Genomic DNA, 223,924 nt, shown 5'->3' with positions numbered 1-223,924 from the left:
GGGTGAGCGAGAATCCCTTGGCCGCCGTGGCGACGAGTGCGTATCTGATCATGTCGGTGCCCCTACTTTCGCTCGGCGGGATCGCCAACGACTCACGCCATAAGCCAACGGACCGGACAGCATGCCGAGCTTCTCCCATCGGGCCAGTTCGACCGGCCAGTCGTCGGACTGCTTGCGGTCGCGCGATGACATCGACGAGGCGGCGAAGGCGACGCCTGCGGGCAGACGACGCACCAGGGTTCCGAGCATCCTGGGCTCGTGCACGATCGCACTGGTCATGTACGCGCCGAATCCGACGCCGTACCGAAAAGCCTGCTGGCTCAGGGCCGACATCTCCCGCGGGTGGCGGTGCCACACCACTGCGGCAGGCTGGTACACAAGTTGGTGCCGCACGACCACGCGGAAGAACGAGGCGAGGTCATCGCCGCCCTTGGCTGTCGTTCCGATCCCGATCGCCGGGTCGAAGCCGCCGAGCCGACGGAGCACATTTGTATCGAAGGCCATGTTGGCTCCCGACCCCAGCCGCCCGATTGCGAACGGAAACAACGGATCGTCGGGGCGATTGTCCCGCATGTCGTAGGTACGCCGGGCGAAACCTTTGGAGAATCCGCCGTGCCATTCCAAATTCAACTGGGCGGGCGTTTCGAGTTCCGACGGAAGGATCAAACCCGTCACGCATCCGACGTCCTCACCCGATGCGAACCCCTCGGCGATGGCCGTCAGCCAGCCCGGATCGACGATGACGTCGTCGTCGGCGAAAGCGACGATGTCCGTTGTGGTTTCGTTGAGTCCCCGGTTGTGCGCCCACGACAGGCCACGTCGATCCTCCCGCACGTAGCGCACGCGGCGAGCGAACTCGTCGGCGATGAGTGTCTGTGTCTCATCGCTGCTCGGATCGTTGTCGACCACCAACACTTCGAATTTCGGATAGTCAACCGCCAGCAAGGTCCGCAGACACGTTCGGAGGGGGTCGGGCCGATCACGAGTGGCCACGATGACGGTAATCGCAGGCGGGTCGGCCAGGACCTCGGCGCGCTCCTGCAAGCAGCGCGGCTCGGCTGTGGTTTGCAGACCGAGAGCATCGATGCTGTCCACGCGCGGCAGGCCGTCTGCGACGAGGTGAGCGTTGATCTGCTCGTGCAACGATTCCCACACCGCAGCGCTGTGCGCCTGCCAGGCAATGCCTTTGGCACCGTCGAGGATCACCGTGCCGAGGGGATGTGCGTGCAGTCTGATCAGGGCGTAGATGTTCTGACACGTCCGACGCGCGTTTGTCAGCTGAAGATCTGTCGGTGGATGGCTCAGCTCAATCTCGGCGCGGGCCAAGGGTAGTTCCTCCGGGCTGACCGAGCGCAGGGCAAGGTGACAGTCGGCGGCCGGCCCGGACAGGTCCTTGCGCATCGTCGCCTCTTCCCCGTCTTCCTCGTCCGGCGAACGCAGCATGGCGTAGCCGTAACCGATCGTCGTGGCAAGGAGGCCGGCCAGCACCACGGCGCTGCGTGCACAGGCAGCACGCCGACTGCCACGACCGACGACCGCCTCGAGCAGCCCCCGGAAGAATGCCGACGGCAGCACATTGACCACATAGTGACGTTCGGTACTCAGGGCGTCGGACGACCCGACCATGCCGCTCACCCGGTACTTCGACAACCCCTCCGAGAAGCACCTGTCGAGGAAATACCTGAGTCGTGTGCGCTCCGGGGTGACGGCATGCCGGACTGCAATCGTTGGATCGAACAACAGCCTGGCGGTCGGTTGTGCCTGCGAAAGCCGTATGCACAATTCGGTTTCTTCACAGCCGATCGGCCGCGATCCCACCCGTCCGACGTCGGCGTTGAACTCACCCACTTCCGCGAAGACGGAGTGGCGAAAGGACATATTGCAGCCGATGAAATTGCGGACCCGGGTGACCGCGACGGGCAGCCCGCGATGACTGCAGCCGACCACCCAGTCGTACTCGACGGGGAACCAGTCCGGGCGGCCGGCCGCGGGCCATACCGGTTCCGCATAACCCCCGACGCCCGCGACCTCGGGATCAAGGTAGTGCGTACGGAGTCTGTCGGCCCAGCCCGGCTGAATCTCGGCGTCGTCGTCCACAAAAGCCAGCACCTCGCGACTCGCGCGGGCGATGCCGCTATTGCGCGCGCCCGACAGCCCGCGCGATCTCGTGTTGGCAATCACGCGGTCGCCATAGCGATCCGCCATGATTTCGTACAGCTGCCTGTTGTGATCGATCACGACAATAATTTCATCGCCAGAATTCATCTGCCCCAGCAGAGCATCCACACAATTGCCGAGCTGAGAAATCCTTTCGGTCGTATAGGCGCACACGATGATGGACAATGACACATCGCGGGCGCTCCAGGTCGCCGCGGACGCTGGCAAACCACGGTCGATGCTCACCATCAACGCTCACCGCCAGCTTCCAACACACACATCCCCAACCATCGCCCTGCCACCGCATGTCGATCGGGAGCAGCCGTCGCCGCACCGTCCTGGCTATCACATCGGATCACATCGTAGCTATAAACAGCGATAATTGCGCGATACCGGCAAATGTTACGGAAGGTGTTCGTGAGTACATTTGACTCCGATCCACCCCCGCCGTACGCCCCCTACCGCACCGCCGACGATGGTAACGTCAGCCCGAACGCGATAACGGAGCCGGATGAATGCAGCAAACTTCAGCCATCCTCGGTCGGCGCAGCGCCATGCGGCACGGCCCCCAGCCGAAATCGACCTTGGCAAATACTCCGGTCGCATTTTATTTACAGATTAGTTGTAATTCATGACGAGCCTGCGTGCGCAACTGCGTGACATTGTCCGCCGCTTTCTGGATACGCACGTTGCCGTCCATTCCGCAGCATTGATCACCACCTGGATCATTACTGCCGCGACCGGAATAATTTTCTGGTCAATCGCCGCGAGAGTGATGCCACCGCAGCGGCTCGGCGTCGACACAGCGATCATTTCGTTGATATCGACCGCGGGCATTGTCGCGGCGACAGGCACCGGCAACTCGTTTGTGGCGCTACTACCCGTCCCCGGATGCGACCGGCAGGAACGGCTGGCCGACGGATACTTCATCGTCGGCGTTCTCTCGACCGCCATCGGTGCGGCGACAGGCGTCGTCGCCGCCGCGACGCTGCACCTTGAAGTGATCACCGCCGTCTGCTGGACGACAGTCGGCTCGGTGGCAACCGCCGCGTACATGTTGAAGGATTCGGCACTACTCGGACTCAGCGGAACGCCCAAGCTCCTCGGCCAGAACCTCGGAGCCAGCATCGCGAAAATCGCGCTGGTCGTGGTTCTCGCGTCTCACGTATCGCACCCAGCAGTCGTAGCGACAATCGCTTCTTCGGCCGCGGTGGGCGCCATCGCCATCTTTCTTGTGATTCCCAGGCTCCTCGCGACAAGCCCCTTGGCACCACCGGCTACGCCTAGCGATGGCCCGACCAGAAGGGATCTCGCGATCTTCTCGCTGCGCGACGGGGCCGGCAGCGCGATGGCGAACGGCGTGTTCTTGATATTGCCGTTTCTCACCACCTGGATAGCCGGAGCGACCCAGGGCGCCGTCGTGGCCCTGACGCTCTCGTTCTCGCTGTCGCTGGAGCTGGTCTCCAGCGGGATCGGAGCGGCGTTGACGGCCGGCCTGTCCGCATCACCCGAACGGTTGTGGGAGCGTGGCCGCCAGGCATGGCTCATTACCCAGGCCATCGTGATCGTCGCTGCCCTCGGGCTCGTGCTGGCCGGTCCCGCAGTTGTCGCGATCCTCGGGTCCCAATACCAGAACCTGCCAGTCATTTCTGTGTTGGTCATACTCACCGTCGGCTCTGTTGCACGCGTCGCGTTTGTCATCTGGTTGTCGGTGATGCGTGCGATCAGCCGTACGGGGGTGATCTTGGCCGCGAACGCATTTGGAACAGTGCTTGCGATACCGCTCATCGTTTTGTGCACTGCGCGCTGGGGTGCGGTAGGAGCCGCTGCGGCCTTGAGTGTCGCTTCTGCCGCGACGGGAGCCATCGGCGCCGTCGGAATTCTGAGCAGAAATCGGTCTGTGGTCCCTACCTTGAAGGACAGCACATCAGGGGGTTACCCGTGACGAAATCCAGTCTGTTGGCGCGGATATGGCGCTTCTTCAACAAGCCCGATCCGCCATGGTGGGTCCCCGCTACTACGACGGCGTTGCTCGTGGCGGTGGCAGTGGTCGGTGCCACCGCGGTCGTCGAACATCAACGGGCCGAGCGCGACAACGTGCAGCACGATGCCGACATGAACCAGGCCCAGGTGCTCGAGAACCTTCGATTCGTCCGCGACTACGGCAATTTCCAACGGCAACTCGCCAGCACGCAGACGGGCGGTACGACCACCAGCGGTGGCACCTGTTCGCCACCCCGACATGCCAGTGCGGCCGTTCGGCAATCGTTCGAGAGCATCAACCTATCGGGCCAGAATCTGTCATTCCTTCAACTGCCGAACACGAACTTTGCGCGAGCCAACATAGACGGCGGGCGTCTCATCGGGGTGGTGCTGACACCCAATACCGACCTGTCCGGCGCCTCGCTTGTCGAGGCATCTCTCGTCGACGGCGACCTCAGCGAAGCCAGCTTGGTCAACGCAGACCTGACCAACGCCGATCTGCACGGGGCCCGCCTGTGTGGCGCGAACCTCGCCGGGGCGAAACTTGCGGGGGCAAACCTGAGCAATGCCGTGCTCACCGGCATCGATTTCAGCGACGCAAATGGCACGTGGATCGCGCCGGACGGCGCACCGGATTCCGGTTTCGTCGTCCACGGGAAAGTGAACCTGAGCCGCGCCGACCTCGCAGGCGCCGACCTCACCGGCGCGGCCAACCTGGACGCCGCAATGCTCTACGACATCTACTACGACAACTCGACGAAGTGGCCTGCGGGCTTCGCGCCGCAGCCTAGTCGCGAAAAGCGTTGCGTCCGTGACGATAAGTTCAGCAATCCAGGCAGTCCGTGCCTCGAGGGTGAAGAGGGGGCCTCCCGTTAGCGCGGAACCCGACCAGATACGCCGACCGCCGTTGCGGCCGGGGCAAGGCCGACACCGCTCCATATCTGCCTCGGCACGCCAGCCACAGATACTCGCGCAGCTGGCAGTGATTGCCGGCGCCGCCGGAGCCCTGTCCGCCATACCAACCACCCCGCTGTTGCAGGCATTGCTTCTCGTCATCTTTTCGGTAGCTGGTATTGGCAGTGCCGCGTTGTGTTGGCTGGATCTGCCGACACCGGCAGCCATTTCCGGCGTGATAGGGCTCAGCGTAGCCGGCGTCATCGCACTGACGACCTCGATCACCTGGCTGAAAATCTGGGCGCCGATCCCTTCCTGTTTGGTGGCCTCGCTGACGGTTGCCGCAGTTGGACTACTGCGGCTGCGGAAACTGAATGGTGAAGGTGACAATCCACAGCCGTCGAAAACCGTTGTAGCACAGGAGGTGAACTTTGGGCTGGGCACATCTGCGCGACCGCCACGTCTCGGTGGGATCACCGGAATCTATGTCGTCCCAGCGATACTGATGGTTTCGCTCTGTATTTGGGTGGTGGCCCTGCCAGGACTACGCCGAGTGACGGCAGGACAGTGGGGACTGATCTTCTCCTCGAGCGGAGTGCTCCTGATGATCGCGCTCCTGCTCGCTGTCACCGGCTTCGCCGTCGCTATCGTGGTCCACCGCGAAATCATCGCTGCCGTAGCTATTCTGGTCACACTGACGATCGACCGGGTGACCGTTCCGATGATCACCGAAGTTCCCATCTACACGTGGACCTACAAGCATATCGGACTTGTCGACTACCTCGTCAAGAACCATGAGCTCCCACCGGCCGGCGTCGACATCTATAACCAGTGGCCGGGTTTCTTCACCGCCATGGCGTGGTTCAGTTCAATCACGAAGGCAGACTTGGTCATCACTGCGCAATGGTTCGGAATTGCCAGTGACGCGCTGCTCATTGTCTTGGTGACAGCGCTCGCGTTGAGTTTCCAGGCAACGTTGCGCTCCGCGTTGGTGGCGGGAATGCTCGCTCTGCTCGTCAACTGGGTTGGCCAGGACTACTATTCACCGCAAGCCACCGCGATCGTCCTTGCCGCATCGATACTCACCCTGCAGTCATGTTCCAGAACGGTACCTGCAGCGGGCTATGTTTCGGTTCCCATCTTCGCAGTACTGGTGCCGACTCATCAGCTCACGCCGGTCTGGATCGTGGCGGTGACTGCAGCCCTGGCCCTTCTCAAACAATTTCGGCCCCCATGGCTGTCGGCCGTGTACATCACGATCTTGGCGGCATATCTGATTCCCAGACATCACGTCATCCTCAAGAATGGTGGCCTCGCGAGCTTCAACCCGTTCAACAACACCAAAGCCGTTGGGCAGGGCCGCGGATCAGACGGACGCGTCTTCAGCGTGATCATCGAGCAGGGGCTGTCATTATCGATCTGGGTGGCTGCCGCGGTCTGCTTTATCCTGATCTGGCGCCGCGGCCGCCCGCCCTGGGAGCTGGCCCTGGTGGCGTTCTCGCCTCTCGCACTGATCTTCGCTCTCAACTACGGCGGCGAGGCCATTCTCCGAGTGTTCCTCTACTCGTTGTTGGGATCGTGCGTTCTGATTGCTCCTTTCATCGCCAGGGCACTGGATTTTCGGCCACCGCAACGCATAAGGGGGATGGTTCTCGCATGGCTGGCCATAGTGATCGCAGGAGCAGCCGGAATGCAGGGCTACTACGGCAGCTGGACCTACATCACGGTAACGCGCCACCAACTGGAACAGAGCCGCGATCTGCTCAGCAGGAACGAGCCCGGTATCACCGTCACGGTCATGGCACCGCCTGCGGGCTGGCCGGAACGCAGCAGCGCCGACTACGTGAAATTCGCACTGGCCCAAGGTAACTACGACAATCCCCTGGACGATCTGCGCACCTCACTACTCAAGGGACTTCCGACGCCGGAGGCTATCGACAATCTCGAAGCGGTTCCAGCCAACGGGGCGCTCTATATCGTCCTGCCCAAGCAAGTCTGGGCTTACAACGCCTATATCGGGCTGTTTCCCCCAGGAGCACTGGAAAGCCTTGTCGAACAGCTGTCCCAGCGTCCGAACTGGGTCCGAGTCATCGAAGACCAAGACACCTTGGCCTTCAAGTACATGCCGCCTCGGAGATGATTGGAGTGCATCATGGGTGACCGATACGCGCGAAGCGCCAGGACCGTGCTTCTCGTGATGGCTCTACTGGTTGTGCTGTTCGTATCACTTGGAGTCTACGATGCCGTCGTCGGACACTGACATCCGGCGGACGTTCCGGGTGATGCGCCATGCGGCGCTCCTCGCGGTCACCCTGCTGACATCAGCATGCCTGGCCGATCCGACGCCGAGTGATCCGGTGACGACCAATCCGATCAACAGCACCACCTTGTCCAGCCTGCTGTCGAAACTCACGCTCTCCGACGAGGACGACTTCAGTGGAGGGGTGAATGCGCCTCCCGACCCGCGCATGTGGAACATCGACATCGGCAATCGGTGGGGCAATGGCAAGGAAACACAGGCATATACCGCCGACCCGGCCAACGTCCGCCAGGATGGCGCGGGCCACCTAGTCCTGGAGGCGACCACCACGGACGGGCGTGTCACGTCTGCGCGCATAAATACCGAAGGCAAGACGCAATTGACGGATGGATTGATCGCAGCGCGCATCAAAATGCCGGCGGGGCAAGGTCTTCATCCTGCGTTCTGGATGCTCGGAAGTTCTCTGCGCACCGCGGGATGGCCCGCGTGCGGTGAGATCGACATCGTGGAGTTCATCAACGATGGCTCGTTGGCGTATTTCACCATTCACGGTCCCCCCAGTGATACCCGGCAGGCAGGACCTGACGGCGATGTCCAATTGCAATCTACGAAGGCATCCCGCAACTTGGTCGACGAGTTCCACACGTACTGGATGTACAAGCAATCACGGCGAGTGATCATGGGTATAGATGACAACCAGGTCGCCGGCTTCAGTGCGGATCATCTCCGGCAGGGTTGGAAATGGGTGTACGACGGGCCGTTTTTCGCTGTCCTGAACGTGGCTGTCGGCGGCGACTGGCCTGGTCCACTCACGCCCGGTGTACTGCCCAAACAGATGGTCGTGGACTGGATCAGGCTCTACCGATGAGCTTGCGGCGATCATCAACTGGGCGGCGCAGATTCAGATAAAGTTGCCATCGTGCCCGCCGATCCGCATCCGTGGTCGCGCGCGTGGGCTGACCTGCGAGCGGACCTGGACAGATACCGCGTAACCGACCGCCGACCGACGGCGGCGAACCTCTACCTTTCGCCGGGAACGGTCGCTTCGGTGCATTTTCGAGTTGCTCATTGGGTGTGGAACGGCCGCGGTCCGCTTTATCTCGCTGCCCGCATACCGCTGCTGATCCTGCAGAGATTCGTGGAAATGTGGTCGGGCATCTCGATCGGACCCCGGGCGCTGATCGGTCCTGGCCTGCATATCGACCACTTCAGCGGAGTGATCGTCAGCGGTGACGCGGTGCTCGGCAGCAATGTCAGCCTGTCGCAGGGCGTGACGATCGGTGTCGCTGGCCGCGGTGAGCGCCGCGGTACACCCGTGATCGGTGACCGGGTGTTCGTCGGGGCCGGCGCCACCGTGTGCGGACCGGTCAAGGTAGGAAACGACGTAGCGATCGGGACGAACGCCGCGGTCACGCAACATGTTGCCGACCGTGCCGTGGTCGCCGGGGTACCGGCGCGGGTGATCAGCTTTGCCGGCAGCTTCGATTTCATCGCTTACCGCGGCATGGAAATCGACGTGGCCCGAGCGGAATCGCTGGCTCTGGCCGAAACAGAGATGCCGGCCGGGCCCCGCTGATCAAGGCGCTTCCACACGTCACACAGTGGCTTCCACGATCAGCGATTCCACCCGGTTGGGTGTGTCGCCGACCAACGCGGCATGACGATCCGCACCGAGAAGCTCCGTGTGCTCCGACATATCGGGTCCGCAGCGTCTGATCTCCTGAAATCCTGATCGCTGCAACGCATTCCGTAGTGTCGCTTCGTCGTAGATGTAGCTGTGTCCCCAGGCCCGCATCACCCGATTCAACGTGTGCACAGGGCTGTCCATGTCGGCGCGCTCGGCGGGTGTGCCGAAAGTACGGTTACTCCACCGAACGTATTCCAGCACGTCAGCCTCAGTCGAATCTGGCAGCGAACGAACGACGTTCAAGTCGGGCGTCGACAGTCGGAGCACGCCACCCGGTTGCAGGACACGCCGGGCCTCTCGCAGAACCCGTAGACCGACATCATACGGTACCTGTTCAAACATGTGCTCGCACAACATGTATCGAAATGACGCCGAGGGAATGGGCCACTGCTTTGCGGCATCGAGGTACATGACCGACGGCTTCACGGGCACGAGATCCGTACACAACCAGCCTGGAAGCGTCATCGCGCCCGCGCCGAGCGACAACTTCCGCTTGTCCGGCGGCACAGCGCGCAGGTATCGAGCCAACTGACCTGGCCGTCGCGCGCGCCCGGCAAGCTGTAGCCCCAGCACCGCCACGCCATGCGCGGCCGGGATCTTCTGAAGCGCTTGCCCGGCTCGCTGCACCGCCGTTATCTGTACGTCGCTTTGCACTCGAATACCTTTCATCCAAGACCTTCGAGACGGCTGGTGTATTGGCCGGCGAGCGGACGCGCGCGGCGGTGTTGTCGGCGCGACCGTGCATAGGCCAATGGCCCGCGCAGCAATCCGGCAATCTGCGTGCGCCGCAGCCCGGCAGGTTGCTCCACGCCTTCGACTTCTGGGGCGCTCATCATGCCGCGCATGTGTAATGCCACGTCCCACATCCGTTTCAGGGCCATCGGCCGCAACTTGCGATCGCACGCCACCTTGGTGAGCCAGGCACCTAGTCCAAGACCGTAACCATGTGCCTGGGCAGCGAGCGCGGCCAGGTCGGATCGGTGGCGGTGCCATGCGATCACGGCCGGCTCGTAGATCAGCGGACGACCATCGAGTAGTACGCGAACGAACATGTCGATGTCTTCGCCACCGCCGGCGGGTGATCCGATCCCCAGACCCTCATCGAAACCGCCGAGTTCCAGAAGCACCGACCGTGGCATCGCGAAGTTCGCGCCGGCGCCGTACACCCCGACCTGGAACGGAAAGAGTCGATTGCCCGCAGGTGGCGCGGACATGTGGAAGCGTTCTCTCGTCAGATTCGACCAGTGCACCTGCTTCTCGAACATCCACTGGGTGGGTGTTCGCAACTCCCCGCTGGGCACGAGGCCGGTCACACAGCCGACCTCCGGCTCGGATCGCATCGCCATGTCGAACCACAGCAGCCACATCTTGTCGACGACGACATCGTCGTCGGTAAAAGCGATCAATTCCCCACGGGCAGATTTGATTCCGGCATTCCGTGCGCCCGAAAGCCCTGGCACAGGCTCTGAGATGGCTCGGACACGCGGGTCGGCAAGTCCGTCGACGTACCGCAGCGTGGAGTCATCGTCCGACGCGTTGTCGACCACGATGACTTCGAAGTTCGCGTAGTCGCACATCAACACCGAACCGAGAGCTTCCTTCAGGAGTTCCGCGCGATTACGCGTACAGATCACCACGGAGACCAACGGAGGATGGGCCGGCCCCCCGGAGAAGTGTTCCGACGACGGCCCGGAGTTCCATACCGACACCAGCGCGTCAAGTTCGGCACCGTCGATCTGACTGTCGGCGATACCGATCTCCAAGAAGGCGACCGGCCGGCGGTCTCGTCGGACCAAGAGCCGCGCGGTGCCGTAGCCATCCCCGTCAACGAGTTTGATGGATGGCGCGAAAGTCGCCGGAAGATCCAGCGCCCCAACCCACTTCGCCGATTCCCACGTGGGTGCCTCGCGTGCTTTCATTGCGGGCTCCAGGGCCGAAACTACACCAGGTGTCACACGATCACCGCCCTCGACCAGCGCGCATCGGACGCTTGCCAAGGACTGCGATGTCGGTCATCGGCCCACCGAGTTGTCGGCCCCACCGCCACAGCGTCGTTCGCAACGTCTCCCGGTAAGGCGCGATCCGTGCTCCGCCGCCGGAGAGCCAGGCCGCCATGCGCTCGGGGGTCGTCGTCGCCGCTACCGTCAGCCTGGCGAGCGCGAAGATGTCGTCGCCGTCAGAGCTGAATGCGTTCATCACCGCGCATGCCGACGCGTGGCCGGCCGCGGCGACCAACCTGCGGGTCTGTCGGCTCTGAAAGCCGTGCGGGTAAGCGAAACTCGGTATGGGCCGACCACAGGCCTGCTCGAGCATGTCCTTCGACTGCCGGAGCTCCTCGGCGACCTCACCTGCGCGCAGGGTGTCCAGCTGCCGGTGGGTATGGGAGTGCGCACCGATTTCCACACCCAGTTCCATCAGGTGGTCGAGCTCGGCCCAGTCCAACATCGGAGCGGGTGGAAGCGCCATTTTCGCGGGGCGCGGGCGTCCCTGGAGTGCACCGGTCGTGACATACAGCGTGCTGCGCAGCCCCCGCTCCGCCAGAATCTCCGCCGCACCCACGAAGTCGGCGAAACCGTCGTCGAAGGTGATCACCACCGGGCGCTGCGGCAGGCTCGCGTGCCCCGACAACGCAGCGCCCAACTCTGACACCGTCAGCGCCGTGCGGCCACTCTCCGCGACGAGGTTCAGGTGTTGAGCGAACGTCGCCGGCGAAACCGCATACGGCGCGATCCACGGTTCCGGGGCATCGGAAATCGAGTGGTAAAGCAGGATCGGTATCACTGTCACCGTCTCACTCCGACACTCTCCAGCAAATTTGGCTACATGCGCGATCGTAGCGTGACAGCATGGCATTCATCGCCAGCTCGCACAATTGATGCCAAAAATCAGCGAGCTGCCGGCCACGATGGGAGAGCTTGTGGCAACCAGAGAAAGCCGCATCGTCGGGCCATCGGCAGACGCCCGGCCAGTCCCCGCAGCTCCCGGTCCGAGCGCCACTGCGGGGCCGTCGGAGAAGTCGCCAACCGTCGCGTTCCGCAAAGATATCCACGGCATGCGCGCGGTGGCGGTGGCCCTGGTCGTCCTGTGCCATGCACACGTCCCCGGATTCTCCGGCGGGTTTGTCGGCGTCGATATCTTCTTCGTGATCTCGGGGTTCGTCATTACCGGTGTGCTGGTGCGCGACAACGGATTCGACCCGCGGAAGATGTTGGCGCGCTTCTATGCCAGGCGTGCTCGGCGCATTCTGCCGGCCGCTGGACTCGTCACCGTGTTGACCGTTGCCGCGACCTACGGCGCACTCGGGTTCGTTCGCGGATTCGCAACCGGCAGAGACGCGGTTTCAGTGGCCTTCTTCGTGTCGAACTACCACTTCATCGCCATCGGCACCGATTATGCCCAGGCGCGGATGCCTGCGTCCCCGCTCCAGAACTACTGGTCGCTGGCTGTCGAAGAGCAGTTCTATCTCGTCTATCCCGCCCTGTGCCTCCTCGCTCTCCGATTCGGCCGGCGCCGCTTCACACCGGCGCTCGCCGGCATGATGGCCGCGGTGATCATCTGTTCGTACGGTTGGTCGGTCCACCTGACTTCCGCCAATGCGACGGCCGCCTACTTCTCCAGCGCGGCACGTGCCTGCGAGCTCGGCGTCGGTTGCCTGACCTTTCTCCTCGGACCCAAACTCCGCAGCCTCCTCAGCGACAAATGGACGGCACCCCTGGGCTGGCTTGGAATGACATTAATTGCTTGGGCTGCAGTGCAATTCGATGCATCCACGCCTTACCCTGGCACGCTCGTCGCGCTACCGACGATCGGCAGCGCGTTGCTGATCGCCTCGGGTGCGTCTCCCAGCCGGCGCACGCCCGGTGTCCTGTTGGGCAACCGCGGCTTCCAGTGGATCGGGTCAATGTCCTACAGCATCTATTTGATTCACTGGCCGGTGTTCACGATCGCCGAGCAGTACTGGGCGACGCCGCTGACGGCTCCGGTGCGCACCGGACTGGTCGGAGCCACGCTGCTGTTGGCGTTGGTCAGCTATGTATCGGTCGAAAAGCCGATTTGGAAATCTCGGTACTTGTCGACACGCCCACTGCTATCGCTATGCATCTTCCCCGTTTTCGTGGTGACGATTCTCGCGGTCGTGATCGCGGAACAGGCTTGTGTCGGCTTGCCACTGCGCCTCTTTTGACCCCGACGCGCGACCGGCGGTCACTCCATCGCAGTTTGCAGCGCAGCGGCTAGCACACCCGACAAATAACGGGCGTAGTCGTGGGTCGTGTGATAGATGCCCGAGTAGGCGACTATGCCCTCGATCACCACCGGGCAGGTCTGCGCGCAGAACCAACGGGTGACGTCGATATAGAGGGCACCCGTAGCAGCGGCCGCAGCTTTGAGGGCATCGTTGGCATAGGCCGGAACAACGTCGCCCGCTTTCTCGGCGCAATGAGAAATATTGCCCGAGTTCTGTGCCAGGCACTCCCCGGCAGGTTTGGTGATGTGCGGAATATCCCCGAACAGAACCGTTCTGACGCCGGGCGGCACCTGGTGGATGGTGTCCACCAACGCGTCGCGCCAAATCTCTGGCGTGAACGTCCGGTCCGGCCCGGCGATGCCCTTGTCGCCGTCGTACCAGCCCGCCAGGAGCACCACATCAGGCTTGAGCGACCTGACCTGATCCATCCGCCACCGCTGCCAGTCGTTGCACTCCGTCAAGTCTCGCTTTAGCTGCCACTGGTAATAGGTCATCGTCGCGGGACCGCAATTGTCCTTGGCCAACACGATGATTCGCCAGCCTGTGCGTCGGCCGACGAAGTCCAGCCCACGTGCCCACATCGATGCGTTCGAGTCACCCAACACCACCATCGTCCGCGTTCCGGTGACTGCTCCGAGAGTGCACGACTTGATATCCGCGAGCGCGCTGACTTCGTAATCGGGGTTACAGCCAGGAACAGCCCACAAACTGCTGTCATCCTCGGCCGATTTGACGAGCTGCTCAGGGGTGATCCACGGCGGGATGTCTTTCGCGATTTCCGCTTCCTTCACCGCGGCGGTGACCTGGCTATCGGTGGCCGGAATGCTGTCGATCGTTACTGACGGTGGCCTGGCCGCACTCCCTGATCGGCCGCAGCCAGCAATCATTGTCACCAGAGCGATGCTGATGACAATCCACAAAGCCAGACCTCGCACAGGGGATTTGCTCACGCATTCCTTCCTGAAAACAACACCGTGTGGGTAGTCTATGCGGATGCCGGCATATCGCCTACTCCGGCTTCATATCAACGCAATTCGCCGATCATGTGGTGTCGGCACTGCGTATTGAGCCGTTCCCGGCAGCGATGGGCGATACCGAGGAAAGAGACGTCGGTGCAGATTCTCGAGAGGATTGCCAACACCCAAGCGACGGCCGAAGTACTGGCCGTAGCAAACCGCGTACTGGAAAGACGAACCAGCCGGGCCGCCCTCAACCTTCCGGGCGCCGAGGACTACGTTTCATATTCACGAACGGTTCCCGGTTGGTTCTCCGCGACAGACTTCCGGCTATTCGATTTCATGCTGGGTCGTCAACTCTCCGAGGCAACCAAGGGAGACATCCTCGAGATAGGCTGCTATCAAGGTCGAAGCACGATTCTGCTGGGATATGCACTCCGAGATGAAGATCAGTTGGTGGTCTGCGATCTGTTCGGGGCGGATCCCGACAATTTCGGAGCCCCACAGGAGGGCATGGCGGCCTATGACGGGCTGACAGCCGACCGCTTCTATCACCACTACGGCCGGTTTCACGAAGACCGTCCGCAAGTGGAGATCTGCCCTTCCACACAACTTCGGGACCGGATCACGAGCAGGTCATTTCGCTTTCTCCACATTGACGGAAGTCACGCCTACGACAGTGTCTGCGCAGACATCGCGTTGGCCGTCGCACACGCCACGGCTGGAGCCGTCGTGGTGCTCGACGACTACAGGTCACCACATACCCCCGGTGTGTCCGCCGCAACGTGGGAGGCCGTCGCCGCAGGCCTTCTCTACCCGTTCTGCATATCGGAAATGAAGTTGTACGCCACCGTGTCCGCAAGCGAACACGCGGCGTGGATGGCAGCCTGCAGCCGACTCAGCACCGACCGCGCGTGGGACTCCGAGGTGCATGAGGTGCGCGGTCGCGGGCTGGTCCGCCTGAGTTACCGCAGCCGAATTCCGAGCTAGGGCTCTCCGACCCCGCCAACGCCGTGTCGTTCGCATTGCGAGATTTCTCTGTTCGCGGGGGTAACTTTGTCTTGGTGAGCGTCGGCGTCTGCATCTGTGGCCATGAACGCGCCTGCCACGAGCACTACCGAGCGGGCACCGAATGTGTCCGTTGTGACGACTGCCGCCATTTTCGACCGGCAGCTGCGGGCAAGCAGCGCTGGAGGTGGGCGAACCTGCTCACGCGGCCTCGCCGCTGAGATCTCCAGCCGGGGAACCGCTCTCACGCACCGCGGACAAATGCGAGGTCACCTGCGTCTGGCGGCTTCACCGACTGCAATCTTGCAACCGTGGCCGGCGCGCTATCGCGCGAAGCTCGACGGTTGCGAAATTCCGAGCCGATTGTGCTCAACACTCGCAATCCGTCAGATACCGCATTGAGGTTGCTGATGCCGTGGATCCGGCTGTATTCATGACTGCACACTTCGATCACGTTCAGCTCGCTGCCGGCAACGCGCACATTGATGAGGGTCTCGATCTCGAACCCGTCGCCCCATTGCGCGCAGTCTGCAGCGATGCTGGGCAACTGCATTGCGTCCAGGCACCGACGCCAGAACGCGTTGTACCCGTAACACAGGTCGGTGTACTTGGTACCGAAGAGAAAGTTCACCAAGCCATTGAGCGCCTTGTTGCCGACTCGACGGAGTTTCGTGATGTCCTCACTGCCGCCGCCCTGGATGAAACGGGATCCTTTCGCGAAATCCGCACCTGCCATCAAAGCGCCCACGTAACTGGGAATCTCAGCGGGATCGGTGCTGCCGTCCGCGTCGATCATCACGATGATGTCGCCGGACGCGGCTGCGAACCCGCATGCCAGCGCGTTACCCTTCCCGGTCCGAGTCTGATCGACATGTACAGCAGTGGGCCATAATTCACGCGCAACCGCGGCGGTGTTGTCGACCGACCTCCCGTTCACGAAGACGATCTCGTCGATATCGAACGGCATCCGCGATGCCACGTGTGGGAGATTTCGTTCTTCGTTCAGCGCGGGAATGACGACCGAGACCGTCGGCCGGACCGACGGGGGCGACGACGCGTCGCGAATGCAGCTGACGTTATCCATCGAGATCTCCTGAGTGACGTCGCAGGTACACGTTCCGAGGTGCGTGCATCAAGCCGAGGGCTGGCGCCGCGCGACCGACCAACGAGACTTCCGTCCCAACTACCGCTTGCGGGCACTCGTAGCGACCCGCTGAGGAGGTAGCCGAGAAGGCGGCCTCAAGCTCCGCGCCCACTGAGCGCGTCGGGACCGCCACATACCCATCGAATATCGATGAGAGGAAGTCAATTTCAGTCATCATCAGACCTCTTTTCCGACCGCCCCGATGCAGCCGGTGAACTCATGTTGATCCTATTATGCGATTAAGTCAATGTTCGCTGAATGCGGAAAATTGGCGGCCTTATCGACATAGCTCAGGCGGCGATTGCCACATTTTAATCAACTTCAGAGAATAATTTTCACGACAGCAAGATCGCAGTACCACATACCCGCCTTGAGCATCGCGCCACCGCCGCCCGATGGCTACTATCTGCGCACTTCAGAGGAGTGCCGCGTGGTTCTTTGACGGACGTGATGCATTTCAAGTATTAGGTACAGAATTTTACGGGAGCAACAAAAAATCAGATTGGCCGATATACATCCGCCGTCGAAATTTATTCGATCTGACTATTAACGCATTTGCTGTATTTGCGGATGTCACAAATATTCATACCTTCGGACTACCCCTTGCTTTCACAATATCGATCACAAAAGCAATCGACGGGCGCCGTGCGAAGGTTGCCGGCGAGCGGGATCAGAGCAGAAAGCGTGCCGTCGACACAAACCCGCACAGACACTCGGAAATCCTATGCGCTGTATTTGCCGGGTAAGCACTCAGATGAAATCGCGAACCATGCCGCCGGCAGAATGGTCCAGACAGCACCGGCCGCCGCCACAGACGCGCCGACCGATCAGTCGCGCTGCAGGATCGAGAGGGCCTCGTTGCCGTTCACCTCAGCAGGAGAGGTGGCGTCACTCGCGGCGTGCCGGCCGGTCGGCAAAACGTTGTTGTCTCCTTCGGCCGCAGGCGATTCCGTCGTTCGCTCGACACCAGCAACGGCGCCGTCATCAGCCACAGGTTTGGCGGTGACCTCGCGGCGAAGGATTCGTTGCGCAACCGAACTGAGCCATCTGTGAACGTCGTCCACCAGCGCCTCGGACCGCTGCCACGGCATGAACGAGAGGTACAGCACAAATATGGCCAGCGAAAAGAACCCCACGACCATGGTCAGGAGGATGGTCAGGTGCAGGAACACACCGGCGAGCAAAACCTTTGTGCGCCAACGTTTGTTCCATACGAAGACACCGAGCGAGAACTCCACCAGCAGAGTGCCCCACGTCATCGCATTACCGATCAACGGGCTGGTGGATATCCATGCCGGGCTCGGCAGCAAGAGCATGTCGTCGAGTCGCAGCGTGTAGGACACAGCAGAGCCGTTCTGCCATGTATCGCCGTGCAACTTCGCAATGACCGTGGTGATGTAGATGATCGATATCTGGACCTGCATCAGACGCAGCGGCCATATCTTGATGTCCTGAGCGGACCAGAAGGATCCGAAGCGACGACGCTGGTCCAACGACAGCGCCGCACCACACGGTGACAGCGCCAAATACAGTGACAGGATTCGGATCAATCCATCGCCCGAGTTGAAGATCCAGGGATTGCGGCGCTCGAACGACATGATCATCACGAACACCAGGAAGGTTGCCAGTTTGGTGTGCCAGCCGACGATCATGACCAGCGACGCCACCATCAGCACGATCCAGCCGGCCAGCAAGGCCGTGTCACCCGGCCAGCGGTAGAACACGCCCCACAGGAATTCATACGTCGGTGGCTGCGGCACAATGCCGTTGACGCTGAACTTGTCGTAGAGGCCCATGCCGAGCTCGAGCGACCACAGGAAAGCCAAGAGGCCGAAAGCAATCCGGATTATCCCCAGCGTGTAGGCCGGCTCCGTACTGAACCAGAAAGTCCGCCAACCCTGCACCGCGTTGCGGCCCGATTCCCGCAACATTGCCACCGGAGCGATCATGACGCAGCCCCAAACTTCCAGTCGTACAAGATCTTCTGCTCATGCTCTTCTGGAGCATTGGATCCGGGAGGCCGGAGCTTGCGGGTATCGGAGAAGATCGTCACGCCGACCGGGTGCTCCCCCGGCTGCATCAATTTTCGAACGACCCACATCGCATATGCAGGACGGGTAACCGGCTCGTTGATCAATTGTTCTTTGAACTTGCGCCACCGATCCCAGTAGAACTGGCCTACCAGTGACCGGTCGCCTTCAAGTTTCCAAACCCGCCGTGCGCCACTGTCATAGAGCACGGCAGTCTCTACTTCCGGCACCGACAGTGGCGGGTTCGGTGAGAACATTCCCCACGTCTGATCCAAGCCGGTGAACCGAGCTATCGGCTGCAACTCCGGCATCATCACGTCCTTGACGGGCGAGGCGGGGATGGTCCAGATCACCGCCACCGTCAGCATGATGATGATGCCGAAGCTGGCGAAAGCCTCCCGCAGGTTGGACCTGCGGGAGGCATGCCGCCCCAGCGACTTTTCTGCAAAACGTCGCGACCGGGACATTCTCAGCATCGTAGAACCGGCAAACCCTAGATCTGGACGTTTCCGCCAGTGAGGATGCCCAAGATGCCGTTACCGACGTTCACCACGAAGTCCAGGATGCTCTGCAGGAGACTGAAGAGGAAGCTGAACAAGTTGCCGCCAGGCGCGGGGGTCCCGGTCGTCGAACTTGCCGTGGTTGAACTTGCCGTGGTCGAGCTCGCCGTGGTTGAACTCGCCGTGGTTGAACTCGCCGTGGTCGTCGGGCCGGTGGTCGACGAGTTGCCGTTCGACGAGTTGCCGTTCGAGTTCCCGTTTGACGATTGGCCGTTCGAGCTGGACGACTGACCATTGGAACTCGACGACTGACCATTCGAGCTCGACGACTGGCCGTTCGAGGACGACGACTGACCGTTCGAGCTGGACGACTGACCATTCGAGGACGACGACTGGCCGTTCGAACTCGAGGACTGACCGTTCGAGCTCGAGGACTGACCATTCGAGGACGACGACTGACCGTTAGAACTCGACGACTGACCATTCGAGGACGACGACTGACCATTCGAGCTCGACGACTGGCCGTTCGAGCTGGACGACTGACCATTCGACGACGTACTGCCAGTCGAAGTCGAACTCGACGACTGACCGTTAGACGACGACGACTGACCATTCGAGCTGGAAGACTGACCATTCGACGACGAGGACTGGCCGTTCGAGCTGGACGACTGACCATTCGACGACGTACTGCCAGTCGAAGTCGAACTCGACGACTGACCGTTAGACGACGACTGACCATTCGAGCTCGATGACTGACCATTCGAGGACGACGACTGACCGTTCGACGAAGACGACTGACCCGTAGTGGTCGACTGGCCAGTGTTACCCGTCGTAGTCGACTGCCCGTTGGAGCTGGAAGATTGTCCGTTCGAGGACGACGACTGACCGTTCGACGAAGACGACTGGCCATTGGTGCTCGTCGACGATGTCGACGAACCACTCGAACCAGTCGAGCTGGACGACTGGCCGTTCGACGAAGACGACTGACCATTCGACGAAGACGACTGGCCATTGGTGCTCGTCGACGATGTCGACGAACCACTCGAACCAGTCGAGCTGGACGACTGGCCGTTCGACGAAGACGACTGACCATTCGAACTCGACGACTGGCCGTTCGACGACGACGACTGACCATTCGTCGACGTACTCGGGGCCAAGGGAAGGTCGGCGACCGTCCCGTAGCCCGCTGAGGCAAGCTCCACTCTGTAGTCATTGGTTGGCAGCTGGCAGTAGACGCCAGCGGTGATTGCTAGAGAGCCGGCGAGCAGCCTGGCTCCCGCTCGGCGAATCGGGTACGTCGGCCGTACCTTGGATCCCGCCGAAGTTGAATCTTTTTCACTCATCATCAGGCTCCTCTCCGGCCGCCCCGATGCCGCCGGAATTCCAATGTTGGACCTGCATATGCGAATAGTCAACGTTCGCTGAGAAAGCAATGTGATATCTACCACTATGGAATATTTCCGCCGAACGGGCGTGAATTCGACGCTCTCGACTAATCAAGATCGAGAAATAGAAATAATTTACAGCAACAGATAATTAACGTACGAGCAGTATGTTCTATACTCACTTTCCATCATATATGCAGGTCAAACGCGCATTTTTTCGTCGAAATGACGGACTTGACGCATTAATAGCAACTCTCCAGCTGAACCAATGCTGACGCCCAGCTCGCCATCGAACGGACCAAACACAACTCAGAAGCAGCACCCGAAGGCGATAATTGACCTCATTGCGTAAATGTTTGCAGTTCGCGAGAAATTTACCCGCATTGGTCAGCTGTTGCGTAAATAAACTGTTCGAATACCGGCTCTTGCACCACGGTGACCCGTGCCCGGAAGTCGAGCCGCCCCGAGGCCGGCAGGCCCGCACGCCGCCCGTAAACCGATACAGGCCGTACCAAGAGAGAGAATTTGCTGAAACCGACCGATGGCTACGGATCGCGGCGGGTGACCACCACGAGCGCCAGCAGGAACACCGCCGCGGCAACGGCGGCGAAGTAGAGGACCGCACCGACCGGTCCCCACCACAACGAGAACGTCTGGAACCAGGGGGTCTTGGTGAAGGTGTAGGCGTTCCCGAAAGGCAGCCACGGTCCCACCCGTGCGCCGACCTGAGGCAGCGCACCGAGCACCGGTTCCACGACGAACGGCATCAACAACACAACCGCGACCACCGCCGCGGCGTGCCGCAACAAGCCGCCCAGACCGACCGCCAGAACCGCTCCCAGCACGGCATACAGGGACATGGCGCCGATGGCGCGCCACACGTCGGCGCTCGCGAAGGACAACTCCGCCCCCTGCTCGGCGGTCACCAATGACGCCGCGAACGCGATCGAACCCGCCACCATGAGCGCGGTGACGACGGCGGAAAGCGCCGCCATCACAATCGCTTTCGCCGCCAGCGCCCACGCCCTGTTGGGGGTGGCCAGGAACGTCGTGCGGATCATGCCGGAGCGGTATTCACCGGTGACCGACATCGCGGACAGGATCATCAGCACCGGCACACCGAAGACACTGACGCCGATGGCCGCCCGCTCCGGCTTGAGCACCCCGTGGGGACCCAGCGCGGCCGCCTGTATCGCGGCGAAACCCAGTCCCAGAACCACCACCGCCAGGATGAGCCAGATCGGCGATCGGGTGGTCTGCAGCTTGATCCGTTCGGCGTTGATGGTCATGGCGCACCCACTGCCCGGTAGTCGACGGCGTCGTCGGTCAGTCGCATGTACGCCTCCTCCAACGAGGCCTGCTGGGCGGCCAGTTCGTGCAGCACGATTCCGTGGCTGGCAGCCAACTCCCCCACCTGCTCCGTCGAAACTCCGCGAACCAGAAGTACGCCACCGGAGAGTTGAGCGGAAGCATCCTGCGCCGTCAGCAGCTCTTGAAGACGCTCGACCTGCGGGCTGCGCACCCGGATGGTGTCGCTCCCGGAGCTGGTCAGGAACTCCGCCATGGTGCTCGAGCTGATCAACTGTCCCCGCCCGATCACCAGAAGCCGGTCCGCGGTGTTCGCCATCTCGGCCAGCAGATGACTGGACACGAGCACCGTCCGGCCCTCAGATGCCAAGTCCCGCATGAGCGTCCGAATCCACCTGATGCCCTCGGGGTCCAGCCCGTTCACCGGTTCATCGAACAGCAGCACTTCGGGATCACCCAACAACGCCACGGCGATGCCCAGCCGCTGCGACATCCCGAGCGAGAATGTGCCGGCCTGTTTACCCGCGACATCGGTCAATCCGACGATGTTCAGTACTTCATCGACGCGGGCCTTCGGCAGCTTGTTGCTGGCGGCCAGCCACCGCAGGTGGGCCCGGGCCGTGCGGTTGGGATGCACCTGCCGGGCATCGAGCAGGGCACCGACGCTGCGCAGCGGATGCTTCAGGTCGTGATAGGTCTTGCCGAGCACCGTCGCGGTGCCGGAGGTCGGCCTGTCCAGTCCGACGATCATGCGCATCGTGGTGGACTTGCCGGCGCCGTTCGGTCCGAGGAAACCGGTGACGAAACCGGGCTCGACGGAACAGGTCAAATCATCGACGGCACGTTTGCGCCCGAAAACCTTTGTCAATCCCGTCAGCTGGATCATCGCCGGCCAACCCCCTTGCCTGATGGCACCGCCATCAGGCGCACGATACGCGTTTGATCACCATCTGCGCGACGGCGCGCATACCCGCGGCATTGGGATGTAATGGCGCTACCCGGCCCGGTAGCGGCAGGTGGAACGCCGTGGTCCAGGGATCGGCAGACCACGCGTGGTGCGCGCGGCTGGCATCCGCGACCGGCACCAGTTCACAACCGGTGTCCGCGGCGGCCGCGGCCGTCAGCTCGGCGAGCCGAGCGGCGAGGTGCCGGCCCAGATCGGCATCGACCGCACCGATCGGTGGCGCGGGCACGCCGGCCGGTGGCAGGAGCGTCAGGTAGTCGACGAACAACACCCGGGCCTGCGGCGCACGTCGACGCACCTCTCGCCCAACGCTTTTCAACGACTCACCCACGACGTCGAGGGCCTGGTCCCGCGCCGCCTGGTCGAGCAGTCCGCGCAGCCGCCCGCCGGCGAAGGGTACCGACCGCAGGAATCGGGGCAGACAGGCGGCCCCGAGCATCGGCACATAGCCGGCGTCGTTGCCGCCGATGGTGATGGTGACCAACGACTCCGATCCGTCGAGCGCGTCCACCTGCGGCGGCGCACCGAACTGCCGATCGGTGAGCACGTGGGCGGTGGTGGCGCCCGAAAAGGTCACGTCGACAAGGTCGTAACCGAGACGAGCGGCCACCAGGTGCGGGTAGTTGACTGCCGATCTGCCGGATCGCTTGGGCGCGTCGGGGGCGCCCGGCGCGATGCCGGGCCCGGCAGCCATCGAACTACCGAGGGCGACGTACCGCGGCGTCACAGCGCCGGACTGGATGCCTGTGCCCAGAACCGCTTGGGCACGCGACCGGCCCGCGACGCCAGCCGGCCTGCGGTGACCGCGGCGGCCATGGCGGCGGCCATCATCGGCGGATCCGAGGCCCGGGTCACCGCGGTCGCGAGAAGCACTGCGTCACAACCCAGTTCCATGGCCAATGCGGCGTCGCTGGCCGTGCCGATGCCGGCGTCGAGCACCACCGGCACCCCGGCTGCCGCGACAATCATCTCGATGTTGTGCGGGTTGGAGATGCCCAGCCCCGTGCCGATCGGGGCGCCCAACGGCATCACCGCCGCGCAGCCGGTGTCCTCCAGCCGCCGCGCCAACACCGGGTCGTCGTTGGTGTAGGGCAGGACGACGAAGCCGTCGTCCACCAATTGCTCTGCGGCGCGGACCAATTCGATCGCGTCCGGCAGCAGCGTGCGCTCGTCGGCGATCACTTCGAGTTTCACCCAGTTGGTCTGCAGCGCCTCGCGCGCCAGTTGAGCCGTCAGCACGGCTTCGGCCGCACCGCGACAGCCAGCGGTGTTCGGCAGGGCCGCGATGCCGAGCTTGTTCAGCAGATCGAGTACGCCGGTGCCGGTTTCGGCGTCGACGCGCCGCATCGCGACAGTGGTCAGCTCGGTACCGGAGGCGACGAGCGCCTCCTCCAGAATCGACAGATTCGCCGCACCGCCGGTGCCCATGATGAGCCGGGAACCGAACTCCCGGTCGGCGATGCGCAAGACGTCAGCTGACGTACAGACCTCACCCACCTTGCACCGCCGTCACGATCTCGATCTTCGCGCCCTCGGCGAGGACGTCGTCCCACTCCGACCGGGGCAGCACCGTCCAGTCGACGGCGACGGCGATGCCCTTGTCCGGAAAGCCCAGTGCGCCAATCAGTTCGGCCACCGTAGTGCCTTCGCCAATCTCCACGCTCTCATCGTTGACTGTGATCAGCACAGTGCCACCTTCTCTTTCGCATCGCCGGCCAACAGTTCTGAAATCCGTTGTGCCGTCCACGCGGCCAGCAAGAAACCGTTCCGCCCGTGCCCGGTCGCCGACAGGGTGCGGTCGTCGAGCCAGCCCACGATCGGCAGGCCGTCCGGGGTCATCGGCCGCAGTCCCGCAGCGCATTCGGCCAGTTCGTATTCGCCGAGCGCAGGGATCACCGCACACGCGTCGTCAAGGATGTCGCGCACGCCGGTGACGGCGGGCGCGGTGTCGCGGCCGTGCTCGTACTGCGTGGCCCCCGCGACGACACCGTCCGCGCGTGGCACCAGATACACCTGCCGCCCATGCACCCGGGCACGAATCACCCGCTGCGGCACCGGCATACAGCCTTTGCGCCACCGCAGCCGCAGAATCTCGCCCTTCACCGGACGCACCGGCAGCCCGGGCCACAGCGCCGGAGCGTCGATCCCGTTGGCCAGCACAGTGATATCGGCGTCGCGCGTCTCGTCCAGCGAACCGACCGGTCCGGCCCATTGCACACCGAGGCGATCGCAGTGCGCGATGAGGCCCTCGACCACCAGCCGGTTGTCGACGGCCAATTCGGTCTCCGCACGGAAGCCGTGCCGAATCCCCTGCGCCAGCAACGGTTCGACGTCCCGGGCAGCGGTGGTCACCGTGACGGGGTGCCCCTGCGCCGCCAGCCACTCGGCGACCGTGCGGATGTCGGCCGCGTCCGCCCGGTCGACCGCCACGACCAGCGAGTCGCGGGCCGTCACCGCGTCGTCGGGCAGGCCGTCGAGAAAGCCGTCATGCCACAGGGCCAGGGAGTCCAGCCCCAGCTGCAACTGATCCTGCTCGCCCGGCCAGCCCTCGGAGTGCGGGGCGAGCATGCCGCCGGCCACCCACGAGGCGCCGAACGACCCGGTCCGGTGCACGCGCACCGACCACCCGTCGAGCGCCGCGCGCCGGGCTACAGCCAGACCGATGACGCCGCCGCCGACGACAGCCAGCGATCGCATATTCCTATCTCCCTTCGCCGGCATGATCCGGATCAGGTGTGACGGTAAGGGTAGGACGACCCCACTCTCAGCCCCCGGTCCTGGGACTCCCGTGTGTGCGGCGTCCACGGTAGTCGCTACCGTCGCGCTGTGTCTAAAGCCTTCGAGCGTCTGCAGTCCGCGTCCCTGTACCTGTGCACAGACGCCCGCCGGGAGCGCGGCGACCTGGCTGAATTCGCCGATGCGGCACTCGCCGGCGGGGTCGACATCATCCAGTTGCGCGACAAGGGCTCGGCCGGAGAGGCACAGTTCGGTCCGCTCGAAGCCAAGCAGGAGCTGGAGGCGCTGGAGGTGCTGGCCGACGCGGCACGGCGGCACGGCGCGCTGTTCGCGGTGAACGACCGGGCCGACATCGCCCGCGGCGCCCGCGCTGACGTGCTGCACCTGGGCCAGGACGATCTGCCGCTGTCGCTGGCCCGCGACATCGTCGGGCCGGATCCGCTGCTCGGCCGCTCGACGCATGACGAGCAGCAGCTGGCCGTCTCGGTGACCGAGGACGTCGACTACTTCTGCGTCGGCCCGTGCTGGCCGACGCCGACCAAGCCGGGCCGCACTGCGCCGGGACTGGATCTGGTCCGGGCGGCGTCCAGAGCAGTCACAGCGTCGGGCTCAACCAAGCCCTGGTTCGCCATCGGCGGCATCGACCTGGCGCGCGTCCCCGAAGTGGTGGCCGCCGGCGCACGGCGCATCGTGGTGGTCCGGGCGATCACCGCCGCCGAGGACCCGGCCGCCGCGGCCCGGGCGCTCAGGCAGGCGCTTCCTACGAGCTGAGCGGGATACCCGCCGTCACGCTGCGCAGCTGTTCCCAGCTGGCGGCGAACCCGGGGTGCAGCGGCAGCGAGGCGACGTCATCCTCGGAGACCCAGCGCAGCTCGACGCTCTCGCGGTTGGGCACCGTCTCGAGTTGTTCGGGCGCGTCGGCGATCACCGTGGTGTAGGTCCACACCTCGCCCATCGCGATCGCGGTGACGACCGTGGTCCGGACCGTCAATTGATGCGCCTCCAACCCAGCTTCTTCATAGGCCTCGCGGACCGCGGCCTCCTCGACGGTCTCGTGGCTGTCGCGCGCCCCGCCGGGCAGTGCCCAGGTGCCGCCTTGATGGCTCCACGGCGCGCGGTACTGCAGCAGCACCGCCGCTCCGCCGCCCGGCTGCGGCGCCCGCAGCAGAAGTCCGGCCGCACCGTGGCGACCCCAGAAGTGGGAGCCGTCAGCCGCGAGCACCCATCCGTCACCGTCGCCCTGCACGAAACCCACAATAGGACTCTCCCAATTGATGCCAAGTCCGATGTTGGCTGAGTCGGCACGTCGGGCTTGGAATCTCGAAGATTTGCGCACCGGGCCGACCGGGAATCCACCCCCTACGCGCCGCAAGCTCTTAGACTTCTTTTAAACGAGTTCGGCAGGGCCAACGGGTCAGGAAAGTTGAGGTCGGCGCACACGTGACGGTGGAGTTGGCGCACCCTTCGACCGAGCCCGTGGTTTCTCGGTCCGCCGGGACTCCCGCGCACACTCGATGGTGGTTCATGTGGACCACGCCCGGCCGCATCCTACTGATCGGGTTGATGCTGGCCAGCCTGGTCCTCGCCTGCGCCTTCGCCACCTCGACCACGATCCACGCCCGCCAGCAGGGGCTGACCACGGTCCTCGATCACACCGAGCCGCTGGCGTTCGCGGCCGGCCAGCTCTACACCACGCTGTCGGTCGCGGACGCCGCCGCTGCCACCGCCTTCATCGCCGGCTCGGAGCCGGTGGATCTCCGGCAGCGCTACGAGCAGGCGATCACCGACGCCGCCGTCGCTGTCACCGCCGCGTCCAGTGGCCTGACCGACGAGCCCATGGTGAAAGTGCTCGGGCACATCAATGCCGAGCTGGCGGTCTACACCGGCCTGGTGGAGACCGCCCGGACCAACAACCGCGCGGGCAACCCGGTGGGTTCGTCGTACCTGTCCGAGGCGTCGTGGCTGATGCAGACGCAGATCCTGCCCGATGCCCAACGGCTCTACGAGAACACCTCGGCGCGCGTGAACTCGGAGACCAGCGGCTCGTCGCAGGTGCCCGCGCCGGTGCTCCTGGTGGTGGCCGCGACGCTGATGTTCGGCTTCTTCTCGAACCGCTGGCTGGCCCAGCACACCCGGCGGCGCGTCAACATCGGTTTCGTCGCCGGCGGCATGGCGGTGCTGATCATGATCATCTGGATCGGGGCGACCCTCATCATCTCGACCACGGACACCCGGCATGCGCGCAACGCCGCCTCGTCACTGCAAACCGTGACGAGTATGGCGATCACGGCGCAGCAGGCGCGGGCAGACGAGACGTTGTCGCTGATCCGGCGGGGCGACGAGAGCGTGCGCAAGCAGTCCTACTACCACCGCGTCGACGACCTCCAACAGCGGCTGGCGGAGTACATGCGGCGCCCCGGTGCGATCGGCAAGGACGACCTGACGGGCGCCGACCAGCTGATCCGCCGCTGGCGCGCCGCCGACGACCGGATCAACGCCTACATCTCCACCGGCAATTACCAGTCCGCCACCCAGGTGGCCCTGGGCACCAGCGAAGACGATTCGACGCCGGCCTTCGACAAGCTCGACGAGGCGCTCGCAAAGGGCATCGACGAGAGCCGCAAGCAACTGCGCAGCGACATTCTGAACGGACGCCAGGCGCTGTCCGGAGCGACCGTCGGCGCGGCGGCACTGAGCCTCGCCGCGGCACTCGCGGTGGCGCTCGGGCTGTGGCCGAGGTTGAGTGAATACCGATGAGTTTCACGATGCGTTCTCGGTTGATCCCGGCGTTGGTCGCGGTGCTGGTGGCCGCCGGCTGCAGCGAGGCCCCACCGCCCGTCGCACCGCAGAGCATCACCATCGCACCGCCGACACCGGCGGGCATGGAGGTGCAGACCGCGGTTCCGGACCTGGGCCCCGAAGACAAGTCGGACTGCACCGCGAGCCTGCGGCCGTTCCCGACACCCGAGGCCGCGGCGGCGGCCGTCACCAACATCAAGGAGCGCGGCCGGCTGATCGTCGGGCTCGACATCGGCAGCAACCTGTTCGCGTTCCGCGATCCGATCACAGGGCAGATCACCGGATTCGACGTCGACATCGCCGGTGAGGTGGCCCGCGACATCTTCGGCACGCCGTCACAGGTCGAGTACCGCATTCTGTCGGACAATGACCGGATCTCGGCGCTGCAGCACAACCTCGTCGACATCGTCGTCAAGACCATGAGCATCACCTGCGACCGGCGCAAGCTCGTCAACTTCTCGGCCGAGTACTTCTCCGCCAAACAGCGGATCCTCACCACCCGGAGCTCCGACATCCGTAGGCCCACGGACCTGCCGGGGAAGCGGGTGTGCGTCGTGAAGGCCACCACCTCCAAGGCCCGGCTGCAGCGCATCACCCCGCCGCCGGTCCTCGTGGAAGCGGTCACCTGGGCGGACTGCCTGGTGGCATTGCAGCAGCGCCAGGCCGACGCCGTGTCGACCGATGACGCGATCCTGGCCGGCCTCGTGGCGCAGGACCCGTACCTGCACATCGTCGGCCCCAACATGGCCGAGGAGCCGTACGGCATCGGGATCAATCTCAACAACACCGGGCTGGTGCGGTTCGTCAACGGGACGTTGGAGCGGATTCGCCGCGACGGCACATGGAACACCTTGTACCGCAAGTGGTTGACCGTGCTCGGCTCGACGCCGAACCCGCCCGTACCGAGGTACAGCGACTGATGTCCGAAAGCGAAGCGACGACAGGTCCCGTGGAGCCGGGTCCTGTGGAGCCGGGCCCCGTGGAGGCGGGTCCTGATACCGACCCGGGCACCCAGGCCGTCGAGGTGACATGGGATTCGCTGGCCACGTTGCGGCCGATGGGCACGCAGGCGGTGTTCCGGCCACTGTTCGACGACTCGATGAGCATCCCGGTACCTATTCCGCCCGAACGCGATTCGGCACCAACCAACCTCGTCACCGCGACCACCCGGGTCTCCCCCATCCGGCGCCTCGGCGGCGGCCTGGTCGAGGTACCGCGGGTGGTGGACCAGGATCCGCTCGCCGCATTGATGACCGATCCCGTGGTGGCCGAGGCCAAACGGTTCTGCTGGTCCTGCGGCAAGCCCGTCGGCCGCTCCGAGAACGGCGAACCCGGCCGGTCGGAAGGATCATGCCCGCACTGCGGCGCCGCGTATTCGTTTCTGCCGCAACTGAGTCCGGGCACCATGGTGGCCGACCAGTACGAGGTCAAGGGTTGCATCGCCCACGGTGGACTGGGCTGGATCTACCTGGCACTGGACACCAACGTCAACAACCGGCCGGTGGTGCTCAAAGGCCTCGTGCACTCCGGCGACGCCGAGGCGCAGGCCATCGCCATGGCCGAGCGGCAGTTCCTGGCCGAGGTCACCCATCCGGCGATCGTCAAGATCTTCAACTTCGTCGAGCACGCCGACAAGCACGGTGACCCGGTGGGCTACATCGTGATGGAGTACGTCGGCGGCACCTCGCTGAAGCAGGCCAAAGGTGCCAAACTGCCGGTGGCCCAGGCCATCGCCTACATGCTGGAGATCCTGCCGGCGCTTGGCTACCTGCATTCGATCGGGCTGGTCTACAACGACCTCAAGCCCGAGAACATCATGCTGACCGAAGAGCAGCTCAAGCTCATCGACCTCGGCGCGGTGTCACGCATCAACTCGTTCGGATTCCTCTACGGCACACCGGGCTATCAGGCGCCCGAGATCGTCCGCACGGGGCCGACGGTCGTCACCGACATCTACACGGTCGGCCGCACCCTCGCCGCCCTGACGCTGAACCTCAAGACCGACAAGGGCCGCTACGTCGACGGGCTGCCCGAGGACGATCCGATTCTCCTCCAATACGATTCGTTCGCCCGGCTGTTGCGCCGCGCGATCGACCCGGACCCGCGCCGGCGGTTCGGCAGCGCCGAGGAGATGTCGGGGCAGCTGCTCGGCGTGCTCCGCGAGGTCGTCGCCCGGGACACCGGGACGCCGCGCCCGGGCCTGTCGTCGGTGTTCAGTCCGTCACGGTCGACATTCGGGGTCAACATGCTGGTGGCCCACACCGACGTGTACATCGACGGACAGGCGCACACCGAAAAGATCACGGCCCCAGAGATTGTTCGCGCACTGCAGGTGCCGCTGGTCGATCCGGCCGACGTCGGTGCGGCCGTGCTGTCTGCCAGCCTGCTGAGCCAGCCGGTACAGACCCTGGATTCGCTGCGCGCAGCCCGCGAGGGCTCCCTCGATTCGGAAGGGGTGGACCTGTCGACATCGGTCGAGCTGCCTCTGATGGAGGTACGCGCACTGCTCGACCTCGGCGACGTGGCCAAGGCCAACCGGAAGCTGGAGAACCTGGCCGACCGGATCGGCTGGCACTGGCGGCTGGTGTGGTTCCGCGCGGTGGGCGAACTGCTGTCCGGCAACTACGAATCCGCGACAAAGGATTTCACCGAGGTACTCAACACCTTGCCGGGCGAACTGGCGCCGAAGGTGGCTTTGGCGGCCACCGCCGAACTGGCCGGAACGGAAGCCGAGCGGCCGTTCTATCAGACGGTGTGGAACACCGACAACGGCATCATCTCAGCCGGTTTCGGCCAGGCCCGGGCGCAAGCGCTGGCCGGCGACCGGGAGGCCGCGGTTCATACCCTCGACGAAGTTCCGGCCACCTCGAGGCATTTCACCACGGCGCGGCTGACCAGCGCCGTCACACTCCTGTCGGCGCCGACGACCGCCGAGATCACCGAACGCCAAATCCGTGATGCCGCACGGCGAGTGGAGGCACTGCCGGAAACCGAACCGCGCGTGCTGCAGATCAGGACACTGGTCCTGGGCACGGCTCTGGACTGGCTGGCCGACCACACCGCCAGCACCAACCACATCCTGGGTTTCCCGTTCACCGAGCACGGTCTCCGCCTCGGCGTGGAGGCCTCCCTGCGCGCGCTGGCCCGGGTCGCGCCGACCAAGGCGCACCGCTACGCGCTGGTCGACCTGGCCAACAACGTGCGACCGATCAGCACGTTCTAGCTCAGCGTGATCAGCGGTAACGGTCCCGCAGCTGCGGATCGTTCTGCCACCAGAGTCCACTCGACGGTGCGTCGATCTCGGGGTCGTCAGCAGCGGCCGACGGCGGGGTGGCCACAGCCGCGTCGAGTTCGGCATCGACCTCGGCCGCTTTGCGTCGTTCGTCAGAACCCAAGGCGCGCATCAGCAGCAGGATGAACGGCACGCCCACGACGTCGCCCAGAATCCACAGGATGCCCGCGCCGTAGCTCTGGTCCTGGCGGATACTCGGCCCGAAATCACGATGTAGTGCCGCGTAGTAGTCGTAGGCGACCACCGGGCCCAGCCACAGCACCAGCCCGAGTAGGCCGTCCCCCAGCCCCTCGGCCACGCTGATCCCAATGGACAGCAGCGGCGGGTAACGCCGGGGCACCGGGTCGACCTGGAGACGGGCGTAGAAGTAGCCGAAACCGATGCCCAGCAGGACAAGTCGGGTCAGCGACGCGAGCGGGCCGGTCATCGAGGCGACGTACCACGGCGTCAGGTACAGCAGCCACGGCGTCGCCAGCATCAACACCGACGTCACCGGAGGCGACAGAAGTACCCGCGCGACAACGGAATTCAGCACCGGGTCGAGCACTGCGCCCAGCATCGAGACCGGACGACTCAGCGCCAGGAAGAACGGCACCACGTACAGCAGGAGCAGGACCTGCAGCGCGCGGACCCAGAACAGCAGTGGCGCATAGACCGCGACGGCGCTGAGGGTCGCCAACGCCCACACCGCGACGGCGATACCGAAACACCACCATTGGGCACGAGACGCGCGCCGGCGCAGCCGCAGCAGCGCGCCCGTGCCGAGCAGTATCAGCGCCACGGCTACAGGGTCGAACGTCCCGGTCAGTAAGGGCACGAGCGCAAGCTACGCCCCCACCCTGGCAGGTTCCTTCAAGAAACCTTGCAGACCTCGACGCAGGCCCGCGCGATTGCCAGCTCTTCGTTGGTGGGGATTACCAGCACGCTCACCGGTGAGGTGTCGGTGGAGATCCGCCGGGCGCCGCGCACCGGGGACAGATTGCGCTCCTCGTCGACCTCGATCCCGAGCGCCAACAACCCGGCAAGCGCGTCGCGGCGGACGGCGGCGTCGTTCTCGCCCACCCCGGCCGTGAAGGTGATGACATCGGCCCCGCCCAGCAGCGCCAGGTAGCCGCCGATGTACTTGCGCAGCCGGTGGATATAGACGTCGTAGGCCAGCTGGGCCGCGCTGTCGCCCGCGTCCATGCGCTTGTGCAGCTCGCGGAAATCGGTGGCACCGCCCAGTCCCGATACGCCCGAGTGGCGGTTCAGGAGGACATCGATGTCCTCGACCGACATCCCGGCGGTGCGCGACAGGTACATGATGATGCCGGGGTCGACGTCGCCGGAGCGCGTCCCCATCACCAGACCCTCCATGGGCGTCATGCCCATCGAGGTGTCGATCGGCCGCCCGCCGGCGATCGCCGAGGCCGACGCCCCGTTACCCAGGTGCAGGACAATCTGATTCACCGATTCCAGGGGCAGGCCCAGGAACTGCGCGGCCTGTTCGCTGACGTACTGGTGTGACGTGCCGTGGAAGCCGTAACGGCGGATGTGCCACTTATCGGCCACTTCCCGGTCGATCGCGTACTCGGCAGCAGCCGCGGGCAGGTCGTGGAAGAACGCCGTGTCGAACACCGCGACGTGGGGAACGTCGGGCAGGAGCTTGCGGGCCGCGTTGATGCCCAGCAGCCCCGGCGGATTGTGCAGCGGCGCCAGCGGGGCAAGCTCTTCGAGTTCGGCGACCAGCTCATCGCCGATCAGAGTCGGCCGGTAGAACCGCCGGCCGCCATGGACGACGCGGTGCCCGACGGCCGCGACGTCGTCGACCGACACCCCGGCCGCACTCACCGCATCGAACACCTGCTGCAAGGCCTTCGGGTAATCGTCCACCCGCTCGATCACGCCGTCGGCCAGCGAATCGCCCGAACCCGGTTGCACCAAACGGTATTTCACCGACGACGAGCCGCAGTTGAGTACCAGTACCGGCCCGCTCATCTCACTCCTTGAGCCTGAATCGCCGTGATGGCAACGGTATTGACGATGTCCTCGACCAGCGCACCCCGGGAGAGATCGTTCACCGGCTTGTTCAGCCCCTGCAGCACCGGGCCGATCGCGATGGCACCGGCGCTGCGCTGCACTGCCTTGTAGGTGTTGTTGCCGGTGTTCAGGTCCGGGAAGATCAGTACCGTCGCCCGGCCGGCCACCGGCGAATCCGGCATCTTGGTCGCCGCGACCGACGGCTCCACCGCGGCGTCGTACTGGATGGGCCCTTCGACCAAGAGCCCGGGATCCCGCTGGCGGACCAATTCCGTTGCCGCCCTGACCTTGTCGACGTCGGCACCGGTCCCCGAGTCGCCGGTCGAGTAGGACAGCATCGCCACGCGCGGCTCGATGCCGAACTGCGCGGCGGTCTGCGCCGAACTGATCGCGATGTCGGCCAACTGCTCGGACGTCGGGTCCGGCACGATCGCGCAGTCGCCGTAGGCCAGTACCCGATCCGCCAGGCACATCAGGAAGATGCTCGACACCGTCGAGATGTCGGGAGCGGTACGGATGATCTCGAATGCCGGGCGCACGGTGTGGGCGGTGGTGTGCGCGGCACCGGACACCATGCCGTCGACCATGTTGTTGTGCACCAGCATGGTGCCGAAATATGAGACGTCGTGGATGATTTCGCGGGCCTGCTCAAGGGTCACGCCCTTCTTCTTGCGCAGTTCGGCGTACTGCGCCGCGAACTGGTCACACAGCTCACTGGTTTTCGGATTCAGCACCACGGCATCGGACAGGTCCAGGCCCAGCTCGGCAGCCCGCGCCCGCACCGTCGGCTCGTCGCCGAGGATCGTGAGGTCGGCGACCGAACGGGCGAGCAGCCGGCCCGCCGCCCGCAGAATCCGGTCATCGTCGCCTTCCGGCAGCACGATGCGCCTGCGGTCCGCCCGGGCGCGGTCCTGCAGCTGGTGCGTGAACATCTGCGGTGTGACGACCGACGGGATCGGAACCGCAAGCTGAGCAAGCAGATCCGCCACGTCGACATGTTCGTCCATCAGGGCCAGCGCGGTGTCTACCTTGCGCAGTGACGTGGCCGTCACCCGGCCCTTCGCCGTCGACGCGGCGCGGGCGGTGTCATAGGTGCCCAGATCGGTGGCCACGATCGGCAACCGCAGCCCAAGGCCCGCAACCAGTTTGGCGATCGACGGATGCAACGGCAGGCCGCCGTTGAGGATGAGGCACGAGATCGACGGAAACCCCTCCGCCGCATGGGCGCTGGCGATGGCCAGCACCACGTCGGAGCGGTCGCCCGGCGTGATGACGGCCATGGAATCGCGCAGTCGCTCCAGGCAGTGCTCGGCCGTCATGCCGGCGACCATCATGCCCATGACCTCGCGGGTCAGCAGCTCTTCGTCACCGCTGATCAACGTGCCCTGCACCGCGTCCCGCAACTCCGCCACCGTCGGCGCGGCCAGCAGCGGCTCCTCCGGCAGCACATAGCTTTTCGGCGTGAACCGCTGCAGCGCGGCAGCCACGTCGGCGAGCTCGTCCGGCGCACACCGGTTGGCGACCACCGCAGCGGTGTGCGCGTGCTGGGCCGCGAGCTCGGCAAGGCACAGCTCCACCACGTGCGCCACCTCGGCCGGGGTGCGATCCGCGGCACGCACCGAAAGCAGCACCGGTGCACCGAGATTCACGGCGATGCGGGCGTTCATCGACAACTCGCTGGGCGAGGCGACGTCGGTGTAGTCGCTGCCGACGATCACCACCGCACCACATTTGTCCGCGACCCGGTGGTAGCGGTCGACGATGTCGGCGATCGCCGCATCGGGATCGTCGTGCAACTGCTGATAGGTGACACCGGCGCAGTCGTCGTACTCCAAGCCCGCGGTGCTGTGCGCGAGCAGCAGGTCCAAGATGTAGTCACGGCCCGTTCCCGCGCGCACGATGGGGCGGAACACCCCGACATTGGCGACCGTGGCCGCCAGGCGGTGTAACAGCCCCAGCGCAATGGTCGACTTGCCGGTGTCGCCCTCTGGTGAGGCGACGTAGATCGCGGATGAGGGCTTGCGCGAAGACCATGTTTCGGTGGCGTCTGGCACTGCGTCAGCCTACCGAGCCCGGCCGCACGTCAGCCGAGTTTGCGGAGGCGCGGTTCCAGGTCGGTCTTGAACAGCTCCAGGAAGCGGCGCTGGTCCTGCCGCGGGTCGTGGAACACCAGGTGGTTCAGGCCCCAGTCGACGTACTGCTTGACCTTCTCGACGGCCTCGTCCGGGTCCGACGCCACGATCCAGCGCTTGGCGACCTGCTCGATGGGCAGCGCATCGGCGGCCGCTTCCATCTCGATCGGGTCATCGATCGAGTGCTTCTGCTCGGCCGTCAACGACAACGGCGCCCAGAACCGGGTGTTCTCCAGCGCCAGAGCGGGATCGGGGTCGTACGAGATCTTGATCTCGATCATCCGGTCCACGTCGTCGGGGTTCTTGCCCGCCGCCTCGGCGCCCTCGCGCATCGCCGGGATGAGCTTGTCCTTGTACAGCTCTTCACCCTTGCCCGAGGTGCAGATGAACCCGTCACCGGCGCGGCCGGCGTACTTGGCCACCTGCGGCCCGCCTGCGGCGATATAGATCGGGATGCCACCCTCGGGCACGTCGTAGATCGAGGCGCCCTTGGTCTTGTAGTACTCGCCCTCGAAGTCGACACGGTCGCCGAGCCACAGTTCACGCATCAGGCGCACCGACTCACGCAGCCGCGCGTAGCGCTCCTTGAACTCGGGCCATTCGCCCTCGTAACCGGTGGCGATCTCGTTGAGCGCCTCACCGGTGCCGATGCCCAGGAAAATCCGGTCCGGGTACAGGCAGCCCATGGTCGCGAATGCCTGCGCGATGACGGCCGGGTTGTAACGGAACGTCGGGGTCAGCACCGAGGTGCCCAGGATCAGCCGCTCGGTGCGCTCACCCACGGCAGTCATCCAGGCCAGGGAGAACGGTGCGTGGCCGCCGGTATGACGCCACGGCTGGAAGTGATCGCTGACGGTGGCGCTGTCCATGCCCGCCGCCTCGGCGGCCACCGCCAGCTCGACGAGTTCACGCGGCGCGAACTGCTCCGCCGATGCCTTGTATCCCAGTCTGAGTTCAGCCATGAGTCCCGTTCCTGTTCGTCGCCTCTGCAATTCCTTTTCTACTCTGCCTAGACTCGCGGCATGGCGGCAGCCCTGAGCGCGATCACAGACAATGTTCACTTCGCCCAGACCGACCTGGTGAACTGGACCCTCGTCAGCGACGACACCGGGGTCATCCTCATCGACGCCGGCTATCCCGGCCAGCGCGACGACGTCCTGCGTTCCCTGCGTGAACTGGGTTTCGATGCCGGCGACGTCCGGGCGATCCTGCTCACCCATGCTCACGTGGATCATTTCGGCGCCGCCATCTGGTTCGCCAAAACCCATGGCACGCCGGTCTTCTGCCACGGCGCCGAGGTCGGCCACGCCAAACGCGAATATCTGGAACAGGTTTCACCGACGGATCTGCTGGCGCGGGCCTGGAACCCGCGGTATCTGGCGTGGTCGATGCACATCGTCGGCAAGGGCGGGCTGGTGCGCGAGGGCATCCCGACGGCGCAAGCGCTCACCGAGGACGTCGCGGCGACACTGCCGGGCAGCCCGCAACTGATCCCGAGCCCGGGACACACCGGCGGTCACTGCTCCTACGTGTTCGGCGACGTGCTGGTCGCCGGCGATGCCGTGGTCACCGGTCACCCGCTGATCACCAAGGGCGGTCCCCAGTTGCTCCCGCACATCTTCAATCACGACCAGGCGGCGTGCGAACGCAGCCTGTCCGCGCTCGGTCTGCTCGACACCCAGGTGCTGTTGCCCGGCCACGGTCCCGCATGGCGGGGGCCGGTTCGGGAGGCCACAGAGCTCGCTTTGCAACGGAGCTGACGCCTGCGGCGTCACACGCCGTGTTTGACCAGTTCCAGGAACAGCACGAAAAGCCCCGCCAGCACCAGCCCGCCGGCCACGACGACGGCCGGGAGGAAGAACATGTGGTCCAGTTCTTCGTCGTCAAAGGTGTTGTTGCCCTGGGCATCACGGTTGATGGGGCCGTAGAAGACCTTGCCGAAAGTGGACCAGCGCACCGCGCGTGCGCGCCGGCGATGCGGATTGTCGTCGGCCATCCGGCCGAAGCGTGCCCGCGCCACCATGCCCGCAGCCAGCACGAACACCGCGGCTACGAGCAGCAGACTCCCGACGGTCCACCCGGAAAGCACAAATCAAGCGTATCCACCTGAGCGCCGGAGCGACCCGGTTTCGCAGTCTCAGTGGATGTCGGGGGTCCGCACGTGCTCGGGATGGAAACCGCGGCCGACGAGTAGCGGCGGAATGTATTGCAGCGGGCCCTTTCCCACGAACGACGGCACCTGGATCGGGGACAGGTCACCGGCCAGGTTGGGTTCGATGAACTGGTTCTGCGCCAGCACCTGACCGGCCTGGATGATGCGGGTCGGCAACTCACGGCGACGTTGCACCTTGGCCAGGTCGGAGTCGGCGAGCAGGCCGTTACGGAGCGGGCCGCACAGGATGTTGGCGGCGGCGACCGCGTCGGCCACCGCCAGGTTGATGCCGACGCCACCGGCGGGCGACATCGCGTGCGCGGCGTCACCGATGCACAGCAGCCCAGGCCGCCACCAGGTCTTGAGCCGGTCCACGCGCACATCGAGATGACTGGTGTCGTCCCAGGACTTCAGATCCTCGACATGCTCACGCAGCTGCGGGCGCACCGACACCAGCCGGGCCTTGAAGTCGTCGAGTGAGCCGCCCCGCGGATTGGCGCCCTTCGGCATCAGATACGCGACCTGCCAGTAGTCGCCGCGGTAGATCATCGCCATCAGCAGACCCTTGCGGACGATCCCGAACAGTTCCCGCGGATCACCGGGGCGCCAGCCCAGCCGGAACCACAGCACGTCCATGGGGCTGTGCGCGCTCGCCATGGCGAGCCCGGACGCCTCGCGTACCGCGGACTTGCGGCCGTCCGCGGCCACCACCAGATCGGCGCGCACCTCCAATTCCGGTGTGCGCACACCCACGACGCGGTCGCCCTCGACGATCAGGTCAGTCACCTCGGCGTTGCGGATCAGCGTGAATTCCGGGTAGGCAGAAGCCTTTTCGGCAAGGAAATCCAGAAAGTCCCACTGCGGCATGAGCGCGATGTAGGGCTCGGGGAACCGCAGCAGTTTCAAGGCCCCGAAGTTGCCGAACGTCCGGAGGGTGCCGTCGGCGTCCATACAGATCCGGTCGATCTTGGTATGCGGCAGCTTCAGGAACTCGTCGATGAACCCCAGCTCGTGCATGATGCGCAACGTGGTGGGGTGGACGGTGTCGCCGCGGAAGTCGCGCAGGAAGTCGTTGTGCTTCTCCAGCACGACGACGTTGATCCCGGCGCGCGCCAGCAGCAGTGCATGTACCAGCCCCGCGGGTCCACCACCGGCTACACAAACCTGAGTCCGCAGCACGCGCGTCATGCCCCGACAGTAGCCCGCCCGGGTGTCCGAATCAGGGCTTCATTTCAAAACTTGACACGTGTAAAGTTTGCGGCCATGGACAACATCCGCGGCAAGACCATCGCGATCACCGGGGCTGCACGAGGCATCGGCTACGCCACCGCCAAGGCCCTTCTCGCCCGCGGCGCGCGCGTCGTCATCGGCGACCGGGACGTCGCGGTACTGGAGTCAGCCGTCTCTGAACTGGTCAAACTCGGCCCGGCCACCGGATACCCGCTCGACGTCACCGACCGCGAATCCTTCGACGTGTTCCTGGACAAGGCCCGCAGCGACGGCGCCGGCCACCTCGACGTCCTGATCAACAACGCCGGCGTCATGCCGGTGGGTCCGTTTCTGAATGAGACGGAGCAGTCGATCCGGTCGTCCCTCGAAGTCAACGTGTACGGCGTGTTGACCGGCTGTCAGCTCGCGCTTCCCGAGATGGTCCGCCGCCGCAGCGGTCACGTCATCAACATCGCCTCGCTGTCCGGCCTCATCCCGTTACCCGGCCAGGTGGTTTACGTGGGCGCCAAGTACGCCGTCGTCGGACTGTCCACCGCGCTGGCCGACGAGATGGCCCCGCACGGCGTCAACGTCTCGGTGATCATGCCGCCGTTCACCAACACCGAACTGATCTCGGGCACCAAGTCCAGCGGAGCCATCAAACCGGTCGAGCCCGAGGACATCGCCGCGGCCATCGTCAAGACTCTCGACAAGCCGAAGACGCACGTGGCGGTGCCGCCGCCGCTGCGCTTCACCGCACAGCTCGCCCAGTTGCTGCCGCCGAAGGGCCGCCGCGGGATGAACAAGATGCTCGGACTGGACAAAGTTTTCCTGGAGTTCGACGCCGCCAAACGCAAGAGCTACGAAGATCGGGCCCGGACCGCTCAGGGGGTCATCGAGAAGGACTAGGCCTAGCACCCAGCCGTTGCCGTCGGGATCCTCGAACGAGGCGTACGACGCGTAGCTGCGTCGCTCCGGGTCGGGACCGCCGATCAATTCCCGCGGAGCCTGGGGCCGAGGGGGCCAGGCTCTCCGAAGTGAATTCTGCGAACGTGGTGCTCACATCAGCAGAGCCCTGCCAGAGGAGCAGCCATGCCAGAAACCACCGCGCCCGCACCCGCACTCAGTCTCGAGGAGGTGAACAACGGCAGCCCGTTCCTCACCGCGGCCGGGCTGCAAGTGACCGAGGCGACGGGCCAACTCGTCGTCGGCACCATCGAGCTGGGTCCCGAGCACCACACGCCGTGGGGCGTCGTGCACGGCGGCGTCTACACGACCGCGGTGGAGTCCGCGGCCAGCATCGGCGCCAGCGCGGCAGTGGCTGATCGCGGACAGTTCGCGGCCGGGGTATACAACAGCACAGACTTCATCCGTTCCGCCACCGGCGGAACCGCCACCGTGCGAGCCGTCCCGGTGCAACAGGGTCGTACCCAGCAACTGTGGGACGTGACGATCACCGATGCGCACGGCAGCCTGCTGGCGCGCGGCAGCCTCCGCCTGCACAACCTCGACCTGCGGCGCTGACGCCTACCGTTCCCTCAGCGCCGCGAGGGCTTTGGCGGAGTCGCTACCGGGATCGGCACGAAATGTAATCACGTGCTGCCCACCGGAATGCGGCAGATTCAGCCGATTTCGATGCAGGAAGAGTTCACCGACCACCGGGTGCCGCACGTGGGTGACGCCTTGCCGGTAACCGACATCGGCCCGTCCCCAGAGTTCCCGGAATCGCGCACTGGCAGCAGACAATTCACTGACCATGCGCTGTAGGTACGGGTCGTCGGGATGATCGCCGGTCACCTCGCGCAGACCACCGACCGCAATCTCCGTCGCCTCGTCCCAGTCGACGAAGAATTCCTTCGCCGCGGGATCCAGGAGCCGCCAGGCCAGAAGGTTCTGCCCCGGCCGGAAACCGGGCGCCAGTGCACAGGCGAGCTGGTTCGCGGCGAGCACCACCTGGTAGCGGTTGGCCACGATCGCGGGCATCGGGAACTGATCGATCAGCTCGTCCAGCCTATCGGCGACCTGCTCCAATTCCGATTTCCCCCAACGAATTCCGCTGGGACTGGCCAACCGGTACAGATACTCCGTGCCGTTGATGTCAAGCTGCAGCGCCCGCGCCAAGGCATCGAGCACCTGCGGTGACGGGTTCGTGTCGCGGCCCTGCTCGAGTCGCAGGTAATAGTCGGAACTGATACCGGCCAGCAGCGCGAGTTCTTCACGGCGCAGGCCGGCGACCCGGCGGCGCGCACCGGCGATCAGTCCGACGTCCTCAGGGCGGATCTGTTCACGGCGAGACCGCAGGTAGTCGCCGAGCGCGTTCCCCTTCACCATCTTCTGAGAGTAATGGCCGCACTCCGCGCCGCGGCCCTTCTTCACCGCCTCTCTCGGCTGTGGCTGACCCTGCCGATACCAGGATCACCGCGGCGTTCCCACCGAACGTGTCGCGCCCTGATCGTGGATATGAGCAGAAAACGTCGGGCCCGTCTGGTACAGCCCTGGCCCTCCTGTCCTGAAAGGCATTCCCCATGGTCATCGACCCCACCGATCTCGATCCCACCTCGAGCTACAAGCTGCTGATCGGCAGCGTCCTGCCCCGGCCCATCGCCTGGGTCAGCACCGCCTCGACCGAAGGCGTCGGCAACATCGCGCCGATCTCGTTCTTCACCGTCGTCGGCCGCATGCCGCCGATGCTGTCCATCAGCCTGCAGCCGCGGTCCGACGGTGTCACGCTGAAGGACACCTTCGTCAACATCCGCGACACCAACCAGTTCGTCGTGAACATCGCGACAATCGACAACGCGGATACCGTGCATCGCTCCGCATTCGAATTCGACCACGACGTGGATGAATTCGATGCCCTCGGCCTGCACAAGGCCGCCTCGGAGACGATCGCGGCACCGCGCATCGCCGAGGCGCCGATCTCGTTCGAGTGCGAGGTGGACCGCATCTTCGAGATGCCGCCACTGCCCGATCACGTCGTGTGGGGGCGGGTGACGAAGATCCACATCCGCGACGAGCTCTATCTGCCGAACGGACGCATCGACGTCGGCGCGCTGGGCGCGTTCGGGCGCCTGGCCGCCGAATACTCGTTGATCGACAACATCTTCACGACGCCACTGCCCGACGACGTCGTGCAGATCCTCAGCGCCCGGCGGGCCGGCCGTCTCGACGGCAAGCCGACCGACTTCTCCCCCATCGACACCGCCGCCTGGTCCGCGTCCGGAGCGACGAAATGAGCGGCCGGCAGGCGCCATGAGTCTGTGAGGCAATTCCTCACAGCTGTAAGAAGATAGGTCGTGGCGGGTGACGTCCTCGCCACGCACCATGGGGCATGCCCAAGTCCGCCTGGCTCTCGATAGCGCGCGCCGCGGCAGCCCTGGCCGCGGCGATGGGCATCGGCCGGTTCGCCTACACGCCGATCCTGCCGCTGATGACGGCCGATGCCGGCCTCACCGCGCAGGCCGCGGGGCAGCTGGCCACCGCCAACTACGTCGGCTACCTGATCGGTGCGGTCGGCGCCGCAGTCTCGCCACGGCTGGCCCGGTCCGTGGTCGCCTGCCGGGTGTCCCTCGTGATGCTGGTCGCGACGCTCGCGGCAATGGCGCTGAGCACCAATGTCATCGAGTGGGGCGCCCTGCGGCTGGTTGCCGGGATCGCCAGCGCGCTGGTCTTCGTGATCGCCGTGAACACGCTGATGGATCACGGCCATCCGGCTCACCACGCCGGTTGGGCGTTCAGCGGCGTCGGCATCGGCATCGCCCTGTCCGCGGCGCTACCCGCCACCAAGGACTGGCAGGTCGCCTGGTGGGCGGCGACGGCCATGGCCGCACTGCTCGGTGCGTTCGCCTGGAACATGCATCCGGGGACCACCGCCGACACCGCGAATGTTCCCGCCGGGCACCAGGGCCGCGCCGCCCGTGGTCCGCTCGCATTGCTGATGGCGAGCTACACCCTCGAAGGTGTCGGCTACATCATCGCCGGCACGTTCCTGGTCGCCGCGGTCGCGCAGCAGTCACCGGGCGGGCTCGGCAGCGCGGTGTGGCTGTTGGTCGGCCTGGCCGCCGCACCGTCGGCCGCGCTGTGGGCGCGCTTCACCGGCCGCTTCTCGTATGCCACCCTGCTCGTCGCGGCGTTACTGCTGCAGGCCGCCGGAATCGCTTGGGCGGGAACCGGGAACAGCACCGCGGCACTGGCCGGCGCCGTGCTGTTCGGCGGAACGTTCATCGGTATCAGTACCCTGGCCCTCGCCGCAGGGCGCGCATTGCAGTTCCCGGGCGCCGTCGCACTGTTGACGACGGGCTACTCCGTCGGCCAGATTGTCGGACCGGTCGCGGTGGCGCCACTGCTGCACAACGGGTTTCAGCAGGCGTTGCTCGCCGGCGCCGTCGTCGTGCTACTGGCGGCCGTGGCCGCGCTGTTGATGTGGATCAGTGGCCGGCAGCCACGTCGCGTCATCGATCCCCAGGGCGGCGGCGTCCCGCGTGAGCGCCTCGACGACAGCGTGCACGGCAGGGTTGTCTTCTCCCCGCCGCCACACCAGTGACCAGGCCCACAGCGGAGTCGGTTGAATCACCGGACGGCGCACCAGGTCTCGCGGCAGGACGTCAGTCTGGCCCCTGGGATTGTTGAGCACCGGACGGCCCAGCTGGCGGACATGCTCGAAGAACGTCGGGCCCGTGACGCCGCCATCGTCGGTGCGCATCACCCGCGCGCCGGTGTCCGCGGCGAACTGCTCGCCGTAGCGGTTCCACGACTCCCAACTCGCCGTGTCCGAATCCACCAGCACCAGTGTGTCTTTCGCCTGCACGGGAGAGTCGTCGGAGCCGACGCTCAGCGCGAAGAGCCGGTCCACCCCCATCAGCCGGGCTTCCAGCTCCAGCTCCGCCAGATCGTCGGTCTGCACCCAGCAGATGGCCAGATCGAGGATGCCCTCGGCGACCCGGGCCGCCTGCGCGTGCGACGGCATGACCCAGGTGTCGACGCGCAGCTGCGCGACGCCGGCCGCGCGCTCGGCCAGGTCGGTCGGGCACCAGTTGACGTATCCGATCCGGATGGGTTCGGAGTTCGACAAACCGATTGCCCGCCTGCGGAATTCGTCGGCCTGGGCCACCAGGGACCGGGCGTGCGGCAACAGTGAGGCCCCCGCTGCCGTCAGGCGCACCGACCGCCGGTCACGGTCGAAAAGTTCCACCTTGAGGTCGCGTTCGAGCGCCTTGATCTGCTGGGACAACGATGGCCCGGCGATGCGCAGCCGTTCGGCGGCCCGCCCGAAATTCAGCTCATCGGCAACGGCGACGAAGTACCGAAGTTGCCGTAGCTCCATGCCGACAGCGTAGTAGGCAGGGCCTCTCAGCAGAAAGCGAATAAGTCCCGTGGCAGCGGCATCGACGCGGGCCGGCTGAGGTTGTGAAGGGCAGCAACGTCAACCGAAAGGACCACCCCGATGAGCACCACAACCCGCGTCGCCATCGTCACCGGCGCATCCCAGGGCATCGGCGAGGCCCTGGTGGCCGGCTACCGCAAGCTCGGGTACGCCGTCGTCGCCAACTCGCGCACCATCTCCCAGAGCGACGATCCCATGGTCGTGGCCGTCGCCGGCGACATCGCCCAGCCAGGCGTCGGCCAGCAGTTGGTCGATGCCGCGGTCGAGCACTTCGGGCGGGTCGACACCGTCGTCAACAACGCCGGCATCTTCATCGCCAAGCCGTTCACCGAGTACACCGACGCGGACTACGACGCCGTCACCGGCGTGAATTCCCGCGGCTTCTTCGAACTGACCCGCGCCGCCATCAAGACCATGGAGGCCCAGGGCGACGGCGGGCACGTCGTCACCATCTCGACAAGCCTGGTGGATCAGGCCAATTCGCAGGTGCCTTCGGCCCTGGCGTCACTGACCAAGGGCGGCCTCAACGCGGCGACGCGAGCGCTGGCCGTCGAATACGGCAGCCGTGGAATCCGGGCCAATGCCGTCGCGCTGGGCATCATCCGCACCCCGATGCACGCACCTGAGACCCACGAGTTCCTGTCGGCGTTGCACCCGGTCGGCCACATGGGTGACATCTCCGACGTCGTCGACGGCGTGCTGTATCTGGAGAACGCCAAGTTCGTCACCGGTGAGATCCTGCACGTGGATGGTGGTCAGAGTGCCGGGCACTGAAGTCATTCGTGAGGTCCTGGACCGGTGGCAGGCGGGCATCGCCGCCCACCGGCCGGACCAGGTCGCGGCGGTCTTCGCCGAAGACGCGATATTCCAGGGACTTCGGCCCTACAGCGTCGGCCGCCAGGGGGTCGTCGACTACTACGCATCGCAGCCGGTCGGCCTGACGGTCGACTACCGCATCAACGAGATCCGGGAACCCGCAGCCGGCGTGGTGCTGGCCTACGCCCGGGCCGACTTCACCCGCCCCGGCGGTGAGGTGACCAGCCTGAACCTGAGCGTCCTTGTCACACAGGGGGACAGCGGCTGGCAGATCGCGCACTACCAGGTCTCGCCCGTCGGCTGAGTCAGTGGCCACTTCTGGCGCACGACAAACATGCATACTCCCCGGAGTGCTACGACGAATGTGCAGCTTTGGACCGGAACCAGCGGCTCGAGCAAACGCCGAGTGTCGGCTGACGGGGGCGGAATCAGAACTGCGGGACCGGGTCCCCGAGGCGGTACGCCTCGATGACGTCCAGGTTCGCCATCAGCTGCTCGACGGTGAAGCTGTAGATGTCGCCGTCCTCTTCGGTGCCGACGAGGATGAGCTGCGGCTGGTCCGGATCGGCGACCCAGATCCTGGTCACCAGCTCCCGCGGATCGTCCTCGGTGGATTCGAAGCCCGACGGCGGGTAATACCAGATCAGGTACTCGTCGTTGGAGTAGTCCGAATCGAAAACCCAACCGCGCGGCAGGATTTCGCCGGCAATCCGCCCGACGGCCTCGACTTCGGCATGCACCTCGTCGGGCAGCCAGTTGGCATTACGCGTCGTCTGCCGCTTCTTGCGACGGGCCTTCTTGGCCGCGGTCTGCTTGGACATCCGGGGCCCCTAGCCCAGCGCCTGGTCGAGGTCGGCAATCAGATCTTCGGTGCCCTCGAGCCCAACGGAAATCCGTACCACGCCGTCGCCCAGACCGATCGCGGCCCGGCCCTCCGGCCCCATCGCGCGGTGCGTGGTGGTGGCCGGGTGGGTGATCAGGGTCTTGGAATCGCCGAGGTTGTTGGAGATGTCGATGACCTTCAGCTTGTCGAGCACCTCGAACGCCCGGTCCTTGCCACCGTCGAGCTCGAAGGTGACGACGGTGCCGCCACCGCGCATCTGCCGCTTGGCCAGATCGTGCTGCGGATGTGACTGCAGGAACGGGTATTTCACCCAGTTCACGCCCCGCACACCTTCCAGGAACTCGGCCACCTGCTGCGCGGAACGGTTCGAGTAGTCGACCCGAACCGCCAACGTCTCAAGGCCTTTCAGCATCGTCCAGGCATTGAACGCGCTCATGGCCGGGCCCGTGTGCCGCATCAGCTGCTGCACCGGTCCGGAGATGAATTCCTTGTCGCCGAGGATCGCCCCACCGAGCACGCGGCCCTGGCCGTCGATGTGCTTGGTGCCCGAGTACACGACGACATCGGCGCCCAGCTCCAGCCCCTGCTGCAGCAGCGGTGTCGCGAAGACGTTGTCCAGCACCACCTTTGCGCCGGCGGCATGTGCCAGCTCCGAGACCGCGGCGATGTCCACCAGCGACTGCATCGGGTTGGACGGCGTCTCGAAGAACACCGCGGTGGTCGGCACCGACAGCGCCTCCTCCCACTGCGACAGGTCGTCACCGTCGACGAAGACGGTCTCGACACCCCAGCGCGGGAGGATCTCGTTGCACACCACGAAGCAGGAACCGAACAGGCTGCGCGCCGCGACCAGCCGGTCGCCGGCGGCGAGCAGCGCGCCCAGGGCTGTGAACACCGCGGCCATGCCGGTGGCCGTCGCGAAAGCGGCCGGAGCTCCTTCGATGAGCCGCAGCCGTTCCTCGAACATCTGGATGGTCGGGTTGCCGTAGCGGGAGTACACGTACCGGTCGATCTCGCCGGTGAACGCCTGCTCCGCGGCAGCCGCCGACTCGTAGACGTACCCCGAGGTCAGGAACATCGCCTCGGCGGTCTCCTCGAACTCGGACCGCAGCAGGCCGCCGCGTACACCGATGGTCGCCTGGCTGACACCGTCGGGGAGCGCTGCGGGTACCCGGACCGAGGGGACGCCGTCCGCGTTCAGGCCCCTCACGACTGCACCCACGGCAGCCCGATGGCGCGCCAGCCGCTGCCACCGCGATGACCCTGCTCGTCGAGATGCCCCTCGAAACCGTCGAGCACGTTGTACGACGGGCCGATGCCCGCCGCGGTCGCCGCCTCGGCGGCACCGATCGAACGATTACCCGAGCGACAGAGGAACACCACCGGCCGCTCGCCGGGCGTCACGCCCGCAGCCAGCAGGTCGTCGACGAAACCGGTGTTCCGCTTGCCGTCATTCGACACCCACTCGATGTACACAACGTCACGTCCGAGGCTGGAGATGTCGGGCACGCCCACCCAGCGCCATTCGGCGTCGGTCCGGCAGTCGACAAGCACCGCCTCGGGGTTCTCGCTCAGCAGATCCCAGGCCTGCTGCGGCGTGATATCTCCCGCGTAGCTCACGGATGCGAGTCTGTCACAAACTAGCTCGGGACCGGCGAGCACACCTTCCATGCGCCGTCCTCGTTCACCAGCACCACGGGCGCCGTGGGCTTCTGGTCCGGTGTCTTGTCGAAGTGGTACATCAGCACGGCGGTGGCCTTCTGACCGTCGAATTTGATGTCGCGCACCTCGTCGACGTAACGCTGTCCGTTCTTGGCCGCCGAATCCTCTTGCTTGGCAAGCACATCGGCTTCGGTACCGGCCTGCGCCTTGCAGGTATAGGACGAAAAGCGCGCGTAGTCCTTGCGCTGCAGCCCGTCGTTCTGGCCGACGACCGCAGTACGTACCAACTGCTCGGGCGTCGGATCATTCCGGCCGAACACCCCGATGGCGTTCAGGACGGCAATTATGACCACGAGGACCACAATCACCGCCAGCGCGGCCAGGAACGGGCCCAGCGTCTGCCGCGGGTGCGATTCCGATTCGGTCATGGTCACGTCCCTGCCTGATTGGTCGCCGCCGACTGGTTGAGCACAGCGGCCACCTGATGCGCACGGTCCCGTGCCCGCACGACGTCCGGCGCCGTCGCCAATGCCACGCACACCTCACCGGAGAGCCGCACGTCGCTCTCGGCGATGGCCAGCGCATCCGGCAGGGCGCGCACGAGCGCAGCCCGGTCCGGCGACGGGCGGCTGACCTCCCCGGCGGCCGGCGAGATCATGATGGTGTCGACCGGCAGCCCGAGGATCGCCCGCGCGTGCAGGTCGAACTGCGACAGCCGCTGCGAGCGTGTGGTGACGAAGCCGGCGCCGGTCAGCATCGGATGGACCGTCGCGAAATACACCTCCTCGACCCCCGACTCCGGGTCGGCGCCGAGCAGCAGATCGACCGTGAACAGCCCCGTGCCGCCGAGCTTGCCCGCGATCCGGGCGGCAATCGAGCGCGCCGCGTCCAGCGCCGACTCCGACAACAGATGCGGCTGCCACAACTCCAGCGGGCCGCCGGTCTCGTGGCGATGACCGATCGGCTCGCAGAACTGCACCACCGGACCCGCCTGGCCCTGTGTCCGCACCGTCAGCATGGTGAACTCGGCGACCACATCGATGGCCGTCTCGGCCATCACCCGATCACCGCCCGCGGCCACCGCGCGGTGCCACGCAACGTCGACGTCCTCGAGACGCGACAGCACCGACCGGCCCGCACCCGCGCCGGCGGCATGTGTCACCGGCACGATCGTCAAAGGCAGGCCCGCGTGCTCGGCCACCGCGGTGAGCTCGTCGGCCGACCCGGCGAACCAGAACGGCGTCGTCGGCAGCCCCAGCTCGTCGGCGGCCAGGGTGCGCAGCGCCTCGCGATCGGACGCGAGCCGCAGGGCACCCGGCGTCGGGAACACCGCGACCTCGTCGAGCCCGGCCAACGCCTGCACGACGTCGGCGCCGAGATCGGCTGCCGGGGACTGGACGACCACCACCTGTGGGGAGAGCCGGTCGATCAGGGTCCGCAACGCCTCCCCGCCGGTCGGCGTGGGCACCGCGGTCGCGCGCGTCCCCAGCCGTTGGAAGGACAGCACCAGTTCACTGCTCAGCTCACCGGTGCCGAGCACCAGAACCGTTGTCCGGTCTACCAAGTCACCAACCTCCCCCGTCGCTCGCTCGCCCCGTCGGCCACTCTCCCGTCAACCCAACTTGATGTCGACGTAGCACCACCGCCAGCTCTCCCCCGGCTCGACCGAGCGCATCACGGGATGACCGGTGCGACGGTAATGCTCGTTGGCGTGTTGGTGCGGACTCGAATCACAACAGCTGACCTGTCCGCAGGTCAGACACATTCGAAGGTGCGCCCACGTATCCTCCCCAAGTGCCGCACAGTCACCACAGCGCCCGGGCGTCTGCGGCTCCGGTTCAACTTGGCCGACAGCGTCGGCGAGGTGCGTGCAGGTGGTCGGGGAATTATCTTCACGCGGACGCGTTGCCCGTGACTGCATCCATTTCCCCAGCATGTTGAACAAGGATAGGGCCGGCTGATCGAGGAGGTTTGAGGACATGGGTGCCCCACTGCTGGCAGTGCTGGTGGCCTCGGTGTTGTTGGCGGCACTGGCCCGCCGATATGACGTCTCCGCGCCACTGGGACTCGTCGTCGCCGGACTGGCCGTCGGGCTGATCCCCGGGGTGCCGGCCATCGAGATGCAGCCGCAGTTGGTCATGTTCGTCGTGCTGCCGCCGCTGTTGTGGTCGGCCGGGCTGGAGAGCAGCTATCTGGCCCTGCGCAAGAACGTCCGTCCCATCGGGCTGCTCGCGGTCGGGCTGCCACTGGCCACGACGCTCGTCGTCGGGTTCGTCGCGTTTCACACCGTCCCGGAGCTGACGGTCGCCGCGGCCCTCACCCTGGGCGCCATCGTCGCGCCGCCCGACGCAGTATCCGCGGCAGCCATCGGCCGGCGCCTGGGGTTGCCGCGCCAGATCATGACGCTGCTGGGCGGCGAGAGCCTGCTGAACGACGCCACGGCGCTGACCGCGTACAAGGTCGCGCTGGCCGCTGCCATCGGCGCGGCGGCGACGTGGCAGGGCGCGCTGGGCACGTTCGCGCTCGCCGCGGTGGGCGGAGTCGTGATCGGCGGGCTGATCGGGTGGCTCATCGAGTTCATCCGGACCTGGCTGGACGACCCGCTGGTGGAGAGCGCCATCGGGCTCGTCGCACCGTATTTCATCTACTGGCTGGCCGAGGAGGCGCACGGCTCCGGCGTGATCGCGGTGGTGGTCGCCGCGCTGTTGCTCGGACAACGCGCGACGCGGGCGTCGTACGCCACCCGGCTGCAGGACGACGCGGTGTGGAAGTCGATCCAGCTGGTGCTGGAGTCCTTCGCGTTCCTGATGATCGGGCTGCAGCTGCCGACGGTCATCGACGAGCTGACCGGCATCCGCGCCGTCACCCTGGCCGTGGCGTCGGCCGCGGTGCTGGCGACGGTGATCGCGGTCCGCATCGTCTGGGTGTACGTCATGGCCTACACGCCGCGGATGCTGTTCCGCGGCATCCGGAAGCGCGAACCCACGCCGACCCCTGCGCAGGTCTTCATCGTCGCCTGGGCGGGTATGCGCGGCGTCGTGTCACTGGCCGCGGCGTTCGGTGTGCCGATCACGACGCTGGCCGGCGAGCCCTTCCCGGGCCGGCCGCAGCTGGTGTTCCTGACGTTCGTCGTGGTGGTCGGGACGCTGCTGTTGCACGGCCTGACGCTGCCGTGGCTGATCCGCACGCTGGACGTGCGCAGCGAGGCCGAGGCCCACCAGGATGCTCTCGAGCAGGCCGCGGCCTCGAGTCGCGCGGCGCAGGCGGCGGCCGACCGGCTCGACGAATTGCTGGCGCGCAGTAGCGATTCCAGCGCCCAGCAACACGTCGGCGAGGTACTGCAGAGCTGGAACGACCGGCGCCGCAACGCGGTGTGGGAACGGCTCGGGCGCAGTGACGAAGACATCGGCGAAAGCCCGGCAGCGGCCATGCGCCGGCTGCGGCTGGAGATGCTGGCGGCCGAGCGCGAGACATACATCGCCGAACGCGATGCCGGAAACATCGACGACGAGGTGCTGCGGTCGGTGCTGCACGGCCTGGACCTGGAAGAAGCTGCGCTCAACCGGGAGTAGTTGTCGGGTCCCGCGCCAAGAGTGCGGGAAATGGCCTTCATCTCGGCGAATTCGCGGCCATATCGCCCACTGTCGAGGTGACCTGACCGAACCCTTGTGCCCTGAGTTCAGGGTCAGCGAGGTCGAGCCGCCGATTCAAGTTGATCCTGCGTCCACGGCGACACCTACTTGCACAAGTACGCCCTAGGTACAGGATCAACCGGTCTGCACGCCGATCCCGGGTTGAGCCTGTAGTGAGGGCGCAACCTACTCGCGCAAATGCGCCATAGATACAGGGTCAACAGGTCACAGTGCACTTTCGACGCAACTCGCCCTTGACGCCGCGATCCGCCCCGCCTAATCTACAACCAAATGGTTGTAGATACTTTCCCCGAGGCGTTCACCGATGCGGAGATCGACCGGATCTTCCACGCATTGGCGGACGCCACCCGCCGCGACATCGTCGCCCGCACGATGCGCAGCGACCAGTCGGTGAGCGCGCTCGCACGTGGCTACGACATGAGCTTCGCCGCGGTGCAGAAACACGTCGCGGTACTGGCCGGAGCGGCGCTGGTGCATAAAGAGCGCCGCGGCCGGGAACAACTCGTGCGTGCGGTGCCCGAAACCCTGCATCGTGCGGGCGTGCTCCTGGAGCGGTACGCGGCACTCTGGCACGACCGTGCCGCGTCCATCGAGGCGATCCTCGCCGAAGACGGTTATCCGCCACACGAAACATCAAGCAGCACAACACCCCACAACCGAAAGGACCACCGATGACGGTGATCAGCAGCGCCGCCGACCCGCAAGCCCTCACCATGACCTTCGTGGCCGAGTTCACCGCGCCGCCGGCGCGGGTCTGGCAGGTGTGGGAGGACCCGCGTCAGCTGGAACGCTGGTGGGGTCCGCCGACCTGGCCGGCCACCTTCACCCGGCATGAGCTCACCCCGAGCGGGCAGTCGCGGTACCACATGACGGGTCCCGAAGGCGAGAAGGCGCCGGGCTGGTGGACGACGCTCGAGGTCGACGCACCATCGCGGCTGCTCATCGAGGACGGCTTCTCGCAGCCCGACGGCGAGCCCGACCCCGAGATGCCCACCATGCGCCTGGAAGTGTCGTTCGACGCGATCGACACCGGCACCCGGATGACGATCGTCACCCGGTTCACCGACCTCGAGCAGCTCGAGAAGGTGACCGCGATGGGCATGGTCGAGGGCATGACCGGCGCCCTCGGCCAGATCGACGCGCTGCTGGCTGCCTGACCGGACCGAAAACCACTGAAAGACAAGGGGAACGACATGCCGACCGCGATCCAGCCGTGTCTCTGGTTCAACGACCAGGCCCGCGAGGCCATGAGCTATTACGTCGAGGTGTTTCCGGACTCCCGGATCATCTCCGTCGAGGAGTACCCGGACGAGGCCCTCGATGAACATTTCAAAGGCATGTCGGGCAAGGTGCTCAACGGCCGATTCAGTTTGAACGGTGTCGATTTCGTCTGCCTCGACGGCCGACCGCTGTTCACGTTCAACGAATCCATCTCGTTCGTCGTCGAATGCGCCGACCAGGACGAGATCGACCACTACTGGTCCAAGCTTTCGCACGTGCCCGAATCCGAGCAATGCGGTTGGTGCAAGGATCGATTCGGGATCAGCTGGCAGATCATCCCGGCCAAGATGGATCAGCTACTGGGCCGGCCCGAACAGGTCCAGACGATGATGCGGCAGAAGAAGATCGTCATCGCCGAGTTGGAGAACGCCTGACCGACCCCGGCCGCGAAGATCGCGCTATCGTGGAAAGTGCCCTTCGACAACGAGAGTCAACAAGAGTCGGACCTCGAGAATCGAAGCGGGACAAGGCCTCCACGGCAGAAGGCGAGGATTTCGCATGAACACCGCAGGCAAACCCGAAACACTGGGCGAGGTGTATGAACAAGCCGGCGCGATCGCCACGGCAACCCACGACGCCGACGGCCGGTTGCAGTGGACGGTGCAGTCGCACGACGGATCCAGCACCGACACAAAGGCTTTGGCGAGCACGACGAGCTGGACGCCGGCGAATCCGGAGACGGTACTGTGACCCTCTACGGACCGGACACGTCGAACAACAACTTCCGCTCGGCTGCCGATGCCATCGCCTTCGTCTCCCAGCTACCCGGCCAGGGCTTCTCCTGGATCGAGCAGAAGGTGTCCGAGGGCAGCTATTACCGGGACCCGTACTGGCCGGTGATCGCACAGTGGTGCCGCGACAACCACTTTCCCCATATCGGCTATCACTACGTCACCACCAACAGCCCGGCAGCGCAGGCGCAAACGTGGCTCAGCAACAATGGTGGCAAATATGCGATGCTGGACTTCGAGGCGAATTCCGGTGACATCCAAAACTTCTGGGCCGTGGTCAACGCCTTCAATGCCGCCGGGGTGACCATCTCGCTGTCGTACATCCCGCACTGGTACTGGCAACAGATCGGCTCGCCCGACATCTCTCAGGTACCGGGCCTCATCGCATCGAACTACGTCAACGGCACCGGCTACGCGTCAAACCTCTATCCAGGCAATGACAATCAGCGTTACTGGTTCCCCTACGGCGGCGCCACACCGCAGATCCTGCAATTCACCGACGCGGCCGTGATCGGGAATCTGTCGGTGGACTGCAACGCTTTCCAGGGGACGCTCGACCAACTCATCTCACTGCTCAACGGAGGAACCGTGACTCAGCCGGACCCGACCACCGCGACCCTCAATCAGATTCTCGCCATCGTGCAGGACATCCAGACGCAGTTGCGCGGGCCGAATCTGAACGGCTGGCCGCAACTCGGCCAGAACGCCACCGGCCAGAACCTGACGATGGTCGACGCGGTGGCCGCCCTCAGAGCGGACGTCTACGCCCTCAAAGCCGCCTCGTCGGTGTGATCACGGCTCGCCGGGTGATCACAGCTCGCCGGGTGCGGGTTCGGCGCGGAAGGTCCGCATCGCACCGGTGAGCGCCACGAAGACCCGGTGCGCCGCCTCGAGGTCCGCGTCGGGCAGGTCGGCCAAGGCCTGGGTGTTGAGCTGAGCCAGCGGACTGAAGAACTCCCGGCCGACGACCAGGCCCTTGTCGTCGTATCGCAGAATGACCTTGCGCCGGTCGGCAGGGTCGGCGTCGCGGCGCAGATGGCCCGAGCTGATCATCCGCTCCACCAGGTAGGTGATGGCCGCGCCCGAGGTGCCCATCAGCTTGCGCAGCTCACCCGCAGTCAGCGGCGTCCCTGCCGATTCGGCGACCATGATGTGCAGCAGCGCCCGGAAGTCATTGGCCCCCAGATCGTTCTGCACCGCAAACGCGCGGCCGATCTGCTCGGATTCGGCCGTCAGCGCCCGCACGTCGGCGGAGATCTGCGCCTCGAGGTCGGCACGGTCCGGCGGCTTTGGCACGCGGAGAGCATAACGCCCACGAAATTCATTTGATTAATATTTAAGTATCTGAAATATTCTCCGGGTGTCCACTCGAGTCGCCTGGGCAGTGGCCCTGATCGTCCTGATGCTCTCCGGCGCAGCCATGGCGCTGCTCGGCGCCGGGGATTCGTCGTCGCAGTCGCCGGTGGTCGTGCCGGCCGGCGCGGAATCCGCCCGCGCCGACGCCCTGCGCACGCAATTCCCCGGCGGCGGGACCGCGCCGGCGATCATCGTCGTCACCCGCACGGACGACGCGCCCTTGACCCCGGCCGATATCACCGCCGCCGGCGCGGGCGCCCGGGTATCCGACGACGGCAAGGCCGCGGTGCGGGTGGCGCCGCTGGCTGCCGACCTGTCCGGCTTCGCTCTCCGCGACGCGGTCCAGGAACTGCGGTCGCAGGTATCGGCGTCGATGCCCGACGGCTTACGGGCTCAGGTCACCGGCGGCCCCGCGTTCGGCGCCGACATCGCCAATTCCTTTGCCGGAGCCAACTTCACGCTTCTCGCGGTGACTGCCACCGTCGTGGCGCTGCTGCTGATCGTCACGTACCGCTCCCCCATCCTCTGGCTGATCCCGCTGCTGGTGATCGGCTTCGCAGATCAGGTGGGCGCGGTCGTCGGCACCGCGGTGGCCGCCGCAACGGGGCTGAGCCCGGACGGTTCGACTACGGGCATCACCAGCGTGCTGGTATTCGGCGCGGGTACCAACTATGCGCTGCTGCTCATTTCGCGCTACCGCGAGGAACTATCCCGGCGCGGCGACCACCGGGACGCCCTGCGAGTGGCCTGGCGCGCCGCGGCACCGGCGATCATCGCCAGCAACGCCACCGTCGTCCTGGCGCTGCTGACGCTGCTGCTCGCCTCGGCGCCGAGCAACCGCAGTCTCGGGGTGCAGGCCGCGTCCGGCCTGGTGGTCGCCGCGGTGTTCGTCCTGTTGGTCCTGCCACCGCTGCTCGGGTTGTTCGGCCGCCGGCTGTTCTGGCCCTTCATCCCCGAAACCGGATCGCACACCATGCCGCTCACCGAAAGCGGTGTCTGGCACCGCGTCGCGGCGGGTGTGTCCAGCAGGCCGGGCCGCGTCGCCACGGTGGCGCTGGCCGGCTTGGCCGCACTGTGTGTGGGGCTGGTGAATCTGCCCGTCGGGCTGTCCCAGACCCAGCAGTTCCGGGTGCAGGCCGAGTCCGTCGCCGGCTACGACACCCTGGCCGCACACTTCCCGAGCGGCCTGACCAACCCGACCACCGTCATCGCGTCCGTCCCCGCGGTGGGCGAAGCCATCACCCGCACGCCCGGCGTGGTGTCGGTGACCCCGGCCGGGCGCTCGGCGTCGGGCCTGACGCAGTGGTCGGTGGTCCTGGCAGCCGCACCGGCGTCGCCGGCGGCATTCAAAACCATTGACGCCCTTCGGGATTCAGCGCACCAGCTCGACGCCGGCGCCGTGGTCGGCGGCCCGGACGCGCAGGCCCGCGATGCCGCGGAAGCAGCTCAGCACGACCGGAAGATCGTCATCCCGGCCATCCTGCTGGTGGTCCTGGCCGTCCTCTACGTCCTGCTGCGCTCGGCCCTGGCACCACTGATCCTGGTCGCCGTGACGGTGCTCAGCGCGTTGGCCGCGCTCGGCGTCGGCGGCTGGGCCAGCGTGCACCTGTTCGGTTTTCCCGCACTGGACAACGGGACCCCGCTGTTCGCGTTCCTGTTCCTCGTCGCGCTCGGCGTCGACTACACGATCTTCCTGGTGACCCGCGCCCGCGAAGAGACCCCGGAGTTCGGCAACCGGCAGGGCATCGTGCGGGCCGTCTCGGCGACGGGCGCCGTGATCACCAGCGCCGGCATCGTGCTGGCGGCGGTGTTCTGCGTGCTCGGCGTGCTGCCGCTGATCGTGCTGACGCAGCTGGGCATCATCGTCGGCCTCGGCATCCTGCTGGACACCTTCGTGGTGCGGACCGTCATCATCCCGGCGCTGTTCACCCTGATCGGCCCACGCATCTGGTGGCCCGCGCTACGCGCCGAGCCTTAAGGCTGGCCGGGCAGCAGGCTGACCATCAGGCCGTTGGCCTCGGCCAGCAGATTGCCCTCGGGGTCGAACAGCTCGGCCGCGACGAACGTCTTACGGCCGGCGACCTCGGTGACGTGCGCCTTGGCGGTCAGCACCGTGTCGATCGGGGTGACCTTGCGGTAATCGACGTGCAGATACGCCGTGCGGCTCATCGGCCGGTTGACGGCGTGGATCAGCATCCCGAAGGCCTGGTCGAACAGCAGCGGCAGCACCCCGCCGTGGACGGCGTAGTTGCCGCCCACGTGGTACCGGCTGAACTCGACCTCCATCTCGACGCCCTCGGGCGAGAACTTCGTGACGGTCCACGGCGGCATCAGCAGACTGCCGGCACCCGGCAGCGACGGCACCCGGATGGCCGGGCCGACGCCTTCGGCCGCCTCGAACGGAGCCAGCAGCTTGACCAGTTCCTCGACGCGGTCGGCGGCGTCGTCCCAGGTGTCGCTGTCCGGGTTGGCCGAGACCGCCAGATCCTGCAGCCGCCTCATGCCCTCGAGGAAACGGCCGAACCCCGGGCCGGGGTCGGCAACCTCGAATCGTGGGAAGCCGCCGTGCTGGTCGATGAAGCCTTCGACTTTCCCCGTCGCTTCGCTCGCCCCTGGGGTTTTCCCCGTCGCTTCGCTCGCCCCTTGGGTCACCCGAGGATGTCCCGGCGCACGATCGTCTGGTCCCGGCCGGGACCGACGCCGATGCACGACACGTGTGCCCCGGACAGCTCCTCCAGCCGCAGCACGTAGTCCTGCGCCTTGGCCGGTAGGTCGGAGAACTCGCGGGCCCCGGAGATGTCCTCCCACCAGCCCGGCAGTTCTTCATAGATCGGCTCGGCACGGGCGATGTCGGCTTGCGTCATCGGCATCTCGTCGGTGCGCTTGCCGTCGACGGTGTAGCCGACACAGATCGGCACCGTCTCCAGGCTGGACAGCACGTCGAGCTTGGTCAGGAAGTAGTCGGTGATGCCGTTGACGCGGGTCGCGTACCGGGCGATGACGGCGTCGAACCAGCCGCAGCGCCGGGCCCGGCCCGTGGTCACCCCGACCTCGCCGCCCGTCTTGGACAGGTAGGCGCCGTACTCGTCGAACAGCTCCGTCGGGAACGGGCCCGAACCCACGCGGGTCGTGTACGCCTTCAGGATGCCCAGCACCGTGGTGATGCGGGTGGGGCCGATGCCCGAACCGACGGCCGCGCCGCCCGCCGTCGGATTGGACGACGTCACGAACGGGTAGGTGCCGTGGTCGACGTCCAGCAGGGTGCCCTGCGAGCCCTCCAGCAGCACGGTCTCGCCGCGCTCGAGCGCCTGGTTGAGCAGCAGCCGGGCGTCGGCGATGCGGTGCTTGAAGCCCTCGGCCTGCTGCAGCAGGCTCTCGACGACCTCAGCTGGGTCGAGCGCCTTGCGGTTGTAGATCTTGACGAGGACCTGGTTCTTGAATTCCAGAGCCGCCTCGACCTTGTTGGCCAGCTGCTCCTCGTCCAGCACGTCGGCTACCCGGATACCGATGCGCGCGATCTTGTCCTGGTAGCAGGGACCGATGCCGCGACCGGTGGTGCCGATCTTCTTGCTGCCCGCGTACCGCTCGGTGACCTTGTCGATGGCCACGTGGTACGGCATGAGCAGGTGCGCGTCAGCCGAGATCATGAGCTTCGAGGTGTCCACACCGCGGTCCTCGAGCCCGGAGAGCTCACTGAGCAGCACACCAGGGTCGACCACGACACCGTTGCCGATGACGTTGGTGACCCCGGGTGTCAGGATGCCCGACGGGATGAGGTGGAGAGCGAAGTTCTCCCCCGTGGGCAGTACCACCGTGTGCCCGGCGTTGTTGCCGCCTTGGTAGCGGACCACCCATTGCACACGTCCACCGAGTAGGTCGGTGGCCTTACCTTTGCCCTCGTCACCCCATTGGGCCCCGATGAGCACGATTGCCGGCATCGTTTTGCCTCCCGCATTACCTGCCTGAATACAGTGGCAGCCGGTGAGCAACCTTATCCCAGGTGAACGGAAGGAATGGCCTTGACCGCCAGAGAGGTGTCCGGCAGCGTTCCCGGGGCAGTCGTGGTGCTGGTCTTCGGCGGCCGGCGGACACCCCGCGCACTGGCGGATCTGACGGCCCTCCCGGTGCCCCCGGACGGTGCTCCGACGATCCCCGACGGCACGGTGCGGGCCATCGTCGTCGGCGACTACGCCGACCTGTCGGCCACCCTGGCCCGGCTGCTCCGCGACGACCGGCTCGACGTCGAGGTCGGCTTCGTCCCACCCCTGACGCGGGGCGGACTGGGTGCCGCACGGCGCGCCAGAGACGGTGTCGCCCAACGTGTTCCGCTCATCCGCGATGAGACCGGCGCAGTGATCGTCCGCTCGGCGCGCTGGTTGCCGTCGGGCGGTGACGCCATCACCGGTGAGGCCGTCGTCGACGACACGGTGCTGTTCGACGGCGAGTCGGCGGGCGTCGTGATCGAGCCCCTGCCCGACATGCCGGGGCTGCGCGCCCGGGCCCTCGGGGCCGGGCCTTCGGGACCGGGACGGGGCTGGGTCGCCGGCCGCGCCGCGCAACTCGGCAGCACCGGGGCTCTGGTTGAGCGCGACGGCGTGGCGGCCGCCCGTCCGGCGCGCCGGTCGGCGTTCTACCGCCACATCCAGGGTTGGCTGCGGGTCGGCTAGTTTGCAGTCATGACCATGCCAGTGCGGCGCGCAGTCCGTCCCAGCCCCGTCTTCTGGGCGATCGTGGCCCTGACCGTCGCCGGCGGCGCCCTGGCCTGGTACTGCGGCGCCGAGGTGCGACCGCTGGCCTACGCCGGCGTCTTCGTGTTCGTCATCGCGGGCTGGACGGTCTCGCTGTGCCTGCACGAATTCGGCCACGCCTACACCGCGTGGCGGTTCGGTGACCGCGACGTCGAACTGCGCGGCTATCTGACCCTGAACCCCGCGAAGTACGCCAGCCCGCTGCTGTCGCTGGGCCTGCCGGCGCTGTTCATCGCTCTCGGCGGCATCGGCCTGCCCGGCGGCGCGGTGTACGTGCGCACCGAGTACATGACACCGCGGCAGCGCACCCTGGTCAGCCTGGCCGGACCGTTCGCCAACCTGGTGCTCGCCGTCATCCTGCTGGTCGCCACCGCGGTGCTGTTCGACAACGACCATCCGGTGTTCTGGGCAGGGCTGGCCTTCCTTGGGTTCCTGCAGGTGACGGCACTGTTCTTGAACCTGCTGCCCATCCCCGGCCTGGACGGCTACGGCGCGCTGGAGCCGCACCTGAGCGCCGACACCCAGCGCGCACTGCTGCCCGCGCGGCAGTGGGGCTTCCTGATCCTGATGCTGCTGCTGATCGTCCCCGAGCTGAACCGGTTGTTCTTCAACGTCGTTTATTCCGCCGTCAGCCTGACCGGCGTGCCGCCGCGGCTGGCGATGATCGGCAGCGCGCTGACGCGCTTCTGGTCCGCCTGGTAGCACCCCCGCGAGGCGTAGGCCTTGCGACATATGCGTAGTTCTGCATATATTGCAGACATGGGTGCCGGACACGATCACAACCATGGTTCGAACGCACGCGCCAGCCGCATGATCATCGCCGCAGCCGTACTCAGCGTCTTCTTCGTCATCGAGCTGACCACCGCGCTGCTGATCAACTCGATCGCGCTGCTGGCCGACGCCGGCCACATGCTGACCGACCTCGTCGCGATGTTCATGGGCCTGGGCGCCGTCCTGCTCGCCCGCCGCGGGTCGACGTCTGCCGCCCGCACCTACGGCTGGCACCGCGCCGAAGTCTTCACCGCGGTCGCCAACGCCGCCCTACTGATGGGCGTCGCGGCATTCATCCTCTACGAGGCCGTCGAGCGTCTCGGCAACGCGCCGGAGATCCCCGGGGTGCCGATGATCGTCGTCGCCCTCGCCGGACTGCTCGCCAACCTGGTCGTGGTGCTGCTGCTGCGCTCCGACGCCGACAGCAGCCTCGCCGTCAAGGGCGCCTACATGGAGGTCGTCGCCGACACCGTCGGCAGCTTCGGCGTCCTGATCGCGGGCATCGTCACCGTCACCACCAGCTGGCCGTACGCCGACGTCGTCGTCGCCGTCCTGGTCGCGCTGTGGGTGCTGCCCCGGGCCATCGCGCTGGCCCGCGCCGCGCTGCGCATCCTGTCCGAGTCCTCCCCCAGCCACATCGACGTCGATGAACTGCGCGCCGCCCTGTCCGCCGTCGACGGCGTCACCGATGTACACGACCTGCACGTGTGGACCCTGGTCCCCGGCAAGGACATGGCCACCGCGCACCTCACCTCGGCGGCAGACTCGGCGCGCGTCCTCGAGTCGGCACGCGCCGTCCTGGCCGCCCGCGGACTCGACCACGCGACCGTCCAGGTGGAGCCGCCGGAAGCCGACGGCTGCCACTGCGAAGCGGACTAGAGACCCAGCTCGCCGCGGGCCGCGGGATCGCAGTCGTCGAGCAGATCCAGGCAGCGCAGGTGCTCGTCCTGCTCGCCGATGGAGTCCGCGGCCTTGGCCAGCACCGCCACGCAGCGCAGGAAACCCTGGTTCGGCTCGTGCGCGAACGGCACCGGGCCGAAGCCCTTCCAGCCGTTGCGGCGCAGCTGATCCAGGCCGCGGTGGTAGCCGGTACGGGCATAGGCGTAGGCGGTGATCGTCTGACCGTCGGCCAGCGCGGCCTCGGCCAGGGCGGCCCACGCGACGGAGGCCGTCGGATGCGCCGCAGCAACGTCGGTCGCAGATTTACCGGCGGCGAGAGCGTCCTCGGCCTCGAAGTTGGCAGGCAGCAACACCGGCTCCGGACCCAGCAGATCACCCATTCGCGTCATGGCCGCCATTGTGCCGTGCGGCCGCTCGCTGAGATCCCGCAGGCGGGAGATTAAGCTCCGGGTAGGACGTCGCGGCCTGCTGAAGGACGCATCGGCCCCAGTGCGCGATCTGATCTCGGGAGGACAGTCACCCCCATGTCGAACCCAGCCGCCATGTCGAACCCGACGGGACCGGACAGCCGTCGCGATGCCGATCAGCGCGCTGCCTCGACAGGCGATGACGCCGCGGCGGCAACCGAAATCTTCGAGCCCGCGGATCCGGCGACCGATCCGACCATCCCGGTTCGCCGCTTCACCGCGCCGTCGGGCTTCGACGGCAAGACGCAGATCATCGCGCCGCTGCCGGACCCGGAAACCGAGCTGATGCCGCCGGCCGCACCACAGCTGATCCCCGGCGACGTCAAGCCGCAGAAGGACCGGCGCAGCTGGGGCTGGGTCATCGCACTGGTGCTGGTGATCGCGGCCATCGCCGCCGTCGCGGTGCTGGGCACGGTGCTCCTGACGCGCGGCCATTCGGCCATGAACGCCGAATGGCCGGTCACGACACAGGAATTCGCGATTCCTACGGCATGACCGGCCAGTGGGCGGTGCTGTCTATTTACCCAGCCCCGCGGAGACGCTGCGGCCCGTGCTGTGCAGGTCGTTGCACGCTTCGATGACACGCTGGGTCATCGAAGCCTCGGCCTTCTTCAGGTAGCTGCGCGGGTCGTAGACCTTCTTATTCCCAACTTCCCCGTCGATCTTCAGGACACCGTCATAGTTGGTGAACATGTGCGCCGCCACCGGACGGGTGAACGCGTACTGAGTGTCGGTGTCGACGTTCATCTTCACGACGCCGTAGCGCAAGGAGTCCTCGATCTCGGACTTCAGTGAACCCGACCCACCGTGGAACACGAAGTCGAACGGCTTGGAACCAGCGGGCAGACCGAGCTTTGCGGCGGCCACCTTCTGTCCCTCGGCCAGTACCTCGGGCTTGAGCTTGACGTTGCCCGGCTTGTAGACACCGTGGACGTTGCCGAAGGTGGCGGCCAGCAGGTACTTGCCGTTCTCGCCCGAGCCCAGCGCGTCGATGGTCTTCTCGAAGTCCTCGGAGCTGGTGTACAGCTTCTCGTTGATCTCGGCTTCGACGCCGTCCTCTTCACCGCCGACGACGCCGATCTCGACCTCGAGGATGATGTTCGCGGCCGACGTCAGCTTCAGCAGCTCCTGTGCGATCTGCAGGTTCTCGTCGATCGGCACCGCGGAGCCGTCCCACATGTGCGACTGGAACAGCGGGTTCTCGCCGCGGGCGACGCGCTCGGCCGAGATGGCCAGCAGCGGCCGGACGAAACCGTCGAGCTTGTCCTTGGGGCAGTGGTCGGTGTGCAGCGCGACGGTGATGTCGTACTTGGCAGCGACGACGTGGGCGAACTCGGCCAGCGCGACGGCACCGGTGACCATGTCCTTGACGCCCAGGCCTGACGCGAATTCCGCACCGCCGGTGGAGAATTGGATGATGCCGTCGCTACCCGCATCGGCGAAACCCTTGATGGCGGCGTTGACGCTCTCCGAACCCACACAGTTGATCGCGGGGAACGCGAAGGAGTGTTCCTTGGCACGGGCCAGCATCTCCGCGTAGACCTCGGGCGTGGCGATGGGCATGTTTTTCCTCTCGGCGAACCTGCAGTCTGGGCCAGTATGTCAGTCACGCGTAGCTGAAGTGCGGCACCCGGGGACACCCGGTCAGACGGTCAAGACCATCCGGTAGCGCGCGTGGCCGCTGTTCATCCGCTCGAAAGCTTCGGCGGCCTGCGCGAGAGGTCGTTCCTCGATGACGGGCCGCACACCCGTCAGCGCGGCGAAGTGCAAGGTCTCCTCGATGTCGCGCGAGGTGCCCGACGGGTGCCCGGTGACCGAGAAGCCGCCGTTGATGAGATCGAGCGGGCTGATCGGCAGTGGCTCGGGCGTGACGCCGACCGTCACGAGTTGTCCCTCGGGCGCAAGCCCACCGACGGTGGCTGCCATCGCCGTCGAACTGGCGGCCGTCGCGAGCACGACCGTCGCCCCGCCGAGGCGCTGCAGTTCGGCGGCGACGTCCGCGGCGTTCGAATCGATGTAGTGATGGGCGCCGAGTTCCTTGGCGGCGGCCTCGCGCTCCGGCCCGCGAGCGATCGCGACGGTCTCGAAGCCCATCGCCCTGGAGAACTGCACGCCCAGGTGGCCGAGGCCACCGATCCCGATCACCGCGACCAGATCACCGGCTTTGGCGCGCGTCCTGCGCAAGCCGTTGAACGTCGTCACGCCGGCGCAGCCCATCGGGGCCGCCTCGGCGAACGAGAATCCCTCCGGGATTCGGGCCAGTGCCGTCGCGGGCGCCGTGACCGACTCGGCGTATCCGCCGGGATAGTGCCAGCTGGGCACCTCCATGCGAACGCACTGCATGAAATGCCCCTGGCGACATGGCACGCAGCGGTTGCAGTTGCCGCCGAACCAGCCCACCGCGACGCGATCACCGACGGCGAAGTCTTCGACGCCGTCGCCCAGTTCGGCGACGGTCCCGGCGATCTCGTGGCCGAGGGTCAGCGGCCACGAGAGTCCCGGGAAGTGCCCCGCGTGGAACTCCCGGTCGGTGCCGCAGACCCCGCACGCGGCTACCGCGATGCGGACGTGATCGCGCGGCGGCGAGACGGTGTCGACGTCCGCAAGTGCGAGCGGGCCGTCGGCCTGCGCTACGTGAACTGCCCTGTGAGTGGCCATGCGCCGACCCTATTGGCGATGTGCGGTTAAGGGAACAGTCAACAGACCCCGGTATGTTGACCCCATGATCAGCACCCTTTCGCTCATGCCGGACTTCATGGATCCGGTGAAGCTCATCGCCTATTTCGGCACGTGGGCATTGGTGGGGCTGCTGGTCGTCATCTTCGTCGAGTCGGGCGTGCTGTTCCCGATCCTGCCCGGCGACACCCTGCTGTTCGTCGCGGGCATGCTGGCCGCGGGCACTGCCGCCCAGGCCGAGGTCGCCGCCCAGGCCAACTTCAACATCTGGCTGCTGATGGTGACCATTCCCGTCGCCGCCATCCTCGGCGGGCAGGCCGGCTACCTCATCGGACGCTTCCTCGGCACCTCGATGTTCAAGCCCGACGCCCGCGTCCTCAAGCAGAAGTACCTCGACGAGGCGCACACCTTCTTCGAGGAACGCGGGCCGTTCGCGATCCTGCTGGCCCGCTTCGTGCCGATCGTGCGCACCCTGGCGCCCATCACCGCCGGTGCCGCCAAGATGGGCTACGCCGCCTTCACGCTCTACAACGTGATCGGCGCGATCGTGTGGGGCTGCGGCATCACGCTGCTGGGCTACTGGCTGGGGCAGTTCCCCATCGTCCAGAAGCTGCTCGAGCCGATCTTCATCCTGATCCTGGTCGCGTCCATCACGCCGATGATCTGGCACTGGTACCAGCGGCGTAAGGCTGCCGCGACGGAAGCCTGAGGCGCGCGGCTACAACCCCAGGGCGCCCGCCAGGTCACGCAGACCCGGCCGCGGGTCGGCGGTCGGATGTTCCGCGAGCACCTGCACCACGACGTGGTCGGCGCCGGCATCGAGGTGCGCCGTCACCTTGGCCGCGGCGTCTTCGACGCTGCCCATCCCGACCAGGGCGCGGGCCAGTCGCTCGGACCCGCCGCGGACCAGATCGCTCTCATCGAAGCCCTGGCGCAGCCACGAGTTCCGGTAGTTGGGCAGGCCGCTGTAGACGTTCAGGTGATCGTGGGCGCGGCGCAACTGGTCGGCGTCATCGCCACCGATCGCCACCGCCTGCTCGGAGACGATCCACTTGTCCGGTCCGAGGATGTCCCGCGTCGTCGCGGTGGCTGCCGGCAGGACCAGGTACGGATGCGCACCGTCGGCCTGGCTTCCCGACAGCTCGATCATCTTGGGGCCCAACGCCGCGAGCAGTCGCGGTGGTCGGCCGACACCGGGTTCGATGGCGTCCGGCACGGCGGCCATGCGCTCCAGGTAGCTGCGCATGGTGGCGAGCGGCTTTTCATAGGTGCCGCCCATCCCGCGCTCGACCAGCGGCCCGTGGCTGACGCCGAGGCCCAGCACGAACCGGCCCGGGTGCAGCGCGGTCAGCGTGCGCGCGCCGGCCTCGGCGGCCGACGGCAGGCGCACGTGGATGTTGGCGATGCCCGTGCCGACCACCAGCCGGTCGGTGGCCGCGAGGAACGCTGCCGACTCGGTGAGGCATTCCTTGCCGACGGTCTCGGGCAGGAACAGCGAGCCGTAGCCCATGGCTTCGATGTCGCGGGCCACTGCCTGCGCGTCCGGCATGGCCCAGCTGTCGCTGGCCCACCAGACGCCGATGCGGGACGGAAAGTCGATGCGCGCGCGTTCAGTCACCGTTCCACAATCGCCTACCGCTCCCCGCGCCGCGACGCGGGGTCACCCCTGCAGCCGGCCCGACAACTCGTGGGCCTGGTCGAGAAGGAGCCGCCCCAGTTCTCGTCGACGCCCGGCCCGGAATCGGGTCTCGACACCGGTGAGGCTCAAAGCCCAGCCGGGCAGGCCGCGCCGGTCGAACACCGCGGCCGCCATGCCCCAGCTGCCCTCGACCAGCAGTGCGGGGTTGACGGCGTAGCCGGCACGCCTGGTCTGCTCGATGCGCTTGCGGATGGCGGCTTCGGAATGCGCAGGCCCCCAATTGGTTTCGGGTTGCTCGCGGGAGAAGTACTCGTCGACCTCCGCGGCGGGCAGATGGCTGAGAATGGCGAGTCCCGCGCTGGCCACGCCGAGCGGAAACCGGATACCGACCTGCAGGACGTGCGAGCGCAGCGGGAAGCTGCCCTCCTCGCTGAGCACGCACACGGTCTGATCACCGCGGCGGGCGGAGAAGAACGCACTCTCGCCGGTCTCGCGGGCCAGTCTCGTCACGACGGCACGCGCCTGATCGGTCACGTCGTGGTGTTGGGCCGCGCCGACACCGAGCAGATACAGCTCGGGGCCGAGTGACCAGCGGCCGGTTTTCTGATCCCGGCTGACCAGATGTTCGTCGGCCAGCGCCGTGAGCAGCCGGTGCGCGGTGGGCCGGGCCAGGCCCGCCAGCTTCCCGAGTTCGGTGGTCGAGGCGCCGTCGGGTTCGGCGGTGGCCACGGCCCGCAGCATCGCCCCCACCCGAGCGACGACATTCGGACCGGTCATAACCACATCCTAGGCGTTCATTGAATGAACGCACATGACGTCGATGCTCATTCCGTGAACACTTTTGACCGGCTTTGAGCAGAGACTTGCCCTGTCAGCGGCGTGCCGTGAAGAGTGGGTCCCGCGTTTACTGGATGAACGGAGTGCCATGACATCGAAGGTGTACGCCTCGGCCGCCGAAGCGGTCGCCGACATCGGTGACGGCGCCACGCTGGCCGTCGGCGGATTCGGTTTGTGCGGCATCCCCGACCAACTCATCGACGCCATCGCCGCGTCGAGTGCCACCGACCTCGAGGTGTTCTCGAACAACTGCGGCGTCGACGGCGTCGGCCTCGGCGTGCTGCTCGGCCTCGGCAAGGTCCGCCGGGTCACCGCGTCGTACGTCGGGGAGAACAAGGAGTTCGCCCGTCAGTACCTGTCCGGCGAACTCGAGGTGGAACTCACCCCGCAGGGCACGCTGGCCGAGCGCATGCGCGCCGGTGGCGCCGGCATCCCGGCGTTCTACACCCCGGCCGGCGTCGGCACCCCGGTCTCCGACGGCGGTCTGCCGTGGCGCTACGCGGCCGACGGTTCCGTCGCGGTTGCCTCGCCCCCCAAGGAGATTCGCGAATTCCACGGCAAGCGCTACGTGCTCGAGGAGTCGATCAACGCCGACTTCGCGCTGGTGCACGCACTGCGCGCCGACACCGCGGGCAACCTGGTCTTCAACAAGACCGCGCGCAACTTCAACCCGCTGGCCGCGATGGCCGGCCGGATCACCATCGTCCAGGTCGAGGAGCTGGTGCAGCCCGGCGAGATCGACCCCGACGACGTTCACCTGGCAGGCGTGTTCGTGCAGCGCATCGTGCACACCGGGCCGCAGGACAAGCAGATCGAGAAGCGCACGGTCAGCGAGGAGCGCAGCGGATCGCGCATCAGCACCAGTGAGGAGTCCGTTAAATGACCGGCTGGAACCGTGACCAGATGGCTGCCCGCGCCGCGGCCGACATGATCGACGGCGAGTACGTCAACCTCGGCATCGGTCTGCCCACCCTGATCCCCGGCTTCCTGACGGGCGACGTGCACGTCACGCTGCACTCGGAGAACGGCATCCTGGGCACGGGCCCCTACCCCACCGAGGACAACGTCGACGCGGATCTCATCAACGCCGGCAAGGAAACCGTGACGGTGAATCCCGGTGCGGCATACTTCGATTCGTCGTTGTCATTCGGCATGATCCGCGGCGGCCACATCGACACGGCGGTGCTCGGCGGCATGGAGGTGTCGCGCACCGGCGACCTGGCCAACTGGATGGTGCCCGGCAAGATGGTCAAGGGCATGGGCGGCGCCATGGACCTGGTGCACGGCGCGTCGCGGGTCATCGTGCTGATGGAACACACCGACAAGGCCGGCAATCCCAAGATCGTCCCGGTCTGCACGCTGCCGCTGACCGGTCAGGGTGTCGTCGACCGGATCATCACCAACCTGGCCGTCATCGACGTGCCCGGCGACGGCACGCTGATCCTGCGCGAGACGGCCCCCGGTGTGAGCGTCGACGACGTCATCGCGGCGACCGGAGCCGAGCTGACGGTACAGCTCGACTAGGCAGTCAATTACGCCGTTCGGCTGATGTGTTGTGGCCGCCCCGGCCCGATAGTGACTTCTATCGGAACCGAGGGAGACATCGATGACCATCGCCGCCGGCAACCCCGTCAACGTCCTGGACGCGAGCCTGCCCGTCATCGACTACGAAGTCGTCGACGACCCGGCGACAGCGCACCGGATGATCAAGGAGGTCCGGCGGCAGTCGCCCGTGGTGATCGGCCCGCACGCACCGGAGGTACTCAGCTACGAATTGGTCCGTACGGTCCTGCGCGACTCCCGCTTTCATCAGCCCGGCGTGCGCGGACTGGTGCCACGAGGTGTCACCGCAGGTCCGTTGTGGGATCGCATCGGTAGCGCGCTGCTCAGTCTCGACGGCGACGAGCACACTCGGCTGCGGAAGCTGGTGTGCAAGGCGTTCACCGGCAGGGCCGTCGGCCGGCTCGATCCGCTGATCGACTCGATCCTGGCCGAGTTGATCGATCCCGTTGCCGCCGTGGGACATTGCGACATCGTCGCCGACGTCGCCCAGCCCTATCCGATCCCGGTGATCTGTGCACTGTTCGGTGCACCACGCACCGACTGGCGGATGATCTCGGATTGGACCGACGACATCTTCAAGATGTTCTGGTGGGATGTGGCCGCCCACGAATCCGAAATCCTCACGGCCTGGCAGAAATTCGACGACTACATCGACGCGATGATCACCGAGCGCCGCACCACTCTGACCGACGATCTGCTGTCAGCCCTCATCCGGGCGGAGGACGACGGCGACCGGCTCAGCCATTCCGAAGTACTCATGCTGTCCATGGGGATCCTTGCGGCCGGCACTGACACCACGCGCAATCAGTTGGCCGCTGCGGTGGACACCTTCTGCGATCACCCGGACCAGTGGGCGCACCTGGCAGCACATCCCGAGCTGGTGCCGCAGGCGGTCGACGAGGTGATGCGCTTCGCGCCGATCGTCCTCAACGTGCCACGGTATGTCACCGAAGACGTGGAACTGTCGGGGTACTTCTTTCCGCGGGACTCGCTCGTCATCGCCAATACCGCAGCGGCGAACCGGGATCCGCAGGTGTACGACGATCCCGACCGGTTCGACATCAGCCGGCATGATGCCGCGCCGATGCTCACGTTCGGCGGCGGTGTGCACTACTGCCTCGGCTCGCATCTCGCGCGCCTGGAACTGGTCCGCGCGCTCACGGTGCTGACGCAGCGGATGCCGAACATCCGCCGCACGGGCCCGGCGCCATGGAAACCGCTGATGGCGGTCAGTGGGCCGCAGACGCTGCCGGTGGAGTTCGACGCCGGGCACTGATCATGTGAGTGGTTGCGATTCTTCCGCGCGGGCACACCGAGTTCGGCAGGCTGTCAGGAGCCGCCATCGGGGTCACGACGCAGAAGAGGAGCACTTCATGAGGATCGGCATCATCGTGGGATCGATTCGAGATGGGCGCGCCGGCGCCGGCGTCGGCGCCTGGGTGGCCGAACAGGCGGCCGGGCGCGACGACGCCCAGTTCGAACTCATCGACCTGAAAACCTTCGACGTGCCGCTGCTCACCTCGGCCACGGTCCCCGCCGCGGCCAAAAAACAGTACGAATCGGAGAACGTGCAGCGATGGAGCGCGGCGATCGACGCCTGCGACGGCTTCATCTTCGTCACCCCCGAGTACAACCACGGCGTCCCGGGTGCCTTCAAGAACGCCGTCGACTCCCTCGGTTCTGAATGGTTCGGCAAGACAGTGGGTTTCGTGTCCTACGGCGCCGACGGCGGGGTGCGCGCCGTGGAGCAGTGGCGACAGATCGTCGCCAACTTCCAGATGCTCGACGTCCGCGCCCAGGTGTCGTTGTCCCTGTTCACCGAGTTCGGCGCCGACGGCTTCACCCCACTGGACCGGCGCCCCGGCGAATTGGCAGGGCTGTTGGACCAACTGATCACGTTGACGGCGAAGGTGAGCAGCTGACCGCGGGTTGAGGTCACCCCGCGGCGCCCCGCAGCGCATCTCGGCCCGGCGTCGTACCGGCGATCAACGGCAGGTCCCGCCGAGGCCGCGCCGGCCGACGCGTGAACGTCCGGGACAGCACACCGCGCACGAGCGGCACCGGCGACCACCAGAACCACCGGCCGAGCAGCCCGGCGATGCCCGGCACCACGAAGGTGCGCACGATCAGGGTGTCGATCAGCAGGCCGACGCCGATCGTGGTGCCGACCTGCTCGATGCTCAGCACGTCACTCGACAGCATCGCGAACATGGTGATGCCGAAGACGAGCCCGGCCGTGGTCACCACGCCGCCGGTACCGCCGAACGTCCGGATCATCCCCGTCCTCAGGCCGCCCGAAATCTCTTCCCGCAGCCGCATGGTCAGCAGCAGGTTGTAGTCCGCGCCGACGGCCACCAATGCGATCAACGCGATCGACGGCACCGCCCAGTGCAGCTCCTTGCCCAAGAGCGCCTGCCAGATGAACGCACTGACGCCGACCGCAGAAACGTAGGACACCACGACAGTGCCGATCACCACCGCGGCCGCCACCGGGCTGCGGAGCATGATGAGGATGATCAGGAACACGAGCGCCAACGCGACACCCGCGAGCAACAGGAAGTCGTCCGACACATAGCCCCGAAGCTCCGCGGTGCCGGTGCCGAAACCGGTGACGTAGACACTGTTTCGGACCAGCGTGCCCTCTTTCGTGGACTCCCGGACCGCGGCCAGAATCTCGGGCGACCGCAGCGCCCCGTCCGTGCCGAACACCTTGCCGTCGCCGTAGACGAGCAGCCGCGTCGAGCGGCCGTCGGGCGCGAAGTACAACCCGGCCGCGCGCTGAAAGCGCGGGTCCTGCCAAGCGCGCTGCGGCAGATAGAAGCCGCCCTCGCTACTGTCCTGGAAGTCCGCCCGCACACCGCGCAGATAGTCCGTCAGCCCGGAGAACATCCCGCGCGTCTCGCCGACGGTCTTGGTCAATTGTGCTGTCACCGAACCGAGTTGGTCGACGGCGGCCCGCATCGAGCGCACCGACGCCTGCGCGCCGGTGAGCGACCTGGCCATGTCGGTGGTTCCGGCGCCGAACTGCCGGGTGCTGTCGGTCAGCGTGCCGGTGGCCGCCACCACGGAATCCATGGGCTCGACGACCTTGAGCACCAGTGAACAGATGGCGTCGCCCGCGCAGTTCGGGTTCGCGGTGGTGAAGCCGCGCAACGGATCCATGTACTGCGACACCGACGTGACGTTGTCCCGCAACTGCTGCATACCGCCGTGCATGGCGTCGATCCCCGAGCCGAGCTGCCCGAGGCCACGGACACTGCCACCCAGCCCGTTCTGCAATTGCGTTATCGCCGAGGAGAATTGGTCCAATGTCGCGGACAGCTGGTTGACCGCGCCGAGCCGCTTGCTCAGCTGGGCCACCCCGTCGTCGAGCTGGTCGGCGACGGTACCGGCCTGATCGGTCAGTGCCGCCTGCTCGGGCAGCGAGCCCGCCGGCCGCGACGCCGACTGCACCATGCGAATCCCGGGAATCTCCATGATCTTCCGGGCCACCCGTTCGACCGCGATGACGCCCGCCGGGTTGCGCAGGTCGTGATCGGTCTCGATGGAGACGATCTCGGGGAGCAACCGGTTGGCTGGGAAGTGCCGGTCCATGGCCTGGTAGCCCCGGTTGGCGGGCGTGGAATCGGGTTGTGCGGCAAGCTCATCGAAGCCCAGGCGGATGCCGGCCACCGGGAGTGCGCAGACGAGGAGTACCACCGACGAGGCCACCAGTACCGGACCCGGCCATCGGGCGACGACAGTGCCGACACGGCGCCAGCTCCGGCCCGGCACCTTCACCGCGGCGCGACGGCGCGGCTGCGCCAGACCATGCCGGCCGGCCAGCCCGATGAACGCCGGCAACAACGTCAGCGACGCGACCATCCCGGTGAGAATGCCTATCGCACAGGGCAATCCGGCACTACGCAGCATGCCGACCTGAGCGAACAGCAGGCACGACAGCGCCGCCGCGATGGTCAGTCCCGACGCGGCGATCACCGGTGCGACGCTTCGGTTCGCGATGGCCAGCGCGTCCTGGTGATCGACACCGGCGCGCCGCTGTTCGTGGTAGCGGCCCAGCAGGAAGATGCCGTAATCCGTTGCCGCCCCGAGCACCATCGCCGCCAGCAGGGACACCGAGAAGATCGACACCTCGATCAGGTCCCGCTCCCCCAGGAACGCCACGACGCCCCGCGCGACCCCGAGGCCCAGACCGACCGTCAGCAGCGGAATCGCCGCCGTGATCACCGACCGGTACACGACGAACAGCAACACCGCGATCAACACCACGGTGACCCCGGTGATCATCAGCATCTGCCTGTCGATGGCGCTCAGCTCGTCGGCGATGGTGGCGCCAGGGCCGGTGACGTAGGCGTGCAGGCCTTGTGGTGCGGGTGCGGCCGCGACGATCCGCCGCACCGCATCCAACGCGGCGTTCGCCTTGGCGGCGCCGAGCTCGCCGCGAATCCGCAGCATCGTGTAGACGGCCTTGCCGTCGGTGCTCTGCGCGCCGGCCGCCGTCACCGGGTCGGACCACAGGTCCATCACCGAGTCCATGTCCTCGGTGTCGGCGCGCAACATGCTCAGCAGGCGGGCGTAGTAGGCCCGCTCCGGCGCACCGAGCGGGTGATCGCCCTCCAGCACCAGGTAATTGAGGTTGCCGCCGGAGCCGTCATGGAACTGCCGGTTCATCTGGACACCGGCGAGGTTGACCGGGGCGTCCGCGGGCAGGAACCCCCGCGCGTGGTTGTGCGCGGTGGTTTCCACCTGCGGCACAAGGAGATTGCCCGCCGCCGCGGCCAGCACCCACAACCCGATTATCAGGACCGCGAAGCGGCTGCAGAATCTTGCGATGACGTCCCACATGGACTCCGAAACTACGAGCGACGACAGTCCGGAAGCGTCGTGCTGCAGGCGAGACCGGGCCTCCTACCGTGGTAGGAGGCCCGAGCCGTCCCGCGAATGATGTGTAAATCCCGGCACCGGCTCTACGCTGGCGGTATGGCCTGGCTGCGCGACTTTGCGATGCGTCGACGCGGCTTGATGAATTACCAGTTCCCGTTCACTGTGCCGATCGTCATGTACAGCGGTTCACTTCTGGTCGCCGGGACCGCCGCGGTGCAACGTGATTTCAGCCGGCCGTGGCTGCTCGTGATCGCCCTTGCGCTGGTGTTCGCCCCGATCGTCGCGTTCATCGCGTTCGGTCACAAGCCGGCGACGTTGACCACGGCGGCTTCGGTGCTGGCCGGCGTGGCCCTGCTCCTGCTGTGCTGGCCACCGGTCTTCCTCGACGCCGCGCCGTTCCTGCTGATGTTCATGCTGGGAGAAGTGTTCGCGCTGGGTTCGGTGCGGCACGGGCTGGTGGCCGCGACGGGATGCGCCCTGCTGTTGATCGGGGCCTCGCGCACCGGGCACCTCACCACGTTCGTGCCCTACCTGCTGTTCTTCCTGGCCATCGCCGCGATGATCGGCCACATCTTGCAATTGCAGCAGCGCCTGGTCATCGAGGAACGCGCGCGCCAGGCCGCCCGCTCCGAACAGGCCGCCTCCGACGAACGCCGGCGGATCGCCCGCGAAGTCCACGACGTGATCGCGCATTCGCTGTCGGTGACGATGTTGCACCTGACCGGCGCGCGGCGGGCGCTGCAGGAGGACAGCGACATCGATGAGGCGGTGGACGGTCTGCTCGACGCCGAGCGCCTCGGCCGGCAGGCCATGTCCGACATCCGGCAGACGGTCGGCCTGCTCGGCGCACAGGAGGCCAGGCCGCTCCGTCTGACTCCCGAGCCCGGGCTGGCCGACATCCCGGACCTCGTCGGAAGCTTCGCCTCGGCGGGCCTGCGGGTGGACTCGCGCCTCGAGGCCGACGCCGCGGACCTCACCCCGGGAGTCGGGCTCGCGTTGTTCCGGGTGACGCAGGAGTCGTTGGCCAACATCGCCAAACACGCACCGACATCCGCCGTCCAGATGCGCTTGCGCCTCAACCAGGGTGTCGCCGATCTGTCGGTGCGCAACTCTCTGCCCGGTCCAGTGACCCCGGCGAAGCAGGGCGCAGGCCTGCCCGGCATGAGGCAGCGCATCGAAGCCCTCGGCGGGGAGTTCGAAGCCGGACCGGGGCCGGACGGCTGGACGGTGCAGGCCCGCATTCCGGTCGCGACGGCGGTGACGGGGCACTGCGCCATGCACCGAATCCTGATGCCACGCAACGGAACCCACAATGTCTGACGGCACCATCCCCAAAGACGGCGCGACCGTCGACGTCCTGCTGGTCGATGATCAGGAACTCGTCCGCTCGGGCCTGCGCCGGATTTTGCGCCGCAAGGATGGCTTCTCGATCGTCGGCGAATGCGCCGACGGCGACGAGGTGCCGCGGGAAGTGCTCCGCTGCGGTCCCGACGTGGTGGTGATGGACCTGCGGATGAAGCGCGTCAGCGGCGTCGACGCGATCCGCGCCCTGCGCGCCGGTGGCGGTCCACCGGCCTTGGCGCTCACCACTTTTGATGACGACGACTTGTTGTCCGCGGCGCTGCGTGCCGGAGCGTCGGGCTTCGTCCTCAAGGACTCACCGGCCGAGGAACTGATCCGGGCGGTGCACGCCGTCGCGCGCGGTGAGGCGTACCTGGACCCGGCCGTCACCGCGCGCGTGCTGAGCGGCTACCGGCGCGCGCCCGGCGCGCCGTCCGACGACGTCGCCGACCGGTTGACGGCGCGCGAGCTCGACGTGCTGCAGTTGATCGGCTCGGGCGCGACCAACGCCGAGATCGCCGGGCGGCTGGTCATCTCGGAGGTGACGGTGAAGAGCCACATCGGGCGCATCTTCACCAAGCTCGACCTCCGCGATCGCGCGGCCGCGATCGTCTACGCCTACGACCACGGCGTGGTCGCGCCGAAATAGCCGATGCACCCGCTCAGTCGGCGAAAACCCCGCGCATGGCGTCGGCGCCGAACATCGGCTCCATCATGGCCGAGAAGTCCGGACCGCGGCGCAGCTTCTGACCGCCGTCGACGTTGATCAGCTGGCCGGTGATCCACTGCGACGCGTCACTGAGCAGGAACAGCGCCAGGTTGGCGACGTCCTCGACCTCGCCGGCCCGGGGCAGCGGCGTGCACTGCTTGTAATCCTCACGCAGCGGCTCGAATTCGAAGATGCTGGCCGCCACCAGATCGGTGCGGATCAGGCCGGGCCGGATGCTGTTGGCGCGCACCCAGGAGGCACCGAGTTCGTCGGCTGCCAGCTGGACCAGGTGATCCAGCGCGGACTTGGTGACGCCGTAGGGCCCGAACCAGCGGTGCGTGTTGCTCGCCGCGATGGACGAGATGCCGACGAACGATCCGCCGCCACCGCGCACCATTTCCCGCGCGGTGTGCTTGACGACGTACATGCTGCCGTTGACGTTCAGGTCGACGGTCTGGCGCCACATCTCCGAATCCAGGTGGGTGACAGGTCCGACGGTCAGCGAGCCACCGGCACAGTGCACGGCGCCGGAGAGCTTGCCGTTCCATGCGGCCGCGGCCACGACGGCGCCGGCGACGTCGTCCTCGTTGGTGACGTCGGCGGTCTGGAAACGGATGGCACCCGGCCCCCCAGCGGCGGAAATCTCGTCGGCCGCGGACTGCAACGTGGCCTCGGTACGGCCGACGATGAGCGCGTTGCCGCCCGCGGCCACGACTCCTGCTGCGATGGCCTTACCGATGCCGCTGCCACCGCCGGTGATCAACACCGTCCGGTCCGTCAGCCAACCCTGGACTGAAAATTGCACCGACGTACTCCTCTGGACAAATCGACGGGGACACGTCCTGTATACACTTTTCAAAAGTTGTACACAATGCTGGTAGGGCGGCGAATTCGCCCGCTCGGTGCACAGCACCTGGGCGTACGCTGAAATTTCCCCGACGAAAGCGGTGACGCCATGAGCAAGCGGCGCCCAGCCAGCTCGGCCAGGTCGACGGCATTCCCTGCGCCGGGCGAAGCACACCCGCACGCGTCGGTGAGTTCCAGCCCGTAACAACAGTCGCCTAAGGTTGTGTAATGCCTGCAAAAACTGATCCCGCAGATATCGGCGACGTGGAGCCCCTGGCCGACAGCACCGCCCGTCAGGCCCGCCGCGTCGTAGCCGCGTACGCCAACGACGCCGACGAATGTCGCATGTTCCTGTCGATGCTGGGTATCGGGCCCACGAAGCTCGACGCGTGACGGCCCGCGGAGGCAACGACGCTTCTGCGGCGTCCACCGCGAGTCCCAAAACCTCCAAGGGCGGAAAGTCCGCCGCGAAGCCCGTCGGCAACTCCGACTTCGTCGTGGTCGCCAACCGGCTGCCCGTCGACATGGAACGTCTGCCCGACGGTTCGGTCACCTTCAAACGCAGCCCCGGCGGGCTCGTCACCGCACTGGAGCCGCTGCTGCGCAAGCAGCGCGGCGCCTGGATCGGCTGGCCCGGCGTCGCCGACAGTGACGAAGACCCGATCGTCCAGGACGAGTTCACGATGTGTCCGGTCAGCATGTCGGCCGACGACATCGCCGATTACTACGAGGGCTTCTCGAACGCGACGCTGTGGCCGCTGTACCACGACGTCATCGTCAAGCCCATCTACCACCGGCACTGGTGGGACGCCTACGTCGCGGTCAACCGCCGCTTCGCCGAGGCCGCGGCCCGCACCGCAGCCAAGGGCGCGACCGTCTGGGTGCAGGACTATCAGCTGCAGCTGGTCCCCAAGATGCTGCGGGCGCTGCGTCCCGATCTGACCATCGGGTTCTTCCTGCACATCCCGTTCCCGCCCGTCGAGCTGTTCATGCAGATGCCGTGGCGCACCGAGATCATCGAGGGCCTGCTCGGCGCCGACCTGGTGGGCTTCCACCTGCCCGGTGGTGCACAGAACTTCCTGGTGCTGGCCCGCCGGCTGCTCGACGCCAACACCACCCGCCACACCATCGGCGTCCGGTCCCGGTTCGGCGAGGTGAACCATGACGATCGCACCGTCAGGGTCGGCGCGTTCCCCATCTCGATCGACTCCGCAGCGATGGACGCCCAGGCCCGCAGTCGCACCATCCGGCAGCGAGCCCGTCAGATCCGCGATGAGCTGGGCAACCCGCGCAAGATCATGCTGGGCGTGGACCGGCTGGACTACACCAAGGGCATCGACGTACGGCTGCGCGCGTTCTCCGAACTGCTCGCCGAAGGCCGGGCCAACCGGCACGACACCGTGCTGGTCCAGCTGGCCACCCCGAGCCGCGAACGCGTGGACAGCTACAAGGTCATGCGGGAGGACATCGAGCGCCAGGTCGGGCACATCAACGGCGAGTACAGCGAGGTCGGTCACGCGGTGGTGCACTACATGCACCGGGCGATCGGCCGTGAAGAACTCATCGCGTTCTTCGTCGCCGCCGACGTCATGCTGGTGACGCCGCTACGTGACGGCATGAACCTGGTGGCCAAGGAGTACGTGGCGTGCCGCAGCGACCTCGGCGGCGCGCTCGTACTCAGCGAATTCACCGGCGCCGCAGAGGAATTGCGCCAGGCATACCTGACCAACCCCCACCACCTGGACGGGGTCAAGGACGCGATAGCCGACGCCCTCACGCAGTCCCCCGAAGAGGGCCGCCGCCGGATGCGTGCGCTGCGTCGTCAGGTGCTGGCCCACGACGTCGACCGCTGGGCCCGGGCGTTCCTCGACGCCCTGGCGCACACCCGCGACTGACCGACCCAGAATTCAGGCCCCGGAGCAACCGCTCCGGGGCCTGAATCGTGTTCGATCTAGACCTTCGCCATCTCGTCGATCAACCACTTGCCGTTGATCTTGCGGTAGTCGACCCGCAGCCGGCTGCCCTCGTAGTTGGGTTGCTTGCGTTCGTCGGTGACGACCCGGTTGACGAACACCAGCACCGAGCCCGAATCGCGGTGCGACGACATCATGCCCGCGCCAACGACATTCACCTGACTGACGAGCTTGCGCTTGGCCGCTTCGCTGAAGATGTTGTTCGCAGCGGTCAGTTCCTCGTACCGCTTGCGGAACTCCGGCGTCATCAGGGTCAGCGCCTTGGTCGTGGCTTCCTGGATATGGGAGTACTCATAGCCGAGGATCTGCGGGATCTGCACCTTGGCCAGGTCCGGCAGCTCGGCAGCGGTCTCCTGCTCACCGGTGAGCTGAACATGGTTCCAGAACGTCGCGCCGCCGACCGCACCGAGCGCCACCACGGCAACCGCCAACAGGGCGCCGAGCGCTACCAGCAACCGCTTCATCAGTTGCCTCCGTCCGGGTACTTGATGTCATAGGCCGCCATGTGACCGCTGTCGTCCTCGCGGATGAACACGCGCTGCCGGTAGGGCGACGACGGCTGCGGTACCCCGTTGAGGTCACTCAGGGTCACGCGGACCGTCACCAGCACCTTCGCGATGTTGGAGGTGTTGTCGACGCTCTCCAGCGCCGCCGCGGTGATGACGGCCTCCGAGTTGGCCTGCGTCTGCTTGAACAGATATTTCAGGTTCTCGGCGTTGTTGCTCTGGTTCATCATGTCGCGCAGCGGGCCGGGGCCGATGCCGTTGACGAATCGGTTCACGCTCTCGTCGACGGTGTTCTGCGTGTAACTGAACATGTTGACCACGGTCTGCTTCGCGGTGTCCACGAACCGCTGATCACGGTCCTGCGTCGCCTCGATCTGCCCGTTGCCGTGCCAGAGGAACCAGGTGCCGCCGGCCAGGGCCGCCACAAGCACGGCGACGACTGCCAGGCCGATCGTCATGACCAGCGACCGGTGCGGTTGCCGCCGCAGCGCCCGGACCGCGGGCCGTGCCTTGGTGGTCGCCGATTCGGTTGCTGATGTCCTGCTCGTGGTCGACGGAATCGCCACGTCGAGCACTGTTGCCTCTGCTGAACCGGCGGTGCCGGCGGGCCGTGAGGCCCGCCGACGCACGCGGGTTACCGGCGGCTCCGACGTCTTGTCCGTCGCAGCCGGTTCGTCACTCATCAAACCTGCCTTGGATCCTTCATCAGGTCGACCCAGGACTCGCCTGTGTCGCCGTTACTCGAGCCGGCGTTGAACACTCCCGTACCGCCGGCAGGGTCAACGAAGACCCCGGTATTCGCATCGTACGTCGTACTCTGCGGCCCCTTCGGCCCGCTTGCCTGCGGCTGGCCCTCGGGGCCGGGCGCCGGCGGGTTGTTGATCGCGTACGGCGGAGTCACCTGATCCGGCGGCGCGAAGAACGGCCAGGGCAGGGGCTGCGGACCCGGATCGCTCGGCGGATACGGCAGCGGGAACGGCGCGTTGGGCGCAGGTCCCGGCCCAGCGGGCACGCCCGGCGGCAACTGCACCGACGGTGGGCCCGGGTCGTAGTCGGCTCCCGGCGGGATGTTCGGGAACCGGTTCGGCGGCGTGATGTTCCGCGGGTCGGTGACCGGGACGTCGTACGGCACCGGCGGGCCACGCCACGGGTTGCTGCCGATCGGCACGTAACCACGCGGGTCGCGGCAGAGCTGGACCGTGGGGGCACGCTTGCCCGGGTACTCCATGCACGGGTAGTTGCGGGCACCGCGGACGGTGCTCGGATCGTTCTGCGCCGTCTTGCAGTACAGATCCTTCGGCAGTTCGCGCAGGGTGGTGTCGGCCGGCGTCCGGATCTCCGGGGCCGGAACGAAGCCCGTCATGCACGGCGGCTGGCCGAGGCTGATCTTGAAGTCCAGCTTGCCGCCCTCGTCGATGGGCAACTGGCCGGCGTCCGTCAGCAGTGCCGCGATCAGCGCCGGGAAGATCACCAGGGCCTGCTCGATCGACTTGTGATAGATCACGCCGATCCGGCCGAAGTTGGCGAGGTTCGCCGCCAGCACCGGGAACGTCGGACGGATGCCGTCGAACGTCTCATTGACGGTGTCGACGGCGCCCGGGACGGTCTTGAGCACCGACCGAATCTGCGGGTCGGCCTGGGCGGCCTCACCGGTCAGCGTCGCGAGGCTGCTCGCCATCGTCTTCAGATCGGCACCGGCGCGGATCTGCGCCTTCAGCAGCGGTCCGGCCTGATCGAGCAGCTTGTTGATCTCGTTGGTGTTCGCGTTGGCCTCGTCCACCAGCAGTCGCGACGACTGGATCATCCGCGACAGTTCCGGGCCCGATCCGTTGAACGCCTTGAACGACTCGCGCAACAGGTCCTGCAAGCGGGTGTTGCTGATGCTGCTGACCAGACTCTGGGCCTGGTTGAGCAGGTCCACGATGTCCTGGCCGACCGCGGTCCGGTCGACGCCGATGGTGGCGCCGTCCTTGAGTGTGTTCTTCGAGGGGTTGGCGGGCGGCACCAGGTCGATGTACTGCTCACCGATCGCGGACACGCTCTTGACCGTGGCGGTGACGTTGTCCGGCACCGAGGTGTCGGTGTTGAGCCGCATCCGGGCCGTCACACCGTTGTCGGTCAGGCCGACGTTCGTCACGCGGCCGACCGTCACGCCGCGGTAGGTGACGTTGGCGTTCTGGTAGATGCCGCCACCGACGACGAACTTGGCGTCGACGTTGTAGACACCGAGACCGAGCGCGGCCGGCAGGTGCAGGTACGACGTCGTGATCAGCGCGAGGCAGATGACGGTGACGACACCGAAGATCGCCAGCTGGAAACGCGCAAGACGGGTCAACAACATTACGGCTTCACCCCTCCATGTTGCGTCGCTGTGCCTGCTGGAATCTGGAACGGATCGGCGGCCTGTCCGGACAGGTTCGCCAGCGCACCCAACAGGAAGTCCGGCGGGTTGACGATCTCGTCCAGGTGCCGCATGTTCGGGTCGAAGGCCCCCGAGGTGGTGAAGACCGTCTCGCCGAGACGGCGCAGCGTCAGATCGAACGTCACGTACACGTTCAAGTAGTCGCCACGCACCGCGTTGCGGAAGTACTTGTTGGAGAACGGGAACGTCGGCAACAGGTCAAGGTCGTGGATGAATTCGTCGGCGTTGTCGTTGAACGCCTTGATCACCGGGAATATGTCCTTGAAGTCCGCCGCGAAGTCATCCTTCGTCGCGGTCATGACCTTCGCGCCCACCACCGCGAGCTTCCGCAGTGCGGTGAACGCATCCACGATGTTCTTGCGGTTGTCGTTGAGGACCTTGATCGCACCCGGCAGCGTGTCCAGCGTGCGGCCCAGGCTGTCCTTGCTCTTCGCCAAGATCGAGGCGAAGCGGTTCAGCCCGTCCATGGCTCCGATGATGTCGGTGGTCTGCTTGTCCAGGGACTGGGTGAGCTCGGCCAGCCGCGGGATGAAGTCGACGAACTGACCGGCCCGCCCGGCGACCGCGGCGTAGGCCTCATCGGTGATGTCCTGCAGCGCACCGAGATTGCCCTTGTTCACCACCAGACCCAGCGACGACAGCACCTCTTCGGTGGTCGGGTAGCGGCCGGTGTGTGCCAGCGGAATCTCCGAGCCCTGCTTGAGCCGGCCTTGTGGGGCCTCCCCGACCGGTTCCGACAGCTGGACATGCTGCGAACCCAGCAGCGAGGTCTGGGCGACCTTCGCTCTGGCGTTCGCCGGCAGCTTCACATCGCCGTTGATCGACAGCTTCGCCGCGGCGTAGAACGTGCCGTCGGGGCGCTGGACCGCATCCAGGCCCGACACGCTGCCGACGGTGACGTCGTGGACCATCACCGGCGAGTTCTGCGGCAACGTCGCGACGTCGGGCAGCTGCACGGTGATGGTGTACGAACCGGCGCCGTGGCCCTGGGTGCCCGGCATGTCCAGCGAGTTCAGGCCGCCGAACTGGCAACCGGCGAGCACCACGGCACTCGATCCGAGTGCCAGGACTTTCACAACCGTCTTCATCAGTTGCCACCTCCGGCTTCAGCGGGCAGCGGTGCGCCCGCCGGAGCTGCGGGCGCCGGGGCGGGCCCGGGCAGCGGGCCCGAACCGTTCAGCGGCGTCGAACCCGGTCCCATCGGCGGCGCGGCCGGCGAAATCTGGCCCGTAACGGCCGGCGGCGGCAGGATCAGGTCGCTGAGCGTCCCATCCGGCTGGACCTTCGGCGGGATGACGCCCGGTGCGGCATTCCACTGCAGGTACGGCACCGGGGTCTGCGCCTTGGCCTCGGTCTGCGGGGTGTCGTAGATGACCTGGCCCTTGTATGCCGTGATGCTGTTGATCGGGTGGAACAGCACCGGCGGGTAGTTCATCGCGATACGACGCAGCACGGGGCCCATACGCTGACGGCAGATCTCCGACCGCTTGTAGTTGTCCGGAGTGGCGCCGACGTCGAAGTTACCGCCGCACAGGAACTGCACCGGGTTGGAGAAGTTCGGCAGCGACAGCAGACCGTCCAGGGAACCCTGCGCCGGGTTGTAGATGTTGTAGAAGTTGGCCAGACCGTTGGGCGTCACGTGCAGAATCTGCTCGATGTTGTCGCTGTTGTCGGTCAGCACCTGGGTGAATTCGGCCAGCTTGCCAACCTGGTCGATCAGGGCCTTGTTGTTGTCCTTCAGCAGGCCTTTGACATCACCGAGCGCCTGGTTGAGGGCACCGAGGGTCTGGTCCAGGCCGGCCGAGCTCTCCGCCAGCACCTGTGAGACCGATGCGACGTGATCGGTGAACTGCACGATCTGTTCGTTGCTGTTCGACAGCGCGTTCACCAGAATCTGCAGGTTCTTGATCGTGCCGAACACGTCCCCGCGCGAATCGCCAAGGCGCCCAGCGGTTTGCGACAGCTCACGCAACGCGCTGCGGAACGAGTCGCCCTTGCCGTCGAGGGTGTCGGCGGCCTGGTTGATGAACGCACCCAGCGGGCCCTGCGGCGCGCCGTCCTGCGGACCGAGCTGCGCGCTGAGCTGGGTCAGCTGCTTCTTGACGTCGTCCCACTCGACCGGAACACCGGTCCGGCTCAGCGGCACCTCGGCGCCGTTGGCCAGCGCCGCACCACCGTTGTAGGCCGGGGTGAACTGCACGAACCGGGCCGCGACCAGGTTCGGCGAGATGATGATCGCCCGCGCGTCGGCCGGGATCTTCACGCCGTCCTGCACGGTCATGGAGACCTTGACCGAATTGGGCTGCGGCTCAACCGAATCGATGGTGCCGACCGGAACCCCGAGCACCCGCACGTCGTCGCCCGCGTACAGGCCGACGGCATTGGTGAAGTAGGCCACCACCTTGTGGCCACCACGCGACGGCCAGAGCAGGTAGGCGCCGGCAGCCACCAGCGCGACTACCAGGGCTACGACCGCAAGGATCGCCCCACGTGACATGTTCTTCATCATGGCGACTTCGGCCTCACGACGATCCGTTCAGAGATGTAGCCCTTCAGCATGTCGCCGAGGCTGGCAGGCAGCTTGCCCGGCTGGAAGTACGTGTCGAGCAGGACTTCCGACATCGTCGCCGGCGGCAGGCCGTACAGGTTGATGTTGAAGCCCGGGCCGTTACCGACCACCTCGCCCAGCGCCGTGGCGTAACCCGGCAACCGCTTGAGCGCCTCACTGATGTGCTCCTTGCGCTTCAGCAATTCGTCCATCACCAGGTTCAGCTGCTTGAGGGCCGGACCGAACTCGCGCTTGTTGTCGGCGACGAACCCGGAAAGCTGTTGCGAGACACCACGGATACCGGAGATCAGCGTGCTCAGGGACTGACGCCGTTCATCCAGTGCGGCGAACAGCTGATTGCCGTCGATCACCAGCTTGTTCACCTGGTCGGCGCGCTGCGCCAAAGTGTCCGACACCTTCTTGGCGTGGCCCAGAAGCTGTTCGAGCGCCTGGTCGCGCTTGTTGAGGCTCCGCGACAGGGAAGCCACACCGTCGAGCGCGCCACGAAGTTGCGGCGTCGCGTCGTGCAACGTGTCGGTCAGCACCTTGAGGGCCTGCTCCATCTGCGGCTTGTCCAGCTCGCTGGTGTTCTGCCCGAGGTCCTGCAGCGCGGTGTTGATCGTGTACGGAGTCGTGGTGCGGCCCAACGGGATAACCGTTGATTCCTTCGTACCCTTCGGGGTCACCCAGAGGGACTTCTGACCCAGCACCGTGTCGGTCTTGATCGACACCAGCGACTGGTCGCCGACCCGGATCTGTCGGTCGACGGTGAAGTTCACCTTCGCCGACGTACCGGCGAGCTCCACGGTGCCGACCTTGCCGACCCTGATGCCCGAGACCCGGACGTCGCTGCCCGGCGTGATGCCGCCGGCGTCGCTGAAGAACGCCGAGTAGTTCTTGCCCTGCGGAAAGAACGGCAGTCCGGTGTACCCGAACGAGATCAGCACGAGGCACGTCACGAGGAAGACGCCGAGTACGCCGGTGCGGACCGGATCCTTTTCCGGCTTAGCCATTTTCGGAGCACCTGCCCTTCGACGGATCCGCAGGACCACCGAACGGCACGATCAGGTCGCTGCCCGCGGGGCCGCTCATCTTGATCTTGACCGAGCAGTAGTAGATGTTGAAGAACGCGCCGTACGCACCCAGGGCGTTGAGCCGCAGGTAGTTCTCCGCGAGGTTCTCGATGACCGGGTTCACTTCAGCTCGGCGCTCATACATGCGCTGCGCGAACGGGCGGGCGTTCTCGATGACGCCCTGCACCGGGCGCCGTGACTTCTGCAGCATCTCGGTCAGGTCGTTCTCGGCCGAGGCCAGCGGGCCGATGGCACCGGCGATCGGGTCCCGTCCCTCGGCCAGGCCGGTGATCAGCTGCTGCAGCTGGTCGATGCTCGTGTTGAACTGCGAGCCCTTGGAATCGACCGTGGCGAGCACCGTGTTGAGGTTGGTGATCGTGTCGCCGATCAGCTGGTCGCGGTCGGCCAGGGTCTGGCTGAACGAACCGGTGTTGGACAGCAGGTCGGAAAGCGCGCCGCCCTGCCCTTGCAGGGCCTCGATCATGGCGGCGGTGATCTCGTTGACCTTCTTGCCGTCCAGACCCTTGACGACCGGGCGCAGACCACCGAGCAGGGCGTCGAGGTCGAGCGCCGGCTGGGTGTTGGCGAGAGCGACAGTGCCGCCGGCGGGCAGCTTGCGCAGCTCGCCCGGACCGGAGGTGATCTCCATGTACCGGTCGCCGACCAGGTTCTGGTAGCGGATGACGGCACGGCTCGAGCTGTACAGCTGGTAGCGATCGTTCAGCGTGAACGTGACGTCGACGGTGTTGTCGTTCTTGAGCTTGACGCTCTTGACCGAACCCACCTGCACGCCCGCGATGCGCACGTCCTCACCGGCCTTGAGCCGGGACGCGTCGGAGAAGGTGGCGTGATAAGTGTTCGTCGAGGCGAACCGGAACTGGCCGAACACGACGACCAGACCGGCGGCGACCAGCAACATCACGACGGTGAAGATCGTGACGTTGATCATCTCGCGTTTGTGTCTCATGGGCGGCCCCAGTCACTCGCGGACATCAGTAGCGGTCCCTCTCTGCGTAGGCACCGGAGAACAGGAACTGCAGTGTCGAGGGAGCGTCGAACTGCAACTCGGTGTTGGGCTGGAACGGGATGTAGGCGTTGTCGGTCACCAGGAACGGCGAGTGGTACCAGGAGCCGCCGAACTGCTTGGACGGCAGGTCCGGAAGGCCACGGCAGTTCGGGCCACCGGAGGCGTTCACCATCGGCAGGCTCTCGGGGTAGGTGTAGTTCGGCGCACCGGGGAAGAAGTTCGACGACACGAACAGACCCGGCTTGACACCACCGAACACCGGACCGAAGCGGTCCACGGCCTTCGACACACCCTGCAGCAGACACGGCAACTCCGGTGAGTAGTCGCCCAGCACCTTCAGCGGCGCGCGCAGCCGCTGGATGGCGGCGATGTAGTCGTCGGCGGCCGGCGAGATGGTCGCGTACGCATTGTTGGCGAACCCGGTGGACGCCAGCAGCGCCGCGTTCAAGTCATCCCGCTCGTCGGTCAGCGTCTTGCTGACCGTCGGCGCGTTCTGGAAGACCTTGGCCAGGTCGGGCGCCGCGTCACCGTAGATCCCCGCGACCGTCGCGGTGTCCTTGAAATCCTGCTGCAGGGTCGGCAGCTTCGGGTTGAAATACTGCAGGTACCTGCTCAGCCCGGCCGCGGCCGCACCAGCGTCATCGCCGCGGCCCCGCAGGCCTTCACCCAGCGCGGTCACCGTGGCGTTCAGATTGACCGGATCGATCTTGTCCAGCAGATCCGTCAGCGTCTGGAAGACCGTGTTCATCTCCAGCTGGACATCCTTGGCCTGCACCTGCGCGCCCGGACGCAGCGACTCCTTCGACGGCTGCTCCGGCGGCAGAAACTCGACCGACTTGGCGCCGAACACCGTCGTGCTACCGAGCCGGACCCGCGCGTTCGAGGGGATGTAGCGCATCTGGTCACTGAGAACCGCCAGCGTCAGCTTCGCCTGGTCACCGGCATAGTCGATCTGCTCGACCTTGCCGACCTGGATGCCGCGGTACTTGACCTTGGCATCGGGATCCATCACCAGACCCGCGCGCGGTGCCAGCACCGACACGGTGTCGGTCGGGGTGAACGCCGCGGTGTACGACAAGTAGGTGAACACCACCGCGGCCAGCATGATGCTGATCAGCACCGCTGCCGCCAGCCTCACATGACTGCGTTTAGGACCGCCGGAAGACATCGTCGTGCACCCCCTATCCGGAGAGGTTGAAGTTGCCGGACGCGCCGTACACGGCCAGGGAGATGAGCAGGACGATGGTGACGACCACGATCAGTGAGGTCCGCACGGCCTGGCCGACCGCGATACCGACGCCGACCGGACCACCGCTGGCGTTGTAGCCGTAGTAGGTGTGCACCAGCATCACCGCGACGGACATGACGATGGCCTGCAGGAATGACCACAACAGGTCGGTGGGCACCATGAAGGTGCTGAAGTAGTGGTCGTAGAGGCCCGCCGACTGACCGTTGATGTAGACCGTGGTGGCGCGCGCCGCGAAGAACGACGCCAGGACCGCCAGCGCATACAGCGGGATGACGGCGATCAGGCCCGCGATGATGCGCGTGGACACCAGGTAGGACACCGAGTGCACGGCCATCGATTCGACGGCGTCGATCTCCTCGGCGACGCGCATGGCGCCCAGCTGCGCGGTACAGCCGGCGCCGATGGTGGCGGCCAGTGCGATACCCGCGATGATCGGCGCGACGATGCGCACGTTGAGGAATGCCGACAGGAAGCCCGTCAGCGCCTCGATACCGATGTTGCCCAGCGACGAGTAGCCCTGGACCGCGATGACGCCACCGGAGGCGAGCGTCATGAACGCCGCGACACCGACGGTGCCGCCGATCATCACCAGCGCGCCGGTGCCCATGGTCATCTCGGCGATGAGCCGGATGGTCTCGCGGCGGTAGCGGGTCAGTGCGTTGGGGATGTACCGGAAGGACTCCCCGTAGAACAGCGCCTGCTCACCGATGCCGTCGAAGATCCCGGGCACTGCCCGGAACATCCGTTTGAAACGGAGGGTTGCGTCGTAACTCATGGCCGAATCACCTCACCAGTACCCGGACGCCGATGGCGGTCATGATCACGTTGATGACGAACAAGCAGATGAAGGCGTAGACCACGGTCTCGTTGACCGCGATGCCGACGCCCTTGGGGCCGCCCTTGACGGTGAGGCCGCGGTAGCAGCCGACCATGCCGGCGAGCAGGCCGAACAGCACGGCCTTGATCTCGGCGAGCATCAGTTCACCCAGGCCGGTCAGCACCGTCAGGCCGTTGATGAACGAACCCGGGTTGACGCCCTGCAGGAAGACGGAGAAGACGTAGCCACCCGAGATGCCGATGGCACACACCAGGTTGTTCAGCAGCACGGCGACGAAGGTCGACGCGAGGACGCGGGGCACGACCAGCCGCTGGATCGGATCGATGCCGAGCACGCGCATCGCGTCGATCTCTTCGCGGATGGTACGGGCGCCCAGGTCGGCGCAGATGGCGGTCGCACCGGCGCCGGCGACCACCAGCACGGTGACGACGGGACCCAGCTGGGTGACCGTGCCGAACGCGGTGCCCGCACCGGAGAGGTCGGCGGCGCCGATCTCACGCAGCAGGATGTTCAGCGTGAAGGCGACCAGCACGGTGAACGGAATGGCGACGAGCAGGGTCGGCACGAGCGATACGCGGGCGATCATCCAGGTTTGTTCGAAGAACTCCCGGAACTGAAAGGGGCGACGCCACATCTTTGTGAATGTGTCGAGGGCCATCTCGAAGAACCCGCCAACGGCCCGGGCCGGAGCCGCAAGCTGTTCGATCAACCTTCGACTCCATTCTCGGTCCGGGTTGAGCAGACCCGGCGAAGAGTGGGGTTTCCCTCTTCCACAGCGGCCTGATCACCAGGTTGTAATGCACGGCTCTTGTGAGCCGGCTCATAGTAGCTAGAACATGTTCGCAGTGGCAAAAGAACAGCAAAATCACTGGGAAACGACATATAATCGCAGTTCAGCCGATATTTTTACGTTGCCGTCACTGTAACAAGTTCTAGTGCTGACGCGGCGCCTTCGACGCCGCGTCAGCACGCGATCCGGGACGTTCAGTCCCTCGACTCCATCAGGGCAGTCGCCGAGAAATTCCGCTCCGGATCGCGGTCAGCAAAATATCCGCGCAACGTGGAACTCAGTTGTGTCATGTCCCACTCAGCGGACGACGCTGTGAAGTGGCTCTCCACGGTCGGGGCTGCTACCAGGGTCACAGTCGGACCATAAACGATGAAGAGCTGGCCATTCACGTTTTCCGACGCGGGCGAGGAAAGGAAACGCACCAATTTCACGACGTGCTCGGGCGACAGCGGGTCGACCTCTCCTTCACCAGGAGCCGCACCGAAAACATCCGCCGTCATCGCGGTACGTGCCCGCGGGGCGATCGCGTTGGCACGGACGCCGTAGCGCTCGAGGCCACGGGCCGCGGTCAGGGTCAGGGCCGTGATACCGGCCTTGGCGGCGCCGTAGTTCGCCTGCCCCACCGGACCGGCCAGACCGGCCTCCGACGAGGTGTTGACGATCCGGCCGTACACCTTGCCGTCGGCCGACTCCTTGGCCTTGGCGCGCCAGTAGGTCGCGGCGTTGCGGGTCAGCAGGAAGTGGCCACGCAGGTGGACCGCGATGACCGCGTCCCAGTCCTCGTCGGTCATGTTGAACAGCATCTTGTCGCGGGTGATGCCGGCGTTGTTGACCACGATGCCGAGCCCGCCCAGACTGTCCGCCGTGGCGACGAGCTCGTCGGCGGTGCTGCGGGCGCTGATATCCCCGGCCACCGCAATACCTTTGGAGCCGGCGGCCTCGATCTCGGCGAGCACGTCCGACTTGTCCAGTGCGCCGGCCATGTCGTTCACCACGACGGTGGCGCCGGCCTGCGCCAGTCCGATGGCCTCGGCGCGGCCCAGTCCCGCGGCGGCACCGGTGACCACGGCCACCTTGCCGGAGAGGTCGGTGGAGTCGATTTCGCTAGTCAATTTATGAATACCTCTAGTCTTTGCGGAGAAGGGCGGCGCGGGGGCATTCCGCGATGGACTGCTCGGCCAGTTCTTCCTGGTCGGCAGGCACGGGATCAGCCTTGACTACCGCATAGTCGTTGTCGTCCAGATCGAAAAGGTCCGGCGCAATTCCCACGCAAACCGCGTTTCCTTCACAGCGGTCGTGATCAACTACAACCCGCATGACACCCTCCTGACAGCCCGGATTTCGACGGTGAGGCCAACATAACGACCCCGCCATGGCGATGCCAGTGTGGCACGCTCTGGACCCCAAGACTAGAACGTGTTACAAGTTTGAGTAGGCATGGGTCGGTGAAAGCGGCCTCAGCAACGCGACAAACGGACCGAAGACCTACCCCAATTCAACTGATAAAGGATGAGTTCGATGCGGATCGGCTACACGCCCGAGCAGGAGGAGCTGCGGCGCGAACTGCGCTCGTACTTCACCAAGCTCATGACCCCGGAGCGCGCCGAGGCGCTGGCGTCCAACGACGGTGAGATGGGACGCGGCAACGTCTACCGCGAGACCGTCGAGCAGATGGGCAAGGATGGCTGGCTGACGCTGAGCTGGCCGAAGGAGTACGGCGGCCAGGCCCGGCCGCCGATGGACGGCCTGATCTTCAACGACGAAGCCGCCATCGCGAACGTCCCGGTGCCGTTCCTGACCATCAACTCGGTGGCGCCGACGATCATGCACTTCGGCACCGAGGAACAGAAGAAGTTCTTCCTGCCCAAGATCGCCGCGGGCCAGCTGCACTTCTCCATCGGCTACTCCGAGCCCGGCGCCGGCACCGACCTCGCGTCGCTGCGCACCACCGCGGTCCGCGACGGCGACGACTACGTCATCAACGGCCAGAAGATGTGGACGTCGCTGATCGCCTACGCCGACTATGTCTGGCTGGCGGCCCGCACCAACCCCGAGGCCAAGAAGCACCGCGGCATCTCGATGCTGATCGTGCCGACCACCGCTGAGGGCTTCTCCTGGACCCCGGTACACACCATGTCCGGCGTGGACACCAGTGCCACCTACTACCAGGACGTCCGCGTCCCGACCTCCAGCCTGGTCGGCGAGGAGCACGGCGGCTGGAAGCTCGTCACCAACCAGCTCAACCACGAGCGCGTGGCGCTGGTGTCGGCGCAGCCGATCTTCGTCGCGCTGGACGGGGTCCGGGAATGGGCCCAGAACACCAAGGACCACCACGGCAGGCGCCTGATCGACTCCGAGTGGGTGCAGCTCAACCTGGCCCGGGTGCACGCCAAGGCCGAAGTGCTGAAGCTCATCAACTGGGAGCTGGCCTCCACCGACTCCGCGCCCTCCCCCGCCGACGCATCGGCGGCCAAGGTCTACGGCACCGAGCTGGCCACCGAGGCCTACCGGTTGCTCATGGAGGTGCTCGGCACCTCGGCGACCCTGCGCCGCGACACCCCCGGCGCGCTGCTGCGCGGCCGGATCGAACGCTGGCACCGGTCCTGCCTCATCCTGACTTTCGGCGGCGGCACCAACGAGATTCAGCGCGACATCATCGGCATGGTGGCTCTTGGCCTGCCCCGAGTGAACCGGTAAGGACTGACATGGACTTCAAGACAACCGAAGCATCTGAGGACCTCGGCGGCCTGGTCCGGTCCATCACCGAATCGGTGGTGACCCCGGAGCGCCAGAAGGAACTGGACAAGCAGGGCGAGCGGTTCGACCGCGAGCTGTGGGCCAAGCTGATCGACTCCGACATCCTGTCCACCACCGCACCGGAGTCGGTGGGCGGCGGCGGTTTCGGTCCGCTGGAGCAGTCTGCCGTGCTCGTGGCACTGGGCCGTCAGCTCGCGGCGGTGCCGTACCTCGAGTCGACCATCCTGGCCGCCGGCGCCATCGCCGAATTCGGTTCGGCCGAGCTGCAATCCGAGTGGGCCGCCCCGGCGGTCGCCGGCAGCAAGATCGTCGTGCCCGCGCTCGACGGTGAGATGGGTCAGGGCCCGGTGCAGGCCACCGGCTCGGATCAGTCCGGGTACAAGCTGACCGGCACCCGCACCCAGGTCGCGTACGGCCCGGTCGCCGATGCCTTCCTGGTGCCTGCCGAAAGCGATTCCGGCGTCAAGGTTTTCCTGGTCGCCGCTGCTGATGCGGGCGTCACCGTCACCTCGCTGGACACCACCGGACACGGCAGCGTGGCGCATTTGGATCTGCAGGGCGTGACCGTCACCGCCGACCGCGTCGTCGGCGGCTCGGAGGTGCTCGCCTGGCTGCAGCTGCGGGGTGCCCTGGGCCGCAGCGCATTCCAGCTCGGCGTGGTGGAACGCGCGTTGGAGCTCACCGCACTGTACGCCCGCGAGCGCGAGCAGTTCGACCGTCCGATCGGCAGCTTCCAGGCCGTGTCGTCGCGGTTGGCCGACGGCTACATCGACGTCAAGGCGCTGCGCCTGACCCTCACCCAGGCCTCCTGGCGCGTGGCCGAGGGCCTGCCCGCCGAGGTCGACGTGAACACCGCGGCGTTCTGGGCCGCCGAGGCCGGACACCGGGTGGCACACACCGCCGTACACGTGCACGGTGGTGTCGGCATCGACATGGATCACCCGGTGCACCGGTACTTCCTGACCGCCAAGCAGACCGAGTTCGCGGTCGGCGGTGCCACCGGGCAGCTGCTGCAGATCGGGCGCGAACTGGCGGACACACCGGCCTGATTCACGTCTCCGACATGGCATGCCTGAAGTCCGACCGGCCCACCGTCAGCGACCTGCTGCGTCCGCTGGTCGGCGTCACCGACCGCGGGTTGTACGACTGCGTTGCGGCGCCGGACGATTCACCGGTCGGCCCGGCTGATCTGATCAGCTGGGCCGACCACATCGCCGCGGGCGCACAGTTGGCCGCGGCGTTGAAGGCGCGACTGGACCCGGCCAGACCGCCGCACATCGGTGTGCTGCTGAGCAATACGACGTTCTTCTCGTCGCTGCTGGTGGCCGCCGCGCTGGCGGGGCTGGTTCCCGTCGGCCTCAACCCGACCCGCCGCGGGGCGGCGCTGGTCGGCGACGCCGAACGCTCCGACTGCCAGTTGGTGCTCGCCGACAACCCCGACCTGGTCCCGGCCGGTCTCGAGGCCGCGGGCATCGCCGTCATCGACGTCGAATCCGATTCGTGGGCAACCGAACTCGGCGGATTCGCCGGCGCGCCGGTGCAATTCGCCGACGTCGATCCCGACGACCTGTTCATGCTGATCTTCACCTCGGGCACCAGCGGTGACCCGAAGGCCGTCCGGGTCACCCACGACAAGGTGGCGTTCCCGGGCCAGATGCTGGCCGACCGCTTCGGCCTCGGGCGCGACGACACGTTCTACCTGTCGATGCCGCTGTTCCACTCCAACGCGGTGATGGCCGGCTGGGCGGTGGCGCTCGCGGCGCAGGGGTCGATCGCGTTGCGCCGCAAGTTCTCCGCCTCCGGGTTCCTGACGGATGTCCGGCGCTACGGCGCCACCTACGCCAACTACGTCGGCAAGCCGCTGTCGTACATCCTTGCCACTCCGGCCCGGCCGGACGACGCCGACAATCCGCTGAAATTCATGTACGGCAACGAGGGTGCCCCACGTGATCTGGACCGGTTCGCGCAGCGCTTCGGTGTCATCGTCGTCGACGGTTTCGGGTCCACCGAGGGCGGCGTCGCGATCGCCCGCACCCCGGACACCCCGGCCGGCGCCCTGGGACCGCTGACCGACGAGGTGGCCATCGTCGACGTGGAGACCGGCCTGCCGTGCCCGCCGGGCGTCGTCGGCGAACTGGTGAACCCGACCGGCCGCGGCTGGTTCCGCGGCTACTACAACAACGACGGCGCCGAGGCCGGACGCATGGCCGGCGGCATCTACCACACCGGCGACCTCGCCTACCGGGACGAGGCCGGGTTCATCTATTTCGCTGGGCGCCTTGGTGATTGGATGCGGGTCGACGGTGAGAACCTCGGCACCGCACCCATCGAGCAGGTGCTGCTGCGGCATCCCGATGTGGTCGAGGCGGCCGTCTACCCGATACCCGATCCCGCCGTCGGCGACCAGGTGATGTCCGCGCTCGTCCTCCTCGACCACGCGGAGTTCTCGGCCGACGACTTCAGCGCCTTCCTTGCCGCACAGGAGGATCTGGGCCCCAAGCAGTGGCCCCGGTTCGTCCGCGTCGCCACGACGCTGCCGCGGACCGAGACGTTCAAGGTCATCAAGCGGCAGCTGTCGGCCGAGGGCACCGACTGCGCCGACCCGGTTTTCGCGATCGCCCGTTAGTCGTGGACCGGGACGGCCTCGACGAGCGACATCGGCCCGGCTGTCTGTACCACCCGGGTCTGCCGAAAACCGGCGCGCGCCAAGAGGTCCGCGTATTCCGAACCGGTCCGCTCCCGGCCCCCGGCGGCCACCAGCATCTCCAGGTCGAGCAGCATGCCGGGATGACTGGGCGTGCCTTCCGGTAGCACCAGTTCGACGAGCGCCAGGGTGCCATCGGGGTCGATCGCCTTGCGGACGTTCCGCAGGATCACCAGTGCGCTGTCCTCGTCCCAGTCGTGGATGATCGTCTTCAACAGGTACGCATCCCCGCCTTCGGGGACGGCATCGAAGAACGAGCCACCGGTGACGGTGACCCGGTCCGACACGCCGGCTGCCTTCAGCACCGGGCCCGCACCCGCAACCACCGACGGCAGATCGAACAGCACACCGCGGGCGTCGGTGGCCTGCTGCAGCGCCGCACTCAGCAGTGCGCCGTGGCCGCCTCCGACGTCGATGATCGTCTTGAAACGACTGAAATCATATGCGGGCATGAGGGATTCGATCGCCATGGCCGACACCGCGGTCATGGCGTTGTTGAACACGTCGGCCAGGTCGCGATCGTTCTCGAGGTATTCGAAGATGGGCATGCCCCGGAGCATCTCCGCGGACGTCTTGCCGGTCTGCACCGAGTACAGCAACTGACCCCAGTGTTCCCAGTGCTTGGGGTGGCCGATGAACAGCAGCATGGGTGCCAGCGAGCCCGGCGCATCGGAGCGCAGGGCCTGCCCCAGGCGGCTCAGCGCGAACCGGCCGTCGCGCTCCTGCTTGAGCAGCGAATTGCTCGCCAATGCCCGCATGAGCCGGGCGGTGGCCTCGGGGTGCGAACCCACCCGGCGGGCGATGTCGTCCGCCGACGCGGGGCCGGCGGCCAGGGCGTCGAAGATGCCCAGCTTGGCGCCGACATACATGGCCTGGGTCAGCCAGGCGCCCTGGCCCAGCTCGAAGAGTGCGACGTTCGCCGGGACGACGGACCGGCGCAACTGGCCCAGTCCGTCCCGAACCCGGCCGATGCCGTCGATGAGCCAGCCGGGAGGCGGTTTCTGTGCGTTTGCCACGGGGCACACAGTAATGCCACAGCTAATACCCACGCTAGAGCCGGTTTCGGGTAGGTCCCCGCCCGGCTCACAGGATCACCGCGAGTGTTGTCGATTAGTCTCGGCCGTATGAGAACGTCCGCGATCACCGGCCTCGTCGCGGCAGCGACCGCACTGTCTGTGGTGCTGGCCGGTTGCGACTCCGGCAAAGACGCGAGCGCGTCGTCCGACAACGCGACGAGCGCGGCCCCGACCGCGGCCGATGCCGGCAACAACAAGGGCGCCGACGGCCCCAACCCGACGATCGCCAGCTACATCAAAGAACACAAGATCACCGAACAGCAGGTGCACCGGACCGACCCCGGCGAACCGAAGGTCGATCTACCGAAGCCCGATGGCTGGAAGGCCACCGGCGACGACAATCCGCCGTGGGCATACGACTCGATCATCTACAACGGACCGGTCGACCCGGCGAACTACGCGCCCAGCGTGGTCGCGCTGCTGTCGAAGCTCACCGGTGACGTCGACGCCAAGGCGCTGATGGCCACCGCGCCCGGGGAGATTCAGAACCTGCCGGGCTTCACGCCGTCGGGCCCGGGGAGCGAAACCAAGGTGCGCAATTACCCCGCCTACCGGATCGCCGGTACCTGGGTCTCCGACGGCAAGACGAAGTTCGTCGCACAGCAGACGGTGATCTTCCCGTCTGACGGGGCGACCTATGTCCTGCAACTGAATGCGGACGGCGCGGCAGATCAGACGCCCATCATTCAGACAGCCACCGATGTGGTGGCGCAGCAGGTGAAGATCACGCCGTAGCGCTGATCGTCACCTGCCGCGCGGCGAAATCAGTTGTCGCGGATAGCATCCAGGCGCTTGGTGGCAGCCTCGAACTCGGCGACCAACTCGGCGATGATGACCTCGACGGGGCGGATCTCGTTCATCCGGCCGACGATCTGACCGACCGGCATGGCGACCGCGGTCGGGTCACCGGACTCGTTCATCCGCTGGTGGGCCTCGCTGACCAGGATGTTCTGCAACGGCATCGGCAGCGGATCAGGAGCACCTTCGGCGTCCCAGGCATCGGTCCAGCGGCTCTTGAGCAGCCGGGCGGGCTTGCCGGTGTAGATCTTGCGGCGGACGGTGTCGGCCGACGTCGCATTCAGCATCGCCTGCTGCACAACCGAAACGCCCGACTCCAGACGCACCCCGAGGTCGTATTCGGCCGACGTGAGGAACGCCGAGCCCATCCAGACCCCCTGCGCGCCCAGCGCCAGCGCGGCAGCCAGCTGCCGCCCGGTACCGATGCCGCCCGCGGCCAGCACCGGGGCCGAACCACCAAGGGCATCAACGATTTCCGGCCACAGCACCACGGAACCGATCTCACCGGTGTGGCCACCGGCCTCGTGGCCCTGGGCGACGACGATGTCGACGCCGTTCTCCACGTGCCGCGCCGCGTGTTTGGCGGAGCCGGCCAGTGCGGCCACCGGAACGCCAGCGGCATGCGCCTGGTCGATGACGTCCTTGGGCGGCGAGCCGAGTGCGTTGGCGATCAGTTTGATCGGGTGCTTGAGCGCCACCTCGACGTGGCTACGGGCGACCGAGTGCAGCCAGCCGAGCACGCCTTCGTTCTTCTCTTCGTCCGCCGGCAGTGGCGGCACCCCGAGATCGGCGAGCGTCTTCGCGACGAAGTCCTTGTGGCCCTGCGGGATCAGCTTGTTGATGTCGACGCTGGTGCCCTCGGTCGGGACCTTGGCCGGCATCACGATGTCGACGCCGTACGGCTTGCCGTCGGTGTTGGCGTCCATCCACTGCAGGACGTCCTCGAGGTCGTCGGCGTCATTGAACCGGACGCAACCCAGCACGCCCATGCCGCCGGCACGGGTCACGGCCGCAGCCACCTTCTCCGACGGCGTGAACACGAAGATCGGGTATTCGATCCCGAAGCGTTCGCAGAGTTCGGTTTTCATTCTCTTGTCCCTAACTAGGCTTGTGCGCCTGCGTGTTTCGCGTGCACCTCATCGGCAGGACGCGCCTCGGTCTGCTCTTTGGCCCAGCGGTAGTCGGGCTTGCCTGCCGGGGAGCGCTTGACCTCGTCGACCAGCCACAGGCTGCGCGGCACCTTGTAGCCCGCGATCTCGCTGCGGACGAACGCATCCAGGTCGGCCAGCGCCGGCTTGGTGCCGTCACGCGGCTGCACGACGGCCGCGACGTGCTGCCCGAAGCGTGCGTCCGGAACGCCGACGACCAGAGCGTCGAACACATCCGGGTGACCCTTGAGCGCGGCCTCGACCTCTTCGGGGTAGATCTTCTCGCCACCGGAGTTGATCGACACCGAGCCGCGGCCCAGCATCGTCACACTGCCGTCGGCCTCGACCTCGGCGTAGTCGCCGGGGATGGCGTAACGAACCCCGTTGATGGTCTTGAAGGTTTCCGCGGTCTTCTTCTCGTCCTTGAAGTAGCCGACCGGGATGTGCCCGCACTTGGCGATGATGCCGCGCACGCCCGACCCCGGCACCACCTCGTTGCCGTCCTCGTCCAGGACCTTGGTGTTCTTGTCGATGGTGACGCGCGGGCCGCCGGTGTGCGACTGGCCTTTCGCCACGATGCTGGTGCCGCCGAAGCCGGTCTCCGACGAGCCGATCGAGTCGGTGATGACCCGGTTCGGCAGCAGCTCGAGGAACTTCTCCTTGAGGCTCGTCGAGAACAGTGCGGCGGTGCTCGCGAGCAGGAACAGCGACGACAGGTCGTACTCGTTGCCCGCATCCTGGTGGGCCAGCAGTGCGTCCAGCAGCGGCCGCGCCATCGCGTCACCGGTGAAGAACAGCAGATTCACCTTGTGCTCGTGGATCATTCGCCAGGCGGCGTCGGCGTCGAACTCCGGCATCAGCACCACGGTGTGGCCGGTGAACAGCGCCATCCAGGTGGCCGACTGCGTCGCGCCGTGGATCATCGGCGGGATGGGGAGCCGGATCATCGGCGGGTTGGCGGCGGCCTGCTTGGAGAGGTCGTACTCGTCGGCGATGGGCTCGCCGGTGGCGAAGTCGGTGCCGCCGAACAGCACTCGGTAGATATCCTCGTGGCGCCACATGACGCCCTTGGGGAATCCGGTGGTGCCACCGGTGTAGAGCAGGTAGATGTCGTCCTCGCTGCGCGGGCCGAAGTCACGCTCGGGCGAGCTGTCGGCGATGGCGGAGTAGAACTCGACGCCGCCGTACCGCTGGAAGTCGTTGTCGCTGCCGTCTTCCACCACCAGGATGGTCTTGAGCAGCGGGAGTTCGGGCAGCACGTTGGCGACCCGGTCCGAGTACTGGCGCTCATGGATCAGGGCGACCATGTCCGAGTTCTCGAACAGGTACTTCAGCTCGCCCTCGACGTAGCGGAAGTTGACGTTGACCAGGATCGCGCCGGCTTTGACGATGCCGAGCATGCCGATCACGATCTCGATGCGGTTGCGGCAGTACAGCCCAACCTTGTCGTCCTTCTGCACGCCCTGCGACTGGAGATAGTGAGCCAGGCGGTTGGCCTTCTCCTCCAGCTGGGCATAGGTCAGCTTTTCGTCGCCACAGATGAGTGCGACACGGTCCGGCACAGCATCGATGGCGTGCTCGGCGAGATCTGCGATGTTCAGAGCCACGTTACATAAACTAGAACGTGTTACATTTTGTGACAAGTCTAACGATCTCGAGACCGGAAGTTGGTACCCGTGAGCGAACCCGAAAAAGGCCCCGACGCCCTGATTGAGCAGCGCGGACACACGCTGATCGTCACCTTGAACCGGCCCGAGGCCCGCAACGCCCTTTCGGGCGAGATGCTCTCGATAATGGTCGAGGCCTGGGACCGCGTCGACAACGATCCGGAGATCCGCACCTGCATCCTCACCGGTGCCGGCGGCTACTTCTGCGCGGGCATGGACCTCAAGGGCGCCACCAAGAAGCCGCCGGGCGACTCGTTCAAGGACGGCAGCTACGACCCGTCGCGCATCGACGGTCTGCTCAAGGGCCGCCGCCTGACCAAGCCGCTGATCGCCGCGGTCGAGGGCCCGGCCATCGCCGGCGGCACCGAAATCCTGCAGGGCACCGACATCCGCATCGCCGGCGAGAGCGCCAAGTTCGGCATCTCCGAGGCCAAGTGGAGCCTGTACCCGATGGGCGGTTCGGCAGTGCGCCTCGTGCGCCAGATTCCGTACACCATCGCGTGCGACATGCTGCTGACCGGCCGGCACATCACCGCCCAGCAGGCCCTGGACTACGGGCTGATCGGATATGTGGTTCCGGACGGCACCGCGCTGGAGAAGGCCCTCGAGGTCGCCGAGGTGATCAACAACAACGGTCCACTGGCGGTACAGGCCATCCTGAAGACCATCCGCGAGACCGAGGGCATGCACGAGCTGGATGCCTTCAAGCCCGACACCGCCAACGGCATCCCGGTGTTCCTGTCCGAGGACGCCAAGGAGGGCCCGCTGGCATTCAAGGAGAAGCGCGCACCGCAGTTCAAGATGCGCTGATGCACATCGCCGTGACGGGCGGCACCGGCTACGTCGGTGCCCACACCGTCCGCGCACTGCTGGCGGCCGGGCACACGGTTCGCCTGTTGGTGGTTCCCGGCGGCAGCGATGACCCGGTGCTCGACGTGCTGGCCGAGGTGGGTCCCGTCGAGGTTCTGGTCGGCGATATGCGCAATCCCGCAACGGTTTCCGAGCTGCTGGCCGGCTGCGACGCCGCGCTGCACGCGGCCGGTGTCGTCGGCACCGACAGCCGGCGCACCCAGCTGATGTGGGACATCAACGCCTACGCCACCGAGGCGCTGCTGACGCGGGCGTGTGAACTGGGGTTGGACCCCGTGGTCTCGGTGTCGTCGTACAGCTCGCTGTTTCCACCGGCCGACAGTGTCATCGGCCCCGACACTCCCCCGGCACCCGGCCGCAGCGACTACGCCCGCACCAAGGCCTACGCCGACAACGCGGCGCGGCGGCTGCAGTCCGCGGGCGCACCCGTCGTCGTGACGTATCCGTCGTCGGTCGTCGGGCCGGCGTTCCACACGGCAGTCGGTGTGACACAACGTGGTTGGGACCCGATTGTGCGCTACCGCGTCGCCCCGCGCCTGCGCGGCGGCATGCAGATGATCGATGTGGGTGACGTGGCCCGGGTGCACACGGCGCTGATGCGGCCGGGCCGCGGCCCGAAGCGCTATGTCTGCGGCGGGGTGATGCTGACGTTCGATCAGATGGTCGACGCCCTGCAGTCGGCGCTGGGCCGGCCCATCCGGCGGATTCCACTGTCACCCGGCCTGTTTCGCGGCGTGGGTCGGGTGTCGGACTTCGCCGGACGCTGGCTGCCCCTCGCGGACGGCCTGAGCTACGAAGCCGCCCTGCTGCTGACGGCGGCCGTCCCCACCGACGACAGCCTGACTTTGTCCGACCTGAGCCTGACCTGGCGCGACCCCCGAGAGTCGATCGTCGAATCTTTTGCGTGATTCGTGCACGATTTTCCGCGGCCATCGCGGAAAATCGTGCACAAATCGCGAACGCCGGGGGGACTCAGATGCCAACCACCGACACCTCACTGGTGCGTGGCCTCCTGCTGCAGTTCGCCCTGCGGGCCCTGCTGGCGGTGTTCGTCGATTTCGGCCTCCTACTGGAGCCCCCGAACGCGAACCTGCGGCTGCACTGGGGCATCCTCGCCGGCTACGTCGCGATGGTCGCGGCATGGGGCTGGTGGGGACGACGCGCGGCCGACCACTCCGACCGCCGCACCCAGCGCGCCGTGGCGCTGCTCATGCTGTGCGCGGATCTGACTGTGGTGGCCGTCATTTCAGTGGACAGCGGTCTCAGTTCGCCGGAGACCTGGACGTCCGACGTGATGCAGCACGGGCTGTTCCTGATCCCGCTGATCGCGGCGGCGCAGCTCGATCCCGCCGTCAGCGCCATGATCGCGATCCCCACCGTCGCCACGTTCTTCGTCGTGAACTGGATCGACCGCGAAGCCAACGGTCACGAACCCTGGGCCTCGATCCTGTTGCGCACCGCCATCGTGTTCGGCCTGGCCGCCGGTTCCGTCGCGCTGTCGTGGGTTCAGCAAGCCAAGACCAGGACCATCGCCGGGCTGGCTCAAGAGCGGGCCCGTCTGCTCGAAGAGGTGATCAGCCTGGAGAAGCGCGAACGCCAATCGCTTTCTGAGCGCCTGCACGACGGTGCGCTGCAGTACGTCCTGGTGGCGCGGCACGACATGGAGGACGTTCGCGACGGGTCGGTCGAGGGGATGGACCGCGTCGACTTCGCGCTCGCGGAATCCTCCCGGCTGCTGCGCGACGTGGTGCGTGAACTGCATCCCGAGGTGCTGGCCCGTTCCGGGCTCAAAGCGGCGCTCACCGCCCTGGCCGACGGTATCGCCGCGCGGACCAGCATCACGGTGCATCTGGACGCCCACGACTGGCCCGACACGCTGCGCACCGATGCCGACCATCTGCTCTACAGCGCTGCCCGGGAGTTCTCGACCAACGCGATCAAGCACGCGCACGCCGACAACCTGCGATTCCGGCTGGCACACAATGGAAGTCGGGCCGAGCTGCGCATCGCCGACGACGGTGTCGGCATCCCGCCGGACCGACTGGCCCAGAGCGTCGAGGACGGTCATATCGGGTTCGCGTCGATCTGCACGAAAGTGCTTGCCACGGGCGGCGAATTCACCGTCACGGGGTCGCCCGGCACCGTCATCTCGATCGCGGTGCCGGCCGCGCGAGCGTGAACCTGCTGTCACGCTCGCCGCATCTGATCGCAATGGCTTCACACTGGCGGGCTTGTCAGTGCGCGGCGGCACACTTCCGGCATGGGGGAACCATTTATCGGCAGCGAAGCGGTGGCGGCGGGGAGGCTGTCACCGTACGCGCTGCGCAGCAAGTTCGTCGCTCTCGCGCCGGACGTCTACCTCTGCGGCAATGCCGAGGTCGACGCGCGCATCCGGGCAAAGGTCGCGTGGCTGTGGTCCCGGCGGCAAGGCATCCTCGCGGGCCGATCGGCAGCGGCCCTGCACGGCGCGCGCTGGGTCGACAACGCGTCACCAGCGCAGATCATCTACGAAAACCGGCATCCTCCGAGGAGCATCGAGACCTGGGCCGACCGCATCGAACCGGACGAGATCGTCGTCGTCGACGGCATCGCGGTAACCACACCCGCGCGCACCGTTCTCGATCTCGGTTGCCGGAACAGGCTGGCGACGGCCGTTGCCGCCATCGATGCCCTGACTGCCGCCACGCACGTCTCGACCCGTGATGTCGAAGCCCTGGCGTCCAGATATCGGGGACGTCGTGGCATCAAGACGGCCCGGCGCGCGCTGTCCCTCGCCGATGCCGGTGCCGAGTCGCCGCGCGAGAGCTGGCTGCGAATGCTCATCGAGCGCAACGGCTTTCCACGTCCCCAGACGCAAATTCAGGTGTACGACGCCTACCGCCAATTCATCGCCCGGCTGGACATGGGGTGGGAAGAGCACCTGATCGCCGTCGAATACGAGGGCGACCACCACCGCACCGACCGTCGGCAGTTCAACAGGGACATCCGCAGGTACGACGACCTCGCCGAGCTCGGCTGGCTCGTCATTCGGGTCACCGCGGAGGACACCGAAGGGACGATCGTCCGCCGGATAGCGGCCGCATTCGACCGCCGCAGCCCACGAGTGTGAATCTATTGCCTACGTTCACGTCGACCGTGACACCAGATTCACACTCGCGGAAGCGAAGTCAGAGCACGCGGGCCGTCGGGGTGAACACCACCGGCATGGCCTCGGGGCCGCTGACGAAGTTGGCGGCGCGCAGCGGGATCTCCGCACCGTCGGCCAAGCGGAGGTCGGGCAGGCGCTGCAGCAGTCGCTCGGTCATCAGCCGCAGCTCCAGCCGCGCCAGCTGGTTGCCCATGCAGAAGTGCGTGCCGAATCCGAAAGCCAAGTGGCTGTTGGGGTTCCGGTCGATGTGGAATTCGTCCGGGTTCTCGAACTGGTCGCCGTCGAAGTTCGCCGACTCGAACATCAGCATGACCTTCTCGTCCTTCTTCAGCTCGGTGCCGTAGAAGACGGTGTCCGCGGTCAGGGTGCGGCACATGTTCTTGATGGGCGAGGTCCAGCGCAGCATCTCCTCGACCGCACCCGGCATGAGCGACGGATCCGCAGCCAGGCGGTCCCACTGATCGCGGTTGCGCATCAGCTGTTCGGTACCGCCCGACAGCGTGTGCCGGGTGGTCTCGTCGCCGCCGATCAGGATCAGCAGGGTCTCCATGACGATCTCTTCGTCCGCCATCCGCTGGCCTTCGACCTCGGAGTTGATGAACACCGAGAACAGGTCATCGGTGGGATTGGCCCGCCGGTCCTTGATGACGTCCATCGTGAAAGCGGTATACGCCGCAAAGGTTTCCATCAGCTTCTGGATCGACGTCTCGTCCAGATGCGACGACAGCCCCGACACCAGCTCGTCCGACCAGTTGAGCAGCATCTCGCGCTCTTCCGGCACGACACCGAGCATGTCGCCGATGACGGCCATGGGCAGCGGGGCCGCCAGATCGTTGACGAAGTCGGCCTCGCCCTTCTCACAGACATTGTCGATGAGCGCGTCGACCAGCCGCCCGATCGACGGGACCTTGTCCATGACGCGCTTGCGGGTGAAGCCGGCGTTGACGAGCTTGCGCCGCACCAGGTGCGCCGGGTCGTCCATGTCGATCATGTACGGCATGCCGGGCTGGTCGGGGCGGATGCCGCCGGCGTTGGAGAACAGCTCGGCGTTGCGCTCGGCGTCGAGCACCGACTGGTAGGTGGCCACCGCGGCCTGGCCGTTGCGGTCGCGGAACACCGGCTCATTGGCCCGCATCCAGCGGTACGCCTCGTGCGCGGCCGCCCGGTCGGCATAGAACCGGCCGTCGGCCAGATCGACGTCGGGGCGGGTGATAACACTGGTCACTTGATCTCCTGAGCATCGGCGAAAGTCATGTCTACGTTGTCAGCGGAACCCGAGAGCATGGCGCGTTTCGGCAATCCGAGTGCGGCCAATTCCCGGGCGTACGGGTGGTCACCGAGGCGCACCGTCACTCCCCCGGGCCGGTAGCGCACCCCGGACGGCCTCATCACGCCGACGGTCTCGCGGGTGACGCCATCGAGGTGCGAAAACGTCGGCGGCGCTTGTGGTTTGGACGGCGCGGGCACCTTGAATCCGGGCCGGAAATCCATCCCGACGGCAAACTGGCCGTCGATGGTGACGTCGAAGCCGAAGTGCTTGCCATCTCGAATAGCAAAGTCCGCCATCACCTTCGGATAGCCCCAGATGTTGCGACCGGCTTCGAGGGTGAAGGACTGGTCGACCGGCAGGTGATGGATGAAGGCGCCGGCCGACTGCAGGGCACGCAGGCCCGAGGCGGTGGAGCCGGGCGGATTCACCATGATGTTGGTGCCGTACTCGTAGTACTGGCCGAGGTCGCTGTCGACGTAGTGCATGAGCATCAGCACGGCGACCGCGCGACGCGGGCGGAACCGGCACACCCGCAGACCGCTGTAGTCGATCAGGCGTTGTGCGGCATCGGCGTCGACCGAGAACATCGCCATGTGCTGCGTCGCCTTACGGACGCGCACGGGCATGGTCAGCACGGTGCCCGCGATGGTGTGCTGCGAGGGCGTCGAGCCGGTGGCGTCAGTCACAGCACGAATCTAGAACACGTTGTAGACACTCCGCAATAAGTGTCTACTGGCAGCTCCGCGGAAAGCCGCAAAACTGCACTTCAGAGTGCCAAAATGACAGTTTTGCGTCCGGCCGCGAGAAAACTAGACCAAGTCAGCCAGCTGGTTGATCTGCTCGACCGACTTGGCCCCGACGACCATCATCGTGACGCCCGAGGCCTCCCAGGCCTTGATCTGTTCCTTGACGTAGTCGAGGTTGCCGACGATCGCGGAGTCGTCGACCAGCTCGTCCGGAATGGCCTTGGCAGCCTCGTCCTTGCGGTCGCTGCGGAACAGCTTGGTGACGTCGTCGACGACCTCGGAGTAACCCATGCGGCGGTACACCTCGGCGTGGAAGTTGGTGTCCTCCGAGCCCATGCCGCCCACGTAGAGCGCCAGGTGGGGCTTCATCATCTCCATGACCATCGGCCGATCGTCGGTGACGATGATCTGCGCGGTGGCACAGATTTCGAACGTCTCGCGGGTACGACGGGCGCTGGCGCGCGCGAAGCCCTCGTCGAGCCATTCGTTGTACATGCCGGAGATCCGCGGCGAGTAGAAGATCGGCAGCCAGCCGTCGGCGACCTCGGCGGCCAGCGCGACGTTCTTGGGGCCTTCAGCGCCCAGCATCACCGGGATGTCCGCGCGCAGCGGATGGGTGATGGGCTTGAGCGGCTTGCCCAGGCCCGTGGTGCCTTCACCCGACAACGGCAGCGGGTAGTGCGGACCGGCGCTGGTCACCGGGGCCTCGCGGGCCCAGACCTGGCGCAGGATGTCGATGTATTCGCGGGTGCGCGCCAACGGCTTCGGGAACTTCTGCCCGTACCAGCCCTCGACGACCTGCGGTCCCGAGACACCGAGGCCGAGGATGTGCCGGCCGCCTGACAGGTGATCGAGCGTCAGGGCCGCCATGGCGCACGCCGTGGGTGTGCGTGCCGACATCTGGATGACCGAGGTACCCAGCCGCATCCGCGTGGTTTCCCGGCCCCACCAGGCCAGCGGGGTGTAGGCATCCGAGCCCCAGGCCTCTGCGGTGAAGACGGTGTCGAAACCGGCTTCCTCCGCGGCGGCGACGAGCGTCGCGTGATCGGTGGGCGCCTTCGCGCCCCAATATCCGAGCTGCAAACCGAGTTTCATGGGGCCGCCTTTCCGAACGTGCTTGCCACGATTGTTAGAACCTGTTCTACTCGATGCCGTGAGCGTTAGCCAAAGCAGCCCAGCCCAGATGGCAGGCCATGAGCCGCCCCTTTCGGCTCCGCTGAAACTGTCATTCGACTACACCCGTTCAGTCGGTCCGGTCCTGAGTCAGTTCTTCACCGCGCTGCGCGGACGACGCATCGTCGGCACCCGCGGTTCAGACGGCCGGGTACACGTACCTCCCGCCGAGTATGACCCTGTCACGTACGAGGCCCTGACCGAGGTGGTTCCGGTTTCCAGCGTCGGCACGGTGGTGTCGTGGACCTGGCAGCCGGAGCCTTTGGAAGGCCAGCCCTTGCCGCGCCCGTTCGCCTGGGCGCTGATCAAGCTCGACGGCGCCGATACTCCGCTGTTGCACGCCGTCGACGTCACTGAGGGCGCGCTGAAGTCCGGCGATCGCGTACGTGCGCACTGGGTCGACGAGCCCGTCGGTGCCATCACCGACATCGCGTACTTCGTGCCCGGCACAGAAGAAGAGGCCGCGGTGTCCTCGTCCGTCGCCGATGACCGCGACCCGGTGACCATGCTGGTTTCGCCGTCGTCCATCGAAATCCAGCACACCGCTTCACTTCCCGAGAGCACCTTCCTGCGCGGTCTGCAGGAGGGCAAGCTGCTCGGTGCCCGTACCAAGGTCGGCCGCGACGGCAAGCCCGGCCCGGTGCTGTTCCCGCCGAAGGAGGCCGACCCGGCCACCGGCATGGTTCTCGACGAGTTCGTCGAGTTGCCCGACCGCGGCACCGTCACCACCTTCGCAATCATCAACATCCCGTTCCCGGGCCAGCGCATCAAGCCGCCGTACGTGGCCGCCTACGTGCTGCTCGACGGTGCCGACATCCCGTTCCTGCACCTGGTCACCGAGATCGAGGCAGCCGACGTGCGCATGGGCATGCGGGTCGAGGCGGTGTGGAAGCCCCGCGAGGAGTGGGGCCTGGGCATCGACAACATCTCGCACTTCAAACCGTCCGGGGAACCCGACGCCGACTACGACTCGTACAAGCACCACCTGTAAAGGGCCACAATGACTTCCAGCGATGTAGCGGTCGTCGGGTTCGCGCATGCCCCGCATGTGCGCCGCACCGACGGCACCACGAACGGCGTCGAGATGCTGATGCCGTGCTTTGCCAAGCTGTTCACCGAGTTGGGCCTGCAGCAGACCGATATCGGGTTCTGGTGCTCGGGCTCCTCGGATTACCTTGCCGGACGCGCGTTCTCGTTCATCTCGGCCATCGACTCGATCGGCGCGGTGCCGCCGATCAACGAGTCGCACGTCGAGATGGACGCCGCCTGGGCGCTGTACGAGGCCTACATCAAGATCCTGACGGGCGAGGTCGACACCGCGCTGGTCTACGGCTTCGGTAAGGGCAGCGCAGGCACCCTGCGCCGGGTGCTGGCCCTGCAGACCGATCCGTACACCGTCGCGCCGCTGTGGCCGGACGCCGTCTCGATGGCGGGCCTGCAGGCCCGTTTCGGCCTGGATGCCGGCAAGTGGACCGCCGAGCAGATGGCTCAGGTGGCGCTCGACGCGTTCGCCGCGGGCGGCCGCACCGACCGCGAAGAAGTCACGGGCAGCATCGACGACCTGTTGTCGCGGCCGTTCTTCGCCGATCCGCTGCGCCGCCACGACATCGCCCCCATCACCGACGGCGCGTCCGCGATCGTGCTGGCGTCGGCCGACAAGGCGCGGGAACTGCGTGAAAACCCGGCCTGGATAACAGGTTTCGAGCACCGTATCGAGACCCCGATCCTGGGTGCCCGCGATCTCACGGTCTCGACGTCGACCGCCGCCTCGGCCGCTGCCGCCACCGGCGGTGACGCCGGTTCGATCGACATCGCGGAACTGCACGCGCCCTTCAGCCACCAGCAGCTCATCCTCACCGAGGCGATCGGCCTGAAGGACTCGACCAGGATCAACCCGTCGGGTGGCGCCCTGGCCGCCAACCCGATGTTCTCGGCCGGCCTGGAGCGCATCGGCTTCGCCGCCGAACACATCTTCAACGGCTCGGCGAACCGCGTGCTGGCCCACGCCACGAGTGGTCCTGCGCTGCAACAGAATCTGATTGCCGTCCTGGAGGGTAAGTAGCCATGGCCAAGAATCTCGCTGCGGTCCTCGGTACGGGACAGACCAAGTACGTAGCCAAGCGGCTCGATGTCTCGATGAACGGTCTGGTTCGCGAAGCGATCGACCGCGCGCTGGCTGATTCCGGGTGCACCATGGCCGACATCGACGCCGTCGTCGTCGGCAAGGCGCCGGACTTCTTCGAGGGCGTCATGATGCCCGAGCTGTTCATGGCCGACGCCACCGGCGCCACCAACAAGCCGCTGATCCGCGTGCACACCGCTGGTTCGGTGGGTGGCTCGACCGCGATCGTCGCCGCCAGCCTGGTCAAGTCCGGCAAGTACCGCCGCGTCCTGACCATGGCGTGGGAGAAGCAGTCCGAGTCGAACGCCATGTGGGCGCTGTCGATTCCGGTGCCGTTCACCAAGCCCGTCGGCGCCGGCGCGGGTGGCTACTTCGCCCCGCACGTGCGCGCCTACATCCGCCGCTCGGGCGCGCCCGAGCACATCGGCGCCATGGTGGCGGTCAAGGACCGGCTCAACGGCGCCAAGAACCCGCTGGCGCACCTGCACCAGCCCGACATCACCGTCGAGAAGGTGATGGCATCCCAGATGCTCTGGGACCCGATCCGTTTCGACGAGACCTGCCCGTCATCGGACGGCGCGGCCGCACTCGTGATCGGCAACGAGGAAGTCGCCGACGCCCGCGTCGCCGAGGGACATCCCGTCGCGTGGATCCACGCCACCGCGCTGCGCACCGAGCCGCTGGCCTACTCGGGCCGCGACCAGGTGAACCCGCAGGCCGGCCGCGACGCCGCCGCCGCCCTGTGGCGCGACGCCGGGATCACCAGCCCCATCGACGAAATCGACTGCGCCGAGGTCTATGTGCCGTTCTCGTGGTACGAGCCGATGTGGCTGGAGAACCTGGGTTTCGCGCCCGAAGGTGAAGGGTGGAAGCTGACCGAGGCCGGCGAGACCGCCATCGGCGGCAGGATTCCGTTCAACGCCTCCGGCGGTGTGCTGAGCTCCAATCCCATTGGCGCGTCGGGGATGATCCGCTTCGCCGAGTCGGCCATCCAGGTCATGGGCAAGGCCGGCGACCATCAGGTCGAAGGTGCCCGCAAGGCCCTCGGCCACGCGTACGGTGGTGGCGCACAGTACTACTCGATGTGGGTGGTCAGCAGCGACAAGCCGGGAAAGGACTGACATGACAGTTTCCGATCCGAATCACCCCGCGCACCTGGCCGGCAAGCGTTCGCGCGATGCCGTTGCCGCCCGCGACAAAGAAGCCTGGCTGGCCAACTTCGCCGAAGACGCCGTCGTGCAGGACCCGATCGGGCCGTCGTTCCTCGACCCCGAGGGCAAGGGGCACCGCGGAAAGGAAGCCATTTCGGCCTTCTGGGACAAGGCGATCGCTCCCACCGACAGTCTCGTGTTCAACTTCGAGACCACTTACCAGTGCGGTGACGAAGAGGCCAACGTCGGGAACATCGTGACCACCATCGGTGGCCACGACTTCACCACCCACGGCGTCTTCACTTACCGCGCCAACGAAGCCGGCCAGCTACTGGCGCTGCGCGCGTTCTGGGAAGCGCCGCGCTCCACGTAATTTCAGAAGATCCACGACCCCGACGGCTGCAGCACGAAGCCATGGCCGCCGTCGGTGGTGTCGATACACGCGGTGACGCCACCGGCCACCACGCCGCACGTCGTCGTCGTCAGAGTGACCTTCTCCCCGGGCGCCAGCAGCGGTGCACCGGCCAGGTCGGTCGGGTAGTCGCCGTGGTAGTTGCTGATCGTGCCCTCGTTGGCCGCGTGCAGCTGTGCCACCCCGAAATCGCGAGGCGCCTTGGCGTTGGGATCGCTGGTGACAGCCAGGCCCGTCGTCCCCGGCACCGGGCCGTAGCACCGCACGCTGGGCGCCACTCCCCCCAGCGCGCTGACGAGGCACGCCAGCCCGTCGGGCGTCGAGAACTTCAACACCTGCTGAGCGGTGCGCTGGTAGGTCGCCAGATGGGTGGACGTGACGACACTGAAGCCCGCGAAGTCGGGAAAGTTGGGCGGCGGCGCGGCGTGCGCGAGCGGGGTCGTGAGCACCACGGCGGCACCGGTCAGAGCGATGAGCGGCAGCTTCATGCGCCCAGTCTTGGCCGAACGCCGGCCGGAATGTCAGATTTCCGCGAAATCCGGGGCTACAGCTCCTCCAGGCCGGCCAGGTAGCGCTCGGCCAGTTCCCGGTACGCCTGCGGGTTCGCGTTGATCCAGGTCTCCGCGCCGGTCCCGGCGATCGGGCCGCGAATCTTGGCGGGCGATCCCACGACGAGCACCTCATCGGGAATCTTCGTCCCGGCGACCACCAGCGAATGGGCCGCGACGAGCGTGCGCCGGCCGATCACCGCGCCGTCGAGCACCGTGCTGTTGTTGGCGATCAGTGCCTCGGCACCGACGTGAGCGCCATGGACGACGCACAGGTGGGCGATGGTCGCGCCGGGCCCGATGTCGACCGGGATGCCGGGCGGGGCGTGCAGCACGGCCCCATCCTGCACGTTTGCGCCGTTGCGGATGACGACAGGCGCGTAGTCGGCGCGCAGAACCGCGTTGAACCACACCGAGGCTCCGGCTTCGACGCGAACATCGCCGATGAGCACGGCGGTGGGGGCGATGAACGCCGTGGGGTCGACGACCGGGCTTCGGCCCTCGAAGGAGTAAAGCGGCATGACATAGATATACCGCAGGTCGGGACGCTTGCATTGCGCTGCACCGAGGAAAAACTGTAACGTGTTCTAGTTACTAGGCACAGATTGGGAGGCCAAGGTGAGCACCGAAACCGCGGGGGTTCGCGAGATCGATACCGGCGCGCTGCCGGACCGCTTTGCCCGTGGGTGGCACTGCGTGGGTCCTGTGAAGAACTTCCTGGACGGCAAGCCGCACTCGTTCGAGGCGTTCGGCACCAAATTGGTGGTGTTCGCGGACTCGAAGGGCGACCTGAAAATCCTGGACGGCTACTGCCGGCACATGGGCGGCGACCTGTCGCAGGGCACCATCAAGGGCGACGCCGTGGCGTGCCCGTTCCACGACTGGCGCTGGGGCGGCGACGGCAAGTGCCAGCTGGTGCCCTACGCCAAGCGCACGCCGCGCCTGGCCCGCACCCGCGCCTGGCACACCGACGTCCGTGGCGGCCTGCTCTTCGTCTGGCACGACCACGAGGGCAACCCACCTCAGGAAGAGGTGCGGATCCCCGAGATCCCCGAATTCCACAGTGACAACTGGACCGACTGGCAGTGGAACTCGATGCTGATCGAGGGCAGCAACTGCCGCGAGATCATCGACAACGTCACTGACATGGCGCACTTCTTCTACATCCACTACGGCCTGCCGACGTACTTCAAGAACGTCTTCGAGGGCCACATCGCCAGCCAGTACCTGCACAACGTGGGCCGGCCGGACATCGGTGGCATGGGCACCCAGTACGGCGAAGCGCACCTCGACTCGGAGGCCTCGTACTTCGGGCCGTCGTTCATGATCAACTGGCTGCACAACAACTACGGCGGCTACAAGGCCGAGTCGATCCTGATCAACTGCCACTACCCGGTGAGCCAGGACGCGTTCGTGCTGCAGTGGGGCGTCATCGTCGAGAAGCCCAAAGGCATGGACGAGAAGACCACCCAGAAGCTGGCCGACGCCATGACCGACGGTGTCAGCAAGGGCTTCCTGCAGGACGTCGAAATCTGGAAGCACAAGACCCGCATCGACAACCCGCTGCTGGTCGAGGAAGACGGCGCGGTCTACCAGATGCGCCGTTGGTACCAGCAGTTCTACGTGGACGTCGCCGACATCACGCCGGACATGACCGACCGCTTCGAGCTGGAGATCGACACCACGGTCGCCAACGAGAAGTGGCAGGGCGAGGTGGCCGAGAACCTGCGCTTGCAGGCCGAGGCCAAGGAATCCGCAGAGCAGTCCAGCTGATGACCCAGCACGACGAACGGGCCCAGGCTCCCGATGCCGAGAGCCTGGCCCGTTCGATGCTGCAGCTGATGGGGCACGGCGACGAAGACGAGGGCCACGCCCATCCGACGTCCGATGCGCCCGCCAACGGATCCTGGTCCAAGGCACCGGATTTCGCGGGCGACCCGGTGCGCCTGGCCGCGGTTCGCGAGGCCACCGCTGCCGACCGTCAGCGGTACCTGACCGCAGGTCTGGTACCCGTGGACTGCCGGTTCTGCCACTCCACGGTGGCGGTCAAGAAGCTGGGCCCGGAACACACTGCGGTGCAGTGGAATTCGGAAGCGACGGCGCGGTGCGCGTATTTCAGCGAAATCCGCGCCGAAGGCGGCGACCCCAGCCGCAGCCGCTCGTGTCCGAAGATGTCCGACAGCATCAAGCATGCGGTCGCCGAGGGATGCCTGGAAGAGTTCTCCAGCGCACCCTCCCCCGGCGACGGTTAGGCATACCCACAGCGAAAGCCCCCTGAATCGGTTGACTCAGGGGGCTTTCGCTACTGCACGGGCAGTTACAGGTTGGCGAAGCGCTCTTTGACCTGTTCCTCGGTCAGTCCGTAATCGGACAGCGAGTAGGTGTGCTTCGGCGCACGCGGGCCCTGCTGGCTCTGGGCATGGCTCTCGTTCATCGCCTGCCGTGCGGCGTCGGTGAACTCGATGCCGAAGGTGCGGTAGATGCCCTCGACGGCGCCCACCGGGTCCTTGATGAACTCGAAGTAGTCGACGTCGCAGAACTGCTTGGGGTCATGCTTGGCCCGCTCGGCATTGAACAGCTCGAGGCCGCGTGACCACGTCTCCATCGAGTCGTCGCCGATCACCTTGCCGGTGAACGTGTTCGACCAGCCTGCCGTGGTGTGCTGCGCCAGCGAGCACATCGAGGCCATGATGGTCTCGGCCGGGCGGTGGCACTGCACGACGAGGGCGTCCGGATAGACCTTGAGCAGTGCGTCCAGCGCGAACAGGTGGCTGGGATTCTTGAGCACCCAACGCTTTTCGGGCTCGTTCAAGCCGATCAGCTGCAGGTTTTTACGGTGCCGTTGGTAGGACTTGGTCCAGTCCTGCTGAGCCAGCCATTTGGCGTACGACGGGACGTGCGCCAGCGTCTCGTAGGACACCGAGTGCAGCGACTGACGCAGCAGCTGCCAGCATTCCTCGACCTCGTCGGCCGTCATGAAGTGCAGGCCGGTGTAGTCCGGGTTCTCTTCGTGTGCCTGCTTGAACCGCGCATCGAGCGCACTGAAAACCGGGTTGTCGGCCCAGGTTTCGCGTGGCGGCCGCGGCTGCGGGAACTCGGCCAGCCACATCTGGAGACCTTGGTGCGCCGGGTCGGCCGTCAGCAGCCGGTGGATCACCGTGGTGCCGGTGCGCGGCAGTCCGGTGACGAAGATGGGCCGCTCGATCGGCACGTCGGCGTGCTGCGGATACTGCTTGAACGCGGCGTTGGACACCAGGCGGGCCACCAGCGCGTTACGCGTGAAGAACCGCTGCATCTTGCTGCCGAGCTCGGTCAGGTCGGCCTCACGCTGGTACGAATCCAGCAGCACGCCAAGGGCTTCCAGGTAGTTGTCGTCGTCGCCGCCGAAATCCTCCAGGCCACACGCCTTGACGGCCGAGGCGTGCAGGTCCTCGACGGTGCCCACGTTCGTGCGCGTCATGCCTTGTACTCCCCGCAGTTGACGTCGAGCGACTGGCCGGTGATGCCACTGGACAGGTCGCTGGCCAGGAACAGGATGGCAGAGGCCACCTCGTCCTCGGTCGGCAGCCGCTTCAGATCGGAGCCGGCGGCCGACGCCGCGTAGATCTGCTCGACGGTGGTGCCGTACTTCTGCGCCTGATGGCTGAAGTAGCCCTCCAGCGTCTCGCCCCAGATGTAGCCCGGCATCACCGAGTTCACCCGGATGCCCTTCTCGCCGAGCTCGGTCGAGAGGGTCTGAGACATGGCCAGCAGCGCCGACTTGGCCATCTTGTAGGCGCCGTACTTGGCCTGCGAATGCCGCACCACCATCGAATTCACGTTCACCACAGAACCTTTGGCGGTCTCGAGCGCCGGGGTGAAGCCCTGGGTCATGCGCAGTGCGCCGAACACCGTCAGCTCGATCGCGTCCCGCATGTGCTCGAAGGTCGTGTTCGCAAAAGGCTTCATCGACGGCACCCGGAACGCGTTGTTGATCAACACATCAGCCTTGCCGAACTCCTCCGTGGTGCGGGCCACCACATTGGCGACCTGCTCGTCGTCGGTGATGTCGGCGCCCACCACCAGTGCGCGCCGGCCCAGCTCCGTCACCTCCTTGGCGACGACCTCGAGTCGCTCCACGGTGCGGGCGACCAGCACCAGATCGGCACCGTTGTCGGCACATCGCCGGGCCAGCGTCGTCCCGAGCCCAGGCCCGACTCCGCTGATCACCACTACCTTGTTCGTCAGCAGTCCGCTCACGATCAGCCCACCATCCTCTCGCCGATAAGCTTCTGCCGCAGCGCAATCCGCGCGCGCCAATCATCTTCGGAAATCTTGTTGCTCTCGTAGAACGGCAGCTTCGACGGCACCTCGTCGAGGCTCACGATCTCGCACGTCGGGCCGTCCTCGGCCGTCAACTCGCGGGACACCCGCTGCCAGCGGAACTGCAGGTAGCCCTTGGCGTGGCCCAGTGTCTCGCACCAGTTGGTCACGCCGGGGTTGTTCTCGGACACCACGATCCGGATCTTGCCGTCCGGATCCGCCTGTGCCTGAGTGCCGTTCAGCGAGGTCTGGTGATTGATGTAGTCCAGCGAGATGTACCAGAGGCTGCCGAGCTGGAAGCCCAGGTACGGCGCGTCTGTCACCGGCAGCGTGATGACCATGGCCTGGTCCGGCGTCATGTCGTAATGCCCGACGGACGAGTACTGCGTGGCCAGGCCACCCGGGGTCAGCCGCGGCGCGGTGAGCGTGTTGACCGGCAGGTTGTCGTAGAACCACTTCGGGAACTGCAGCCAGGTCTTGACCCGCTGCACCAGCTGCTTGCCGGCGACGGCGTAGCGCTTCTCGATCAGCTCACGGGTCAACGGCTCCGGCGCGGTGCCCGCGGTGTCGGTGCGGGAGATGGCGAACGAGCCACGCTGCGCCGACCAGTCGTTGTAGACCTCGCGGATCACCAGCTGCGCCGGGGTGGCCGGGGTGAACCGCCACTCGAACGTGCCGTCATCGGCGATGTCGAGCTTGCGGTCGTCGAATGCCGTTTCGCTGTCCGGCACGTTGGCGTCGGTGTACTCACCGCCGAGCAGCTGGAAGCTGACGTCGGTGGTGGTGCCGCGACGACCGGTGACGACGTACTCGTGGCCGGGCTGCACGCGGGTGCCGAAGTACATGGTGTCGGGGTTGTCGAGGCCCATCTTCTCGAACGGGCCGGTGCCGCTGTGCAGGAACGGGTGGTCCTTGTCGAAGTCGAATGCGACGTGCGTGCACGACGCGATGCAACCGGCGAGGTATTGCAGGCCTTCGAGCAAGTCGGCCTCGGTTTCGATGAACGGCGCCGCGGCGACGAGGCGCTCCGCCTCGGCGACGGCGTCGACGAACGACTGCGTGAACATACGGTCAACGCCCTTCCGTTCCAATATTGGAACACATCGGTAGATATTCCGAATGAAGACTAGAACGCGTTGCAGTCGTCGTCAATGCCGCGCAGCTCGGTCGCGCCAGACGACCTGCGGCTTCGTCCCGATCAGTCCCGACATTGGCGCGCCGACTGGACGGTCCATATTTGGACCGATGTCGTACATTCCTTGCCATGACCGACACCGGACGCGCGTCGCCGCCCACCGCCCGCGTCGTCGCGGTGCTGGATTTCCTGGCCAGTCATCCCCAGGAACAATTCGGGCTGTCCGAGTTGGCGCGCCGGCTCGGTCTCAGCAAGCCCACCTGCCTGGGCATCGTCACCACGCTCGCCGACGCCGGCTATCTGGTGCGTGACGCAGCCGAGAAGACCTACCGCCTGGGGCCGCGGTTGATCACGCTTGGCCACACCGCGCAGGAGTCCATGCGCATCAGCCCGGCCGCGCGGGCGGAACTGCGCCGGCTGTCGGAGGCCTTCAACGCCACGGCGGCGCTGTCGGCGGTCGTCGACGACCGCATAACGCTGCTGGAACTCGTTGCCCCGCACGGCAGTCCGGAGCCGGTCCAGGTCGGGCAGAGCTATCCGTTCGCCCCGCCGGTCGGCCTGATGTTCGTGCTGTGGGATGAGCGCGCGGTGCGCGACTGGCTGGCCAAGGAGCCGACGATCCCGCTGCGCACCGACAGCGCGCGGCTGGAACGCGTCATCGCCGAGTGCCGCGAATCGGGCTACCTCGTGGAGCGGCTGACGCCGGGCGGGCGGCGGCTGTACGCCATGATGGCCGGCATGTCGAGCAACCTGCCCGACGAATTACGAGTGCTCCTGGGCGAATTGGTCTCTGACATCGGTGAGCGCGTGTACCTGCCCAGCGAATCGAGCGCGGCGCCGGGCGGGCGGGCCAAACACGACATCAGCGTCATCGCCGCACCGGTGTTCGACCATCACCAACGCCAGGTGATGGTGCTGTCACTGCAGATCGGCCTTGCCCTGACCGACGCGGAGATCAGTAAGCGAGCGCGCGGACTCGTGGCCGCCGCCGCGACCCTGACGGCGCAACTCGGCGGGTCCCCGCCCGGCCGAACGTGAGCTCGGGCGCGAAACCCGTTGCGGAATTGGCACATTCGCTCACGTTCGGCGCGTGAGGACTAGACGCCGTTGAGGACGGCCAGCGCGTCGGTCGGCGCGACCTGCAGGCCGCAACGGTCCTTGAAGGCGGCCAGCGGAGCCTGGATACCGCGCAGCGCGTCGGCCTCGTCCGGGTGTGCCTTGAAGTAGTTGTCGAACTGGCTCATGGCCGTGAACGCCGGCTGGCGCGTGGCATCGAGCAGCGAGCTGTCGGCGTCCGGGTGGGCAGCGAAGTAATCCGACAGCTGCAGCGTCACCGAGCTGATGGTCTTGGCGAGCGTCGCGGTGCTGCAGTCGGCGACGGTGGCGGCCGGAGCCACCGTGGTCGTCGTCGTGGTGGACGGCGCCGTGGTGGACGTGGTGGGCGTCGCCGAGGTGGTCGGGGTCGCGGCGGTGGTCGCGGTCGAGGTCGGCGACGCGGTGGCCGACGTCGTCGGCGACGTCGGGCTCACGGGATCGGCCGATGCACGAGGCACGACGACGGCGGCACAGGCTGCACCCAGGGCGATGAAGCCGAGGGTGGAACGGCCGAACGTAACGGCACGAGTCATGGAATCCTCCTTTGTTCTGGCCGCATCCGTCTTCCCCGGCCTCTCGGTGCATTTCGCTCGGCACAGCACTGCCGTTACACACACGGCCAAAGTTGCAGGTCAACATGGCTCTACACAGCAAATATTCACTTTCGTCGATTAGCTCGCGTGTGTTGGTATTGGGCATGCGCCCTTCGCCCTGGCCACTGGCGGAACTGGAGGTGATCACTCCGGTCCTGCGGCTGTGCCATGTGACCGACGCACTGGCCGACGAGCTCGCCCAACTGGCCGCCGAGGGCATTCACGATCCGGCCACCATGCCGTTCTCCACCCCGTGGACCGACGCCGTCTCCCCCGAGCTGGAGCGCAACACCGTCGCGTACTTCCGGCAGACCCGTGCCGAGGTATCGACGGAGCACTGGGATGTGCCAATGGCCGTGCTGGTTGCCGGCACCGCTGCCGGCGTCTGCATTGTCAGTGCGGACGGCTTCCCCGCCCGGCGGACCGTGTCCACGGGCTCCTGGCTGGGCCGCCGCTATCAGGGCCGCGGCCTCGGTCGGGAGATGCGCACCGCGGCGCTGCAACTGATCTTCGCCGGATTCGACGCGGACGTGGCCCGCACCGCCGCCTGGCACGACAACGCGGCGTCACTCGGTGTCACACGGTCGCTGCCCTACGTGCAGACCGGATCCTCTCGGCAGTCACGGCGCGGGGTATTCGACACCATGCTGGAGTTCACCATGTCGCGCGCGCAGTGGGACCCGGTGCGCCGTAGCGATATCCAGTTGATCGGCGTCGACGCGGTGGTCGATCAGCTGGGGCTCGGCCGGGATTGACCCAGCACCCGGCTGAAATTGGCGTCCGGGAGTTACCCGCCACCCTCTTAGGCTCGAAGCATGACGTACGACGACGCCGAGTGGCACTACGACAGCGTAAGTGAACTCGGCCTCGATGCGACTGCTGCCAGCACGCACATCGGGATGTTCATGGCCTGGTCGGCTTTGCACGGCCTCGCCCAATCCGACTGCAATCCAACCGAATTGCATACCCGAAGCATGACTCCGGGCGACTACCTACGCCGATACTGCGTCAGTCAGATCGACCCGTCCATGCTGACCGATACCGGAAACGCCTTCGCCGCGGCGGGTTACCGGACCTATCTGTCGCGGTATCGCAACGTCCCGGCCGTAGCTCGTCATGGCGAGAGCTACGGCGAACCGGACACCTGGGAGACCTACGACGAGGTCGCCCAGATGATCGACGGACTCTACGCAGAATGGCGGTCCGTCAGCTGACCGACGCGATCGCGAACGGCAGCACGGCCGGCGCCCCGGCGGTGCGCAGCACCTGCGTCGCCATGGTCAGGGTCCAGCCGGTGTCGACCAGGTCGTCGACCAGCAGCACCGGGCCACTCACGTCCAGCGTCGGCACCTCCCACGAATCCACCAGCGCCGCAACCCGATACGCCGAGTTCGCGGCCGTCACGGGGCGCCGCTGCGGCCGGTAGTACAGCGTGCCCAGATTCTGCAGCCGGCCCAGGTCCGCCAGGCGGTTGACCAGCGAGCCGATCAGCTGAGGATGGCGCTCGGAGTCCAGGCCCATCACGGCCACCGGACGTTCCTTCCAGTTCCACGCCTTGAGGACCGCAACGGCCGCCTGCACGACGGCGTCGGGCACCGCACCGTCGGGCTCGTCGAGCAATTGACGCAACCGGGCGCCCCACCCGAGGTCGGTCAGCCGGCCGATCACCCGGCCGGGCTCGGCACCGCCGGATATGCGTCCGGACAAGCCGATACCCAGGGAGCCCAGCCCCGTCGGCCACTGTTTCCGCGGAGCGACCTCCACACCGGGCCGCATCAGCTGATCGCGCACCGTCGATGCGGCCTCGGCGTCGACGTCCGCGGTGTAGCGCGCACCCGCGCAGTTGTCGCACCGGCCGCAGCCCCGGCCGTCGAGCTCGGGATCGTCGAGTTGGCTGCGCAGGAACACCATTCGGCACTCGGTCGTCGACTGGTAGTCCAGCATGGCCTGCTGTTCGCGCTGCCGCGCGGCATCCAGATTGCGGTAGCGCTCCTCGTCGTACGACCAGGGCTGGCCGGTACTGATCCAGCCGCCCTTGACGCGGCGCACCGCACCGTCGACGTCCAGCACCTTGAGCACCATCTCAAGCCGGGACCGGTTCAGGTCGACCAGCGGTTCCAGGGCCGCGGTGGACAGCGCCCGGTCCGGCTCGAGTTCGCCGATCACCTTGCGCACCAAGGCTTCCGACGGGAACGCGACCGACGCGAAGTACCGCCAGATGTCGGCGTCCTCTTTGCCCGGGAGCAGGATCACCTCGGCGCTGGAGGTGGCGCGGCCGGCACGGCCGACCTGCTGGTAATACGCGATCGGCGACGACGGAGCACCCAGGTGCACGACGAAGCCCAGGTCCGGTTTGTCGAACCCCATGCCCAGCGCCGACGTGGCGATGAGCGCCTTGACCCGGTTGCCCAGCAGGTCGGCTTCCAGCTGCTCGCGTTCGGCGGTCTCGGTGGAGCCGGTGTAGGACGCGACGGTATGCCCCTGCTCGCGCAGGAGCGCCGCGACGTCATGTGCCTGCGACACCGTAAGGGTGTAGACGATGCCCGAGCCCGGTAGCGAATCCAGATGCGCGGCAAGCCAAGCCGCCCGCTGCGCCGGTCCCCCGGCGTGCACCACCGACAGGCGCAGTGACTCCCGATCCAGCCCGCCACGCAGCACCAGGGTATCCCCGCCCCCGACGCCCAGCTGTGCGGCGACGTCCTGCACCACGCGGTCGTTGGCGGTCGCGGTGGTGGCTAGAACCGGTATGCCCGAACCCAACTCGCCGATCAGAGTGCGGATGCGCCGGTAGTCGGGGCGGAAGTCGTGCCCCCAGTCGGAGACGCAGTGCGCCTCGTCGACCACTACCAGCCCGGCGTCGGCGGCCAATGCGGGCAGGACGGCGTCACGAAAGTCCGGGTTGTTCAGGCGCTCCGGGCTGACCAGCAGCACGTCGAGATCGCCCGAGGCAACCCGCTGGTGCACCTCGTCCCATTCGGTGACGTTGCTGGAATTGATGGTGGCAGCTCGGACGCCCGCGCGTTCGGCAGCCGCCACCTGGTTGCGCATCAGCGCCAGCAGCGGCGAGACAATGACCGTCGGGCCGCGCCCGGCTGCGCGCAACAGCTTGGCGGCGATGAAGTACACCGCGGACTTGCCCCATCCGGTGCGCTGCACCACCAGCGCCCGGCGGCTCTGGACCACCAGGGCCTCGATGGCCACCCACTGGTCGTCGCGCAGCACGGCGCCGGGGCCGGCGAGTTGTTCGAGCAGGGCCTGCGCGTCAGTACGCGTAGGTGTTGCGGGGCTTGGGGATTGGGTCGGCACTGGTCACTTCCATGGTCGGGACGAAATTCGTGGACGGATTGGACGTCCCGGCTACCACCCTGCCCTGCACCTTCAGCCAGGTGTCGTTCGGGTGCGGACCGAGGGCGCCGGTCAGGTGGATGCGCGCCAGTTGCGCGTCGGCGGCACAACACACGATCACGACCCGGGCCAGATCGTCGCCCATGGTGAATCCGGTGACGGTGATGGTCCGTCCCTCAAGGCTTTTCGTGGAGTCGGCGGCGGCCCGCAGCACGACCTCCGGCAGCGACACCGTCCCGTCGGCCGGCAGCGGTGGGAACGCCCGCTTGGGCGGCGCCACCGCCGCGGTGACCGTCTCGGCGCCCACCGCGCTCATCGGCGGCACGCTGACAAACGCGGTAAGGGCCACCGGGACGAGCAGGAGCCAGGCCAGCAGGCCCCGGTGGTGATGCCCGCCCGGCGGCCCCTGGCGCAGATCGCGCACCAGGCACACCACAGCGAGCGCCACCAGCAGAACGGCCGCCACCACCAGCCACGGGAACAGCGCCGGTTTCACGAAATTCAGGTAGGTGCCCTTCACCGCGATCAGGCCCGTGCTCAGCCCGATCAACAGAATCAGGATGTTCTGTGTTTCCCGGCTCACGACGCGCCCCCGAGCACCAGCAGCCCGACGACCGTCGCACACACCGTGGCCACCAGCAGCGTCACCGGCGCGAACCGCACCGCGAACGGCCGGCCGAACACACCGGTCTGCATCGCGAACAGCTTGACGTCCACCGCGGGGCCGACCACCAGGAACACCAGTCGCGGCACCAGGGGGACCATGGTCAGGCTCGCCGCGACGAACGCGTCGGCCTCCGAACACAGGGCCAGCACGACGGCCAGCAGCGCCATGGTCACCACGCCGACCACCAGATTGCCGGCCACCTGCTCGAAAACCCACGGCGGCACGGCCGCGCGCAGCACCGCGGCCGCGCCGGCGCCGACCACGAGGTAGGCAGCCGACTGCAGGAAGTCGTGGCGGGCCGCCTCGGTGAACACGGTGAAGCGCGAGGCGCCCTCGTCATGGTGCGTGGGCAGCGTGCGGGTCACCCATTCGGTGCGGCCCCACCGCTGCCACAGCAGCCCCATCACCACCGCGGTCAGCAGCGACGCCACGCAGCGCGCCACCACCATCTGCGGCTGGCCGGGGAACGCGACAGCCGTCGCCACCAACACCACCGGGTTGATCGCCGGTGCCGACAGCATGAAGGTCAGTGCCGCCCCGGCCGTCTCCCCGCTGAACAATCGGCGCGCCACGGGCACCGAACCGCATTCGCATCCGGGCAGTGCTGCACCACCGACGCCCGCCACCGCCACCGCGAGCGCCGGCCGGCGCGGCAACCGGCGGGCCAGCCGCTCCGGGGTGAGGTACGCCGCGACCAGACCGCTGACGATGACCCCCAGCACCAGGAACGGCAGCGCCTGCACGAAGACGCCGCAGAACACCGTGGCCGCGGCTGCCAAACGGGCGTGATCGGTCAGGACACCGCTGACCCAGGAACCAGACAGCGCCAGCGCGGTGAGGGCGATGAGCAACAGCTCCATCGACCCGGCCCGCCGGCGGCGGTCCGGCGCCAGTGTGGATTCGTCCCCGGCCATGCGCCCATCTTGCCGGGGAAGTCTGACAAGTCGCTCGCTACGCCGGCACGACCGGAATCCGGCCGGCGCTCGCGCCGCCGTCGACCGCCAGATCCGCACCCGTCATGTACGACGACGCATCCGACGCCAGGAACGCCACCACCTCGGCGACTTCTTCAGGGGCACCGACGCGCGTGAGCGGCGCACCGGGGTGCCCGCCGGGGCCGCGTTCGATCGGCAGGTGCGCCACCATCGGGGTGTCGATCATCCCGGGATAGACGGTATTGACCCGAATCCCCATGGGGCCCAACTCGATTGCGGCAACCTTGGAGAAGCCACGCAGGCCCCACTTCGAGGCGCCGTAGGCGCTGTAGCCGGCCAGCCCCTGCAGTCCGGCCTGCGAGGACACATTGATGATCGAGCCGCCGCCGAGCGCCCGCATGGGTTCGACGACGGCCTTGGTACCCAAGAAGGGGCCGATCAGATTGACCCGCAGCTGCCGTTCCCACGACTCGGCGGTGTGTTCCATGAGAGGTTCGACGGTGCAGATCGCCGCGTTGTTGACCAGCACATCAATGCGGCCGAATTCGCTCAGCGCCAGCTCGACCGTTGTCAGCCAATCACTTTCGCTGCCGACGTCGTGCCGCTGGAAGCGGGCGGCGTCGCCGATCGACGCGGCGACCGCTTCCCCCTCGGCAACCAGGACGTCGGTGAGCACGACCTGCGCGCCGCGGGCGGCGAACAGCCGCGCCTCGGCCTCACCCTGACCGCGCGCCGCGCCGGTGATGATCGCGACCTTGCCGGTCAGGTCCCGCACGCCACCCATGGTCAGTCGCTGTCCTGGTCGATACCGGTCAGCATCAGTTCGGAGACCCGGCGCGGGGTCTCGGTGAGGTAGGCCATCGCCGCGATGCGCTTGGGCAGGATGACATGCTTCTTTTCCTTCTCGACGGCATCGGCGATGGCCTCGGCGACCATGTCGGCGTCCAGCGGTTCCTGGGGGATCATCCGGAATTTGAGCGACCGTTCGATGGTGCGGCGTGCCGGCCCGAACGACCGGATGTGATCGATCATGTCGGTCTTGACCTCACCGATCTGCACCAGCGTGGTGTTGACCGGCTTGCTCCGCAGCTCGGAGCGGATGCCTGCGGTGAAGTGGCTGAGGCCGGCCTTGGAGGCGCCGTACAGCGTGACGCCCGGCCCGGTGGAGATGGCGCCCATCGAGGACACGTTGACGATGTGCCCGCGGCCGCGCTTGATCATCCCCGGCATCACCTGGCGACACAGTTCCATCGGAGCGATCAGGTTGACCTGCAACAGGTCTCGCACGTCCTGTGACGACGCCTCGTAGAAGCGGCCGACCCGGTCCACCCCGGCGTTGTTGACGATGACGTCGACGGGGCCGTCGGCCTCGACGCGGCCGAGCAGCTCTTCGACCGCCGCCGGATCCATCAGATCGGCGGGATATGCCTTGCCGCCCAACTCTTTCGCCAGCTCTTCGAGCTGCTCGGCGTTCCGGGCGACGAGCGCGACGTCGGCGCCGCGGCGCGCCATCGCCTGCGCGATGTTCCGGCCCAGGCCACGACTGGCACCGGTGACCAGAACCCGGCTGTTCCTCAGTTGCATATCCCTACTCCATTCACGATCGTGCCGACCCGGCGGAGCCCTCCGGCTCCGCGTCGCGACGCCGAGTCAGCTCATGGTGAGCACGCTAAACGCGGGACGAGCCGAAATTCAGAGGTAGTTCCCGATCACCGAGACAACATGTCCGCTGGCTCACATTTCTGGCTTCATAGTGATGTATGCGACGTTTATCGGGCGAGGACAACAGCTTCCTGGCGTGGGAGAGTGCCGTCCAGCCGCAGCACACCATCAAGGCCGTCGTGCTCGATCCGGAACAGGGCCACGAGCCCATCACCTTCGAGGCCGTGCGGGCCGCGCTGCCCGGCCTCGTCGACCGCGTCGAACCCCTGCAGTGGCAGCTGCTGTCGCCGCGCTTCGGCGCCGGCCGGCCGTGGTGGATCACCCGCGCCCGCGGCGATCTGAACTACCACATGAAGCGCGCGACGGCCGCCGCGCCCGGAACCGACCGCGAGCTGGGTGCGGAGATCGCCAAACTCTTCGAAGAGCCGCTCGACCGGAACCGGCCGGCCTGGCAGCTGTGGTACATCGACGGACTCGCCGACGGCCGCGTCGCGCTCGTGCTCAAGATCCACCACGCGGTGGCCGACGGCATGGCGTCGCTGAGCCTCCTCGAGCAGTTCTACAGCCAGGACCCCGCAGACCGGTTGCCCGAGCCGTCGGCCCACCCGGTGCCCGACGAGCACCGGCCGCCGACCGCCGAGTGGCTGCCGATGGTGGCGCGCCAGCAGGTCAAGTCGCTCATCAGGTTCCCGAAGGTCCTGGCCCGCACGGCCAAGGTCACCCGCACCATCCAGAACCGGCAGAAGGCGGGCAAGCCCGGCTACGCCGAGGCCTTCATCCCGCCGGCCCTGCCGTTCAACGAGCCGCTGACCGCGGCCCGCGGCTTCGCGTTCGTCAACGTCGAGATGGATCAGATCAAACGGGTGTCGAAGGCGTTCGGCGTGAGCGTCAACGACGTCTTCCTCGCCATGTGCAGCACCGCCCTTCGCGAGTATCAGGCCACCCGCGGTCCCGTCGGTGACGACACCATGACCGCCGTGGTGCCCGTGTCGATGCGCCCGCAGGACGGCGACCGGTGGGGCAACAAGGTGGCTCGGTGGAACGTCGAACTCGCCACCAACGTCGTCGACCCGGTCGACCGGTTGAAGACCATCTCGGCGAACACCACCACCGCCCGCGAGGTGCAGAGCGAGCGCGATGCCTGGCTGCAGCACGACTGGATGGAGTACTGGCCGCTGTTCAAGGTCTACTCCCGAGTGCTGCCGACCATCGGCGCACAGGTCAAGAAGCGGCCGATGTTCAGCATGATCGCCTCGAACATGCGCGGCCCGCAGCAGAAGCTGTACTTCGGCGGCGCACTGGTGGAAAAGCTCATCTCGACCGGCCCGCTGGTCTTCCCGATGGGTATGAACATCACCGGCTGGAGCTACGAGGGCGGCATGCAGATCTGCGTCCTCACCTGTACCGACCAGGTCCCCGATCCGCACGCCATCGCCGACCGGCTGCCGGCGGCGCTCGCCGAGTTGGTGGCACGCTGCGAGACCCCGGCGGATTCCGTCAACAGCTGACCCGGCTGCGCAAAAACGCCGGCCGCCCCTTTCGGGACAGCCGGCGTTTTTGCTTGCGACAGTTAGGCCTTGCCCTCGGCCCGCTCGCGCTGAATCTCGAGAGCGATGTCGATCAGCTGGTCCTCCTGGCCACCGATCAGCTTGCGCTGGCCGACGCGGAGCAGCAGCTCGTGGGCGGGCACGCCGTAGCGTTCGCCTTGGCGCACCGCGTGCTTGAGGAAGCTGGAGTACACGCCCGCGTAGCCCATCACCAGCGCGTTGCGGTCCAGCAGGCACTCGGCCGGCATCGCCGGGGCGACAACCTCTTCCGCGGCATCCGCGATGTCGAAGAAGTCGATGCCGGTCTTGACGCCGATCTTGTCGAACACCCCGACCAGCGCCTCGACCGGCGCGTTGCCCGCACCGGCGCCGAACCGGCGGCACGAGCCGTCGATCTGCTTGGCACCCGCGCGCACGGCCTCGACCGAATTGGCAACGCCCAGACCGAGATTCTCGTGTCCGTGGAAACCGACCTGCGCGTCGTTGCCCAATTCGGCGACCAGCGCGCCGACGCGGTCGGCGACACCTTCGAGCACCAGCGCACCCGCGGAGTCCACCACGTAGACGCACTGGCAGCCGGCGTCGGCCATGATGCGGGCCTGCGCGGCCAGCTTCTCCGGGGAGATGGTGTGGCTCATCATCAGGAAGCCGACGGTCTCCAGGCCCAGCTCGCGGGCCAGACCGAAGTGCTGGATCGAGACGTCGGCCTCGGTGCAGTGGGTGGCGATGCGGCAGATCGAGCCCCCGTTGCCCTGGGCTTCCTTGATGTCTTCCTTGGTGCCGACACCCGGCAGCATCAGGAACGCGATCTTGGCGTTCTTCGCGGTGTCGGCCGCGATCTTGATGAGTTCCTGCTCCGGGGTCTTGGAGAACCCGTAGTTGAAGCTCGAGCCACCGAGGCCGTCACCGTGCGTGACCTCGATGACGGGGACGCCGGCGTTGTCGAGCGCGCCGACGATCGCCCGCACCTCGTCACCGGTGAACTGGTGGCGCTTGTGGTGCGAGCCGTCGCGCAGGGAGGTGTCCGTCAGGCGGACGTCCCACGCTGCGTCGAAGAAGATGTCTCCGGGTTCCAGTGCGGTGCTCATGCCTTAACCTCCAGCTGTGCGATGCGATCGCGCGCAATTTCCTCGCCCACCTTGGTGGCCGCGGCCGTCATGATGTCCAGATTTCCAGCGTAGGGCGGCAGGTAGTCGCCCGCACCCTCCACCTCGACGAAGATGCTGACGACGTGCTGGCCACCGTTGACCATCGATGGCTCGTCGAACTGCGGCTCGTTGAGCAGTCGGTAGCCGGGCACGTAGGTCTGCACCTCGGCGACGACGTCCTTGACGGACTGCGTGATGGCGGCGTGGTCGGCATCTTCGGGGATGGCGCAGAAGATGGTGTCGCGCATGATCATTGGCGGGTCGGCCGGGTTCAGGATGATGATGGCCTTGCCGTCCTTGGCCCCACCGATGTCGCGCACGCCCGCGCTGGTGGTCTTGGTGAACTCGTCGATGTTGGCGCGGGTGCCGGGGCCGGCCGACGCCGACGACACCGACGCCACGATCTCGGCGTAGGGCACGTCGACGACGCGCGATACCGCGTAGACCATCGGGATGGTGGCCTGGCCACCGCAGGTGACCATGTTGACGTTCATCGAATCCAGGTGCGCCCGCAGGTTGGCCGGCGGGATCACGCCCGGGCCGACGGCGGCCGGGGTCAGGTCGATGGCGCGGATGCCGGCTTCCTCGTACCGCGGCGCGTAGGCCTTGTGCACGTAGGCGCTGGTGGCCTCGAAGACGAAGTCCGGCTTCTCGCTCTGGGCCAGCAGCCAGTCCGCACCCTCGTGGCTGGTCTCCAGCCCGAGCTTGCGGGCGCGGGCCAGGCCCTCGCTCTCCGGGTCGATACCGATCATCCAGCGCGGCTCGAGCCAGTCCGACCGCAGCAGCTTGTACAGCAGGTCAGTACTGATGTTTCCCGAGCCGACGATCGCGACGCTCGCTTTGGACGGCATGCTCACTCCTCTACAGACACTTTGGGTATTACGCGAAAGACAGGCGGACAGAACCCAATCCGGCGAATTCGGCGACGAAGTCGTCACCCGGCTTGGCATCGAACGCCCGCATGCAGGCCCCCGGCAGCACCACGTCGCCGGCCTTGAGCCGCACGCCGAACTGGTCGACCTTGCGGGCCAGCCACGCCACCGCGGTGACCGGATTGCCGAGCACCGCATCGCTGCGTCCCTCGCCGACCACCTCGCCGTTGCACCGCAGGACGGCCGGAATGGCTCTGATATCTATGTCCTTGGGCGACACCCGCTCCTTGCCCAGCACCCAGCCGGCCGAGGAGGCGTTGTCGGCGATGGTGTCGCACAACTTGATCTGCCAGTTGGTGATGCGGGTGTCGATCAGCTCGATGGCCGGGGCGAAGGCTGCGGTGGCGGCCAGCACGTCGTCCTCGGTGCAGCCGGCACCAGGCAGATCATCGGCCAGCACGAAACCGACCTCGACCTCGACCCGCGGCGACAGGTAGTTCGACGTCAACACCGGCTTGTCCTCGAATACCTGCATGTCGTCGAGGAGGTGCCCGTAGTCGGGTTCGTCCACATTCATCATTTTCTGCATGGCCTCGCTGGACAGACCAACCTTGTGTCCCACCACGCGGGCACCTTCTGCGACCCGCTGGCGAATGTTGAGCAGCTGGATCTCGTACGCGTCGACGACATCGATGTCGGCGTAGGTGTCGGTCATCGGCGACATGGCGACCCGGCTGCGCTCAGCTTCGGCCAGCGAGGCGGCGAGCTCGGCACGCACGTTGTCGGACAGCATTCGTGAATTCCCCTAACTTCATGGACCGGCGCAGTTGTCCACAGGCCGGGCAATTCTATAACGTGTTCTACATGACTGGACAGGAGTACGACGTTGTCGTCGTCGGCAGCGGTGCAGCCGGTATGGTCGCCGCCCTCACCGCAGCCCATCAGGGCCTTTCGACAGTAGTCGTTGAAAAGGCCCCACACTATGGAGGTTCCACTGCGCGGTCAGGTGGCGGCGTCTGGATCCCGAACAATGAGATTCTGCAGCGTGCGGGGGTGAAAGACAGCCCGGAAGCGGCCCGCACCTACCTGCACAAGATCGTCGGCGACGTGGTGCCCGCAGAGAAGATCGACACCTATCTGCAGCGCGGCCCCGAGATGCTGTCGTTCGTCCTGAAGAATTCGCCGCTCAAGCTGTGCTGGGTGCCGAACTACTCCGACTACTACCCGGAGACCGAGGGCGGCCGCGCCGGCGGACGGTCCGTCGAACCCAAGCCGTTCAACGCCAAGAAGCTCGGGGTCGACGAGAAGGGCCTGGAGCCGGCATATGGCAAGGTCCCGCTCAACATGGTTGTGATGCAACAGGATTACGTCCGGCTCAACCAGCTCAAGCGCCACCCGCGCGGTGTGCTGCGCAGCGTCAAGGTCGGCGTCCGCGCCACGTGGGCCGGCCTCACCGGCAAGAACCTGGTCGGCATGGGTCGCGCCCTGATCGCCCCGCTGCGCATCGGCCTGCAGAAGGCCGGTGTCCCCGTGCAGCTGAACACCGCGCTGACCGACCTGTACTACGAGAACAGCCGGGTTGCCGGCATCTATGTTGTTGATGCCCGCGACGCGAACAATGCTGAGCCGCAACTCATCCGGGCCCGCCGGGCGGTGATCCTGGGCAGTGGTGGCTTCGAGCACAACCAGGAGATGCGTACCAAGTACCAGCGCCAGCCGATCACCACCGACTGGACCGTGGGCGCCAAGGCCAACACCGGCGACGGCATCCTGGCCGCCGAAAAGCTCGGTGCCGCACTGGAGATCATGGAAGACGCCTGGTGGGGCCCAACGGTCCCGCTGCCCGACAACCCGTGGTTCGCGCTTTCCGAGCGCAACTCCCCCGGCTCCATCATCGTGAACATGAACGGCAAGCGGTTCATGAACGAGTCGATGCCGTATGTCGAGGCCTGCCACCACATGTACGGCGGCCAGTACGGCCAGGGCGACGGTCCGGGTGAGAATGTGCCGGCGTGGCTGCTCTTCGACCAGCAGTACCGCAACCGCTACATCTTCGCGGGTCTGCAACCGGGACAACGCATTCCGAAGAAGTGGACCGAGGCCGGCGTCGTCGTCAAGGCCGACACCGTCGAGGAGCTGGCGGAGCTGACCAAGCTGCCCGTCGATGCCCTCAAGGCCACCATCGAGCGCTTCAACGGCTTCGCCCGCAGCGGCGTCGACGAGGACTTCGGTCGCGGCAACAGCGCCTACGACCGGTACTACGGCGACCCCACCAACAAGCCGAACCCGAACCTGGGCGAGATCAAGCACGGCCCGTTCTACGCGGCCAAGATGGTGCCCGGCGACCTCGGCACCAAGGGCGGCATCGTCACCGACATCCACGGGCGCGCGCTGCGCGAAGACGGCTCGGTGATCGAGGGCCTGTACGCGTCTGGCAACGTCAGTGGACCGGTCATGGGTCACACCTACCCCGGCCCCGGCGGGACCATCGGCCCCGCCATGACCTTCGGATACCTCGCGGCACTGCACGTGGCAGGAAAGGGCTGACATGCCGATCAATCTCGATGAGGCCATCGGCGCCGAACTGGCGCCGGTCGAATTCTCGTGGAGCAGCAGCGATGTGCAGCTGTACCACCTGGGCCTGGGCGCGGGCGCGGACCCGATGAGCGAGCGCGAACTGCGCTACCTGATCGACGACAAACCGCAGGTCCTGCCGACATTCGGCAACGTCGCGCAGAGCTTCCACGAGACCAAGGCGCCGACGGTCAAGTTCCCCGGCATCGACATCGAGCTGAGCCGGGTGCTGCACGCCAGCGAGGCCATCTACACCGATGCACCGATCCCGCCGTCGGGCACGGGCCGCGCCGTCACCAAGTTCACCGAGATCTGGGACAAGGGCAAGGCCGCGGTCATCTGGTCGGAGACCACCGTGACCGCCCTCGACGGTGCTCCCCTGTGGAAGCAGAAGCGGTCCATCTTCGCCCGCGGCGAGGGCGGCTTCGGCGGCGACCGTGGCCCGTCGACCTCGGCGGCCGAACCCGACCGGGCACCGGACCTGCAGATCGCGCTGCCCACGCTGCCGCAGCAGGCACTGCTGTACCGGCTCTGCGGTGACCGCAACCCGCTGCACTCGGACCCGGCGTTCGCCAAGGCCGCCGGCTTCGACCGCCCGATCCTGCACGGCCTGTGCACCTACGGCATCGGCTGCAAGGCCATCGTCGACAACGTCCTCGACGGCGACGCCGGCCGGGTCCGGTCCTACGGCGCGCGCTTCGCCGGCACCGTCATCCCGGGCGAAACCCTGCAGGCCAACCTTTGGCGTGACGGTGAACGAATCACCGGCGTGCTGACGGTGCCGAGCCGGGACAATGTCGTCGTGCTTGCTGGAATCGAACTCACCGCGTCCTGACCAGGACGTATTTGGAATCGGCCGCCCAAACGGCGGCCGATTCCGGCAAACTAGAGGCAGCGGCCGGGTCACCGCTGAGGCGTCAACCTGCATCCACAGCTGACGCTTAACCTGCTAGCTTTCGTAGTAGTCAGTAATTGTCCAATTACTCGTGACTCAACTTCCGTGGGGGAAGCCGCCCGTCGGACGACTTGGAGACAAAGGAGCCACATCATCATGAGTACCCGCAAGATCACCACCGCCATCGGCGCAGCCGCCGCATTCGGCCTGATCGCGACGCCGTTCGCGGTGGCCGACTCGACTCAGCCCGCAGGTCAGCCCGCAGGCGTGGCGCCCGCTGCCACCACCATTGCGTTCGGCAAGGACGGCAAGCTCGTCGACGGAAACACCGTCGCGGAATGGGAGATCAGCAATCTCAAGCCCAGCACCGACGTGCTGTCGCAGCACATCAACGGCACGCTCTGGGAAGCAACGGCGGAGTACTCGGCTGAGCGCGGCAGCTCCCAGCCGTTCGTGCCGAACCTGAACGCCCGTACCGCCGACGGTGAGAACTACCGGGTGCTGTGGGGCGCTGCGACCCCGCAGGGCATCAACCCCGCCGGCCTCTCCGAGGGACAAGAGTCCAAGGGCAAGATCTACTTCGACGTGACGGGCGCCGCTCCGACCAGCGTGGTGTACACCGACGGTGACCGCGAGCTGATCAAGTGGCAGGGCACTGAGGCCGCCACCGGCACTGCTCCGGCGGCCGCCCCGGCCCGTGGGTCCGCTCCGGTCGCCACCACCCCGGCGCCGGCTGCCGCTCCCGCCGCCGCTCCTGCTGCAGCCCCGGCCGCTGCGCCTGCCGGTCTCGGCAGCGCCGTTCCCGGGGCCACCCCGGCCGGCGCGGTTCCGTCCGCCACGGGCACGCAGCCTCCGGCCGGCACCACCACCGGCGCGGTTCCGGCGGCGACGCCGAACGGTGAGACCCCTGCTGCCACGCCGGCCGGTACCCCGGCGGTTGCTCCGGCCCCGGCCGGCACCCCGGCTGCTGACGCTCCGGCTCCGGCCGGCGCCCAGGTTCCGGCGGGCACTCCGGCCGGTACCCCCGCGGGGACCCCGGCGACGGCTCCGGCCGCCGGCCAGGCCCCGGAGGCCGCTCCGGTTCCCACCGCCGCCGAAAGCGGCCCGGGTACCGCTGCCACCGCCGGTGGCGCCGTCTCTCAGGCTCCGCTGACTCCGGCGCCGGCGCCGGCCCCGAGCCAGGCCATCGCCGGCCAGCCGGCCTCGAGCGCGGGTCAGGGCACCGCGGCCCCGGCCGGTAACCAGCAGGCCGCTCCGGCGGCTCCGGTCACCCCGACCCCGGCCCCGGCTCCGGCTTCCTGACGGTCAACCATCGAATTGGGGCCAGTCGCGATATTCGCGACTGGCCCCAATTTCGTTGTCTGGCTTGTTGTTTCAGCAGCTACATCTGACGGCCGACGTCACCGCCACGCTGCGGCGGCGGGGCCACCGGGGCAATCGGCGCCGGACCGGCGCTGTGCGATCCCGTGCTGGGGCCCGCCGCCGGCGGTGCCGCTTGGGCCGGAGCGGACGTGGGCCGACGGGAGTCGCGGGCGTCCTGCTGGGCTTCGCGCCGATCCTGCTGCGACTGCCGGTTGTCCTGCTGTTGCTGGCGGGCGTCCTGCTGGGACTGCCGGTCGTTCTGCTGGTTCTCCCGGGCATCCTGCTGGGACTGGCGCTGCTCGGGTGACATGGGGGCGCCGCCGCCGGCCGGCCCGCCGGGCTGGCCCTCCGGGGGTTGTTCCCCGCCCGGCATGCCGCCTTCCTTACCGCCGCCCTTGCCCATGGCCTGCTGAATCATCTGGCCGAACTGCCCGGCCTGCTGGCCCATCTGGCCCAGACCGCCGCCCTGGCCGGCCATCTGGCCTGCCTGCTGACCCATCTGACCAAGCTGGCCGAGCATCTGGCCCATCTGGCCGATGCCCTCGCCGCCCTTGCTGTCGGCGTTGTCGTACGCCGACTGCGCCATGCCCACCTTGCCGGAGAACATGCCCTCCTTGGCCTGCAACGAGGCCACATTGGCGGTCATGTCGGCAGCCATGGCCGGCAGGACCGCCGCGATGGTCGCACTCATGGCGTCCTCGCCGGGCTGGATCATCGGCATCTCGGGCAGCTCCACCGAGGCTGCATTCCAGCTGATGTTCTCCGGTGTCTGCAACGGTGAACCCATCAGAAATCCCCCCTACTCACCAGTCGTCGTCGACGTCTTCGTCATATGAACCGTGGTCCAGCGCTTCGGGAACCGCCAGCTGGCTGATGCGTCCCCCGCCGCCACCTTCGCGGTGCCCCATGCCACCCATGGCACCCATCGCGCCACCGGCACCTGCCGCCGCGGCGACCGGAGCCAAGCCGCCGGCACCCATCCCTGCCGCGGCGCTCGCCGGCATCACACCGGGTCCGGCCGGGCCGGGGCCGACCATCTTCGCCAGGAGCGGCGTCTGCACGGACGCCGCGCCCACACCGCCGCCGCCACCGCCGGGCATGCCGCCCTTCATCAAGCCGGCGCCGTGGGCGGCCCCGGAACCGCCGGCCAACGGATGGTTGGAGAACGCGCCGAACGGCGAGGCGCCGAGACCGGCCTTGCCCTGGCCGCCGCCGGAAAACAGGGACGTCAGCTGCTGCAGCGGCTGCGAAAGTTGTTGCAGCGGTTGCATGGCCTGCTGCGGCAGCTGCCCGAGCATCTGCGGGAGCTGACCGGCCATCTGCATCATCTGGCCCATCATCTGGCCCATCTGGTCGCCGCCCTTGCCCGCCGACTCCGCGGTCTTCTGCGCGGTCTGCGCCACCTGCGGCGGCATGCCGGCGGTCGGGATGCTCGGCGGCGCGCCGACGACGTTGGCCACCTCGGTGGCGCTGGCCGTCACCGCGGCAATGTTCTGAGACAGGCCCATCTTGATCCGGCTCTGGATGAGCTCCTGCACGTTCGGGAACGGCGCCGCCGAGAGGGCCATGCATTCCTGCTGCACTTCTTCGGCGGTGGCATTGACCAGGTTCTTGGTCTTGACGACCGCGGCCGCCATGGACTGCAGCTTGGCAGCGATGGCCGCTGCCTGCGCGCCGTTGGCCTCATGGCCGCCGATGATGGTGGTCGCCTCACCGGCGGCGGCCACCGAACCAGCACCGGTCCACTGGCCGGTCAAATTCATCAACTGGCTGGTCTGCTGTGGCACCACATGACCGGTGATCTTCGTTGCCAGCTTCGTATAGTGCGCAGCCGCTTCTTCGAGCTGCCCCTCGTCAACGTTGGGCCACCCCGGCCCCGTCACCGTCTGCGATCCGAACGGACTGCTGTCCGGCTGAATCCCCATGGACACGGCCCCCTTCCCCAGACATACCGCGTCGCTTCGAGCCTACCGCCCCGACGGCTACCCACCCGACGCAAACTGACGGTGCCGCCGGGCTACGGATTCGGCAGATCCTGCCGGGCGAGCAACCGGGCATAGCCCGTCCCCATGGCCAGCAGCACGAGGCCGACGACGATGAACACCGCCACCCGGAACATGCCGTTCAGGGTCCCGAGATCGAACAGGAACAGCTTGGCCATCGCGGCGGCCACCAGCGCCAGGCCGCCGCCGATGGGCAGTGACCGCTGCGGCTTCGGTTGACGCGCCGCGTATCCGAACAACGCAGCCGCCACCACGATCCAGCCGATGGTCGCGACCATGTGACCGGCGAAGAACCCGCCCTTCACACCGCCGATCAGCACGCCCGCGGTGACGGTCGCCATGGTGGACGCGTACGCGACGACCACGACCGCGCCTGCCCACATCAGCCGCACCTCGTCGTCGTCACGCCTGCCGGCCCACGACCACGCGACGGCCACCGCTCCGGCCACCGCCAAGATGCTGGAGACGATGGTGGACACGGCACTGTGAGTGTTCAGCTCCACCGCGCGGAACAGCAGGTCCGGCGGGGAGTAGCTGACGTACACGGCACCGCCGACGGCCCCGAACCCGGCGGCCACCCAGCGGGCGATGGCGTCGCGACGCCCGGCGACGGCCACCACGACGGACATCGCGAGCAGCACCGCGCAGCCGGTCCGGCCGTCGAAGGCCACCAGTACCGCGACCAGAGCACAGACCGCCGACGCCGCCGACCAGGTCCGCGCCACCACGCCGGCGACTCCGGGCAGCCGGCTGCCGGCCAGGACGATGGCCAGGAACAACGCTGCCACCGCAGCGATGATCGACGCGGCGATCAGCGGACGGACCACTGCCGAGACGAACAGCACCGGCACCGCACCGCCCGCGGTGGCCAGGGCCAGCAGCGGCCGGTTGGTCGTCTTGGGCAACAGGACCAACGCACCGACGACGGCCAGCCCGGCTGCCGCCGCGCAGGCACCCGCAACTCCCGGATTCCTGTCGGTGCCGAACGACGCCGAGGCCAACGCCACCAGCAACGGCAAGGTGCAGACGCCGGTCCGAGCCACATACATCCAGACCCAGTCCCTACCGAGTTGCACGGGCAGCGATGCCGCGGACAGCGCCAGCATGAACCCGATCAGCAGCAGCGAGACGCCGTCGGCCACCACAGGTGCCAGCACGGCCAGTGGCACCAGCACCAACAGCGCGAGCTGCTGCGAATCCCAGCGCCGCGCCAGGGTCAGGCCGCCACCGCCGATCACCGCCGCCAGCACCAAACCGACCGGCGCAGAAAGCCATTCATAAACCGTGGTGACCGCGACGACGTCGATGTACGCCGCGGCGATACCGGTGGCGGCCAGGGCTACCGCACCCACCGTGCCGCCGGGCCGCGTCTTCAGGCGAGTCGCGCCGACCACCAGGCCTGCCGCCAGAACCGCCCCGGCGCCGACGCGGAACTCGGGCCGCAACAGCCCGGCCTGCGCGGCGAGGACCAACAGGAGGGCGACGCCGATCAATGTCACCGCGACACCGGCGGCGGCCAGCGCCTTGCCGATCCAGCCGTCCGAGCGCTCGGGTCCCGATTGCGGTGCCGGCTGCGGTGCCGGCTGCGGTGCCGGTGCCGCGGCCGGCGCGGCCTGGGGCGGCTGCCAATACTGTTGCGGCACGGCGTATGCGACGGGCTGCGCGGGCGACTGCTGGTACGCCATCGACCGATCGAGTTCGGTGAGGCAGGCCGACACCCATGCCAGATGATGGGATATCGCTGCGACATCCTGGGAGAGCCGGGCAACCATCGCCCGCTGCGGTTCGGTCATGCAGGTCATCATCGCGCCGCGCCACGCGAGTCCGGATGAGTAGGACTACCCCTGTTTGACGCACAACTGCCCCTCTTCAGGCGAAAAGGGGCAGTTTGCGAAGAGGAGAACTCAGCCCAGGATCAGGCCTGACGTCGGGACTCCGGTGCCGGCGGTGACGAGCACGTGCTCGACATCGGGCACCTGATTGACCGAAGTCCCGCGCAGCTGCCGCACGCCCTCGGCGATGCCGTTCATGCCGTGGATGTAGGCCTCACCGAGCTGACCACCATGCGTGTTGATCGGCAGCTTGCCGCCGAGCTCGATCGCGCCGTTCGCGATGAAGTCCTTGGCCTCGCCGCGGCCACAGAAGCCGAGCTCTTCGAGCTGGATCAGGGTGTACGGGGTGAAGTGGTCGTACAGGATCGCGGTCTGAATGTCATTGGGCGTCAAGCCACTCTGGCCCCAGAGCTGCTTGCCGACCAGACCCATCTCGGGCAGACCGAGCTCGTCGCGGTAGTACGAGTACATGGTGAACTGGTCTTCGCCGGCAGCCTGTGCCGCCGCCTCGACGACGACCGGACGCTGCTTGAGGTCCTTGGCGCGCTCGGGCGTGGTCACGACGATCGCCACCCCACCGTCGGTCTCCTGGCAGCAGTCCAGGAGGCGCAGCGGCTCGGCGATGAAGCGCGAGTTCTGATGATCTTCGATGGTGATGGGCTTACCGTAGAAATGCGCCTTCGGGTTGGTCGCCGCATGCTTGCGGTCGGCCACCGACACCACGCCGAAATCGGCACTGGTGGCACCGTATTCGTGCATGTAGCGCTGCGCGACCATGGCCACGGAGGCGGCCGGGGTGCTCAGCCCGTGCGGGTAGGACCAGCTGTACTCGACACCTCGGGAGTCGGCGTTGACGGTCAGACCCGTCATCACCTGGCCGAAGCGATGCTCCGAGCGCTCGTTGAAAGCCCGGTATGCCACCACGACTTCCGCGATACCGGACGCCACCGCCAGCACCGCCTGCTGGACGGTCGCGGCCGCGGCCCCGCCGCCGTAGCCGATCTGGCTGAAGAACTTCAGCTCACCGATACCGGTGGAGCGGGCCACCGCGGTCTCCAGATTGGAATCCATGGTGAAGGTCACCAGACCGTCAACGTCCTTGGGCGACAGGCCCGCATCGTTCAGCGCGTCGGTGACCGCTTCGGCGGCCAGCCGCAGTTCACTACGGCCGGAGTTCTTGGAGAAGTCGGTGGCGCCGATACCGGCGATGGCCGCCTTACCGGAGATGCTCACTGGGCTTCTCCCATCGTGAGGGTTGAGGTGGCGATGACGTGATCACCAAGGCTGTTGCTGCCCACCACTTTCAGCGTCACCAGGTCACCTTCGACTGCGGTCACCTCACCACGGAAGGTGATGGTGTCGTAGGCGTACCACGGCACACCGAGGCGCAGCTTGATCGACTTGATGATGGCCTTCGGGCCGGCCCAGTCGGTGACGTAGCGTCCCACCAGACCGGTGTCGGTCAGGATGTTGACGAAGATGTCCTTGGAGCCCTTGGCCTGTGCCTTGTCCCGGTCGTGGTGTACGTCCTGGTAGTCCCGCGTGGCGATGGCCGTCGAGACGATGAACGTCGGGTCGCCGTAGATGGAAAGCTCGGGCAGTTGCGTGCCCACGGCGGCATTCACAGCAGTCGTCACTTGGCCGCCTCCCATGCGTACAGACTCCAGGCCGGACTGACGTCGCTGTCCGGGAAGTCGAGAAATGTTGCGGAGACCGGCATTCCGATCTTCACGTCGTCGTGCTCGACGCCGCGCAGCTCACCGAGCATGCGCACGCCCTCTTCGAGTTCGACGAGCGCGATGATGAACGGCAGGCTCCGGCCGGGCACCTTCGGTGCGTGGTGCACGACGTAGCTGAATACCGTGCCCCGGCCCGACGAGACGACGTAGTCGATGGGGGCATCTTTGTCCTGCCAGATGGCAGGCACCGGCGGATGCTGCAGCGAGCCGTCGGGTCGCTTCTGGATTCGCAGTTCGTGGGCGCTGACGCCATCCCAGAAGAACTGGGTGTCGCGCGACGATGCCGGGCGCATCAGCTTGTCGGGGTCCAGATCGGCTGGGATGGCACCGGTTTCAGCGGCCGCCTTGCCCTGCTTGTTGGCCGGCAGGAACTTCATGATGCGCCAGTCCATGTCGGCGACCTCTTCGTCACCGACGTGCCACCGGATCTTCTGGTTGACGAAGTAGCCCTCGCCCAGCGCAGTCTGCTTGGGCCCGACCACATCGGTGACCTCCGCGCTGATGCTGACGCGCTCGCCCGGCTGCAGGTAGCGGTGGTACGTCTGATCACAGTTGGTGGCGACGACGCCGACGTACCCGGCGTCGTCGAACAACTTCATGATCCGGGCCAGCGGATCGTCGTCGGACCGGCTGCGGCCCAGGCCCATCATGGTCCAGACCTGGATCATCGCCGGGGGTGCCACGATGCCGGGATGCCCGGCCGCCTTGGCGGCCTCCTCGTCGACGTAGATCGGGTTCTTGTCGCCGATCGCGTCCACCCAGTGGTGAATCATAGGCTGGTTCACCGGATCCCGGCTCAGGGTCGGCTTGCTGCGTCCGGTTGCGACGATCTCGTCGATACCGGCCTGAAGATCAGTCATTACGGCCCCTCCTGCCGAAGTCGTTGCGATTCGCGCAAGCGCTCATCGGGAAACCCGCGGCACCTTGAGGCCCGATGCCGCGATCATCTCGCGCATGACCTCGTTGACTCCGCCACCGAAGGTGATGACCAGGTTGCGCTTGGCCATGGTGTCCAGCCATTGAAGGATCTTGGCTGTGCCCGGATCCGCGGGGTTGCCGAAGCGTCCGACGAGCTCTTCGGCCAACCGGCTCACTTCCTGGATGCGCTCGGTGGAAAAGACTTTCGTTGCGGCCGCGTCGGCGACGGCGATGTTCTCGCCGGACGAGGCGACCTGCCAGTTGAGCAGTTCGTTGAGCCGCATGATCGACTTGATCTGGCCCAGCAGCCGCTTGGCCTCCGGATTGTCCAGCGGGACAACGCCGTCGGAGCCCGGCTGCGCAGCCCACGCATGCACCTGCTCGTAGATGCCGGCCACGCGACCGGCCGGGCCGAGGCCGACGCGCTCGTGGTTGAGCTGCGTGGTGATGAGCTTCCAGCCGCCGTTCTCCTCACCGACCAGCATGTCGGCGGGCACCCGCACATCGTTGTAGTACGTCGTGTTGGTGTGGTGGGCACCGTCGGACAGGATGATCGGGGTCCACGAGTAGCCCGGGTCCTTGGTGTCGACGATCAGGATCGAGATGCCCTTGTGCTTCGCCGCGGTCGGGTCGGTGCGACAGGCCAGCCACACGTAGTCGGCGTCGTGGGCACCGGTGGTCCACATCTTCTGGCCGTTGACGATGTACTCGTCGCCGTGCCGCACCGCGGTGGTCCGCAGCGACGCAAGGTCGGTGCCGGCCTCGGGCTCGGAATAGCCGATGGCGAAATGCACTTCGCCGGCGAGAATTCCGGGCAGGAACTTCTTCTTCTGCTCCTCGGTACCCAACAATTGCAGGGTGGGGCCGACGGTCTGCAGGGTCACCATCGGCAACGGGATGTCGGCGCGGTTGGCCTCGTTGATGAAGATCTGCTGCTCGATGGGCCCGAAGCCCAGGCCGCCGTACTCCTTCGGCCAGCCCACGCCGAGCTTGCCGTCGCTGCCCATGCGCTTGATGACGGCGCGGTAGGCCTCGTTGTGCCGGTCGGTCTCCATCGCCGCCGCCTCTTCGGGCGTGATCAGCGTCGAAAAATACTCGCGCAGTTCGGATTGCAGCTTGCGCTGTTCTGCCGTCAAGTCGATAAACATCAGGCTCCCACCAGATCGAGACGGTGCGACGGACCACCGAGCAGGCGGTTCAGGTCCTTGACCGAGGAGTAGTAGCGGTCCATCGGATAGGTGATGTCCATGCCCATGCCGCCGTGCAGGTGATGGCACAGCCGCATGGCCGGCGGGGCCTGCGAGGTCAGCCAGTAGCCCAGGATCGCGAGGTCCTCGGCTGCGTCGAGTCCCTCCGACAGCCGCCACACCACCGAGGTGGACACCAGATCGATTGTCCGCGAGGCGATGTAGACCTCGGACAGCTGCGCCGCCACGGTCTGGAAGGTGGACAGCGGCCGGCCGAACTGCTCGCGGGTCGCGGTGTAGTCGGCGGTCAACCGCAGCGCACCGGCCACCAGACCGGCACCGAACGCGCCGATCATGGCCAGCGCCAACTCGTTCACCCGCGCCACCGTGGCGCCGGCCAGCACATCGTCGTCGGCGACCGCAACGTCGGCGAAGGTGACGACGTACTCGTCCGATCCGTTGGCGGTCGGCGTCTTCTCGACCGTCACACCGGCGGCCTTGGGCGACACCACGACCACACCGTTGTCGGTGGTCACCAGCAGCCACTGCGCCGTATCGGCATACGGCACACCGATTTTCGTGCCGTTGAGCTTGCCGCCCACATAGCTGGTCGACGGCTTCTCCGGCAACTGGTTACCGGCTTCGTTCAGCGCGGCGGACAGCACCGCACCCGTGGCGACACCCGCCAGATACCGGTCCTGCTGCGCTTCGGTAGCCAGGTCGACCAGCGGGACCAGGGCGAGCCCGATGGTGGCCAGCGCCGGTCCGGTGGTACCGCGTCGGCCGATCTCGGTCAGCGCGGTGGCCGCCTCCGGCAGCCCCAGCCCGTCACCGCCCAGGCGGTCCGGCACCGCAAGCGCCACGACGCCACCGGAAACCAGTGCGTCCCAAGTATTTTCCCGCTCGAGCACAGATGTCACCACATCGGCGACAGCCTGCTGCTCGGGGCTCGGTGTGAAATCCACCCGAATCCTCCTTGATTCGTGTTACCGGTCTACTGCAGTCAGTCGCCGTCAGTGCTGAACGGGGCACTTACCCGTGTAGTCAACCTGCCAGTGCTTGATGCCGTTGAGCCAGCCCGACATGAGCCGCTCGGGCTCACCGATCGAGGTCAGGTCGGGCATGTGGTCGGCGATGGCGTTGAACATCAGGTTGATGGTCATGCGCGCCAGGTTGGCGCCGATGCAGTAGTGCGCCCCGGTGCCGCCGAAACCGACATGCTGGTTCGGCGTCCGCATGATGTTGAAGGTGTGCGGGTCCTCGAACACCTCTTCGTCGAAGTTCGCCGAACGGTAGGACATGACGACCCGGTCGCCCTTCTTGATCGTCACGCCGCCGAGCTCGGTGTCCTCCAGTGCGGTGCGCTGGAACGCGGAAACCGGGGTGGCCCAGCGGACGATCTCGTCCGCGGCGCTCTCCGGGCGCTCCTTCTTGTACAGCTCCCACTGGTCGGGGTTCTGCGCGAAGGCGATCATGCCGTGGGTGATCGAGTTACGGGTGGTCTCGTTGCCGGCCACCGCGAGCATCACGACGAAGAAGCCGAACTCGTCGTCGGACAGCTTCTCGCCCTCGATGTCTGCCTGCACCAGCTGAGTGACGATGTCCTCGGTCGGGTTCTTCGAGCGCTCGGCAGCCATTCCCATGGCGTAGGTGATCAGCTCGAACGACGATGCCGCCGGATCGATGTGCGCGTACTCCGGGTCTTCACCGGCCGTCATCTCGTTGGACCAGTTGAACAGCTTGTCGCGGTCTTCCTGCGGCACGCCGAGGAGTCCGGCGATGGCCTGCAGCGGCAGCTCGCAGGAGACCTGCTCGACGAAGTCGCCGGTGCCGGATGCGGCCGCGGTCTCGGCGATCTTCTGGGCGCGCTCGCTCAGCTCGGCCTGCAGGCGGCCGATGGCACGCGGGGTGAAACCACGCGAGATGATCTTGCGCAGCCGGGTGTGCTGCGGGGCGTCCATGTTCAGCAGCACGGCGCGCTGCACGTCGACGGCCTCACGTGTCATGGCCTGCGGCCACACCGGAATCGCGCCGTCGGGTGCGCTGCCGAAGATGTCATTGCGCTTCGAGACCTCTTTGACGTCCTCGTAGCGGGTGACGATCCAGTACCCCTTGTCACCGAAGCCACCGGTGCCACCGGGCACGTCCACCCAGTGCACTGGCTCGGACTTACGCAGTGCGGCGAGCTCCTCGACAGGCAGACCTTGGAGGTTCAGGTTCGCGTCCAGCAAGTCGAAGTCGGACGGGATCGGGCAGGGCATGGTGTCTCCTCGGGGAATCCAACGCCTCAGAACCAGGTTCCGAGACAAATCCTTCTAGTTCGGCGTTGCGACCATTGAAACACGCCTTCACCGCAGATAAAAGGCACGTCCCGATCGTTGCTTGTCAGAGTAATGAAACGTGTTCTAGCCTGAGCTCATGGGTAATCCTGTCATCGTTGAAGCCACCCGCAGCCCCATCGGCAAGCGAGGTGGCTGGCTGTCCGGCCTGCACGCAACCGAACTTCTGGGCGCCACGCAGAAGGCTCTCGTCGAGAAGGCCGGGCTGGACGCCGGCGACATCGAGCAGCTCATCGGCGGCTGCGTCACGCAGTACGGCGAACAGGGCAACAACATCACCCGGCAGTCCTGGCTGGTCGCCGGATTGCCCGAGCATGTCGGCGCCACCACCATCGACTGCCAGTGCGGCAGCGCCCAGCAGGCCAACCACCTGATCGCCGGTCTGATCGCCACCGGCGCCATCGACATCGGCATCGCCTGCGGCATCGAGGCCATGAGCCGGGTACCGCTGGGCGCCAACGGCGGTGGCGCGCGCGCCGCGTCGTGGGACATCGACCTGCCCAACCAGTTCGAGGCCGCCGAGCGCATCGCGAAGCGCCGCGGCATCACCCGCGAGGACGTCGACGCGCTGGGCTTCGCCTCGCAGGCCAAGGCCAAGCAAGCCTGGGCCGAGGGCCGCTTCGACCGCGAGATCTCGCCCATCGAGGCGCCGGTCATCGATGAGAACAAGCAGCCGACCGCCGAGCTGAATCTGGTGAGTCGCGACCAGGGCCTGCGCGACACCACCCTGGAGGGCCTGGCGTCGCTGAAGCCCGTCATCGAGGGCGGCATCCACACCGCCGGCACCTCGTCGCAGATTTCCGACGGCGCGGCCGCCGTGCTGTGGATGGACGAGGACAAGGCCAAGGCCCTCGGCTTCACGCCCCGTGCCCGGATCATCGCGCAGGCCAACGTCGGCGCCGAGACCTACTACCACCTGGACGGCCCCGTGCAGTCGACCGCCAAGGTGCTCGAGAAGGCGCGCATGTCGATGGCCGACATCGACCTGGTCGAGATCAACGAGGCGTTCGCGTCCGTCGTGCTGTCCTGGGCACAGGTGCACAAGGCCGACATGGATAGGGTCAACGTCAACGGCGGCGCCATCGCGCTGGGCCACCCGGTCGGTTCCACCGGCTCGCGGCTCATCACCACCGCGCTGCACGAGCTGGAACGGACCGGCAAGTCGACGGCGCTGATCACGATGTGCGCCGGCGGCGCGCTGTCCACCGGCACGATCATCGAACGGATCTAGTTCTAGGAGCAGGGTCGCCACATGGCCGACAGGGCAATGAACGACAGGCAGCTGAAAATCCTGAATTCCAAGGGAATGCAGGTCGGCTTCAAGTGGATGTCGCGGATCAACACCTGGGCGTTCCGGGCCACCGACGGCCGGATCGGCGCCAAGTGGCGCCTGGGCTCCAAGCCCGTCGCCACTCCGCCGCCCGTCGGGATTCTGACCACGATCGGCCGGAAGTCGGGCGAGCCCCGCGACAGCCCGCTGCTGTACCTGCGCGAAGGCGACCGCATCGTCGTCGTCGCCTCGCAGGGCGGTCGTGACACGCACCCGATGTGGTACCTGAACCTGGTCGCCAACCCGAAGGTGCAATTCCAGGTGCGCGGCGAGAAGCTGCAGTTGATCGCCCGCGAGGCCACCGATGCCGAACGCGACGAGTACTGGCCCAAGCTCGACGCCATGTACCCCGACTTCGTCGACTACCGCTCGCACACGGACCGGAAGATTCCGATCATCCTGCTCGATCCGGCCTGATCACGAACCCAGAAGCTCCCCTGGCACGCACGTCGTCCCAGGGGAGTTTTTTGCTCGCGGGACTGAACCGATCAGCGCCGACGATCGTGATCCACAAGGGGGCTCGCACGATCGGAGATTTCTCATGAAGCGCTCCACCATCCTGCCTTGCGTGGTCACCGCATTCGTTGCTCTGTCGCCCGCCGGCATCGCGTTCGCCGACAACCCGCACGCTCCCGGCACCACCGGCCAACCGGGCAAAGAGGCCAGCGACAACCCGGCCCTGAAGCCGCCGGGCTTCAGCAGCAAGGGCTTCGCCAATGCGGAGCAGCACTACGCGGGCAGTGAACTGAATCCGAACCGCGGCAACACCGACAAAGCCGTCAGCCAGTACGACGTCGCCGGATTCCAGTGGGAGCAGCATCACCCGGCAGGTTAGGAACGGCACCTTTGGTGCGCCAGCAAAGTTTCTCCCCTAATTGACGGTAGAGACTAGACAGATTCATAGATGTGTACATAGTGTGGCCCTGCACACATCCAGGGCAACACTATGGAGCCGTCTATGTCATCAATGGTCCGGCCGTCGCACAGCCGAACATTCAAACGCGGGGCGCGAGGCGCGGCCGTGCTGGTCGCCGCCGTCTTCATGTTCCTCACCTCGGCCTTCTCGGCCTGGGCCGCAACCAACATCACCATTACGTTCGTCCGCCACGGTGAATCCGAGGGCAATGCCTCGGGCCTGATCGACACCAAGATCCCGGGCCCCGACCTGACGGCGACGGGTCAGACGCAGGCCCAGACCGTGGCCGGCGTCCTCGCCAATGACGGCCTGGCGCACGACGCCATCTTCGCCTCGGACATGGTGCGGACCCAGCAGACCGCTGCGCCGTACGCCACCGCGACGGGCCTGCCGGTGACGGTGCTGAGCGGTCTCCATGAGGTCCAGGCCGGCATCTTCGAAGGCCAGTCGCAGGACTCCGGCTTCGCCCGCATCCTCTACGCCCTGATCCCGCTGTCGTGGGCCACCGGCAACCTCCTGATGCCGATGCCCGGTTCGCCCGACGCAAACGGCGCGGTCTTCCAGGACCGGTTCAACGGCGCGGTCGACGATATCTACGCCAGCGGCGCACAGAACCCGGTCGCCTTCGCGCACGGCATGTCGATCATGGCGTGGACCCTGATGAACGTGGAGAACCCCGACCTCACCCTGATGCTGAAGCACCCGCTGGGCAACACCGAGATCGTCACCGTGACCGGCAACCCCACCGACGGCTGGACGCTGGAGGATTGGGGCGGTATCGCCGTCACGCAGAACCCGGCCCTGCCCACCAAGCTGTTCGTCAATGTCCGCGACACTGTCAAGGTGCCGCAGATGGCGCTCTACAACGTGGCGAAGGCCCTTCGCAGCGGCAACATCTCGAACATCGCCAACGCCATCCGCGACGGGGTGTTCGATACCGCCAAGGCCGTCGTCAATCTCCCGGTCAATGTGGTCAAGAGCGTCGTGAAGTCCGTCCAGACCGGCACCGTGTTCAAGGCGGCACCGCCGCCGGCATCGGTGCAGGCCGTCACCCCGAATGCCACCGCGGCGAAGGAAACCCACAGCGCCGACAAGCCGGCGGTGACGCCGACGCTCGCCAAGCAGGTTTCTGCCCTCAAGCCTGCCGTCAACGGCACCAAGGACAGGACCGCCAAGTCGGTCGAGGGGACCAAGGCCCCACAGGTCGACACCACCAAGGCTGACGACGCGACAGCGGGAGACACCAAAGCCGACACCAAGGGTGCCGAGGACAAGGCCACCGCGGTCAAAAAGGACAAGCCCAAGAAGGACAAGGCTGACAAGCCCAGGGCCGAAAAGCCCAAGAAGGCCGAGAACCAGAAGAAGGACAAGGCCGCGAAGGCCGAGGCCGCGAAGGCCGAGGCCGCCAAGTAAGCATCTCAAAAAAGCTCCCCCAGAACGACTTTCGTTCTGGGGGAGTTTTTCTTCCGGTGGCGGAATCAGCGGCCCGGCCCCGGTGGTTGTCGTTGATATGCCGACCGGAGTTGTGCTCGATCCCGACCGTAGTGCCACCAACCACGTCGCTGCCGCGATCGACCAGGCCCGCCGCGCCTACAACGCCGGCGTGGCTCAAGTGTGGATAGCCCAGCAGTTCGACCATGACGCCATCTCGCTGGCCGGATACGTCGGTGCCGCGGTGCCGGGCCTTGCCGTCGGCACTTTCGTCGTACCGATCAACCCGCGCCACCCCCTGACGCTCGCCTCCCAAGCGCTGACCGCCCAAGCCGCCACCGGCGGGAACTTCAGTCTCGGCCTCGGTTTGGGGGCGCATGCTCCCGAGCAGGTGGCGTTCGGAACCGCGTGGCCGAACACAATCGGTCGGCTGCGCGAACATCTGCAGATACTCCGATCGATCCTCGACACCGGCACCGTCGACTTCCACGGCGAAGAATTCACCGCAGCCCCGCAATGGCCGGTAACCGTCGCCGGCGGGACTCCCCTGCCGGTCTATGTCGCAGCCATGGGGCCCAAGGCATTACGTGTGACAGGGGAACTGGCGGACGGGACGCTGCCGTATCTGGCGGGGCCGCGCACCATCGAGGATTTCGTCGTGCCGACCATCACGGCAGCGGCCAGCGCAGCCGGCCGGCCCGCACCCAAGGTGATCGCCGCGGTGCCCGTCCTGGTGACCGACGACGTCGACGACGGCAGGGCCCGCGCGGCCGAGGCCCTCGAGTTCTACGCCACCATCCCGTCGTACGCGAAGGTGATCGAACGCGAAGGCGTCGACTCCGTCATCGATCTCGCGGCGGTCGGCACTGCCGCGCAGGTGTCCACTCAGCTGCGCCGCTACCTCGCCGCGGGCGCGACAGATATCGTGCTGAGCCCCCTCGTCCGCACGGGGGTCGCGGCGCTGGAACCGATCTGGGATGTCGCCGCGGCACTGTGAGGAAGGACCAAAAAAGCGTCCCCGCAACGCGATTCGCTGTGGGGACGCTTTCGATGGTGTCGGCTACGAGCCGTAGACCGGCACCGCGGGACGCGCCTTGGCGAGCAGGCCGGCGACCACGGGGCCCAGCTCGGCCGGGTCCCACTTGGCGCCCTTGTCGATCTCGGGTCCGTGCGCCCAGCCCTCGGCGATGCGAATCTTGCCGCCCTCGATCTCGAACGTCTTGCCGGTGACGTCGCGCGACTCGACGCTGCCCAGCCACACCACCAGCGGGGAGATGTTCTCCGCGGCCATGGCATCGAAGGCCTGGTCCTGAGTGGCCATCATGTCGGCGAAGACGGTCTCGGTCATACGGGTGCGGGCCGACGGCGCAATGGCGTTGGCGGTGACCCCGTAGCGGCCCATCTCGGCCGCGGCGACCAGCGTCAGCGCGGCGATGCCGGCCTTGGAGGCGCTGTAGGTGGCCTGACCGACGCTGCCCTGCAGCCCCGCGCCGGAGCTGGTGTTGATGATGCGCGCATTGAGAGTGTCGGGGCCGGCCTCTCCGCTTTTAACCTTGGCCCGCCAGTACGCGGCGGCGTGCTTCATGGTGGCGAAGTGCCCCTTGAGGTGCACCGCGGTGACGGCGTCGAATTCCTCTTCCGTGGCGTTGGCGAACATGCGGTCGCGAACGATGCCCGCGTTGTTCACCAGCACATCGAGCGTGCCGTAGGTGTCGACAGCCTGCTGGATCAGCGCCGCGGCCTGGTTCCAGTCGGCGACGTTCGAGCCGTTGGCCACGGCCTCGCCACCGGCGGCGACGATCTCGTCGACCACGTTCTGCGCGGCGCTGCCGCCACCTGCGGGCGAACCGTCCAGGCCGACGCCGATGTCGTTGACCACGACACGGGCACCCTCGGCGGCGAACGCGAGCGCGTGCTCACGCCCGATTCCACCACCGGCACCCGTCACGATGACCACGCGGCCGTCGAGCAATCCCATTTGATATCTCCCTTTACTTGTTGGCGCTTGACGCTTCGAGATAGTGCGGCGGCTCGCCGCCGCCGTGCACTTCGAGGGACGCACCGCTGACGTACGACGCGGCCCCGGAGGCCAAAAATGCTGCGGCCCAGCCGATATCGGTCGGTTTGGCCAGCCGCTTCAGCGGCACGGTCGCGGCGACGGCGGCAACCGATTCGGCGTCGCCGTAGAACAGCTCGGACTGCTCGGTCTCGACCATGCCGACGATGACGGAGTTCACCCGGACCTTGGGTGCCCATTCGACGGCGAGCGTCGTGGTCAGGCTGTCGATGCCGGCCTTGGCCGCACCGTACGCGCCGGTGCCCGGGGTGGGCCGGTGGGCGCTGACGCTGGAGATGTTGACGATTACGCCGCCGGAATCCTGCTGCTGCATCACCGCGTTGGCGCGCGTCGAAACCAGCAGCGGCGCAATCAGGTTGAGCTCGATGATCTTGGTGTTGAACTTGGCCGAGGCATCAGCGGCCAGCGCGAACGGCGAGCCGCCGGCGTTGTTGACCACGACGTCCAGGCGGCCGTGCTTGGCGACGATGGCGTCGATCATGGCCTTGACCGCGGCGTCGTCACGAACGTCGCAGGCATGGAACTCATAGGGCAACCCCTCGACTTCGCGCCGCGCGCAGGCGATCACGGTGGCGCCCTGCTCGGCGAACAAGGCGCTGATGCCCGCGCCGACGCCGCGCACACCACCGGTGACCAGCACCACGCGACCGGCCAATTGCAGATTGATTCCAGCAGTCACTGTGCTAGCGTACCAAGCAAGTGCTTGCTTAGGTACCCGTCCCCCAGGAAGTGACTGATGACCATCACCACCAAGACAGTCGAACCGGGCATCGTCTCGGTCACCGTGAACTACCCGCCGGTCAACGCGATCCCGTCGGCAGGTTGGTTCGAACTGGCTGACCAGATCACCGCCGCCGGGCGCGACAAGAGCACCCACGTCGTGATTCTTCGGGCCGAGGGCCGCGGCTTCAACGCCGGCGTCGACATCAAGGAAATGCAGAACACCGAGGGCTTCGGCGCGTTGATCGACGCCAACCGCGGCTGCTACGAAGCGTTCCGCGCGGTGTACGAATGCCAGGTCCCGGTCATTGCGGCGGTCAACGGCTTCTGCGTCGGTGGTGGCATCGGCCTGGTCGGCAACGCCGACGTCATCGTCGCGTCCGACGACGCCAAATTCGGCCTGCCCGAGGTCGAGCGCGGCGCCCTGGGCGCGGCCACCCACCTGTCGCGCCTGGTCCCGCAGCACATGATGCGCCGGCTGTTCTTCACCGCCGCCACCGTGCCCGCCTCGACGCTGCAGCATTTCGGTTCTGTCCACGAGGTCGTGCCGCGCGAAGAGCTCGACGAGGCCGCCCTGCGCGTCGCCCGCGACATCGCATCGAAGGACACCCGGGTGATCCGCGCCGCCAAGGAGGCACTGAACTTCATCGACGTGCAGCCCGTCAACGCGCGCTACCGCATGGAGCAGGGCTTCACCTTCGAACTGAATCTGTCCGGCGTGTCCGACGAGCACCGCGACGAGTTCGCGGGGACCAACAAGGGGTCGAAATAGAATGGCAGACAAGATAACAACTCTCGAAGCCGCAGTCGCTGAGATCGAGAGCGGCATGACCATCGGCATCGGTGGCTGGGGTTCGCGCCGCAAGCCGATGGCCTTCATCCGCGCGCTGCTGCGTACCGACGTGACCGACCTGACCGTCGTCACCTACGGCGGTCCGGACCTCGGATTGCTCTGTGCCGCAGGCAAGGTCAAGCGCGTCTACTACGGCTTCGTGTCGCTGGACTCGCCGCCGTTCTACGACCCGTGGTTCGCGCGCCGCCGCACGGAAGGCGCCATCGAGGCCCGCGAGATGGACGAGGGCATGCTGCGCTGTGGCCTGCAAGCTGCCGCACAACGCCTTCCGTTCCTGCCGATCCGCGCCGGCCTGGGCAGCGATGTCCGCGCCTTCTGGGGTGACGAACTCAAGACCGTCACCTCGCCGTACGAGACCGACGGTGCGCACGAGGAACTCATCGCCATGCCCGCGCTGAACCTCGACGCCGCGTTCGTGCACATGAACCTCGGCGATGTGAAGGGCAATGCCGCCTACACCGGCATCGACCCCTACTTCGACGACCTGTTCCTGATGTCGGCCAAGCGCCGGCACCTGTCGGTCGAGAAGATCGTCTCCACCGAGGAACTGGTGAAGTCGGTTGTGCCGCAGCAGCAGATCATCAACCGCATGATGGTCGACACCGTGGTCGAGGCCCCGAACGGCGCCCACTTCACCACCAACGAGCCGGACTACCGGCGCGACGAGAAGTTCCAGCGTCACTACGCCGAGGCCGCGGGCTCGGACGAGAGCTGGGCCGAGTTCGTCAAGACCTACCTGTCCGGAACCGAGGCCGACTACCAGGCCGCGGTCCGTAAGTTCGCTGAGGCCCAGAAGGAGGCCGCCAAATGAGTGACGCAACCCGCGCCGAGGTCTGTGCTGTCGCCTGCGCCGAATTGTTCCGTGACGCAGGGGAAATCATGGCCAGCCCCATGACGACCGTCGTGCAGATCGGCGCCCGCCTGGCCCGCCTGACCTTCTCCCCCGACATCGTGATCACCGACGGCGAGGCCCGCATGCTGGCCGACACCCCGGCGATCGGCGCCCCGTTCGCCGTCGAGGGCTGGATGCCGTTCAACCGCGTCTTCGAGACCCTGGCCTGGGGCCGTCGCCATGTGGTCATGGGCGCCAACCAGATCGACCGGTACGGCAACCAGAACCTGTCGGCGTTCGGCCCGATCCAGCAGCCGACCCGCCAGATGTTCGGTGTCCGCGGCGCGCCCGGCAACAGCATCAACCACGCGACGAGCTACTTCGTGGGCAACCACACCAAGCGCGTGTTCGCCGAGTCGGTCGACATCGTGTCCGGAATCGGTTGGGACAAGGTCGATCCGGACAACCCGGCGTACCGTTTCCTGAACGTCTACCAGGTGGTGTCCAACCTGGGCGTGTTCGACTTCAACGGCCCCGAGCACCAGATGCGCGCGGTGTCGCTACACCCGGGTGTGACGGCCGACGAGGTCGCCGACAACACCTCATTCGAGGTGCACGGCATGGACACCGCCGGCGAGACCCGCCTGCCGACCGCCGAAGAACTGCAGCTGCTGCGCGAGGTGATCGACCCGAAGTCGTTCCGCGACAAGGAAGTCAAGTCGTGAGCAAGCTCAAGACGGCGCTGACCGAACTGGTCGGCATCGAGTACCCGGTGGTGCAGACCGGCATGGGCTGGGTGGCCGGCGCGCGACTGGTCGCGGCCACCTCCAACGCCGGCGGGCTCGGCATTCTGGCGTCGGCGACGATGACGCTCGAAGAGCTGCAGACCGCCGTCACCAAGGTCAAGGCGGCCACCGACAAGCCCTTCGGCATCAACATGCGTGCCGACGCCGGTGATGCGGACGCCCGCTGCGACCTCCTGATCCGCGAAGGAGTCAAAGTCGCCTCCTTCGCCCTGGCTCCCAAGCCCGAGCTGATCGCCAAGCTCAAAGATGCCGGTGTCGTGGTGATCCCGTCGGTCGGTCTGGCCAAGCACGCCAAGAAGGTGGCGAGCTGGGGCGCCGACGCGGTGATCGTGCAGGGCGGTGAGGGCGGTGGCCACACCGGCCCGATCGCCACCACGCTGCTGCTGCCTTCGGTGTTGGACGCGGTCTCCGGCACCGGCATGCCGGTGATCGCCGCGGGTGGTTTCTTCGACGGCCGCGGGCTGGCGGCCGCGCTGTCCTACGGCGCCGCCGGTGTCGCGATGGGCACGCGGTTCCTGCTGACCTCCGACTCGACGGTGCCTGATGCCGTCAAGCAGCGCTACCTGGAAGCCGCACTGGACGGCACCGTGGTATCGACCCGCGTCGACGGCATGCCGCACCGGGTGCTGCGCACCGGTCTGGTGGAGAAGCTCGAAAGCGGTTCGCCGGTACGCGGTTTCGTCGCCGCCGTCGGCAATGCCCAGAAGTTCAAGAAGATGTCGGGCATGACATGGCGGTCCATGATCAAGGACGGCCTGGCCATGCGGCACGGCAAGGACCTGACCTGGTCGCAGGTCGTCATGGCGGCCAACACCCCGATGCTGCTGAAAGCCGGTCTGGTGGAAGGCAACACCGAGGCGGGCGTGCTGGCGTCGGGCCAGGTGGCGGGCATCGTGGAGGATTTGCCAGCCTGCTCCGAACTCATACCGCGGATCGCTGCCGAGGCCATCGAGCATCTGCAGGCGGCCACCAGCTACATCGTCTAGCTCCTGCGGTTAGGCGCGACAGCCCTCAAATCGTTTTGGATTTGGGGGCTTTCGCTTGTCGCGCGTCGAGGCGGTTCGTGGCGACGTGACGTTCTGGTGTGGCCAGGCGGTGAGCTGGACGCGATGCGCAGCTGGCGCGACCGTGACAAGGCGATCCTGGCCGGCCGCAAGGGCTTTGTGAAGCAGGCGATCCGGTCCGGTGTGCCGATCGTCCCGGTGGCCACGATCGGTGGACACGACACCGTCTTCGTGCTGAACGAAGGCAAGTTCCTGGCCAAGTGGAGCGGCCTCGGAAGGCGCTTGCGCGGCGCCAACATGCCGATCATCGCCGGTTTCCCGTTCCCGCTCGCGGTCGAGGTCCTGCCGATGCACCTGCCGCTGCACGCGAAAATCCGCACCGAGCTGCTCGACCCGATTTACGTGGACACCGACCCCGCGCGCGCGAACGACGCCGCCTACGTCGACAAGGTGTACGACGAGGTGCAATTCGCCATTCAAGCCGGCATGGACCGGCTGGCCAAGCGCCGCAGCTTCCCTGTACTCGGGTGATCCCCCGATAGGCGCCGCCGATCACCTGCTCGGCATTTCCACTTTGACGGCCGCTCCCCGAGTACGACAGCCTGATTGAGTCAGTCGTTCATCGATCGGAGTGAGCCCATGCGCACCGTCTATATGCGCGTGCGCCGGGCCATGACCCCGCCGATGGAAGACCACCGGCCGGCAATGCGGGTCGCGCTCGGGCTCGCCATCCCGGGCGTCGCGCTGCTCGCGGCGGGACGTCCCGACCTCATCATCTACGCGATGTTCGGTGCGATCACCGGCATGTACGGCCGCACCGAAACCCGCTCCCGACGGTTCGCGCATCAGACCCAGGGCGGAGTGATCCTGGTCCTCGGTGTGGCCATCGGCGTGCTGCTCGCCAATTCCCATGCGCCACCGGCGGTCCTGGTCATCGCTGCGGTGACGTTCGCCGCCGTCGGATCCGTGGTGACCGACTACCTCGCGCTCAAGCCGGAGGGACCGTTCTACGGCGTCTTCGCCCTGGGCGCCATCGCCACAGTGCCCGCCGGCCGGGTGGCGCCGTCGTCGGCGATCTTGCTCTGTGCCGCAACAGCTTTGTTGTGTGTCCTGCTGGGTGTGCTCGACGCGCCGCGGGCCATCGAGCCGGTCACCCGGCTCACTGTGCCGAACCGGCGCGAAGTGCTGATCCACGCCGGCCGCTACGGGCTCGCCATCAGCGCCGCGGGCACCGCAGGTCTGGCACTGGGTGTCGACCATGCCAACTGGGCCATCGCCGCGGCCGCCGGACCGCTGGCCGCCGCGGACGCCAGCGGCCGCATCAAGCGCGGAATCCACCGCCTGGGTGGCACTTTCATCGGGCTGGCCGTGGCTGCGGCTCTGCTGGTGCCCCAGCCCAGCCAGTACGCGCTGGCAATCTGCGTCATGGTGCTGTTGTTCCCCACCGAGTTGTTCATGACACACCACCACGCCGTCGCGCTGGGCTTTTTCACGCCGTTGATCATGCTGATGACCGACCTCGCCGCGCCCACCGAACCGCTTGTGCTGCTGACCGCTCGTGGCATCGACACCATCATCGGCGTCACCGCCGCCATCGCGGTGTCGATGCTGTTGCCGGGCACCCGGGAATAGAGCCCGACGCCAGTTCTGCTGGCGCCCAGCCTAGTTGGCTGACGGTGTGGGTGGCGGTTCGAAGGGTTGGTACCACCACCATTGAGCACGCTCCCCGGTCGGCCCGTGGCACGGCGGCACCTCGGGAAAGGGCGTCGTCGGTGGCCGCGCGAGTGACCCGCCGTCGAGTTGTCGGCCCGCGGCGTCAGTGACGACCAGCCGATCGGCCGGCCCGGTGATGGTGATGCCGCCCTGGTGGTGCAACCGGTGGTGATATGGGCACACCAACACCAGGTTGTGCAGCTCGGTTTCCCCGCCGTTCTCCCAATGAATGATGTGATGCGCATGCAAGCCCCGGGTCGCCCCGCACCCGGGCACGACGCAGCAGCGGTCCCGATGCTCCAGAGCCCGGCGCAGCCGCCGGCTGATCGTGCGCGTCGACCGACCGGCACCGAACGGCTGACCATGCTTCTCGAGCCACACCTCGCACGTCGCGTCGCACAACAGCAGACGGCGTTCGTCGTCGGTTAGCAGCGAACCCAGATGCAGAGTTGCTTTGTCGTGGTCGATGTCGAAGTGCACGACGACAGTGGTGTGCTGACCGTGCGGGCGGCGCGCGACGTCGGTGTCCCAACCGGCCTCGACCAGGCTCATGAACGCATCGACCTGGTTCGGAAACGGCGGCGCCTCGTCGGAGGGTTGATCATCGTCGTGGTTACGTTTCCAGTCCGCGACCAACGCTTCCTGATGCGAGGCCAGCGCCGCATCGAACTTCGCGGCTTCCAGTTTCGGCAGCCGGATCTTGTAGGTGACCGAGCCGTCGTCGTGGCTGGCCTTGGAGATCGACCGCTGCGGCTCCGGCTTCGATTCCGGCTCGGGGCCCGGGCGCGGCTCGAGCTTCACTGCGGTCCGTAGTTGGGTGACCGTGGCGCTTTCGGCGAACTGCGCGTAATGCTCATCCGAACCCTCGCCGGCATGCTCGGCGACCACCCCGACCTGATCCAACGACAACCGGCCCTCCCGCATCGCCTCGGCGCAGCGCGGGAACTCCTCGATCCGGTGCGCGACCGCAACCATGACTTCCGCATTACGCGGCGACACCCCGGTCTTCCACGCCACCAACGACGACAGCGACCGGGCCCCCGTCGCGCCCCACAGTCCGTCACGGTCGATCTCGGCCACGATCTCCACCAGGCGCCCGTCGATCGCATTGCGCTGACCGATCAACTCACCGATCTCCACGACGAACGCATCAAGACGCTCACACGGCGACGGCGACTCAACATCGAAAGCCGTTGCCGTGGTGGACATAACACCATCAAAGCAGAAGGGTCCGACAAGTTTCCGACGCCGCAGACGCGGTAGCCGAGGCTCTCAGGCCTGTCCCCTATACCACCGACTTCGTCACGGTGACCTTCACGTTCTTCATGATGGGCTGGTCGCTCTGCGTGCTGAAATCGCCGATGGCGCACAGCACATTCATCTCGGGCATGTACCCGGCCGCGTTGCCGCGCGGAATGCTGTACGGCACCGCCTTGTAACGGTGCAGTGATCGGACACTACCGTCGCGTGCGGTGGCGACGATGTCGACGTCGTCGAACTCCTTGATGCCACGGTCGGCCATGTCGCGCTCGTTCATGAAGATCAGCGTGCGCAGGTTCTTGATGCCGCGGTAGCGATCATTGTCGGAGTAGACGGTGGTGTTCCACTGATCGTGCGACCGCAGCGTCGCCAGGATCAGGGTGCCTTCACTGACGGTGTCGTCGGGCAGCTCGACGGCCGAGAACTCCGCGCGGCCCGACGGCGTCAGGAAGATCAGTTCGCGCGCGGGCTGCTTGATCCGGAAGCCCAGCGGCAAGCGGACCCGGCGGTTGAAGTCCTCAAACCCGTTGAGCACCTTGGCCATGGTGTCGCGGATGCGGTCGTAGTCCTCGACGTACCACTGCCACGGGGTGCGGCTCTCGGGCAGCGCCGCAGCGGCGATACCCGCGATGATCGCCGGCTCCGACAGCAGGTGCGGTGACGCCGGCTTCTTCATGCCGACCGACAGGTGCACCATGCTCATCGAGTCCTCGACAGAGGTGGACTGAATGCCCGCCTTCTGGTGGTCCTTCTCCGTGCGGCCCAGGCACGGCAGGATCAGCGCCTGCCTGCCGTGAATCACGTGGCTGCGGTTGAGTTTTGTGCTGACCTGCACGGTGAGGTCGCATTTCTGCAGGCCTGCGAACGTGTACGCGGTATCCGGTGCGGCACTGGCGAAATTGCCGCCCATGCCGATGAACACCTTGACTTTGCCGCTGTGCATGCCCTCAATGGTGTGGACGGTATCCAGCCCGTGCGCCAGCGGCGGGTCGATGTCGCAGACCTCGGCAAGGCGTTCCAGGAACTCCTCAGTCGGCCGGTGGTCGATACCGCAGGTGCGGTTGCCCTGCACGTTGCTGTGCCCGCGCACCGGCGACGGGCCGGCGCCCTCGCGGCCCAGATTGCCGCGCAGCAGAAGCAGATTCACGATTTCCCGCACGCTGTCGACGCCGTGCTCGTGCTGGGTGACGCCGAGGCACCAGCTGATGATGCTGCGGTCCGCGTCGCGGTAAATCTTGGCGGCCCTGCGGATGTCGCGTTCCGAAACTCCGGACTTGTAGACGATCTCATCCCACGAGGTGGCCTCGACCGCGGCCCGGTAGGCCTCGAATCCGCTGGTGTACCGCTCGATGAATTCGACGTCGAGCGCCTTCGGGTCCGTTTCCGTTTGTTCCAGAACAACTTTGGCGATACCGCGGATCAGGGCCATGTCGCCGCCGATCCGGGGCTGCAGGTTCAGCGTGCTGGTCTTGGTGGACTTGAACGTCGCCATCCGCAGGAAGTCGTGCGGGATGATGGTCCGGGTGGCGCCGGCCTCGACGAGCGGGTTGATGTGCACGATCTGCGCGCCGCGGCGATAGGCCTCCGACAGCGCCGTGAGCATGCGGGGCGCGTTGGAGGCGGCGTTGACGCCGATGACGAACAGCGCGTCCGCGGTCTCCCAGTCCTCGAGGTCGACGGTGCCCTTGCCGGTGCCCAGCGCGGCCTGCATGGCGCGGCCGCTGGCCTCGTGACACATGTTCGAGCAGTCGGGCAGGTTGTTGGTGCCCAACTCCCGCGCCAGCAGTTGGTAGAGGAACGTCGCCTCATTGCCCAGGCGACCCGAGGTGTAATACGACGCCTGGTTGGGATCGTCCAGATCCGCCAGGGCCCGGCCGACGAGGTCGAAGGCATCGCGCCAACTGATGGGCTTGTACTTGTCGGTCGCCGCGTCATACACCATCGGCTCGGTGAGCCGGCCCGTGTCTTCCAGCGCGAAATCGCTCCACTCGGCGAGTTCCGAAACCGTGTGCTGGGCAAAGAATTCCGGCCCGCAGCGCTTGTGCGTCATCTCCCACGTGACGTGCTTGATGCCGTTCTCGCAGATGTCGAGCTTGAGGCCCTTCATGTCGTCGGGCCAGGCGCAGCCCGGGCAGTCGAAGCCACCGTCCTCGTGATTCATCTTCATGATCGCGTGCGGCCCGCTGATGGGTTCGCGCTCGCGGGCCAGGAACTTCGTGACACTGATCGCCGCGCCCCAGCCGGCGGCGGGATGGTGGTAGGGATGGAACTCGGGCTCGCCGTGTCCCTCGGTATCGACTCGCTGCTCAATGCTCCGGTCGGTCATGGGACAAGTCTGCTCGGCAAACGACGCCTGCGTCCAAGGGCAATTTCCGTGAGCCTGATAAGCAAGGCCTATCACCCGTGGTCGAATAGTTCATGCTGTTCCGCCAGCTCGAATACTTCGTGGCGCTCGCCCGCGAGAAGCACTTCGCGCGCGCCGCTGCCGCCTGCTACGTTTCGCAACCGGCGCTGTCCGAGGCGATCCGCAAGCTCGAGAACGAACTCAAGGTTCCGCTGGTGCGGCGCGGGCAGAGCTTCGAGGGCCTGACGCCCGAAGGCGAACGCCTGGTGTTGTGGGCGCGCCGGATTCTGGCCGATCACGACGCCCTCATCCACGAGGTCACCGCGTTGCAGACGGGCCTGACGGGCGAGCTCCGACTCGGTGTCATCCCGGCCGCGTCGGGCACGGTGGCCCTGCTGACCGATCCGTTCTGCCTCGAACATCCCTTGGTACGGGTGCAATTGGAGAGCAGCCTGCGCTCGGCGGGCATCGTCGAGCGCATTCGCCGGTTCGAGCTCGACGCGGGAATCATCTACCCCGACGGCGTCGACACCACAGGTCTGACGGTCACGCCGCTCTACGAAGAACGGCAGGTACTGATCGCCGGCGCCGAACTGCTTGCCAGCCAGCCGAATCCGCTGACGTGGTCCGATGCCCTGGAACTGCCGCTGTGCCTGTTGAACACGGGGATGCGGGGCCGGCAGCTGCTCGACGACGTCCTGGCCGCGCACAGCCTGACGGCGACGCCTCGGCTCGAAGCGGATTCGGTGGTGTCCCTGCTGGCGCACGTCAGTGGTGGCCGCTGGGCGAGCATCGTCCCGCAGACCTGGCTGCACACGTTGCGCCCGCCGGACGGGGTGCGGGTGGTGCCGTTGGACGAACCCCAGGTGACAGCGACGGTCGCGCTGGTCACCGGCGCCGCCGAGCCCGGTTCGGTACTGGCGCGCGCATTGGTCGCGACGGCACATCGCGCGCCGATCAATCCCGGCTAGCGGTACCACTCGGGCAGCTCGGTGGGACGCAGATCGGTGGTGTCGCCCGGCCGCGTCAGCGTCAGCACCGCCCGCACAATCTCGGGGCGCGCCGCCAGCGCGTCGGCGATGGCGTTGAGCCGCGCCGCCACGTTCGACTCGGCCGCGTCACCGACGAGGTCGACGGCCGCGACCAGATAGATCCGGTTCGACCCGACCCATTCCATGTGCAGATAGCTGACGCGCTCGATGTCGTGATGGTCGAGCAGGGCCAGCAGCGCGTTGTTGCGCGCAAGCGGCGTGACGGTCTCCCCCGTCAGGAAATCCATGTTGCGCCCGATGAGGAACAGCGCCACGACCCCGAGCAGCAGACCGACCAGGATCGAGCCGATGGCGTCCCAGACCGCATTGCCGGTGAGTTGGTGCGCCAAGATGCCGCACGCCGCAATCACGATGCCGATGAGGGCGGACAGATCCTCGGCGAAGACCGCGCGCAGCATGGGGTTCGACGTGACACGGATATAGCGCAACGGGTGGATCCGTCGCTCGAGCGCGCCGGACTTCGTCTGCGAGAACGCTTGCAGGAACGACGAGCCCTCCAACACGAACGACACCGCAAGCACCGCATAGGCCCAGCCGTAGGACGTCGCCTCGGCCTCGCCCTTGAGGGACTGGATGCCGTGCCAGATCGATACCACCGCGCCGACCGTGAACAGCCCGAAGGCCGCGAACATCGACCAGATGTAGCCCGCCCGGCCGTAGCCCAGCCGATGTTCGGCATCGGCCGGCTTGTCCGACTGGCGGGTGCCGATCAGCAGGAACACCTCGTTGCCGGTGTCCGCCCAGGAATGTGCGGACTCGGCGAGCATCGAGGCGCTCCCCGTGACGACGGCGGCAACGGTCTTGGCCACCGCGATCAGGGCGTTGGCACCGAGCGCGACGATGACTGTCAGAAAACTCTCGTCACCCGAACCGCTCATCCTTTGAACATTAGAGCCCGTCAGTAGGCGTCGCCGGGCTGAACTACCCGCACCGGGCCGCGCCGCGGCGGCGCGGGTTGCGGCTCCTGCACCCATTCGGCGCCGCTGGCCGCCATCAGCCGGCCGATCTCGTCGATGTGCATGTCCGCCAGGTCCCACACGTCGGGCACCAGTTCGCGGTCGACGATGAAGCCGAAATCGAGGCGGTCGAGATAGCTCACCACCGTGATGTTGAGCCCCTGCCCCTCGGTGACGATGGATACCGGGAACTGGTGGACCAGCTGGGCGCCGGCGAAGTACAGGGGCTTGCGGGGACCCGGCACATTCGAGATCACGAGGTTGAACGGCGTGGCCGCGATCCGGTGCGCCAGCCCGAAGCGGGACGCCAGCCGCATGGCGGACGTCGACAGCACCGGAGCCGACACCTGCGCCATGTCGCCGAGCTGACTGGCGGGCACCAGGTCCAGCAGACGCTTCGCCTCGAGCATCGCCTCACGGCAGCGGGCCACGCGCTCCAGCGGGTCCGCACAGTCGGTCGGCAGTTCGGGGAAGATCGCGGACACCCGGTTGGTCCATGGGTCCTCTTCGTCGCCGGTGCGGATCGACACCGGAACCATGGCCCGCAGTGGGCCGTCGGGCAGCGCGTCGTGGGCCTGCAGATAGCTGCGCAGGCCGCCGGCACAGATCGCCATCACGATGTCGTTGACCGTGCCGCCGGTCGCGGTCTTGAGCTGCTTGACGTTCTCCAGCGACGCGGTCCGCATGGCGAACCGGCGATGCCCGGTGATGGGCTTGTTCCACGGCGTCGGGGGCGCGGCCGAGGTCGGCAACGGAATCCTCGGGCCGTCTTCTTTGCCAAGGCGCGCAATGGCTTTGATGGCCGAGCCGGCCTTGCTGGCGGCGCTGCCGATGCTGTCGATACCGGCGGCGTCGGCGAGCTGGCCGACCAGCCGGGTCTGGAACCGCAGCGCCTTGACCGGGTGGCCCGCCAGGTTGATGACAGCCTTGCGCAGGAGGTCGAAGTCGCTGGGCAGTGGTTCGGGTTCCCAGGCCGGGCCGGGACCGGGCGGGGTGGCATCCGGTTCGGTGTCGGTCAGGATGTTGAGCATCAGCTGTCCGGCGGCCCCGTCGATGGTGGCGTGGTGGTACTTCGTCAGCATCGCCCAGTTGCCGTTGTCCAGCCCGTCGATGACGTAGACCTCCCACAGCGGCCGACTCCGGTCCATCGGACGGCCGACGATGCGCGACACCTGGTCGGCCAGCTGATCGACCATTCCCGGTCGGGCCAAATGGATTTCGCGGATGTGGAAGTCGAGATCGAAGTTCGGATCGTCGACCCAGTATGGATGGTCGAGACCCAGTGGCACCTCGACCAGTCGCCGGCGCAACGGTTCGAGTTCACCGATGAGGGACGCGTACTTCGCGTGCACCGCGGTGTACGGGTCGAACTCCTCGCTGGGCCGCTCGAAGATCATCAGCCCGGTGACGTGACCGAACGTGGTCGGCGTCTCCAGGTAGAGGAAGGTGGCGTCCATGCCGCTGAGCTGCTTCACGAGTGTTCTTCTCCTAGTTGATTTTCGGCGCTCAGCTGGTGAGCAGGCCGCCCTCGACGGGCAGCGTGATTCCGGTGACGTAGCTGCTGGCATCGCTGGCCAGGAAGATCAGCGCGGCGCTGAGTTCCTCTGTGCGCCCGAGCCTTCCGGCCAGAGTCCGGGGCAGGACGGTGGTCTCGAAGTAGCCGTCTTCGTACTGCTCGGTCATCTCGGAGGCGAAGAACCCCGGTGCCAGGGCGTTGACGCGGATGCCCTTGCGTCCCGTCCACTGCTGGGCGAGGTCACGGGTCAGACCGATCAGGCCCGCCTTCGACGACGCGTAGGCCGCCTGCGGGAGGCCGGCGGTGGTGAGGCCGAGGATGCTGCTGACGTTGATGATCGAGCTGCCCGGCTGCATGTGGGCGGCGCATGCCTGCGCCATCCAGTAGCACCCGTTCAGGTTCAGGTCGATGACGGACCGGAACTGCTCGGGCGTTTCGCGCGTCGCCGGAACGGCCGTGCCCACTCCCGCATTGTTCACCAGAATGTCGAGCCGGCCGAAGGAATCGGCGGCAGCAGCTGCGAGGGCCTTGCAGTCGTCGGGATCGGTGACGTCGGTGCGCACGGCGACGGCCTTGCGGCCGGTGGCTTCGACCAGCGCCTTGGTCTCGGCGAGCCGGTCTTCACGTCGCGCACCGAGTACGACGTCGGCGCCGGCCTGGGCCAGTGCCTGCGCGAATCCGACGCCGAGGCCGCTCGAGGCGCCGGTGACGACCGCGACGCGGCCATCGAGACGGAAGAGATCAAGGATCGACGAGGGGTTGCTCTGGGTCACTCATGCATCATATTCAAATATGTTGCATACTCGAGACCTATCGAGATATATCTCACTCGAACATCGGGTCGCTACCATGATGCGAGGGCCGCGAGATGAACAGGAGGTGCGCCATCAGCGACACACCGCTGGGACGCATGCTGGCGTCGACCGACCGGCGCCCCGACCCGCTCGAGGCATTCCGCATCGCGCGCCGCTGGTTCCTCGAGGGCCGCCGCATCGAAATGCAGGAACTGGCAACCGAACTCGGGATCAACCGGGCCACCCTGTTCCGCTGGGTCGGCGGACGCGACGAACTCCTGGCCGAAATTCTGTGGTCACTGGCCGAACCCACGCTCAGGGCCTCGATCGCTGCGTCACCCGGGCACGGCGCCGCGCACATCGCGCGGGCCGTCGGCCACTACGCCACGGTGATCGATGAAGCCGGTTTCTTCCAGGCGTTCCTGCGCCGTGAACCCGAGCGCGCGCTGCGCATTCTGGCCACCCGCGCCGGGACCTTGCAGGGCCGCCTCGTCACCGCGATCGAAGACCTACTCAACGACGAGATCGCCGCGGGTCAGCTGGATCCCCCTCTGCCCCCGCGCGACCTCGCGTTCCTCATCGTCCGAATCGTGGAGTCGTTCCTCTACGCCGACATCATCACCGGTGAGCCGCTCGAGGTCGGCAAGGCCGAGCAGGCCATCGGCGCGCTGCTGGGTCACCGACCCGGATAGTCAGCGTCCCACCCCGGGCGGGGCCGGCATGACCGGCACCGGCGGCGGATTCGGAATCGTCACGCTGGACGGCGGCACGGTGACTGTGACCGTGCTGGTGCTGGCCCGCGTCGACGGCGTAGTCGGCGGAGTCGACGGACCGACCGGGACGCCCGGGATGATCTCGGTCGAGGTCACCGTCGTCGAGGTGGAGCTGGAGGTCGAGGGAACCGACGGCGGAGGCGACTGCCTCGAACACGCACTTGCGCCGAGGACAGCTGCCACGGCCACTACGACGATGGACTTCAACATGATTGCCGAATGCCCATTGATTTGAACCGGTAAACCCGGACACATACAAAACTGCCCCTCTCCCAAGGGGAAAGGGGCAGTTCCGGCGTGCTGATGTCAGAGGCGCTCGATGATCGTGACGTTGGCGGTACCGCCGCCCTCGCACATCGTCTGCAGGCCGTAGCGGCCGCCGGTGCGCTCCAGCTCGTTGAGCAGGGTCGCGAACAGCTTGGCACCGGTCGCGCCGAGCGGGTGGCCCAGCGCGATGCCGCCGCCGTTGGGGTTCACCTTGGCCAGATCGACGCTGAGGTCCTTGGCCCAGGCGAGCACGACGGATGCGAACGCCTCGTTGATCTCGACGACGTCGATGTCGTCCATGGTCAGGCCGGTCTTCTCCAGCGCGTACTTGGTGGCGGGGATCGGACCGGTCAGCATCTTCACCGGGTCGTCGCCGCGGCAGCTGATGTGATGGATACGGGCACGCGGCTTGAGGCCGTGCGCCTTGACCGCAGCCTCGGAGGCCAGCAGCGTCGCCGACGCGCCGTCCGAAATCTGGCTGGCCAGCGCGGCGGTCAGCCGGCCACCCTCGACCAGCACCTTCAGCGAGGCCAGCTTTTCCCGGGTGCTCTCCCGCGGACCCTCGTCAACCTTGAAGCCGTCGATCGGGATGATCTCGTTGTCGAAGCGGCCCTCACGGATCGCGGTGAACGCCCGCTGGTGGCTATTGAATGCGAACTCTTCCATGTCCTCGCGGGAGATGTCCCACTGCTCGGCGATCATCTCGGCGCCGCGGAACTGCGAAATCTCCTGGTCGCCATAGCGTTCCACCCAGCGCTTCGACTCGTTGGTCGGCGAGGTGAAGCCGAACTGCTCGCCGACGATCATGGCCGAGCTGATCGGAATCTGGCTCATGTTCTGGATACCGGCGGCCAGGATCAGGTCGGCGGTACCGGACATGATCGCCTGCGCGCCAAAAGAAATAGCCTGCTGCGAGGAACCGCACTGCCGGTCGACGGTGGTACCGGGGACGCCCTCGTCGTATCCGGCGGCCAGCCAGGTCAGGCGACCGATGTTGCCGGCCTGTCCACCGACGGCGTCGACGCAACCGACGATGACGTCGTCGAACGCTGCCGGGTCGATGTCGTTGCGCGCGAAGATCCCGCGGTACGCCTCCACGCCGAGGTCGATCGGGTGGTAACCGGCGAGGGCACCGCCCTTCTTGCCGACGGCGGTGCGCACAGCGTCGATGACGTACGCCTCAGATGCGGCCATTTCTCATCTCCTTGTTGTTATGAAACCTATGTTGTTGCAATGCTTTTGGTGGAGGTGGTAATTCCTCCGAGGACGATCGCGAGGTACTGCGCACCAACCTGCTGCGCAGTCAGCGGGCCGCCGGACTGGTACCAGCGCACCGACACCCAGGTGGTGTCACGGATGAACCGGTAGACAAGGTCGACGTCCAGGTCGGAGCGAAAAACCCCTTGCCGCACACCCTCGTTGAGGATCTCGATCCACATCTTGCGCTGCTCGCGGTTGCGCTCGTCGACGAAGCCGAACTGCGGCAATGAGCCCAGCCTCTTCGCCTCGTCCTGATAGATGACGACCTGCGCGTGCCGGTGCTCGATGGCGTCGAAGGACGCCATGAACAGGCCCTTGAGCCGCTCCATCGGATCGGACTCGGTCGAAATGATCTGTTGGTACTTCTCGAACAGCCAGTCCAGGAAGTCGCGGAGGATCTCCTCGACCATCTGCTCCTTGGACTTGAAGTGGTGATAGAGACTGCCGGACAAGATGCCCGCGGAGTCCGCGATGTCGCGCACCGTGGTGGCCTTCAGCCCGCGCTCGGCGAACATCGCCGCGGCAAGCTCGAGAAGCTCGTCGCGCCTGCTGGCCTGTGGGCTGGGCAATTCAGACACCATCGGGACAGCATAGCAACCAAGCGCTTGTTAGGTCGATATCAGCCCTGCTGGCGGCGCGATTCGCGGGTCCGCCCGTCCCCCGACGCAGCCTAGACGGCGGCCGCGATCGAAGACACGACCCGGCCGGTCGCCGCTATCATCTTGTCCGCCACCACTCAAGGCGTTGACCCCTCGGGAGGAGAGATGACCGGTCCATCGAGTCCACTGGGTGACAACAACCCGGGCGATCTGGCGCCGCCGGCGTGCACCATCGGGCACCATCGCATCGGGCAGGTCACCGTGGTGGCGGTGACGGGAACCGTCGACATGCTCACCGCACCGCAGCTTGCCGCCGCGATCCGCGCCGCGGCCGGGGACAACAACCCCGCCGCCATCGTGATCGATCTGACCGAAGTGGAATTCCTGGCCTCCGCCGGGATGGGGGTGCTGGCGGCCGCCAAGGACGAACTGACGCCCGATGTCAGGTTCGTGCTGGTCGCCGATGGACCCGCCACCAGTCGCCCCTTGCAACTCGTCGGGATTTCCGAGATCGTCGAGCTTTTCGCGACCCTCGATCAAGCCCTTGCCGCCGTTGCCACATAAAGCGCCGCGCCAGTGGGTACTCACCAGGTCGACATGATCGATGCACAGGAGCCGGCCACCAGTTTCACCAAGGCCAACATCAGCGCGGACCCGGTGAGTGCCGCGCTGCTCCGCGACGAATTCGCAGCCTGGCTGGGGCACACGTTCACGCTGGACCCGGGCAAGAGCAACGACGTCATCCTGGCGGTCTACGAGGCCATGGCCAACGCGGCCGACTGCGCATACACCGAGGCTCCCACCGCGGGAGCCATGCACATTCACGCCGACTACAACCGCCCCCAGGCCACGCTCACCGTGGAGGTGAGTGACGACGGTGCCTGGCGGGCCCCCGATCCGCAACTGCGCGGCGTGGCCCACGGGCGCGGCATTCCCCTGATTCACGCGCTCACCGACCGCGCCGAGATCACTGCCACCCCCACCGGAACCCGGGTGCGCCTGCAATGGCGCATCGAGGCCCCGGGTTAGTCGGGCCCGGACTCCGTCGACAACGACGCGGCCTCGATGGAGACCAGTTCGGTGAGGCCACTGACCCGAAAGACGCCCATCAGATGCGGATGAGCGACGATGTCGATGCGGCCGGCTCGGCTGAACAACGCGGAAATCGCGGTGCTGTCCAAGTACTTCACAGCGCTGAGGTCGACGGTCAAATTGTCTCCGCTGCCACCACACTCGGCGATCGCGGCGGTAAGGCCTTCGCTGAACGCCTCGACATTGCTCATGTCTATTTCGCCGGCCACAACCAGGACGAAGGTCCCGTCATCGCGATACGCGCTGTCCAGGGTGAGCGGCGTGGCCATCAGATGATCCTCACAGATAGGTGGACCGCCGTTCCGGCGGTGTTGCGAGTGATGACGAGGTCATCCATGAGCTCTCGCATGAGTCCGATGCCCCGACCGCGATCGGAGCCGTCCTCGGCCGGCACGGACTGCCATGACCCACTGTCGGTGACCGCGAGCTGAACCTGATCGGCCAATGCCGTCGCGGTCAGTCGGATCGTGCCGTCAGAACTGTGGCGATACCCGTGCTCGATGCCGTTGGCGATGGCCTCCCCGGCAGCAACCAGCACGTTCATGGCCTGCTGGGGGTTCACCCCCGCTCGGGAGAGCCAGTCGCGCAACGTTGTGCGAGCGTGAGCCAGCTGATCGGCATCGGCCGGGAACTCCATTTCCAGAGCGGCCGGCTGGCGATAGAGCAGGAGAACGACGTCATCCTGATAGCCGTCGGACGGCGCGAGGTTGGACATCACGTGATCGGCCAAATCATTCAGCGGGAACGTCTTGGCATCGCGAATGAGGTCGGCAGCAGATGAAATCCCCTGCTCCAGAGGATGATTGCGACGTTCGACCAGCCCGTCGGTGTACAGCGCCAGAGTCGCCCGCGCAGGCAGGGTGACCGTCGCTTCGGGACGAGGCCAATCGTGGCGGAGCCCCAGCGCGATGGTGTGACCGCCATCGAGTGTTCGGCGCTCGCCATCAGCCTGGATCAGGATGGGCGGCGGATGCCCGGCGCTGGAGTAGACCAGCTCGCCGGTGTCCGGGTTGAGCACCGCACACACCGCTGTCGTGCATTGGGCACCCGGCAGTCGAGACGCGAAACGGTCCAGTCCCGCCAGTGCGACAGCGGGGCTGGGATTCTCGAAGAGCAGCGCGCGGCACGCACTGCGGATCTGCCCCATCACGGTGGCAGCGGCCAGACCGTGGCCGACGCAGTCGCCGACCACCATGGCGATGCGTCCGTCATCGAGCCTGACGACGTCATACCAGTCACCGCCCACCTGCAGAGGGCGGCTGGCAGCTTGATAGCGGACTGCGAAACCACCCGGTAGGTCAGCGGGTCCGAGAATCGCGTGTTGCAGCGCCAACGCGGTTTCGCGCTGCTGATCGACCCGATGTACGCGCTGCAAACCTTGGCCGAGGCGGCCCGCGAGCACCGTCAACAGGGTCTGGTCCTCGAGGGTGAAGGGTCGTTGCTCTCCGAGCTCGATCCAGACGACAAGCACCCCGTCGGGGTGCTGCAGCGCGATGCCCGCCGAACCCGGCAGCGCAGCGTTGGGCGTCAAGAAGTCTCCGTCGCGCAGTGACACGAGAAGCCGCCGGGTCTCGGTCGGCAGGTCAGACCACCTGGCGGAGTCGCCGGCCGCAACGATGTGCGGGTCACCGTATGCGGTCCCCGCGGACGAACTGTACGTCGGGAAAGTCACGGCCAGGACCTGATGTGCCCGCCACAGCCGGCGCAGTTCCTCCGCCGCGGCGATCAACGCTCCGTCGACAGTGTCCGCTTGTGCCAGCTCCTGGTTCAGCGCGTGTTCACGGCCCGCGGCCAGCGCCAGCGCGATGGCGGCGTGCCGGGCAAAGTCATTGACCAGATCCAGGTATGCCTCGTCGAACGCCGCCTGCTGTGGTCGACGTGCCACCGCGATCACGCCGAGCACCGCGTCATCGGCGATCAGCGGCATGACGATCGCCGACCGCTCACCGACATCGGTGAACCCCTCGATCGGATACTGGAATGAATCGGTGATCAGCGGCAGACCGCGCCGCGCGACACTGCCGGTGGTGGAGCCGTCCATCGGAACCTGCCGGCCGATCACCTCCGACGAGTAACGCCCCGCGGTAGCCGCCACGACAAGGGTGTCGGCGCCACTCGAGGTGAGCTCGGGTTCGTCTGGAACCAACAGGATCGCCTGCTCGGCATCAGCCAGCTCGAGCGCGCGGTTCACGATGAGTTGCAGCGGTCTGGTCTGTGGATTTCCGGACAGCAGCGCGGCGATTATCTCGCGGCTGGCTTTCATCCATTTGGCGGATTCACGTTCCCGCTCGAAAAGCCTGGCGTTGTCGATAGCGGCCGCCGCTGCCATCGCCAATGCACGCACCGCCGCCTCCTGGGAAGACGCGAAGGCGCGATCAGGCCGGTCGTCGATCAGGTAGAGGCTGCCGAAGTCACTGCCGCGGACCGTAATCGGCAGCCCCAACAGGGCGCGCAAGGGAGGTTCGTGTGCCGGCAGCCGCGCAGCCAGCGGGTGAGCTTGCAGATCATCGATGCGCAGGCCCTCGCCTACAGGTAGGTCAGCCAGCTCACGCATCGTGTCCGCGTCGATTCCCGCACCGACGAACACGCCGAGGCTGCCATCGGCTGCCCGGGTGCCGAGCGCCCCGTACTTCGCCTCGGCGAGTTCCAAGGCCGCACCGACGATGCGCCGCAATGTCATATCCAAGTCGAGGTCAGAGCCGACGTCCACGATGAGCCGGACCAGTTGCTCCATGCGGTCCCGGGCGGCCACCAGTTCGTCGAGCTCTGCGTGGACGCGGCCCACAAGCTCGCGCCAACCTTCTCCGCTGAACGCCGCTTTGTCCTCACCGACCACGGCTACCAAGCTATCGGGCGCGCGTCGACGGCATGCCACTTCGGCCGGTCGGCGGGCCTGGGCACAGTCAACTCGGCCTGGTCGGTCATGTGCCGCGCGGTCGACGGCCGCGATTCCCTCACGTTCGGCGAACCACTAGTCGCGATACGTCCAGTACTGCCGGCAGTGTTCGGGCAGTTCGGTTCCCACCGGCCTGTCCGCGTTCGACCGGGACAGGTTGAACAGGTACCAGGGGTCGTCATGCGAGTGGTCCGATCGCACGCAGGCGCGGAGATGCTCGGGCAACCGGTGCAGCGCTGGGTCGATGTCCGACGACAGGCGGGACAGGTACTCGGCATCGAGCTGGCCGGTCTGCTCGAAGCGGTCGATGTTGCGATCAGCGACGAGGCGCTCGGGGTTGAGGGCCGCCAAGCCCAGCAGAGCGACCACACCGGCGGCCAGCACCGTGTGCGGCAGCCAGCGCCCCGACATTCGCACCCCCGCCACCGCGACGAGCAGGAATACCGCGCCCAACCAGAGTTCGATGGTGATCACCATCAACCGGTCGGTGCTGAATCCGTACGCCTGCTGATACAGCCACATCCGGTGGATCGCCGAAATAACCACGACAACCGAAGTGGCGCAAAGGATTCCAGCCAGGATTCGAAGCGCCCGGCGGTCACCGGCAGTTACACGCCCCGCCACCCGGATCACCCCGCTCAGCACCAATAGGGTCAGCGCCGACACCCACAACAACTGCCAGAAGCCCTGCCGGGCGTACTCGGCGTAGGTGAGCCCCTCGGTTTCCAGCACGTGGGTGTGGCCGCCGAACAGCACCGCGGCCTGCACCGCCACAAACGCGATGAACAGCGCGTCGAGCACCCCTAGCGGCACCGCCCACTCCCAGCGCGGCACGGGCTTCATCGGCTTGGGCGCAAGGACATCCAGCCGTGGCGCGAACCGGGTCAGGTACGCACCGCCGAGAACGAACGCGGCCACCATACCGAAGACCACGATGCGGGCGACGACATCGACACCGGCGAAACGTGGCATCAGCTTGCCCACCAGATGGGCGAAGGCCGCGTCCGCCGAGGCGAACAACGCACCGAAAACCAAAGTCAGTGCCACGGTGAGACCGACGACGACGGCAACGCGAACCGGGTTGGCAATGCCCACCCGACCCGAGAATCCGCGGCGTGCCCAACCGAGTACCCGTGCCGGCAGCGCCCACGCCAGGAACGGCGCAGTCAGGACCGCGGTCCAGGTGCGCCCGCCGAACAGCGTGCACCACCCGACGATCCAGGCAGCCATGATGCACAGCACGCCCAGCCAGTCGGCAGCCAGTAGGCCGGGCACCGCAAGCAGCGCCAACGTCAGCGCCATACCGGCCCATTCCGTACGCGTCGGCCGGCGTTCGGCAGTGCCGAACACGACAGCGAAGACCATTACCCCAACTACCAGGTAGCCGATACTCAGCGCCGACGGCCGCCACAGGGCGGTGCCGAGCAGACCGGCCAGCACCGCGAGGAGCACGACCCGGTGTGGCGCTGCGGCCAGTGGGCTGATCGGCCACACCCGCCGCGGCAGCATCGTCCAGCCGGGCTCACCGCGCCGCGGCAGTGCCGGCCCGATCAGCGGCGCGACCATCGGCTGCCCTGGAATACCCATCAGCATCGTCATGCAGACCGCTCCTCTGATTCCGGAATGCTCACTCTGAAGCGGCATCCCACCTTCGCCTCCACCACGTCGATCACACCGCCGTGCAACTCAACTGCCCAGCGGGCGATCGCCAGACCCAGACCGGTACCGCCGTCCGAGGTGGCACCGCGCGTGAACCGTTCGAAGACGCGCTCGCGCTCGGCCGGCGCGATACCCGGCCCTTGATCGGCGACCTCGAGCCGCAAGCCCGACGCGTCGCGCGTCGCCCGCACCGTCACACTGCCGCCAGGCGGGCTGTGCCGAATTGCGTTGTCCACCAGGTTGACCACAACCTGCCGCAACCGCGCCGGATCGGCGAGCAACGTCAGGCCGGGCGGTGACACCTCGACCACCACTGCCACGTCACCGGCTGATGCCGAGACGTGCTCGACGGCATCGCGCAGAAACGCGTCGACGTCGAATCTGTTGACCCGCAGAGGAATTACGCCGCCTTCGAGGCGGGACAGGTCCAGCAGATCGGTGACCAGCTCGCCCAGACGCTCGGTCTGGGACAGCGCCAACCGCATCGTCTGCGCGTCGGGCTCGACCACACCGTCCACCACGTTCTCCAGTACCGCCTGCAATGCGGTGATGGGCGTACGCAATTCATGAGAGACGTTGCCGATCAGGCCGCGGCGGTACTCGTCGGCAGCGCCGAGGTCAGTCGCCATCTGATTGAATGCCGTTGCCAGCTGACCGACTTCATCACGCGACGTGGCACGAACCCGAATACTGTAGTCGCCCTTGGCCATAGCGCGGGCTGCGGTAGTCATCTGCCGCAGCGGGGAGGTCATCCCGTGCGCCATGAACTGGGTGAACAGCAGCGAGGTCAGCAGCGCAGACAGCAGGGCGTACCGGAACTGCCAACTCGCACCGATCCAGAAGGTGAACGAAGCCAACAGGATTGCTCCGCCCACCAGTAGCCCCATCTTGATCTTGAAGGAGGCGAAGGGGTCAAGCGGCCTGGGCAAACGGTCCCACAGTTCACCGAAGGCACTCATCGCGGCACCTCGAGCGCGTAGCCGACCCCGTGCACGGTTCGGATGAGCTCCGCACCGAGCTTGCGCCGCAACGCCTTGACGTGACTGTCGACCGTGCGGGTCTCGGCGCCCGACCCCCAGCCCCAGACGTGCTCCAGCAGCGTCTCGCGGGCCACCGCGGCCCGCGGTCGTCCGGCGAGGAAGGCCAGCAGATCGAATTCTGTTCGGGTGAGATGGATTTCGATGTCGCCCTGGTGCACGCGACGCTCATTGAGATCGACGCGGTAGTCCCCCACCGACACCGGTTGGTCCGCGGTCGCGCGCTCCACTCTCCGCAACAACACCCGCACTCGCGCAACCAACTCGCGCATGCTGAACGGCTTGGTCAGATAGTCGTCGGCACCGATCCCCAGACCGATCAGCATGTCGGTCTCGTCGGTACGCGCCGTCAACATGAGCACCGGCACCGGACGTTCCGCCTGGATGCGCCGGCACACCTCCAGCCCGTCGAAGCCGGGCAGCATGACGTCGAGCACCACCAGGTCGGGTTGCGACGCGGCGGCTACGGCCACCGCCGAAGGCCCGTCGACAGCCGTCTCCACCTGGAACGATTCAGCTCGCAGCCGCGTCGCCACCGAGGACAGGATGGTCGGCTCGTCGTCGACGACCAGGATTCGCTTCACGCTTTCCGACTGTAAGCGCGGTTTGTGGGGCTTACCGGCAGCGATCGTGAAGAAACTGTGGAGACTTGAGACCGCGAACAGAACCCCCGCCTCCAGGGAGACCAGTACATCTTTACGTTGCAGGTAGAACATTAAAGTTCTACATTTGGCACATGACTGAGGTTTCGATTCGCACGCTCAATCAGCAGACCTCGCGAGTGTTGGCACGCGTCAAACACGGAGAAGAAATCGACCTCACCGAACGGGGTAAGGTGATCGCCCGCATCGTTCCACTTCATCCCAATCCACTGGCCGCGCTGGTCAGCGCTGGGCGCGCGCAACCCGCCACCCTCCACGGCCCAGCACCTCGCCCTTCCCGCAGCCGCTCTGGAAATTCGGTCAGCGCCGCTCTGGAACGCCTTCGAGACGAGGAAAGGTAAGCGATCGCCGATGATCTATCTGGACACATCGGCGTTGGTGAAGCTCATCTGCGAGGAGACCGAATCAGCGGCGTTGGCTGACTGGCTCGATGGGCGCCCCGACATCTCTTGGGCCACATCCGTATTGGCCGAGGTAGAACTCACCAGGGCTGTGCTGGCCAGTTCCCCGGACGACCTACCGGCCATTCCAGCACTGGTGGCTCGGCTGATCCGGCTGGAGATAGACGCGGCGGTGCGCGCAACCGCCGCGGCCTATCCTGACCCCAACCTGCGATCATTGGATGCCATCCACTTGGCCTCCGCGCACATCGTCGGCTCGTACGCGCAGTTGACCGCACTGGTCACATACGACAAACGCATGATGGCGGCGGCAACCTCCGTGGCCATGCCCGTCATCGCACCTGGTGCGCTCGACGCTGATTAGCGGGCAGCCACCACGCTCAGCGAACATCGCCGCGGCGAGCTCCAGAAGCTCGTCGCGCCTGCTCGCGGGTTGGCCGGGCGATTCGGGCGCCATCGTCACACCATGGCAACCAAGCGCTTGCTAGGGTAGGTCGGGCCGGTGTTGACTTGGCCACTACGTACACAAAGATCGCGTGCTCACCTGGGTCGCGCACGTTGAGGCGATCGCGGCCCTGAGGGCGGGCGAGGTCACGTGCGCGGTTGTCGACCGCGACCGATAGATGGGGCACGATGTGAAATGGATGAGTATCAGGAGATCATGAGCACGACACAGCTTGCCCTGGAGGGCATCCGGGTCATCGACATGACCCGCGTCTTCGCCGGCCCGATCAGCGCGCAGATACTGGGCGACCTCGGCGCTGACGTCATCAAGGTGGAGCGACCGGGCAGCGGTGACGAAGGGCGCGGTTACGGTCTTGCCTCGGTCGAGGGCAAGGATGGCAAGGACCTTCGCCAGTCCGGCTTCTTCACCGCGTCGAACCGCAACAAGCGGTCGATCACGGTCAACCACTCCAAGCCGGAGGGGCAGGACATCCTGCGTGCCCTGGTCAAGACCGCGGACATCCTGATCGAGAATTACAAGGTCGGCGACCTCAAGCGGTTCGGGCTGGACTACGAGAGCCTGAAGGCGATCAATCCCCGCCTCATCTATTGCTCGATCACCGGCTTTGGCCAGACCGGTCCGATGGCGGCGCGCGCGGGCTACGACGGGTTGTTCCAGGCGAGCGGCGGCATGATGGCCGTGACCGGAATCCCAGAAGGCCAGCCCGGCGCGGGCCCGGTGAAGGCCGGTCCCAGCCTGGTCGATTTCGTGACCGGCCACAACAGCGCCATCGCGATCCTCGCCGCGCTGAACCATCGCAACAACACGGGCGAGGGCCAGCACATTGACATGGCGCTGCTTGACAGTTCCGTGGCGATGATCTGCCACATCATGCAGGACTATCTCATCAACGGCGTCCAGGCGGAGCGGCTGGGCAATGGCGGCAACGGCGGCGGCCCCGCTGACCTCATCCATGCGAGCGACGGCATGACGTACATAACGGCCGGCAGCGACGCCCACTGGCGGCGCATGTCGGAGTTGATGGGCCAGCCCGAGCTCTACGACGACCCGCGCTTCGACACCAACGCCAAGCGGGCCAAGATCAATCGCGCGGAGTTGATCGACATCATCAACGTGTGGAGCCGGCAGTTCACGACGGCGGAGCTTCAGGCGAAGTTCGACAGCGTGGGCATCCCGGCCGCGCGCTATAACGATCTGGCGGAGGTCTGGGATGATCCGCAGGTGCAGCATCGGGGCCTGCGCGCCACGACTCCGCACATGTGGGCCGCCGCCGGATCGGTCGACCTGATCGGCAGCCCGCTGGCGGGCATGGGTGCGACGCCTGCGACGATCCGCCGCCCGCCGCCGCTGATCGGCGAGCACAGCGCAGAGATACTGGGCGAACTGGGCTATGACGCGGCGCAGATCGCGAGCTTGCAGGAGCAGGAGATCATCTGATCGAGAGGGTCCGCCACCAGGTCATGCTCGCGAGATCGCGATCCAGCCACACATGAAAATGCCCGCCTATTTGCGACAAACTTGTCGCAAATAGGCGGGCAAGTGCATATATCCGAACCTCGCGGCCGGATGAAAACTACGCCCGCTGGCTCGACACCGAAATGATCTCACCGGTCAGGTAACTGGAGTAGTCACTGGCCAAATACGCGATGGTGGTGGCGATTTCCCACGGCTCGGCGGCACGGCCGAATGCCTCGTCGGAGGACAGCCTGTCCAGCAGCGCGGCATCGGCCGACTTCTCCAGGAACTTGTGCCGCGCGATGCTCGGGGACACCGCGTTGATCCGCACCCCGTACTCGACGGCTTCGATTGCGCTGCAACGGGTCAGGGCCATCACCCCGGCCTTGGCGGCGGCGTAGTGCGACTGCGAGTGCTGGGCGCGCCAGCCCAGGACGCTCGCGTTGTTGACGATCACACCGCCGTGCTCGACTCCGCGGAAGTAGCGCAGCGCCGCGCGGGTCGCGCGCATCACGGAGTTGAGCGTGACGTTGAGGACGCGGTCCCATTCGTCGTCGGTCATGTCGACCAGCGGGGTTTCCCCGCCGAGACCGGCGTTGTTGACCAGGACGTCCAGCCGGCCCATCTTCTCGACGGCCGCGGCGATCAGGGCGTCGACGGCCTCGGTCGAGGTCACATCGCAGACGACGGCCTCGACCTTGCCCAGGCCGAGTGCGGCCAGCTGATCGCGGGTCTCGCCCAGGCGACGCTCGTGGTAGTCGGACACCACGACGTCGGCGCCTTCCAACAGCGCCCGACGGGCGGTGGACGAGCCGATGCCGGTGCCGGCGGCTGCCGTCACGAGGACGACCTTGCCCTTCAGCAGGCCGTGGCCTTCAACCTCGGTGGGTGCAACTGAAAGATCCATCAGCCCTTGGCCTCTCGGGGTAGGCCGAGCACCCGCTCGGCGATGATGTTGCGCTGAATTTCGTTGGAGCCGCCGTAGATGGTGTCCGAACGGGAGAACAGGAACAGGCGCTGCCACTCGTCGAACTCGCCACCGGGCAGCGTCAGCCCGGCCATGCCCTGAATCTCCATGGCGATCTCGCCGAGTTCACGATGCCAGTTGGCCCACAACAGCTTTGACACGTTGTCCTGGCCAGGCTGCTCGACGTCCATGGTCGCCATGGCGTACGACCGCATGGCCTGCAGGCCGGTCCAGGACTCGGTCAGCTTGTGCCGGATCAGCGGATCCTCGATGGCGCCGGTGCGCTTGGCCACGTCAATCAGGCCTTCGAGCTCACGCTTGTAACGGATCTGCTGGCCGAGCGTCGAAACGCCGCGCTCGAACGTCAGCGTCGCCATCGCCACGCCCCAGCCCTGCCCGGGCTCACCGACCACCAGCGACGCGTCGGTACGGGCGTCGTCGAAGAACACCTCGTTGAACTCGGAGTCACCGGTCAGCTGAACGATCGGACGGATCTCGACGCCCGGCTGGTCCAGTGGCACCAACAGATACGACAGGCCGTGGTGGCGCTTGGAGCCCTTCTCGGAGCGGGCCACCACGAAGCACCACTGCGCCCAGTGCGCCAGTGAGGTCCACACCTTCTGGCCGTTGATCACCCATTCGTCGCCGACCAGTTCAGCCGACGTCGAGACGTTGGCCAGGTCGCTACCGGCGCCGGGCTCGGAGTAACCCTGGGCCCACAGCTCGGTGACGTTGAGGATGTTCGGCAGGAAGCGCTTCTTCTGCTCTTCAGTGCCGTACGCGATGAGCGTCGGCCCGAGCAGTTCCTCACCGAGGTGGTTGACCTTGTCCGGGGCGTCCGCCTTGGCGTACTCCTCATAGAAGGCGACGCGGTGCGCGACGGACAGGCCGCGGCCACCATGCTCCTCCGGCCAGCCCAGGCAGGTCAGCCCCGCCGCAGCCAGATGCTGGTTCCACGCACGTCGTTCTTCATAAGCCTCGTGCTCACGACCGGGGCCACCCAGGCCCTTGAGAGCTGCGAATTCACCGACGAGATTGTCTGCGAGCCATTGCCGAACCTCAGCCCGGAACGTCTGGACCTCTATCACCCTTGTAGGCTAACCTACCAAGCACTTGCTTTGTTAGAGGGAGTTCCGATGAGTGGGTCCGACGGCACCCAGCAGCCCGGTCGGCAGACCCCACCGCAGACCTACACCGAGGAACATCTGGCTAACTTCAAGACGCCGCGTTCGGTGGCGTTCCTCGAGACGCTGCCGCGCAACCCTGGAGGCAAGGTCGTGAAGCCCCTGCTCAGGGCGAGCGAAGCGACGGGAAATACACACGGAGAGACGAGTCGGTAACGCATGGATCTGACATTCGACGACGAGACCGAGGAATTCCGGGCCGAGGTCCGCGACTTCCTGGCGGCCAACCGGGACAAGTTCCCCACCAAGTCCTACGACACTCTCGAGGGCTTTGAGCAGCACCGCGTCTGGGACAAGGTGCTTTTCGACGCCGGCCTGTCGGTCATCGCGTGGCCCAAGGAATACGGCGGCCGCGACGCCACCATGCTGCAGTGGGTGGTGTACGAGGAGGAGTACTTCAAGGCCGGCGCCCCCGGCCGGGCCTCGGCCAACGGCACGGCAATGCTGGCGCCGACGCTGTTCGCGCACGGCACCAAGGAGCAGCTGCAGCGCGTGCTGCCGAAAATGGCCTCCGGCGAAGAGATCTGGGCCCAGGCCTGGTCCGAGCCCGAGTCCGGCAGCGACCTGGCGTCGCTGCGCTCGACCGCGACCAAGGTCGACGGCGGCTGGAAGCTCAACGGCCAGAAGATCTGGAGTTCGCGCGCCCCGTTCGGCGAGCGCGGCTTCGGCCTGTTCCGCTCCGACCCCGAAGCCGTGCGGCACAAGGGTCTGACGTACTTCATGTTCGACCTGAAGGCCGAGGGCATCACCGTCCGGCCCATCGCCCAGCTGGGTGGTGAGACCGGCTTCGGTGAGATCTTCCTCGACGACGTGTTCGTCCCCGACGAGGACGTCATCGGCCAGGTGCATGGCGGCTGGACCGCCGCCATGAGCACGTCGAGCAACGAACGCGGCATGTCGCTGCGCAGCCCGGCCCGTTTCGTCGCCCCGGCCGAACGTCTTGTCGCGCAATGGAAGGTCGACCAGAACCCGGCCTACGCCGAGCGCGTCGCGGACGCCTGGATCAAGGCCCAGGCCTACCGCCTGCACACCTTCGGCACCGTGACGCGGCTGGCCAACGGCGGCGAACTGGGCGCCGAGTCCTCGGTGACCAAGGTGTTCTGGTCCGACCTCGACGTCGCACTGCACCAGACCGCACTGGACCTGCGCGGCGCCGACGCCGAGCTGTACGACAATTGGACCGAAGGATTGCTGTTCGCCCTGGGCGGCCCGATCTATGCCGGTACCAACGAAATTCAGCGCAACATCATCGCCGAGCGCCTGCTGGGCCTGCCCCGCAAATAAGAGGGATTGTTCACGTGTTCTTTGAATTGGACGAATCGCAGCGCGACTTCGCTGCGAGCATCGACGCCGCGCTGGGCGCGGCAGACGTGCCCGCCGCCGTTCGGGCGTGGGGCGGGGTCGAGAAGGCGGCCGACGCCGCCCCCGGCCGCAAGGTCTGGTCGACCCTGGCCGACCTCGGCGTCACCGCACTGAACGTGCCGGAGGAGTTCGACGGCATCGGCGCGCATCCGGTGGATCTGGTTGTCGCCCTGGAGCGACTCGGCTACTGGGCCGTGCCCGGTCCGGTCACCGAGTCGATCGCGGTGGCCCCGGTGCTGCTGGCATCAGAAGCCGGAGCCAAGCGGTCCGCAGAATTGGCCTCCGGTGAGCTCATCGCCACCGTGGCCATGCCGCCGCTGGCCCCGCGGGCGGTCGACGCCGACACCGCCGGGTTGATCCTGCTGGCCTCAGCTGGTCAGGTGCAGGACGCCGTCGCCGGCCAGGAGCACCAGTCCGTCGACCCGGCCCGGCACCTGTTCGACGTCACCGCCACCGGTGAAGCCCAATCAGCCGACACCGCAAAGGCTTTCGAGTTCGGTGCGCTGGCGACCGCGGCGCAGCTGGTGGGCGCCGGCCAGGCGATGCTCGACATGGCAGTCGCGTACGCCAAGCAGCGCACCCAGTTCGGCACCGTGATCGGTTCGTACCAGGCCATCAAGCACAAGCTGGCCGACGTGCACATCGCCGTCGAGCTGGCCCGCCCGCTGGTCTACGGCGCGGCCCTGGCCCTGGCCGACGGGTCGTCCATGCTGGCCCGCGACGTCAGCGCCGCCAAGGTAGCCGCCAACGAGGCTGCGCTGCTGGCCGCGCGGTCGTCGCTGCAGACGCACGGTGCCATCGGTTTCACGCAGGAGCACGACCTGTCCCTGTTGCTGCTGCGCACGCAGGCGCTGCGCTCGGCGTGGGGCGACTCGACGTGGCACCGGACCCGCGTGCTGGCAGGCTTGTGATGAGCGCTTGCGCGAAGAATCGAGGAGTGAGCGAGCGATGAGCGAAGAACGGGAGATGCTGCGCGCCACCGTCGCAGCGCTGGTGGAGAAGCACGCGGGGCCTGAGGCCGTGCGCGCCGCCATCGAGACCGAGAAGGGCTACGACGAGAAGCTCTGGCAGATGTTGTGCGAGCAGGTCGGCGCCGCGGCGCTGGTCGTGCCCGAGGAGCTCGGCGGCGCCGGGGGCGAATTGGGCGACGCCGCCGTCGTTCTCGAGGAGCTGGCCAAGAACCTGGTCCCGACGCCGCTGCTCGGCACCACGCTCGCCGAACTGGCTCTGCTCGCCGTCGGCGACGAAGAGCCACTGGAAGGACTGGCCGAGGGAACGTCCATCGGCACCGTTGTTTTCGACGCCGGTTACGTCATCAACGGCGACGTCGCCGACCTGGTGATCGCGGCGCAGGACGGCCAGCTGACCCGCTGGACCGACAACACCGTCACGCCGGCCACCGCGATGGACCCGACCCGTCGGCTCGCCGCGGTGTCCCCCGGCAGCACCACTGCCTTGGGCACCGACCCGGGCCTCGCGGGCACCGCCGCCATCCTGATGGCCGTCGAGCAGGTCGCCGCCGCGAGCCGCTGCCTGGACCTGACCGTGGCCTACTCCAAGGACCGCGTGCAGTTCGGCCGCCCGATCGGCAGCTTCCAGGCGCTCAAGCACCGCATGTCGGACCTGTACGTCAAGGTCTCGGCGGCCCGCGCGATCGTCAACGACGCCATCGCCGACCCCACGCCCACGAATGCGTCGCTGGCCCGCTACCTGGCCACCGAGGCGTTCAATGCCGTTGCCGGCGAGGCGATTCAGATGCACGGCGGCATCGCGATCACGTGGGAAAGCGACATCCAGTTCTACTTCAAGCGGGCGCACGGCAGTGCGCAGCTGCTGGGGTCCTCGCGGGAGCACCTGCGGCGGCTGGAAGCTCAGATCCTCTGACCCGAGTGCACCACATCGCGGATCAGCGGCACCCCTGGCCGGTACGCGAGATGGATGTACGACGGCGCGTCCAGACACAGGAAGTCGGCGCGCTTGCCGCGCGCCAGCGTTCCGACATCTTCGCGGCGTAGCGCTGCCGCGCCGCCGGCGGTCGCCGCCCACAACGCCTCGGCGGGTGTGAAGTTCATGTCGCGGACCGCCACTGCGATGCAGAACGGCATGCTGGTGGTGAAGGAACTTCCCGGGTTGCAGTCGGTGGCGATGGCGACGGTCACTCCGGCGTCGATCATCCTGCGGGCGTCCGGCCACGGTGCGCGCGTGGAGAATTCGGCTCCGGGCAGCAACGTGGCGACCGTACTGCCGGACGCCAGCGCCTCGATGTCCGCGTCGGTGGCGTACGTGCAGTGATCGACCGAAGCCGCCCCCAGTTCTACCGCGAGTTGAATGCCCCCGCTGGGACCGAGCTGGCCGGCGTGCATGCGCGGTTGCAGTCCGGCCCCGATGCCCGCGGTGAGGATGGCGCGGGATTCGTCGACGTCGAAAGCTCCCCTGTCGCAGAACACGTCGATCCAGCGTGCCAGCGGCGCGCAGGCATCCAGCATCGGCCCGGTGACGAGGTCGATGTATCCGGCACGATCGTCGCGATATTCGGCGGGGACGACGTGGGCGCCGAGAAATGTTGTCTCGCCGGTGTATTCGCGGGCAACGAGCAGAGAACGCGCCTCGTTCTGGATGTCGAGGCCGTATCCGCTCTTGCATTCGAACGTCGTCACCCCCGCGGCGGCCAGTTCACCGGCGAGGCGGCCTACGCCCCCGGACAGCGTGGCATCATCGGCCGCGCGGGTCGCCGCCACCGTCGTCGCGATACCGCCCGCCGCGTAGGGCTGTCCGCTCATCCGGGCGGCGAACTCCGCCGACCGTTCGCCCGCGAAGACCAGGTGAGCGTGGCTGTCGACGAACCCTGGCACGACGCTGACCCCGCCGCAGTCGACACGACGGTCGGCGGCGGGCGCATCGCGACGCCGGCCGACCCACTCGACAGTGTCACCCGAGACGAGCACCGCGCCGTCGGCGATCACACCGAGAGCGCTGCCGTCACCCTGTTCGGGGTCGTTGGTGACGAGCTCGGCGATGCCGGAGTACAGGACGGTCATGAGTCCCCCAAGAGATCTGTGATCGCCGCGTGCAACTCGGCGGCCACATCGACGCGGACGTGTCTACGGTCGGCGACCACCAGCTGGCCGTCGATCACCACATCGGTGACATCAGCGGCGGAGGCGGCGAACACGATGGTCTCCACGGTGGCCCCGCCACCGGCTGTGCGTACCGAATTCAGGTCCACCGCAACCAGATCGGCGCGCGCACCGACCTGCAGCACGCCCGCGTCGGTCCAGCCGATCGCGTGGTGACCGTCGGTGGTCGCGGCGCGCAACAAGGTCGGCGCGCCGATGATGCCGCGCTCCTGCCGGGCCAACCGTTCATCGAGCTCGACGGCACGAGCCTCCTCGAACATGTCGATCACGGCGTGGCTGTCGGAGCCCAGGCTGAACGGCCCCGGCATGTCGAGCAGGGCGGGTGCCGGCCCGATTCCGTCGCCCAGGTCCCGTTCGGTGGTGGGGCAGAAGCAGACACCGGTGGCCGAGGCACTCAGGTCCGTGATGTCGCCGGGTGTCAGGTGGGTGGCATGGACGGCGGTGGTCCGCGGGCCCAGCACACCGGCGTCCCGCAACACCGCGGTGGGGGTGCGCCCGTGCACGGCCTGGCACTGCTCGATCTCGGCCCGCTGCTCCGACGAGTGCACATGCAACGGCGCCGAGTGCGCGGATGCCCACCCGACCACATCGGGCATCTGGTCGACCGGGACGCCGCGCACCGAGTGCAGCGCCGCGGCAACGAGAACCCCCGAGCTGGCATGGGTTTGGGCACGTAGCGTTTCAACCCGGTCTGCCCAGCCCGCCCCACTGCCGTCGCCGAACCGCTGCTGGGGCCCGTCCTGCAAGGCAGTGCCATCCGGCGCGGAACTGAGATAGCAGGTATCGAGCAGGGTGAGCCGTGGCCCGGCCTCGGCCGCGGCCTCGATCAGCGCGTGCCCCATCGCGTTCGGGTCGGCATAGCGCCGGCCGCCGGTGTCGTGGTGCAGGTAGTGGAACTCTCCGACGGAGGTGATTCCAGCCAGCGCCATTTCGGCGTACACGGCGCGGGCCAACGCACGGTAGCGATCGGGATCCAGCCGGTCGGCCACTCGATACATGAGGTCACGCCACGTCCAGAACGATCCTTGGTCGCGCTGCGTGCGGCCGCGCAGCGCACGGTGGAAGGCATGCGAATGGGCGTTGGCCATACCGGGTATCACCAAGCCGTACAACCGTTTCGACGCACCCGAAGCCGGCGCGCCGACGTTGATCGACGTGATCCGCCCGTCGTCCACGGTGATCAGCACACCCGGCTGCACCGTGTCACCCAGCCAGGCGTGCTCACACCACCAGGTGACCGTCACGGCGAAACCCACTCGGCCATCACATCGGCGAGAGCGACGGCACCGCGATTGCAGTCGGCGGGCTCCGCGTACTCGACGGGCGAGTGCGACACCCCCGTCGGGTTGCGCACGAACAACATCGCCGTCGGCACCTGGGCCGCAAGGATTCCGGCGTCGTGGCCGGCCGCCGTGGGCAGCACCGGGATGTCCCCCAGGTTGTGCAGGGCCTTCGTCAGCCGCGCGCGCGGACCTTCGGGGAATTCGACAATCGGCGTGATCGATTCGGCGATCACGTCCAGAATGACCGACTCGCGGTCGGCATGCCGGCGCGCCTCCGCCGAGATGGCCTCGACCAGCGCGCCGAGGGTGGCCTCGTCCGCGGCCCGGGCGTCCAACCACGCGCGGATCTGCGACGGTATCGCGTTGGCCCCGTTGGGGGCCACGATCACCTTGCCGAAAGTCGCCACGGCATTGTGCGCGGCGGCCTGCGCCCGCGCGGTGTGCACCGACGACGCGAAGGCCAGCATCGGGTCACGACGATCGACCAGACGGGTGGCACCGGCATGGTTGGCCTCACCGTCGAACGTGAACTCCCAGCGGCCATGCGGCCAGATCGACGATGCCACCGCGATGGGGGCGTCGACCAGATCCAGCGCCCGGCCCTGCTCCACGTGCAACTCGACGAACACGCCGACCCGCTCTGCCAGCCGTGGATCGGGGCCGAGGTGCCCGGGATCACGGCCCGCCCGAATCAGCGCCTCCGCCAAGGTGATTCCGTCGATGTCGCGGAGCCCGCGGGCCCGGTCGGCACTCAGCGCGCCGGTGGACAGCTGCGACCCGACGCAGGCCACCCCGAACCGTGCGCCTTCCTCATCCGAGAACGCCGCCACCCCCACCGGGATGGCGGGCACCACGCCGCGCTCCCGCACGATGTCGATCGCAGCGAAGGCCGAGACAATGCCCAGCGGCCCGTCGAATGCACCGCCGTCGGGCACCGAGTCCAGATGCGAGCCGGTCACGAACGCGTCGCGCGGGTCACCGGACCAGCCCGGCGGCAGCCACCAGGCCCACAGGTTGCCGTTACGGTCGACCTCGACATCCATGCCGCGCCGCTCGGCCTCGCCGGTGAACCACTCCCGCAGGGTCAGATCGGCGTCGGTCCACGCGAACCGGCGATAGCCGCCGTTGGCCGGGTTGCGGCCGACATCGAGGATGGTCGGCCACAACGTGTCGAACGACGTGTCAGACGATGTCACACGTTCTCCCACATGGGGATTCGCACGCCCCGTTCGCGTGCGACATCGGCAGCGTGCTCGTAGCCGGCATCCACGTGCCTGATGACGCCCATTCCCGGATCGTTGGTGAGCACCCGCTCGAGCTTCTGCGCGGCCAGTTCGGTGCCGTCGGCCACACACACCTGGCCGGCGTGGATCGAGCGCCCGATGCCCACGCCACCACCGTGATGGATGGAGACCCAGGACGCCCCGGAGGCGGTGTTGACCAAGGCATTCAGCAGCGGCCAGTCGGCGATGGCGTCGGAACCGTCGAGCATGGACTCGGTCTCGCGATACGGCGACGCGACCGACCCCGAGTCCAGGTGATCACGGCCGATGACCAGAGGCGCGGACAGTTCACCGGAGGCCACCATCTCGTTGAACCGCAGACCGGCCCGGTGCCGCTCGCCGTACCCGAGCCAGCAGATCCGGGCGGGCAGGCCCTCGAACGCCACCTTCTCACCGGCCATGGTGATCCAGCGCCGCAGATGGTCGTTGTCCGGGAACAACTCCAGGATCGCCCGGTCCGTGGCGGCGATATCCGCCGGGTCTCCGGACAGGGCCGCCCAGCGGAACGGCCCCAGCCCCTCCTCGAACTGCGGGCGGATGTACGCCGGGACGAAACCGGGGAAGGCGAAGGCACGGTCGTAGCCGGCCTTACGGGCCTCGTCGCGGATCGAATTGCCGTAGTCGAAGACCTCGGCGCCACGGTCCATGAAGCCGACCATGGCCGCGACGTGCTTGGCCATCGACAACTCGGCCTGCTCGGTGAAGTAGGCGGGATCTTTATCCGCCATCTTCTTCATGTCCTCGAAATCCACGCCCAGCGGCAGATAGGACAGCGGATCGTGGGCCGAGGTCTGGTCGGTGACGATATCGATCGGGGCTTCGCGTGCCAGGAGTTCGGGGAACACCGCCGCCGCGTTACCCACCAAGCCGATCGACAACGGCCGTTTGGCATCACGGGCTTCGATCGCCATCGCGAGGGCTTCGTCGATATCGGCGGCCTTGGTGTCCAGGTACCGATGAGCGATGCGCCGGTCGATCCGGCTCTCGTCGCAGTCGACGCAGATCGCGACGCCCTCGTTCATGGTGACCGCCAGTGGCTGCGCACCACCCATTCCGCCGACGCCGGCGGTCAGGGTGATGGTGCCGGCGAGGGTACCGCCGAATCGTTTGCGCGCCACGGCACCGAAGGTCTCGAAGGTGCCTTGCAGTATGCCCTGGGTGCCGATGTAGATCCATGAGCCGGCCGTCATCTGGCCGTACATCATCAATCCTTCGGCCTCCAGCTTGCGGAACTGTTCCCAGGTGGCCCAGTCGCCCACCAGGTTCGAATTCGCCAGCAGCACACGGGGAGACCAGACATTCGTCCGGAAGACGCCGACCGGCTTTCCGGACTGGATGAGCATGGTCTCGTCATCCGCCAGCGACCGCAGCGTGTGCACGATGGCGTCGAAGGCCTCCCAGTTGCGCGCCGCGCGGCCGGTGCCGCCGTAGACGACGAGGTCCTCGGGATGCTCGGCCACCTCGGGGTCGAGATTGTTCATCAGCATGCGCAGTGCGGCTTCCTGTTGCCAACCGCGACAGGAGATTTCGGTGCCGCGCGGGGCGCGGACGGGGCGTGGACCGGTGGTCACAGAATGGGTCATGAGAGAAGAGATCCTTTGCCGAATGAGTCGTTCACTGTCCGCTGATGCCGGCGCGGGCCAGCCATTTCTTGGCGATATCGGAGAGGTTGGCGCCGGTGGCGGCATCGGCGTTCATCGAGATCAGGTCGTCGGTGGTCAGTTTCGCCGAGACCGCGTCGAGGGTCTTGGTGACAGTGTCGTTCTGCTTGCCCGCCTTGATCAGCGGCACCACGTTCTCCGCTGCGAACAGGTTCTTGTTGTCCTCCAGGGCGACAAGATGATTCGACTTCAGGCCCGGGTCGGTGCTGAACAGGTCACCGGCCTGGATCTGGCCGTTGGTGAGGGCTGTCATCGTCAGCGTGCCGCCCGCGTCGAGGCTGACGAAGTCCTTGAAGTTGAGCCCGTACACGTCGCGCAGGCCGACGACGCCCTGTTGTCGGGTCTTCCATTCGGCCGGGCCGCCCAGCACCAGTTCTCCGGCAACCAGTGTCAGGTCGGAGATCGTCTTGAGCTTGTATTTGTCCGCCGTCGCCTGCGTGACCGCGAGGACGTCCTTGTCCTCGGCGGCCGACGGAGTCAGCATGGCGATCCCGGCGGGCAGCTTGCTCTTGAGTTCAGTGGTCACCGCATCCTTCGTCGCGGCGGTGGACTTGGGATCGAGATAGCTCAGCAGCGCTCCGGAGTATTCCGGCACCAGATCGATCGATCCGTCCTTCAGCGCCTGGAGATAGACCTCGCGGCTGCCGATGTTGAACTGTTCCTTGACGGGGATACCCTTGGCCTGCAACGCCTGTGAGTAGATGCTGGCGACGAGCTGGCTTTCGGTGAAGTCCGCGGATCCGATGATGATCTGCGAACCTGCGGACCCCTTGTCGCTCCCGCCTCCGGAGAGTGGGTCGCCTCCACCTCCACCGCACGCGCTGAGCGCGAGCACGGCGGTGGCGGCGACGATCGAGAGGATGCTGCGCTTCTTCATGGTGCTTTCTCCAATGTGACGGTGGTTAGTGAGGTTTCGACGGGTGAGGTGGATTTGCCGGCGGCCCGGCGCAGGCCGGGCGACACGATGAGCCGGCCGATCCAGGCGAAGGTGAATTCGAGCATGATCGCGAGCAGGGCGACGAGAATGGCTCCGCCGGCCATTTCACTGAAACTTGCCGTTGCCCGGCCGTCGAGGATGAACCTGCCGAGGCCCTGCAGACCGAGATACGCCGCGATGGTGGCCGTCGAAACGATCTGCAGTGTCGCGCTTCTGACACCGGACACCATCAGCGGTAGTGCACACGGCAGCTGCACGCGCAGCAGGATCTGGCTTCTGGTGAAGCCCATACCGCGGGCCGCGTCCACCGCATGCGGATCGGCGCTCTGGATGCCGGAATACGTGCCGGTGAGAATCGGCGGCACGGCCAGGAGCACCAGCACGACGATGGTGGGAAGAACGTACACCAGCTTGCCGGCCACCACCGGCGAGATGATCAGGAACAGCAGCACCAGCAGGCCAAGGGATGGCAAGGCGCGCAAGGCATTTGCGAACCCGGCGACCACCACCTCGCCACGGCCGGTGTAGCCGATCACGATACCGAGCGGGACGGCGATCGCCAAAGCGGCCAGCAGTGCGATGGCGGAGTACAGCAGGTGGTACCCGACCTGCATGGGGATGCCGCTCGAGCCGGACCAGTTGGCCGGGTCGGTCAACCAGCCGATGATGTTCATGACGTCACCGTCCGCGGCCGCCACGGGGTGAGCAGTTTGTTCAGCCACATGATCAGCCCGTCGAAGATGATCGCGAGCACGGCGCACAGCACCACGCCGGTGATCAGCGGAACATACAGCCGCAGCTGAAATCCTTGCGTGAACAGCGATCCGAGCTGCGGGATGCCCAGCAGGGCGGCCATCGTGACGATGCTGACGTTGGACACCACCGCGACGCGCAGCCCCGCGGCGATCACCGGCACCGCGACGGGAAGTTCTACCAGCAGCAGGCGCTGCCAACCGCGGTAGCCCATCGCCTCGGCGGCGGCAACGGTGTCGTGCGGTACCGAACCGAGGCCATCGGCGACGACGCGGACCAACAGCGCCAGGGTGTACAGCGTCAGTGCGACAACGATATTCACCGGATCGAGAATCTTGGTACCGAGAATCACCGGCAAGATGATGAACAGGGCCAGGGACGGGATGGTGTAGAGCAGGCCGGCGGTGCCCACGATGGCGGCGTAGCCGCGCCCCGAGCGGTGCGCCCACCAGCCGAGCGGCAGGGCCAGCAGCAACCCGAGAACCGTCGGCACCAGCGTCAGCCAGGTGTGGCTGACGGTCAGCGAGATGATGCGGTCGGCGTTCGACGAGATCCAGTTCATGCCGAGACCGTCGCTTCCTTCGCCCGCCGGATCGCGTCGATGACATCGTGGTCGGTCGCGGTGCCGAGCAGCACACCCGATTCATCAGTGACCACGCCTCGTCCGCTCGGGCTGGACAATGCGGCGTTGAGCAGGTCGCGCAGCGGGTCGCCGCGGCGTGCGGTGGTGCACAGGTTGATGTCGGTGTCGAGCACGGTATCGCCGGACAGTGTGGCGGTGTCGACCCAGCCGATCGGTGACCGGTGCGCGTCGACCGCGAGGACCCACCGGCTCGCGTCCGTCGGGATCGCCGAGATCGCCTGTCCCACAGTAACCGTCGGCTCCTGCTGCAACGGCAACCGGTCGTCGCCGGTGTGGAAGCCGAGCGCCCGGTAGCCGCGGGCCGACCCGACGAAGTCGGCGACGAACGCATCCTTGGGCGCGGCCAGCAGTTCGGCCGGCGTCGCCGCCTGCGCGAGGGTGCCGCCTTCGCGGAGCACCACGACCTGATCACCCAGCTTCAGTGCTTCGTCGATATCGTGGGTGACCATCACGATGGTTTTCGAGATATCGGCCTGCAGCCGCAGGAATTCGTCCTGCAATTGGCTGCGGACAATCGGGTCCACCGCGCTGAACGGCTCGTCCATCAGCAGGAACGGCGGATCGGTCGCCAACGCCCTAGCCACCCCTACCCGCTGTTGCTGCCCACCGGACAGCTGCCACGGATACCGGCGGGCGAACTTCGCGTCCAGCCCGACGCGCTCCAGCAGTTCCATTGCGGCCGAACGGGTTTCCTTCTTGCCGCCGCCGAGCAGCCGGGGTAGTGCGGCGACGTTGTCGACCACCGTGCGGTGTGGGAAGAGCCCGGCGTTCTGGATGACGTAGCCGATCTTGCGGCGCAACGCCACGCGGTCCAGGGACTGGGTGTCCACCCCGTCGAGTTCGATGGTGCCCGAAGAGGGTTCGATGAGCCGGTTGATCAACCGCATCGAGGTGGTCTTGCCACATCCCGACGGTCCGACCAGCGCGGTGATCTTCCCGCCGGGCGCGGTGAGGGTCAGCTTGTCGACGGCAACAGTGCCGTCGGGGTACACCTTGGAGACGGTGTCGAAAGTGATCATGAAAGTCTTTCCAGGGAGCCGTGTTTCGTGGGTCCGCTCAGTCGGGCGGAAACCTCCGCGGCGGCCGAGACCAGCATGTGGCCGTACCGTGCCGTTTCCGGCGCGGTGAGCCGATAGCTCGGGATGACGAGGCTGAGCGCCCCGACGATGCGAGCCTCCGAGCGCACGGGGCATGCGATCGCGGTGACATCGGTTTCCACACCGCGTTCCACCACGACATAGCCGTCGGCGGGGATGTCGCCGCGCAACGCATGCCCGGCGGCCGAGGTGTCCAGCGGGACGGTCCGGCCCACCCAGTTGGCGTGCCGAACCGAATGCGTGCCCTCGACGATGTTGAGGTAGAGCGCGGTCTGGCCGTGTCCCCGCACCGACAGGTACGCGGACTCACCGGTTTCGGCGACCAGCGCGTCCATGGTGGGTTTGGCCAGATCGATCAGGGACTCGCTGCTCAATGCTCGAGCACCGAGCTGGACCATCCGACCGCCCGGCCGGTAGATGCCGGACTCGTCTCTGCTGACGAAGCCGGTCGATTCCAGCGTCCGCAGCAGCCGCAATGCCGTGCTCGGGGCGAGTTCGCATTCGCGGGCGCTGTCGACGAGGTTCGTCGCGCCGGTCTCGCAGACCGTCGCGAGCAGTGCCAGTGCTCGTTCGACGGTTCGCGTGGACGCTTCGGCCACCGTGACCTCCTCTCCTCAACGCCGAAATCTAGGGGTCCGACGTTTCGGTTAACTCACCCAGCGTTGCCATCAAGTAAAACTTGCTTTCCATCTAGCGGAAAGATGCGGCTTCGGCGATGATAGGACTGATCGCCCGCCCGCGGTAGAGAACAAGGAGAATTACATGATTGTGCTGACCGGAGCGGGCACGATTGCCGACGTCGTGACGCTCGCGGACCGGCGCGACCAGGTGCGTGTGGCACCGCCGGTGCTCGACGCGGTGACCCAGGCGCACCGGCAGGCGGCCGACCTGAGTTCGCGGTTCGCCACCTACGGCCGCACCACCGGAGTCGGGGCGAATCGCAGCACACCGGTGGCACCCGATGACGACGACTACGGCTTGCGTCTGTTGCGCAGCCACGCCGCGGATGCGGGTGATCCGCTCGACGACCGGACAGTGCGCGCCATGCTGGCGGTGCGCCTCATTCAGCTGTGCAATCCCGGCGCGGGACTGGATCCGCACATCCTGGGCGGTCTGGAGCGCATGCTCAACGACGACACCTTGCCCGAACTGCGCCACTACGCGTCCATCGGAACCGGCGATCTGGCCGCTCTGGCCGGCACCGCGCTCACCTTGATGGGCGAGCGCCCGGCCAGCCGCCCGCTGACGCCCATGCCGCGGTGGGGCGCGGACAGCGCACTGCCCTTCATGAGCAGCAGTGCCCTGACCGTCGGCCGCAGCTGCCTGGCCGCCGACGAATTGATCCGGCTGGAACGCGCGTCGAGCGTCATCTACCTGCTGAGTTTTCTTGCCCTGGAAGGTAATCCATCGGCTTTCGCGGCAGCTGCGGCCCGCGCGGCGGCCGCGCCGGAAGTGGATACACTGGCCGCGCGCCTGCGGTCGTTGTTCATCGGCGCCGGACACCCCGATCACCGCCCGGCGCGCATCCAGGATCCGTACGGCTTGCGGGTCTACCCCGTCGCCCAGGCGAGCGCCGTTGCGACACTGAAATCCCTTGTCGGACAGCTCGAACGGACACTCAACACGGCTCAGGAGAACCCGCTGTTCGACATCGACGGCGATCAGGTGGTCCATCACGGCGCGTTCTACCAGGCGTCGTTGTCATTGGAACTCGACGGCACCACGTTGGCGTTGGCATTGACCGCGCCGATCACCCACTCCCGGATCAGAATGTTGAACGACCCGGAAACCAACGGCCGCAATGCTTTTCTGGCCGACGCCGAGGACGGCTCGTCCGGACTCATGATGGTCGAGTACGTCGCCGCCGGGGCGATCGCCGAAATCCGGGCCGCCGCGCAACCTGCGTCGGTCGGCACCCTCGTGCTGTCCCGGGGTATGGAGGAGGACGCCACATTCGCCTCGCAGAGCGCACTTCAGTTGGAACGGTCGGTCGCCGCCTACCGGGTGCTGTTGTGCTGCGAGCTGGTCGGGGCTGTGCGCCTGCTGCGGCAGCGTGGTCTGCACCACCGCTTTACCGGCGTCGCCGGGCAGGCCGTCGCCCTCGCGGCCGATCTGCCGTGGGACGACACGGACCGGGATCTGCGCGGTGACCTCGCCGCGGCCGAGGCCCTACTGGACGACCTCGGCCGCCTCGTCACCGATGCCGATCAGCTCAGCTGAGACTGCCGACGACTGCCTCTGCCGCGGCCACCAGCGACCCGTCCCGCGCCAGCTGGACGACCGCGTCGATCTCGGGTGCCAGGTAGCGATCCGGTCCGGGGCCGGGGACCCGCTCCCGCAGGACACCGATGACGGCCGCGGTGCCCGGCGCGGGACGCAATGGCGCCCGCATCTCGATTCCTCTTGCCGCGGTGTGTATCTCGATGGCCAGGACCCGCGTGAGCCCGTCGATCGCCTTGCGGAGTTTGCGGGCGGCCGACCAACCCATGGACACGTGGTCTTCCTGCATCGCCGACGACGGGATCGAGTCGACGCTGGCGGGCTGTGCCAGGCGTTTGAGTTCGGAGACGATGGCGGCCTGCGTATATTGCGCGATCATGTGGCCGCTGTCCACGCCGGGATCGTCGGCGAGGAACGGGTTGAGGCCACGGCTGCGGGCCGCGTCGAGGAACCTGTCGGTGCGCCGTTCGCTGATGCTCGCCAGATCGGCCACGGCGATCGCCAGGAAGTCCAGCACGTAGGCGACGGGGGCGCCGTGGAAGTTGCCGTTGGACTCGACGGTACCGGCAGCGGTGACCACGGGATTGTCGACGATGCTGGCCAATTCCCAGTGCGCGACATTGCGGGCGTGCGCCACGGTGTCGCGCACGGCGCCGGCGACCTGCGGCGCACACCGCAGTGAGTAGGCATCCTGCACCAGTGGACAGTCCGGCCCACTGTGACTGGCGACGATGGGCGATTCGGCGAGGATCCGCGTCATGTTCGCGGCCGCGACAGCCTGACCGGGTTGCGGCCGTAGTGCCTGAAGGTGCGGCGCGAAGACCCGGTCCGTGCCCAGCAGCCCTTCCACGCTCATCGCCGCCGCGATGTCGGCGAGCACCAGCAGCCGATCGAGGTCGGCAAGCGCCAGCACCAGCTGGCCGAGCATCCCGTCGGTCCCGTTGATGAGCGCCAGTCCTTCCTTCTCCGCAAAGGTGACCGGTTCCAGCCCGTGTTCGCGCAGCGCTTCCGCGGCGGGCCGGAGGACGCCGTCCGCGCTGCGGACCTGGCCTTCGCCCATGACCGCGAGCGCGACGTGCGACAGCGGCGCGAGATCCCCGGAACAGCCGAGGCTGCCGTATTCATAGACAACCGGCGTCAGCCCCGCAGACAGCAGCGCGGCGTAGGCCTGCGCGACCTGTGGTCGGACTCCGGTGCGGCCGGTCGCCAGCGTCGACAGCCTCAGCAGCATCATCGCCCTGACGACCTCGCGTTCGACTTCCGGGCCGGATCCCGCTGCGTGCGAGCGAATCAGGCTGCGCTGCAGTTTCGTTCGCATTTCGCGTGGGATGTGCCGGGTCGCCAGTGCGCCGAAGCCGGTGGAAATCCCGTACGCCGGGGCCGGGTTCTCGGCAAGCGCGTCGATGCGGGCCCGACTCGCCGCGATGGCGGCCATCGCGTCATCGGTGAGCACTACTTCCCCATCGCCGCGTGCCACGCACACGACGTCGTCGACGCTGACGGGGCCGACACCCACTGCAACCTGGACCATCCGACGATTGTGCATGCCGCCACCGGCCGGCCGGCCGGTATTGAGGCCCGGTGTTCTAGCCTGACTCAGATGACCAACCCTGTGGCGCTACGTGCAGGCATCCCACCGTTCTATGTCATGGACGTGTGGCTCGCCGCGGCCGAGCGCCAGCGCAGCCACGGCGACCTGGTGAACCTGTCGGCGGGACAACCCGCCGCACAGGCGCCGGCGCCCATCCGGGCCGCGGCCGCCGACGCGCTGGCCCATGACAACCTCGGTTACACCGTCGCGCTGGGCATTCCGGAGCTGCGCGAGGCCATCGCCAAGTCGTACCTCGACCGGTACGGCGTCGAGGTGGAACCGGACGCCGTCGTCATCACCACCGGATCCACCGGCGGCTTCCTGCTGGCGTTCCTGTCGTGCTTCGACATCGGCGACCGCGTCGCGGTGGCGAGTCCGGGCTACCCCTGCTACCGGAACATCCTGTCGGCCCTCGGCTGTGAGGTCGTCGAGATACCGTGCGGCCCGGAAACCCGTTTCCACCCAACCATTTCCATGTTGGAGCAGCTGGACCCGCCAGTGAAGGGTCTGATCATCGCCAGCCCCAACAACCCGACAGGCACCGTGCTGCCCGCCGAGGATCTGGCCGCCATCGCCACCTGGTGCGACGACAACTCGGTGCAGTTGATCAGCGACGAGCTGTACCACGGCCTCATCTACGACGACGCTCCCGCAACCAGCTGCGCGTGGGAGACCTCCCGCAATGCCATTGTGGTGAACAGTTTTTCGAAGTATTTCGCCATGACCGGCTGGCGGCTGGGCTGGCTGCTGGTGCCCGAGCCGCTGCGCCGCGCCGTCGACTGCCTGACCGGCAACTTCTCCATCTGTCCGCCGACGCTGCCGCAGTACGCGGCCGTCGCGGCGTTCACGCCCGAGGCCATCGCCGAAGCCGACTCGCTGGTGCACCATTATGCGGAGAACCGGTCATTGCTGCTCGCCGGGCTGGCCGAGGTCGGGCTCGACAAGCTGGCCCCCGCCGACGGCGCGTTCTACGTGTACGCCGACATCTCGAAGTACTCGACGGACTCGCTGGCGTTCTGCGAGGAGCTCCTGGCCGACACCGGTCTGGCGATCGCACCGGGCGTGGACTTCGACACCCGGCACGGCGGATCGTTCGTTCGGTTGTCGTTCGCCGGACCGAAGTCCGACATCGAAGAGGCGCTGCGACGCCTGGGTCCCTGGCTCGCCGCGTACCCGCAGGGGTAGCTGTCGCGTTTGCCACACAAGAGGCAAGAACAATCCGCAGGCCGGTACCATCGGTCCGCAATGTCCCAGGAAACCGACAACCCAGAACCGGAAGTTACCGACGACTTACCGGTGAACCGCGAGGGTCTCGAACGGCACGGCATCAAGCTGTCCACGCCCATCGGTGAGATCGCCATCGCGATCTCGACGCCGCGCGGTGGTTTGGCGATCCCGAAGCGATTCGACCCGCTCGGCCTGGCCAACCGCGCCCTCGGCGTCGCGAAATTCGGTTTCAAGCTGGCCGCCTGGGGTGGTGAGCAGATCGCGATCGCGACCAAGACCACCGTCGAAGCCATCGAGATGGCCCCCGAACGCACGCCGGCTCCCGCCCCGCAGAAGCAGCCCACCAAGGAGTCCCTGCACGGCAAGCTCGGCAGCCTGTTGGACCGCGCTCTCGACCAGAGCACCGCCGACGGTAAGACCGAGCTCTATCACCGCCTGCTCGATCAGCTGGTTGCCGACGAGGCCCGCATCATCGGTGCGCTGTCCGACAACGAGTCGTCACCGCTGGTGAACGTCTACCCGCGGAACCGCAGCGTCGCCACGCTGGAGAACGCGTGCCTCATCGGCCGCACCGCCAACGTCGCCCTGCCACAGATGGTGCCGCAGTACGTCAGCCACCTGCTGGCGCTCGGCCTGGTCGAGACCGTGCCCGAGGACCCCGACCTGAAGGCCGAGTACGAAATTCTCGGCGCGGAGTCGATGGTGCTGAAGGCCATCAAGGACGCCTCGCGGGGCCCGTTCCCCGCCCGCGTCGAGAAGCTGGCGCTGCAACTGTCGGAGCTGGGCCGCGGGCTGTGGGAAGCCGCGATGCAGGACGGGTCGTAGCTCACCCCGCCTGCGGCGCTACGACGCGAAGGTCACCGCTGCCGATGCGTGCGTGACACCACTACCGGACACCACCGCCAACTCGGCGCCGTCAGCCGTGGGGCTACCTTCGACGCGCACGACGTCGCCCAGAAACACCGGTCGCTGCAGCCGGAACGTGACTGCCGCCACCGCTCGGCCCGCCGCATGGATACGCACCAGCTCTGCCATGTGCACGGCGAGCAGTGGGCCCTGCACCACCAGCGCCGGGAACCCTTCGACAGCGGTGGCGTAGTCGGCGTCATAGTGAATGCGATGTGCGTTGGCCGTCAGTGCGCTGAACCGGAACAGCAGTGGCGGAGAGAATCGCGGCAACGATGACCACGGAGTGGTCAACTCCCCCAACGGGTTCCGGTTGACGTCTACCGCCGGGGCGCCGCTGGTGTCACTGCGGTACACGAGCTCCTGTTCCTCGATGATCCGAACCACACCGCGCTGCCGATACTCGTGGCGGACGGTGACGAACAGCATCTCACCGCTGCGACCGTGCTTGACGGCGACATCAACGGTCTCGGCCCGGCGGTGGACCGGCTCGCCCACGGTCAGTGGCGCGGTGACGTTGAGTCGGCCGCCCGCGAACATCCGGCGCCGATGTGGAATCGGCGGCAGAAACGGGCCATCGGCGGGGTGCCCGTCCTCCCCGAGATCGTCGGTCGCCGGCCAGGGTGACTGGCAGTACAGCCAGTGCCACAGGGGCGGGACCACGTCGACCGGAGTTTCGGCGAGGTCCAACGTGGCGGCGAGGGCATGCAGTCGCGCTGGGTCGACATGGTCGGCCACCTCTTCCCGGCCTGGCTGCCAGTTCCCGATCCAGTCGCGCATCGATGGCGCCATCGGCATCACACCTCTCACATTCTCACTCGATATTCGGCATTGCGCCTCGACAATCGTTGCGCGACAACAGCTTGCGATCAGGCGAGGCCGAGAAACAGGCCGATCAGTGCTGCGGCAACGACGACGATCCACGCGTCGAAGACGGCGACCAACCCGAGCGGCGCATGGCGCAGCTCCATGAAATAGCGACCGACGAACCGCACCTTCACGAACGCGATGAGCAGAATCGTCACCCCGGCGGCGGCTGCGCCCAGTCGATGCCCGGCGCCGAGAAACCAGGACATCAACGTCGCCGCGATCAGACCGGACCACACCAGTGTCGTCTTGTTGCGAAAGATGCTGAAAGCCATCACTTCACCAAGTAGAGGAGCGGAAAGATGATGATCCAGAGCAGATCGACCATGTGCCAGAAGCAGGCCGCGCCGTCCAGATAGGAGTGCTGCCATGCGGTCAGTTCGGGTCGCCTTATCAGCGTCAGCATGAACCACAAGAGCCCCATCCCGACCACGACGTGAACCAGGTGCAGGCCTGTCACCACGTAGAAGTATGTGAAGAACTGATCGGTGGCAGGCAGATAACCCTGGGATATCTTGTGCCCGTACTCAATCCCCTTGTTCACGACGAACAGCCCGCCACACACCATGGCACCGACGATCAACCGTGCCGCAAGCGCATTCTCCCGCTGCCGCACCGCACGCACCGCCGTGGCGACCAGCAGAGAACTGGTCAGCAGGACAAGGGTGTTGGCCACGCCGAACGTCTGGTTGAGCCGGGCCTGCGAGCCGTTGAACAGGACTGGGTCGGCACTTCGGTAGTAGAGATAGACACCGAACAACACGGCGAAGACCGTCATATCGCCGAAGATGAACACCCAGGTTCCCTCTTCACCCGGCAGCCTCCGCGTCTGCCGGTCGGCCTTCCCGATCGCCACCATGCTCAAGAATTTAACATGGAATAGATTTTTGTCTATGCTGGTCACATGACCACGCTCAGCGCTGAAGAGGCTTTCCTGATCCAGACGGTGCGGGAGTTCATCGACCGCGAGGTGAAGCCGACCGTGCAGGAGGTCGAGCACGCCAACGAATACCCCGACAAGTGGATCGAACAGATGAAGGCCATCGGGATCTACGGCTTGGCGGTACCCGAAGAATTCGGCGGCGCCCCGGTGTCGATGCCCTGCTACGCCCAGGTCACCCAGGAGTTGGCACGGGGCTGGATGAGTCTGGCCGGGGCGATGGGTGGCCACACCGTCGTCGCCAAGTTGTTGACGCTGTTCGGCACCGAGGAGCAGAAACAGACCTACCTGCCGAAGATGGCCACCGGCGAAGTCCGCGCCACCATGGCACTCACCGAACCCGGCGGCGGATCGGACCTGCAGGCCATGACCACGGTTGCAAAGACCGATGGCGATGACCTGGTTATCACCGGCGCAAAGACCTGGATCTCCAATGCCCGGCGCTCGCAGCTGATCGCCCTGCTGTGCAAGACCGATCCGACGGCACAGCCCAAGCACAAGGGCATTTCCATCGTGTTGGTCGAACACGGTCCGGGGTTGACGGTGTCACGAGACCTTCCGAAGCTGGGCTACAAAGGCGTCGAATCCTGCGAGCTGGCCTTCGACAACTACCGCATCAGCGCCTCGGCGATCCTGGGCGGGACACCCGGAAAGGGCTTCGGGCAGATGATGAAAGGCCTCGAAACCGGCCGCATCCAGGTGGCCTCCCGGGCCCTCGGCGTCGCAACCGCCGCACTGGAGGACTCGTTGGCCTACGCGCAGCAGCGGGAGAGTTTCGGCCAGCCCATCTGGAAGCACCAGTCGATCGGAAACTACCTGGCCGATATGGCCACCAAGCTGACCGCGGCGCGTCAACTCACCTGGCACGCCGCCGAGCGCTACGACAGCGGAGACCGGTGCGACATGGAGGCCGGGATGGCGAAACTGTTCGCCTCCGAAACCGCCATGGAGATAGCCCTCAATGCCGTGCGTATCCACGGCGGGTACGGCTACTCCACCGAATACGACGTGGAACGGTATTTCCGGGATGCCCCACTCATGATCGTCGGCGAAGGCACCAACGAAATCCAGCGGAACGTCATCGCCGCCCAACTGGTGTCCCGCGGCGGCATCTGACGGTTCGCCCATATCATCGGACAATGGCCCGAAGCACCAGCAAAACCCGAACCCCGGATGACGCCGACAGCAAGTCGCAGCGCACGCGGGCCCGCATCCTCGATGCCGCCGCACATGTCCTGAGCGCCAAGGGTTACGCCGGCACCAGACTGACGGACGTGGCGAAGCACGCCGAACTGCAGGCTCCGGCCATCTACTACTACTTCCCGTCCCGCGAGGACCTCATCGAAGAGGTGATGTTCGCAGGCATCAGCGATATGCGCCAGTACTTGCAGGAGGTACTGGACAAGCTGCCCGAAGACACTGAGCCGATCGACCGAATTCTCGCCGCAGTCGAGGCGCACCTGCGTCACGAACTGGAATTGTCCGATTATGCGACAGCGTCCATCCGCAATTCAGGGCAGGTGCCCGAGCATCTGCGCGCCCGCCAGGAGAAAGAAACTGCGGCGTATAACCGAATCTGGCTGCGACTCTTCACCAATGCCGCGGACGAAGGCCAGATCAGGAGCGATCTCGACACCCGCGTCGCCATGAACCTTGTACTCGGCGCGCTGAACTGGGCCGCCGAATGGTGGAACGCCAGGCGGACGTCCATCGATACCGTCGTCGCCAACGCCCAGAGCATCGTGCGCGCCGGAATCTGCCCGCCGGAGCCACCGCGCCGAGGGCGAAGCACCAAGGCGTAACCGCCGAATCCGCAGGCCCGGCTCGCTGCTGGTGACAGTTTTGATTCTATGTTAAATTAATTTCCATGACCGAGGCTTACATTGTTGATGCTGTCCGCACCCCCGTCGGGCGTCGCCGCGGCGGGCTGTCCGGCGCACATCCCGCTGATCTGGCGGCACACGTCATCAAGACCGTTGTGGGGCGCCACGATATCGATCCCGCCGCCATCGACGACGTCATCCTGGGCTGCCTGGACAACATCGGTGCGCAGGCCGGGGACATCGCGCGCACCGCGGCACTGGCCGCGGGGCTGCCCGAGTCGGTCCCCGGCGTCACCATCGACCGTCAGTGCGGATCCGCCCAGCAGGCAGTGCATTTCGCCGCACAGGGCGTGATGAGCGGCACCGTCGACCTGGTGGTGGCCGGCGGGGTGCAGAAGATGAGCCAGTTCCCGATCCTGTCGGCGTTCGCCGCCGGCGAGCCGTACGGTTCGACCGATCCGTGGACCGGCTGCGAAGGATGGCAGGCCCGGTATGGCGATCAGGAAATCTCGCAGTTCCGCGGCGCCGAGATGATCGCCGCCCAGTGGAAGCTGTCCCGCGAGGACAACGAGCAGTTCGCGATGACCAGCCATCAGCGCGCACTCGCCGCCATCGAGCAGGGTTACTTCACCCGCGAGATCACCGAATACGCCGGCATCAGCACCGACGAAGGGCCGCGCGCGGACACGTCACTGGAGAAGATGGCAGCACTGCCCACCCTCGTCGACGGCGGCGTCCTCACTGCCGCGGTGGCCAGCCAAATCTCTGACGGCGCAGCGGCGGTGCTCGTCGCCTCCGCTGATGCGGTGGAACGGTTCAACCTGACTCCGCGGGCCCGCATCCATCACATGTCGGTGCGCGGCGCGGATCCGGTGATGATGCTCAGCGCACCGATCCCGGCCACCCAGCACGCGTTGAAGCGCGCGGGCATGTCCATCGACGATATCGATGTCGTCGAGATCAACGAGGCGTTCGCGCCGGTGGTGCTGGCCTGGATCGCCGAACTCGGTGCCGATCCGGCGAAGGTGAACCCCAACGGTGGGGCCATCGCACTCGGACACCCGATCGGCTGCACCGGAGCCCGGCTGATGACCTCGATGCTGCACGAGTTGGAACGCACCGGCGGACGCTACGGGTTGCAGACCATGTGCGAGGGCGGTGGACAGGCCAACGTCACCATCATCGAACGGATCTGAGCGGTGCGGCGCGACCTTTACTCCCCCGATCACGAGGCCTACCGGGAGACGGTCCGGGAGTTCCTCGCACGTGAAGTCGTTCCCCACCAACAAGGTTGGGACAACGAGCGGTGGATCGATCGCGGTGTGTTCGCACGCGCCGCCAAAGCCGGTATCTACGCGCTGCAGATCGGGGAACAGTACGGTGGCTCCGGCGAACCCGACTACCGCTATCGCATGGTGGTGTGCGAGGAGATCGCGCGGATCAACGCCTTGTCTTTCGGCCTGACCGTGAGCCTGCAGGACGACCTGGTGCTGCACTACCTGCTCGATCTGACCAACGATGAGCAGAAGCAGCGCTGGCTACCCGGTTTCGCCACCGGCGAGATCATCGGTGCTCTCGCCATGACCGAGCCGGGGGCCGGCAGCGACCTGCGTGGCCTGCGCACCACTGCGCGCCGCGACGGCGAGCAGTGGATCCTCAACGGGCAGAAGACATTCATCTCCAGTGGCATCATGGCCGACCTGGTGGTGGTGGCCGCGCGCACCGGCAACGGCGGCGGTTCAGGCGATCTGAGTCTTTTTGTGGTGGAACGTGATACTCCGGGATTCGAACGTGGCCGCAAGCTCGACAAGATCGGGCTGCCGGCTCAGGACACCTCCGAACTGTACTTCCGCGACGCCCAGGTGCCCGCGGCCAATCTGCTCGGCGAGGAGGGACGCGGGCTGCAGTACCTGATGAGCCATCTCCCCCGCGAACGTCTCGGGGTGACCGCCAAAGCCATCGCCACCACCCGGGCCATCTTCGAGATGACGGTCGAGTACTGCAGACAGCGTCACGCCTTCGGTGCTCCACTGTCGGACAAACAGCACGTCCGCTTCGAACTCGCCGAGATGGCCACCGAGATCGACATCGCACAGTCCTACGCCGACCGGTCGGTATTGGCATACAACGCAGGCGAACTCACCGCGGTGGACGCGGCGAAAGGCAAGTGGTACGTCAGCGAGCTGCAGAAGCGGGTGATCGACCGCTGCCTCCAGTTGCACGGCGGCTACGGCTACATGACCGAGTACCCGGTTGCCCGGGCGTATCTGGATACCCGCATCCAGACCATCTACGGTGGCACCACCGAGATCATGAAGGAGATCATCGGCCGCGACGTGGTCGCCTGACATGGGCGCCGACATCCAGGACATCGTGGGAACGCGCCGCTCGACAGGGCTTCCGGCAGCCGCTGCCGAGGTGCTACAACACCTGCTGGCCGTTCGAGTCAGCCACCGCGCCTTCACTCCGGAACCGGTGCCCCGCAACACCATCGAGAAGATCCTGAGCGCCGCTCAGCTGACCGCCTCGTGGTGCAACAGCCAGCCCTGGCAGGTCACGGTCACCAGTGGCGCCGGCACCGACCGCCTGCGCGATGCGCTCCGTGCCGCCGTCGAGTCCGGTCAGCCGGCGGCACCCGACATCGCGTTCCCGCGGGAATATCGTGGTGTCTACCGTGACCGCCGGCGCGAGAGCGGATTTCAGCTGTACACCGCGCTCGGTATCGAACGCGGCGACCGCCGGCGTCAACGCGAACAGACCGAACAGAATTTCGCGTTCTTCGGTGCGCCGCACGTGGCAATCATCCACGCCGACGAAGCGCTGGGACCGTACGGCGCCGTCGATTGCGGCGGGTACGTCAACAATTTCCTGCTCGCCGCGACCGCTCACGGTGTCGGTAGCGTCACCCAGGCGGCGCTGGCCATGTACCCGAGTGTGTTGCGCCGCGAGCTCGGGCTCGGTGACGACCGCAACATCGTCTGCGGCATCTCATTCGGCTACCCCGACCTCGATCACCCGACAAACAGTTACCGGACCACCCGAGCACCGATCGATCAGGTCGTCGAATGGGTCACCGCGTGATCACCTTTCGAAGAGATCGGTGATCAACGCGCGCCGCTGATCCCAGTCAGCGCCACGGAGATCCGCATGCCCACGCTCGGTGACGATCACATCCACGTCGTGTGCCGGCGTCGATGCCGGTCGGCTCAACTGATCCACGAGTGGTGACCGGCCGTCGAATCGGCTCGTGACGGCGATGATCGACAACCCGCCGGAGCTCAACCGCCCGGCAGTGCAGTAGTCGGGGTGCCCACCGATGCCGCCGACGACGCGATCTCCGACTCCTTCGACATTGACCTGGCCGTACGGGTCGATCTCGATGGCGGTGTTGACCGACACGAACGGCCCGCCGCCGGCGAGTCGGGTCACGTCGTGGGTGTGTTCGATGCCCCGCAGAATCGCTCGCCCATCAGCCCACGAGAACAATTCCTCGCCGCCCAACAGATATGCGGCAGAAGGAACTCCGACGAGCAGACCTCGACGATCGAGGTCTACCACAGCGTCGGTGAGCAATCCGGTATCGATGGCCAACGGATTCTCCGCACGCCGCAGGATGGCCGTGCCCAGTTGTCCTGGCCCATACTGCAATCGGGCCCCGGGCGGTACGAGACGGAGCACGTTGTCGGCGAGTGCTTCGTGGACCGCCTCCGGCGCGCGTGCCGGCATCGGCATTGGCCCGTCAGTGCACAGACCCACGACGTCGATGTCAGCGCCCGCCACGCCACGGTGTGGCGCGCCGGCCGCGGGAGCGAAGCCGTCAATGACGGCCCAGACCGGGACGCCGGCATCGATCAGCCCCTGCTGCCACGACACCTCGGTAGAGAACGCCAATACCCCTGCGCGCGTGACCATGCGGGTGATCAGCAGGTCAGGCCGGAGCGGACCGGCGAGCAGCGCCGGGATGGCCGACATGCTGGTCGGGATGGAACGCGTCGCCGTGAGTGCCCGCGCACCCCAGCCCGGCATCAAGGTGATCACCTGAGCGAAGGCGTCCGGCCGCAGTCCTGTCAGCGGCAGCGGCGACCAACCGAGGATCAGTCGTATTCCCCCTACTTCTGTTGCTGCGCTGCTGATCTCGCCGAGTACACAGGTTCCGTCGTCAAGTGTGCGGAGGCCGCCCACGCCATCACCGAGAGCGACGGTCATGCCCGGGCGTAGTGTCCGGCGCAGCCGCGAAGCGAAGCCGCCGGTCACGCGTCGTGCGCGTCGAGATCGACGTTGCGCATCGTCACTCCCATGACGACGAGGAAGACCGCGTAGGTTGTCAGAGCGAGCCAGAACACCAGGATGCCGTTCCAGGCGAGCGGACCGCGGTGGAAGAAGAACGCCAGCACATCGGGCACGAACGACGCCGCCACCCAGAAGTTCACGTACCCGACCCAGCGCGGGACCCGGCTCAGTGGGTCACGCAGGATGGTCACGCCGATCACGATGTTCTGAATCATGAACGGCGCGATGGGCGTGAGAAACAACAGCCAGGCGATGTCATTGAGCGTGACGGTGATCTCGGGGTTTCGGTCGGGCCGGAAGGAGATCACCGCCATCAGCAGCATCGGAATCAGCAGCAGGACTCCGGTGGCCGCACCGACGACGATTTGCATGACGGCCAACAGCGGTGCGCGGCCCTCGATCCGGGCCATGACCAGACCGATGAGCGCGACCAGCGGAAACACCAGGCTGACGCCGAGCGATGCGATGACCAGACCAGCGAGAACCCGGGTGTCGTGACCGTAGAAGGCGACGACTTGTTCGGTTGTGCTACTGGGCCCCAACGGAATCGGCAGCACTCCGGCGATCAGCCATCCGATGAACGACACCCCGACGGCGGCCGGGCCGGACCAGGCGCAGACGCCCTGGAGAGTTTTGGACATGGGTCACCTTTCGAATGGTGGCGAGGACGAGTTCTCGGGCATCGCACTATTGGCGCTCCACGGACTCAACCTGGGACAAGATCTTGCGAGCGCGTTCCAGCACCGGCCGGTCGAGCATCCGGCCGTCCAGCACGGCAGCGCCACCCGCGCCGGCAGCCGTGACCACAGCGCGCGCCCACTCGATCTGGTCATCGGTCGGGCTGAACATCTCGTTCACCACGCTCACCTGGTTCGGGTGCACACACAGCTTCCCGCCGAAGCCCAGCCGTGCCGCGGCAGCCGCATCCTTCCGGACTACATCGGTGTCCCGGACATTGACCGTCACACCGTCGAGCGGCGCGGGCCGACCAGCTGCCGCTGACGCCAGCACCATCGCACTACGCGCTGCGCTCAGCGCGTCATAATCGTGTGCGTCGATACCGATTTCAGTGCTCAGATCGATACTCCCGAAAGCCGCCCGGGTTACGCCGCGGACCGCGCAGATTGCCGAGGCAGCGAGCACTCCTGCGGCGGTCTCGATCAGGGCGATGACGGGCGCGGTCAAGCGGGCCGAGCGCAGCGTCTCCGGTTCCGCCTTGGGCACCATGACCGGACATCCATACTCGGCGACCATCGCGAGATCGTCGGTGTACCAGGGTGTCTCCGCGCCGTTGATACGGACGAGCCCGGTGCCGCCGCTTGCCAGCCAGTCGGCGACATGGCGGCGGGCCGCGCACTTCCGAGCCGGCTCGACGGCGTCTTCGAGGTCGAGCACGATCCCATCCGCGCCGCAGCCCGCAGCCTTGTCGAACCGTTCGGGCCGGTCACCCGGCACGAACAGCAGGCTGCGGGCCGATGCGACGTCAGGCGCCTTCAGCGCAGCACCGCCGGGCGGTACGCGGCAACAATCTTGTCCACCACCAGTTTTGCCGTCTCCGCGCAGGCGGTGGTGCCCCCGTTGGCGTACTCCTTGACCCCGTCTCCCACATTCCACAGTCCGGCGAACGGGGTGTCGTGGGGCAGGTCGAAACCGGCGACGGCCCGCTGCGGCGGCCAATCGTCGCGGGTGATCGCGATGTTCAGGATCCGTGCCCGGGTGTCGAAGTCCTCGATGGTGTCACGCAAATCCTGCAGGAGGAACTCGGTTTCGGCAGCCTCGTCGAAATCGCCCGTCGGATTCTTCGGCACCGATGTGCCGACGTAGAGGTGCCAGCCTTCCGGAGCCATCTCCGGGCACACCCCGGTGAAGTTGGCGATGTAGGCCAGCCGCCGCGATTTCGCGAAGCTCAGCATGCCGGGCGCCTCGATGAGGCTCTCCCGGCTGGCGAAGTTGACCGAGATCATCGAGGTGGGACGGTCCCCCGCCTTGACCAGTTCCTGGTAGTCCAGTGGGACATTCTCCGCGCCGATCAAGGCCACGGTGGCGGCGGGCCCCACATCGCTGACAACGACCTGGGCGTCGATCCGCACAGAGTGACCGTCGCGGAGCACCTCGATGCCGGTGGCCTTGTCGCCTTCGGTAAAGATCTTGGTCACCGGCGTCGACAGCCAGATTTGACCGCCGTCGCGCTCGATCGCACCTGCCAGGGCCTTCCACAAACCGATGGTGCCCTCGGGATGGAAGCCGAACCGCTTGAACGCGCTCTTGCGGGTGAAGTACGTGAGGAACACCCGGGCCGGCAGATCTTCAGAGCCAACGGCGAAAACCGAAGCGCACATATTGCGGAAAATGCCGTGCACACCTTCATTTTTGGTGTATTTCGACACCCACTCGGCGGTGGACAGTTCATCTTCGGGCAACCCGGAGTCGTTGCGTGCGGCGCCGATCCCCTTCACCAACTTTGCGCCCTGCCGCGTCAACTTTCCGAGCAGGAACCCCCAGCCACCGCCGGTGACGTCGACATCCTTGCCGGCGATGCGGTACAGGATGGGTGGTTGCGGTTCGCGGATATCGAAGGGCGCGCCCACCTCTTCGCAGGTCTGCTGAGTGATGCCACCGACCTCGATGACGATGGCCCCGTTGTTGACCTTGAAGCCTTCGATGTCGTCGGTGGAAGCACGGCCGCCGACCTTGTCGAGACGTTCGACCACCAGGGTGCGGTAGCCCTGGTGCGCGAGCCGGGCGGCGGTGCACAGGCCGCCCGCGCCGGCACCGATGACGACCACGTCAAACTGATTGTCTGCCATATCTTTTCCTTCAGTAGGAGCGGGGCAGGCCCAGCGAGGTCTGCGCGATGAAGTTGAGAACCATTTCCCGGCTCACTGGAGCGGTGCGCATCAGCCGCGTGACGAACCACAGCTCCGAGAGCCCGTACTCGTGCGACAGCCCGTTGCCGCCGTGGGTCTGGATGGCCTGGTCGAGCGCCTTCAGGGCAGCCTCGGACGCCGCGAATTTCGCGATATTGGCTGCCTCACCGGCGGATTCGCCGGCGTCGAACAACTCGGCACTGCGTACCGTGGCCATCCGGCCCAGTTCCACCGCGATGTGGGACTCTGCCAGGGGATGCGCCACTCCCTGGTGGGCGCCGATCGGAGTAGACCAGACGGTGCGCTCCTTGGCGTAGTCGGCGGCCTTGCCGATCGCGTAGCGACCGATGCCACTGCACAAGGCGCCGACCAGGATTCGTTCGGGATTCAGCCCGTCGAACACCTGCCGAAGGCCGTTGCCTGCCGTTCCGATCAAGGCGTCCTCGCCGACCTCCACGTCGTCGAGGAAGACCGTGAACTGCTTGTCCGGTGACACGATCGAGGTTTCGATCTGCTGGAAGGTGAGCCCCCGCGCATCGGTGGGGACCACGAACAGGGACAGCTTCGGCTTCTCCGGGGTGGAGTGCTCTGCGTCGCGGGTGACGACCAAGACGGCGTCACACTGATCGATCGCCGAGATGTAGTACTTGGCGCCGGAGATCTTCCAGCCGGTCGCGGTGCGCTCGGCGGTGGTCTTGACGTTGTGACTGTTGGATCCGGCGTCAGGCTCGGTGAGCCCGAAGGCCATCTTGCGGGTGCCGTCGGCGATGGCGGGCAGCCACCGCTGCTTCATCTCGTGTGAACCGTGATGCGCCAGGATGCTGCCGCAGATGGCCGGTGAGATCACCCAGATCAACAACGGCATCCCGTGGGCGGCAAGCTCTTCCACCACGACGACAGCCTCCGACATGCCGCCGCCGCCACCGCCGTACTCCTCGGGCAGGTGCAGGCCCAACAGGCCGGAGGCGCCGAGGTCCTTCCACAGCTCCTCGATATCTCCGCCGGAACGGCCGCGGTCCAGGAAGTACTGGGGGCCATGGCGTTCCGCGATACCGGCAACGGTTTCCCGAATGGCGCGGTGCTCTGCGCTGTCAGATGTCAATCCGGGCATGTGTCTACCTTCCGATGAATTCGGGTGTGTGCTTGTTGGCGAAGGCAGAAATCGCGGTCGCCGCGTCGGCGCTGTCGCCGGTGAACTTGATGCCGCGGGATTCGGCGGCGAATTGCGCGGACAGGTCGTTACCCCACGTCTCGCGGAGCAGTTGGCGCATCCGGCCGAAGGCAGCCGTCGGCCCGTTGGCCAGTTCGGTGGCCAAAGCCATTGCCCTGTCGCGCAGTTCGGCGGCGGGGACGATCTCGCTGATCAGGCCCCAGGCCAGCGCCTCGGTATCGGTGATCGGTCTGTTGCGCAAGTAGGCCTGCGCGGCGCGGCGCGGCCCGATGAGTCGCGGCAGGTGCCAGGTGCCGCCGCCGTCACCGGACAGCCCGATGCCGGCGAATGCGGTGACGAACCGCGTGCCTTCGGCTGCCAGCACCAGATCGGCGGCGTACACATAGCCCAGCCCGCCGCCGGCCACCACTCCGTGTGCCGCGGTGACAATCGGAACATTGACCCGACTGAGGATCTCGAAGGCCTGGTGAAACGGATCGGTCATCTTCTGGAAGAGGTCACCGAACGCCTCGGAGCGGCCGCCCAGGAAGTAGCCGATGTCCCCGCCCACGGTCAGCGCCGGCCCGTTCCCACAGATCAGCACCGCGCGGACGGTGTCGTCGGCGGCGATCCGCCGGGCCACTTCGAGGGTCTCCTGCCCCATGCGCAGGTCGATCGCGTTGCGGACCTCGGGCCGGTTGAGGCACACGATCGCCACACCGCCGTCGACCGCGTACTCGATGGTCTCCAGCGGTACCGGACCGTCGAGCGCCGCATGCCATGCCGCGGTGTCGGTGAGCTGGCGCAGACCGGCGATGCGTCCGTCTGGCGCGAACGCGAGAATATGGATGAATGCGGCGTCGAGCGCCTTGCCGGTGCGCCGGGCCGTGCCGACGTAATTGCCGCCGACCAGCAGCCGCCCGTCATCGAGCCCGTCGAAGTGCCTGGGCAGGGCGCGGACCCGGAAGTGTTCGCCGATGCGCCACCACAGGTTGGCCTGCATGGCCTGCGGGCCGAGATGTTCGCCACCCATGCCGAGCGGCATGCCGTCAGCCGCGTGGCCGACGAAATCAGGGTGCAGCAGGGCATTCAGCGCATCGCGATCACCGGTTGCCAGGGCCGCATACAGCTGCTGCGCGGCGACCACCCGGGCGTCGTGTGCGGTCTCAAGCGACATAACGGATGATCGATTCGATGACGGCGGCGGGTTTGTCGGCACCGTCGATCTCGATGGTGGTGGTCATGATGGCCTGTGCGCCACCGCCGACACCGGAGACCTCGCCGACGACGGCGCGGGCGCGGACTTTCGCCCCCACCGGCACCGGGGATATGAAACGCACCTTGTTCAGTCCGTAGTTGATCGCCATGGTGATGCCTTCCACCAAGTACAGCTGGTGCATGAAATGCGGCAGTAGGGCCAGGGTGAGCAGCCCGTGGGCGATGGTGCCGCCGAACGGGCCCGATGCGGCCCGGTGCGGGTCGACATGGATCCACTGGTGGTCGCCCGTGGCTTCGGCGAACAGGTCCACCCGGTCCTGCGTGATCTCCAGCCAATCGGTCGGTCCGAGCTCCTGGCCGGCCGCCGACACGAACTCGTCAAGGCTGCCAAAAACTTTCATTCCGTCTCCCTGGTTGTGTGCGGCTTTCGCCCAGCGGGCGCCGCGTCGCGATCCGGATCAGCGCTCGACCCGGTCATCCTCGAATTTAATCTCGATTTGAATATTTATCAACCAGCAAGTGGTGGCGCGCAACACACTGTCAAATTTTTCTATTTCCTGTTAAATTAGTTGACGAGGCGAGGAGACGATGTGACAGCGCAGGTCCAGGGTTCATCGTGGTGGCCCGGAACAGTCGAGACGCTCGCAGTCACCACACAGCACACCATCGCCCGGATTCCACTGCCGCTACCGCTGCCCGACCTGACGGTGGTCAACGCGTATGCGGTCGGCACTGATGCCGGAGTCACCCTCATCGATCCGGGGTGGGCGACCGCCGATTCGGAAGCCGCGCTGATCGACGGGCTGCACGCCCTGGGATACGAAGTCAGCGATGTGCGCCAGATCCTGGTCACGCATGCTCATTGGGACCACTACACCCAGGCCGTGAAGTGGCGCGACGATCTGGGCATCGAACTCATGCTGGGCGCCGAAGAGCGGCACAGCATCTCAGCGTTCGACGCGCTGGCCGGCGTACATCCCAACCAGGTGCCGGTGCTGCACCGGGCCGGCGCCCCCGCGCTGGCCGAAGCCGTGGCCGCACTGCAGTGGGAGACGTACGAACAGGGTATGCCGTTCACGGCTCCGGATCGCTGGCTGCGGGGCGGGGACGTCGTCGACGCGGGTGGGGCGTCGATCACCGTGCGCGCCACACCTGGTCACACCCGCGGCCACATGGTGTTCGAAATTTCCGGGATGGCGTTCACCGGTGATCATCTCCTGCCCCGCATCACGCCGTCCGTCGCCTTCGAACGCGCCCCTGAGAAACTGCCACTGCGGTCGTTCCTCCAGTCACTGCAGCTCTTCGTGGAGTTGCCCGACGCCCGGATGCTGCCTGCCCACGGAGGCACCGATCACTACACCCGCCGCCGCGCCCAGGAGCTGCTGGACCATCACGACGAACGGTTGTCGATCGTCGCCGACCTGGTTTCCTCGGGTGCCGCAACGGCTTTCGAGGTCGCCGCGCGGATGCGCTGGACCCGCCGGGACCGTGCCCTCACCGAGTTGGAGACCGTCCATCAGATGACGGCGGTGCTGGAGGTGCTGGCACACCTGGAGCTGCTGGTCACCCAGGGGCTGTTGTGCGTCGACGAGTCCGGCGACGTGAACAACTTCACCGTCAGCTGAGCGCCTGTATCAGCCGGAACTTCTGCACCTTGCCGGTCGGGGTGGTCGGCAGCTCGTCCGCGTCGAAGAACACCACCCGCTTCGGCACCTTGAAGCGCGCCAGGCCGGTGCGACAGATGTTCAGCACATCGCCTTCACTCAAGGTCGCGTCCGCGACGGGAACGACCACAACACAACCGATTTCACCCCACCTGTCGTCGGTGAGTCCGAACGCGAAAGCCTGACTGATGGCTGGGTGCGCCTCCAGCAGGTCCTCGATCTCCTTGGGCATCACGAGCTCGCCGCCGCTCTTGTAGAGCTCCTTGCTGCGCCCCGTCACCTCGAGATAGCCGTCGGGTCGCACGGCCCCCAGATCACCGCTGAACAACCGCCCGTCGCGCAGGGCCGCGGCGGTCTCGGCGGGCCTGTTCCAGTAGCCGACCATGGTGGCCGGCCCGCTCGATACCAGTTCGCCGCCCACAACCTCGTACCGGACCAACGCGTCGGTCCCGGGTACCGACGCCGATCCGGCAAGTTTGGGGCGGCCGACGGTCTCCGACGTCAGGTACAACGGGTCTTCGGGCAGAGTCAGGGTCATGGCGCCGCCGCACTCGGTCATCCCGTAACCCGTGACGATCTCACTGACCCCGAAGTCGTGCTGAACCGTCTCCCACAACCAGATCGGGGCGGGCGCCGACCCGCAGAGCACCGCCTCCAGCGAACTGAGGTCATAGTTGTGGCGGGCCGGTGACTGCACCATGGCCACCGCCATGGTCGGCACACAGAGGATGTCGGTCGCGCGGTGCCGCTCGATGCCCGCGAGATAGCCGTCGGCCGAGAATGACGGCTGCGGGATGATCGCCCCACCCACGAACATCGCCGAAAGCACGCCTTCGACATAGCCGAACATGTGATAGCACGGCAACGAGAACAGGATTCGTCGCCCGTTCTGATAGGCGCGTGTCAGCGCCGAGGCGTATGCGGTGCGCAGCACGGCGTCGTGGGTGACCAGGACGCCCTTGGGCGAGCCGGTGGTTCCCGACGTGTACAGCATGTCCCCCGGAACGTCGGGCGCGACGGCCACCGGCGGCCGCGCCTCGATCGTGGCGGCCAGGTCGGCCACGGTCCGTACGCCCTGGCGGGCGCGGCCGTCGGTGTCGAGCACCACCACATGCCGCAGGTCTGGCATGTGGTCCGGTGCGCGGTGCGCGAAATCTGCTGAATCCCAACGCGGCACAATCTCATCGAGCATGCCCTGGTAATCCAGGGCGCCGAATCCGGACATGGTGATCAGCACGCGACAACCGGAGTCGGCGAGGACGAATCCGAGTTCGGCGGTCCGGTACAGAAAATTGAACGGGACGGCGATGGCGCCGGCGCGGGCGATGGCGAATTTGATCGGGACGAACTCCGGGTAGTTGGACATCAGCATGCCGACCCGGTCACCCGGCCGCACTCCGAGTGCGATCAGGCCGGCGGCCATGCGGCGGGACTGCTCGGCGACCTCGGCATAGCTCAGCGTCACCTCATCGGTGACGACGAAAGACCTTGTCCCGTACTGCTCGGCACAGTCATCGAGCCAGTCGGCCAAGGTGCGGGGCCGCCACACCGGAAACCGCGCGCGCAGCGCTTGCCGGCAGGCCTCGATCTCTGCCACGGTCCTCACAGTTCCCGGAGCTCTCCGCGCAGGATGGCGTCGCGCAACGCGAACTTGCGAACCTTGCCGGTGGGAGTTACCGGAAACTCGTCGGCCACGAACCATCGGGACGGCACCTTGTACGGGGCCAGCACCGACTGGGCCTGGGCAACAAGGTTCTTCGCGATGTCAGCTGGATCGCCAACGGCGCGCAGGACCGCGGCGACGATCTCGCCCCACCGGTCGTCGGGGAGTCCGAGCACCGCGATGTCGGTAATCCCCGGGTGTCCGGCCAGCTGCCGCTCGACGTCGGCGGGCGAGATGTTCTCACCGCCGCGGATGATGACGTCCTTGAGCCGTCCCGTGACGGTGAGATAGCCGCGCTCGTCCATGGCGCCCAGGTCTCCGGTGTGCACGAAGCCATCCGCGTCGACAGTGACGGCTGTGGCAGCCGGGTCGTGGAGGTACCCGACGAACTGCTGATAGCCGCGGGCACAGATCTCCCCCGGTTCGCCGACTGCGACCACCGCACCCGACGCCGGGTCGACGATCTTGCACTCCACCTGTGCCAGCGGGCGGCCGACCGTCGCGAGCCGGTCTTCACGTGAATCGCCGGGGCGGGTCATCGACAGGACCGGCGCGAGTTCGGTCTGTCCGAAGAGGTTGAGTACCGTAGCACCGAAAACCTCTGCGGCGCCGTCGATCAGCTCAGGCGACACGAGCGCCGCGCCGCCCATGATGATCGGAATCCGTGGCGCCGGTGGCCGTTCCGCACGCTGTACCGCCAGCAGCGCCTCGAGGATCGCGGGCACATAGAACAGCACATCGGGTTGCTCGGCGCGCAGCACCTCCAGTGCGCCGGCCGGCGTGAAGCGGTCGATGAGGACAGCTGTGCCAACCAGCCACAGCGGGCCCAGCGTGGCGATCACACAGCCGGCGGTGTGGAACATCGGCAACGGATTGACGCACACGGCCCCCGTCCGGGCATCAGCTGTTTCCAGGGTCAGCCTGGCCACGTTCACCAAGGCCCGATGGGTGAGCGCCACCCCTTTCGGTCGCCCGGTGGTACCGGAGGTGTACTGCAGCATGGCCACCGCGTCGGGACTGACGTCCGGAAGCGCCATCGCCTGATCTGTGTCTGGGGCGCGCCAGCGATCCTCGGACAGCGAGATGCGTTGCAGGCCAGGGATGCGGGCAGTGACGCGGGAAGCCACCTCTGCCATCGGATAGTCCCGGCTGACATCGGCGTGCAGCAGCACCGCGGCACCTGAATGAGTGAGGGCGTACTCCAGCTCGTCATCCCGCAGCACGGGGTTCAGCGCGACCAGCACCAGACCCGCGAGCGCCGCCGCGTACTGAATGACGGTCCACTCCACCACATTCGGGGCCCACACCGCGATGGACCGACCCGGCTCGGCGAGGTGGGACAACGCCGCCGCCGTCTGGACGGCCTCGGTGTACAGCTGCCGATACGTCAGCCGCACCCGCTCCCCGGTACCGTGCCGAGTCCCGACCAGCGCCACCCGGTCGGGATGCTGGGCACACCGCTGTGCCAGCAGCATCCCGATCGGCATGTCGACCAGCTCGGCGCTCGTGTCCGCGGGCCGATAGGACTGCTGAAGCCCGGTCATGGCCTAGACGGGGTTGCTACCGAGCTTGGCGTTGGCCATGTCGCTGATCTCGCCCCACCGGCCGGTGATCTCGGCCAGCGTGGGCGGCGCGGCGAAGGTGACGCCGTCGTTCTGGAACTGGGCGACACGCTGCACGAGTCCGCCACCGACGACGAAAACCGATGCCGTGTCCTGGTTTTCCTCGGACACCAGGTAGCCGACTGCGGGCGCGACCAGCTCGGGGTCGAGCTTGTCCAGCACTTCCTGCGGTGCGATGTCGGCGGTCATCCGGGTGGCGGCCAACGGGGCGATGGCGTTGGCGGTGATGTTGTACTTGGCCCCCTCGATGGCAAGGGTGTTGATCAACCCGACCAGGCCCGCCTTGGCGGCACCGTAATTGGCCTGCCCGAAGTTTCCGTACAGCCCGCTGGTCGAGGTGGCCACGACGATCCGGCCGAACTGCTGTTCCCGCAGATGCGGCCAGGCGGCCCGGATCACGTGGTAGCCGCCGTAGAGGTGGACCTGCAGCACCGCATCCCAGTTGTCGTCGGACATCTTGTGGAACGCGCCGTCCCGCAGAATGCCTGCGTTGCTGACGATCCCGTGCACCGCCCCGAATTCGTCGAGCGCGGTGGCGATGATCTCCGCGGCGCCTTCCGCGGTGGCCACCGAGGAGTAGTTGGCGACAGCCCGGCCGCCTGCGGAGCGGATCTCGTCGACGACGGTGTCGGCCATGCTGGTTCCCGCGCCGGATCCGTCGCGGGCGCCGCCGAGGTCGTTGACGACGACGAGCGCGCCGTTGGCAGCGAGAAACCGGGCGTAGGAACGTCCCAGCCCGCCGCCGGCTCCGGTCACGATGACGACCTCGTCTGCTACACCTGTCATGTACTCAACTCCCTTGGTTCTTGGTGACGATCGATACGAAGGACACGCAGCCGCCGGGGCGGCCGCCGAGATTGTGGGTGAGGGCGGTGTGCGGGTCGGCCAGCTGGCGTTCACCGGCTTCGCCGCGGAATTGCAGCCACGCCTCGTACAACATGCGCAGACCGCTGGCTCCGACGGGATGTCCGAAGCTCTTCAGCCCGCCGTCCGGGTTGACCGGTAGGCGGCCGTCGGCGTCGAATTCACCTGCCATGACGTCTTTTACCGCCTGTCCGGACCCACTGAAGCCGAGGTCTTCCATCAGCACGATTTCGGTGGGAGTGAAGCAGTCGTGGACTTCGGCGAAAGACAGTTGCGTGCGGGGGTCGGTGATGCCGGCCTGGGTATAGGCGTCCTTGGCGGAGCGAACAACTTCAGGGAAGGAGGTGTAGTCGTAACCGGGATCCATGGCGCCGCGCCCCGAGCCGGCCGTCAGCGCCAACGCCGACACGTACATCGGCGAATCGGTGTAATCGTGGGCCCGGTCAGCAGGCACGATCAAGGCGCAGGCGGCGCCGTCGGAAACTCCCGAGCAGTCGAACACCCCGAGCCGCCCGGCCACTTTCGGGGCGCCGTCGATGGTGTCCTTGGCCACCGGAGAGCGGAACTGGGCCTTCGGATTTCGCGAACCGTTGACATGGTTCTTCCAGGCGACGTGGGTCATCGCCGCGCGCATCTCGTCGGCGTGCACGCCGTACTTGGCACAGTAGGCCGGGTCCAGCAGCGAGAACGCCGCGGGCGCGGTCATCGAGATCTCCGGCGCGGTGCCGTCACCGGGCGGGTCCTGACGAAGCAGGCCGGAGAACCCGGAGTCCTTCAGCTTTTCCACGCCGACGGCCATCACCACGTCATAGGCACCGGCCGCGACCGCGTAGCAGGCGTTGCGGAACGCCTCCGAACCACTGGCACACATGTTCTCCACGCGAGTGACCGGCTTGTCGTCCGAGCCCAGGGAACGGCTCAGGGTCAGCCCCGACATGCCGGAACTCAGTGTCCCGAGCCAGTAGGCGTCGACGTCGTCGCGCCCGATGCCCGCCGACGTCAGACACTCGGCGTAGGCCTCGAGGATCAGGTCCTCGGTCGACACGTCCCAGCGTTCACCGAACCGGCTGCAGCCCATGCCGATCACCGCGACCCGGCCGGCGATACCGTTGCTCGCCATCAGATCAACACCGCTTTCCAGAAGTAGTCGTGGATGCCGCCGGCGGTGAAGAGACGCCGGAAGCTGAACCGCACCCGGGCGCCGACCTGCAGCCGGTCTGGTTCGGCGTCGGCGATCTCGACGGTGAAGCGCCCACCACCGTCGACGTCCACCACCGCCTGCACCATGGGCGGTGACGGTGAGTACGCCAGGCGGTCGACGGTGAAGGTGGCCACGGTTCCGGTCAGGCCGGCGACCGGCGCCGGACTCATCCGGTCGGTGGCGCCGCATCCCCGGCATACCCTGGACGGCGGAAGGTGCACGAAACCGCAGTCATCGCAGCGGGTTCCGGTCAGACCGAATTTCCACGACGCAGATCGCGACGCCGGCGGCGCGCCCACCCGGTCGGGTTCTGGCCGCCGGGGTGGTTCCAGCTCGACGAGTCCGCGCCACGACAGATAGGGCAACGGTGTCACCGGCAGGCCGCCGGTGAGTTGTCCCGCCAGCGGTTTGCCCTGCCGCCTACGTGCCAGCTGTGCTGTCGCGCGCAGGACCAGCGCGTCGCAGCCGTCGGTGGCCGAGAGCACCAGGATGCTGTCCCCCGCATCGGCCGTATCGAGGACAGCACACAACGCCATCATCGCGTCGGCGCTGCCGCTGAACCCGATCGGTGAAACCTGCACCGACTTCTGGCCTTTCACCAGGGCACCGGCGCGCTTGGTGACGGCGGCGTTGGGACACGCCAGGACGACGTGGTCGGCGTCGGCCACCCCGGCGGCGTCCTGTGCGTCGGCCGCGGCGGCGCGGACGAGCCGGCTGTACCGCTCGAAGCCGAAGCGTTCCTCCCACTGCTGACCGGTCACCGCGCCGGAGGCCCGCCACCGGTCGAGGAATTCCTCGGTACGCGACGCGCGGGCCAGGACATCGGCGATCACCGGGCCGTCACCGAACACCAGCGCCGCCGCACCGTCACCGCCGAGTTTCTCGTCAGGTGAACCGGGCCGGCCGACCCGCACATCGGCGGCCACGGCCACACCGCCGGTCTGCGCGGCCAACGTCATCGCGGCGAAGGCGCTGCGGCCGGTGCCGCACAGATCGGCCGCGACCGCGGTATCTGGCAGGCCCAGAGCGGCATGGACGGACGTCGCATTCGTCTTGTCGGCATATGCCGGGGTACTGGTCGCGAAATACAGTGCCGGCGCGCCGGTTCCATGCAGGGCCGCGGCGGTGGCCGCAACGGCCATGGTGGTCGAGTCCTCGTCATAGCCGGCGACCACCCGTTTCCCCAGCCGATGTCTGGGTACATACGCCGCGTAGCCGAGCAGGCCGGTCATGATGCGCCCCGGAACACCGCGGCGATGCCCTGCCCGCCACCGATGCACATGGTCTCCAGCGCCAGACCGCCACCGCGCCGACGCAATTCGTGCAGCATCGTGGTGAGAATCCGGACACCGGTCGCGCCGATCGGATGCCCCAGCGAGATGCCGGAGCCGTTGACGTTGAGGCGGTCGTCGACATCGGCGAGTTTGACGCCCCACCCGGACAGCACGGCGAGCACCTGGACCGCAAATGCCTCGTTGATCTCGATGAGGCTCAGCTCGTCGAACGTCAATCCTGTTCTGCTGAAGAGCTTCTCCACGGCGCCGACCGGCCCGATACCCATGCGAGAAGGCTCGCAGCCGTACGCCGCCCACCCTTCCAGGTATCCGATGGGTTCCAGACCGAGGTCGTCCAGTCGGTCCTCGGCAACCACCAGGCATGCGGCGGCGGCGTCGTTCTGCTGGCTCGAATTGCCGGCGGTCACGGTGCCGCCCGGCACGATGGTCCGCAAGGCGGCCAAGCTCTCGGCGGTGCTGTTCGCGCGTATCCCTTCGTCGCGGTCGAAACGCACTGCCGCACCGCGGCGTTGGGGTACGTCGACGGGGATGATCTCGTCGGCGAACAGACCGGATTCCTGCGCCGCGGCCGCCCGCTGATGACTCCGCGCCGCGAAGGCATCGGCCTCGTCGCGACCGATCCCGTAGTCGGCCGCCAGGTTCTCCGCAGTCTCGATCATTCCGCTGATGGCGCCGAATCGCCATGCCGGCTGCGACATCTCGCGGCCGCGATCGAGCCGGTCATAGAGGGTCTGGTTACCGGCCCGCGCACCCCAGCGGGCGGTGGTGGTGTAGTGCTCGATATTGCTCATCGACTCGACGCCACCGGCCAGCACCACATCGGCGGCCCCGGTCTGTACCGTCATCGCCGCCGTGATCACGGCCTGCAGGCCACCGCCGCACCGGCGGTCGATCTGCAGCCCGGGCACCGTAACGGGCAGCCCGGCGTGCAGGGCCACCCAGCGTCCGATGCACGGTGCCTCGGAGTTGGCGTACGACTGCGCGAACACCACGTCCTCGATGCGGTCGGGGTCAACGGCGCTGCGCGCGACCACGGCTTTGACGACCTGCGCGGCCAAATCCTCTGCACGCAAAGGCCGCAGTGCACCACCGAATGCACCCACCGCGGTGCGCAGCGGCGCGACGATCGCGGCCCGCCTCATGATTCGCCCCGCCATCGGTCCGCGGACGGATCGAGGAGACTGCTGAGCCGCTCGTCGGGAAGCCAGGTGATGGTTTCCAGTTCCAGCGCGTCGAGGAACCGCACCCGGCCCGTGCGCATGTCCTCCAGACGCAGCCGCGGCGAGTTACCCTGCACATCGAAAGCCACCGCCACCTCGGCAAATTCACTGCCGACAACCGGACCGTGTGTCGGATCGAAATGAATTCCCATGTCGGGCCTCAAATCAGGAAGCTCATGGTCGGGATGGCCTTTTCGTTGTCGACGAGGACCACCTTCTTGTACGCCAAGTGCAGCTCGGCACCGTCGCGACGCAATCGATAAGTGATTCGCCCGCCCCATAGTTCGTTGCCACGGGCCCGCGATTCGAGCGCCAGGAAGTTCGCGCCGAGCTCCAGATCGACACCGCCGGCCGAGTTGGGGCGCCCGCCGAGGAACTCGATGTTGGAGATGAGCCGGCGCAGGTGCGACCGTGGTGCCTGCGCATACCGGCGGCCGGTGCGCAGCTGCTTGAGCCGCGTCGAGATTCGGCTGCGGTTGTCATAGATGATCGACATCTGCCGGACGGGGTCGATGTCGGCCCCACCGGCGGGCACCCAGTACAGCGCATCGTCGGTCCACAACGCCTCCCAGGCGTCGTAGTCGCTCTCGTCGGCGAGGCGGGCCTCCCGGTACAGGAACTGCTCGACCTCATCGCGGTCGAATCCCTCTGGTACAGCGACGAGTTCGTCGCTCAATGCGGTGGTCATGGTGTCTCCATCAGGGTCTTGTAGTGCGACCAGAACCCGCGCATACCGGTTTCGTCGGTGGCGCTGCCGACGGGATGGCCCTTCTCGTCGACGGTTTCGCGGTGGATGCCGCGCCGGACGTCCAGCCATTCCGGGTTCAGCGCCGCCAGGCCCTGTTGGTTGCGTTCGTACATCTCGGTGTCGTCGGCCAGCAGCATGCCGGCCGGTCCGACCGATCCGACGCACTGGGAGACCATGCGCTGGTTGAGTTCCGGCGCCCCGGCCAATTGCACCGCGGTGGAGTATTGGACGCATTCCCCAACCGATACCGGCTGGATGTTGAACACCTGAATCTCGGCGATGAACAGGTTCGGGAAGATCATCACGTGCGGGCCACCCTCGATGAGGATCTGTTCGGCGTCCGCGCCGTGTCGGGCCCTGATGGCGGCGACATAGTCGGGAACCCGCGACTCGGTGGTGCCGAACCACCGCATGGGCTCACCGAATTTGCGGAACTCGGGACGCAGATCGTTTTCGCTGTGACCGTTACCGAGGTCCCGGGTGACGGCCGTCGAGGAATCGCTGTAGAGCGGTCCGATGGTGCTACCCGTGACGCCGAAGATCGAGCCGTGCACGAACTGCGGGTGGTAGCCGTCGGTCTCGTTCTCCGCCAACAGCTTCCAGTTCGCCAGCGACGTGTGCTGCAACCATCCGGCGGTGAGCTCGACCCGGCCTTCCGGGGACAGCCGGGTCAGCCGGTCGATCTCGCCGGCCGCGTCGCCCAGATGCTCGATGAGGCTGGGACCGTCGGCGGCGAAGCTGCCGAAGACGAATCCGCCGTAGGAGTCCACCCGCGGCACCCGGCCCATGGCCAGGTCGAGCTTCCGTTCTCCGTAGCCCTTGAAGAACGGGAACCCGATCAGCTCACCGGTATTGCGGAACGTCCAGCCGTGGTACGGGCAACGGAACGTGCCGGAGTTGCCCTTGGCGTCATCGCAGACCTGGTTGCCGCGATGGGCGCACCGGTTGAGCAACAGGTGGATCTGGCCCTCGCGGTCCCGGGTCATGATGACGTCCTGCAGCCCGAGCTTCTTGCGGACGTAGTCGTTGGGTTGGGCGACCTCGCTTTCGTGTCCGACGAAGACCCAAGTGCGATACCAGATTTTCTCCAGCTCCTCGGCGAAGATCGAGGGATCCGTGTAAAGCGACCCATGGACCCGGTCGCGGTGGATCAAGTGGTCGTACCGGCTTCCGATGACCGATGTCATGGGCGTGCTCCTAGAGTTCCTCCGAATACGGGACGGCGCTTCTCCCGGAAGGCGGAGATGCCTTCGGCGAAGTCGTCGCTGTCGAACAGCCGGGCCTGATGGGCGGCCTCCTGATCGAGGGCATCCAACGGGTGCAGCCCCGGCGCTTCCATCAACATTTCCTTGATGACGCCGAGCGCCTCGGCGGGCCCCTCGGCCAGTCGCCTCGCATCGATGAGCGTGGCCTCCAGCACCGTGCCGGGCTCGACGACGGCGTCGGCGAGGCCCCAGGCCTGGGCTTGCTCCGCGCTCACCGGGGTTCCCATGGTCAACATCTGTCGCGTCCGCGGGATGCCGATGCGGCGCGGCAGTGACACGAAGGTGCCCATGTCCGCGGCGAGTCCGACGTTGGTGAATGTGGTGGCGAACCGGGCGTCAGCGCCCGCCACGACGCGGTCGCAGGCTGCAGCAAGTGCGACACCGGCGCCGTATGCGGCGCCTTCGACGGCGGCCAGCACCGGCTTGGGCGTGACCCAGATGGCTCGAATGACGGCCTGCGCCAACCGCGCTCGCGCCAGTGCGACATTCGGCTCCATGCGCTGCATGGTCGAGATGTCCCCGCCGGAGCAGAACACCGGACCCGCACCGGTCAGCACGATCGCCCGGACCGCCGAGTCACCGTCGGCCTCCTCCAGCGCTTCCCGCAGAGCGAGCCGCAGCGGAATGTCGATGGCGTTGCGTACCTCGGGCCGGTTCAGCGTGAGAATCCGGACCGCGCCGTCGTCGGTGATCAGTACCGTCATTTTCCGGTGAACCTCGGGGTCCGGCGTTCCATGACGGCCCGCAGGCCTTCCAACGCGTCGGCAGTACCGGACAACTCGGAGACGGTGCGGGCCTCCTCGGCCAGCCGTGCCTCGACAGGTGCGCCGAGCCCCGACCACACCAGGCGCTTGGTGGACGAAAGAGCCTGCGCCGGAAGCGCAACGAGTTGACCGGCGATCTCATCGGCGCGTTCGGCCAGCGACTCGTCGTCGACCACCTCGGTGATCAATCCGATGTTCGCGGCCTCGTCGGCCGTCAGCGTCGGATTGGTCAACAGGATGCGCAGGGCGTGGCGCAGACCCACCAACTGCGTGAGCGTCACCGAGGATCCGCCGTCGGGTGCCATACCGACGCGCACGGCGCCGGAGAAGAACTTCGCAGAGCGCGCGGCGACCACAATGTCGGAGGCACACACCAGCCCGAGCCCGCCCCCGCCGGCGGCAAAACCCTGCACGGAGGTGATCACCGGCGCTTTCAACTGGATCAGGGCCGCGGCCGCCAACTGCAGCCAGGCCGTGGCTTCCCGCAGGTAGTCGGGCAGGTCGGCGCCCTTTGACTCGAATGTCTTGACGTCACCGCCCGCGCAGAAATGCCGTCCGGCACCCGACAGCCGCACCACCCGCACCCGCGGATCGGCGTGGCACCGCAGGATGCCGTCGTGCAGCGCCTTGAGCATCTCGACGTCCAGCCCGTTGGAGGTGTCCGGCCGGTTGAGCCGAAGCTGCGCGACGCCGGCGTCGTCGACGTCGAGCAGTACGGGAGCATCGATACCGATCGTCATGACCTGACCTCTCTGGATTCGAATGCCGCAGCACTAGCTGCGCCATTGCCGATGATGTGCCGCACCACGGCATCGATCTCCTGCGTCAGCGCGGCATCAAGTGAGCCTCGTAGCCCGGCGCCGACGAGCCGTTTGATCGTGATGACGGCCTGTCTACTGCGCCCCGCCAGTTCGCGGACAAAGGCTTCGACCTCGTCATCGAAATCCGTTGGCGGGTAGGACCGGTAGGCCAGGCCACGGGCCACCGCATCGCATCCGGACCATCGATCACCGGACAGCAGCGCGGCCATCGCCTGCTGGCGACCGATGAGCCGTGGCAACCGGGCGGTGCTACCGCCACCGGGGATCATGCCGAAGCGGATGTGGTTGTCACTGATTCGGGCGGTGTCACTGACCAGGACGATGTCTGCGGCCTGCATGAGCTCGAAACCGCCGGCGGCAGCGATGCCGTCGACCGCGGCGACGACGGGGACGTCGACCTCGGCAATCGTGTCGCAGGCCCGCCGGAACTCGGTGAACAGGACCTTCAGCGCCGCGGGTCCCTCCGCGCGCAGCCTCTCGACTTCATCGAAATCGCCACCGGCGCAGAATGTTCCGCCAGCGCCGCGCAGCACGATGACGTTGACATCCTGGCGTGCGCCGAGAGTCCGCAACGCCGCGGCCAATTCGGTCGCCAGCGCGACGGTGACGGCGTTCATCCGCTCCGGCCGGTTCAGGGTGATTCGCCCGATACCTCCGTCGATGCGCGTTGCCACCACATATTCGGGACTCACATGTACCTCCCGCCGCCGACCTCGATGACCGTGCCGGTGACGTAGCTGGACAGCTCGGATGCCAGAAAGACCACTGCGCCGGCGACTTCGGCAGGCTCACCGGCCCTCTTCATCGGCACGGCAGCCTCGCGTTCGGCAAAGACCTCGGCCGGCATCGCCGCAGTCATCGCCGTGCGGATCAGACCTGGCTGGACCGCGTTGACTCGCACGTTGTGGTGGGCCAGTTCTTTGGCCGCGGCTTTGGTCAGGCCGACCATCCCCGCCTTCGCGGCGCTGTAGTTGGTCTGACCGGGATTTCCGGACTTGCCTGACAGCGAGGAGATGTTGACGATGCTGCCGGCTTTCTGTTCGCGCATCACCGCTGACGCCTCCCGCACACCGAGCCAGGTACCCCGGAGATGGACGGTTACGACGGCGTCGAAATCAGCGACGGACATCTTCTTCAGCGAGGCGTCCCTGGTGATGCCGGCGTTGTTGACGAAGAGATCGAGACGGCCATGGTCCCGCACCGTGCCGGCCACCAGGGCACGGACGTCGTCTTCGGACGTGACATCGCACGCCACACCGGAGGTGCCGAGTTCGGCCGCAACCGTTTCGGCCGCGCCGCCATTCAGATCGGCGATCACCACGCGCGCGCCGTGTGCCGTCAACACCCGGGCAATCTCCGCACCGATCCCCTGGCCCGCGCCGGTTACGACTGCGACCCTGCCGTCGAGCAGCGGCACCATCATCCGACCTCCCAGTGATTGTGGACAAATTTAATCACAATTTCTAATCTAGGTTAAATCAGCGATCGGCGTTTGATCAACCACCGAGCAAGGAGCAGGCGGCATGGATCTGGGACTGGGCAACGCACGGGTGGTGGTGACCGGTGGCGCCTCCAACATCGGCCGCGGCATCGTGCACGAGTTCGCGGCCGAGGGGGCCCGCATCGTGATCAGCGATATCGACGGGCCGCAGGCCGAGAAAGTACGCGGCGAAGCGCTGGAAATGGGTGCGGCAGAAGTCGAGGTCGCAATCGGCGATCTGACCACGGCCGAAGGCGCAGACGCCGCCATCGGAACCGCGCTTCGCGCCTGGGACGGTATCGATGTGCTGGTCAACAATGCCGGGTGGAGCGTGCCCGGGTTCGTTGCCACCGACACCGACCGGGACAAATGGCAGCGCACCATCGAGATCAACCTGTTCAGCGCCATCGGCGCCACGCAGGCCGCCATCGGGCCGATGAAGCAGGCCGGCGGTGGCGCGATCGTGTTCATCGCGAGCGACGCCGCGTTCGGGCAGATCCGCCAGGGCGTCTATGGCGCGTCAAAGGCCGCAATGGTGGCACTGGCCCGCACCACCGCCCGCGAACACGGGCGGCACGGCATCCGATCCAACATCGTCTGCCCCGGCCTGGTCATCCCCGACGGTCCCGACGCCGTCGGCGCGGACAGTCTGTGGTCCGTCGGTCAGGACAAGGTCTTCAACCAGAACCAGATCGACTTCATGATCAAGGACACTCCGACACGGCAGCTCACCACCGCTGCCGACGTCGGGCGAGCGGTGCTGTTCTTCGCCTCACCCAGGGCTGCCAAACAAGTTACGGGACAGCTGATCTCGGTCAGCGGTGGCTACACTATGCCGTGACGCGCTCACTGTCGGCCCGGTCGACGGCCGCCAGGTCGATCCCCTTGGTCTCCTTGGCGAAGGCCAGCGCCACCAGCGTCACCACACAGGCCCCGGCCAGGTACAGCGCGATCGGCACCGACGAGTGGTAGTCCTTCAGCAACCGCACCGCGATGATCGGCGCGAGGGATCCGGCGAAGATCGCCGTCACCTGATAGCCAAGGGACACACCGGAATAGCGCATTCGGGTCGGGAACATCTCGGACATCAACGCCGGTTGCGGCGCGTACATGAACGCATGCGCCACCAGGCCCGCGGTGATGGCCGTCATGATCACGAAGTAGTGCTTGCTGTCCATCATCGGGAACGCGACGAAGCCCCAGGCGGCGGTGAGCAGGGTCCCGATCAGGTAGACGGGCCGGCGGCCGATGCGGTCGGACAGCTTGCCCACCAACGGAATCGCCACCAGATGCACGGCGTGCGCCACCAGCAGGTACCACAGGATCAGCGAAGTGCTCACGCCCGCATGCACTTTCAGGTACGTGATCGAGAACGTGACCACAAGGTAGTACATGATGTTCTCGGCGAACCGCAGTCCCATGGCGGTCAGGACCTTGCCCGGGTAGTACCGGAGCACCTCGATCACGCTCAGCGACGACGCTTTGACGCGCTCGGCTTCTTCTTGTGCCGCAACGAAAATCGGCGCATCGGTGACCTTGGTGCGGATGTAGTAGCCGACCAGCACCACGACCGCCGACAGCCAGAACGCCACCCGCCAGCCCCACG

The 223,924-nt window shown here is 66.7% G+C and carries 223 protein-coding genes and 2 pseudogenes (2 of these 225 only partly in view); 93 read left to right on the top strand and 132 right to left on the bottom strand.

The annotated features are described in order from the left end of the window. Together QRN63_RS01965 and QRN63_RS01960 are read right to left on the bottom strand one after the other, a co-directional pair. Positions 1-52, bottom strand: the 5' portion of a protein-coding gene (locus QRN63_RS01965; RefSeq protein WP_285028992.1) for a class I SAM-dependent methyltransferase. 869 nt of this gene lie to the left of the window's left edge; the window shows 52 of its 921 coding nt (coding positions 1-52); its start codon is at positions 50-52; its stop codon lies beyond the left edge, outside the window. Continuing rightward, the gene (locus QRN63_RS01960) at positions 49-2,406 is read right to left on the bottom strand and encodes a glycosyltransferase (RefSeq protein WP_285028991.1); all 2,358 of its coding nucleotides are present in this window, start codon (positions 2,404-2,406) and stop codon (positions 49-51) included. The genes QRN63_RS01965 and QRN63_RS01960 overlap by 4 nt, the downstream gene beginning before the upstream one ends. Before the next feature lie 382 nt (positions 2,407-2,788). On the opposite strand from QRN63_RS01960, the gene QRN63_RS01955 reads away from it, so the two are divergent. The 5 genes from QRN63_RS01955 (at position 2,789) to QRN63_RS01935 (ending at position 8,870) form a co-directional block, all read left to right on the top strand. Continuing rightward, the gene (locus tag QRN63_RS01955; protein WP_285028990.1) at positions 2,789-4,102 is read left to right on the top strand and encodes a polysaccharide biosynthesis protein; all 1,314 of its coding nucleotides are present in this window, start codon (positions 2,789-2,791) and stop codon (positions 4,100-4,102) included. Positions 4,103-4,191: 89 nt separating this feature from the next. After that, the gene (locus tag QRN63_RS01950; RefSeq protein ID WP_285028989.1) at positions 4,192-5,016 is read left to right on the top strand and encodes a pentapeptide repeat-containing protein; all 825 of its coding nucleotides are present in this window, start codon (positions 4,192-4,194) and stop codon (positions 5,014-5,016) included. Between the two features lie 106 nt (positions 5,017-5,122). After that, on the top strand, positions 5,123-7,174 hold the full coding sequence (locus QRN63_RS01945; RefSeq protein ID WP_285028988.1) for a hypothetical protein: 2,052 nt from the start codon (positions 5,123-5,125) through the stop codon (positions 7,172-7,174). A gap of 100 nt (positions 7,175-7,274) precedes the next feature. Next, positions 7,275-8,162 carry a glycoside hydrolase family 16 protein gene (locus QRN63_RS01940; RefSeq protein ID WP_285028987.1) on the top strand — a complete coding sequence of 296 codons (888 nt, stop codon included), beginning with the start codon at positions 7,275-7,277 and terminating at the stop codon, positions 8,160-8,162. Positions 8,163-8,213: 51 nt separating this feature from the next. After that, positions 8,214-8,870: a serine O-acetyltransferase gene (locus tag QRN63_RS01935; protein WP_285028985.1), complete on the top strand. Its 657-nt coding sequence runs from the start codon at positions 8,214-8,216 to the stop codon at positions 8,868-8,870. An 18-nt stretch (positions 8,871-8,888) separates the two neighbouring features. On the opposite strand, the gene QRN63_RS01930 is transcribed toward QRN63_RS01935, so the two are convergent. From QRN63_RS01930 to QRN63_RS01920, 3 genes are read right to left on the bottom strand one after another with little or no spacing between them, the layout of a single operon-like run. After that, entirely contained in the window at positions 8,889-9,635 is a 747-nt protein-coding gene (locus QRN63_RS01930) for a class I SAM-dependent methyltransferase (RefSeq protein WP_285028984.1), read from the bottom strand. Positions 9,636-9,646: 11 nt separating this feature from the next. Next, positions 9,647-10,900 carry a glycosyltransferase family 2 protein gene (locus QRN63_RS01925; protein WP_285028983.1) on the bottom strand — a complete coding sequence of 418 codons (1,254 nt, stop codon included), beginning with the start codon at positions 10,898-10,900 and terminating at the stop codon, positions 9,647-9,649. Between the two features lie 40 nt (positions 10,901-10,940). Then, on the bottom strand, positions 10,941-11,768 hold the full coding sequence (locus QRN63_RS01920; protein WP_285028982.1) for a polysaccharide deacetylase family protein: 828 nt from the start codon (positions 11,766-11,768) through the stop codon (positions 10,941-10,943). 88 nt (positions 11,769-11,856) lie between these two features. On the opposite strand from QRN63_RS01920, the gene QRN63_RS01915 reads away from it, so the two are divergent. After that, positions 11,857-13,164 (top strand): acyltransferase family protein, encoded by a 1,308-nt coding sequence (locus QRN63_RS01915; RefSeq protein ID WP_285028981.1) that lies wholly within the window; start codon positions 11,857-11,859, stop codon positions 13,162-13,164. Between the two features lie 20 nt (positions 13,165-13,184). Here QRN63_RS01915 and QRN63_RS01910 read toward each other — a convergent pair whose 3' ends face one another. After that, on the bottom strand, positions 13,185-14,177 hold the full coding sequence (locus tag QRN63_RS01910; RefSeq protein WP_285028980.1) for an SGNH hydrolase domain-containing protein: 993 nt from the start codon (positions 14,175-14,177) through the stop codon (positions 13,185-13,187). Between the two features lie 162 nt (positions 14,178-14,339). Between QRN63_RS01910 and QRN63_RS01905 the strand changes: the two genes are divergently transcribed. After that, positions 14,340-15,173 carry a class I SAM-dependent methyltransferase gene (locus QRN63_RS01905; RefSeq protein WP_285028979.1) on the top strand — a complete coding sequence of 278 codons (834 nt, stop codon included), beginning with the start codon at positions 14,340-14,342 and terminating at the stop codon, positions 15,171-15,173. A 262-nt stretch (positions 15,174-15,435) separates the two neighbouring features. Here QRN63_RS01905 and QRN63_RS01900 read toward each other — a convergent pair whose 3' ends face one another. From QRN63_RS01900 to QRN63_RS01890, 3 genes are all read right to left on the bottom strand, one after another. Then, on the bottom strand, positions 15,436-16,275 hold the full coding sequence (locus QRN63_RS01900) for a glycosyltransferase family 2 protein (protein ID WP_285028978.1): 840 nt from the start codon (positions 16,273-16,275) through the stop codon (positions 15,436-15,438). A gap of 887 nt (positions 16,276-17,162) precedes the next feature. After that, positions 17,163-18,284: an HTTM domain-containing protein gene (locus QRN63_RS01895; RefSeq protein ID WP_285028976.1), complete on the bottom strand. Its 1,122-nt coding sequence runs from the start codon at positions 18,282-18,284 to the stop codon at positions 17,163-17,165. Then, positions 18,281-18,832 (bottom strand): hypothetical protein, encoded by a 552-nt coding sequence (locus QRN63_RS01890; RefSeq protein ID WP_285028975.1) that lies wholly within the window; start codon positions 18,830-18,832, stop codon positions 18,281-18,283. Before QRN63_RS01890 ends, QRN63_RS01895 begins: the two co-directional genes overlap by 4 nt. A 48-nt stretch (positions 18,833-18,880) precedes the next feature. Between QRN63_RS01890 and QRN63_RS01885 the strand changes: the two genes are divergently transcribed. After that, positions 18,881-19,156: a hypothetical protein gene (locus tag QRN63_RS01885; protein WP_285028974.1), complete on the top strand. Its 276-nt coding sequence runs from the start codon at positions 18,881-18,883 to the stop codon at positions 19,154-19,156. A gap of 1,639 nt (positions 19,157-20,795) precedes the next feature. On the opposite strand, the gene QRN63_RS01880 is transcribed toward QRN63_RS01885, so the two are convergent. From QRN63_RS01880 to thiO, 6 genes are read right to left on the bottom strand one after another with little or no spacing between them, the layout of a single operon-like run. Beyond that, complete coding sequence (locus QRN63_RS01880; protein ID WP_285028973.1) at positions 20,796-21,539, bottom strand: ABC transporter permease; 744 nt, start codon at positions 21,537-21,539, stop codon at positions 20,796-20,798. Beyond that, positions 21,536-22,444 (bottom strand): ABC transporter ATP-binding protein, encoded by a 909-nt coding sequence (locus tag QRN63_RS01875; RefSeq protein WP_285028972.1) that lies wholly within the window; start codon positions 22,442-22,444, stop codon positions 21,536-21,538. The genes QRN63_RS01880 and QRN63_RS01875 overlap by 4 nt, the downstream gene beginning before the upstream one ends. Positions 22,445-22,478: 34 nt before the next feature. Beyond that, positions 22,479-23,249: an SGNH/GDSL hydrolase family protein gene (locus tag QRN63_RS01870; protein ID WP_285028971.1), complete on the bottom strand. Its 771-nt coding sequence runs from the start codon at positions 23,247-23,249 to the stop codon at positions 22,479-22,481. Next, positions 23,246-23,989 (bottom strand): thiazole synthase, encoded by a 744-nt coding sequence (locus tag QRN63_RS01865; protein WP_267319020.1) that lies wholly within the window; start codon positions 23,987-23,989, stop codon positions 23,246-23,248. Before QRN63_RS01865 ends, QRN63_RS01870 begins: the two co-directional genes overlap by 4 nt. Before the next feature lie 22 nt (positions 23,990-24,011). Then, positions 24,012-24,209, bottom strand: a complete 198-nt coding sequence (gene thiS / locus QRN63_RS01860) for a sulfur carrier protein ThiS (protein ID WP_285028970.1) — start codon at positions 24,207-24,209, stop codon at positions 24,012-24,014. Continuing rightward, positions 24,203-25,219, bottom strand: a complete 1,017-nt coding sequence (gene thiO / locus QRN63_RS01855) for a glycine oxidase ThiO (RefSeq protein ID WP_267318664.1) — start codon at positions 25,217-25,219, stop codon at positions 24,203-24,205. The genes thiS and thiO overlap by 7 nt, the downstream gene beginning before the upstream one ends. A 129-nt stretch (positions 25,220-25,348) precedes the next feature. Here thiO and thiE point away from each other — a divergent pair, with 129 nt between their 5' ends. Next, complete coding sequence (gene thiE / locus QRN63_RS01850) at positions 25,349-26,029, top strand: thiamine phosphate synthase (protein ID WP_285028969.1); 681 nt, start codon at positions 25,349-25,351, stop codon at positions 26,027-26,029. Here the strand turns inward: thiE and QRN63_RS01845 are convergent. Beyond that, a complete protein-coding gene (locus QRN63_RS01845) occupies positions 26,019-26,504 on the bottom strand; it encodes an NUDIX hydrolase (RefSeq protein WP_267319019.1) in 486 nt (161 codons plus the stop codon). The two genes, thiE and QRN63_RS01845, sit on opposite strands and share 11 nt — an antisense overlap. 194 nt (positions 26,505-26,698) lie before the next feature. On the opposite strand from QRN63_RS01845, the gene QRN63_RS01840 reads away from it, so the two are divergent. The 3 genes from QRN63_RS01840 to QRN63_RS01830 are packed head-to-tail and all read left to right on the top strand — an operon-like array spanning position 26,699 to position 31,280. Beyond that, positions 26,699-28,015: a GlnX family signal transduction membrane protein gene (locus QRN63_RS01840; protein ID WP_267318662.1), complete on the top strand. Its 1,317-nt coding sequence runs from the start codon at positions 26,699-26,701 to the stop codon at positions 28,013-28,015. A gap of 8 nt (positions 28,016-28,023) precedes the next feature. After that, the gene (locus QRN63_RS01835) at positions 28,024-28,977 is read left to right on the top strand and encodes a glutamate ABC transporter substrate-binding protein (protein WP_285028968.1); all 954 of its coding nucleotides are present in this window, start codon (positions 28,024-28,026) and stop codon (positions 28,975-28,977) included. After that, the gene (locus QRN63_RS01830; RefSeq protein ID WP_285028967.1) at positions 28,977-31,280 is read left to right on the top strand and encodes a serine/threonine-protein kinase PknG; all 2,304 of its coding nucleotides are present in this window, start codon (positions 28,977-28,979) and stop codon (positions 31,278-31,280) included. The genes QRN63_RS01835 and QRN63_RS01830 overlap by 1 nt, the downstream gene beginning before the upstream one ends. Before the next feature lie 10 nt (positions 31,281-31,290). Here QRN63_RS01830 and QRN63_RS01825 read toward each other — a convergent pair whose 3' ends face one another. Genes QRN63_RS01825 through fgd form a run of 4 tightly spaced genes read right to left on the bottom strand, consistent with a single transcriptional unit; the run spans position 31,291 to position 36,462 of the window. Beyond that, on the bottom strand, positions 31,291-32,166 hold the full coding sequence (locus QRN63_RS01825) for a cytochrome c oxidase assembly protein (RefSeq protein WP_502888065.1): 876 nt from the start codon (positions 32,164-32,166) through the stop codon (positions 31,291-31,293). A 35-nt stretch (positions 32,167-32,201) separates the two neighbouring features. Beyond that, positions 32,202-33,326 carry an acetate kinase gene (locus tag QRN63_RS01820; protein ID WP_285028965.1) on the bottom strand — a complete coding sequence of 375 codons (1,125 nt, stop codon included), beginning with the start codon at positions 33,324-33,326 and terminating at the stop codon, positions 32,202-32,204. Further along, the gene (gene pta / locus QRN63_RS01815) at positions 33,323-35,422 is read right to left on the bottom strand and encodes a phosphate acetyltransferase (RefSeq protein ID WP_285028964.1); all 2,100 of its coding nucleotides are present in this window, start codon (positions 35,420-35,422) and stop codon (positions 33,323-33,325) included. The genes QRN63_RS01820 and pta overlap by 4 nt, the downstream gene beginning before the upstream one ends. Before the next feature lie 29 nt (positions 35,423-35,451). Next, complete coding sequence (fgd, locus tag QRN63_RS01810; RefSeq protein WP_267318657.1) at positions 35,452-36,462, bottom strand: glucose-6-phosphate dehydrogenase (coenzyme-F420); 1,011 nt, start codon at positions 36,460-36,462, stop codon at positions 35,452-35,454. A gap of 60 nt (positions 36,463-36,522) precedes the next feature. On the opposite strand from fgd, the gene QRN63_RS01805 reads away from it, so the two are divergent. Further along, the gene (locus QRN63_RS01805) at positions 36,523-37,260 is read left to right on the top strand and encodes an MBL fold metallo-hydrolase (RefSeq protein ID WP_285028963.1); all 738 of its coding nucleotides are present in this window, start codon (positions 36,523-36,525) and stop codon (positions 37,258-37,260) included. Between the two features lie 11 nt (positions 37,261-37,271). Here the strand turns inward: QRN63_RS01805 and QRN63_RS01800 are convergent, their stop codons facing one another. Beyond that, the gene (locus tag QRN63_RS01800) at positions 37,272-37,589 is read right to left on the bottom strand and encodes a hypothetical protein (RefSeq protein WP_267318655.1); all 318 of its coding nucleotides are present in this window, start codon (positions 37,587-37,589) and stop codon (positions 37,272-37,274) included. A 48-nt stretch (positions 37,590-37,637) separates the two neighbouring features. Further along, positions 37,638-38,840, bottom strand: coding sequence for an FAD-dependent oxidoreductase (locus QRN63_RS01795; RefSeq protein ID WP_285028962.1), 1,203 nt, complete (start codon positions 38,838-38,840; stop codon positions 37,638-37,640). A 75-nt stretch (positions 38,841-38,915) separates the two neighbouring features. Between QRN63_RS01795 and QRN63_RS01790 the strand changes: the two genes are divergently transcribed. Next, entirely contained in the window at positions 38,916-39,770 is an 855-nt protein-coding gene (locus tag QRN63_RS01790) for an SDR family oxidoreductase (RefSeq protein ID WP_267318653.1), read from the top strand. 183 nt (positions 39,771-39,953) lie between these two features. Beyond that, on the top strand, positions 39,954-40,385 hold the full coding sequence (locus QRN63_RS01785; protein ID WP_285028961.1) for a PaaI family thioesterase: 432 nt from the start codon (positions 39,954-39,956) through the stop codon (positions 40,383-40,385). Positions 40,386-40,388: 3 nt separating this feature from the next. Here the strand turns inward: QRN63_RS01785 and QRN63_RS01780 are convergent, their stop codons facing one another. After that, on the bottom strand, positions 40,389-41,192 hold the full coding sequence (locus QRN63_RS01780; RefSeq protein WP_285028960.1) for a helix-turn-helix domain-containing protein: 804 nt from the start codon (positions 41,190-41,192) through the stop codon (positions 40,389-40,391). A 194-nt stretch (positions 41,193-41,386) separates the two neighbouring features. Here QRN63_RS01780 and QRN63_RS01775 point away from each other — a divergent pair, with 194 nt between their 5' ends. Beyond that, the gene (locus QRN63_RS01775) at positions 41,387-42,097 is read left to right on the top strand and encodes a flavin reductase family protein (RefSeq protein WP_285028959.1); all 711 of its coding nucleotides are present in this window, start codon (positions 41,387-41,389) and stop codon (positions 42,095-42,097) included. A 95-nt stretch (positions 42,098-42,192) separates the two neighbouring features. Continuing rightward, positions 42,193-43,215, top strand: a pseudogene (locus QRN63_RS01770) (YbfB/YjiJ family MFS transporter); the annotation flags it as partial. Between the two features lie 39 nt (positions 43,216-43,254). On the opposite strand, the gene QRN63_RS29620 reads toward QRN63_RS01770, so the two are convergent. Continuing rightward, the gene (locus QRN63_RS29620) at positions 43,255-44,184 is read right to left on the bottom strand and encodes a LysR family transcriptional regulator (RefSeq protein ID WP_350224426.1); all 930 of its coding nucleotides are present in this window, start codon (positions 44,182-44,184) and stop codon (positions 43,255-43,257) included. A gap of 120 nt (positions 44,185-44,304) precedes the next feature. On the opposite strand from QRN63_RS29620, the gene QRN63_RS01760 reads away from it, so the two are divergent. Together QRN63_RS01760 and QRN63_RS01755 are read left to right on the top strand one after the other, a co-directional pair. Beyond that, on the top strand, positions 44,305-45,018 hold the full coding sequence (locus QRN63_RS01760; protein WP_285028957.1) for an SDR family NAD(P)-dependent oxidoreductase: 714 nt from the start codon (positions 44,305-44,307) through the stop codon (positions 45,016-45,018). After that, a complete protein-coding gene (locus QRN63_RS01755; protein ID WP_267318647.1) occupies positions 45,005-45,364 on the top strand; it encodes a YybH family protein in 360 nt (119 codons plus the stop codon). Before QRN63_RS01760 ends, QRN63_RS01755 begins: the two co-directional genes overlap by 14 nt. Positions 45,365-45,488: 124 nt before the next feature. Here the strand turns inward: QRN63_RS01755 and QRN63_RS01750 are convergent, their stop codons facing one another. The 6 genes from QRN63_RS01750 to QRN63_RS01725 are packed head-to-tail and all read right to left on the bottom strand — an operon-like array spanning position 45,489 to position 49,487. Continuing rightward, a complete protein-coding gene (locus QRN63_RS01750) occupies positions 45,489-45,881 on the bottom strand; it encodes a hypothetical protein (RefSeq protein WP_267318646.1) in 393 nt (130 codons plus the stop codon). A 9-nt stretch (positions 45,882-45,890) separates the two neighbouring features. Next, positions 45,891-47,105: an O-succinylhomoserine sulfhydrylase gene (locus QRN63_RS01745; protein ID WP_267319016.1), complete on the bottom strand. Its 1,215-nt coding sequence runs from the start codon at positions 47,103-47,105 to the stop codon at positions 45,891-45,893. A gap of 5 nt (positions 47,106-47,110) precedes the next feature. Next, on the bottom strand, positions 47,111-47,524 hold the full coding sequence (locus QRN63_RS01740; RefSeq protein ID WP_064857498.1) for a rhodanese-like domain-containing protein: 414 nt from the start codon (positions 47,522-47,524) through the stop codon (positions 47,111-47,113). 20 nt (positions 47,525-47,544) lie between these two features. Continuing rightward, positions 47,545-47,994 (bottom strand): Rv0361 family membrane protein, encoded by a 450-nt coding sequence (locus QRN63_RS01735; RefSeq protein ID WP_285028956.1) that lies wholly within the window; start codon positions 47,992-47,994, stop codon positions 47,545-47,547. A 2-nt stretch (positions 47,995-47,996) separates the two neighbouring features. Next, on the bottom strand, positions 47,997-49,130 hold the full coding sequence (locus QRN63_RS01730; protein WP_267318644.1) for an ATP-grasp domain-containing protein: 1,134 nt from the start codon (positions 49,128-49,130) through the stop codon (positions 47,997-47,999). Positions 49,131-49,178: 48 nt separating this feature from the next. Next, positions 49,179-49,487 (bottom strand): UBP-type zinc finger domain-containing protein, encoded by a 309-nt coding sequence (locus tag QRN63_RS01725; protein WP_285029668.1) that lies wholly within the window; start codon positions 49,485-49,487, stop codon positions 49,179-49,181. A gap of 58 nt (positions 49,488-49,545) precedes the next feature. Between QRN63_RS01725 and QRN63_RS01720 the strand changes: the two genes are divergently transcribed. The 6 genes from QRN63_RS01720 to QRN63_RS01695 all read left to right on the top strand — a co-directional run bounded on the left by QRN63_RS01720 (position 49,546) and on the right by QRN63_RS01695 (position 54,023). Beyond that, complete coding sequence (locus tag QRN63_RS01720; RefSeq protein WP_285028955.1) at positions 49,546-51,138, top strand: Na+/H+ antiporter; 1,593 nt, start codon at positions 49,546-49,548, stop codon at positions 51,136-51,138. A gap of 351 nt (positions 51,139-51,489) precedes the next feature. Continuing rightward, the gene (locus tag QRN63_RS01715) at positions 51,490-51,894 is read left to right on the top strand and encodes an ArsR/SmtB family transcription factor (RefSeq protein ID WP_267318642.1); all 405 of its coding nucleotides are present in this window, start codon (positions 51,490-51,492) and stop codon (positions 51,892-51,894) included. Beyond that, positions 51,891-52,376, top strand: a complete 486-nt coding sequence (locus QRN63_RS01710) for an SRPBCC family protein (RefSeq protein WP_138250738.1) — start codon at positions 51,891-51,893, stop codon at positions 52,374-52,376. The genes QRN63_RS01715 and QRN63_RS01710 overlap by 4 nt, the downstream gene beginning before the upstream one ends. A 36-nt stretch (positions 52,377-52,412) precedes the next feature. Next, positions 52,413-52,874: a VOC family protein gene (locus QRN63_RS01705; RefSeq protein WP_285028954.1), complete on the top strand. Its 462-nt coding sequence runs from the start codon at positions 52,413-52,415 to the stop codon at positions 52,872-52,874. A gap of 124 nt (positions 52,875-52,998) precedes the next feature. Next, complete coding sequence (locus QRN63_RS01700) at positions 52,999-53,190, top strand: hypothetical protein (protein ID WP_285028953.1); 192 nt, start codon at positions 52,999-53,001, stop codon at positions 53,188-53,190. After that, positions 53,187-54,023, top strand: coding sequence for a GH25 family lysozyme (locus tag QRN63_RS01695; protein ID WP_285028952.1), 837 nt, complete (start codon positions 53,187-53,189; stop codon positions 54,021-54,023). Before QRN63_RS01700 ends, QRN63_RS01695 begins: the two co-directional genes overlap by 4 nt. 18 nt (positions 54,024-54,041) lie before the next feature. Here QRN63_RS01695 and QRN63_RS01690 read toward each other — a convergent pair whose 3' ends face one another. Continuing rightward, complete coding sequence (locus QRN63_RS01690) at positions 54,042-54,527, bottom strand: MarR family winged helix-turn-helix transcriptional regulator (RefSeq protein ID WP_285028951.1); 486 nt, start codon at positions 54,525-54,527, stop codon at positions 54,042-54,044. Between the two features lie 106 nt (positions 54,528-54,633). On the opposite strand from QRN63_RS01690, the gene QRN63_RS01685 reads away from it, so the two are divergent. Then, positions 54,634-56,565 carry an MMPL family transporter gene (locus tag QRN63_RS01685; RefSeq protein WP_502888079.1) on the top strand — a complete coding sequence of 644 codons (1,932 nt, stop codon included), beginning with the start codon at positions 54,634-54,636 and terminating at the stop codon, positions 56,563-56,565. Here the strand turns inward: QRN63_RS01685 and QRN63_RS01680 are convergent. Further along, positions 56,562-57,164 (bottom strand): PaaI family thioesterase, encoded by a 603-nt coding sequence (locus tag QRN63_RS01680; protein ID WP_285029667.1) that lies wholly within the window; start codon positions 57,162-57,164, stop codon positions 56,562-56,564. The two genes, QRN63_RS01685 and QRN63_RS01680, sit on opposite strands and share 4 nt — an antisense overlap. 71 nt (positions 57,165-57,235) lie before the next feature. Further along, entirely contained in the window at positions 57,236-58,525 is a 1,290-nt protein-coding gene (locus QRN63_RS01675) for an adenylosuccinate synthase (protein WP_267318636.1), read from the bottom strand. An 81-nt stretch (positions 58,526-58,606) separates the two neighbouring features. On the opposite strand from QRN63_RS01675, the gene QRN63_RS01670 reads away from it, so the two are divergent. From QRN63_RS01670 to QRN63_RS01660, 3 genes are read left to right on the top strand one after another with little or no spacing between them, the layout of a single operon-like run. After that, complete coding sequence (locus tag QRN63_RS01670; protein ID WP_285028949.1) at positions 58,607-59,254, top strand: peptidase M50; 648 nt, start codon at positions 58,607-58,609, stop codon at positions 59,252-59,254. Positions 59,255-59,263: 9 nt separating this feature from the next. Next, on the top strand, positions 59,264-60,037 hold the full coding sequence (locus QRN63_RS01665; protein WP_267318634.1) for a site-2 protease family protein: 774 nt from the start codon (positions 59,264-59,266) through the stop codon (positions 60,035-60,037). Positions 60,038-60,094: 57 nt separating this feature from the next. Beyond that, complete coding sequence (locus QRN63_RS01660; protein ID WP_285028948.1) at positions 60,095-60,985, top strand: cation diffusion facilitator family transporter; 891 nt, start codon at positions 60,095-60,097, stop codon at positions 60,983-60,985. Here the strand turns inward: QRN63_RS01660 and QRN63_RS01655 are convergent. After that, positions 60,982-61,395, bottom strand: coding sequence for a DUF3151 domain-containing protein (locus QRN63_RS01655; RefSeq protein WP_267318632.1), 414 nt, complete (start codon positions 61,393-61,395; stop codon positions 60,982-60,984). The two genes, QRN63_RS01660 and QRN63_RS01655, sit on opposite strands and share 4 nt — an antisense overlap. Positions 61,396-61,530: 135 nt before the next feature. On the opposite strand from QRN63_RS01655, the gene QRN63_RS29710 reads away from it, so the two are divergent. After that, a complete protein-coding gene (locus tag QRN63_RS29710; protein ID WP_502888064.1) occupies positions 61,531-61,968 on the top strand; it encodes a hypothetical protein in 438 nt (145 codons plus the stop codon). A gap of 21 nt (positions 61,969-61,989) precedes the next feature. Here QRN63_RS29710 and fbaA read toward each other — a convergent pair whose 3' ends face one another. Together fbaA and QRN63_RS01640 are read right to left on the bottom strand one after the other, a co-directional pair. After that, complete coding sequence (gene fbaA / locus QRN63_RS01645; protein WP_285028947.1) at positions 61,990-63,036, bottom strand: class II fructose-bisphosphate aldolase; 1,047 nt, start codon at positions 63,034-63,036, stop codon at positions 61,990-61,992. A gap of 81 nt (positions 63,037-63,117) precedes the next feature. Then, positions 63,118-64,131, bottom strand: coding sequence for an alcohol dehydrogenase catalytic domain-containing protein (locus QRN63_RS01640; protein ID WP_267318630.1), 1,014 nt, complete (start codon positions 64,129-64,131; stop codon positions 63,118-63,120). Positions 64,132-64,195: 64 nt separating this feature from the next. Here QRN63_RS01640 and QRN63_RS01635 point away from each other — a divergent pair, with 64 nt between their 5' ends. Beyond that, positions 64,196-64,858 carry a VTT domain-containing protein gene (locus QRN63_RS01635; protein ID WP_267318629.1) on the top strand — a complete coding sequence of 221 codons (663 nt, stop codon included), beginning with the start codon at positions 64,196-64,198 and terminating at the stop codon, positions 64,856-64,858. Positions 64,859-64,867: 9 nt separating this feature from the next. Here QRN63_RS01635 and QRN63_RS01630 read toward each other — a convergent pair whose 3' ends face one another. Together QRN63_RS01630 and QRN63_RS01625 are read right to left on the bottom strand one after the other, a co-directional pair. Next, positions 64,868-65,767, bottom strand: coding sequence for an LLM class F420-dependent oxidoreductase (locus tag QRN63_RS01630; RefSeq protein WP_267318628.1), 900 nt, complete (start codon positions 65,765-65,767; stop codon positions 64,868-64,870). Between the two features lie 42 nt (positions 65,768-65,809). After that, positions 65,810-66,565, bottom strand: coding sequence for an IclR family transcriptional regulator (locus QRN63_RS01625; RefSeq protein WP_267318627.1), 756 nt, complete (start codon positions 66,563-66,565; stop codon positions 65,810-65,812). A 148-nt stretch (positions 66,566-66,713) separates the two neighbouring features. On the opposite strand from QRN63_RS01625, the gene QRN63_RS01620 reads away from it, so the two are divergent. The 4 genes from QRN63_RS01620 (at position 66,714) to QRN63_RS01605 (ending at position 70,110) form a co-directional block, all read left to right on the top strand. Then, positions 66,714-67,508, top strand: a complete 795-nt coding sequence (locus QRN63_RS01620) for a CoA transferase subunit A (protein ID WP_285028946.1) — start codon at positions 66,714-66,716, stop codon at positions 67,506-67,508. Continuing rightward, positions 67,505-68,149 carry a 3-oxoacid CoA-transferase subunit B gene (locus QRN63_RS01615; RefSeq protein WP_285028945.1) on the top strand — a complete coding sequence of 215 codons (645 nt, stop codon included), beginning with the start codon at positions 67,505-67,507 and terminating at the stop codon, positions 68,147-68,149. Before QRN63_RS01620 ends, QRN63_RS01615 begins: the two co-directional genes overlap by 4 nt. Positions 68,150-68,231: 82 nt before the next feature. Further along, positions 68,232-69,464 carry a cytochrome P450 gene (locus QRN63_RS01610; protein WP_267318624.1) on the top strand — a complete coding sequence of 411 codons (1,233 nt, stop codon included), beginning with the start codon at positions 68,232-68,234 and terminating at the stop codon, positions 69,462-69,464. A gap of 97 nt (positions 69,465-69,561) precedes the next feature. Further along, entirely contained in the window at positions 69,562-70,110 is a 549-nt protein-coding gene (locus QRN63_RS01605; RefSeq protein WP_285028944.1) for an NADPH-dependent FMN reductase, read from the top strand. A 13-nt stretch (positions 70,111-70,123) separates the two neighbouring features. Here QRN63_RS01605 and QRN63_RS01600 read toward each other — a convergent pair whose 3' ends face one another. Beyond that, positions 70,124-73,033: an MMPL/RND family transporter gene (locus QRN63_RS01600; RefSeq protein ID WP_285028943.1), complete on the bottom strand. Its 2,910-nt coding sequence runs from the start codon at positions 73,031-73,033 to the stop codon at positions 70,124-70,126. A 135-nt stretch (positions 73,034-73,168) separates the two neighbouring features. Between QRN63_RS01600 and QRN63_RS01595 the strand changes: the two genes are divergently transcribed. After that, complete coding sequence (locus tag QRN63_RS01595) at positions 73,169-74,392, top strand: sensor histidine kinase (RefSeq protein WP_285028942.1); 1,224 nt, start codon at positions 73,169-73,171, stop codon at positions 74,390-74,392. Further along, a complete protein-coding gene (locus tag QRN63_RS01590) occupies positions 74,385-75,062 on the top strand; it encodes a response regulator (RefSeq protein ID WP_285028941.1) in 678 nt (225 codons plus the stop codon). Before QRN63_RS01595 ends, QRN63_RS01590 begins: the two co-directional genes overlap by 8 nt. Before the next feature lie 13 nt (positions 75,063-75,075). Here QRN63_RS01590 and QRN63_RS01585 read toward each other — a convergent pair whose 3' ends face one another. Further along, complete coding sequence (locus QRN63_RS01585; RefSeq protein WP_285028940.1) at positions 75,076-75,927, bottom strand: SDR family oxidoreductase; 852 nt, start codon at positions 75,925-75,927, stop codon at positions 75,076-75,078. Positions 75,928-76,196: 269 nt separating this feature from the next. Here QRN63_RS01585 and QRN63_RS01580 point away from each other — a divergent pair, with 269 nt between their 5' ends. After that, complete coding sequence (locus QRN63_RS01580) at positions 76,197-76,361, top strand: hypothetical protein (RefSeq protein WP_090562895.1); 165 nt, start codon at positions 76,197-76,199, stop codon at positions 76,359-76,361. A gap of 104 nt (positions 76,362-76,465) precedes the next feature. After that, positions 76,466-77,863 (top strand): alpha,alpha-trehalose-phosphate synthase (UDP-forming), encoded by a 1,398-nt coding sequence (locus QRN63_RS01575; RefSeq protein ID WP_267319013.1) that lies wholly within the window; start codon positions 76,466-76,468, stop codon positions 77,861-77,863. Positions 77,864-77,919: 56 nt separating this feature from the next. Here QRN63_RS01575 and QRN63_RS01570 read toward each other — a convergent pair whose 3' ends face one another. The 12 genes from QRN63_RS01570 to QRN63_RS01515 form a co-directional block, all read right to left on the bottom strand. Next, a complete protein-coding gene (locus QRN63_RS01570; protein WP_285028939.1) occupies positions 77,920-78,405 on the bottom strand; it encodes an Rv1363c family protein in 486 nt (161 codons plus the stop codon). Further along, positions 78,405-79,130 (bottom strand): Rv1363c family protein, encoded by a 726-nt coding sequence (locus QRN63_RS01565; protein WP_267318617.1) that lies wholly within the window; start codon positions 79,128-79,130, stop codon positions 78,405-78,407. The genes QRN63_RS01570 and QRN63_RS01565 overlap by 1 nt, the downstream gene beginning before the upstream one ends. Then, positions 79,130-80,785 carry an MCE family protein gene (locus QRN63_RS01560; RefSeq protein WP_267319012.1) on the bottom strand — a complete coding sequence of 552 codons (1,656 nt, stop codon included), beginning with the start codon at positions 80,783-80,785 and terminating at the stop codon, positions 79,130-79,132. The genes QRN63_RS01565 and QRN63_RS01560 overlap by 1 nt, the downstream gene beginning before the upstream one ends. Before the next feature lie 2 nt (positions 80,786-80,787). After that, the gene (locus QRN63_RS01555; RefSeq protein WP_285028938.1) at positions 80,788-81,957 is read right to left on the bottom strand and encodes an MCE family protein; all 1,170 of its coding nucleotides are present in this window, start codon (positions 81,955-81,957) and stop codon (positions 80,788-80,790) included. Beyond that, positions 81,957-83,375, bottom strand: a complete 1,419-nt coding sequence (locus tag QRN63_RS01550) for an MCE family protein (RefSeq protein ID WP_285028937.1) — start codon at positions 83,373-83,375, stop codon at positions 81,957-81,959. Before QRN63_RS01550 ends, QRN63_RS01555 begins: the two co-directional genes overlap by 1 nt. Further along, positions 83,375-84,430, bottom strand: coding sequence for an MCE family protein (locus QRN63_RS01545; RefSeq protein WP_267318615.1), 1,056 nt, complete (start codon positions 84,428-84,430; stop codon positions 83,375-83,377). Before QRN63_RS01545 ends, QRN63_RS01550 begins: the two co-directional genes overlap by 1 nt. Beyond that, complete coding sequence (locus tag QRN63_RS01540; RefSeq protein ID WP_285028936.1) at positions 84,423-85,457, bottom strand: MCE family protein; 1,035 nt, start codon at positions 85,455-85,457, stop codon at positions 84,423-84,425. Before QRN63_RS01540 ends, QRN63_RS01545 begins: the two co-directional genes overlap by 8 nt. A 25-nt stretch (positions 85,458-85,482) precedes the next feature. Further along, positions 85,483-86,685 (bottom strand): MCE family protein, encoded by a 1,203-nt coding sequence (locus QRN63_RS01535; protein ID WP_285028935.1) that lies wholly within the window; start codon positions 86,683-86,685, stop codon positions 85,483-85,485. Positions 86,686-86,698: 13 nt separating this feature from the next. Then, positions 86,699-87,541: an MlaE family ABC transporter permease gene (locus QRN63_RS01530; RefSeq protein ID WP_267318612.1), complete on the bottom strand. Its 843-nt coding sequence runs from the start codon at positions 87,539-87,541 to the stop codon at positions 86,699-86,701. Positions 87,542-87,548: 7 nt separating this feature from the next. Continuing rightward, positions 87,549-88,313, bottom strand: coding sequence for an MlaE family ABC transporter permease (locus QRN63_RS01525; RefSeq protein ID WP_029105067.1), 765 nt, complete (start codon positions 88,311-88,313; stop codon positions 87,549-87,551). Between the two features lie 275 nt (positions 88,314-88,588). Then, positions 88,589-89,506, bottom strand: coding sequence for a 3-oxoacyl-ACP reductase (locus QRN63_RS01520; protein ID WP_267318611.1), 918 nt, complete (start codon positions 89,504-89,506; stop codon positions 88,589-88,591). Positions 89,507-89,519: 13 nt separating this feature from the next. After that, on the bottom strand, positions 89,520-89,711 hold the full coding sequence (locus tag QRN63_RS01515) for a ferredoxin (RefSeq protein ID WP_267318610.1): 192 nt from the start codon (positions 89,709-89,711) through the stop codon (positions 89,520-89,522). A gap of 201 nt (positions 89,712-89,912) precedes the next feature. On the opposite strand from QRN63_RS01515, the gene QRN63_RS01510 reads away from it, so the two are divergent. From QRN63_RS01510 to fadD17, 3 genes are read left to right on the top strand one after another with little or no spacing between them, the layout of a single operon-like run. Continuing rightward, positions 89,913-91,091 carry an acyl-CoA dehydrogenase family protein gene (locus QRN63_RS01510; RefSeq protein ID WP_267319010.1) on the top strand — a complete coding sequence of 393 codons (1,179 nt, stop codon included), beginning with the start codon at positions 89,913-89,915 and terminating at the stop codon, positions 91,089-91,091. A gap of 8 nt (positions 91,092-91,099) precedes the next feature. Beyond that, on the top strand, positions 91,100-92,200 hold the full coding sequence (locus tag QRN63_RS01505; RefSeq protein WP_285028934.1) for an acyl-CoA dehydrogenase family protein: 1,101 nt from the start codon (positions 91,100-91,102) through the stop codon (positions 92,198-92,200). Positions 92,201-92,214: 14 nt separating this feature from the next. Continuing rightward, entirely contained in the window at positions 92,215-93,777 is a 1,563-nt protein-coding gene (gene fadD17, locus QRN63_RS01500) for a long-chain-fatty-acid--CoA ligase FadD17 (protein WP_285028933.1), read from the top strand. On the opposite strand, the gene QRN63_RS01495 is transcribed toward fadD17, so the two are convergent. Further along, on the bottom strand, positions 93,774-94,871 hold the full coding sequence (locus QRN63_RS01495) for a methyltransferase (RefSeq protein WP_285028932.1): 1,098 nt from the start codon (positions 94,869-94,871) through the stop codon (positions 93,774-93,776). The two genes, fadD17 and QRN63_RS01495, sit on opposite strands and share 4 nt — an antisense overlap. A 108-nt stretch (positions 94,872-94,979) precedes the next feature. Between QRN63_RS01495 and QRN63_RS01490 the strand changes: the two genes are divergently transcribed. Beyond that, entirely contained in the window at positions 94,980-95,666 is a 687-nt protein-coding gene (locus tag QRN63_RS01490) for an LpqN/LpqT family lipoprotein (protein WP_285028931.1), read from the top strand. Between the two features lie 29 nt (positions 95,667-95,695). On the opposite strand, the gene QRN63_RS01485 is transcribed toward QRN63_RS01490, so the two are convergent. Together QRN63_RS01485 and QRN63_RS01480 are read right to left on the bottom strand one after the other, a co-directional pair. Further along, positions 95,696-96,817, bottom strand: a complete 1,122-nt coding sequence (locus tag QRN63_RS01485) for an NAD(P)H-dependent flavin oxidoreductase (RefSeq protein WP_285028930.1) — start codon at positions 96,815-96,817, stop codon at positions 95,696-95,698. Positions 96,818-96,831: 14 nt separating this feature from the next. Then, positions 96,832-98,484, bottom strand: a complete 1,653-nt coding sequence (locus QRN63_RS01480; protein ID WP_285028929.1) for a medium/long-chain-fatty-acid--CoA/3-oxocholest-4-en-26-oate--CoA ligase — start codon at positions 98,482-98,484, stop codon at positions 96,832-96,834. A 69-nt stretch (positions 98,485-98,553) separates the two neighbouring features. Between QRN63_RS01480 and QRN63_RS01475 the strand changes: the two genes are divergently transcribed. The 4 genes from QRN63_RS01475 to QRN63_RS01460 all read left to right on the top strand — a co-directional run bounded on the left by QRN63_RS01475 (position 98,554) and on the right by QRN63_RS01460 (position 102,523). Further along, positions 98,554-99,354 carry a crotonase/enoyl-CoA hydratase family protein gene (locus QRN63_RS01475; protein ID WP_267318603.1) on the top strand — a complete coding sequence of 267 codons (801 nt, stop codon included), beginning with the start codon at positions 98,554-98,556 and terminating at the stop codon, positions 99,352-99,354. After that, complete coding sequence (locus QRN63_RS01470) at positions 99,354-100,322, top strand: NAD-dependent epimerase/dehydratase family protein (protein WP_285028928.1); 969 nt, start codon at positions 99,354-99,356, stop codon at positions 100,320-100,322. Before QRN63_RS01475 ends, QRN63_RS01470 begins: the two co-directional genes overlap by 1 nt. A gap of 68 nt (positions 100,323-100,390) precedes the next feature. Next, positions 100,391-101,593 carry a sensor histidine kinase gene (locus QRN63_RS01465; RefSeq protein ID WP_285028927.1) on the top strand — a complete coding sequence of 401 codons (1,203 nt, stop codon included), beginning with the start codon at positions 100,391-100,393 and terminating at the stop codon, positions 101,591-101,593. 81 nt (positions 101,594-101,674) lie between these two features. After that, on the top strand, positions 101,675-102,523 hold the full coding sequence (locus QRN63_RS01460; RefSeq protein ID WP_285028926.1) for a hypothetical protein: 849 nt from the start codon (positions 101,675-101,677) through the stop codon (positions 102,521-102,523). A gap of 58 nt (positions 102,524-102,581) precedes the next feature. Here QRN63_RS01460 and QRN63_RS01455 read toward each other — a convergent pair whose 3' ends face one another. From QRN63_RS01455 to QRN63_RS01445, 3 genes are all read right to left on the bottom strand, one after another. Then, positions 102,582-103,787: a cytochrome P450 gene (locus QRN63_RS01455; protein ID WP_285028925.1), complete on the bottom strand. Its 1,206-nt coding sequence runs from the start codon at positions 103,785-103,787 to the stop codon at positions 102,582-102,584. Then, on the bottom strand, positions 103,784-104,458 hold the full coding sequence (locus QRN63_RS01450; RefSeq protein ID WP_267319009.1) for an acetoacetate decarboxylase family protein: 675 nt from the start codon (positions 104,456-104,458) through the stop codon (positions 103,784-103,786). Before QRN63_RS01450 ends, QRN63_RS01455 begins: the two co-directional genes overlap by 4 nt. A 183-nt stretch (positions 104,459-104,641) precedes the next feature. After that, positions 104,642-105,673, bottom strand: a complete 1,032-nt coding sequence (locus tag QRN63_RS01445; protein WP_285028924.1) for an LLM class F420-dependent oxidoreductase — start codon at positions 105,671-105,673, stop codon at positions 104,642-104,644. A gap of 58 nt (positions 105,674-105,731) precedes the next feature. On the opposite strand from QRN63_RS01445, the gene QRN63_RS01440 reads away from it, so the two are divergent. From QRN63_RS01440 to QRN63_RS01425, 4 genes are read left to right on the top strand one after another with little or no spacing between them, the layout of a single operon-like run. Then, entirely contained in the window at positions 105,732-106,742 is a 1,011-nt protein-coding gene (locus tag QRN63_RS01440; protein ID WP_410506099.1) for a Zn-ribbon domain-containing OB-fold protein, read from the top strand. A 9-nt stretch (positions 106,743-106,751) separates the two neighbouring features. Further along, positions 106,752-107,813, top strand: coding sequence for a thiolase family protein (locus QRN63_RS01435; RefSeq protein ID WP_285028923.1), 1,062 nt, complete (start codon positions 106,752-106,754; stop codon positions 107,811-107,813). A 2-nt stretch (positions 107,814-107,815) separates the two neighbouring features. Further along, positions 107,816-108,994 carry a thiolase family protein gene (locus QRN63_RS01430; RefSeq protein ID WP_267318595.1) on the top strand — a complete coding sequence of 393 codons (1,179 nt, stop codon included), beginning with the start codon at positions 107,816-107,818 and terminating at the stop codon, positions 108,992-108,994. A gap of 1 nt (position 108,995) precedes the next feature. Further along, a complete protein-coding gene (locus QRN63_RS01425) occupies positions 108,996-109,397 on the top strand; it encodes a nuclear transport factor 2 family protein (RefSeq protein WP_285028922.1) in 402 nt (133 codons plus the stop codon). A gap of 2 nt (positions 109,398-109,399) precedes the next feature. On the opposite strand, the gene QRN63_RS01420 is transcribed toward QRN63_RS01425, so the two are convergent. Together QRN63_RS01420 and QRN63_RS01415 are read right to left on the bottom strand one after the other, a co-directional pair. Beyond that, on the bottom strand, positions 109,400-109,924 hold the full coding sequence (locus QRN63_RS01420) for a hypothetical protein (protein WP_285028921.1): 525 nt from the start codon (positions 109,922-109,924) through the stop codon (positions 109,400-109,402). Positions 109,925-109,980: 56 nt separating this feature from the next. Continuing rightward, positions 109,981-110,505: a gamma carbonic anhydrase family protein gene (locus QRN63_RS01415; RefSeq protein WP_285028920.1), complete on the bottom strand. Its 525-nt coding sequence runs from the start codon at positions 110,503-110,505 to the stop codon at positions 109,981-109,983. Between the two features lie 97 nt (positions 110,506-110,602). On the opposite strand from QRN63_RS01415, the gene QRN63_RS01410 reads away from it, so the two are divergent. After that, positions 110,603-111,757, top strand: a complete 1,155-nt coding sequence (locus tag QRN63_RS01410) for a 3-ketosteroid-9-alpha-monooxygenase, oxygenase component (RefSeq protein ID WP_267318591.1) — start codon at positions 110,603-110,605, stop codon at positions 111,755-111,757. Next, positions 111,757-112,236: a hypothetical protein gene (locus tag QRN63_RS01405; protein ID WP_267318590.1), complete on the top strand. Its 480-nt coding sequence runs from the start codon at positions 111,757-111,759 to the stop codon at positions 112,234-112,236. The genes QRN63_RS01410 and QRN63_RS01405 overlap by 1 nt, the downstream gene beginning before the upstream one ends. 65 nt (positions 112,237-112,301) lie before the next feature. Here the strand turns inward: QRN63_RS01405 and QRN63_RS01400 are convergent, their stop codons facing one another. The 3 genes from QRN63_RS01400 to QRN63_RS01390 are packed head-to-tail and all read right to left on the bottom strand — an operon-like array spanning position 112,302 to position 115,353. After that, positions 112,302-113,444: a sulfotransferase family protein gene (locus QRN63_RS01400; RefSeq protein ID WP_285028919.1), complete on the bottom strand. Its 1,143-nt coding sequence runs from the start codon at positions 113,442-113,444 to the stop codon at positions 112,302-112,304. Beyond that, positions 113,441-114,223: an SDR family oxidoreductase gene (locus QRN63_RS01395; RefSeq protein ID WP_267318588.1), complete on the bottom strand. Its 783-nt coding sequence runs from the start codon at positions 114,221-114,223 to the stop codon at positions 113,441-113,443. The genes QRN63_RS01400 and QRN63_RS01395 overlap by 4 nt, the downstream gene beginning before the upstream one ends. A gap of 2 nt (positions 114,224-114,225) precedes the next feature. Beyond that, positions 114,226-115,353: a hypothetical protein gene (locus QRN63_RS01390; RefSeq protein ID WP_285028918.1), complete on the bottom strand. Its 1,128-nt coding sequence runs from the start codon at positions 115,351-115,353 to the stop codon at positions 114,226-114,228. 197 nt (positions 115,354-115,550) lie between these two features. Here QRN63_RS01390 and QRN63_RS01385 point away from each other — a divergent pair, with 197 nt between their 5' ends. Further along, entirely contained in the window at positions 115,551-116,459 is a 909-nt protein-coding gene (locus QRN63_RS01385; RefSeq protein ID WP_267318586.1) for an IclR family transcriptional regulator, read from the top strand. 59 nt (positions 116,460-116,518) lie between these two features. On the opposite strand, the gene QRN63_RS01380 is transcribed toward QRN63_RS01385, so the two are convergent. Further along, entirely contained in the window at positions 116,519-117,049 is a 531-nt protein-coding gene (locus tag QRN63_RS01380; protein ID WP_267318585.1) for a hemophore-related protein, read from the bottom strand. A gap of 164 nt (positions 117,050-117,213) precedes the next feature. On the opposite strand from QRN63_RS01380, the gene QRN63_RS01375 reads away from it, so the two are divergent. Next, positions 117,214-117,864, top strand: a complete 651-nt coding sequence (locus QRN63_RS01375; protein ID WP_267318584.1) for a GNAT family N-acetyltransferase — start codon at positions 117,214-117,216, stop codon at positions 117,862-117,864. Between the two features lie 60 nt (positions 117,865-117,924). Beyond that, positions 117,925-118,323: a DUF7832 domain-containing protein gene (locus QRN63_RS01370; protein WP_285028917.1), complete on the top strand. Its 399-nt coding sequence runs from the start codon at positions 117,925-117,927 to the stop codon at positions 118,321-118,323. On the opposite strand, the gene QRN63_RS01365 is transcribed toward QRN63_RS01370, so the two are convergent. From QRN63_RS01365 to QRN63_RS01345, 5 genes are read right to left on the bottom strand one after another with little or no spacing between them, the layout of a single operon-like run. Further along, positions 118,316-120,415 carry a RecQ family ATP-dependent DNA helicase gene (locus tag QRN63_RS01365; RefSeq protein WP_285028916.1) on the bottom strand — a complete coding sequence of 700 codons (2,100 nt, stop codon included), beginning with the start codon at positions 120,413-120,415 and terminating at the stop codon, positions 118,316-118,318. The two genes, QRN63_RS01370 and QRN63_RS01365, sit on opposite strands and share 8 nt — an antisense overlap. Next, positions 120,372-121,037: a TIGR03943 family putative permease subunit gene (locus QRN63_RS01360; protein ID WP_285028915.1), complete on the bottom strand. Its 666-nt coding sequence runs from the start codon at positions 121,035-121,037 to the stop codon at positions 120,372-120,374. The genes QRN63_RS01365 and QRN63_RS01360 overlap by 44 nt, the downstream gene beginning before the upstream one ends. After that, a complete protein-coding gene (locus tag QRN63_RS01355) occupies positions 121,034-122,035 on the bottom strand; it encodes a permease (RefSeq protein ID WP_267318581.1) in 1,002 nt (333 codons plus the stop codon). The genes QRN63_RS01360 and QRN63_RS01355 overlap by 4 nt, the downstream gene beginning before the upstream one ends. Positions 122,036-122,072: 37 nt before the next feature. After that, the gene (locus QRN63_RS01350) at positions 122,073-122,840 is read right to left on the bottom strand and encodes a glucose 1-dehydrogenase (RefSeq protein WP_285028914.1); all 768 of its coding nucleotides are present in this window, start codon (positions 122,838-122,840) and stop codon (positions 122,073-122,075) included. 2 nt (positions 122,841-122,842) lie between these two features. Then, positions 122,843-123,640: an SDR family NAD(P)-dependent oxidoreductase gene (locus QRN63_RS01345; protein ID WP_267318579.1), complete on the bottom strand. Its 798-nt coding sequence runs from the start codon at positions 123,638-123,640 to the stop codon at positions 122,843-122,845. Positions 123,641-123,816: 176 nt separating this feature from the next. On the opposite strand from QRN63_RS01345, the gene QRN63_RS01340 reads away from it, so the two are divergent. Next, complete coding sequence (locus QRN63_RS01340; protein WP_285028913.1) at positions 123,817-125,226, top strand: wax ester/triacylglycerol synthase family O-acyltransferase; 1,410 nt, start codon at positions 123,817-123,819, stop codon at positions 125,224-125,226. A gap of 62 nt (positions 125,227-125,288) precedes the next feature. On the opposite strand, the gene dmpG is transcribed toward QRN63_RS01340, so the two are convergent. The 3 genes from dmpG to QRN63_RS01325 are packed head-to-tail and all read right to left on the bottom strand — an operon-like array spanning position 125,289 to position 128,078. Continuing rightward, positions 125,289-126,353: a 4-hydroxy-2-oxovalerate aldolase gene (gene dmpG / locus QRN63_RS01335; RefSeq protein WP_267318577.1), complete on the bottom strand. Its 1,065-nt coding sequence runs from the start codon at positions 126,351-126,353 to the stop codon at positions 125,289-125,291. Then, positions 126,350-127,264, bottom strand: coding sequence for an acetaldehyde dehydrogenase (acetylating) (locus QRN63_RS01330; RefSeq protein ID WP_267318576.1), 915 nt, complete (start codon positions 127,262-127,264; stop codon positions 126,350-126,352). Before QRN63_RS01330 ends, dmpG begins: the two co-directional genes overlap by 4 nt. Positions 127,265-127,292: 28 nt before the next feature. Further along, positions 127,293-128,078, bottom strand: a complete 786-nt coding sequence (locus QRN63_RS01325) for a 2-keto-4-pentenoate hydratase (RefSeq protein ID WP_267318575.1) — start codon at positions 128,076-128,078, stop codon at positions 127,293-127,295. A 71-nt stretch (positions 128,079-128,149) separates the two neighbouring features. Between QRN63_RS01325 and kstD the strand changes: the two genes are divergently transcribed. The 3 genes from kstD to QRN63_RS01310 all read left to right on the top strand — a co-directional run bounded on the left by kstD (position 128,150) and on the right by QRN63_RS01310 (position 132,056). Beyond that, positions 128,150-129,832: a 3-oxosteroid 1-dehydrogenase gene (gene kstD / locus QRN63_RS01320; protein WP_285028910.1), complete on the top strand. Its 1,683-nt coding sequence runs from the start codon at positions 128,150-128,152 to the stop codon at positions 129,830-129,832. Between the two features lies 1 nt (position 129,833). Further along, the gene (chsH3, locus tag QRN63_RS01315; protein ID WP_285028909.1) at positions 129,834-130,694 is read left to right on the top strand and encodes an enoyl-CoA hydratase ChsH3; all 861 of its coding nucleotides are present in this window, start codon (positions 129,834-129,836) and stop codon (positions 130,692-130,694) included. A 216-nt stretch (positions 130,695-130,910) separates the two neighbouring features. Then, complete coding sequence (locus QRN63_RS01310) at positions 130,911-132,056, top strand: DUF1942 domain-containing protein (RefSeq protein WP_285028908.1); 1,146 nt, start codon at positions 130,911-130,913, stop codon at positions 132,054-132,056. Positions 132,057-132,135: 79 nt separating this feature from the next. On the opposite strand, the gene QRN63_RS01305 is transcribed toward QRN63_RS01310, so the two are convergent. The 9 genes from QRN63_RS01305 to QRN63_RS01265 form a co-directional block, all read right to left on the bottom strand. Further along, a complete protein-coding gene (locus QRN63_RS01305; RefSeq protein ID WP_285028907.1) occupies positions 132,136-132,903 on the bottom strand; it encodes a hypothetical protein in 768 nt (255 codons plus the stop codon). 16 nt (positions 132,904-132,919) lie between these two features. Next, positions 132,920-134,041: a hypothetical protein gene (locus QRN63_RS01300; protein WP_267319007.1), complete on the bottom strand. Its 1,122-nt coding sequence runs from the start codon at positions 134,039-134,041 to the stop codon at positions 132,920-132,922. Positions 134,042-134,133: 92 nt separating this feature from the next. Next, positions 134,134-135,912 (bottom strand): DUF2339 domain-containing protein, encoded by a 1,779-nt coding sequence (locus tag QRN63_RS01295; RefSeq protein ID WP_285028906.1) that lies wholly within the window; start codon positions 135,910-135,912, stop codon positions 134,134-134,136. A gap of 111 nt (positions 135,913-136,023) precedes the next feature. Then, positions 136,024-137,178 (bottom strand): 17-hydroxy-3-oxo-4-pregnene-20-carboxyl-CoA lyase, encoded by a 1,155-nt coding sequence (gene ltp2, locus QRN63_RS01290; protein WP_285029666.1) that lies wholly within the window; start codon positions 137,176-137,178, stop codon positions 136,024-136,026. Between the two features lie 2 nt (positions 137,179-137,180). Beyond that, positions 137,181-137,603 carry a MaoC family dehydratase gene (locus tag QRN63_RS01285; protein WP_267318569.1) on the bottom strand — a complete coding sequence of 141 codons (423 nt, stop codon included), beginning with the start codon at positions 137,601-137,603 and terminating at the stop codon, positions 137,181-137,183. Further along, positions 137,585-138,550 (bottom strand): bifunctional MaoC family dehydratase N-terminal/OB-fold nucleic acid binding domain-containing protein, encoded by a 966-nt coding sequence (locus QRN63_RS01280; protein WP_285028905.1) that lies wholly within the window; start codon positions 138,548-138,550, stop codon positions 137,585-137,587. Before QRN63_RS01280 ends, QRN63_RS01285 begins: the two co-directional genes overlap by 19 nt. A 42-nt stretch (positions 138,551-138,592) precedes the next feature. Continuing rightward, positions 138,593-139,756 (bottom strand): acyl-CoA dehydrogenase FadE29, encoded by a 1,164-nt coding sequence (gene fadE29 / locus QRN63_RS01275; protein ID WP_267318567.1) that lies wholly within the window; start codon positions 139,754-139,756, stop codon positions 138,593-138,595. Further along, complete coding sequence (locus tag QRN63_RS01270; protein WP_285028904.1) at positions 139,756-140,760, bottom strand: acyl-CoA dehydrogenase family protein; 1,005 nt, start codon at positions 140,758-140,760, stop codon at positions 139,756-139,758. The genes fadE29 and QRN63_RS01270 overlap by 1 nt, the downstream gene beginning before the upstream one ends. Before the next feature lie 48 nt (positions 140,761-140,808). After that, positions 140,809-142,056 (bottom strand): cytochrome P450, encoded by a 1,248-nt coding sequence (locus QRN63_RS01265; protein WP_267318565.1) that lies wholly within the window; start codon positions 142,054-142,056, stop codon positions 140,809-140,811. A 157-nt stretch (positions 142,057-142,213) separates the two neighbouring features. Here QRN63_RS01265 and QRN63_RS01260 point away from each other — a divergent pair, with 157 nt between their 5' ends. The 5 genes from QRN63_RS01260 to QRN63_RS01240 all read left to right on the top strand — a co-directional run bounded on the left by QRN63_RS01260 (position 142,214) and on the right by QRN63_RS01240 (position 146,808). Continuing rightward, positions 142,214-143,365: a steroid 3-ketoacyl-CoA thiolase gene (locus QRN63_RS01260; protein WP_285028903.1), complete on the top strand. Its 1,152-nt coding sequence runs from the start codon at positions 142,214-142,216 to the stop codon at positions 143,363-143,365. 21 nt (positions 143,366-143,386) lie between these two features. Continuing rightward, positions 143,387-143,881, top strand: a complete 495-nt coding sequence (locus tag QRN63_RS01255; protein ID WP_285028902.1) for a nitroreductase family deazaflavin-dependent oxidoreductase — start codon at positions 143,387-143,389, stop codon at positions 143,879-143,881. Between the two features lie 124 nt (positions 143,882-144,005). After that, the gene (locus tag QRN63_RS01250; protein ID WP_267318563.1) at positions 144,006-144,299 is read left to right on the top strand and encodes a hypothetical protein; all 294 of its coding nucleotides are present in this window, start codon (positions 144,006-144,008) and stop codon (positions 144,297-144,299) included. A 123-nt stretch (positions 144,300-144,422) separates the two neighbouring features. Beyond that, positions 144,423-145,793 (top strand): histidine phosphatase family protein, encoded by a 1,371-nt coding sequence (locus QRN63_RS01245; RefSeq protein WP_285028901.1) that lies wholly within the window; start codon positions 144,423-144,425, stop codon positions 145,791-145,793. Positions 145,794-145,890: 97 nt separating this feature from the next. Next, complete coding sequence (locus tag QRN63_RS01240; protein WP_285028900.1) at positions 145,891-146,808, top strand: LLM class F420-dependent oxidoreductase; 918 nt, start codon at positions 145,891-145,893, stop codon at positions 146,806-146,808. A 63-nt stretch (positions 146,809-146,871) separates the two neighbouring features. On the opposite strand, the gene QRN63_RS01235 is transcribed toward QRN63_RS01240, so the two are convergent. Further along, positions 146,872-147,789 carry an SDR family oxidoreductase gene (locus QRN63_RS01235; RefSeq protein WP_285028899.1) on the bottom strand — a complete coding sequence of 306 codons (918 nt, stop codon included), beginning with the start codon at positions 147,787-147,789 and terminating at the stop codon, positions 146,872-146,874. A gap of 13 nt (positions 147,790-147,802) precedes the next feature. Beyond that, positions 147,803-148,567, bottom strand: coding sequence for an SDR family oxidoreductase (locus tag QRN63_RS01230; protein WP_285028898.1), 765 nt, complete (start codon positions 148,565-148,567; stop codon positions 147,803-147,805). Between the two features lie 57 nt (positions 148,568-148,624). Between QRN63_RS01230 and echA20 the strand changes: the two genes are divergently transcribed. The 6 genes from echA20 (at position 148,625) to QRN63_RS01200 (ending at position 153,735) form a co-directional block, all read left to right on the top strand. Further along, positions 148,625-149,380, top strand: coding sequence for a (7aS)-7a-methyl-1,5-dioxo-2,3,5,6,7,7a-hexahydro-1H-indene-carboxyl-CoA hydrolase (echA20, locus tag QRN63_RS01225; RefSeq protein ID WP_020100810.1), 756 nt, complete (start codon positions 148,625-148,627; stop codon positions 149,378-149,380). A gap of 1 nt (position 149,381) precedes the next feature. Further along, positions 149,382-150,272 (top strand): CoA transferase subunit A, encoded by an 891-nt coding sequence (locus QRN63_RS01220; protein ID WP_285028897.1) that lies wholly within the window; start codon positions 149,382-149,384, stop codon positions 150,270-150,272. Continuing rightward, positions 150,269-151,018, top strand: coding sequence for a cholesterol ring-cleaving hydrolase subunit IpdB (ipdB, locus tag QRN63_RS01215; protein ID WP_267318557.1), 750 nt, complete (start codon positions 150,269-150,271; stop codon positions 151,016-151,018). Before QRN63_RS01220 ends, ipdB begins: the two co-directional genes overlap by 4 nt. Further along, a complete protein-coding gene (gene ipdC, locus QRN63_RS01210) occupies positions 151,015-152,085 on the top strand; it encodes a (3aS,4S,5R,7aS)-5-hydroxy-7a-methyl-1-oxo-octahydro-1H-indene-4-carboxyl-CoA dehydrogenase (protein ID WP_285028896.1) in 1,071 nt (356 codons plus the stop codon). The genes ipdB and ipdC overlap by 4 nt, the downstream gene beginning before the upstream one ends. A gap of 96 nt (positions 152,086-152,181) precedes the next feature. Beyond that, a complete protein-coding gene (locus QRN63_RS01205; RefSeq protein ID WP_285028895.1) occupies positions 152,182-152,634 on the top strand; it encodes a lysophospholipid acyltransferase family protein in 453 nt (150 codons plus the stop codon). A gap of 108 nt (positions 152,635-152,742) precedes the next feature. Continuing rightward, positions 152,743-153,735 (top strand): FUSC family protein, encoded by a 993-nt coding sequence (locus QRN63_RS01200; RefSeq protein WP_267320524.1) that lies wholly within the window; start codon positions 152,743-152,745, stop codon positions 153,733-153,735. 30 nt (positions 153,736-153,765) lie between these two features. Here QRN63_RS01200 and QRN63_RS01195 read toward each other — a convergent pair whose 3' ends face one another. Together QRN63_RS01195 and QRN63_RS01190 are read right to left on the bottom strand one after the other, a co-directional pair. After that, positions 153,766-155,025 carry an HNH endonuclease signature motif containing protein gene (locus QRN63_RS01195; protein ID WP_285028894.1) on the bottom strand — a complete coding sequence of 420 codons (1,260 nt, stop codon included), beginning with the start codon at positions 155,023-155,025 and terminating at the stop codon, positions 153,766-153,768. A 76-nt stretch (positions 155,026-155,101) separates the two neighbouring features. Beyond that, positions 155,102-157,402 (bottom strand): FdhF/YdeP family oxidoreductase, encoded by a 2,301-nt coding sequence (locus QRN63_RS01190; protein WP_285028893.1) that lies wholly within the window; start codon positions 157,400-157,402, stop codon positions 155,102-155,104. A gap of 92 nt (positions 157,403-157,494) precedes the next feature. Between QRN63_RS01190 and QRN63_RS01185 the strand changes: the two genes are divergently transcribed. Next, complete coding sequence (locus tag QRN63_RS01185) at positions 157,495-158,391, top strand: LysR family transcriptional regulator (RefSeq protein ID WP_267320521.1); 897 nt, start codon at positions 157,495-157,497, stop codon at positions 158,389-158,391. Here QRN63_RS01185 and QRN63_RS01180 read toward each other — a convergent pair. Genes QRN63_RS01180 through QRN63_RS01170 form a run of 3 tightly spaced genes read right to left on the bottom strand, consistent with a single transcriptional unit; the run spans position 158,388 to position 161,717 of the window. Further along, entirely contained in the window at positions 158,388-159,350 is a 963-nt protein-coding gene (locus QRN63_RS01180; protein ID WP_285028892.1) for a cation diffusion facilitator family transporter, read from the bottom strand. The two genes, QRN63_RS01185 and QRN63_RS01180, sit on opposite strands and share 4 nt — an antisense overlap. A 20-nt stretch (positions 159,351-159,370) precedes the next feature. Beyond that, complete coding sequence (locus tag QRN63_RS01175; RefSeq protein WP_267320519.1) at positions 159,371-160,903, bottom strand: WS/DGAT/MGAT family O-acyltransferase; 1,533 nt, start codon at positions 160,901-160,903, stop codon at positions 159,371-159,373. Positions 160,904-160,934: 31 nt separating this feature from the next. Further along, positions 160,935-161,717, bottom strand: coding sequence for an SDR family NAD(P)-dependent oxidoreductase (locus QRN63_RS01170; protein ID WP_285028891.1), 783 nt, complete (start codon positions 161,715-161,717; stop codon positions 160,935-160,937). Positions 161,718-161,812: 95 nt separating this feature from the next. Between QRN63_RS01170 and QRN63_RS01165 the strand changes: the two genes are divergently transcribed. Then, positions 161,813-162,430, top strand: coding sequence for a QsdR family transcriptional regulator (locus QRN63_RS01165; protein ID WP_267320517.1), 618 nt, complete (start codon positions 161,813-161,815; stop codon positions 162,428-162,430). A gap of 28 nt (positions 162,431-162,458) precedes the next feature. Continuing rightward, positions 162,459-162,746, top strand: coding sequence for a hypothetical protein (locus tag QRN63_RS01160; protein WP_267320516.1), 288 nt, complete (start codon positions 162,459-162,461; stop codon positions 162,744-162,746). Between the two features lie 71 nt (positions 162,747-162,817). Here QRN63_RS01160 and QRN63_RS01155 read toward each other — a convergent pair whose 3' ends face one another. Both QRN63_RS01155 and kstR2 read right to left on the bottom strand, forming a co-directional pair. Beyond that, a complete protein-coding gene (locus QRN63_RS01155; protein WP_285028890.1) occupies positions 162,818-163,972 on the bottom strand; it encodes an acetyl-CoA C-acetyltransferase in 1,155 nt (384 codons plus the stop codon). A gap of 26 nt (positions 163,973-163,998) precedes the next feature. Continuing rightward, complete coding sequence (gene kstR2, locus QRN63_RS01150) at positions 163,999-164,619, bottom strand: TetR family transcriptional regulator KstR2 (RefSeq protein ID WP_285028889.1); 621 nt, start codon at positions 164,617-164,619, stop codon at positions 163,999-164,001. A gap of 183 nt (positions 164,620-164,802) precedes the next feature. Here kstR2 and QRN63_RS01145 point away from each other — a divergent pair, with 183 nt between their 5' ends. Both QRN63_RS01145 and QRN63_RS01140 read left to right on the top strand, forming a co-directional pair. After that, the gene (locus QRN63_RS01145) at positions 164,803-165,201 is read left to right on the top strand and encodes an STAS domain-containing protein (protein WP_285028888.1); all 399 of its coding nucleotides are present in this window, start codon (positions 164,803-164,805) and stop codon (positions 165,199-165,201) included. 33 nt (positions 165,202-165,234) lie between these two features. Next, positions 165,235-165,666 (top strand): ATP-binding protein, encoded by a 432-nt coding sequence (locus QRN63_RS01140; RefSeq protein ID WP_267320512.1) that lies wholly within the window; start codon positions 165,235-165,237, stop codon positions 165,664-165,666. On the opposite strand, the gene QRN63_RS01135 is transcribed toward QRN63_RS01140, so the two are convergent. The 5 genes from QRN63_RS01135 to QRN63_RS01115 form a co-directional block, all read right to left on the bottom strand. Continuing rightward, the gene (locus tag QRN63_RS01135) at positions 165,663-165,998 is read right to left on the bottom strand and encodes an STAS domain-containing protein (protein ID WP_267320511.1); all 336 of its coding nucleotides are present in this window, start codon (positions 165,996-165,998) and stop codon (positions 165,663-165,665) included. The genes QRN63_RS01140 and QRN63_RS01135 overlap by 4 nt on opposite strands. Further along, the gene (locus QRN63_RS01130) at positions 165,998-168,463 is read right to left on the bottom strand and encodes a SpoIIE family protein phosphatase (RefSeq protein ID WP_285029665.1); all 2,466 of its coding nucleotides are present in this window, start codon (positions 168,461-168,463) and stop codon (positions 165,998-166,000) included. Before QRN63_RS01130 ends, QRN63_RS01135 begins: the two co-directional genes overlap by 1 nt. Before the next feature lie 237 nt (positions 168,464-168,700). After that, positions 168,701-170,224 carry a DUF4153 domain-containing protein gene (locus QRN63_RS01125; protein WP_285028887.1) on the bottom strand — a complete coding sequence of 508 codons (1,524 nt, stop codon included), beginning with the start codon at positions 170,222-170,224 and terminating at the stop codon, positions 168,701-168,703. Beyond that, entirely contained in the window at positions 170,221-171,243 is a 1,023-nt protein-coding gene (locus QRN63_RS01120; RefSeq protein ID WP_285028886.1) for a HAMP domain-containing sensor histidine kinase, read from the bottom strand. Before QRN63_RS01120 ends, QRN63_RS01125 begins: the two co-directional genes overlap by 4 nt. Further along, entirely contained in the window at positions 171,240-171,905 is a 666-nt protein-coding gene (locus QRN63_RS01115; protein WP_285028885.1) for a response regulator transcription factor, read from the bottom strand. Before QRN63_RS01115 ends, QRN63_RS01120 begins: the two co-directional genes overlap by 4 nt. A gap of 152 nt (positions 171,906-172,057) precedes the next feature. On the opposite strand from QRN63_RS01115, the gene QRN63_RS01110 reads away from it, so the two are divergent. After that, positions 172,058-172,324 carry a type II toxin-antitoxin system Phd/YefM family antitoxin gene (locus QRN63_RS01110; protein ID WP_285028884.1) on the top strand — a complete coding sequence of 89 codons (267 nt, stop codon included), beginning with the start codon at positions 172,058-172,060 and terminating at the stop codon, positions 172,322-172,324. A 10-nt stretch (positions 172,325-172,334) separates the two neighbouring features. Continuing rightward, positions 172,335-172,748 (top strand): type II toxin-antitoxin system VapC family toxin, encoded by a 414-nt coding sequence (locus QRN63_RS01105; RefSeq protein ID WP_285028883.1) that lies wholly within the window; start codon positions 172,335-172,337, stop codon positions 172,746-172,748. A 9-nt stretch (positions 172,749-172,757) separates the two neighbouring features. Here QRN63_RS01105 and QRN63_RS01100 read toward each other — a convergent pair. Beyond that, a pseudogene (locus QRN63_RS01100) lies at positions 172,758-172,841 on the bottom strand (TetR family transcriptional regulator); the annotation flags it as partial. A gap of 183 nt (positions 172,842-173,024) precedes the next feature. On the opposite strand from QRN63_RS01100, the gene QRN63_RS01095 reads away from it, so the two are divergent. After that, positions 173,025-174,287, top strand: a complete 1,263-nt coding sequence (locus QRN63_RS01095; protein WP_285028882.1) for a CaiB/BaiF CoA transferase family protein — start codon at positions 173,025-173,027, stop codon at positions 174,285-174,287. Positions 174,288-174,423: 136 nt separating this feature from the next. Here the strand turns inward: QRN63_RS01095 and ipdF are convergent, their stop codons facing one another. Both ipdF and ipdE1 read right to left on the bottom strand, forming a co-directional pair. Continuing rightward, positions 174,424-175,212 (bottom strand): (5R,7aS)-5-hydroxy-7a-methyl-1-oxo-2,3,5,6,7,7a-hexahydro-1H-indene-carboxyl-CoA reductase, encoded by a 789-nt coding sequence (ipdF, locus tag QRN63_RS01090; protein WP_285028881.1) that lies wholly within the window; start codon positions 175,210-175,212, stop codon positions 174,424-174,426. Then, a complete protein-coding gene (ipdE1, locus tag QRN63_RS01085; RefSeq protein WP_285028880.1) occupies positions 175,212-176,360 on the bottom strand; it encodes an acyl-CoA dehydrogenase IpdE1 in 1,149 nt (382 codons plus the stop codon). Before ipdE1 ends, ipdF begins: the two co-directional genes overlap by 1 nt. A 48-nt stretch (positions 176,361-176,408) precedes the next feature. Between ipdE1 and QRN63_RS01080 the strand changes: the two genes are divergently transcribed. From QRN63_RS01080 to ipdE2, 4 genes are read left to right on the top strand one after another with little or no spacing between them, the layout of a single operon-like run. Next, a complete protein-coding gene (locus QRN63_RS01080) occupies positions 176,409-176,612 on the top strand; it encodes a hypothetical protein (RefSeq protein WP_267320353.1) in 204 nt (67 codons plus the stop codon). Between the two features lie 3 nt (positions 176,613-176,615). Beyond that, positions 176,616-177,740, top strand: a complete 1,125-nt coding sequence (locus QRN63_RS01075; RefSeq protein ID WP_267320202.1) for an acyl-CoA dehydrogenase family protein — start codon at positions 176,616-176,618, stop codon at positions 177,738-177,740. A gap of 14 nt (positions 177,741-177,754) precedes the next feature. Then, a complete protein-coding gene (locus tag QRN63_RS01070; RefSeq protein ID WP_285028879.1) occupies positions 177,755-178,729 on the top strand; it encodes an acyl-CoA dehydrogenase family protein in 975 nt (324 codons plus the stop codon). Between the two features lie 37 nt (positions 178,730-178,766). Then, positions 178,767-179,702 (top strand): acyl-CoA dehydrogenase IpdE2, encoded by a 936-nt coding sequence (gene ipdE2 / locus QRN63_RS01065; protein ID WP_285028878.1) that lies wholly within the window; start codon positions 178,767-178,769, stop codon positions 179,700-179,702. On the opposite strand, the gene hutI is transcribed toward ipdE2, so the two are convergent. Genes hutI through QRN63_RS01020 form a run of 9 tightly spaced genes read right to left on the bottom strand, consistent with a single transcriptional unit; the run spans position 179,690 to position 189,211 of the window. Beyond that, on the bottom strand, positions 179,690-180,856 hold the full coding sequence (gene hutI / locus QRN63_RS01060; protein WP_267320205.1) for an imidazolonepropionase: 1,167 nt from the start codon (positions 180,854-180,856) through the stop codon (positions 179,690-179,692). The two genes, ipdE2 and hutI, sit on opposite strands and share 13 nt — an antisense overlap. Continuing rightward, positions 180,853-182,199, bottom strand: coding sequence for a formimidoylglutamate deiminase (locus QRN63_RS01055; RefSeq protein WP_285028877.1), 1,347 nt, complete (start codon positions 182,197-182,199; stop codon positions 180,853-180,855). Before QRN63_RS01055 ends, hutI begins: the two co-directional genes overlap by 4 nt. Beyond that, positions 182,196-183,434, bottom strand: coding sequence for an allantoate amidohydrolase (locus tag QRN63_RS01050; RefSeq protein ID WP_285028876.1), 1,239 nt, complete (start codon positions 183,432-183,434; stop codon positions 182,196-182,198). The genes QRN63_RS01055 and QRN63_RS01050 overlap by 4 nt, the downstream gene beginning before the upstream one ends. Next, the gene (gene hutU, locus QRN63_RS01045; protein ID WP_267320208.1) at positions 183,431-185,104 is read right to left on the bottom strand and encodes a urocanate hydratase; all 1,674 of its coding nucleotides are present in this window, start codon (positions 185,102-185,104) and stop codon (positions 183,431-183,433) included. Before hutU ends, QRN63_RS01050 begins: the two co-directional genes overlap by 4 nt. 31 nt (positions 185,105-185,135) lie before the next feature. Beyond that, positions 185,136-186,059, bottom strand: a complete 924-nt coding sequence (locus QRN63_RS01040) for an ABC transporter substrate-binding protein (protein WP_285028875.1) — start codon at positions 186,057-186,059, stop codon at positions 185,136-185,138. Beyond that, positions 186,056-186,817: an ABC transporter permease gene (locus QRN63_RS01035; RefSeq protein ID WP_285028874.1), complete on the bottom strand. Its 762-nt coding sequence runs from the start codon at positions 186,815-186,817 to the stop codon at positions 186,056-186,058. Before QRN63_RS01035 ends, QRN63_RS01040 begins: the two co-directional genes overlap by 4 nt. Continuing rightward, positions 186,790-187,434, bottom strand: coding sequence for an ABC transporter permease (locus tag QRN63_RS01030; RefSeq protein ID WP_267320211.1), 645 nt, complete (start codon positions 187,432-187,434; stop codon positions 186,790-186,792). The genes QRN63_RS01035 and QRN63_RS01030 overlap by 28 nt, the downstream gene beginning before the upstream one ends. Further along, positions 187,431-188,534 (bottom strand): ABC transporter ATP-binding protein, encoded by a 1,104-nt coding sequence (locus QRN63_RS01025; RefSeq protein WP_267320212.1) that lies wholly within the window; start codon positions 188,532-188,534, stop codon positions 187,431-187,433. The genes QRN63_RS01030 and QRN63_RS01025 overlap by 4 nt, the downstream gene beginning before the upstream one ends. Then, a complete protein-coding gene (locus QRN63_RS01020) occupies positions 188,531-189,211 on the bottom strand; it encodes an IclR family transcriptional regulator (RefSeq protein WP_267320213.1) in 681 nt (226 codons plus the stop codon). Before QRN63_RS01020 ends, QRN63_RS01025 begins: the two co-directional genes overlap by 4 nt. A 163-nt stretch (positions 189,212-189,374) precedes the next feature. On the opposite strand from QRN63_RS01020, the gene QRN63_RS01015 reads away from it, so the two are divergent. Further along, complete coding sequence (locus QRN63_RS01015) at positions 189,375-190,832, top strand: aromatic amino acid lyase (protein WP_285028873.1); 1,458 nt, start codon at positions 189,375-189,377, stop codon at positions 190,830-190,832. On the opposite strand, the gene hutH is transcribed toward QRN63_RS01015, so the two are convergent. Next, positions 190,825-192,363 (bottom strand): histidine ammonia-lyase, encoded by a 1,539-nt coding sequence (hutH, locus tag QRN63_RS01010; protein ID WP_285028872.1) that lies wholly within the window; start codon positions 192,361-192,363, stop codon positions 190,825-190,827. The two genes, QRN63_RS01015 and hutH, sit on opposite strands and share 8 nt — an antisense overlap. Before the next feature lie 69 nt (positions 192,364-192,432). Between hutH and QRN63_RS01005 the strand changes: the two genes are divergently transcribed. Next, entirely contained in the window at positions 192,433-193,608 is a 1,176-nt protein-coding gene (locus tag QRN63_RS01005; RefSeq protein ID WP_285028871.1) for a pyridoxal phosphate-dependent aminotransferase, read from the top strand. A gap of 60 nt (positions 193,609-193,668) precedes the next feature. Further along, the gene (locus tag QRN63_RS01000; protein WP_285028870.1) at positions 193,669-194,475 is read left to right on the top strand and encodes an Abi-alpha family protein; all 807 of its coding nucleotides are present in this window, start codon (positions 193,669-193,671) and stop codon (positions 194,473-194,475) included. Between the two features lie 18 nt (positions 194,476-194,493). Here the strand turns inward: QRN63_RS01000 and QRN63_RS00995 are convergent, their stop codons facing one another. The 3 genes from QRN63_RS00995 to QRN63_RS00985 all read right to left on the bottom strand — a co-directional run bounded on the left by QRN63_RS00995 (position 194,494) and on the right by QRN63_RS00985 (position 196,327). Next, positions 194,494-195,348: an HTD2 family dehydratase gene (locus QRN63_RS00995; RefSeq protein ID WP_285028869.1), complete on the bottom strand. Its 855-nt coding sequence runs from the start codon at positions 195,346-195,348 to the stop codon at positions 194,494-194,496. 77 nt (positions 195,349-195,425) lie between these two features. Then, positions 195,426-195,698: a cytochrome C oxidase subunit IV family protein gene (locus QRN63_RS00990; RefSeq protein WP_267320219.1), complete on the bottom strand. Its 273-nt coding sequence runs from the start codon at positions 195,696-195,698 to the stop codon at positions 195,426-195,428. Continuing rightward, complete coding sequence (locus QRN63_RS00985) at positions 195,698-196,327, bottom strand: cytochrome c oxidase subunit 3 (protein WP_285028868.1); 630 nt, start codon at positions 196,325-196,327, stop codon at positions 195,698-195,700. Before QRN63_RS00985 ends, QRN63_RS00990 begins: the two co-directional genes overlap by 1 nt. Here QRN63_RS00985 and QRN63_RS00980 point away from each other — a divergent pair, their 5' ends adjacent. The 5 genes from QRN63_RS00980 (at position 196,328) to QRN63_RS00960 (ending at position 201,267) form a co-directional block, all read left to right on the top strand. Next, a complete protein-coding gene (locus QRN63_RS00980; RefSeq protein WP_267320221.1) occupies positions 196,328-197,479 on the top strand; it encodes an acyl-CoA dehydrogenase family protein in 1,152 nt (383 codons plus the stop codon). A gap of 23 nt (positions 197,480-197,502) precedes the next feature. Continuing rightward, entirely contained in the window at positions 197,503-198,165 is a 663-nt protein-coding gene (locus QRN63_RS00975) for a TetR/AcrR family transcriptional regulator (protein WP_267320222.1), read from the top strand. Positions 198,166-198,230: 65 nt separating this feature from the next. Next, the gene (locus QRN63_RS00970) at positions 198,231-199,382 is read left to right on the top strand and encodes an acetyl-CoA C-acetyltransferase (protein WP_285028867.1); all 1,152 of its coding nucleotides are present in this window, start codon (positions 198,231-198,233) and stop codon (positions 199,380-199,382) included. Between the two features lie 3 nt (positions 199,383-199,385). Continuing rightward, on the top strand, positions 199,386-200,534 hold the full coding sequence (locus tag QRN63_RS00965) for an acyl-CoA dehydrogenase family protein (RefSeq protein WP_285028866.1): 1,149 nt from the start codon (positions 199,386-199,388) through the stop codon (positions 200,532-200,534). Between the two features lies 1 nt (position 200,535). Next, entirely contained in the window at positions 200,536-201,267 is a 732-nt protein-coding gene (locus tag QRN63_RS00960; protein ID WP_285028865.1) for a nitroreductase, read from the top strand. Here QRN63_RS00960 and QRN63_RS00955 read toward each other — a convergent pair whose 3' ends face one another. The 7 genes from QRN63_RS00955 to QRN63_RS00925 are packed head-to-tail and all read right to left on the bottom strand — an operon-like array spanning position 201,268 to position 208,112. After that, entirely contained in the window at positions 201,268-202,392 is a 1,125-nt protein-coding gene (locus QRN63_RS00955) for an acetyl-CoA hydrolase/transferase C-terminal domain-containing protein (RefSeq protein ID WP_285028864.1), read from the bottom strand. 44 nt (positions 202,393-202,436) lie between these two features. Then, positions 202,437-203,117: a hypothetical protein gene (locus QRN63_RS00950; protein WP_285028862.1), complete on the bottom strand. Its 681-nt coding sequence runs from the start codon at positions 203,115-203,117 to the stop codon at positions 202,437-202,439. Between the two features lie 46 nt (positions 203,118-203,163). Continuing rightward, a complete protein-coding gene (locus QRN63_RS00945) occupies positions 203,164-203,973 on the bottom strand; it encodes an HpcH/HpaI aldolase/citrate lyase family protein (protein ID WP_285029664.1) in 810 nt (269 codons plus the stop codon). Continuing rightward, the gene (locus QRN63_RS00940) at positions 203,970-205,283 is read right to left on the bottom strand and encodes a phytoene desaturase family protein (protein WP_267320228.1); all 1,314 of its coding nucleotides are present in this window, start codon (positions 205,281-205,283) and stop codon (positions 203,970-203,972) included. Before QRN63_RS00940 ends, QRN63_RS00945 begins: the two co-directional genes overlap by 4 nt. A gap of 10 nt (positions 205,284-205,293) precedes the next feature. Next, positions 205,294-206,454 carry an acyl-CoA dehydrogenase family protein gene (locus QRN63_RS00935; protein ID WP_267320229.1) on the bottom strand — a complete coding sequence of 387 codons (1,161 nt, stop codon included), beginning with the start codon at positions 206,452-206,454 and terminating at the stop codon, positions 205,294-205,296. A gap of 4 nt (positions 206,455-206,458) precedes the next feature. Then, on the bottom strand, positions 206,459-207,670 hold the full coding sequence (locus QRN63_RS00930; protein WP_285028861.1) for an enoyl-CoA hydratase-related protein: 1,212 nt from the start codon (positions 207,668-207,670) through the stop codon (positions 206,459-206,461). Further along, positions 207,660-208,112 (bottom strand): MaoC family dehydratase, encoded by a 453-nt coding sequence (locus QRN63_RS00925; RefSeq protein WP_267320231.1) that lies wholly within the window; start codon positions 208,110-208,112, stop codon positions 207,660-207,662. Before QRN63_RS00925 ends, QRN63_RS00930 begins: the two co-directional genes overlap by 11 nt. A gap of 189 nt (positions 208,113-208,301) precedes the next feature. On the opposite strand from QRN63_RS00925, the gene QRN63_RS00920 reads away from it, so the two are divergent. Further along, positions 208,302-209,336 (top strand): MBL fold metallo-hydrolase, encoded by a 1,035-nt coding sequence (locus tag QRN63_RS00920; protein ID WP_410506166.1) that lies wholly within the window; start codon positions 208,302-208,304, stop codon positions 209,334-209,336. Here QRN63_RS00920 and QRN63_RS00915 read toward each other — a convergent pair. Genes QRN63_RS00915 through fabG form a run of 13 tightly spaced genes read right to left on the bottom strand, consistent with a single transcriptional unit; the run spans position 209,329 to position 222,261 of the window. Further along, positions 209,329-210,981 (bottom strand): class I adenylate-forming enzyme family protein, encoded by a 1,653-nt coding sequence (locus QRN63_RS00915; protein WP_502888061.1) that lies wholly within the window; start codon positions 210,979-210,981, stop codon positions 209,329-209,331. The genes QRN63_RS00920 and QRN63_RS00915 overlap by 8 nt on opposite strands. After that, positions 210,978-212,582 carry a class I adenylate-forming enzyme family protein gene (locus QRN63_RS00910; protein WP_285028859.1) on the bottom strand — a complete coding sequence of 535 codons (1,605 nt, stop codon included), beginning with the start codon at positions 212,580-212,582 and terminating at the stop codon, positions 210,978-210,980. Before QRN63_RS00910 ends, QRN63_RS00915 begins: the two co-directional genes overlap by 4 nt. A gap of 3 nt (positions 212,583-212,585) precedes the next feature. Then, complete coding sequence (locus QRN63_RS00905; RefSeq protein WP_285028858.1) at positions 212,586-213,446, bottom strand: SDR family oxidoreductase; 861 nt, start codon at positions 213,444-213,446, stop codon at positions 212,586-212,588. A 4-nt stretch (positions 213,447-213,450) separates the two neighbouring features. Next, the gene (locus tag QRN63_RS00900; RefSeq protein WP_285028857.1) at positions 213,451-214,644 is read right to left on the bottom strand and encodes an acetyl-CoA acetyltransferase; all 1,194 of its coding nucleotides are present in this window, start codon (positions 214,642-214,644) and stop codon (positions 213,451-213,453) included. Further along, on the bottom strand, positions 214,644-215,960 hold the full coding sequence (locus QRN63_RS00895) for an OB-fold domain-containing protein (RefSeq protein ID WP_502888078.1): 1,317 nt from the start codon (positions 215,958-215,960) through the stop codon (positions 214,644-214,646). The genes QRN63_RS00900 and QRN63_RS00895 overlap by 1 nt, the downstream gene beginning before the upstream one ends. Beyond that, entirely contained in the window at positions 215,954-217,162 is a 1,209-nt protein-coding gene (locus QRN63_RS00890; protein ID WP_285028855.1) for an acetyl-CoA C-acetyltransferase, read from the bottom strand. Before QRN63_RS00890 ends, QRN63_RS00895 begins: the two co-directional genes overlap by 7 nt. Next, the gene (locus QRN63_RS00885; protein ID WP_267320237.1) at positions 217,159-217,392 is read right to left on the bottom strand and encodes a hypothetical protein; all 234 of its coding nucleotides are present in this window, start codon (positions 217,390-217,392) and stop codon (positions 217,159-217,161) included. The genes QRN63_RS00890 and QRN63_RS00885 overlap by 4 nt, the downstream gene beginning before the upstream one ends. Positions 217,393-217,400: 8 nt before the next feature. Next, positions 217,401-217,928, bottom strand: a complete 528-nt coding sequence (locus tag QRN63_RS00880; protein WP_285028854.1) for an aromatic-ring-hydroxylating dioxygenase subunit beta — start codon at positions 217,926-217,928, stop codon at positions 217,401-217,403. Further along, positions 217,925-219,175 carry an aromatic ring-hydroxylating oxygenase subunit alpha gene (locus tag QRN63_RS00875; RefSeq protein ID WP_285028853.1) on the bottom strand — a complete coding sequence of 417 codons (1,251 nt, stop codon included), beginning with the start codon at positions 219,173-219,175 and terminating at the stop codon, positions 217,925-217,927. Before QRN63_RS00875 ends, QRN63_RS00880 begins: the two co-directional genes overlap by 4 nt. Continuing rightward, a complete protein-coding gene (locus QRN63_RS00870) occupies positions 219,172-219,957 on the bottom strand; it encodes an enoyl-CoA hydratase/isomerase family protein (RefSeq protein ID WP_267320240.1) in 786 nt (261 codons plus the stop codon). The genes QRN63_RS00875 and QRN63_RS00870 overlap by 4 nt, the downstream gene beginning before the upstream one ends. Continuing rightward, positions 219,954-220,757 carry an enoyl-CoA hydratase/isomerase family protein gene (locus QRN63_RS00865; protein WP_285028852.1) on the bottom strand — a complete coding sequence of 268 codons (804 nt, stop codon included), beginning with the start codon at positions 220,755-220,757 and terminating at the stop codon, positions 219,954-219,956. Before QRN63_RS00865 ends, QRN63_RS00870 begins: the two co-directional genes overlap by 4 nt. Then, on the bottom strand, positions 220,754-221,530 hold the full coding sequence (locus QRN63_RS00860) for an enoyl-CoA hydratase/isomerase family protein (RefSeq protein WP_285028851.1): 777 nt from the start codon (positions 221,528-221,530) through the stop codon (positions 220,754-220,756). The genes QRN63_RS00865 and QRN63_RS00860 overlap by 4 nt, the downstream gene beginning before the upstream one ends. Further along, positions 221,527-222,261 carry a 3-oxoacyl-ACP reductase FabG gene (fabG, locus tag QRN63_RS00855; protein ID WP_267320243.1) on the bottom strand — a complete coding sequence of 245 codons (735 nt, stop codon included), beginning with the start codon at positions 222,259-222,261 and terminating at the stop codon, positions 221,527-221,529. Before fabG ends, QRN63_RS00860 begins: the two co-directional genes overlap by 4 nt. Positions 222,262-222,361: 100 nt before the next feature. On the opposite strand from fabG, the gene QRN63_RS00850 reads away from it, so the two are divergent. Further along, positions 222,362-223,159, top strand: a complete 798-nt coding sequence (locus QRN63_RS00850; protein ID WP_285028850.1) for an SDR family NAD(P)-dependent oxidoreductase — start codon at positions 222,362-222,364, stop codon at positions 223,157-223,159. On the opposite strand, the gene QRN63_RS00845 is transcribed toward QRN63_RS00850, so the two are convergent. After that, positions 223,149-223,924: the 3' portion of an MFS transporter gene (locus QRN63_RS00845; protein ID WP_285028849.1), read on the bottom strand. Its footprint extends 553 nt past the window's final position; only the last 776 of its 1,329 coding nucleotides appear in the window; its start codon lies off the right edge, out of view; its stop codon occupies positions 223,149-223,151. The genes QRN63_RS00850 and QRN63_RS00845 overlap by 11 nt on opposite strands.

The organism is Mycolicibacterium sp. lyk4-40-TYG-92, assembly GCF_030209435.1.
Lineage (GTDB): Bacteria > Actinomycetota > Actinomycetes > Mycobacteriales > Mycobacteriaceae > Mycobacterium.
This window is presented reverse-complemented; position numbering and strand designations above follow the sequence as displayed.

What these genes read in the sequence shown, in the direction of transcription:
- QRN63_RS01960 (WP_285028991.1), bottom strand. Translation starts at nt 2,406, where the DNA reads ATGGTGAGCATCGACCGTGGTTTGCCAGCGTCCGCGGCGACCTGGAGC.
- QRN63_RS01955 (WP_285028990.1), top strand. Translation starts at nt 2,789, where the DNA reads ATGACGAGCCTGCGTGCGCAACTGCGTGACATTGTCCGCCGCTTTCTG.
- QRN63_RS01940 (WP_285028987.1), top strand. Translation starts at nt 7,275, where the DNA reads ATGCCGTCGTCGGACACTGACATCCGGCGGACGTTCCGGGTGATGCGC.
- QRN63_RS01925 (WP_285028983.1), bottom strand. Translation starts at nt 10,900, where the DNA reads ATGAAAGCACGCGAGGCACCCACGTGGGAATCGGCGAAGTGGGTTGGG.
- QRN63_RS01915 (WP_285028981.1), top strand. Translation starts at nt 11,857, where the DNA reads ATGCCAAAAATCAGCGAGCTGCCGGCCACGATGGGAGAGCTTGTGGCA.
- QRN63_RS01900 (WP_285028978.1), bottom strand. Translation starts at nt 16,275, where the DNA reads ATGGATAACGTCAGCTGCATTCGCGACGCGTCGTCGCCCCCGTCGGTC.
- QRN63_RS01895 (WP_285028976.1), bottom strand. Translation starts at nt 18,284, where the DNA reads ATGATCGCTCCGGTGGCAATGTTGCGGGAATCGGGCCGCAACGCGGTG.
- QRN63_RS01890 (WP_285028975.1), bottom strand. Translation starts at nt 18,832, where the DNA reads ATGTCCCGGTCGCGACGTTTTGCAGAAAAGTCGCTGGGGCGGCATGCC.
- QRN63_RS01880 (WP_285028973.1), bottom strand. Translation starts at nt 21,539, where the DNA reads ATGACCATCAACGCCGAACGGATCAAGCTGCAGACCACCCGATCGCCG.
- QRN63_RS01875 (WP_285028972.1), bottom strand. Translation starts at nt 22,444, where the DNA reads ATGATCCAGCTGACGGGATTGACAAAGGTTTTCGGGCGCAAACGTGCC.
- thiO (WP_267318664.1), bottom strand. Translation starts at nt 25,219, where the DNA reads ATGCGATCGCTGGCTGTCGTCGGCGGCGGCGTCATCGGTCTGGCTGTA.
- QRN63_RS01835 (WP_285028968.1), top strand. Translation starts at nt 28,024, where the DNA reads ATGCGTTCTCGGTTGATCCCGGCGTTGGTCGCGGTGCTGGTGGCCGCC.
- QRN63_RS01830 (WP_285028967.1), top strand. Translation starts at nt 28,977, where the DNA reads ATGTCCGAAAGCGAAGCGACGACAGGTCCCGTGGAGCCGGGTCCTGTG.
- QRN63_RS01820 (WP_285028965.1), bottom strand. Translation starts at nt 33,326, where the DNA reads ATGAGCGGGCCGGTACTGGTACTCAACTGCGGCTCGTCGTCGGTGAAA.
- fgd (WP_267318657.1), bottom strand. Translation starts at nt 36,462, where the DNA reads ATGGCTGAACTCAGACTGGGATACAAGGCATCGGCGGAGCAGTTCGCG.
- QRN63_RS01805 (WP_285028963.1), top strand. Translation starts at nt 36,523, where the DNA reads ATGGCGGCAGCCCTGAGCGCGATCACAGACAATGTTCACTTCGCCCAG.
- QRN63_RS01795 (WP_285028962.1), bottom strand. Translation starts at nt 38,840, where the DNA reads ATGACGCGCGTGCTGCGGACTCAGGTTTGTGTAGCCGGTGGTGGACCC.
- QRN63_RS01790 (WP_267318653.1), top strand. Translation starts at nt 38,916, where the DNA reads ATGGACAACATCCGCGGCAAGACCATCGCGATCACCGGGGCTGCACGA.
- QRN63_RS01785 (WP_285028961.1), top strand. Translation starts at nt 39,954, where the DNA reads ATGCCAGAAACCACCGCGCCCGCACCCGCACTCAGTCTCGAGGAGGTG.
- QRN63_RS01780 (WP_285028960.1), bottom strand. Translation starts at nt 41,192, where the DNA reads ATGGTGAAGGGGAACGCGCTCGGCGACTACCTGCGGTCTCGCCGTGAA.
- QRN63_RS01775 (WP_285028959.1), top strand. Translation starts at nt 41,387, where the DNA reads ATGGTCATCGACCCCACCGATCTCGATCCCACCTCGAGCTACAAGCTG.
- QRN63_RS29620 (WP_350224426.1), bottom strand. Translation starts at nt 44,184, where the DNA reads ATGGAGCTACGGCAACTTCGGTACTTCGTCGCCGTTGCCGATGAGCTG.
- QRN63_RS01760 (WP_285028957.1), top strand. Translation starts at nt 44,305, where the DNA reads ATGAGCACCACAACCCGCGTCGCCATCGTCACCGGCGCATCCCAGGGC.
- QRN63_RS01750 (WP_267318646.1), bottom strand. Translation starts at nt 45,881, where the DNA reads ATGTCCAAGCAGACCGCGGCCAAGAAGGCCCGTCGCAAGAAGCGGCAG.
- QRN63_RS01735 (WP_285028956.1), bottom strand. Translation starts at nt 47,994, where the DNA reads ATGACCGAATCGGAATCGCACCCGCGGCAGACGCTGGGCCCGTTCCTG.
- QRN63_RS01725 (WP_285029668.1), bottom strand. Translation starts at nt 49,487, where the DNA reads ATGCAGTCACGGGCAACGCGTCCGCGTGAAGATAATTCCCCGACCACC.
- QRN63_RS01720 (WP_285028955.1), top strand. Translation starts at nt 49,546, where the DNA reads ATGGGTGCCCCACTGCTGGCAGTGCTGGTGGCCTCGGTGTTGTTGGCG.
- QRN63_RS01715 (WP_267318642.1), top strand. Translation starts at nt 51,490, where the DNA reads ATGGTTGTAGATACTTTCCCCGAGGCGTTCACCGATGCGGAGATCGAC.
- QRN63_RS01710 (WP_138250738.1), top strand. Translation starts at nt 51,891, where the DNA reads ATGACGGTGATCAGCAGCGCCGCCGACCCGCAAGCCCTCACCATGACC.
- QRN63_RS01705 (WP_285028954.1), top strand. Translation starts at nt 52,413, where the DNA reads ATGCCGACCGCGATCCAGCCGTGTCTCTGGTTCAACGACCAGGCCCGC.
- QRN63_RS01700 (WP_285028953.1), top strand. Translation starts at nt 52,999, where the DNA reads ATGAACACCGCAGGCAAACCCGAAACACTGGGCGAGGTGTATGAACAA.
- QRN63_RS01685 (WP_502888079.1), top strand. Translation starts at nt 54,634, where the DNA reads ATGCTCTCCGGCGCAGCCATGGCGCTGCTCGGCGCCGGGGATTCGTCG.
- QRN63_RS01675 (WP_267318636.1), bottom strand. Translation starts at nt 58,525, where the DNA reads ATGCCGGCAATCGTGCTCATCGGGGCCCAATGGGGTGACGAGGGCAAA.
- QRN63_RS01665 (WP_267318634.1), top strand. Translation starts at nt 59,264, where the DNA reads ATGACCATGCCAGTGCGGCGCGCAGTCCGTCCCAGCCCCGTCTTCTGG.
- QRN63_RS01660 (WP_285028948.1), top strand. Translation starts at nt 60,095, where the DNA reads ATGGGTGCCGGACACGATCACAACCATGGTTCGAACGCACGCGCCAGC.
- QRN63_RS01655 (WP_267318632.1), bottom strand. Translation starts at nt 61,395, where the DNA reads ATGACGCGAATGGGTGATCTGCTGGGTCCGGAGCCGGTGTTGCTGCCT.
- QRN63_RS29710 (WP_502888064.1), top strand. Translation starts at nt 61,531, where the DNA reads ATGTCGAACCCAGCCGCCATGTCGAACCCGACGGGACCGGACAGCCGT.
- fbaA (WP_285028947.1), bottom strand. Translation starts at nt 63,036, where the DNA reads ATGCCCATCGCCACGCCCGAGGTCTACGCGGAGATGCTGGCCCGTGCC.
- QRN63_RS01640 (WP_267318630.1), bottom strand. Translation starts at nt 64,131, where the DNA reads ATGGCCACTCACAGGGCAGTTCACGTAGCGCAGGCCGACGGCCCGCTC.
- QRN63_RS01635 (WP_267318629.1), top strand. Translation starts at nt 64,196, where the DNA reads ATGATCAGCACCCTTTCGCTCATGCCGGACTTCATGGATCCGGTGAAG.
- QRN63_RS01625 (WP_267318627.1), bottom strand. Translation starts at nt 66,565, where the DNA reads ATGACCGGTCCGAATGTCGTCGCTCGGGTGGGGGCGATGCTGCGGGCC.
- QRN63_RS01620 (WP_285028946.1), top strand. Translation starts at nt 66,714, where the DNA reads ATGACATCGAAGGTGTACGCCTCGGCCGCCGAAGCGGTCGCCGACATC.
- QRN63_RS01615 (WP_285028945.1), top strand. Translation starts at nt 67,505, where the DNA reads ATGACCGGCTGGAACCGTGACCAGATGGCTGCCCGCGCCGCGGCCGAC.
- QRN63_RS01610 (WP_267318624.1), top strand. Translation starts at nt 68,232, where the DNA reads ATGACCATCGCCGCCGGCAACCCCGTCAACGTCCTGGACGCGAGCCTG.
- QRN63_RS01605 (WP_285028944.1), top strand. Translation starts at nt 69,562, where the DNA reads ATGAGGATCGGCATCATCGTGGGATCGATTCGAGATGGGCGCGCCGGC.
- QRN63_RS01600 (WP_285028943.1), bottom strand. Translation starts at nt 73,033, where the DNA reads ATGTGGGACGTCATCGCAAGATTCTGCAGCCGCTTCGCGGTCCTGATA.
- QRN63_RS01595 (WP_285028942.1), top strand. Translation starts at nt 73,169, where the DNA reads ATGGCCTGGCTGCGCGACTTTGCGATGCGTCGACGCGGCTTGATGAAT.
- QRN63_RS01590 (WP_285028941.1), top strand. Translation starts at nt 74,385, where the DNA reads ATGTCTGACGGCACCATCCCCAAAGACGGCGCGACCGTCGACGTCCTG.
- QRN63_RS01580 (WP_090562895.1), top strand. Translation starts at nt 76,197, where the DNA reads ATGCCTGCAAAAACTGATCCCGCAGATATCGGCGACGTGGAGCCCCTG.
- QRN63_RS01570 (WP_285028939.1), bottom strand. Translation starts at nt 78,405, where the DNA reads ATGAAGCGGTTGCTGGTAGCGCTCGGCGCCCTGTTGGCGGTTGCCGTG.
- QRN63_RS01565 (WP_267318617.1), bottom strand. Translation starts at nt 79,130, where the DNA reads ATGAGTGACGAACCGGCTGCGACGGACAAGACGTCGGAGCCGCCGGTA.
- QRN63_RS01555 (WP_285028938.1), bottom strand. Translation starts at nt 81,957, where the DNA reads ATGAAGACGGTTGTGAAAGTCCTGGCACTCGGATCGAGTGCCGTGGTG.
- QRN63_RS01550 (WP_285028937.1), bottom strand. Translation starts at nt 83,375, where the DNA reads ATGAAGAACATGTCACGTGGGGCGATCCTTGCGGTCGTAGCCCTGGTA.
- QRN63_RS01545 (WP_267318615.1), bottom strand. Translation starts at nt 84,430, where the DNA reads ATGGCTAAGCCGGAAAAGGATCCGGTCCGCACCGGCGTACTCGGCGTC.
- QRN63_RS01540 (WP_285028936.1), bottom strand. Translation starts at nt 85,457, where the DNA reads ATGAGACACAAACGCGAGATGATCAACGTCACGATCTTCACCGTCGTG.
- QRN63_RS01535 (WP_285028935.1), bottom strand. Translation starts at nt 86,685, where the DNA reads ATGTCTTCCGGCGGTCCTAAACGCAGTCATGTGAGGCTGGCGGCAGCG.
- QRN63_RS01530 (WP_267318612.1), bottom strand. Translation starts at nt 87,541, where the DNA reads ATGAGTTACGACGCAACCCTCCGTTTCAAACGGATGTTCCGGGCAGTG.
- QRN63_RS01515 (WP_267318610.1), bottom strand. Translation starts at nt 89,711, where the DNA reads ATGCGGGTTGTAGTTGATCACGACCGCTGTGAAGGAAACGCGGTTTGC.
- QRN63_RS01510 (WP_267319010.1), top strand. Translation starts at nt 89,913, where the DNA reads ATGCGGATCGGCTACACGCCCGAGCAGGAGGAGCTGCGGCGCGAACTG.
- QRN63_RS01505 (WP_285028934.1), top strand. Translation starts at nt 91,100, where the DNA reads ATGGACTTCAAGACAACCGAAGCATCTGAGGACCTCGGCGGCCTGGTC.
- fadD17 (WP_285028933.1), top strand. Translation starts at nt 92,215, where the DNA reads ATGGCATGCCTGAAGTCCGACCGGCCCACCGTCAGCGACCTGCTGCGT.
- QRN63_RS01490 (WP_285028931.1), top strand. Translation starts at nt 94,980, where the DNA reads ATGAGAACGTCCGCGATCACCGGCCTCGTCGCGGCAGCGACCGCACTG.
- QRN63_RS01485 (WP_285028930.1), bottom strand. Translation starts at nt 96,817, where the DNA reads ATGAAAACCGAACTCTGCGAACGCTTCGGGATCGAATACCCGATCTTC.
- QRN63_RS01470 (WP_285028928.1), top strand. Translation starts at nt 99,354, where the DNA reads ATGCACATCGCCGTGACGGGCGGCACCGGCTACGTCGGTGCCCACACC.
- QRN63_RS01465 (WP_285028927.1), top strand. Translation starts at nt 100,391, where the DNA reads ATGCCAACCACCGACACCTCACTGGTGCGTGGCCTCCTGCTGCAGTTC.
- QRN63_RS01460 (WP_285028926.1), top strand. Translation starts at nt 101,675, where the DNA reads ATGGGGGAACCATTTATCGGCAGCGAAGCGGTGGCGGCGGGGAGGCTG.
- QRN63_RS01450 (WP_267319009.1), bottom strand. Translation starts at nt 104,458, where the DNA reads ATGCCCGTGCGCGTCCGTAAGGCGACGCAGCACATGGCGATGTTCTCG.
- QRN63_RS01445 (WP_285028924.1), bottom strand. Translation starts at nt 105,673, where the DNA reads ATGAAACTCGGTTTGCAGCTCGGATATTGGGGCGCGAAGGCGCCCACC.
- QRN63_RS01435 (WP_285028923.1), top strand. Translation starts at nt 106,752, where the DNA reads ATGACTTCCAGCGATGTAGCGGTCGTCGGGTTCGCGCATGCCCCGCAT.
- QRN63_RS01430 (WP_267318595.1), top strand. Translation starts at nt 107,816, where the DNA reads ATGGCCAAGAATCTCGCTGCGGTCCTCGGTACGGGACAGACCAAGTAC.
- QRN63_RS01425 (WP_285028922.1), top strand. Translation starts at nt 108,996, where the DNA reads ATGACAGTTTCCGATCCGAATCACCCCGCGCACCTGGCCGGCAAGCGT.
- QRN63_RS01420 (WP_285028921.1), bottom strand. Translation starts at nt 109,924, where the DNA reads ATGAAGCTGCCGCTCATCGCTCTGACCGGTGCCGCCGTGGTGCTCACG.
- QRN63_RS01415 (WP_285028920.1), bottom strand. Translation starts at nt 110,505, where the DNA reads ATGCCGCTTTACTCCTTCGAGGGCCGAAGCCCGGTCGTCGACCCCACG.
- QRN63_RS01405 (WP_267318590.1), top strand. Translation starts at nt 111,757, where the DNA reads ATGACCCAGCACGACGAACGGGCCCAGGCTCCCGATGCCGAGAGCCTG.
- QRN63_RS01400 (WP_285028919.1), bottom strand. Translation starts at nt 113,444, where the DNA reads ATGACGCGCACGAACGTGGGCACCGTCGAGGACCTGCACGCCTCGGCC.
- QRN63_RS01390 (WP_285028918.1), bottom strand. Translation starts at nt 115,353, where the DNA reads ATGTTCACGCAGTCGTTCGTCGACGCCGTCGCCGAGGCGGAGCGCCTC.
- QRN63_RS01385 (WP_267318586.1), top strand. Translation starts at nt 115,551, where the DNA reads ATGACCGACACCGGACGCGCGTCGCCGCCCACCGCCCGCGTCGTCGCG.
- QRN63_RS01380 (WP_267318585.1), bottom strand. Translation starts at nt 117,049, where the DNA reads ATGACTCGTGCCGTTACGTTCGGCCGTTCCACCCTCGGCTTCATCGCC.
- QRN63_RS01375 (WP_267318584.1), top strand. Translation starts at nt 117,214, where the DNA reads ATGCGCCCTTCGCCCTGGCCACTGGCGGAACTGGAGGTGATCACTCCG.
- QRN63_RS01370 (WP_285028917.1), top strand. Translation starts at nt 117,925, where the DNA reads ATGACGTACGACGACGCCGAGTGGCACTACGACAGCGTAAGTGAACTC.
- QRN63_RS01355 (WP_267318581.1), bottom strand. Translation starts at nt 122,035, where the DNA reads ATGGCCGGGGACGAATCCACACTGGCGCCGGACCGCCGCCGGCGGGCC.
- QRN63_RS01350 (WP_285028914.1), bottom strand. Translation starts at nt 122,840, where the DNA reads ATGGGTGGCGTGCGGGACCTGACCGGCAAGGTCGCGATCATCACCGGC.
- QRN63_RS01345 (WP_267318579.1), bottom strand. Translation starts at nt 123,640, where the DNA reads ATGCAACTGAGGAACAGCCGGGTTCTGGTCACCGGTGCCAGTCGTGGC.
- QRN63_RS01340 (WP_285028913.1), top strand. Translation starts at nt 123,817, where the DNA reads ATGCGACGTTTATCGGGCGAGGACAACAGCTTCCTGGCGTGGGAGAGT.
- dmpG (WP_267318577.1), bottom strand. Translation starts at nt 126,353, where the DNA reads ATGAGCACCGCACTGGAACCCGGAGACATCTTCTTCGACGCAGCGTGG.
- QRN63_RS01330 (WP_267318576.1), bottom strand. Translation starts at nt 127,264, where the DNA reads ATGCCGTCCAAAGCGAGCGTCGCGATCGTCGGCTCGGGAAACATCAGT.
- QRN63_RS01325 (WP_267318575.1), bottom strand. Translation starts at nt 128,078, where the DNA reads ATGCTGTCCGACAACGTGCGTGCCGAGCTCGCCGCCTCGCTGGCCGAA.
- kstD (WP_285028910.1), top strand. Translation starts at nt 128,150, where the DNA reads ATGACTGGACAGGAGTACGACGTTGTCGTCGTCGGCAGCGGTGCAGCC.
- chsH3 (WP_285028909.1), top strand. Translation starts at nt 129,834, where the DNA reads ATGCCGATCAATCTCGATGAGGCCATCGGCGCCGAACTGGCGCCGGTC.
- QRN63_RS01310 (WP_285028908.1), top strand. Translation starts at nt 130,911, where the DNA reads ATGAGTACCCGCAAGATCACCACCGCCATCGGCGCAGCCGCCGCATTC.
- QRN63_RS01305 (WP_285028907.1), bottom strand. Translation starts at nt 132,903, where the DNA reads ATGGGTTCACCGTTGCAGACACCGGAGAACATCAGCTGGAATGCAGCC.
- QRN63_RS01300 (WP_267319007.1), bottom strand. Translation starts at nt 134,041, where the DNA reads ATGGGGATTCAGCCGGACAGCAGTCCGTTCGGATCGCAGACGGTGACG.
- QRN63_RS01295 (WP_285028906.1), bottom strand. Translation starts at nt 135,912, where the DNA reads ATGACCGAACCGCAGCGGGCGATGGTTGCCCGGCTCTCCCAGGATGTC.
- QRN63_RS01285 (WP_267318569.1), bottom strand. Translation starts at nt 137,603, where the DNA reads ATGGGAGGCGGCCAAGTGACGACTGCTGTGAATGCCGCCGTGGGCACG.
- QRN63_RS01280 (WP_285028905.1), bottom strand. Translation starts at nt 138,550, where the DNA reads ATGACTGATCTTCAGGCCGGTATCGACGAGATCGTCGCAACCGGACGC.
- fadE29 (WP_267318567.1), bottom strand. Translation starts at nt 139,756, where the DNA reads ATGTTTATCGACTTGACGGCAGAACAGCGCAAGCTGCAATCCGAACTG.
- QRN63_RS01265 (WP_267318565.1), bottom strand. Translation starts at nt 142,056, where the DNA reads ATGCCCTGCCCGATCCCGTCCGACTTCGACTTGCTGGACGCGAACCTG.
- QRN63_RS01260 (WP_285028903.1), top strand. Translation starts at nt 142,214, where the DNA reads ATGGGTAATCCTGTCATCGTTGAAGCCACCCGCAGCCCCATCGGCAAG.
- QRN63_RS01255 (WP_285028902.1), top strand. Translation starts at nt 143,387, where the DNA reads ATGGCCGACAGGGCAATGAACGACAGGCAGCTGAAAATCCTGAATTCC.
- QRN63_RS01250 (WP_267318563.1), top strand. Translation starts at nt 144,006, where the DNA reads ATGAAGCGCTCCACCATCCTGCCTTGCGTGGTCACCGCATTCGTTGCT.
- QRN63_RS01245 (WP_285028901.1), top strand. Translation starts at nt 144,423, where the DNA reads ATGTCATCAATGGTCCGGCCGTCGCACAGCCGAACATTCAAACGCGGG.
- QRN63_RS01240 (WP_285028900.1), top strand. Translation starts at nt 145,891, where the DNA reads ATGCCGACCGGAGTTGTGCTCGATCCCGACCGTAGTGCCACCAACCAC.
- QRN63_RS01235 (WP_285028899.1), bottom strand. Translation starts at nt 147,789, where the DNA reads ATGGGATTGCTCGACGGCCGCGTGGTCATCGTGACGGGTGCCGGTGGT.
- echA20 (WP_020100810.1), top strand. Translation starts at nt 148,625, where the DNA reads ATGACCATCACCACCAAGACAGTCGAACCGGGCATCGTCTCGGTCACC.
- QRN63_RS01220 (WP_285028897.1), top strand. Translation starts at nt 149,382, where the DNA reads ATGGCAGACAAGATAACAACTCTCGAAGCCGCAGTCGCTGAGATCGAG.
- ipdB (WP_267318557.1), top strand. Translation starts at nt 150,269, where the DNA reads ATGAGTGACGCAACCCGCGCCGAGGTCTGTGCTGTCGCCTGCGCCGAA.
- QRN63_RS01200 (WP_267320524.1), top strand. Translation starts at nt 152,743, where the DNA reads ATGCGCACCGTCTATATGCGCGTGCGCCGGGCCATGACCCCGCCGATG.
- QRN63_RS01195 (WP_285028894.1), bottom strand. Translation starts at nt 155,025, where the DNA reads ATGTCCACCACGGCAACGGCTTTCGATGTTGAGTCGCCGTCGCCGTGT.
- QRN63_RS01190 (WP_285028893.1), bottom strand. Translation starts at nt 157,402, where the DNA reads ATGACCGACCGGAGCATTGAGCAGCGAGTCGATACCGAGGGACACGGC.
- QRN63_RS01185 (WP_267320521.1), top strand. Translation starts at nt 157,495, where the DNA reads ATGCTGTTCCGCCAGCTCGAATACTTCGTGGCGCTCGCCCGCGAGAAG.
- QRN63_RS01180 (WP_285028892.1), bottom strand. Translation starts at nt 159,350, where the DNA reads ATGAGCGGTTCGGGTGACGAGAGTTTTCTGACAGTCATCGTCGCGCTC.
- QRN63_RS01165 (WP_267320517.1), top strand. Translation starts at nt 161,813, where the DNA reads ATGAACAGGAGGTGCGCCATCAGCGACACACCGCTGGGACGCATGCTG.
- QRN63_RS01160 (WP_267320516.1), top strand. Translation starts at nt 162,459, where the DNA reads ATGACCGGCACCGGCGGCGGATTCGGAATCGTCACGCTGGACGGCGGC.
- QRN63_RS01155 (WP_285028890.1), bottom strand. Translation starts at nt 163,972, where the DNA reads ATGGCCGCATCTGAGGCGTACGTCATCGACGCTGTGCGCACCGCCGTC.
- kstR2 (WP_285028889.1), bottom strand. Translation starts at nt 164,619, where the DNA reads ATGGTGTCTGAATTGCCCAGCCCACAGGCCAGCAGGCGCGACGAGCTT.
- QRN63_RS01145 (WP_285028888.1), top strand. Translation starts at nt 164,803, where the DNA reads ATGACCGGTCCATCGAGTCCACTGGGTGACAACAACCCGGGCGATCTG.
- QRN63_RS01140 (WP_267320512.1), top strand. Translation starts at nt 165,235, where the DNA reads ATGATCGATGCACAGGAGCCGGCCACCAGTTTCACCAAGGCCAACATC.
- QRN63_RS01135 (WP_267320511.1), bottom strand. Translation starts at nt 165,998, where the DNA reads ATGGCCACGCCGCTCACCCTGGACAGCGCGTATCGCGATGACGGGACC.
- QRN63_RS01130 (WP_285029665.1), bottom strand. Translation starts at nt 168,463, where the DNA reads ATGGAGCAACTGGTCCGGCTCATCGTGGACGTCGGCTCTGACCTCGAC.
- QRN63_RS01125 (WP_285028887.1), bottom strand. Translation starts at nt 170,224, where the DNA reads ATGACGATGCTGATGGGTATTCCAGGGCAGCCGATGGTCGCGCCGCTG.
- QRN63_RS01120 (WP_285028886.1), bottom strand. Translation starts at nt 171,243, where the DNA reads ATGAGTGCCTTCGGTGAACTGTGGGACCGTTTGCCCAGGCCGCTTGAC.
- QRN63_RS01110 (WP_285028884.1), top strand. Translation starts at nt 172,058, where the DNA reads ATGACTGAGGTTTCGATTCGCACGCTCAATCAGCAGACCTCGCGAGTG.
- QRN63_RS01105 (WP_285028883.1), top strand. Translation starts at nt 172,335, where the DNA reads ATGATCTATCTGGACACATCGGCGTTGGTGAAGCTCATCTGCGAGGAG.
- QRN63_RS01095 (WP_285028882.1), top strand. Translation starts at nt 173,025, where the DNA reads ATGGATGAGTATCAGGAGATCATGAGCACGACACAGCTTGCCCTGGAG.
- ipdF (WP_285028881.1), bottom strand. Translation starts at nt 175,212, where the DNA reads ATGGATCTTTCAGTTGCACCCACCGAGGTTGAAGGCCACGGCCTGCTG.
- QRN63_RS01080 (WP_267320353.1), top strand. Translation starts at nt 176,409, where the DNA reads ATGAGTGGGTCCGACGGCACCCAGCAGCCCGGTCGGCAGACCCCACCG.
- QRN63_RS01075 (WP_267320202.1), top strand. Translation starts at nt 176,616, where the DNA reads ATGGATCTGACATTCGACGACGAGACCGAGGAATTCCGGGCCGAGGTC.
- ipdE2 (WP_285028878.1), top strand. Translation starts at nt 178,767, where the DNA reads ATGAGCGAAGAACGGGAGATGCTGCGCGCCACCGTCGCAGCGCTGGTG.
- hutI (WP_267320205.1), bottom strand. Translation starts at nt 180,856, where the DNA reads ATGACCGTCCTGTACTCCGGCATCGCCGAGCTCGTCACCAACGACCCC.
- hutU (WP_267320208.1), bottom strand. Translation starts at nt 185,104, where the DNA reads ATGACCCATTCTGTGACCACCGGTCCACGCCCCGTCCGCGCCCCGCGC.
- QRN63_RS01040 (WP_285028875.1), bottom strand. Translation starts at nt 186,059, where the DNA reads ATGAAGAAGCGCAGCATCCTCTCGATCGTCGCCGCCACCGCCGTGCTC.
- QRN63_RS01030 (WP_267320211.1), bottom strand. Translation starts at nt 187,434, where the DNA reads ATGAACTGGATCTCGTCGAACGCCGACCGCATCATCTCGCTGACCGTC.
- QRN63_RS01025 (WP_267320212.1), bottom strand. Translation starts at nt 188,534, where the DNA reads ATGATCACTTTCGACACCGTCTCCAAGGTGTACCCCGACGGCACTGTT.
- QRN63_RS01015 (WP_285028873.1), top strand. Translation starts at nt 189,375, where the DNA reads ATGATTGTGCTGACCGGAGCGGGCACGATTGCCGACGTCGTGACGCTC.
- hutH (WP_285028872.1), bottom strand. Translation starts at nt 192,363, where the DNA reads ATGGTCCAGGTTGCAGTGGGTGTCGGCCCCGTCAGCGTCGACGACGTC.
- QRN63_RS01005 (WP_285028871.1), top strand. Translation starts at nt 192,433, where the DNA reads ATGACCAACCCTGTGGCGCTACGTGCAGGCATCCCACCGTTCTATGTC.
- QRN63_RS01000 (WP_285028870.1), top strand. Translation starts at nt 193,669, where the DNA reads ATGTCCCAGGAAACCGACAACCCAGAACCGGAAGTTACCGACGACTTA.
- QRN63_RS00995 (WP_285028869.1), bottom strand. Translation starts at nt 195,348, where the DNA reads ATGGCGCCATCGATGCGCGACTGGATCGGGAACTGGCAGCCAGGCCGG.
- QRN63_RS00990 (WP_267320219.1), bottom strand. Translation starts at nt 195,698, where the DNA reads ATGGCTTTCAGCATCTTTCGCAACAAGACGACACTGGTGTGGTCCGGT.
- QRN63_RS00980 (WP_267320221.1), top strand. Translation starts at nt 196,328, where the DNA reads ATGACCACGCTCAGCGCTGAAGAGGCTTTCCTGATCCAGACGGTGCGG.
- QRN63_RS00975 (WP_267320222.1), top strand. Translation starts at nt 197,503, where the DNA reads ATGGCCCGAAGCACCAGCAAAACCCGAACCCCGGATGACGCCGACAGC.
- QRN63_RS00970 (WP_285028867.1), top strand. Translation starts at nt 198,231, where the DNA reads ATGACCGAGGCTTACATTGTTGATGCTGTCCGCACCCCCGTCGGGCGT.
- QRN63_RS00960 (WP_285028865.1), top strand. Translation starts at nt 200,536, where the DNA reads ATGGGCGCCGACATCCAGGACATCGTGGGAACGCGCCGCTCGACAGGG.
- QRN63_RS00955 (WP_285028864.1), bottom strand. Translation starts at nt 202,392, where the DNA reads ATGACCGTCGCTCTCGGTGATGGCGTGGGCGGCCTCCGCACACTTGAC.
- QRN63_RS00950 (WP_285028862.1), bottom strand. Translation starts at nt 203,117, where the DNA reads ATGTCCAAAACTCTCCAGGGCGTCTGCGCCTGGTCCGGCCCGGCCGCC.
- QRN63_RS00940 (WP_267320228.1), bottom strand. Translation starts at nt 205,283, where the DNA reads ATGGCAGACAATCAGTTTGACGTGGTCGTCATCGGTGCCGGCGCGGGC.
- QRN63_RS00935 (WP_267320229.1), bottom strand. Translation starts at nt 206,454, where the DNA reads ATGCCCGGATTGACATCTGACAGCGCAGAGCACCGCGCCATTCGGGAA.
- QRN63_RS00930 (WP_285028861.1), bottom strand. Translation starts at nt 207,670, where the DNA reads ATGTCGCTTGAGACCGCACACGACGCCCGGGTGGTCGCCGCGCAGCAG.
- QRN63_RS00925 (WP_267320231.1), bottom strand. Translation starts at nt 208,112, where the DNA reads ATGAAAGTTTTTGGCAGCCTTGACGAGTTCGTGTCGGCGGCCGGCCAG.
- QRN63_RS00910 (WP_285028859.1), bottom strand. Translation starts at nt 212,582, where the DNA reads ATGACCGGGCTTCAGCAGTCCTATCGGCCCGCGGACACGAGCGCCGAG.
- QRN63_RS00905 (WP_285028858.1), bottom strand. Translation starts at nt 213,446, where the DNA reads ATGACAGGTGTAGCAGACGAGGTCGTCATCGTGACCGGAGCCGGCGGC.
- QRN63_RS00900 (WP_285028857.1), bottom strand. Translation starts at nt 214,644, where the DNA reads ATGGCGAGCAACGGTATCGCCGGCCGGGTCGCGGTGATCGGCATGGGC.
- QRN63_RS00890 (WP_285028855.1), bottom strand. Translation starts at nt 217,162, where the DNA reads ATGAGGCGGGCCGCGATCGTCGCGCCGCTGCGCACCGCGGTGGGTGCA.
- QRN63_RS00885 (WP_267320237.1), bottom strand. Translation starts at nt 217,392, where the DNA reads ATGGGAATTCATTTCGATCCGACACACGGTCCGGTTGTCGGCAGTGAA.
- QRN63_RS00880 (WP_285028854.1), bottom strand. Translation starts at nt 217,928, where the DNA reads ATGACCACCGCATTGAGCGACGAACTCGTCGCTGTACCAGAGGGATTC.
- QRN63_RS00875 (WP_285028853.1), bottom strand. Translation starts at nt 219,175, where the DNA reads ATGACATCGGTCATCGGAAGCCGGTACGACCACTTGATCCACCGCGAC.
- QRN63_RS00870 (WP_267320240.1), bottom strand. Translation starts at nt 219,957, where the DNA reads ATGACGGTACTGATCACCGACGACGGCGCGGTCCGGATTCTCACGCTG.
- QRN63_RS00865 (WP_285028852.1), bottom strand. Translation starts at nt 220,757, where the DNA reads ATGACGATCGGTATCGATGCTCCCGTACTGCTCGACGTCGACGACGCC.
- fabG (WP_267320243.1), bottom strand. Translation starts at nt 222,261, where the DNA reads ATGATGGTGCCGCTGCTCGACGGCAGGGTCGCAGTCGTAACCGGCGCG.
- QRN63_RS00850 (WP_285028850.1), top strand. Translation starts at nt 222,362, where the DNA reads ATGGATCTGGGACTGGGCAACGCACGGGTGGTGGTGACCGGTGGCGCC.